The following is a 230,069-nucleotide window of genomic DNA, read 5'->3' as shown; positions in this document are numbered from 1 at the left end:
GCGCATTCTTCACCATTGGGGTGTTGGTGAAGACTTCCTGGTTTTCGGCGGCCGGCAGCGCGCACGAGGCCTGGGGCTTGGGCGGGCCCGGCTTAACCTCGACCAGGCACATGCGGCAATTGCCGGCGATCGACAGGCGCTCGTGATAGCAGAAGCGCGGGATTTCCTTGCCGGCAAGCTCGCACGCCTGCAGCACGGTGGCGCCCTGCGGCACCTCGATCTCGATTCCGTCGACTTTGAGCTTTGGCATGCGTTTCGTACTTGCTAGCTGCGCCGGCCGGCCGAAGGGCCGTCGACAATGGCGTGATAAAGGGGTTCGGCGATCATCAGGCGGAGCTGATCGCGCTTCATGCTGATCGGCTTGCCTGTCACGACGCAACCGCCGAGCACCGGCTTGATCGCATCGAGCGCGCGGCGTTCGGCATCGCTGCCGGCCGCCGACTGAACGAGATCGGTCGAGGCTTCCGGCGCCGCGTTGACCACGCAGGTGCCGAATTCCTGCATGCCGAGCGCGACCGCGTCATAACCATTGCCCGGCGACCGTCCCGCAATAGAACCGAGATACCATGTCTTCACTTCGCCCGGACGCAGCGCCCGGCGGCCACCTTTCAGCGCCAACGACGTCGCGGCAGCCGCCATATCGGCGCGGCCGTTATAGAGACCCTGCGTCCCGTTGCTGAGTGAAAGACCGAACGAGTCGCCGCTGCACGAGCTGTAGACCGAAGCAAGCCGCTTCGCCGCACGCTGCTCGTCGGAAGAGCCGGGCAAGCTGCCGAGCAGCTGGCGCACCTGATCGGGCGCTTCCGCCATCACGCATTCGGCCGTGGCGCGGAATTCGCGCGGATCGGCCTTGCGCTCCCCGGCGGCGGCGCCCGCCGCTGCCAATGGCAGTGCGGCGATAGCGGCAGCAATGACCATTATTCTCATTCCGCCTTCCCCCCGATAGACGACAACGACATGGGATAGCCGCGCAGCATCCCGCTTCCCACGAGCTCAATCGTGCCCATGGCGCTAGCTCCTCACCGCGGCGCCGGGCCGCGTCGCGATATGGTAGCTGGTCAGCGCCAGGATTGCGCGGAGCCCGGCGGCGCTTGGACGCGCGCTATGCACCGCCGCGACACAGGTACTCGCATCGGGCGTGATGGCGCGCAAGGCGCGCGGCTCTTCGGCACTGTCCGGCACGGACTTCAGCCAGGCGACCACTTTCCCGGGCGACCTGTGGATGATGCACGCGCCAAGACGTTGAGTCGCATCCGTGGACGCCAGTTCCCGGTCCATGGAACCTCGCGCCAGTTCACGCTCCAGCGAACCGCGCGACAGATGGGACGCCAGGAAATATTCCGCGATCCCGCCGCCCAGCTGGACCGGATTATAAACGACATGCCCCTGCGGCATGCAGCTGTCTGACGGCTGCACCAGCGTCGCCAGGGCCATACGATAGGTCTCGGTGCCAAAATCCAGATCGATGACCCGCCGTGCGGCCGGGGAACTGCGATCCGCCACGCAAAAACCGATCACGCGAACGGCCGAATACGCCAGTCTCGGCGCCGGCTGGGACTGGGCGAGAAGCGGCTGCCAGGCGATCGTCATCGCGAGACAGGCCGTCACGTGCGCGATCGACAGCAGCTTCATTCCGCCGCTTCCATCATCGGGGCGAGATCGCCGCCGCGTTCCTTGATGCGGCGCTCCAGCTCGGGCCGGAAATGCTTGATCAGACCCTGGATCGGCCAGGCCGCCGCGTCGCCGAGCGCACAGATAGTGTGGCCTTCGATCTGCTTGGTGACCTGCTGCAGCGTATCGATCTCGCTGATATCGGCATCGCCGGTGCGCAGCCGCTCCATCACGCGCCACATCCAGCCGGTGCCCTCGCGGCATGGCGTGCACTGGCCGCAGCTCTCATGCTTGTAGAAATAGGAGATGCGGCTGATCGCGCGGACGATATCGGTCGACTTGTCCATGACGATGATCGCCGCGGTGCCAAGGCCCGAGCCGAGCGCCTTCAGCCCGTCGAAATCCATCGGGCAGTCCATGATCTGCGCCGCCGGGACCAACGGCACCGAGGAGCCGCCGGGGATGACCGCGAGCAGATTGTCCCACCCGCCGCGAATGCCGCCGCAATGTTCCTCGATCAGCTGGCGGAAAGGAATGCTCATCGCTTCCTCGACCACGCAGGGCTTGTTCACATGGCCCGAGATCTGGAACAGCTTGGTGCCGCGGTTGTTCTCCGCGCCGATGCCGGCGAACCATTCGGCACCGCGCCGCAGGATCGTCGGGACGACCGCGATCGATTCGACATTGTTGACCGTGGTCGGGCAGCCATAGAGGCCCGCACCCGCCGGGAACGGCGGCTTGAGGCGCGGCTGGCCCTTCTTGCCCTCGAGGCTCTCGAGCATCGCGGTCTCTTCGCCGCAGATATAGGCGCCCGCACCGCGATGGACGAACACGTCGAAATCATAACCCGACCCCGAGGCGTTCTTGCCGATCAGGCCCTTGTCATAGGCTTCGGCGACCGCGGCGAAGAGCACCTCCGCCTCGCGGATATATTCGCCGCGGATATAGATGTACGCGGCGCGGGCGCGCATCGCGAAGCCGGCGATCAGCGCGCCTTCGATCAGCTTGTGCGGATCGTGGCGCATGATCTCGCGGTCCTTGCAGGAACCGGGCTCGGATTCGTCGGCATTGATGACGAGGAAGTTCGGCCGCTCGGGCTTGGGCTCCTTCGGCATGAACGACCATTTGGTGCCGGTCGGGAAACCCGCGCCGCCACGGCCGCGCAGGCCCGATGCCTTGACCGCGTCGATCAGGGCATCCTGCCCGCGCGCCATCAGGCCCTTGGTGTCATCCCAATCGCCACGCTTGAGCGCGCCTTCGAGATTCCACGGCTGGAACCCGTAGACGTTGGTGAAGATACGGTCCTTGTCGGCGAGCATCTAGCGGCCCTTCCCCGTCGCGCTCTGCACCGCGAAGTAAATGACGAGGCCGATGCCGATCAGGATCAGCAGGCCGAGCAGCTTGAAGGTCACCTTCAGCACGAAACCGAGCACGACCAGGCCGCCGATGATCGCGAGGATCGCGACGATGGGATTCGTACCCTTCATGCCCATTCCCCCCGGTAATCGTGATTCTGGTCGACCATTTCCTTGAGGCTGGTCGGGCCGCCCGCCGGGCAGCTGTCGCGGCGCCCGGTCTGCGAGCCCGGCGTGGGCGTCCTGCCCTCGGCCAGCGCATCGAGGATCGCGGTCGTGCGATCGTAATCCAGGTCTTCGTAATTGTCGTCGTTGATCTGCACCATCGGCGCATTGGCGCAGGCGCCGAGGCACTCGACCTCGGTCAAGGTGAACAGGCCGTCGGGCGTGGTCGCGCCCTTGACCAGGCCACGATTCTTGCAGGCGGCGAGCACATCGTCCGATCCGCCGAGCATGCACGGCGTCGTGCCGCAGACCTGGACGTGATAGCGGCCGACCGGCGCCATGTTGAACATGGTGTAGAAGGTCGCGACCTCATAGACGCGCATGTAGGGCACGCCGATCTCGCGGGCGACATATTCGATCACCGGGACCGGCAGCCAGCCCTGGGTATGCGTCTCCGCGCCGACCTGGCGCTGGGCGAGATCGAGCAAGGGCAGCGACGCGGATTGCTCGCGCCCCTTGGGATAGCGGCCGAGAATCTCGGTCGCCTTCTTGCGGTTCTCTGCCGTCCAGATGAACGAACCCCAGCGTGCGCGAGTCTCGGCTTCGTCGGGGATTTTGGGTGCTTCAGCCATGCTAGCCCTTGGCGTCCGGATTGAAGATGGCGGGGACGCTCGCGCGAGTGGTCACGACGCTGCGGATCTTGCCGCCGCTGAACTTCACGAACGAGATGTAGTAGAGCTGCCCCTTATAGATCCACTCGAGGCGTACGTCCGAACCACCTTCGTAAAACGGGGTGTTGGCGACACAATGCTCACCAAAGGTGAAGCCGTCGAAAGGCACCGCGTCACGACAGTTTTCGGTCATTGGGCCTTCGCACCATGTACCGGTCGCGTCAGCGGCCAGATAGGGTCGGTATGAGCCTTTTTTACCGAGTTCGTAAGCGTGAAGCAGCCCGGTGACGATGGCCAACATCGGTTGTGGGACCGGCGCAGCATTAGGCGGGGACGGTTTAAGTCCGAAACCCGGCTGCCCCTTGGCCGTCACGAGAGGGCCAAGCACGAGCTGGTCAAGCGGGCCGCCTTGCATGACGGTATCTTTTTTTGTCAGATCTTGAGCTTGCGCGATGCCGCAACCTGCCATCAGCGCCACGGCCAAGAGAAAAGCGAACCTCACCGGTCGCACTCCCCGAACACGATATCCATCGCGCCGAGAATGGCGGTGGTGTCGGCGAGCATGTGGCCCCTGGCCATGAAGTCCATCGCCTGGAGATGCGAGAAGGCGGTCGGGCGGATCTTGCAGCGATACGGCTTGTTGCTGCCGTCGGCGACGAGATAGACGCCGAACTCGCCCTTCGGGCTCTCGGTCGCGACGTACACGTCGCCCGCCGGCACGTGGAAGCCCTCGGTATAGAGCTTGAAGTGGTGGATCAGCGCTTCCATCGAGCGCTTCATCTCGGCGCGCTTGGGCGGCACGACCTTGCGGTCGAGGCTGGCGATCGGCCCTTCCGGCATCTCGTTCAGGCACTGCTTCATGATCCGCACTGACTGGCGGACCTCCTCCACGCGCACCATGAAGCGGTCGTAGCAATCGCCGCGGGTGCCGACCGGCACGTCGAAATCCATCTTCGCGTACACGTCATAGGGCTGCGACTTGCGCAGATCCCACGGAATGCCCGAGCCGCGGATCATCGGGCCGGAGAAACCCCATTTGATCGCATCGTCGCGGCTCACCGTCGCGATGTCGACGTTGCGCTGCTTGAAGATGCGGTTGTCGGCGACAAGGCTGATCGCATCCTCGAACAGGCGCGGCAGGCGGCCGTCGAGCCAGTCGGCAATGTCGGTCAGCAGCTTGAGCGGCGTATCCTGGTGTACCCCGCCCGGCCGGAAATAGGCCGAATGCATGCGGGCGCCGGAGACGCGCTCGAAGAAGTTGAGGCAATCCTCGCGGATCTCGAACAGCCACAGGTTCGGCGTCATCGCGCCGACGTCCATGACATGGCTGCCGAGGTTGAGCATGTGGTTCGAGATGCGCGTCAGCTCGGCGAAGAACACGCGGAGATATTGCGCGCGGATCGGCACTTCGAGATCGAGCAGTTTCTCGATCGCGAGCACGAAGCTGTGCTCCATGCACAAGGGCGAGCAGTAATCGAGCCGGTCGAAATAGGGCAGAGCCTGGATATAGGTCTTGTGCTCGATCAGCTTTTCGGTGCCGCGGTGAAGCAGGCCGACATGCGGATCGACGCGCTCGACGATCTCGCCGTCGAGCTCCATCACCAGGCGCAGCACGCCGTGCGCGGCCGGATGCTGCGGGCCGAAATTGATCGTGTAGTTCTGGATCGCGATATCGCCGACTTCGGGGTCGGCGGCGTCGGTCCTGCCCTCGATCGCTTCGAGATGATCAGCCATGACGCGCCTCCAAATCGACACGCTGCGCCCCGGCGGAGGCCGGGGTCCAGTTGGGAAGGTTGAGGTAATGAAGCGCAGGACCAGCCAAAGGGAGTCCCCCAACTGGGCCCCGGCCTTCGCCGGGGAGCAGGAATAGCGCGATCATCACGACGCCTTCGGCTTGCGCGGCGCGCGCGGCTTCTTCACCACATCCGGATCGGCGGGCTTGGGTTCCGCGTCGGGCGAGGCCTTGCCGGCACCGGTCTGCGCCGTGCTCTCGGTGACCTTCGGCGTCGCCGGCGGCGCAGCGGCGGCGGTCTTGGCCGCATCCGCCTTCTGGATCTCGTCGGCCTTGAGCGGCGTCGGCGCGCCCTTGGCTTCGGGCAGCTTCGCCTTCTCGTCGCCGGGCAGGATATATTCGGCGCCTTCCCACGGGCTCATGAAATCAAAGCTGCGGAAATCCTGGGCGAGCTGGACGGGCTCATAGACCACCCGCTTCGCTTCCTCGGAATAGCGCAGCTCGACATAGCCGGTCAGCGGGAAATCCTTGCGCTGCGGATGGCCGCGGAAACCGTAATCGGTCAGGATGCGGCGCAGATCGGCATTGCCCGAGAAGAGCACGCCGTACATGTCGTACACTTCACGCTCGAGCCAGCCGGCGACCGGCCAGATGCCCGTAACCGACGGCACCGGCTTTTCCTCGTCGGTCTGCACATGCACGCGAATGCGGTGGTTGCGGGTCAGCGAGAGCAGGCAATAGACCACTTCGAACCGGTCGGGCCGCTCCGGATAGTCGACGCCGGCGATTTCCATCAGCTGCTGATATTCGAGGCCGGGCGTGTCGCGCAGCGCGATCATCGTCTCGACCAGCGTCTCGCGGTCGACCGTCAGCGCGACTTCGCCCACCGCATCGAGCGACGACACCAGATTCGCGCCGATCAGCTCGCCCGCGCGATCGATCACCCCGTCATTGGCCGTGTAGGCCGGCGCCGGCGCCCTCACCGTTCGATCGTTCCGATGCGGCGGATCTTCCGCTGCAGCTGCATGATGCCGTACAGCAGCGCTTCCGCGGTCGGCGGGCAGCCCGGGACGTAGATATCGACCGGCACGATCCGGTCGCAGCCGCGCACGACGCTGTAGCTATAATGATAATAGCCGCCGCCATTGGCGCAGGAGCCCATCGAGATGACGTATTTCGGCTCGGACATCTGGTCGTAGACGCGGCGCAGCGCCGGGGCCATCTTGTTGCAGAGCGTGCCGGCGACGATCATCACGTCCGACTGGCGCGGAGACGCGCGCGGCGCGGCGCCGAAACGCTCCAGATCGTAGCGCGGCATGTTCACATGGATCATCTCGACCGCGCAGCAGGCGAGGCCGAAGGTCATCCACCACAAGGAGCCGGTACGAGCCCAGTGGAACAGATCCTCGGTCGAGGTAACGAGGAAACCCTTGTCGGTCAGCTCGCCGTTCAGATCGTTGAAGAACGTCTGGTCGGGCGGGATGATCGCGCCACCGGAGGCGGCTGGTGTGAGTTCTACTCCCACTCGAGCGCTCCCTTCTTCCATGCATAGACGAGGCCGAGCGCGAGTTCGGCAATGAAGCCCATCATCGCGAACCATGCCGTCCAGCCCAGCGAGAAGACGCTGACCGCCCAGGGATAGAGAAACGCGGCTTCGAGATCGAAGATGATGAACAGGATGGCGACGAGATAGAAACGCACGTCGAACTGGCTGCGCGAATCCTCGAAGGCGGGGAAGCCGCATTCATATTCGGTCAGCTTTTCAGGCGTCGGCTTGTGCGCGCCGGTGAAGCGCGCGGCGATGATCGGCAGGAACACGAACGCGCTGGACAGCACGATCGCGACGCCAAGGAACAGCAGGATCGGCAGATATTGCGACAGGTCGACCAATGGGCTTCTCGCAGGTGCGAATGATTGGCGCGGCTTTAGGACGATGACCCCTATTGGGCAAGGCCGCGAGGAGTGAGAATCACTCGCAAAAACCAAGCCTTCCGTTCCTCCCCGAGCTTGCTCGGGGAGGGGGACCACGAAGTGGTGGAGGGGCTTGGAGCGCGGGACAGATGTTCCGCGCTTCAAGCCCCTCCACCACCCGCTGAAGAAGCGGGCGGTCCCCCTCCCCGTTCCGGGGAGGAATGATTAGCGCAAAGCGTTCGCCAGCAGCTTGTGCAGCTTGGATTGCAGCGCGTCGTTCGCGGCCAGGAATTCGCCGCGTTCCATCATCCGGTCGCCGCCGCGGAAATCGGTGACGAAGCCGCCCGCCTCGCGCACCAGCAGGATGCCGGCGGCGACGTCCCAGGGCTTCAGGCCCGATTCCCAGAACCCGTCGAAACGGCCCGCCGCGACCCAGGCGAGATCGAGCGCGGCCGCGCCGATCCGGCGGATGCCCGCCACTTCCGGCGCGATCGCCCCGAAGATGCGGCTCCACTGGGCGAAATCGCCATGGCCGAGGAACGGAATGCCGGTCGCGATCAGCGCGTCGGGCAGGTCGCGGCGCGCCGACACGCGCAGCCGCTGTTCCTGCATCCAGGCGCCCCGGCCCTTTTCGGCCCAGAAGCTGTCGTCCGTGATCGGGTTGTAGATCAGGCCGGTGGTGATCTCGCGCTTGCCGTTGGCCAGCGGTTCCTCGACCGCGATCGAGATCGCGAAATGGGGAATGCCGTGGAGGAAGTTGGTGGTGCCGTCGATCGGGTCGACGATCCAGCGCGGCTTGTTGGGGTCGCCGGCGATTTCGCCGCGCTCCTCCATCAGGAACCCCCAGTCGGGGCGCGCCTTGGACAGTTCCTCGAAGATCGTCTGCTCGGCGCGCTGATCCGCCATGGTGACGAAGTCGGCCGGGCCCTTGCGGCTTACCTGCAGGTGCTGGACCTCGTTGAAGTCCCGACGAATTCGCGGCGCGGCCTTGCGCGCGGCGCGATCCATGACGGTGATGAGGCCTGAATGGGATACCAATGCAATTCTCCTCCCCTCCCGCTTGCGGGAGGAGTGTACGTTCGTCGCTGGGTCCGAAATGCCTCCCAGGCATTTCTCGATCATGCCGGGGGCATGATCGACCCAGCGGCGAACGTACACTGGGGGAGGGCCTGTCAACAATCGGTGGAGGACATGAGGCCCTGGACAGGCCCTCCCCTAGCCCCTCCCGCCAGCGGGAGGGGAACTTTAGTCCGCGCGCCTTACATAGGTCTGCTCGTAGACATCGACCACGATCCGCGTGCCGGCGCCGATATGCGGCGGCACCATCACGCGCACGCCGTTCTCGAGGATGGCGGGCTTGTAGCTGGAAGACGCGGTCTGGCCCTTCACCACAGCATCGGCCTCGACGATCAGCGCCTCGATCGTGTCGGGGAGCTGCACCGAGATCGGGCGCTCCTCCCAGAGCTCCATCACCACGTCCATGCCATCCTGCAGGAACGCGGCGGCGTCGCCGAGCAGGTCGGCGGGCAGCGTGATCTGCTCGTAATTGATCTTGTCCATGAAGGTCAGCTGGTCGCCCTCGCGAAACAGGAACTGGAAATCGGTGGTTTCCAGCCGGACCTTCTCGAGCGATTCGGCCGAACGGAAGCGGACATTGTTCTTCCGCCCATCGATCAGGTTCTTCATCTCGACCTGCATATAGGCACCGCCCTTACCCGGCTGGGTGTGTTGGATTTTCACCGCGCGCCAGATGCCGCCTTCATATTCGAGGATGTTGCCGGGACGAATCTCGACCGCGTTGATCTTCATGGGGATGCCTGTGATGGAAAGAGCGAAGGCGGGGCCTTTAACGGGATGACGGCTTTCCGGCAAGGTACGGGTAGGGATTGATGTCCTGCGCCTGATACCAATGCTGCTCCGGCGTCGCGCGGCTGAGCCCGAAGTGCAGGTGATAATTGCCCGCCCCGGCATTACCCGTATCACCGACATAGCCCAGCGGATCGCCTGTCTTTACGACCTGCCCCTCATGGATTCCCGGCGCGTAGCCGGAGAGATGGGCGTAATAATAGACCCACAGCCGGTCGGGCGAGCGAACATAGAGGGTCGTCCCGCCCGCCACGCTCTGGAACAGCTTCTCGATCGTGCCCGGCGCGGCCGCGGTCACCAGCGTGCCGCCGGGCGCCATGATGTCGGTGCCGTGATGCTGGCGGGTGCCGCCGTCGCGCGGATCCTCCCAGCTGTCGGCGATCGTGCTTCGCGCCACGCCCGCGACGGGAATGGCGAGCGGTCCTCCCAGGTCGGCCAGGGCCACCGCCGGTGCCGTTGCGGGCGTGCTCGCCGCATTTGCCACCGTGGTTGCCACCGCGACCTTGGGCTGCGTTTTCGCATCGGGCAGGGCCTGACCGAACAGCACGAGGGCGACAAAGATGCCGGCGATCCCGCCTATCACCGTCAACAGGCCGCAACCGAGCTTTTTCATCGCCTCACTCCTGGAAGATCGCCGGCGTGCCGGGCTTCACCATCAACGATAGCCGCGCCGCGTCCCAGTTGCTGAGGCGGATGCAGCCATGGCTTTCGGCGCGGCCGACCGTGCTCGGTTCGGGAGTGCCGTGGATACCGTAATGCGGCTTGGACAGATCGAGCCAGATCACGCCGACCGGCCCGTTGGGCCCCGGCGGCAATCTGGCGGCCTTCGCGCTGTCCTTCGCATCCCAGAACAGGTCCGGATTATAATGGAATGGCGGGTTATAGGACGCGCCCTGGATCTTCCAGGTGCCGATCGGCAGCGGATCGTGCGTGCTGCCCATCGTCGCCTGGAACTGGGCGACGAGCTTGCCGTCCTTGTCCAGCACGCGCAGCACCTCGTCCGACTTGTCGACCACCACTTTCGCGCCCTCGGGCTGGCTCGCCGACACGTTAAGGTCGTTGAGCGTCTTGCGCCAGTCGGCCGGCAGTTTCGCATCATAGGCGCGCGACAGCGGCAGCGCATTGGGGAAGGTCATCATCGATCCCGGTGCGAGCCGGGTCTGCGGGTCGTTGAGCGCGATCAGCACCTCGGGCGTGGTATGGAACATCTCCGCCAGCTTCTCGATCGGCGCGCGATAGCCGAGCGTCGGGAGCTTCGCCTGTTCCTGCGGATCCTTGGGCAGCGGATTGGTATAGGGACCGGCCAGCGTCTCCGGCGTCAGCGCCAGGGTTCGCGTCGGCCGCCAGGCGCGATAGGGATGAAGCGCCCACAGCGTCGCCTTGTCCATATCCCCGGTGATCTCGAGGCCCCGGCTTTCCTGAAACCCCTTCAGCGCGGCGGTAAGCGACTTGCCCGGCTTGCCATCGAGCATGCCGGGCGAAAATCCGAGATGATCGAGAATCACTTGAACATGCAGAATCGACCGGTCGATCGCTTGCACTTCCTTAAGCTTTGTTCCCTGCGCGGAGACACTAACGGGACAAAAAGAGACAAAAGCGAGACAAGCCGCGCCAATCGTTATTTTTCTCATCATTTCAGGTCCCTACATTGCCACTCATGCAATCAACGATGGACAGCCGGCTTGTTTCCGGCCCGGAACGAGCTGACGGCCCAAACCTTTCGCGACGCGCGCTGCTTGGCGGCGCGATGGCTGCCGGCGCCGCGCTCGCTTTTCCTCTGCCCGCCATGGCGACCGGCGCGGAATTGCGGCTGGCGATCCGCAACGTGCACACCAATGAAAGTGTCGATGCCGTCTTCGCGCGGGGCGGAAGCTTCGTGGCGGACGGGCTCGCCGAACTGAACCACGGCCTGCGCGACTGGCGAACCGGGCAGGTCCACCCGATGGACCCCAGGCTGCTCGCGCTGCTCGTCCAGCTTCGCGAGAAGCTCGACGTGGGCGGCAGCCGCAAGATCGACCTGATCTCCGGCTATCGCTCACCCCAGACCAACGCGTCGCTGCGCGCCCGGGGCGGCGAGCATACCGGCGTCGCCAGCCAGAGCCAGCACATGCTGGGCAAGGCCACCGACATCATGATTCCGGGCGTCTCGCTCGATCGCCTTCGTGGCGCGGCGCTCGCGCTGGGCGGCGGCGGCGTCGGCTATTATCCGCGCGACGGTTTCGTCCATGTCGATACCGGCCCCGTGCGCCGCTGGTAACGACCGACGGGCGGGGGCAACCCGCTTTATAGCCAACCCCGTCAACGAGATGCGGCCGCCGCGCAGGTCGTGATATCATGCACGGCCCAAGGCAGGCCAAGCCACTCACCTGCTTGCTGGACAGACCGCGACAGCTCAGCCACACTCCCTGCCCGTGCGCAGGATTTTTGCCGACGCTGAAAGCGTCCTTGGCTCCCCCGTCCGGAATCTCCTGTCGATCCTGGCTTTTGTCGCCATGGTCGTGGTGGTCGCTACCTGTGCCTATATGGCCGCGGGCTGGAGCTTCAGCGACGCCTCCTACATGGTGGTGCTGACCGTCTACACAGTCGGCTATGGCGAGATCCGGCCGATCGACACGCCCTATCTCCACGCTGTCACCATGGCCACGATGGTGCTCGGCTGCACCGGCATGATCCTGCTGACAAGCGCCCTGGTCCAGATCTTTACCGTCCTTCAACTCAGGCAGTTTTTTGGAGCGAACCGCATGCAGAGCCGCGTCGACAAGCTGTCGGGCCATGTCGTGATCTGTGGCTTCGGCCGGATCGGGGTGATGCTCGCCCGCGACCTCGCGGCGGCGGGCATGCCGCTCGTCGTGATCGAACGGGGCGCGGCCAGGCTCGCCGAGGCGGAGGCTGCGGGTTATCTCTGCCTGGCAGGCGACGCGACGGACGAGGAGACGTTGCATGCCGCCGGGATCGAGCGCGCCAAGGTGCTCGCGACGGTGCTGCCCGACGATGCCGCGAACGTCTTCATCACGCTGAGCGCGCGCAATTTAAACGCGGGCCTGGAGATCATCGCGCGCGGCGAAGCGCCGACGACGGAGCGCAAGCTGCGCCGCGCGGGCGCCGATCACGTCGTGCTGCCGACCCATATCGGCGCCGAGCGGATTGCGCGAATGATCCTGTATCCGGCCAGCGGCGCTTTTGCGTCCGACGAAGAACTGGCCCGGGCGAAGCACGACCTCGGTGAGCTCGGAGTCGATCTCGAACTGGTCATCACGCAGGATGGCGCCGCGATGACCAACCTCACGGTCGGCGAAGCGGAACGCCGGGGCAGCGGCGCCTTTTTCATCGTCCGGATTCGGCGCGGGGAATCCAGCATCGCACGCCCGCCGAGCGACGAGATCATCCGGGCGGGCGACGAAGTGCTGGTGCTGGTTCGGGATGCGGGTGCGGCGGCGCGCAAGATGTTCAATACGAAGGTGGAAATCCGCGCCGGGCGGAACATCTTCTGAAACCGGCGCGCCCGCTCAGCCGAGCACTGCCGCAAACGACTTGATCGCCGCCGCTTCGTCCCCGCCCCACACCGCGTTCGACACGGCGAGGAAATCGGCGCCCGCGGCGACCAGCGCCGGAGCGTTGGCCGGCGTGATGCCGCCGATCGCGACACAGGGGATTTCGAACACCGTGGTCCACCAGCTCAGGATCGAGGGATCCGGGTGATGGCTCACCTCCTTGGTGGTGGTCGGATAAAAGGCACCGAACGCGACATAGTCGGCCCCCGCCTCGCCGGCCTCCATCGCGAGATGGCGGCTATCGTGGCAGGTGACGCCGATCTGCGCCGCCGGGCCTAGCACCGAGCGCGCCTCGCGCGGATCGCCATCGCCCTGGCCGAGATGCACGCCGTCAGCGCCGAGCCGCTTAGCCAGCGAGATGCTGTCGTTGACGATGAAGGCGACGTCGCGCTCGGCGCAGAGTGCGCGGAGCGGCTCGCCCAGCCGCGTCGCTTCGTGCTGATCGACATCCTTCACGCGAAACTGGAACGCCGCGACCGGTCCAGCATCGAGCGCCCGGGCCAGCCGGTCGGGAAACGTGCCGCCGACATCGAGCGGCGACACGAGATAGAGCTGGCAGGGCGGCCGGCGGATGTCGCGCGTGAACTTGGCGGCGAAATCGGGATCGAGCGGGCCGAGGGGATCTTCTTCAGTCATTCGGGGGCGCCTAGCACGGCTAGCAGGAACCCGTCCCATTTCTTCGCGCCGACCGTCTGGACTGCCGTCGCGCTGAGCCGCGGTTCTGCGGCAACTGCCTCGAACAGCGCGCGTGTGCCCTGGATGCGGTCATCGTCACTGTTCGCGTCGAGCACCCCGCCCTCCCGCACGACATTGTCGACGATGATCGTGGTGCCCGGCCGCCCCAGCGCGATCGCCGCGCGCAGATAGGCAACGTTGCTCGGCTTGTCCGCGTCGATGAAGATGAAGTCGAACGGCCCTTCGCCCGCCGCGATCATCGCCTCGAGCGTCCCGACCGCCGGACCGGTGCGCACATCGACCCTGTCGGCGAAACCGGCCGCCGTGATGTTGGCGCGCGCGACATCGGCATGGTGCGGTTCGAGTTCGAGCGTCACCAGCGCGCCGTCCTCGGGCAGTGCCCGCGCCAGCCAGATCGTCGAATAGCCGCCGAGCGTACCGACTTCCAGGATGCGCCGGGCGCCGGCCATGCGCGCGAGCAGGTGGAGCATCTTGCCCTGCGCCGCGGATACATCGATCGGCGGCAATCCGCCTGCCTCGTTCGCCGCCAGCGCGGCGTCTAGCACCGGATCGGCACCGAGCAGATGGCCGACGATATAGTCGTCGACCGCGGTCCAGGCGGCGTCGCTCATGTTGTCACCACGCCGCTGATCGGGCGGGTCTGGGCCACGGTGTCGAAACCCGCGATCAGCGGTCGGCCGACGGCGATCGCCGCGCGCACCGCCGGGAGCGACAGCGACGCTTGGTGCGCCGCCTTGCTCTCCCAGATCTCGGTGACCCAGAGCGCGTCGGCGTCGGCCACATCTTCGGCCACGACATAGGCCAGGCAGCCCGGCATCGCCTCAGACCCGCCGGCGAGCGCGGCAGCCAGCGCGGCGCGCTGGCCGGGCTTGGCGGTGATCTTGCCGATCATGCCGTAGCGCTCATTCTCCGCCGCGATGGCGGATGCCGGCCAGCCGATCATGGCGATGGCAACGGCACCGCCGATGACCTCGCGACGACCGATGGCCGGCATGTCGCTCACTCCTCGTTCTTGTAGATGCGCACCAGCTTGTCGAGCATCGCCAGCGCTTCGTCGCGCGGCCGCTGGAAGGTGTTGCGGCCGATGATCGAGCCGTTGCCGCCGCCGTCGCGAATGTCGCGCGCGTCCTGATAGACCGCATCGGCGCCCTTGGCCGCGCCGCCCGAGAACACCACGATGCGGCGGCCGGCAAAGCTCGACTGCACGACGTGGCGGACGCGGTCCGACTGCTTCGACCAGTCGGTGCCCTCGTACATCGGCTTGGCTTCCTTCTGCTCGATATGGTCGCTGGGCAGCTTCACCTTGATGATGTGCGCGCCAAGCAGCGCCGCCATGTGCGCGGCATAAGCACCGACATCGAGCGCGAGCTCGCCCGACTTGGGCAGCGCACCGCCGCGCGGATAGGACCAGATGACGGTGGCGATGCCGACCGACTTGGCCTCGGCCGACAGCTCGCGGATCTGGCCGATCATCTCGAACAAATCGTCCGAGCCGGGATAGATGGTGAAGCCGATCGCCGAGCAGCCGAGCCGCACGGCGTCCTCGACACTGGCGGTGACCGCCTGGTTCGCGCCCTGCGCCCAGCTGTTCGAGCTGTTGACCTTCAGGATGGTCGGGATCTGGCCGGCAAAGGTCTCGGCGCCCGCTTCGATCATGCCGAGCGGCGCTGCATAGGCCGAGAGCCCCGCATCGATCGCGATCTGGTAATGGTAATGGGGATCATAAGCGGCGGGGTTGACCGCGAAGCTGCGCGCCGGGCCATGCTCGAAGCCCTGGTCGACCGGCAGGATGATCAGCTTGCCGGTACCGCCGAGCTTGCCCTGCATCAGGATGCGGGCGAGGTTCGCCTTCACGCCGGCGTTTTCGGACTCGTATTTGTCGAGAATGGCCTTCACGGTCGGCGTCATCGTGATCCCCTTTGCTGCTGCAGATGTTGCCCGGCTGTTAGCTCGCGATTGCGCCAGGGGCAACGGGGATGCTGCAATGCGGCACGGCGTCTCGACCGCGCACGGGAGATGCCGCCCATATTGACGCAGCCCCAGCCCTGCATCAGGTTCGCGACAAAGGGGAAAATATCATGGGGGTGTCTTTCTCGCAGGGGTTGAAGCTGGTCGGCCTGGGCCTGGCCGCTCTCCTGCTGACTGCGGCCAAAGCGCCCAAGGTCGGCGATGTCGCGCCCAATTTCGAACTGACCATGATCGACGGATCGAAGGTGACGCTCGACCAGCTTCGCGGCCAGGTGGTGGTGCTCAATTTCTGGGCGACCTGGTGCGTGCCGTGCCGGGAAGAACTGCCGCTGCTGGATAGATATTATGAGGTCCAGCAGAAGGCGGGACTGAGGGTCTTCACGATCGCGACCGAGGATTCGGTGCCGCTATACCAGTTGAAGAAACTCTTCGCGGTAATGCACATCCCCTCGGCGAGGAGGATCAAGGGCGGCTACCCCATCCTGACCGGAGTACCGACCAACTATATCATCGATCGATCGGGCCATATCCGGTACGCCAGGGCCGGGGCGTTCGATCTCGACGCGCTGAACGAGACGATCGTGCCGCTGCTCGAGGAACAAGTGCCGGCGACGGCCGCGAACTGAGCGCATGACAATCGACCCGCCGGACGAAAGACGGATCGGCCGAGGACGGGATCGTCGATGCAAGCGAGTTCGCCAGCTACGGACCGATCCTCGGTTGTGCCGCGATCGCAGCCTTGTTGGCGGCGTAGCTGACGATCGTCGCCCTGCACGCTCTCGGCGCGCCGGATTGGGCGGATTACCTCGTCGGGCTGGCCTATGCCACCCTGCCCTATGCCGCCTTCACGCGGTGGGTCTGGCATAGCAAAGCCGTTCGGCTTGCCAACGGCAAGATCGTCACGGGCAGGGAAGCGCGCCGATTGGCGCTGATGATCTGGGCGCTTACCGCGGCGCTCATCGCGATTCGCCTGGTGGTGGTGCTGAACGGCTGAGCGGCCCCTTCGACTCGGTCTACTCGCCGACGCGTTCCATCGTCACATGATTGTCGCGCACGGGGTTCAGGATGCTCCGGGCGGGGGAATCGCATGGAGACTCCGACATGACCGATGCACCGACGGACAATGACATCGACAACGACACGATCGAAATCGACGAGTCGGACTGGCTCATCGCTTCGAACAAGGTCGAAGGCACCGCCGTCTATAATGAAGACGGCGACAAGCTCGGTACGATCCACAACTTCATGGTCGACAAGCAGTCGGGCCAGGTCGAATATGCCGTGCTCAGCTTCGGCGGCCTGTTCGGGCTGGGCGCCGACTATTACCCGCTCCCCTGGGAAGCGCTGACCTACGACACCGATCAGGGCGGCTATATCGTCGATATCGACAAGGAAATGCTTGAAAAGGCGCCGCGCTACGGTGCCGATGAAGAGCCGACCTTCGACCGCGCCTATGGCGAGCAGGTCTATGGCTATTACGGCCTTACCTACCCCTGACCCTCAGCGCATGGCCCACCCGGCGGGGCAGTTCGAGCTTCGGAGCGCCGCCGCCGGGTGCGCCCTCCAATTCCGGGGCGCTCCACTGGCCATGAAGCCCATCATGACGATCGACTTCGAGGCCTCATGCCTGCCCCGGCACGGCCGGTCATTCCCGATCGAGGTCGGTATTGCGGATTCGCGGGGAATTGCGCGCTCCTGGCTTATCCGTCCGCACGCTTCCTGGTCGGGCTGGACATGGACCGCCGAGGCACAGGCATTGCACGGCCTAACCCTCGATCACCTTGTCTCGCACGGCAAGCCCGCCGATCACGTCATGGCCGAGCTGATCAGCGTCACCCGCGACTATCGCATCGTGGCGGACAGCAAGCTCGACAGCGCCTGGCTGGAGACGCTCGCCCATGCTGCAATGCAGCCGGTGCCATGGCCGATCGACCATGTGGCGACCCTGTTCGACGAGCTCGATATAACCTCGGATGACATCCGTTCGGCTCTCGCCATGATGGACCGAGTGTCGCGCCGGCGGCACCGTGCCGGCGACGATGCCGCATGGCTGGCGGGCCTGATCCGCCACCTGCAGGAAACCGCCACGCGACGCCTTGAAGCGGAAAACCGGCCGATCTTCAGCTGGAACAGCGTGCCCGTCGCCGTGCCGGCGAGCGGATGAGCGCGCGGGTGACCGCATGACGGCGCGAGGAATGTACGCCGCGTATCAGGCCAAGTTGTCGGAGCGATGCCAACGATAAAGAGAGGATTTCGCGTGAACGGAAAACTGGTCGCCGCGGTCGCGGCATGTGCAATGGTGAGCGCCTGTAGCGGACAGGACGCGTCACAGAACAACAGCGCGGCGCAGGCCAAGGCAAGCCTATCGGGCGCCGGCGCGACCTTCCCCGCGCCGCTCTACGCCAAATGGGCGGAAGGCTATCGCACCGAGGCCGATGTCGCGGTCAACTATCAGCCGACAGGCTCGGGCGACGGCATCAAGCAGATCGAAGCGGGCAAGGTCGATTTCGGCGCGTCGGACCGGCCGCTGCAACCGGAAGAGCTGGACAAGAACGGCCTGTATCAATTTCCGACCGTCATCGGCGGCGTGGTGCCGGTGGTCAATCTGCCGGGGATCCAGCCGGGCCAGGTCAAGCTCACCGGCGCGCTGCTCGGCGACATCTATCTCGGCAAGGTGGAGAAGTGGAACGCGCCCGAGATCAGCGCGCTCAACCCCGGCCTGACCTTGCCCAATCTGCGGATCACCCCGGTACACCGCTCGGACGCGTCCGGGACCAGCTTCCTGTTAACCTCCTATCTGGCGATGAAGAATCCGGCCTGGAGCGCCAAGGTGGGGGCAAGCGACTCGGTCACCTGGCCGGCCGGCATCAGCGGTCAGGGCAATGAGGGGGTCGCGTCGTCGGTGCAGGTCGCCCCCGGGTCGATCGGCTATGTCGAATATGCCTTTGCCAAACAGACCAAGGCGACCCACGTCCTGCTGCAGAACAGCGCCGGGGCCTATCCCCAGCCGTCCTCCAGGTCGTTCGCGGCCGCCGCGCTGGGCGCCGACTGGGCGCACGCGCCGGGCAATTACCTGCTGTTGCTCGACCAGGCGGGCGCGCCGAGCTGGCCGATCACCGGGGCGACCTTCATCCTCCTGCCCAAGACCAGGGCGGACGCCGGCAAGCGAGCGGCGGTGCTCCAGTTCTTCGACTGGGCCTATCGCAACGGCGACGCGGCCGCCGGGCGCCTGGACTATGTGCCACTGCCCGCGTCCATCAAGGAACGGATGCGTCAGCAATGGGCATCGACCATCACCACGAACGGCAAACCGGTTTATACTGCCGCGCCCTGACCGCGCCGTGCTAGGGGCTGGCGCGACCGTCAACCTCATGCACGGAGCCACTGCGATGGACGCGTCCCCTGCCGACCCGACGGACTATGACGCCCTTCTCCGGGCGAATGCAGCGCGCGTGTTCAGCGAACCGGACGCCGCCGCGCGGCTGCGGGCGATCGCCGAGCTCTGGACCGATGATCCGATTCTTCACGAAAAGGAGGCGACCATTGCCGGTGCGGAGGCGATCTCCGCCAGCATCGGCGCGCTGCTCGCGCGCTTGCCGCCTGATACCCTATTCGTCCCGGTTGCCCCGGCGGCGGGCCATCACGGCATCGGAAAACTGCTTTGGCGGGCCGAAACCGGCGGCGTTCCCGGCCCTGTGACCGGCACCGACATTGCCGTGATCAGGGACGGGAGGATCGCAACACTCTATGTTTTCGTGGACGCGCCTGCCTGAGCCGGTTCGCCCTACGGTCTCGAGCTCTACGCCGTCAACGCGGCGACCCCGGGCAGTTCCTTGCCTTCCATCCATTCGAGGAAGGCGCCGCCCGCGGTCGAGACGAAGGTGAAGTCATCGCCTGCCCCCGCTTGGTTGAGCGCGGCCACGGTGTCGCCGCCGCCCGCGACCGAGACGAGCGAACCATCGCGGGTCAGCGCGGCTGCCGTACGGGCGAGCGCGACAGTCGCCGTGTCGAACGGCGGCGTCTCGAACGCGCCGAGCGGACCGTTCCAGACCAGGGTACGGCAGTTCTTGAGCACGTCCGCCAGCGCCTCGACCGCGGCGGGACCGACATCGAGGATCATCTCGTCGGCCGCGACCTCGTGCACGTTGATGGTGCGGATTGGCGGGTTGGCGCGGAATTCCTTCGCCACCACCACGTCGTACGGCAGGTGGATGGTGCAGTTGGCGCGCTCCGCCGCCTCGAAAATCTCCTCCGCGGTGCCGGTCAGGTCATGCTCGCACAGCGACTTGCCGACATCGACGCCGCGCGCGGCGAGGAAGGTGTTAGCCATGCCGCCGCCGATGATCAGGTGATCCACCTTGGCGACGAGATGCTTGAGCACGTCGAGCTTGGTCGACACCTTGGCGCCGCCGACCACCGCCGCGACGGGATGCTCGGGATTGCCGAGCGCCTTGTCGAGCGCGGTCAGCTCCGCTTCCATCGCGCGTCCGGCAAAGGCGGGAAGGAGATGCGCGAGGCCTTCGGTCGACGCGTGCGCGCGATGCGCAGCCGAGAAGGCATCGTTGACATAGAAATCGCCGAGTTTCGCCATCTCGGCGGCCAGCGCGGGATCGTTCTTTTCCTCGCCCGCATGGAAGCGGGTATTCTCCAGCACGGCGATGTCGCCGTCCTTCAGCGTCGCGATCGCCTCGGCGGCGCCCTCGCCCACGCAATCCTCGATGAAGCGCACCGGGCGGCCGAGCACCTGGCTGTACGGCTTGGTTACCAGCGCGAGCGACATCTCCGGATCGCGCGTCCCCTTGGGGCGGCCGTAATGCGCCAGGATCAGCACGATCGCGCCGCGATCCGCGAGTTCGGTCACGGTCGGCAGGGTCGCACGGAAACGCGTGTCGTCGGTGACCGCGCCATCGGCCATGGGCACGTTCAGATCCTCGCGGACCAGCACGCGCTTGCCGGAAACGTCGCCCATATCGTCGAGCGTCTTGAAGGAATTGGTCACGAGTCTTTCGTCCTCTTTCTCAACCGTTCGTGCTGAGTAGGGACTGAGCTTGTCGAAGGCCCGTATCGAAGCACCTGTCCTTCGATACGCCATTTCGACAAGCTCAATGGCTACTCAGGACGAACGGGGATTGGTGGGTCTTCAACCCTGATAACATCACCGATGCGGATTTCTCCGCCACGAATGACTCGCGCCAGTGCGCCGCCACGCCAGTCGGGCGTCAGTGCCGCCTTGAGACCGGGTTCGATCTGCTCCATGCGGCTGCAGGGATCGCATTCGATCGTGATCTCCAGCGCGACCTCGTCGCCGATCCGCAGCAGGGCGCCGGCCCGTTGCGGCAGGTCGAGCCCGTCGACCAGCAGGTTGGCGCGCCGCGCCGACCAGTGATGATCGACCCCCAAATCGGCCATCGCCGCCTCCCAGTCGATCCGCTCGATCAGCGAGACCTGCCGCCTCGCCCTGGCGCCGGGCTTCACCGCGCCGCGGAAATCGCCGGCCAGCCCCGCCTCGACCGTTACGCGGACCGACTCGAGCAGCTCGATCGGTCCGCGCGGGCGGCCGTGACGGGCGATGCCGGCAAGCACGCCCATTGCCTTAGAGGAAGGCGCCCATTGCGCCGGCGGTGTCGACCATGCGGTTCGAGAAGCCCCATTCATTGTCGTACCAGCTGACCACGCGGACGAGCTTGCCGTCGAGCACCGCGGTCTCGAGGCTGTCAATCGTGGAACTCGCCGAGGTGTGCATCAGGTCGATCGAGACCAGCGGCTCGTCGGTGTAATCGAGGATGCCGACCAGCGGGCCGCTTTCCGATGCCGCCTTGAGGATCGCGTTGACCTCTTCCTTGGTCGTGTCGCGCTTCGGGGTGAAGGTCAGGTCGACCAGCGAGACGTCCGGCACCGGCACGCGGATCGCCGAGCCGTCGAGCTTGCCCTTCAGCTCGGGCAGGACCTCGCCGACCGCGCGGGCGGCGCCGGTGGTCGTCGGGATCATCGACATGGCCGCGGCACGGGCGCGGCGCAGATCGGGGTGGATCTGGTCGAGGATCTTCTGGTCGTTGGTATAGGCATGGATCGTCGTCATCAGGCCGCGCTCGATGCCGATCGCATCGTTCAGCACCTTGGCGACCGGCGCCAGGCAGTTGGTGGTGCACGACGCGTTGGACACGATGTTGTGGCCGGCCTCGAGCTTGTCGTTGTTGACGCCGAACACCACGGTCAGGTCGACGCCCTTGGCCGGGGCCGAGATCAGCACCTTCTTGGCGCCTGCGTCGATATGCTTCTGCGCGCTTTCGCGATCGGTGAAGAAGCCGGTGCATTCGAGCACGATGTCGATGCCGAGTTCGGCGTGCGGCAGCTTGGCGGGGTCGCGCTCGGCGGTGACGCGGATGCGCTTGCCATCGACGACCAGGTCATTGCCCTCGGCCGAGACCTTGCCCGAATATTTGCCATGGACCGAATCGCGCGAGAACAGCCAGGCATTCGACTTGGCATCGGCAAGGTCGTTGATCGCGACGAGCTCAAGTCCGGTATCGCCCCGCTCCAGTACCGCGCGTGCAACCAGCCGACCGATCCGCCCGAAACCATTGATCGCAACCTTCACCGTCATCGCAATTCCCTCCATCGCGTGAAACCGGGCGCGGCGCGGACTTGCGCAAAAGGGCGACCGGCGAGTCTGATAAGCCGGGCGGTCTTTGCGGTGGGCGGACCCGCCCGTCAACCGTGCCGAGGCCTTTGCGGGGCAAATCGATCTTGCCCGCCCGAAAAGCCGTGCTATCCGGGAGCGATGGCAGACGAGACGCCTCCGCCCGCGCTCGACCGGATCGATCGCGCGATTGCGAGAATCGAAGCAGCAGTCGCTGAGAGGGACCGTGTGGCCGAGGCAGCGGTGCGCCGCCATGCGGTCCTGCGAGCCCGGATCGAGCAGGCGGTGTCGACGCTCGACGACGTCATCGCCCGCGGCGAGGCGGGCGGAACCGGCTGATGGCGGACGTCACCCTCACCATCGGCGATCGCCGCCATACCGTCGCGTGCCGAGACGGCGAGGAGCCGCAGCTCCGCCGGCTCGGGGAATTGCTCGACAGGCATTGGGCGACCGCCTCTCGCGCCTCGGGCGGACTCAATGGCGAGCGGACCATGTTGTTCGTCGCGCTGATGCTGGCGGACGAACTGGACGAGACGCGTCGCCGCCCGCCCGAAGGTGCCGGAGCGGTGCTGCTCGACCAGGTTGCCGAGCGGCTGGAAAAGCTGGCGGCTACCCTTGAGAAATCGCCCGTAAAAGCCTAGATGAGGGGTGGCGGGCACTGCCCGGTACGAGCCTTACCGATTATCCCTGAGGCGATTATTCTTCCTAGGGGGTTGTCCCTGCGCTGGCCCTGGCCTGTCGTACACGATCCCCACCTGATGCTAACGGCGTCAGAGGATATTCAGGCAAACGGCCATGGCGGTCCCGCCACCGCTATTTCGGCGATGCGTCGGTCATCTACCCTTCTGCTCCCCGGCGAAGGCCGGGGCCCAGTTGGGGGACATTTGCGGGTGAATGCAACGCTTCATCACGGGGGCCTTCCCAACTGGGCCCCGGCCTTCGCCGGGGAACAAGCTAGATGAACCCCGAAAAATCCGCCCTCCGCGCCCGCATCCGCGCCGAGCGCGACCGGTTCTTCGCCGGCGGCCCGCCCGCGATTACCCCTTCGCCCCAATTCCTCGCCCGGCTCGAGCACGGCCTGACCGTCGCCTCCTATGTGCCGGTGGGCAGCGAGATCGACCCTTCGCTGCTTGCCCGCGCCGCGGTGGAGCGGGGCTGCGCGATCGTGCTGCCGCATGTCACCGTCCGCTCGGCGCCGATGCGCTTCCTCGCCTGGGACAGCGAAGCCGCGCTGATCCAAGGCCCGTTTGGCCTGTCGCAACCGCATCACGAGGCCGCGGCGATGGCGCCCGACATCATCCTGACCCCGCTGCTCGCGTTCGATTCGGCGCTGAACCGACTCGGCCAGGGCGCCGGCTATTATGATCGCGCCTTTGTGCAATTCCCCGACGCGTGGCGCGTCGGGCTTGCCTGGTCGGTGCAACAGGTCGAGAGCCTGCCGCACGACCCGTGGGACGTGCCGCTCCACGCCATCATCACCGAACGAGACTGGATCACTGCGAAATGACCCCTTCCTGGCGCAAACCCGTCGGCATGCTCGCGATCCTCGGCATGATCCTGGTCTGGGTGGTTCTGGTGGCGAGCCTGTCCGGCACGGTCGGCCAATGGCACGTGCTGCTCCAGCTCGCCTTCTATCTGGTGACCGGCATCGTCTGGCTGTGGATATTGCCGATGCGCCGCATGCTGCTGTGGATGGAAACCGGACGCTGGCGGTGAAATCTGCGCCTTCCCTCCCGAAATCAGGGAGGGTGGCGCGAGTGACGGGGCTCGAACCCGCGACCTCCGGCGTGACAGGCCGGCGCTCTAACCAACTGAGCTACACCCGCTTGGAAAGCGTGAGGCGGCGCAACTAGGCGAGGTGCCGGAGCCTGTCAACGCCTCGTTTTCATGCCCGCTCAACTATTCCCGGCAACCGTGCCCGTCGGCAGGTCCGGCCGCTCGCGCAACGGCCGGAACGCGAAATACAGGCCTGCCGCGATGATCGGCAGGGTGAGCGTCTGGCCCATCGTCAGCCCCCACCAGAGATGCTCCAGGCCCTTGTCGGGCTGCCTGACCATCTCGAGCAGGAATCGCGCGGCGCCGTAGATCAGCAGGCCCGTGCCAAGCAGCCGGCCCGGCCGGTTGCGGGCATTGGTGAACCAGAACAGCCAGAACAGCACGATCCCCATCACCAGCCCCTCCAGGCCTGCCTCATAGAGCTGGCTGGGATGCCGGGGCAGATCGTCGCCCGCACCGGGGAACACCATGCCCCAGGGAAGAGTCGTCGGCCGCCCCCAGAGCTCGCCGTTGACGAAGTTGGCGAGCCGCACCAGCACCAGGCCGAACGGCGTGGCGCAGGCGACATAATCGCTGACCCGGACCATGTTCAGCCCCTGCTTCCAGGTGAAGAGGCCGAGCGCGACGAGCACGCCGATCAGGCCGCCATGGAAGGACATGCCCCCTTCCCACAGCTTCAGCACCTGAAGCGGATCGCCCCATATCTCGGGCTTGTAGAACAAGGTGTAGCCGAGCCTTCCGCCGGCGATCACCCCGATCATCAGGTAGAAAGCGAGATCGTCGACATGCTCCCGGGTCATCGGCGCGCCGGGCTGCGCGACCAGCCTGCGCAGATACCACCAGCCCAGCACGAACATCGCGAGGTAGCTCAGGGCGTACCAGCGGATGTCGAGCGGGCCGAGATGGAAGGCGACCGGCGAAAGGCCGAGATCCTGCCACCGCCAGGGGGCATGCGCGTCGTTCATCATGTCCCCCATCCCGGCCCGGTATCAGTCGTCTCGGTATCAGTCGGCATCGTCCCGCGCGGCCCGCCGCTCGCGACGCTGCTGAGTCAGCGTGCCATGCTCGAACAGGAAGCCGGCGATGTCGGGCTTGCCCGCGGCGCCGATCACCGTCTGGATGATGATCAGCAACGGAACCGCGAGCAGCGCGCCGGGCGTGCCCCAGACCCATCCCCAGAAGCTCAGCGAGATCAGGATCATGATCGGGTTGATCGTCAGCCGGTGGCCGACGATGAACGGCGTGATCGCATTCGCCTCGAGCAGATGCGCGCCGATCATGATCGCGGCCGGCAGCAGCGCGACCCATACGTCGGGGAAGGTCATCAGCCCGCCCAGCGCGAGCAGCATCGCCGCGACGATCGGCCCGAAATAGGGAATATAGTTGAGCAGCGCGACGATGCCGCCCCACATCAGCGGATAGGGCATGCCCATCAGCCACAGCGCAAAGGCGATGACCAGGCCGAGCGACAGGTTGATGATCGTGATCGTGCCGAGATAGGCCGAGGTGTCGTCGACCACGTCCTGAATGACGCGCGCCGTCGCCATGGCGCCGCCGAAACTCGACCGGCTGGTGATCGTCCGCCGCCGCAGCCGCGTCCAGCCCGAGAGGAAGAAATAGACGACGAGGATGCCGAAAAAGACCTGCACGATCGCCGTCGGCGCCGAGGTGGCGGCAAGCTCCAGGATCGAGCTGGGCGGCGCGACGGCCGCGGTCTGCGGCGCATTTACCGGCCCGGGCGCCGCGAGATGACGCACGGTGCGGTTCACATATTTTTCGAGGCTCGAATAAAGATCGAGCACCGGCGCGATGTTCATCTGGATCCGGTCGATCCGGTCGGGCAGCTTGCGGAAGAACTCGGTCGCCGGGACGATGATCGCCGCCAGCGCGATATTTGCGGCGACGAGGAACAGCAGCACGCAGGTGAGCGAGGCAAGCGCCGAGGGCACGCGGTGCCGTTCGAGCCATTCGAGCACCGGCACCAGCGCGATGGCGATGACCAGGGCAGCCGTGGTCGGCAGGAAGAATTCGGCGCCCGCCTTCAAGGCGAACGGCGTGCCGAGCGCGAGGCCGAGACCGGCGATCAGGGTCAGCGCGGCTAGCAGCCTGTCGCGGCGTTGCCCAACACGCGCTTCGTCGCCCCCTTCATCGCCGTCGAACGGCAAACCGAAGGCGCCCTCGCCGGAGGCCTGTCCTGCGCCTTGCCCGGTACCGTCCGCCACTTGCACGCCCCTTCACGTTACACCCGCGGGAGCAGCGTAGCCGCATTCCCCTCGCCTGTAATCCCCGCTAGCTTGCCGTCATGTCAGACCTGATCCTTGTCATCGACGAAGGCACCACCTCGACGCGGGCGATGCTGTTCGCTCCCGACGGCAAATGCCTTGGCAGCGAAGCCGCCGAACTGGTGCAACATTATCCGGAAAGCGGGCGCGTCGAGCATGATGCCGCCGAAATATGGGAAAAGACGCTCGCCGTCTGCCGCACCGTGATCGAGCGCGGCGGCGGTGCCGAACGAATCGCGGCGATCGGCATCACCAACCAGCGTGAGACGGTGGTGTTCTGGGACCGTGAGACCGGCGAACCGCTGGCGCCCGCGATCGTCTGGCAGGACCGGCGCACCGCCGCGATCTGCCGCGACCTGCGTGAGGCGGGGAACGAGCCGGTAGTGCAGGCCAAGACCGGGCTGCTGCTCGATCCCTATTTCTCCGGCTCGAAGATCGGCTGGGCAATGGCCAACTGGCCGCAGCTCAGGGAGGCCGGCAGCCGGCTTGCCGTGGGCACGATCGAGAGCTGGCTGATCTGGAAACTGACCGGCGGGCAGCACATCACTGACGCGACCAACGCCAGCCGCACCGCATTGATGGCCATCGGCAGCGGCCAGTGGGACGACGGGCTGATCGACCTGTTCGGCGCGCCGCGCGCCGCCCTGCCGGAGATCGTCGATTGCGCCGGGCAGTTCGGCGAGACGACCCTGTTCGGCGCGGCGATCCCGATCTGCGGCATCGCCGGCGACCAGCAGGCCGCGACGATCGGCCAGTCCTGCCTGAAGCCGGGCGAGACCAAGGCGACCTTCGGCACCGGCGCCTTCGTGCTGACTCAGGCGGGGCCGATCCCGCCGACCTCGCGCAACCGCCTGCTCTCGACGATCGTATGGCAGCTGGGCGGCCGGCGCGCTTATGCGCTGGAGGGATCGGTGTTCGTCGCGGGCAGCCTGATCAAATGGCTGCGCGATACGCTCAACCTGATCGGCAATGCGGCCGAGACGGAGAAGCTGGCGCGCAGCGTCGACTCGAGCGGTGGCGTCTATTTCGTGCCGGCCTTGTCCGGGCTCGGCGCGCCATGGTGGGAGCCCGATGCGCGCGGGACGATCTCCGGCCTCAGCTTTTCCAGCGAGCGGGCGCATATCGTGCGCGCGGCGCTCGAATCCATGGCGCATCAGGCGAACGACCTGAAGACGGCGTTCGCCGCCGACGGTGTCGATTGGCAATGCCTGCGCATCGACGGCGGCATGGTCGCCAATAACTGGATGGCGCAGGACCTGGCCGACATGCTCGGCGTCAGCGTCGAGCGGCCGAAATTCGCCGAGACGACCGCGCTTGGTGCCGCGATGCTGGCCGGCGTCGGCTGCGGGCTGTTCCGGGATCTCGAAGAGGCCAGCGTGATGCGCGGCGCGGTCGAGATGTTCGAGCCGGCCTTGCCGGACGCGGTGCGCGACGCCCGGCTGACAGGGTGGAAGAACGCAGTCGACGGCGTGGTGCGAGCGGCGCGGGAGACGGTAACGAAAGGGGCGTGATGAGCAGCGAGCAGCAACATATCGATCTTCTCACCATCATCGGGCTGGGCATGCTGCTGATGCCGTCGCTCACCATGTGGCATGAGATTGGCGGGCATGCTGCCTTTTGCGCGGCACAGGGCGGCCATGTGGCGACGATCGGTGCCTTTTATGTGGACTGCGCCGGACTGACCGGTGCCCCGAGGCTGCTGGTCGCCTGTGCAGGCGTGCTCGTCGATACGATCCTGGCCTGTATCGCTTATGCCCTGTGGAAGAGAGCGAGGGGCGATCGTACGCGCCTGATCCTGTGGCTGATCTGGGTTACCAAGGGATTCGTGGCAGCGGGCTATTTCTGCTTCTCGGGCGCAAGCGGGGTCGGCGATCTCGGCCCGACAGCCGATGGCGGGCTTGGCGCGTTGGCGATGCCCTGGCTGTGGCGCGCGGGCGAGCTCGCATTCGGGATCGCGGCCTATGTCCTGCTCGTACGGGCAGCGATCCGCACCCTCACCGGGATGCTCGGGGATTCGCAGGCGACCGCTGCCCCGCGCAGGGTCATCGCGCACGGCTATTACGCCACGATCGGGGTTGCCGCCGTGCTTGTCGGGCTGCTCAATCCGGTCGGCATTTTCATCACGATCATGTCGGCCGCGGCATCGTCCTTCGGCGGCAATGCCGGCATGATCTCGGTCGGCTACGCCGCGCCCCATGGAACGACGGTGCGGCCTTTCACCGTGGCGCGCAACTGGCCGATCATCATGGGCGGCGCCGTCCTGCTTGCGGGATTCGCGCTGATCCTCGGGCCGTCGCTTCGCTTTCCGGGATGAGCGTTTTCGGCGCCCCACCTTAACGGGGAAAGCACGGCTCGATCCAACATTGCTCGAGCCGACGATCGTCGCCGGGATCAGGGTACAACGCCTGACCGGTTGGAACAAAGCGGTACGTAGCGTCATTGCGGGCGAGCGATGCCAACGAAAGGAGATGGGGATGCGTGGATCGACGATCGGCTTGGTGGCCATGAGCGGCGCGCTCATACTTGGCGCCTGTTCCCCAGAGCCCCGCGATCCGCGCGGTGTCCGCCATGACGAGGTGCTGCTCCAGGTCACCGCCAGCGGCCAGGCCGAGACGGCGCCGAACGAGGCGCGCTTCTCCGCCGGCGTCTCGTCGATCGGCGCGACCGCCGATGCGGCGACCACCGCCAACAACAATATCATGAACAAGGTCGTGTCCGCGCTGGAGGGTTTCGGCGTCGCCAAGGCGGACATCCAGACGCAGCGCCTGACCGTCTCGCGAATCGAGTGGGGCGCGAACAAGAACAAGTTCGAGGCGAGCAACGTCGTGGCGGTGCGTATGCGGGCAGTGGACAAGGCGGGCGCGGCGATCTCGGCGGTGACTCAGGCGGGCGCGAACGTGCTGTCGGGTCCCGACCTGCGCGTCGCCGATCCGGAAGCCGCGAGCCGATCGGCCTATGCCAATGCTTACAAGGCCGCACGGGCACGGGCAGATACCTACGCCCAGGCCGCCAATCTCAAGGTCGCGCGAATCCTCACCATCCGCGACGGCGGCGCGTCGGCCGTACCGATGGGCTATGAATCAATGGCGATGATGGACCGGGTCGCGCCACAGGCCGTCGCGGCGCCGCCCGTCATGGCGGGCACCAATACCAGCCAGGTAAGCGTCAGCGTCGATTTCGCGCTCGCGCCGAAATAGCGGCGGCTCGATTCAACATCCTGGCGGTCGCGATATCGGGGCGTCGGGCAGCGCGCTGTTTCGAGCGCTGCCCTGCTCTTTCTCACGTTGAAAATCGTTGCAGATCACCGCTCTCTCGCGCGCGATAACAGCGGAAAAATGCGCTGTTATCGCATTGTTTTCCGCTGTTATGGCGCAACAGGGAAAACGAGTATCAAACCGCTGAATTCACACGCTGATTTTCGCCTGAAAATCCAACATAACAGCGGAAGAAAAAATTTGAGCGCCAAGGTCGCATGCGACCAGGTAGAATCGTCACCCCGGACTTGTTCCGGGATCCACTGTCCCGCAAACCAGGGCGCCGATGACTGTGCGGCGCAGTGTATCCCGGAACAAGTCCGGCATGACGGTTAAACCCGATCGTCGAAAATTGGCGCCGGCTATTTCGCCGGCTTGACGAACTTCAGCGTCATGCGGTCGCTCTCCCCGATCGCGGCATATTTCTCGCGGTCCTTGTCGCCCAGGCGATAGCTTGGCGGCAGAGTCCAGACGCCTTCGGCCCAGTCGTGGGTGTCCCTGGGGTTCGCATTGACCTCGCTCGATCCGGCGAACTGGAAGCCGGCGGCTTCGGCCAGCGCGCGAACGGTGGAGACCTTGATATAGCCGCTGGTCTTCTCCCGCGCGCTGTCGGCGTCTTCCGGCAGGCGGTGATCCTCGATGCCGAGCACGCCGCCCGGCTTGAGCATCGCATAGATCTCCTGGAAGGCGGCGGCGCTATAGTCCGTCTTGTCGGGGCGCAGATACCCCATCCGCCAGTTATGCACGTTGCGGAAGGTCAGCACCTTGTCGGCCGTGCCGGGCGCGACGCTCGTGCCGCCGAGCGCGCTCGGGAAATTGGCGCGGGCGACCTTGCCATAGGTCGCGGCATCCTTGTCGAGCTTGGCGTTGATGCCTTCCGAGGGGCGCCCCGGCGGCGATACCACGGTCAGCTTGCCGCCAGCGGAAAGATAGGGCGCCAGGATCTCGGTGTACCAGCCGCCGCCGGGCCAGATCTCGACCACGGAATCGGTCGGCTTCACGCCGAAAAAGGCAAGCGTCTCGGCCGGATGGCGGTGCGCGTCGCGCGCGACATTGGCGGGCGAGCGGGCCGCGCCGGCCACGGCGGCGGTCAGCGCCGGCTCCGACTGGAGCAGCGGCATCGAGACGGCGGCACCCGTCAGCGACAGGCAGGCGAGCGAAAGGGCGATGAACGGCAAACGCATGATGACTCTCCCTAAGCGAGATCATGGTCTCGCGACTGACATCTGGCGTGTCGGCGGGGAGCATAGCGTGCCGCCCGAGCATGGGGCAAATGTTAGAGCATTGCTGGATTGTTACGCCCGCCCTTTTCATCGTCCGGTTGAAACGCGGCGAGCGAGATGCTTGAAGCCGGCCAACCCGCCCGAGGAATTGCGCCGTGACGATCGACTATGCCTCCCGCCGCGGGGAAATCTGGACCTGGTACTGGCGCGCGTGGCGGCAGCGGCTGTGGAAATCGCACCTGCGGATATTTCTGATTGTCGCGGTGCTGGCCGATTTGATCCTGTTCGGCACCGCGTCGCCTCATCTGGCCGTTCCGATGGCGATCGGCGCGATCCCGGTCGTCCTGCTGATCCTCTACCCGCAATTGCGCTTCAAGCCGCAGCGCCGCACCGTCACCATCGGCACGTCCGGCATCACGACGGTGGTCGGGCGACAGAGCGGCAAAATCTCGTGGAAGAATATCCGGTCCGTCACCGAGGAGCGGGGCTATGTCGTCGTCCAGGGCAGCAGCGGGAACGCCTTCATCATCCCGCCCCGCGCCTTCGAAACGCCGGAGGGGCGAGCGCGGTTTGTGGAGGCGATCCGCGAGCGGATGACGACGGCGGGGTAGGCACAGTCCTCCCTCTCTCTCCCGTTCGCCCTGAGCTTGTCGAAGGGCTGTTCTTTCTTCGTCGCACAAGAAGAGCAGGGCTTCGACAAGCTCAGCCCGAACGGGGTTAGGTCTCCGATCTAGGTGACAGGATGGCTATCCCGCCTCTAGGCCGCCTGCCCCACCCGGTCCTCGAACAGTATTTTCAAATCCTTCTTCAGGATCTTGCCGTTCGCATTGCGCGGCAGCGTTTCGTGGACGAAGCGGATCGCCACCGGGGTCTTGAAGATCGCCAGCCGCTCGCGGACCCAGGCCTGCAGTTCGGCCTCGCTCGCTTCCATGCCCGGCGCGAGATGCACCACTGCCGCCGGCTCCTCGCCCAGCGTCCGATGCGGGATGCCGATCAGCGCGCAATCGGTGACGGCGGGATGCGCGTAGAGGACGTTCTCGACCTCCGACGAATAGATGTTCTCGCCGCCGCGGATGATCATGTCCTTGGCGCGGTCGACGATATAGACAAAGCCTTCCTCGTCGACGCGCGCGAGGTCGCCGGTGCGCACCCATCCGTCGATGAAGGTAGCCGCGGTCGCCTCGGGCTTGTTCCAATATCCCTTCACGATCATCGGTCCGCGCGCCCAGAGCTCGCCGACCTCGCCCACGGGCAGTTCGTTGACGCCCTCCTCGTCCATGATCCTCAGGTCGGCGACGGGCACGGGCGGGCCCGCGCTGGTCGGGCGGTTGAGATAATCCTCGCTCGAATGGCCGGTGACGGTCGCCATCGTCTCGGTCATGCCCCAGCCATTGCCGGGGAGTGCGCCGAACTCGGTGTGGATGCGCTTGACCAGCTCGGGCGCGGACGGCGCACCACCATAGGCGATCGCCTCCAGCGAGGAGAGGTCGTATTTGCTGCGGTCGGGATGTTCCAGGATCTGCCAGGCGATGGTCGGCACGCCACCGGTGATGTTGACCTTCTCGCGCTCGATGATCTCCATCGCGCGGACCGTGTCCCATTTGCGCATGAAGATGAGCGAGCTCCCCGCCGCGATGCATCCCATCATGCCCGCGCTGCAGGCCGTGACATGGAAGAGCGGGATGACGGTGAGCGTCACCCGCGGCGTCGGCGCCGGGATTTCCTCGCCGCGGCGGAGCAGCGAGCGCGCGGCGTTATAGCCACTCGACATGATGTTGGTGGTCATGTTGCGGTGCGTACCGAGCGCGCCCTTGGGATGGCCGGTGGTGCCGCTGGTGTAGAAGATCGTCGCCTCGTCGTCGGGCGCGATCTCCACCGTCGGCAGCGCCGCGTCCGGCAACATGGCATAGTCGCCCGGCATACCGATCAGGTCCTCGAGTCGGGCCGCGCGATCGTCGAGCGGAGTCGAGGCGCGCGAGACGATCATTCGCTCGAGCGCCGGCAACGCGGCGCCATGCGCCTTGACGCGCTGGTAGCGCTCGTCGTCGACGAACAGCAGCCGCGCGCCCGAATCGTCGATGCCATATTCCAGTTCGCCGGCCGTCCACCACGCATTGAGCGGCACGACGATCGCGCCGATGCTGACCACGGCGAAGAAGATCACCGGCCATTCGGGCAGATTGCGCATCGCCAGCGCGACCCGGTCGCCCTTGCCGATGCCCATGTCCCGCAGCTTGTTCGCCAGGGCCGCCACCGCACGGAAGTTCGCGTCATAGGTGACGCGCTCCTCCTCATAGATGGTGAAGACCCGATCGCCATGCGCGCGCGACGCCTGGGCCAGCCAGGCGAGCGAGGGCGGCGCGTGCTTCCAGGTGCGCGTCGGCACGCCGTGGATCGTCACCGTCTCCATCTCGAACCGCCCGCCCGGCCCGGTCAGCGCGGCCTCCACCTCGGGCAGGGTCATTTTCGGCCAGGCCGGATCGAGCGCGATGAGCGGTTCGGTATCCAAGACGCATTCTCTCCATGTGAGCAGAGCCGTCTGCGGGCTCAACTTGAATGTCGGGTTTGGCTTATCCGCCATTTTTTCCAAGGTTAGTGTTGATTCACGCGCCGCTCAAGGCAATAGGAAAGTTGATGTTTCGAATGAGGGGTATGGGCAACACATGAAGATCGCCAAGCCCGAGTCGCAGGGTTTCGATGCGTCTCGGCTCGCCCGGATCGATGCTTTCCTGCAGGAACGCTATGTCGATTCCGGCAAGCTTCCCAATGCCCAGCTGCTCGTCGGCCGTAACGGCGAGATCGTGCATTTCGCCCATCTCGGGGCCGCGCGCGAAGGCGGCGAGGTGATCGACGAATCGTCGCTGTTCCGCATCGCCTCAATGACCAAGCCGGTCACCTCGATCGCCTTCATGATGCTGGTCGAGGAGGGCAAGGTCGCGGTGGACACGCCGGTCCATCACGTCCTCCCCGAGTTCAAGAACCTCGGCGTCTATAATGGCGGCGGTGCCGGCGTACCGTTCCAGACCAAGGCGACCGCCGAGCCGATGCGCATGGTCGATCTGCTGCGCCATACCTCGGGCCTGACCTACAGCTTCCAGAATCGGTCGAACGTCGATGCCGCCTACCGCGAAGGCAAGATCGAGAACTGGCACGGCAATCTCGATCTCGACCAGTTCGTCGCCGCGCTCGGGCAGATCCCGCTCGAATTCTCGCCGGGCGAGGCATGGAATTATTCGGTGTCGACCGATGTGCTCGGCGCGGTCGTCCAGCGCGTCTCGGGTATGCCGCTCGCCGAGTTCTTCCGGACCCGCATCTTCGCCCCGCTGAAGATGGACGATACCTTCTTCGAGGTGCCGGCGGACAAGATCGACCGGCTTACCGATTGCTACACCTTCGTGCCCGGCAAGGGACGCGTGATGTACGACCGCGGCGCCGAGAGCGCGTGGAGTCGCCCGCCCAGGCTCGTCTCGGGCGGCGGCGGGCTGGTGTCGACCTCGCTCGACTATCATCGTTTCTGCCGCATGTGCCTGAACGGCGGCGAGCTGGACGGCGCGCGGATCGTCGGGCGCAAGACGCTCGACCTGATGACGCGGAATCACCTGCCCGGCGGATCCGACCTGTCGCGCATGTCGAGATCGCTGTTCAGCGAGGCGGCCAATGCCGGCACCGGCTTCGGGCTGGGCTTCGCGGTCAATATCGACGTCGCCCGATCGATGATCCCCGGTTCGGCCGGCGAATATTATTGGGGCGGGATGTTCTCGACCGCCTTCTTCATCGACCCGGTCGAGCGGCTGACCATGGTGTTCATGACTCAGATGAGCCCGTCCAATGTCTATCCCATTCGCCGCGAGCTGAAGACGCTGATCTATTCGGCGCTGACCTGATCCCCCGCCGTCCCGCGGGACGGTGATACGATATCCAAGATTGCAGGAGACACCCATGACTTCCCCGATCCGTACCGAACGCCATGACGATGTGCTGGTCATCATTTCGGACAATCCGCCGGTGAACGCGCTCGGCGCGGCGGTCCGCCAGGGGCTCGAGGCCGGCGTCAAGGAAGGCCTGGCCGATGCCAGCATCAAGGCGATGGTGATCCGCTGCGACGGCCGGACCTTCTTTGCCGGTGCCGACATCACCGAATTCGGCAAGCCGATGCAGGAGCCGGGCCTGCCGACTTTGGTCGACATGATCGAAGCATCCGACAAGCCAGTGGTCGCGGCGATTCACGGCACCGCGCTCGGCGGCGGCTGCGAGGTGACCCTGGCGTGCCATTACCGCATCGCCGTGCCCTCGGCGAAGATCGGCACGCCCGAGGTGAAGCTCGGCCTGCTGCCGGGTGCCGGCGGCACGCAGCGTATCCCGCGCATCGCCGGGGTGCCGCTGGCGCTGGAGATGACCGCCAAGGGCGATCCGATCTCGGCCAAGCGGGCGCTCGACGCCGGGTTGATCGACAAGCTGGCCGGCGAGGACAGCCTCGAGGCCGACGCGATCGCCTTTGCGCGCGAGGTCGCCGATACGACTCCCCTGCCCCGCGCCAGCCAGAAGACGGCCAAGGCCGATCCGGACGCCGTCGCTGCGTTCAAGAAGGAGAATGCCAAGCGCTTCCGCGGCTTCGACGCGCCGGCCGCGAACATCGCCTGTGTCGAAAAGGCGTCGGACGGGTCGAGCTATGAAGAGGGCGTCGCCTTTGAGCGCCAGGAATTCATGAAGCTGATCATGGGCGTCCAGTCCGCCGCGCAGCGCCACATCTTCTTCGCCGAGCGCCAGGCGGCCAAGATCGACGGCGTGCCCGCCGACATCGCGCTCCGACCGATCAAGCGCGTCGGCGTGATCGGCGCCGGCACCATGGGTGGCGGCATCTCGATGAACTTCCTCTCGGCCGGCATTCCGGTGACGATCGTCGAGATGGCGCAGGAAGCGCTCGACCGCGGCACCGGCACGATCCGCAAGAATTACGAAGCGAGCGCCGCCAAGGGCCGGATGAAGCCGGAACAGGTCGAGGCGGCGATGGGCGCACTCAACCCGACGCTCGATTTCGGCGCGCTCGGCGAGTGCGACCTGATCATCGAAGCCGTTTACGAGAATATGGACGTGAAGAAGGAGATTTTCGGCCGGCTCGACACCATCGCCAAGCCGGGCGCGATCCTCGCCTCCAACACCTCCTACCTCAACATCGACGAGATCGCCGCGAGCACGTCACGGCCCGAGGACGTGCTGGGCATGCATTTCTTCTCGCCCGCGAACGTGATGAAGCTGCTCGAAGTGGTGCGTGGCGCGAAGACCGCGCCGGACGTGCTGGCGACCGTGATGGCGCTGGCCAAGACGATCAAGAAAGTCTCGGTCGTCGCGGGCGTCTGCTACGGCTTTATCGGCAACCGCATGCTGATGCCCCGCCAGGTCGAGGCCAACAAGCTGCTGATGGAGGGCGCGACGCCCGAGCAGATCGACCGCGTCCATGTCGCATTCGGCATGCCGATGGGGCCGTTCCAGATGAGCGACCTCGCCGGCGTCGATATCGGCTGGCACCGCGATCCGACCCGGATCGAGAATATCCGCGACGCGCTCGCCGCTGAGGGCCGCTGGGGCCAGAAGACCGGCAAAGGATTCTATGATTATGACGAGAAGCGGAACCCGACGCCATCGCCCCGGGTCGCCGAGATCATCGAGGATTTCCGCTCCAAATCGAACCTCGCCAAGCGCGAGATCAGCGACGAGGAGATCATCGAGAAGACGCTCTACACCATGGTCAACGAAGGCGCGCTAATCCTCGAAGAGAAGATGGCGCAGCGTGCGTCCGACATCGATGTGGTGTGGATCTATGGCTATGGCTGGCCGGTCTATCGCGGCGGCCCGATGTTCTGGGCCGATACCGAGGGCCTGAAGAAGATCGTCGCCGGGCTGGAGAAGCACGGTTTCGCGGTTGCGCCGCTGCTCAGGGAAAAAGCCGAGAGCGGCGGGCGGTTCAACTGAAGCGCGCCACGGGAGAGAGACGATGAGCGATACCGACCTGGAGAGCTTCCGCGCCGAGACGCGCGCCTGGCTGGAAGAGAATTGCCCGCCCGAGATGCGTGAACCCATGCGCTCCGAGAAGGACGCCGTGTGGGGCGGGCGCGACCAGAGCATGCTGACCCCGGCGCAAAAGGCCTGGATGGACCGGATGGGCGCGCGCGGCTGGACCGTGCCCGACTGGCCCAAGGCCTATGGCGGCGGCGGGCTGAGCGCGGCGGAGAGCAAGATCCTGCGTGAGGAGATGGGGCGGATCCGGGCGCGCAATCCGCTCAACAGCTTCGGCATCTCGATGCTTGGCCCGGCGCTGCTGAAATACGGCACCGAGGAACAGAAGCTCGATTACCTGCCCAAGATCGCACGCGGCGAAATCCGCTGGTGCCAGGGCTATTCGGAACCCAATGCCGGCTCCGACCTGGCGGCGCTCGCCACCTCCGCGGAAGACAAGGGCGACCATTATCTCGTCAACGGCCAGAAGGTGTGGACCTCTTACGCCGACAAGGCCGACTGGATCTTCTGCCTCGTCCGCACCGACAAGACGACCAAGCAGGGCGGCATCAGCTTCGTGCTATTCGACATGGCGAGCGAAGGCGTGTCCACCAAACCGATCCTTCTGATCTCCGGCTATTCGCCCTTTTGCGAGACCTTTTTCGACAATGTGAAGGTGCCCAAGGCGCAGCGCGTGCATGACGAGAACAAGGGCTGGGACGTCGCCAAATATCTGCTTGGGCATGAGCGCGAGATGATCTCGGGCATGGGGCTCGGCTCGGTCGGCGGCAATCCGCTGATCGACGGCGCGATCGCGACGGTCGGGCTCGATCATGACGGGCGGCTCGCCGATCCGCTGCTGCGGGCGAGCATCGCGCTCTTCGAGGTGCGGTCCAAGGCATTCGGCAGCATGTCCGAGCGCTTCATCGACGAGCTGAAGGCAGGGCGAGCGCATCCGGCACAGCCGAGCATGATGAAATATTACGGCACCGAGCTGAACAAGAGCCGGCACGAACTGATGATGGCGGCGGGCGGATCGGACGCGCTCGAATGGGAGAGCGAGCGATCGTCGGGCGGCGCGGGTGCGCGGGCATGGCTGCGGACCAAGGCGAATTCGATCGAGGGCGGCACCAGCGAGGTGCAGCTCAACATTATCGCCAAGCGGATCCTGGATTTGCCGAGCAGCTGACAAAGAGCCCTCTCCCCTCTGGGGAGAGGGTTGGGAGAGGGGCAGTCCAGACATTTCACCAATCGGGCCGGACGCGAGAGACTGCCCCTCTCCCCGGCCCTCTCCCCAGAGGGGAGAGGGAGTTTTGAATGCCTCTCTATCTCAACGACGAACAGACGATGCTCCGGGACACCACCCGCGATTTCGTGGCGGAGCATGCCCCGGTCTCGCATATGCGCAAGCTGCGCGACGACAAGAACACGGCGGGCTTCTCGCGCGACTTGTGGAAGAGCTTTGCCGAGATGGGCTTCACCGGCATCCTGATCGGCGAGGATGATGGCGGGCTCGGGCTCGGCCATGTCGATGCCGGGATCGTGCTGGAGGAGATCGGCCGCAACCTCTCCCCCTCCCCGTTCCTCTCCACCGCCATTGCGGCAGTCGAGGCGTTGAAGGGCAGCGCGCAAGCGGGGCGCTGGTTTCCCGGCATCCTCGCCGGCGAGACCGTCGCCGCGCTGGCGATCGACGAAAGCGCCAAGCATCGCGACAGCGTCGCGCTGAAGGCGGAGCGGTCGGGCAATGGCTTCCGGCTGTCGGGCAAAAAACAGTTCGTCACGCACGGCCATATCGCCGATCTGATCATCGTCGCCGCGCGCACGGCCGGTTCGGCGGACGATGCGAACGGCATCACCCTGTTCGCGGTCGAGAAGGGCGCGGCGGGGCTGACCGCCGAAGCGGAGCGGCTGGCCGACTCCAGCATCGCCGCGCGACTCGAATTCGACGGCGTCGAGCTGACCGCCGACGCCGTGATCGGCGAGGTCGATGCCGGTCGCGATCCGCTCGCGCGGCTGCTCGCGGCGGGGCGTACCGGCGCCTCGGCCGAGTTGCTCGGCGTCGGCGGCGGGGCGATGGACATGACCGTCTCCTATCTCAAGGAGCGCAAGCAGTTCGGCGTGACCATCGGCAGCTTCCAGGCGCTGCAGCACCGGGCGGCGCATCTCTACTCGGAGATGGAGGTGGCCCGCGCCGCCGTGCTCAAGGCGCAGCAGCTGCTCGACGCCGGCGACGAAAAGGCGGATGCAGCGGTGTCAGTCGCAAAGGCGATGACCGCCCTTGCCACCACCCTCAGCGTGCAGGAAGGCGTGCAGATGCATGGAGGCATCGGCATGACCGACGAATATGACATCGGCTTCTACATGAAGCGTGCCCGCGTGCTCGCCGAGATGTTCGGCGATGCAAACTTCCACGCCGACAAGCTCGCGCGCGCGGCGGGCTATTGACGCTTTCCGTTCGTGCTGAGCTTGTCGAAGCACTGTTCTTTCTTTCGCCCGGGAAAAGGGCAGCCCTTCGACAAGCTCAGGGCGAACGGTTTAGGTGAGACCCATGGACCTCAACACCCCGCCCGACATGCCGCCCGACGCCCTCGCGCAAGGCCTGGTAGACCTGCTCGAAATCGAGGAGATCGATACCGATCTCTATCGTGGCAAGCGCCAGCCGGGCGGCGTGGGGCGCGTGTTCGGCGGGCAGGTGATCGCGCAGGCGCTGCAGGCGGCGCAGCGATCGACTGATGCGCCCAAGATGGCGCACTCGCTGCACGCCTATTTCATGCGGCCGGGAAATGAGGATTTCCCGATCATCTTCCGTGTGGTGCGCGATTTCGAAGGGCGCAGCTTCGCGACGCGGCGCGTGATCGCGATGCAGCAGGGCCAGCCGATCCTCAACATGGCGGCAAGCTTTCAGGTGCCGGAGGAAGGGCTGCACCATCAGGACCAGATGCCCGACGTGCCCGGGCCCGACGAGCTGAAATCGGATGTCGAGCTCCGCCGCGACATGATCGACGAGATTCCGGAGAAGTTCCGGCGCCACATGCTGCGGTCGCGGCCGATCGAAATCCGGCCGGTGCATCCGCGCAGCTGGTTCAAGCCGGTCAAGCAGGAGCCGAAACAGGATAGCTGGTTCCGGCTGGTCGCGCCGATCGGCGACGATGCGGCGATGCACCGCGCGATCCTCGCCTATGCATCGGACATGTCGCTGCTCGGCACGTCGATGCTGGCGCACGGGATCAACTGGATGACGCACAATGTGCAGACCGCCAGCCTCGACCATGCGCTGTGGCTGCATGAGGAATTCCGCGCCGACGACTGGCTGCTCTATTCCTGCGACAGCCCCTGGGCCGGCCATGCCCGCGGCTTCAACCGCGGCCGCATCTACAGCCGCGACGGGCGGCTGGTGGCGAGCGTGGCGCAGGAAGGGCTGATGCGGCTGCGCGAATAGCCCCCTGTTCGGTGGCTCAGTTCAGGCCACCCTCGATCAGCGAGAAACCCGGCGGAAGCCGGCGGCGACCGCTGACCGCTTCCTGTTCCTCGGCCAGCCGCGCGGCGATCCGCGCCCCATGTTCGGTGAGGAAAGGCATTTCGTGAAAGACGAGCACGCCGACCTGCCAGTTGCCGACCTCGATCAGGCCGCGCTGCTCGAGGCTCCGCTCGGCCTGCGCGTCCACACCGAAGGACCAGCCGCCATGCAGCGCGCGCAACGCATCCCTTTCCGGGGCACTGAGCGGGCCGTGATCGGGATCATTGGCGTGCACTGTCATCATGGCTGGCAAATCTCTTCACTTGGCGATGAACGGGACATGAAACCGGGTGGCGCAAACTGTCGGCACGCCCCACCGCAACCGTACCGGCTGTGGGATTCGCCCACTAAACACCAGTCGCGGAGTCGATATTAGGGCATCTACCAATGGAGACGCTTGGTGGTTCCCGACATCAGGCCAAGAAATATGCGGGCCGCGAATCAGTACCAACCACCGCCTCTATACATTTTTTGCTGCACTGCGCAAAGATGGCCGGTTTCAACGCGACGGCACCAACGCTGCGAATGAGGCTAGACTGCGGTCTTGCCATATTCCTGGCGAATCACCGGGTGGCTGGACGAGAGTCCCCCATCGACCGCCAGTGCCTGACCGTTGACATAGCTGGCATCGTCCGAGGCGAGAAAGGCGGCGACCCTGGCCAGTTCCTCGGGCTGGGCGCCGCGGCGCAGCGGGTTGAGGCGGCCGACCCGGTCCATCTTCCCGGCCTCGCGCGCATAATCGAAGGTGGGCTTGGTCATGCCGGTCTCGGTCAGGCCGGGGCAGATCGCGTTGACCCGCACGTTCGATCCCGAAAGCTGCTGGGCGGAAACCATCGCCAGGTTGATCACGCCTGCCTTGGACGCCGAATAGGCCGGGCTGCCGGCGCCCGAGCGAATGCCGGCGACGCTCGCGGTCAGCACGATCGCCCCGCCGCCGCGCTCGGCGATCTTCGGCGCGGCGTGCTTGATCGCCAGATAGGGCCCGATCAGGTTGACGCGCAGCACCTCGGTGATCAGCGCGACATCCGTGTCGAAGATATTGGCCATGCCGCCCGAAATGCCGGCATTGGCGAACATCACGTCGAGCCCGTCATAATATTCGCAGGCGACCGCGACGGCACGGATCACGTCTTCCTCATTGCCCGCATCGATCCGGATGGCGTGGCCGGTACCGCCGGCCTTGTCGATCATGTCGGCGGTCTCGTCGACCGCGTCCGTGATATCGGCGGCGAGCACTCGCCCGCCTTCGCTGGCGAAAAGCAGCGCCGCAGCGCGCCCGATGCCCGAGCCGGCGCCGGTGACGATGATCGATTTGCCGGTGAACCTTGCCATGTCTCTTCCTCCGTCATGCCGAACTTGTCGCGGCATCCGCCGGGCGGCTGGCCCGGCCTTTGATATTCAACCCTGGGGCCGCCCGCACTGAACTCACAAAACCTCGCTCTTCCCCGGCGAAGGCCGGGGCCCAGTTGGGGGACGATGCTGACTGATGCCGCGCTTCGTTACATCAACCTTCCCACCTGGGCCCCGGCCTTCGCCGGGGAAGCAGAACCTTACACGGCATCAACCCGACCAGGCCCGGGGCGACGCTAGATCGTCACGCCGCCATCGATCACGATCGTCTGACCGGTCATGAACGCGCTCGCAGTCGAGGCGAGGAACACCACGCCGCCGGCAATCTCCTCGGGATTGCCGATGCGGCGCAGCGGTGTCGTCGCATTGCGTCGCTCGGCCAGCTTCTCGTCCTCCCACAGCGCGCGGGCGAAATCGGTCTTGATCAGCCCCGGGGCGATGCAGTTCACGCGCACATTGTCCGGCCCATATTCGACCGCGAGGTTGCGGGCGAGCTGCATGTCGGCCGCCTTGGAGATGCAATAGGCGCCGATCACCGGCGATCCGCGCAAGCCGCCGATCGAGGAAATGATGATGATCGAGCCCGACCGTCGCGCGCGCATCTCCGGCGCGACCATCGAGATCAGCCAGTGGTTGGACACGATATTATTGTCGAGGATCTTGCGGAACTGGTCGTCCGCGATGCCTTCCTGCGGACCGTAATAGGGGTTGGACGCGGCGTTGCAGACCAGCACGTCGATCTGGCCGAAGGCAGCGCGTGTTTCGTCGACCAGGTTCTGCAGCCCGGCCTTGTCCGAGATGTTCGCCGCCACCGCGATCGCGGTGCCCTCGCCGTACCGCGCGTTGATCTCGGCGGCGACCTCGTCACAGGCATCCTGCTTGCGGCTGGAGATGACGATCTTCGCGCCATGCTCGGCCAGCTCGACCGCGCTGGCCTTGCCGATGCCCTTGGACGAGCCGGTGATGATGGCGACCTTTCCGGTCAGATCGAACTGGCTCATTGACATCCTCACATCCGTTCGCCCTGAGCTTGTCGAAGGGCTGTTCTTTCTTTCCCTGCGCCGCAAGAAGTACAGTGCTTCGACAAGCTCAGCACGAACAGGTTTGCGCGTCCTATTGGTCAGGCCCCCGCCTTCTGGGCAAACCCCCAGGCCGCGGCCGCCAGTCCCGGCACACGCTCGGCGGTCTTTGCCGCCTGGGCGCTCGAGGCAGTGCCGTCGACGATGCGTTTCTTGATGCCTTGGACAATCCCGGTCAGGCGGAACAGATTATACGCGAAATACCAGTCGAGCTGGGGCACGCCGTCGCGCTTCGTCGCGGTGCAATAGCGCGCGACCATGTCCTCGATCGTCGGGATGCCCGTCTCCGGCCCGGCCAGCCCCATCACGCCCGAGCGGCCTTCGGGCTGCGTGACCCAGTTCATCAGGAAATAGGAAAAGTCGGCGAGCGGGTCGCCCAGGGTCGACAATTCCCAGTCGAGCACCGCGATCACCCGCGCCTCGCCCCCCGCGAAGATCATGTTGTCGATGCGATAGTCGCCATGCACGATCGAGGTGCGCGTCTGCTCCGGCAAGGTGCGCGGCAGCCAGTCGATCAGCGCCTCGACCTCGGGCATATGCTCGGTCTCGGACGCACGATATTGCTTGGTCCAGCGCGCGACCTGGCGTTCGAAATAATTGCCGGGCTTGCCATATTCGCCGAGGCCGGCCGCGACATAATCGGTGTTGTGGAGCGCGGCGAGCGTATCGACCATCGCGTTGTAGATGTCGCGCCGTCCCTCGGGCGCCATGCCGGGCAGCGAGCCGTCCCACAGGTTACGGCCTTCGACCAGCTCCATGATGTAGAACATCGAGCCGATCACCTCGGGATCGTCACACAGGCCGAAGGGCGCCGGCACCGGGAAGCCGGTCGGGTGCAGTCCGGCGATCAGCCGATATTCCCGGTCGACCGCGTGCGCCGAGGGCAGCAGCTTGCCGAAAGGCTGGCGGCGCAGGACATAGCTCCTGCCCGGCGTGTCGACGCGGTAGGTCGGGTTGGACTGGCCGCCCTTGAACTTCGACAACGTCACCGGGCCGACAAAGCCCGGCGTATGTTCGGCCATCCAGCGCTCGACCGCACGCGGATCGATCATATCATCTGCCGGCACCGGGATCGTGCCGACCATGGTGACGTCGGCGTTCTGGGAAGCGTTCTGAGGGGCCTCGACCATCAGCTGAACTCGATCACCGAGCGCACCGTGTCGCCGGTGCGCAGATTGGCGAAGGCGTGGTTGATGTCCTCTAGCCTGATCCGCTCGGCGACCATGGTGTCGAGATCGAGCTTGCCGTCGAGATAGAGCTGGACGAGCCGCGGCATGTCGATCGGGAAGCGAGTCGAGCCGAGCAGCGAGCCCTGGAGCTTCTTGCCGGTGAGGAAGGTCGGGCCGGCGATGCTGACATTGTTGCCAGGCGCGATCATGCCGAGGATCGTCGCCGTGCCGCCGCGGCGCAGGATCGTCCAGGCGAGCTCCGCGGTGTTGGAGCGCCCGACTGCCTCGATCGCATAATGCACGCCGCCGCCGGTCATGCCGATCACCTTCTTGGCGAGATCGGGGTCCATCGCGTCGAGCGCGTGAGTCGCGCCCAGCTTCTCGGCAAGGGCGCGCTTGTCCGGCACCGGATCGATCGCGATGATCTGGCCGGCGCCGGCGATCTTCGCCGCATTGACCGCGGCGAGGCCGATGCCGCCACAGCCGATCACCGCTACCGTCTCGCCGGGGCGAAGCCGGCTGTCGTTGAAGATCGATCCCGCCCCGGTGATCACCGCGCAGCCGAGCAGCGCCGCACGATCGAGCGGCATGTCCTTCGAGATCGCGACGCACGCATTTTCGTGCACCAGCATCATCTCGGCAAAGGCGGAGAGATTGAGGAACGGCGCGAGCGGGGTGCCGTCCTTCAGGCTGAGGCGCGGCGGCGCATCCTTGGCGCGGCGCGTCGAGGGATCGACGCACAAGGACGGGCGGCCGGTGACGCACATCTCGCAGCTGCCGCAGAACACGGTGAAGAAGGTGATGACATGATCGCCGACCTTCAGATGCGCGACGTCGCTGCCGACCGCCTCGATGATGCCGGCCGCCTCATGCCCCGGCACGGTCGGCACGGGATGCGGAAAGGCGCCGTCGACGAAATGCAGGTCCGACCGGCAGACACCGACCGCCACCGTGCGGATCAGCACTTCGCGCGGGCCCGGATTGGAGACCGAGATATCCTCGATCTGCAGCTCGGTCTTCGGCTCGAAAAGGACGGCAGCTTTCATTCTCTTCCTTCGTTGCCCCGGCGCAGGCCGGGGCCGCTATGTGCTTCGGGCGAGCTTCGTAAGGAAGCGGCCCCGGCCTCCGCCGGGGCGACGCCTAGCGCGAAACGCCGAGTTCGCCGCTCGACGGCCGGTCCGCCTTGAACTCGGCATATTTCCCGAACTCGTTGCGCGCGATGGCGCGGTTGTGCACTTCGTCCGGCCCGTCGGCGAAGCGCAGGGTGCGCATCGCGGCCCAGGCATGGGCGAGCTCGAAATCCTGGCTGACGCCGCCGCCGCCATGCGCCTGGATCGCATCGTCGAGGATCTGCAGCGCCATGGTGGGCGCCGCGACCTTGATCATCGCGATCTCGAGCTGGGCGGACTTGTTGCCCGCCTTGTCCATCATATCGGCTGCCTTGAGGCACAGCAGGCGCGTCATCTCGATATCGATGCGCGCCTTGGCGATGCGCTGCTCCCAGATCGAATGGTCGGCGATGCGCTTGCCGAAGGCGACGCGGCTGAGCAGGCGCTTGGCCATCGCCTCGATCGCGACCTCGGCGACGCCGATCGTGCGCATGCAATGATGGATGCGGCCCGGCCCGAGACGGCCCTGCGCGATCTCGAATCCACGGCCTTCGCCGAGCAGCAGATTATCCACCGGAACCCGCACATCCCTGAGCTCGACTTCGCCATGCCCATGTGGTGCGTGATCATACCCGTAAACCGAAAGCATGCGCTTGATCGTCACGCCGGGTGCGTCGAGCGGGACCAGGACCTGGCTCTGCTGGCTGTGGCGCGAGCTCTCCGGGTTGGTCTTGCCCATGACGATCGCGACCTTGCAGCGCGGATCGCCCACGCCCGAGGACCACCATTTCGTGCCGTTGATCACATAGTCGTCGCCATCGCGGACCATCGAGGTCTGGATGTTGGTCGCATCGGACGAGGCGACCGCCGGCTCGGTCATCAGGAAGGCGGAACGAATCTCGCCGTTCATCAAGGGCCTGAGCCACCGCTCCTTCTGTTCGCGCGTGCCGTAGCGATGGAACACTTCCATATTGCCGGTGTCGGGCGCGGAGCAGTTGAAGCATTCCGACGCCCAGCCGACCTTGCCCATCTCCTCGGCGCAGAGCGCATATTCGAGGTTGGTGAGCTGCGTGCCCTCGAATGCGAAACTGTCGTCGACATGGCTCTGGCCGGAATGCGGCGGCATGAAGAAATTCCACAGGCCGGCCTCGCGCGCCTTGACCTTCATCTCCTCGATGACGGGAATGACCTTCCAACGCTCGCCCTCCTGCTCCTGCCGGTGATACTCATCCTGCCGGGGCCGGATATTCTGGTCGATGAAGGTCTTTACGCGGTCCCGAAAATAGGTCTCGCGCTCGCTCAGCGTGAAATCCATGGTGCATCCTCCATCGCTCTTTCCATGGCCGTTAGACCGTACCGCGTTTTCGGTAAAGCGCCTTTGCGGCCGAAATCGCAGTCGAACCGGCCCGCAGAAAAAACACTGTCTCTTCGAAAAGAAGATGTTACAGTTTCACTCATGCAGGCTGCCGAAGACGTCCAGGGGGAGGAGGAGGCAGGCACGAAGCGGTTCCGCGCCAAGCGGGATGCGATTCTCGCCGCCGCCGCCGAAGCGATCAACGAACAGAGCGCGAAGGGCATGACCTTCGCCGACGTGGCGCGGCGCGTGGGGCTCAACACCACCAGCGTCACTTATTATTTCAAGCGCAAGGAAGATCTCGCCGCTGCCTGTTTCGAGCATACGCTCGACCGGCTTCAGGCGATGCTCGACGAATCGCAGCAAAAGCCGACGCCGCAGGCGCGAGTCGCGCATTACCTGGCGCTCAACATGGAGCGCTTCGCCAGGATCGAGCGCGGCGAGGAGCAGGCCTTTGCCGTGCTCTCCGATCTGCGCGCGATGGAGGAGCCGGTGCGCGGCCGCCTGCTGGCGGGCTGGCAGCGGGTGTTCCGCACGACTCGCAGCCTGTGGGGGCCTGCCGCCAACCGCGCCGAGACAGACCTGCACGGCGCGCGCGCGCATGTCCTGCTGGAGAACACCTTCTGGCTGCCGCTCTGGCTCGTCCGGTACGAGCTCGACCAGTTCGGCCGGATCGAGGAACGGCTGATGGATGTGTTCGAGCACGGCATCGCGGGCCCGAACCAGAATTGGGCGCCCGCGCTGATCAACCTCGAGCATGAAGAACCCGAGCCGGGGCGCGAGGCCTTCCTGCTCGCGGCGACCCGGCTGATCAACGAGCTCGGCTATCGCGGCGCCTCGGTGCAGAAGATCGCATCCGAGCTGAACGTGACCAAGGGCAGCTTCTACCATCATCTCGATGCCAAGGATGACCTGGTCATCGCCTGTTACAAGCGCAGCTTCGACACGATCGCCGATGCCCAGCAGCTCGCCGACGAGCGCGGCGGGAGCCATTGGCAGCGGTTGACGGGCACGATCGCGACCCTGCTCGACGTGCAATTCTCCGAGCGCGGGCCGCTCCTGCGCACCACGGCATTGTCGGGCCTGCCGCGCACCGTGCGACGCGCGATGGTCGAGCGCTCCAACCGGATCGCGCGGCGCTATGCCGGCACGATGATGGACGGCATCGCGGAAGGATCGATTCGCCCGGTCGATGCGCTGGTCGCGTCGCAGGCGCTGATGGCGCTGCAGAATGCGGCCTTCGACATGCGTAAATGGGCAAGCACCATGCCGCGCGAGAGGGCCGTCGCCTTCTACGCCTCGACCCTGGCCTTCGGGCTGTTCGACGATCGCGTGCTCGATTTGTGACATCCTCTACCCGTTCGTGCTGAGTAGGGACTGAGCGAAGTCGAAGGCCCGTATCGAAGCAGGGTTGGAGCGGGGTAACGCTTGTCCTTCGATACGCCGCTTCGACAGGCTCAGCGGCTACTCAGGACGAACGGGAGTGGTTGCAAACCCATTTCCCTGCTGGCAGCGGGGCCGCAAGGAGACATTACATGGCCGGCATGGGCGCATTCGACTGGGCGGACCCTTTTTTCCTCGACGATCAGCTCGAAGATGACGAGCGGATGATCCGCGATTCGGCGCGGGCTTATGCCCAGGACAAGCTCGCCCCGCGCATCATCGACGCCTTTGCCAACGAGACCACCGACGAATCGATCTTCCGCGAGATGGGCGAGCTCGGTCTGCTCGGGCCGACCGTGCCGGAGGAATATGGCGGCGTCGGTGCATCCTATGTGGCGTACGGCCTGGTCGCGCGCGAAGTGGAGCGAGTCGATTCGGGCTACCGGTCGATGATGAGCGTCCAGTCGAGCCTCGTGATGTATCCGATCTACGCGTACGGATCCGAGGAGCAGAAGCGCAAGTACCTGCCCAAACTGGCGAGCGGCGAATGGATCGGCTGTTTCGGCCTGACCGAGCCCGATGCCGGCTCCGACCCCGGGGGCATGAAAACGCGAGCGGTGAAGACCGCCCACGGCTATCGGATCTCGGGCTCCAAGACCTGGATCTCCAACGCGCCGATCGCCGACGTCTTCATCATCTGGGCCAAGTCCGACGAGCATGGCGGCGGCATTCGCGGCTTCGTGCTGGAAAAGGGCATGAAGGGCCTCAGCACGCCGAAGATCGAGGGCAAGCTGAGCTTGCGCGCCTCGATCACCGGCATGGTGATGATGGACGATGTCGAGGTCGGCGAGGAGGCGCTGCTGCCCGACGTGCAGGGCCTGAAGGGGCCGTTCGGCTGCCTCAACCGCGCGCGCTACGGGATCAGCTGGGGATCGATGGGTGCCGCCGAGTTCTGCTTCCATGCGGCGCGGCAATATGGGCTCGACCGGGCCCAGTTCGGCAAGCCGCTCGCGGCGAACCAACTCTACCAGAAGAAGCTGGCCGACATGGAGACCGAGATCGCGCTGGGGCTGCAGGCCAGCCTTCGGGTCGGGCGGCTGATCGACGCCGGCCGGTTCGCGCCCGAGATGATCTCGATCGTGAAGCGCAATAATGTCGGCAAGGCACTCGATATCGCGCGGGCGAGCCGCGACATGCATGGCGGCAACGGCATCTCGGGCGAATATCAGGTCATGCGCCATCTGATGAACCTGGAGACGGTCAACACCTATGAGGGCGCGCATGACGTCCATGCGCTGATCCTCGGCCGCGCGATCACGGGGATCGCGGCGTTTTGAGGGGCGTCCTCCTTTGTGCTCCCGCGAAGGCGGGAGCCCAGGGTGGGCTCCCGCCTTCGCGGGAGCACAAGGAGTGAACACCCCTCCCCTCACAGGCCTCAAGGTCATCGAACTCGCCCGCATCCTCGCCGGCCCTTGGGCGGGGCAAACCCTGGCCGATCTCGGCGCCGAGGTGATCAAGGTCGAAAGCCCCGAGGGCGACGATACCCGCACCTGGGGACCGCCCTTTATCGACAACCCCGACGGCAGCCGCGACGCCGGCTATTTCCATGCGACCAATCGCGGCAAGAAATCGGTCGTCCTCGATTTCCGCACGGCGGAAGGCCAGGCCGAGGTGCGGCGCATGGTCGCCGATGCCGATGTGCTGATCGAGAATTTCAAGGTCGGCGGACTCGCCAAATACGGCCTCGATTATGCGAGCCTCAGCGCGATCAACCCGCGGCTGGTCTATTGCTCGATCACCGGCTTCGGCCAGGACGGGCCCTATGCGAGCCGTGCGGGCTACGACTTCATCATCCAGGGCATGAGCGGCATCATGGACCTGACCGGCGAACCGGACGGCGCGCCGCAAAAGGTCGGGGTGGCGTTCGCCGACATCATGACCGGGCTCTATTCGGTGATCGCGATTCAGGCCGCGCTCGCCCAGCGCGAAAAGACCGGGCGCGGGCAGCAGATCGACATGGCGCTGTTCGACACCATGGTCGGCGTGCTCGCCAACCAGGCGATGAACTATTTCGTCAGCGGCGTGACGCCGCCGCGGCTCGGCAATGCGCATCTCAACGTCTCGCCCTATGCGGTTTTCCCGACCAGCGACGGATGGTTCATCCTCGCGGTGGGCAATGACGGACAGTTCGTCCGCTTCTGCGACGCGCTCGGGCTGGATGCGCTCCGGGCCGATCCGCGCTTCGCGACCAATGCCGGGCGGCTCGAATGTCGCGAGCCGCTGTTCGCGGCGATCCGGGAGGCGACGTCGCGGCACGAACGCAACGCCTTGCTGGCGACGCTCGAAGCCGTGGGGGTGCCCGCGGGCCCGATCAACTCGGTGGCCCAGGCCTTTGCCGATCCGCAGATCGTCCATCGCGGCATGGCGCTGACGCTCGACCGGGACGGCATGGCCATCCCGGGGCTGCGCACGCCGATCCGCTTTTCGGATGCATCGCTCGCGCTCGAGCGCGCCGCGCCGATGCTGGGACAGGACGACCCCTTATGAGCGGACCTCTGGCTGGCTTGCGCATCCTCGAAATGGCGGGGATTGGCCCCGGCCCGTTCTGCGCGATGATGCTCGCCGATCACGGTGCCGAAGTGATCCGGATCGAGCGGCCGGGCGACGGCGGTGGTTTCTCGGTGGCGGCGAAGGATCCGTTGCTGCGCTCCCGCCGCGTGATTCAACTCGACATGAAGAAGCCCGAGGCGGTGCTTGCCGTACGGCGGCTTGCACAGGGCTGTGACGGCCTGATCGAGGGCTTCCGGCCCGGCGTGATGGAGCGGCTGGGTCTTGGCCCCGAGGTACTGCTCGCCGACAATCCGGGGCTCGTCTATGGCCGTATGACCGGATGGGGGCAGACCGGGCCGATGGCGGCCGATGTCGGGCATGACATCAATTACATCGCGATCTCGGGCGCGCTCCATGCCTTTGGCGAGGTGGGCGGCAAGCCGGTCGCGCCGATCAACCTGGTCGGCGACTTTGGCGGCGGCGGCATGATGCTCGCCTTCGGCATGCTTGCCGCGATCCTGCAGGCGCAGGCGACCGGGCGCGGCCAGGTGGTCGATTGCGCGATGACCGACGGCTCCGCGCTGCTGATGAGCATGATGTGGGGGTTCCGCGCCATGGGCCGCTGGGGCGACGCGCGCGGCACCAACCTGCTCGATGGCGGCGCGCATTTCTACGACAGCTATGAGACCGCTGACGGCAAATGGGTGGCGATCGGGGCGATCGAGCCGCAATTCTACAAGGCCTTGCGCGCGGTGATGAGCCTCGACGGCGCGGAATGGGACGCGCAGTTCGCGCCCGCCATGTGGCCGACGCTGACGGCCGACCTGGCGCGACGGTTCCGGGAACGGTCGCAGGCCGAGTGGGTCGAGGCCTTTGCCGGGCACGAGGCATGTTTCGCGCCGGTGCTCGGCTTCGACGACGCGGCGGCGCACCCGCATAATCGCGCGCGGGGCACTTTCGTGGAAGCCGGCGGCGTGCTCCAGCCGGCCCCTGCCCCACGCTATTCAGTCAGCGACACCGTGCCCCCGGTGATGGCCGGTCCGGCCGAGTCCGACACGATACTGGCCGACTACGGCTTTTCCGAAGATGAGATCGCCGCGCTGCACGAGGCGGGGGCAATGGGCGCCGCATAGATTGCCATGGCGCATTGTATCATGCGCGAAACGATCCCCCCTGACTTCACGGATCTCGATGAGAGCAAACTTCATCAAACTATTGATATTCAATATAATATTCTGAAATTATGATCGACAGATATGGGACATGCTGGTGTCCCATATCTTCCCGAGGATCGATCCCGGCGGACCGAAAGATTTGCCTGTCTCGCGCCGTCATGCGATATGGGTTGCAAAGAAGAACCCATAGGAGAAAGCGCCATGGCCACCGCCGTCCTTCGCAATTCGCAGATGAGCGAAGCCGAATGGGAGGCGCGCCAGCAGCTCGCCGCCTGCTACCGCGTGTTCGCGATGCTCGGCTGGTCCGAGATGATCTACAACCACATCACCTTGAAGATCCCGGGCGAGGAAGGCGCGTTCCTGATCAACCCGTTCGGGCTGCATTTCAGCGAGGTCACGGCCTCGACCCTGGTCAAGATCGACATCGACGGCAACAAGCTCGACGACAATCCCTATCCGGTGAACCGGGCGGGCTTCGTCCAGCACGCGCTGTTCCACCGGCACCTGCCCGACGCGGATTGCATCATGCACACCCACACCACCGCGGGCATGGCGGTCAGCTCGGTCGAAGGCGGGCTGCGCGCGACGAACTTCTACGCATGCAACTTCATCGGCCAGATCGCCTATCATGACTTCGAGGGCGTGACGGTGCGCGACGAGGAGGGCGAGCGGCTGCTCGAGCATCTCGGCGACAAGCGCGTGATGCTGCTGAAGAACCACGGCATCCTGGTGATGGGCCGGACCCTGCCCGAGGCCTTTATCAAGCACTGGTCGCTGCAGCGCGCCTGCGAGATCCAGGTCGCGACCGCCGGCATGGGCACGCCGATCGAAGTGCCGCCCGAAGTGGTCGCGGTGCACCAGCGCGACCTGCACCAGGTCTCGATCCCCGGCGGGCCGGGCAAGGCCGATTTCGAGGCAATGGTGCGCCTGGTCGACAAGATCGACACGAGCTGGCGGAACTGATCCTTCTATTCCTCCCCCGGGAACCGGGGGAGGGGGACCGCCCGCTTCTTCAGCGGGCGGTAGAGGGGCTTGGAGCGCGGCGACGTGGCCTCGCTCCAAGCCCCTCCACCACTTCGTGGTCCCCCTCCCCGTTCCGGGGAGGAACTCTAGCCGAACCTGTAGCCCGACACCGCCCAGCCGAGCACATGATCGGCATAGTCGCGCACCGCAGGCCCGTCACCGCCCGCGCCGAGCGCGACCATCAGCGGCAGCAGATGCTCCGCCTCGGGATGCGCGAACCGCGCATGAGGCAGCTCCTCCCAGCGCGCCACACGATCCGCACGTGCCGCAGGATCAGGATCGGTCACGGCCGCCGTCAGCGCGGCGTCCCATTCGTCCGCTACCGGCGTGACCTGCGCGCCACGGGCGCGCAGGTTGTGGAAGCTCATGCCCGACCCGACGATCAGCACGCCTTCGTCGCGCAGCGGGGCCAGGGCACGGCCGATGGCGATATGCGCTGCGGGATCGAGATCCTTGCGCAGCGACAGCTGGACCAGCGGGATATCCGCGCCGGGCACCGCGACCATCATCGGGATGAACACGCCGTGGTCCCAGCCCCGCGCCTTCTCCTCGCGCACCGGGAAGCCGGCATGTTCGAGCAGCGCCTCGGCTCGGCGCGCGACATCGGGCGCGCCTGGCGCATCCCAGTGCAGATGGTAGGTGTGTTCGGGAAAGCCGTAATAATCGTACAGCAACGGCTGGCCATTGCCGGCATGGACAGTCACCTCCTGCTCCTCCCAATGACCGGAGACCATCAGGATCGCTTTGGGCCGCTCGGGCAGTGACGCGATCAGGCCGGCGAGATACGCCTGCATTGGCCGCCACATCGGATCGGGCGGGCCGCCGGCCGGATCCATGAAGAAGCAGGGGCCGCCGCCATGCGGCACGAAGAGTGTGGGAAGTGTCATGCACGGGATATCGGCCCTGCCCTGTCCCATCGCAATCGCGCGCCCGGAAACACGCCGTTTCCCAATACCGGCCTTTGCCCTAAGCTGCTGGCATGACCCGCTTCACCGTCAACAACCAGCCCGTCGAATATAAAATGGATCCGAAGACGCCCCTGCTCTGGGCGCTGCGCGACGCCTCCAACCTGACGGGCACCAAATATGGCTGCGGCAATGGCGAATGCGGCGCCTGCACGGTCGATATCGACGGTGAGGCGGTGCGATCCTGCCAGGCGACGATCGGCGCGATCGAGGGCAGCTTCGTCACCACCATCGAAGGCCTGTCACGCGAACGCACCCATCCCGTGCAGCTCGCCTGGATCGCCGGGAATGTGCCGCAATGCGGTTTCTGCATTCCCGGCATGGTCATGGCCGCCGCGGTGCTGATCAAGAAGAACAGGAATCCGTCCGAGGAGGATATCAAAAGCGCGATCACCAATCTGTGCCGGTGCGGCGTCTATCCGCGCGTCGTCGAGGCCGTGATGCGCGCCGCGCGCATCCAGCGCGGCGACGAAACGATCGATGCCGGCGCCTCGCCCGGCATCGACCCCGCGAGCGCGGCAAGGCTCGTCCCGGCGCTGACGCCGGGCGGACGAGAGCAGCGCTGAATCCTTTCGCAATGCTGTCGCCGCAATTCAGAAACGGCTCATCGCCAATAGTGCAAAAGCGATGCATCGTTCGGGCCAATCATGCGCCCGCGTACCGGAAGGACTAAGATGCGTACTTCTTTTATCATCGCGCTTCTGGCGGCGACGGCGGCCATCGTGCCGGCGACCGCCTATGCGCGCGACGCGGACCGTCAGGATCGCGGTGGGGACCGCGGCGCCGAGCAGCGCCAGGCGCGCCCGGATTTCCAGCGCCCGCAGCAACAGCCACAACAACAGCCTGCGCCGCAGCAGCCCCGCGCCGAGCGCCCCGCCAATAATGGCGGCGGCTGGGGCGGCGACCGGGGCCGTGGCAATTGGCAGGGCCGCGCGCCGCAGCAGCAGGGTCAGGCGCAACCGCAACCGCAACGCCCGCAGTTCAACCCGCAGGCGGCCCCCGGCAACCCCACCGGCCGTCCGGATTTCCGTGGCGGCAACCGCGTCGACTGGCGGAACGGCGGGGCGGCCGTCCAGCCCCAGCAGCCGCAACAGCCCCAGGCCAATGGCGGCCGCCCCGGTGGCCGTGGCGACTGGCAGCAGGGCCAGGGCAATGGCAATCGCGACTGGCGCAACAATGGCGGCCGCGGCGACGGCAATGTGCGTGGCAATGACGGGCGCGGCAACGATGGTCGCAATGACGGCAACTGGCGCGGTAACAACGGTCGCGGCAATGATGGCAACTGGCGTGGCAATAACGGCCGGGGCGGTGGCTGGAACGGCAATGACGGTCGCAACTGGAATCGCGGCTGGCGCAGCGACAATCGCTACAACTGGCAGTCGCGCCGCAATCAATACCGTAACAACTACCATCTGCCGCGCTATTACGCGCCCTATGGCTGGGATTATGGCTATCGCCGCTTCAGCATCGGCCTGACGCTGAACTCAATCCTGTTCGAGCAGAATTACTGGATCGACGATCCGGAATATTACGGCCTGCCGCCGGCCTATGGCCCGTATCGCTGGGTGCGCTATTACAACGACGCGCTGCTGGTCGATGTCTATAGCGGCCAGGTGGTCGACACGGTCTACGACATCTTCTGGTAAGAGGATGCGGTGAAGCGAGGGGTCCGGCGGCATGGTCGCCGGACCCCTTGTTTTTGAGCTCTTGTTTTTTGGGGGCGTAGCGGCAGATTGCGGCGCGATGTCCCTGTTCTCGAAAAAACCCCTTGTCCCGAAAAAACCGGGCGGCCCGTCCCCGATCCGCAAGCTCGCGGGCGAAACCGTCTCGCAACGGCTGGAGGCGAATCCGGCGGTGAAGCGCGCCAGGATCGACAAGGCCCAGGTCTATTACCATCTCGATTTCCTGAACCCGGCACAGTGCACCGCGCTGATGCGGCTGATCGACTCGAACCGCCGGCCCTCCACCCTGCTCTCCGAATCCGGCGACACGACCTTCCGCACCAGCGAGAGTTGCGACATGAATCGCTGGTCGCCGGAGGTTCAGCCGATCGACGAATCGATCGCCAACCTGCTCGGCCTTCCCCCCGTGAATGGCGAGACGATGCAGGGGCAGCGCTACGCGCCCGGTCAGCAATTCCGCGCCCATCACGATTTCTTCCATGAAGGCCAGCATTATTGGGAGGCGATGAAGGCAAGCGGCGGCCAGCGCACCTGGACGGCGATGATCTATCTCAACAATGTCGAGGAGGGCGGCGCGACCTGGTTTCCCCAGGCCGGTATCCGCGTCGCACCGAAGCGCGGATTGCTGCTCGCTTGGAATAACATGAATCAAGACGGCAGCCCGAACGAATTCACCTTGCATGAAGGCATGCCAGTGGTGAAGGGCACGAAATACATCGTCACCAAATGGTTCCGCGAGGGAGCCTGGCTGAAGCAGTAAGGCGGCGCGAGCCGAATGTCGTCGAGCCGATCATGGGTACAATCCTGCTTACGACCGTCGGGACGCTCGGCGACCTTCATCCTTTCCTGGCGATCGGCCTTGCGCTCAAACGGCGCGGACATCATCCCATCCTGGCAGTGCCGGAGGATCATGTCGCCAAGACGCAAGCCGCTGGACTGGACGCGGTCGCCGTGCTGCCGAGCTTTGACGCGATCCGCGAACGCATGGGCCTGGGCGAGGACGATGCGGTCAAGCGCGTCATGGCCGACCAGACCTATCTGCTCGAGCAGGTGCTGCTGCCCTGGCTCGAATTGAGCACCGCCGCGCTCGATGAAATAGTTGGTGGCGCCGACATACTCGTCGGATCGCTGTTCGTGTTCGGCGCGCCGATCATCGCCGAGAAACGCCGCGTGCCACTCGTCTCGGTGATCCTTCAGCCGATGGCCATCCTTTCGGTCCACACGCCGCCGAAAACCTCGGATTTCTGGATGCTGATCCAGCGGCCGGGCAGCCCGATCGGGGTCAGGTGGAATCGGCTTGCCTATGGCGTCATCCGCAAGGTCATGCGGCTACGCTATGGCCGGCGGGTCGACGAGGTCCGGGCGCATCATGGCCTGAGCCCGGCCTGTGACCCGTCGATGTTCGACATCAGTCGCGAAACCGCGCTGACCCTGTGCTGCTACTCGCCTATCTTCGGCCCACCCCAGAAGGACGCGCCAGCCAATACCGATATCGTCGGCTTCCCGGTCTATGACAGCCAGGGCGGCGAGACCGAGGCGCCCGATCCGGAGCTCGAGGCCTTTCTGGCCGACGGCCCGCCACCCCTGGTGTTCACGCTCGGCTCGTTTGCGGTCTATGCACCCGGCGATTTCTACGAGGAGGCCGCCGCCACGGCCAGGCTGCTCGGCGCCCGCGCGGTGCTGCTGACGGGCGAGAAAACCAAATTGAAGTCGGAGGGCAACATCCTGGTGCGCGCCTATGCGCCGCATTCCACGCTGTTCCCCAGGGCCGCAGTGATCATCCACCATGGCGGCATCGGCACGACGGGCCAGGCATTGCGCGCGGGCAAGCCGCAACTGGTCGTGCCGCATATGGGCGATCAGGCCGACAATGCGCATCGCATCCGCAAGATGGGTATCGGCCAGGTCCTCAAGGCGCGGCGCTTCAACGCACGCCGGGCGGCCGTAATGATCTCCTCCCTGCTCGACCGGCCGGCCTATCGCGCCGAGGCGGAACGCGTGGGCGCACTGATCAGTCCCGAAAACGGTGCCGAGGCAGCGGCGATTGCGATCGAGCGGCTGCTACCTTCCTGAGGCCCCTCATCGTTCGCCCCCTGTTCCAGCCATGGCAAAATGTGCGAGAGCAAGCCGGTGAACACCGTACTCAACATCTCGCATTCGATCCTTGGCCAACCCTGGCGCTGGCGCGCGCTGGAAACCGACACGCGCGATCCGGGCTTTTCGCCCGACGATCTGGTGACTCAGCTGCTGCTGTCGCGCGGATGCCCCCGCGAGGCGCTGGACGCGCACAAGGCGCCGAGCATCCGCGGCTTCATGCCGGACCCTTCCATCTTCCGCGACATGGACCGTGCGGCCGAGCGACTCGCCGATGCGATCCAGGCCGGCGAGAAAGTGGCGATCTTCGGCGACTATGACGTGGACGGCGCGACCTCCGCCGCGCTCATGATCCTGTTGCTGCGCGATCTTGGGCTGGAGGCGCGGGCCTATATCCCCGACCGGCTGATGGAGGGGTACGGCCCCTCGGGCGAAGCGCTCGTCCGGCTGAAGGAGGAAGGCGCGAGCCTGATCGTCACGGTCGATTGCGGCGCCCAGGCATTCGAGGCGCTGGAGATGGCGCGCGTGGCGGGCGTGGACGTGATCGTGGTGGATCACCATAAATGCGCGGCCGCCTTGCCTTATGCGCATGCGCTGGTGAATCCCAACCGGCTCGACGAGGCCGAGGGCACCGCGTTCGGCCATCTCGCCGCGGTCGGTGTTGCCTTTCTGCTCGGCGCGGCGCTGGTCCGGCTGCTCAGGACGCGCGGCTTTTTCGAGGGCCGCACCGAGCCGCGCCTGCTCGACCTGCTCGATATCGTGGCGCTCGGCACCGTGGCCGATGTCGCGTCGCTCAAGGGGCTCAACCGCGCCTTTGTCAGCCAGGGGCTGAAGGTGATGGCGCAGCGGCGCAATATCGGCCTGAACGCGCTGATCTCCGCCTCACGGCTGACGCGCGCGCCGACCGCGACCGATCTCGGCTTTGCGCTGGGGCCGCGGATCAATGCGGGTGGGCGGGTCGGCAAATCCGATCTCGGCGTGCGCCTGCTCACCACGCGCGATCCGGCCGAGGCCGCCGGCATCGCCGCCGAGCTCGATCGCCTCAACGAGGAACGGCGCGCGATCGAGACGATCGTGCAGGATGCCGCCGAGGGTCTTGCCAGCGCCAAGGGCAATCGCGCGGTAATGGTCGTGGCCGGGCGCGGCTGGCACCCCGGTGTGATCGGCATCGTCGCCGGACGGCTGAAGGAAAAATTCGGGCGGCCCTCGCTGGTGATCGCGCTCGACGAACAGGGCATCGGCAAGGGATCGGGCCGGTCGATTCCGGGCGTCGATCTCGGCGCGGCGGTGCTGGCCGCCAAGGACAGCGGCCTGCTCGTCGCGGGCGGCGGGCATGCGATGGCGGCGGGCCTCACGATCGCCGAGGACCAACTGGAGGCATTTGCCGATTTCCTCGAGGAAAGGCTCGACGCGGCCGTCACGCGGTCAATCGGCGATCGCGCGCTGCTGCTGGACGCGTTGCTGACCGCGGGCGGCGTCACCCCTGCGCTGGTACAGGCGATGGATGCCGGCGGGCCGTACGGCATGGGTTGGCCTCAGCCGCGCGTGGTTGCGGGGCCAGTGCGCATCGTGAAGGCGGATATCGTCGGCAATGGCCATGTCCGCGCGATCGTCAGCGGCGATGACGGACGGGTGTTGAAGACGGTCGCGTTCCGTCAGGCCGAGACGGCGCTGGGCGCGGCCTTGCTCGGCGCCCCGCCGCATCGCCGGCTATGGCTCGCCGGGCGGGCGCGAATCGACGACTGGGGGGCCAAGCCTGCCGCCGAGTTGCACCTCGACGATGCGGCATGGGCTGACTGAGGAGGAGACGGCGATGTTCAGTCACATCACTTTCGGCACCGATGATATCGAGCGCGCGCGCCGCTTCTACGAGCCAGTGATGGCCACGCTGGGCGTCAAACAGCCGTTTGAACTGCCGGGTACGCTCGTGTTCGGCGAACTGGCGGGTCTCAAGCTGTTCATCGTCAGCCCGTTCGATGGCGGTGATGCTCATCCCGGCAATGGACCGCACGCGGCCTTTCTCGCGCCTGATCGCGCCGCGGTCGATGCCTTCCATGCGGCGGCACTATCCCATGGCGGCACCGATGAAGGCAGCCCTGGCCTGAGGCCGCATTATCACGCCCATTATTACGGCGCCTATGTCCGCGATCCGGACGGAAACAAGCTCCAGGCGGTCTGCCATCGTCGTCAAGATGACGCAGTGGGTTGACCAGCCCGCCGCATTTGCCTAACCGGCACGCCCACGCTCGGTAACGAGTATGGCCCCTTCGTCTAGCGGTCTAGGACGCGGCCCTTTCACGGCTGAAACACGGGTTCGATTCCCGTAGGGGTCACCAACAAGCCCTCCCAGAGGGTGCCAGAAGATGCCATAAATGGCTGTTTTCTGCGGATTTTCTGTGGTATAAGCATCCCGCTCGGATCGGCCGGATACCACCAGATACCAGCATTTTGATGGTATGTTCGATGGTAGCTCGCCGATTCTTGATCGGGAGATACCATCATGGCCCTCACCGCCCTCGCGATCAAAAGCGCCAAGAGTCGCACCAAGCCCTACAAGCTCGCCGATAGCGACGGGCTCTACCTGCTGGTCACACCCTCTGGTGGCCGCTGCTGGCGGATGAACTATCGTCATCTCGGCAAGCAGAAGACGCTGGCGTTCGGCACCTGGCCCGACACCAGCCTCGCCGATGCCCGCGAGCGCCGCGACGTGGCGCGCAAGGTGCTGGCGCGGGGCGACGATCCGGCCGAGCAGATCAAGCTGGAGCGCATCGCGGCGACCGTGGCGGCGTCTAACAGCTTCAAGGCTGTCGCCGATGAATGGCTGACCAAGGCTGAGAAGGAAGGCCGTTCGGCCGTCACCATGAAGAAGCTGCGGTGGCTGCTGGACTTCATCAACGAGTCGATCGGCAAGCGCCCCATCGCCACGATCTCCGCGCAGGAGCTGCTGATCATGCTGCGCAAGATGGAGAGCAAGGGAAAGTACGAGACGGCCAAGCGGCTCCGCAGCACATGCAGCCAGGTGTTCCGCTACGCCATCGCCACGGCCCGCGCCGAGCGCGACGTTGCCGTCGACCTGCGCGGCGCGCTCATTGCGCCTAGGCCCGTCCACCGTGCCGCAATCACCAGTCCCGAGGAAACAGGTGGCCTGCTTCGCGCCATCGAGGCATTCGAAGGGCATCCCAACACCAAGGCGGCGCTGCAGCTCTTGCCGCATGTGTTCGTGCGGCCCGGCGAACTGCGTCATGCCGAATGGAGCGACTTCGATTTCGACAAGGCGCTATGGACGATCCCGCCGCACAAGACCAAGATGCGGCGGGCGCATACCATCCCCCTCTCTCGCCAAGCACTCGCCATCCTAGAAACCATCGAGCACGACGCGGAGTATAGTCGCTTCCTGTTCCCCTCCCTGCGCTCGGTCGATCGGCCGATGTCGGAGAACACGATCAACGCGGCGCTGCGCCGCATGGGCTTCGCTCAGGACGAGATGACCGGCCACGGCTTCCGGGCAATGGCGGCGACACTCTTGAACGAGATGGGTCTATGGCATCCCGACGCGATCGAGCGCCAACTCGCCCACTGCGACAACAACGCCGTCCGTCGAGCCTACGCGCGCGGCGAGTATTGGGATGAGCGCGTCAGGATGATGCAGCACTGGTCCAACCATCTCGATTTCCTCCGCGATGGCGCGAAGGTGCTCAAGGGCAAGTTTGGAAAGCCGAAGGCAGTTGTAGTCGACGGGTCTAGGTCTTGAACTGGGCCGCTTAAGGACTGATCGGTTTCAATGGTTTAGCGGATAAGTGCCGCCATAGCCGCCAGCCATCTTTAGCGCGATCCATTTTGTCGCGCGCATAGCTAGACAGACGGGTGGGCGACGGACACTGTCCTGTAGATGTGCGCCAATTCGCTATCGTACTGCCACAGCCAAGCGTCGTCGCTGGACGATAAATCGAGTTCGTAGATTTTTGTTGGATGCGGGCTCCCGTCTTCCGAGAATTTGACCGACAGATGCTCGCAATGATCCTTCACGAATCTGAACCCGATTTTGGCACAGGTTTTCTGTGCTGGCGAGGAGCTGATGTTGGCGAAAATCCTCCTGACAAAGATTCCGTTGCGGCCGAGGCCGAGCAGAAACGCGACGAAGCTCCGGAGCATGACCATGTTTGCACCGCGATATTCGGGGAGGATGAAGAGATCGACAAAATAGAGTTGGTAGATCCCCGGCGTGTCGATTTCCTCGGTGTCGAGGACCGATATCGACTTGTTGATATTCTGCCCATCGATGCCGGCTGAATAGAGGTTGGTGGTAACCGGCAGCACCATCCAATAGCCGCAAATCCGTCTCCCATCGAGCAGGAGGAAAAGGCAGTACGGGAATTCCCGCATCAGCGCTTCCCATTTGTCGCTATTGCCCATGTCGTTGCCTGGGAGCGTGGCGGGCATCGGTACAAGCGCCTCGAACACCTTCTCGATCCCCTCGATCACCTCGTCGGCGCTGAAGCCAGAGCGCAGCAGGGCAGCGAAACTGGCGACTCGAACCCCGTGAGGGCTGGGTTCGAAGTCGTCGCTCGCAGACCAAATTGCCTCGCCGTCCTGCTTAGCAATTCGGCCGCCGGATCGATTTGGTGGCGCTGGCGGCATCGACTGGCGGCGGCGTGACCGGAACGCCTCCAGTTGTCGCTCCCCTTCGTCGGCCAGCCATAGTCTGTTGCTCTCTGCGATAGTCCAGCTTTCGTCGAAATGCTCGTCCTGCCCGCATTTGTCGGGCACCTTGTCGCTCTTCAGCGCCTTGATGACGTGTCCCAGCACCGTTTGAGGATGTCGCTGATGGGCCTTTGACGTGCGCTGATCCCAGCTGAGCCAGTCGGGATATTCGAGCACGCCGATATCTCCCCGACCAACCCCCATCGCGTCCGCGAAGATTTCGCGACGGTCCGGCAACGCTGCTCGCGATCCAGCGCTGAGCCTTGGCTTGTCGGGAACCCACTTGTAAAAGGCGTCCTGGAAATGGTGCCAATGTTCTAGCCAGTCGTGGCTCAACCCCCACGCGCCGTCCGAGTTTGACATCTGCGCCTCCGGTGGATCGTTCGGAACGATGTTAGGAGGCTTGCGCCACATCCTAACGTTCATCCGAACTCTGAATTTCCGTCCTTTTTTGTTCGGCTGCGTCCTGCGGCATCTCCCGACTGCCGGCGATCGGCGCCGGTGAATTGGTAGAGGAACTTTAACATGAGCAACAGTCGTACGACTTACCATCACAGCGGTGGCAAGTGCACCAAGCAAACCAGTCATGGCGATGGCTGCAGCGAGCGGTCGGTCATGGATATCAGGACCGGCCGCGTCGAGAGCTATCACAAACATCGCTCAACTGGCCACCGCAACTGGTAACCGCACCTTCGTGTCCCGGCCGATCGGTCGGGACACACCCTTTCTCATGGGCTAAGCCGCAAACTGCGTGACGGCACAGTTTTTCACCCAACTCCGGTCTTCGTCACCTACATTAATAGATGGCAGCTTCGGGATGAGCTCAGGCTTGCTCGAACGGCTGAGATTGAGGCGCTCAGCTGCCCTTCCGCCGTCAACCCAATTTGCGTTCAATCGCGTCCAATCGCCTGGAGATTTCGTCCTCGGGTTCTTCGTACCACTGATAGAACTGTTCGGCGTCACCAAATTTCCCGCCTTGCCTATTCAACACTGGTTCGGCGGCAGCGATGAGGAGGGCTTCGAGGTGATTGAGCACAGCAGAAACGGCTGGCGGCGATGGTTCGGTCTCAACGATCTCTTTTTTCCCGGCGCGCCCCTTGACCGGGTCCACTCCAAACCACGAAAATTTGCTCCACCGCTCACCCAGCGCATCAAAGCGATGCTGGTGTAATCGCTGGTATAGACGCTGGTTGCCGTATCCCGCCTGCCCCACGTAAAGCATTTTGAAATTGTCATCGTAAAGAGCGTAGACACCGCGCTGCTCGCGGAAGTCGACCTCTCCTTCTTTTAAAGTTCGGAAACCCGAAAGCGTGCCTGAGCGCCCCTTGCCCGGCTTTCCCCATTTCACCCTACCAACCTGCCAGAACAGGCCATAATTGTGGAATAGCATTCAGCCCCCGACTATGCCTCCTTTGAGCCGATGGCTGCTTCTAGGATCTGAACACTTTGTCGGCAACGACTGAAATTGGGGCGCAAAGCTGTCCAACGCGGAGCCGGACAGGCACGTCGAACGATTTATCCCAACACAAACCGAGCTCGCTCCCGCCGCAGCATCTCGTAAGGCGTCACGCATGGGATGCCGAGCCCAATACATGCGTTAGGAATTTTGATCTTCCGCACCGACTCCGAAGGCACCTCGTGCGTTACCACAATGCAATTGGCCGCCTTGGCATGTGCGACTAGCCAGTAGTCCGCCACCTGGAGGAAAGTCGCGATCGCCGCGGCCTCATAATTCTGACCGGTAGCCCAGGTCGAAACCTCGCCGAGTGCGGGCAATACGCGATCGTCCGGCGGAAGAAAGAAAGTCCGGCCACGGGCTGCGGCCCAATCGGAAAGTTCATCACCGCCACCGGCCAGTTCGTCGCTCACCTTCTCGATGCTGCCCACCTGCTCGGCCGCGTTTTGATCGATCAACCATTGCCAAAAGGCCGGGCAGAAATCGAAGCCGTAGTGGAGATTCTTTGCCTGAATGAAGATGTTGGCGTCGAGCAGGTAGCGCATCAGGCGAGCACCCCGACTTCCTGCCCGATATGATTGAAGGTCTCTGTCTTGGCGACACCGAGCATCCGAAAGGCGTCGCGGTAAAGAGTCTGGCCTTCCAACGTGCTTTCAACCAAGGCGCGCGCGAACCGCCGACTAACTCTTGCCAGCGTCGTACGATAAAAATCGCCGCCCCCGCCCCCTTGCTCTGCCAAGGCCCGCAAACGCGCGCGTTCGGCAGCCCAAGCGGCATCGAACCGCGCCTGCGTCAGCCAGCCGGCGTCAAACAGGCGGCGCAGGATGACTAAGCTGCTGACTTTGTAGCGCCGGGTAAGTCTTGCCACCGCGTCGTCGAGCGGCTCGTTCAGCCTGAGATCATTCCGCAGGGCGACGAGCGGGACGAGCAATTCCGCCGCCACCGCATTGCACCACACCTCTTCTCGACGATGGCCCTGCGCCGGCCCCGCGCTGGCATTGGAAACAGCCGTTGCACCGAGCCATAGATGGGCAAGCTCATGAGCCAAAGTGAACATCTGCGCCGATTTGCTGTCGGCACCATTGATAAACACGAGCGGAGCGTGCGGATCAGCCAGCGCGAAGCCGCGGAACTCTTCGGGATCGAGCTTTCGGTTATTGTTGCTGAGCACCACACCGCTGACCATCACCAAGATGCCGAGAGTGTCGGCCCCGGCGATGAACAACCTCAGCGCTTCTTCCCATGTGCGACACGCTACCCGCGCAGCGAGATCGAACCCCAAAGCTTCGGACATTGCGGCTGCGACTGCGACAGGGGAATCGCCGAGCCGCGCACTTCCGACTTGCTCGACCGCGGGCAATCGAACTGCGCGAGCATAGTCCTTGAACCAGCCCTGCCGCTCCTGGCAGGCGTACAACATATCGAGCAGATTGGGGCTTGGTCGGGCAACGCCACGCCCGTCCATCGTTCTAAAATCGGGGATCGGCAGTTGCTCTACCGGAGGGGCGGGCAGGAACAGATACCCGATCGGCACGTGGACAGCCGTTGCATAGGCCTGCAACTGCTTCAGGGTCGGGGATGCCTCCCCTGCCTCCCAAAGAGCGAGCTTCGGGAAGCGGTGCTCAAGATCTGCCGGCTCCTTGCCCGCGCGCTCGCGCGCCCAAGTCAAAAGCCCTGGCTGGATGACGGCCCTTGTCATCCCCTGTCCTTCCACTCCGTAAGCCTGTTCATCGATTGTCTTTTTGACGATGGGGCGAGCCATCGCAAGCGCGTCTATTCAAACCAGAGACAAGCGCAGTAGATGTGCCCGCGTGAATGGCTACTTCCAGGATCGTGTTCCCAATGCAGCGCCGACCGGAATGAGGGCGCGAAGCCGCCTTCGCTCGGCCGACGTCTTGGCCGCGCTCTCGCCCCGGGAGAGCGCGGTAGCAGACATCATTCTGCGCAATCACCTCGATAGGCCATCGGATCGGCGATCCAGCGGTTGATGGCGGACTCGTGCCAGCCAGCGCCGTGAATGCTGATCTTGACCCGTTGGGGAAAGGTGCCCTCACCCATCTTTCGATAGAGGGTCGTGCGGGAAAGCCCGGTACGAGCGAGGACGGTCTTGAGACGAATAATCCTTTCGGTGTTGGACATGGGCTATACTTCCATACTCGGGTTTAGCGAAGCTCCCCGGGACAGGATCGATAGCGTTGGGACGAAGTGCAAGAGTGCCAAAAACGGTGCCGGTGTGCTGTGGCGGACTCTGGCGTCCCGTGGCGGCCCCTGTCGTCCGAGGGCGGTGAAAAGAAATTTTCCCATGTCGTCCCGGTACGAGTAAATCGACCGTGCCAGGACGGATTTTGGCGCTATCCACACCGCCCCCGGATGCCGACTCGCGAGCGGCACCGCCGCAAGGCGAGTCAGCCCTTTGGCGGCTCAGGATTTTCCCGGCGCTGCAACTCGTTTTCGACCGCTTCGCGAATGAACAGCGCAACCCGCCGATTGCCCACCAGCGCTGCGATTCGGCTGATCGTCTCAGCCGATAGCCTGACCGTCGTCGGCTTCATTCCAAGCGGTGGGCGTCCCATCGCCTCTTGGCTATCGGCCATGTCTGCGAACTCCAAGCCAAACAGGTTGACGCAACCGTTTATTTGAATATACGACATCGTTTATTCGATAAACGGTGGCGTATATTGCTGCAAGGGCATCAAGCAAACCGGCCTGCGGCGATTCCGGCATCGCGAATCGCGCGGGAGCTACGGGATCGTGCCGCATCCGCTCCGTCGCATCCGCTTCATCCGCCCAGGATGCGGAACGGAAGGTGTATATGGTTGGCCCCACATCACGCCGCGCGCTGCTTGGCGCATTGACGAGCGTCCCGGTTGCCGCGCTTGCCGCCCCGGCTGCATCGCCCCGGGCCGAGGCCTTGGCGAAGCTTCACGACCAGTATGCCAATCAACCGCCGGCCCTTGCTCGCACCAAGGCGGGGCGGAACCTCAGCCGCTTCCGCTACCATAACGCCGAGAGCTTCTTTCTCGGCATAGAGAAAGGGATTGTGCGGCGTCCGACCGACAGGCTCTATCAGATCGGAATTGTGCTACAGCTTGGGCTGAGTTCACATCTGCTCGATGTGGGATTCGCCGACCCGTGGTGCGCCCGTCATATCGGCCTGAACGTCGCCAGATCGCTCGCCCACGCCAATGCGACGGGTCTCGGCTTCAACACAACCGACATAGAACTGCTTGCAGCGATCCTCTCGCCGTACAGCAAGTGGCGCAATGCGAGTTCGCGCGATGTAGCCCCGGACTTTCCGTTCTCTGCCCAGGAACTCCAAATGCTGACCCGCGCGCTGCTCGACCGCGTGCATCAGTTGACCGGTCATCCGCGCCCACGTGGCTGGCAGCATCGCTTGCCGTGATGAAGGAGCGCGCCATGGCTGCCTACGAAGCGACCGTGAACCCCACCGCCGCCCGTGAGGTGATGGCGACGGCAGAGGAACTGGCACGGATGGAAGCAGCCCTGCTGACGCTGCCGCGTCTCACCCGCGAAGTGTTTCTGGCCCACCGGATCGACGATCTTAGCTATGCCGAAATCGCCGAGATCACCGGCCTCAGCGTGCGACAGGTCGAACACAGAATGGCCGATGCCCTCTACGGCCTGCACTCTGCGCTGCAGGGCCGACCGTTACGCCGCAGATGGTGGTGGGGCTGGCGGTGACGGTAAGACAGCCATAGCGCCGCTTTTCGCTTGTGCTTCGGCTTCGAACGCGCACCTGCCGCGTCGCGCCCACAGGGCAAGCGCATGATCGCGTTCTTCGCCTTGCAGCTTGCCCGCGGTCGACAGGAACGCGCCATAGAGCGTGGCGCGATCATCGCCGGTTAGTTCGACCAACCCTGCCTTCACGACCAGGCCGCCCAGCTCGATCAGATGCCGCGTGCGTTCCCGGCGCTTGACGCCCCATTCGCGCATGTCGGTTCGTGCCTTCCTGGCTTCAAGCCGATGCGCCGCCGCCCTCGCGCTCCGCTCCGCCTTCCGGCTCCGCGCGAGGGCGGCGGCGAGGCTGGCGCGTGACGCGAAAGAAGGCGGCACCCGCCTTGCGCCAGCCCTCCTTTGTCGCGGCGTCCTTTGCATCCACTGCACCGAGCAGCGCACCGGCAAGCAGGTCAGCGTCGAGCGTGTCGGCCCCGGTCGCTGCCACCAGCTCGCCAAGCTGGCGCACGCGGCGCTCCTTGAGTTGTTTCGCCTTGTCGGCGAGCACTTTCAGTTCTGAATCGAAGTCCCGCGGCTTACGCATCACAGTCTCTATTTTGCTGGCGATGCGAGCATGATAATAGAATTCTGGGAACGATGCTGTAGAGTCGCCGGGACGGTCTGGAGCTACCCGATCCCTCACAGGAATTTTTCGTGTGAGGGCGCGCTTATACGTCGTGCCGACGTCGCTTGTAGATTGTAAGTGGATTGCCGCTATGGCGATCTACCACTTCTCGGCCAAGATCATCACCCGCGCTAACGGATCGTCGACACTCGCGTCAGCCGCCTATCGCTCGGCGTCGCGGCTCTATGACGAGCGGCTCGATCGCCATCACGACTTCTCGAACAAGGCCGGAGTCGTGCACTCTGAGGTCATGCTGCCGGACGGCGCGCCAGAGCATCTCGCTGATCGCGAGAAGCTTTGGAATGCGGTCGAAGCGGCCGAGTTGCGCAAGGACGCGCAACTCTCGCGCGAAGTGGAGTTCGCCATCCCGCGCGAGCTGGACCGAGCCGAGGGCATCCGGCTGGCGTGCGACTTCGTCGAACGGGAGTTCGTCGCGCGCGGGATGATTGCCGACCTAAACGTGCACTGGGACGTGGGCGCCGATGGCAAACCCAAGCCGCACGCGCATGTCATGCTCACCCTGCGGGATGTCGACGAGAACGGCTTCGGCAAGAAGAACCGCGCCTGGAACCGCACCGACCTGCTGGAGAAATGGCGCGAGCGCTGGGCCGAGCATGCCAACCAGCGGCTCGCCGAGCTCGATGTCGATGCACGCATCGATCATCGCAGCCTCGAAGCGCAGGGCATCGATCTTGAGCCCCAGCACAAGATCGGGCCGGCTGCGTCGCGCATGGCGTCGAAGGGGCTCGAACTCGAACGCGTCGATGAGCATCGCGAGATCGCGCGTTCGAACGGTGCGAAGATCATCGCGCAGCCGCGCATCGCGCTCGATGCGATTACCCACAACCAGGCGACGTTCACGACACGGGTCCTCGCCATGTTCGCGCACCGTCATAGCGAGGGGAAGGACCAGTTCGACCGCGTGATGGCGGCGGTGCGCGGCTCGCCGGAACTGGTCGCGCTCGGCAAGGATGGGCGCGGCCAGGATCGCTTCACCAGCCGGGAAATGGTCGAGACCGAGAAGAGGCTCGAGCGAGCCACTGTCCGGCTTGAGGCGGGGCGGCGACACGGCATGGACGAGCAGCATCGTAAGCTCGCACTGGTGCGAGCGGAAATGCGCGGACTGGTGCTGTCGAGTGAGCAGCGCAGCGCCTTCGACCATGTCACCAAAGGCCAGGGGTTTGGAATGGTCATTGGCTATGCCGGCACCGGGAAGTCGGCGATGCTCGGCGTTGCGCGCGAGGCTTGGGAGAGTGCAGGCTATTCGGTGCGTGGTGTGGCGCTGTCCGGCATTGCCGCCGAGAATCTGGAGAGCGGCTCGGGCATCGCTTCGCGAACGATCGCCAGCATGGAGCATCAATGGGCGGGGGGGCGCGAGCTGCTGACCAACCGCGATGTGCTGGTGATCGACGAAGCCGGCATGATCGGTACGCGCCAGATGGAGCGCGTGCTTACCGAAGCCGAGAAGCGCGGCGCCAAGGTCGTGCTGGTCGGCGACCCCGAGCAGTTGCAGGCGATCGAGGCCGGCGCTGCGTTCCGGGCAACTGCCGAGCGGCATGGGAGCATCGAGATCACCGAGATCCGTCGGCAGCGGGAGGATTGGCAGTGCGACGCCACCCGCTACCTCGCGACAGAGCGAACTGCGGAAGCGATCGGCGCATATGCTCGGCACGACCGCATCCATGTTGCCGAGACGCGTGACGGAGCACGCGCAGAGTTGATCGATCGCTGGGATCGGGATCGTTTAGAGGCGCCGGGCGCCTCGCGTATCATCCTCACCCACACCAATGATGAGGTACGTGCGCTGAATACCGCCGCACGCGACCGGCTGCGCGCGGTGGGTGCGCTAGGCGAGGACGTGACGATCACTACCGAGCGCGGGCAACGGGATTTCGCGCCCGGAGACCGGGTGATGTTCCTGCGCAATGAGCGCAGTCTGGGCGTCAAGAACGGTACGGTTGGACAGGTGCAGGCGGTGACCCAGGCACGCATGGCGGTGCTGCTCGACGACGGGCGCTCAATCGCGTTCGATGTGAAGGACTATGCGAACGTTGATCACGGGTACGCCGCCACGGTGCACAAGGCGCAAGGTGTGACAGTCGATCGCGTCCACGTGCTGGCAACGCCAGGGCTCGATCGTCATGCCGCTTACGTAGCGTTGTCACGCCACCGCGACAGCGTCGACCTCCACTACGGCCGCGACGATTTTTCCGACGGACATGCGTTGACCCGGACACTCTCGCGCGAGCGGGGCAAGGACATGGCCTCTGACCATCTGGCCACCGAGCCGGCGCAGGAGCGGCCGGTACCGCGCGACCGGTTCGCGGGGTTGAAGCTGCGCGTGACATCCGATGCTCCGGAGTTGAGCCCATTCGAGCGGGCGGTGGTGCGCGTTGCACGCTCGGTCGCCGACATCGTGCGCGTGCGGACGGAAGGATATGCGGAGCTTCCGCATCAGCGTGCCGCCCTCGACAAGGCGGTCGCTGAAATGGAGGCGCTGCGCCCAGGTGTTAAGCGCGACCTTCAGAATGTATTCAACGCCGATCGCACGACGATCGACGAGGCTGCGAGCGGGCGACCACAACGGACGATCCGGGCCATGATGCTGGAGACCGAGATGCGGGCCGATCCAGCTAGGCGCGCCGACCAGTTCGTTGCGCGCTGGAGCAAGCTGCAGAAGCAGTCTGAGCGCGCCTATGCGGTGGGCGACATAGCGGGCCGCAAAACCATCCAAAGCGAGATGGCGGGAATGGCGAAGAGCCTCGAACGAGACCCGCAGATGGAATCTATCCTTGCAGGCCGCAAGGCGCAGCTCGGGATCACGATTAACACCGGTCGCCGGCTCGGCGCCGAGTTGGCGTTCAATCAAGGAATCGACTTCGGGCGAGGACGTGGGCTTGGGCGCTAAAGTGGGTCGGCTTTGGCCCCATAATCGGTCATTCGCGATGAATATCAGAAGGCCCGAGGCCGGGCGTTCGGCGACTTGGCGCAAGTGTGATCTCAAACGACCGACTGCTAGATGCGGCCAGCACATACTCGTACTGAGGACTGCGCAAAGGTCAGCGCTTGCTCCAGGGAATGCCGACCCGTGAAGATCAGGCTATAGACTATGCCTCGCGCTTCGATGTGGACTAGCGAAACGCTCGGGTATTTCGCGAGGAGTAGCGATCGTACGCGGTAATTTCCCGCATGGGTAAATCGACTTGACGCCGAAAGACCTCATCATGAAGAAATTGAAGTTCCGGCTCAACGCGCATCCTCTCCAGATCAATCCACCACGATCGGGGTCCGAAGTCTGGCGCAGCGTTCCAGCGGTATCCACGTTGCCGCAGAATTTCGCGCGCGTCGTAAGGCGCCTCTACCGCGAAGATCCGCCAACACGCTTTTCGCGCCGCGGTCAAAACCGTTTCGAGAACGCGGCGTCCCGAACGCGGGAGGATCTGAGCTAGAAGCGCTATCCCGGCTTCGCAATCATCCGAAGCGCGGTGGGCGTCGAAAAACAGGCCAAATGACGCCAGCAATTCGCCGAGCCGACGGCCTTCGAACCCTTCGCTTCGCCAATCGACATCCGACATCGTGCAAGCCCAGGGTTTGTTGACAAAGGCGGGAGAGATACGCTCGGCGATGGGCCGGTCGAAGGCGGCGTTGTGTGCAACGACAATCGCGGCGCTCTCGACGAAGCGCGCGATCGCGACTGGATCAATCCTATGCCCTGCGACCATGGCGTTGGTGATCCCAGTGATCCTGGTAACCTCGTCGGATATCGGGGACGACGGCTCTTGGAATTGATGAAACAAGGGGTGGACGGCGACGATAGCTCCATCAAGACGATATTCGAACGGCACGATCGCCAGCTCGATGGCTTCGCAGGTCAGGGGATCGAGACCGGTGCTCTCAATATCAAGGAACATGCCGAGCCGCGTTGAGCTGCCATCGCGCTCGGCGAGGCACGCGGCGAGGTCCAGCCGGCGCAGCACGCGGTAGCGACCCGACGCTTCGAGTTCGCACGCCGCCGCCTCCAGCCGGTCATCCAAGGTGCTGTCCCCGCGCCCACAAGGCACAACCTACCCCTAGAATTTCGACGTGTTGCAATTGCGCGGCACGTCGAGCACGTTCTCGTCGGCTTCCCACGGATGCTTGTCCCCCAACTCGACGACGATTTCCCGCCAACTGTCGTCGACGTACAGCCAATCAGTCAGGGCCGGAAGGACCACCGGCGGCGAGTAGTGCCACCGCTTGTTCCTGAACGCGGCGGCGCGGCGGCGTAGCCACTCAGGATCGTCGGCGAAGCAAACCAGCATATCCAGCGCCGCCACCGTTTTTTGCAGGATTTCGGCGCGCGCCTGTTCGACCAGCGGATCGGGGTCTGGCATGGCGCGTTCGTGGCGCCAACTCGGCTCGGGCGCGTCGAGAACCTCCTGAACGGCGGTAGCGGCCTCGATAAATGTTTTTTGCGCCCCGCCGACGAACCGTTTGCGCGGCACGCGCTCACGCGTCCCACGAGCGTCGGGCGACGTATCGGCCTCGGTCGCGAAAATCAGTGGAAGGTGCGCAACGAGCTGGAGCGATCGCCCCTGATAGTGCGGACGCGGCTTGAGATCGGTGGTCCGGATCGGGTCGATGTCCGCGATCACCATGGCCGCCTCCTTCGTTCCGAGCGCATCGCTATGCTTGCTGTTCAGCTGGAAAATCCCCGGCGCCAACGACCCGTAAGGCGTCGCAGTCTCCGTCCCGGACTTCCAGCCGTCGAGCCCAATAAACGCGCTGCCGCCGACGCTACCCGTCGGCTCCACGGCATTGCAGAACGCTGTCACAAGCCCGGCGGCCAGATATTGGTTCTGTCCAAATATATGATAGTCGGCCGACCGCGACGTCATGGCCGGCAGAATGATCAAAGTCCGCTGCATGGCTTTGCCGCGTGCGAGTTCCGGCGGCTCGTCGATACTGCGGTAGGACGTCCAGCGGGCGAACACGTGCATGTCGTCGTTGAGCGATTCGATGGCGCCCGAGGTCGGCCACGGGATCGCGTAGCGAGAGGCGAGGCTTCTGTTTTCCTCGAGAATGCCGATGTAGTTAGAACTGCTGGCGTGGAGGAACATCTCCGAGCAGACGAGCTCCACGGTGTAGGTTCCGAGCCGGAAGGGATCCGTCTGATGCGTCAGCAGAGGCTGCCACAACTCGTTCGCTGAAGGCCTGATCAACTCGCCCGCTGCAGGCGACGGATAGCGCTTGCGCCGAACCGCGCACTGGATTTGCGCTTTATCTTCTGAAGCCAAGGCATCGATGCAGGTCAGCAAGGCTGAATGCATCTCCCACTCGATTGTACCGGGCGCCCCAGGAGCGAAGGGCTGAAAGAACGGTGAGGGTCCAGTTGATGGGATAGCCGTCGAAATCGACGCGCCATCAGGAACGCGGAAGGTGCCGCACCAGACGGTAAGCGATATGTTCATCGCAGCAAGTTGGCGCGTCAGCCAGTTCACGGTCTCGGGGCGCATGCTGTATTCCGGTAGCACGAGGCCATCTACCTCGAAGCGTGCACAGGCGCGGAGCACTTCGCGCAGGATGGAGCGCCGGCGGCCTTCGGCGATAGATTGGAAAATGCCGCCGGCGTTTACTGTCGTCGCATCGACGCTCTTCCCTCCCAGATCGCGCAAACCTTCGTGCTTGCCGCCGCCCGTACCAGGCGCGTAATAGGTGTCGGCAACATCCCACTGCACGATCGCTATCCGCTGCAGGCCATGGCCGCGCTTAGCCCTCTTGCGCCATAGGCCATCCTGCCATTGAATGATCCGCGCCATCGCGTTAGCGGGCGACAGTGCGGCGGAGAGTCTCTTGCCGTCTTGCGACGGCGATGCGTGGTGCGCCTCAATCACAGACTGCGCGGGCCCGGATTCGGTTCCGATTAATCTGTCATCATCGTGATCGCCAGGACCGCCGACCGTCACATTGGTCTGCGCGCCTTGTGCATTTTCGTTGCTCGGCGCGGAAGGCGTCGATTGATTCACGCCAACCGCCCCGCTTGCGACCGGACCGCCACTCGCGCGCGGCTCGCCGCCGGCCGTCGGTTGCGGCGAGTCGCTAAACGCGACATCGGCGAGGCTTTGCGACACGAGATGGAGCCCAACGACCCGATCGGCGTTCCACGCGACGGAGTAGTGGTAATGAATGCGGCCGTCCTGCTCGTCGCACTCGGTCGACAGCCGGCGCTCGCCCGCGACGTAGGCGACATCGATCTGCCACTCGGACATGCGATGAGAGCTGCCATCCCCGAGGCGGAGCACCGGCCTTCCGTCGACGACCTCGCCGGTCCGCGGATTGACGGTCGAGTGCAGCATGTCGATGCGGATCGCCGCGGCCGTGGACAGATCGGCTAAATGATCTGCAAGGCCCTCGGGAACGGCGGCGCGAAGTGGCGCGAAGGCGTTCCACGGCCAATCTCCGTCATCTGCGGTGTCGGGCGCGGCGGCCGCCACGAATGGTAGCAAGGCGGAAATCGCTTTCGCCGCCAATTCGAGCCCGCCGGGCGTCATGCGCCACAAGGCTGGCCGCTCTTCCTCAGAGCCGGCGTTGGCCGGAGGGGTCACCTGCAACAGGATCGAGACGAGGACAAGCCAGCCGGCCGGCGTGATCGCATCGCGCGCGGCGGCAGCCGCGGTACGGCGCCCGGCGATGATTTGTCCGAAGACCCGCAACACGCGTCGCACCTGGACTTCGGGATCGCCATCGATGGCGCTCTCGGTATCGTCAATCAGGGCGGTCTCACCGCCCAGGTGCGGCATGACGAAGGACAGGTCGATCGGGATGTCTTGCAAGCGTTCGAGACTACCTGCCGGCAAGACGGCCGCCATTTCGAAGGCCAACGCGCGCAGCTCGGCCATGGTCCCGAGCAGAGCGAGCCCGAGGGCAAGCGATTTCAGCGAAACAGCGACCGTCTCGTCAAGGTCTTCCACCCGTGCCTCGACACGGTGCGCTGCGGCAAACCAAGCTGCGGCACTCCGCCGCTGACCGGACGCAGGCGCATGCCCGTCAGGCCATAATCGGCCAGCCGCCGGAAGGGCCCGGCTTACGCGCCGCGCAGCGCGTGCCGCGATCGCCGCCGGCCGGCCGCTGTAGTTAGCATCGCCTGGCGTGCCGAGCCGTTCGCTCATAAACACGCCTTCCGCCGTAGCCGCGACGAGATAAGTCGCCTGCCTCTCGGGGAGCTCGGTCGTCCCGAAGGCGTTGAGCAATCGTAGCGCGCGGGCGATGCGAGTGGGAATGGACCCGTACTCGGATCGCAAACCGGCACCCCAGCGATCGGCGCCGGACAGTCTCGGCAGCACGCGCGCCAGGATCGCGTCGCGGCGATGGCCATCGCGATCAAGCTTGGTATCGCCGTGGCCTTCCAATCCCGCGATATCCTCGGCGGGGCCTTCAGGGCGGCGGCACAGGTCACGGACCGCCCAGCCGTACCGCCAGTGGTCTGCGTCGAGAAGATGAACCGGCCGCGCCTCCAGCGAATTGCCATTGCGCACGAAAGCGTGACCATCAACCGCTTTGCGCGGCGCGGTCCAGCAGACGAGGGTCGCACTGTGAATGTCGGGCGCTCCCCTCGCATCTACAGGGGCGAAGAAGGAGAAGACAGTGGGAACGGGTATCTGTTCGGTCGCGGCGACTAGCAGATCGCGATAGGACCCATATCCTCCTTCGTACAGCGCGGCTATATCGCGGGCGTCCCAATGCAATTCGAGATCAAAGAGCGGCCTGATACCGGCGGCTAGATCGGCTTTCCACAGATAAAGGAAATCGGGCGCGCTGGAGGTCTCCTGGCGCCAGGAAGCTCCGACCGGACGCGGCGCATCGCTGCGCGGGGCGGCAAAGAGCAGATGGCCGGCCTCGCACCAAAGCAAGACACCCGAAGCTTCGAGACCCGGCGGTGATGGTAGCGCCTTGGCGTGGCTCTGGTCCGCGATCATCCGTATCAGCCGAGGCCGAGACTGCGCCATAGCCGCGAAATGCCGGTGGCCTACATTGACGAGCGTCGCCGCGGCGTCGACTTCCACCGGATCGATCTCGGCTGCATCCGGCGCGCCGGGCGTCCAAATTTTCAGGATTTGCTCGACCACCTGCCCGATCCGCGTCGACTGCGGTTCGGCGGGCGGAGCCGGCGACAGATCAGAACCATCGCGGCCGAGCCGTTGCAGTTTGACCAGTGCCGTCTCAAGTCGGCGAAAGGCGCTGCGCGTCTGTTGTTCGGAAGGAACGGTGAGTCCGGGAAGGCCTGGATCGAGGTCGCCATCGTGGCGGTAGAGCGAGAGGCGCAGGCCCTCGGGCAATAAGTTAGTGCCTTCGACGGGCGAGAGATAGGACCTCAGCGCCGCGAACGGATGGTCGTCGAGGGCAAGTTTCGCGTCTTCGAGCACGGAGAGGGCCAGACAGGCGATGATGGCGACCTGGCAGCGGATATCGTGGCGCACCAGAAACGACTGCGCGCCCGCGCCGAGGAAGGTGTTGGCCAAGGGCGTGAAGAGGTCGGCGAGCACCGCTCTTGCCAAACTCACCCGCCGACTCGCCCAGCAGTCGCGCGCATCTTCCTCCAGCGCCTCGGGTATGTGGGCGCGCAGCGCGCGTTCGATCGCTTCGAGCGCCGCGAGCGCGATATCGAACGGAGCGTCGACCGTCCGCGCGCCGACGTCCACGCGAAGCGCTTCGGTCCGAAACGAGCGAGCCATCTCGGCAGCGCCCAAGTTCGCTTGTCCCGCCGCGATCAGCCACAGACGCCGGTAGGCGTTCGCGCGGTCGCCAAACCGCACTTCGGCAGCGCGAAACGCACGTTCCAGTCGCTCGTAGATGCGTTCTGGACGCCTCAGGTCGTCGAGCTCGGGGTCAAACAGGAGACCCAACGCGGTACGGCGATCGATGTCTCCGGCGTCGGCCAGCGGATCCATCGAATCGGTGACGGGCATGTCGGCCAAGGGCCCCGAGAAGCCGAACCCCATGCGGCTGTCAGTCAGCCATTCGCGCGCCTCATCGCGGGTCATCAGCGGCGGCGTGGGGTTCTTGCGGTTGAGCGACAGTCCGCGCAGCTGAAGGTGGGTCTCGATCTTCCGTCGAAGGAGTCCGGCGATGTCGGCGTTCGGGCATATGATGATGATGTCGTCGACGTAGCGGGCGTAGGCCGCGCTGCATCCGCTTCGGCGCCGTTCACCCCGCGCGTCGTCGCGGTCCGTGGCCGCGTCGTTGGCGCTACGTCCACCAAGCTCCCAGGTGTTCTCGGCGTCACTGTCTTCGTAAGCGGCGTCGATGCGCTGGACCTCGGCCCGCATCATGTCGTCGAGGTCGAACAGCGATATATTGGCGAGGTAGGCCGACAGGTCGGGGCCTTGCGGCAGCCCAGTAAGGCGAGCGGCGGCGCCTGTCTCGGGATCGGCATGCTCGCTGTGGAAGGCGTGGCGAAGCAGGAAGTCGGTGAACACATTGGCGCGGGTTGTCGCATCGGCGCCGGTTTCGGGCAGCAGCAGCGGCGCGAAACCAAGCGGTCCGCGGTCGGCCTCGGCAAACTGGCCGAGTGCGCGCTCTAGCGGCCCCTGCAGCGCGTCGCCGATTACATCGCGTCGGACAAATTCGTAGAAGCCCGTGATATCGAGCCGGAGGATCTGCAGGTCCTCGTGCCGATAGCGGCGAATCTTGCTGTCGAGATGGTCGATAAAAGCGCGCCAGCACTCGAAATACGGGCGAAAGATACCTTCGCGCACCGGCGGGGCTTCGCCGTTCACGATCCCCATATCGACCTGGTAGGCGAAGCTCAGCGCCTCGTTCTCGCCTTCGGCGCCCGTCCGGTAGATTCCCTTACCGCCCGTCCGCCGATCGAAGCGAACGGCAGGGATACGGTCGGAGAATCCCGGCGCGCCAGGACGGTCGCGCAGCAGCTCGATCAGCGCGTACTGCTGGAGGAGCGCGTCGGCCGCTACCGGCCCTGCCTTGAGGCGATTGCGCCCACCGCCCTTGGGTAGATGGCGGGCGAGGAGTGGGGCCATCGGGCCGTCGCCTATTTGCAGCCGCTCGCGGTGGACATGGAACAGCGGCGTCGCGGCGACCGCCAGCCGCTCCCAGGCCTCGTCATCGAGCGGATATTCGCGGCGCTGGGTAGAGGAGCGGCCGACGGTCAAGGCGGTGATCAGGTCCGCCCGCGGATCTCCCGCGGGCCCGCGCGTGTCGACCCGGATCGGCGCGGCGGCCGCCGCGACGTCACCATAGCTGCGGATTGCCGCGGCAAAGCCGGCGAGTTTTTCAGCGACAGCAAGGGGCGCCAAGGCCCTGTCCCAGTTCAAATCGGGGAGGCTGTGGCCAATGCGACGCGCGCTGCTCGCCAGTTGCACGGGGGACAGCGCGCCAAGATCGATAGGAAGTTCGCTCAGGCCGGTTCGCACCCCGAGCATGAATTCGAGTGCCCCATAAGCGCTCTGATCGAGTAAGGCGACGGCATCTGCGCGCGCCAGTCCGCGCAAATAGGTGTCGGGATCCGCCTTGTCCGCTTGCGCCGATGGTACGACGACCTCAATCCCGAACGCTGCGCCGCCGCCAAGCATGCGAAGTAGCGAGAGGATGACATCATAGGCGCCGTCGCGCCCCGCAGTGTCTGGATCCAGAAACAGGCGGAAATTAAGAGGCCGATCGGCTTGAGCGGCGATGTCGGCGAGATGTGCGAGCGCCGCGACTTGGCCGGGCGCCGCACGCGATCCGAGCAAGGCGACTGTCTCGAAGCCGAGCGATTCCAGGCGCAACTGATCAAAAATGCCTTCGACGACATAAACTTGGGCGGCGGTACCGCGCAGCTCGCGTCGACTGAGCATGGCTTCCACGCGATCGGCGCCATAAAGCGTGTCGCGGCGGGGGAAGTCGAACGAATAGAGATAGCGCGGATCCTCATTGCCGAGGGCGCGCGCGGCAAACCCGGCGGGTGCGCCGCCGCCGCTCCCGAGCGGAAAAACGATCCGCTTGCCCGAGTAGAAGCCCCGCAGCCAATTTCGCGCTTCTCCCTCCGGGAGCGCCGCGGCTTCGGGACGCAGAATGCCGGCACCGCACAAGGCTTCTTCCAGAACACGATCACCTGACGCCTCGCGACGCAGGGCGGTGAGATCATAGACTCCAGCGCCGACCTTGCGGAGCATGTCGGGCGCAAACCCACGGCGCTCGGCAATGCGCGCGAGCTCGTCCTCGTCGGATCCGCTGCGCACCCGCTCGGCAAATTGCTTGGCACCGCTCCGCCGATCGACAACGGGCCTCCGGGCGCCTTCGGCAAATGAAACGCCTGCGTAAGGCGCCAACCATTTGACCGAATCCCAGAAGTCGAGGCCGTTCCGGCGCTGCACGAGCGAGAGCACATCACCGTGTGCGCCACAGACGAAGCAGTAAAAGTTATCCCGTTCTTGCGCCCGTTGATAAAGATTTAGCGAGGGATTTCGGTCGTTATGAAATGGGCATAGCGCCTTGCGAGGTCGGGACTCTTTTCGATCCACTTGGAGCCCGAGCGCTTTCGCGACGGCGACAATGTCGCTTCGCTGAATTATTTCCCTAATGTCGGCATTCTGCCTCGGTTTCAATGCCAATAGCCCCTCCCCTTGGCCGAAATATCCGTACTCTCGTATTGCGCGACCCTCCTAATTGCTAGCGGTTGCGGCGAGAGCCATCGCGGAGAAGGCGATTGGGCGGGGGCCGTAGCGTATAGTGACGCAGCGCCACCTTGAGGCGTCCAAACATGATTTCCATAAGGCTGCGGCGCCGATGGAGGTGCTTGCGCGAGCGGCGCGCACGCGTCGACCCGACCTTTCGAGGTGCTTCCTGAACGCAAGCACTTGCCATTGGATAGAAGCACATGAACGTTCGTCCGCTTTCAAGGAGCTCACCTGCGCCCGCGACGACCGCAATGTCGGCGGCCTCGACTGAGGGCTCAGTGAGTTCGAAACGACCGGTGCAGCGTAAGCTGACGCTCTCAGCACCGCACGGGAACGATGTGAATTTGTCGTAAGGCGCTGCGCCAATCCGACTATAAGCTACGGCACCTTTCGTCCGTCAGTCGTCTGCAAGCTGCGATTCTGCTTCCGGCCCGAGTCTAGCCGATGGTCAATATACCACACTTCGTGCCCCTCCGCTTACTTATCAGCGGCGGCAGGTGCTCATCCTATTTGATCGCACATGGTCCGCAAAATTAATGGTATATGTGATGGCATCAGCCTCACTACTATGTTCATTATATAGCGATATCAGCGACTTACTTGAGGTTTACCGCTTCCGTAGGGGTCACCATCGTCAGGCGGGAAATGGCGCATTGGCGCCGGTCCGGGCGAGGCAGCAAGGTCCGCGTCCACATTTCGTCCCACAATTTACGGGCTTTGATGAGATGCGTTGGCATATCTTGCCAATCGCAATTACCGGCGGTCACGTCATCGAAATCGGCCACATCCAGCTTGAACGAGGACACATCGCAGCAGGCCTATATCCAGGGCATCTCGACCCGCGCGGTCGATGATCTCGCGAAGGCAAATGGTGATGTCGGGATCTCCGAGAGCCAGGTAGCCGGCTCTGCGAGGCGATCGGCGTTGATCGTCACTTTGCCGCAACGCACAAAAGATATAATGGATACATATGGAGCGATTTGTGTGGATGAGTTTGGTACCGAAACGAGAGTGCGTGAAGCCCACCGAAAAAGGCACGGAGTTTCTCCGCCATTTGGCGTGGTCGAGAAGCGCGAACCGCCATCCGTCGTTTCGGATATTCCGCGACATTGCGGACAGACCGGGAAGCGCGGGAGACTCGTAAATTTCTCGCGAATAGGTTTGCTTACGCATTACGACCATGAGCTAACATTCTGAATTTCTCGTCAGAAACTTGAACCCGGCAAAGATTAACCGCAAAATATGCTAAAAAGATTCTTTTCTCCCAGTACTTCTGTCACGCCAAGGCTGGCTCCTCGAACGCCGCCAGGCGAACGCTTGTATGCAATTGGAGATATCCACGGGCGAGCTGATTTGCTCGACCTACTACTGGACTTGATCGACACTGACGATAGGAACCGCGGGCCGGCACGGACGAGGCTGATCTTCTTGGGTGATTTAATCGACCGAGGCCCGGATTCGGCGGACGTCGTCCAGCGTCTCCTTTTGCTCGCGAAGACCAATACAGAGGCACGGTTCCTGCTGGGCAACCATGAGGAGGTGTTTCTATCTGCGGTCGCCGGCAACCTTGGAGCGGTCAAGTTCTTGCACCGGATAGGTGGAGACACGACGATTACCAGCTATGGTATGAAGGAAGCCGACTATCTCAACGCCAATTTTGATGATCTCATGGAATTTCTGCAGCGTGCGGTCCCTCCATCGCACGTCGCGTTCCTCAGCAGTTTCGAAGATCAGATCAATATCGGCGACTATTCGTTCGTGCACGCAGGGGTCCGTCCAGGCGTCGCCCTTTCGGATCAAAAACCCGAAGACCTCCGCTGGATCCGCGGGGAATTCCTCGGAGCCGGCGAACCATTCGAGAAGATGATCGTGCATGGCCACACGATCAGTCCGGATGTAGACGAGCGTTCAAATCGTATCGGACTTGATACCGGGGCCTATCTGACGGGCCGCCTGACAGCGATGGGCTTCGAAGGTACCGAGCGATGGGTGCTTCAGACTAACCCCGCAGAACCGAAACCAGCCTGAGATCGGACTCTCAACGCCGCATGGTCCCGCGAAGGCGGTGCAATGAATGACGTTCAGCCTATGGCTGACGCGCGCCCGCTTGCGCGGCTCTACTTCGCCGGACTGGCGCCGAAGCCGCCTGGCGAGCGCTCTTACGCGTTCCTTCCTCCGCCGCATCGCCCGACGGATTGTCGCGGTCGTCCGCGCACCGGTATATATAGCTTGGAACTCTGGCTCGTCCCGAAGCGCGTGCAGCAGGTTGAATACCCGACGTCTGGGATTTTATGAGCGCGAACTATTCCACCTGAATGCCGTTGCCCCAGAACAGCACGATGTCTAATGGAAGCGGGTCAAGCATCGCTAGAGGGTAAAGGCCCACAAAACGTTGCCGCTGACCTATGCATCATATTGGGCAGGGTAAGACATGGCCGAATTGCCCTTTTCTGTTATAATCCCTGCACATAACGAGGAAGCTGTGATCCGCCGCTGCCTCGAGGCCATATTAGGCGACGCACCTCCCGATGCACTTCCGGAGATAATCGTGGCGGCCAATGGTTGCAGCGACCGGACAGTCGAGATCGCGCGTGAAGTTGCGCCTCACGCTACTGTGCTCGACCTTCCCAAAGGCTCCAAACCGCTTGCCCTCAATGAAGGCAACGCGCTTGCGACCGTGTTTCCGCGGTTTTTCGTGGATGCGGATGTGATGGTTAGCTACGCGACGCTCGCCGCCACGGCAGCGCTGCTCCGCTCGGGCGAAGCGCTCGCCGCCGCTCCAGCGATCCGGGTGGATACCAGTGCCTCGGGCAAAGCGGTACGTGCTTATTTCCGTGTTTGGCAAAGCCAGCCATATATTCGGGATAACATGATCGGATCCGGGATCTTCGGATTGTCCGAGGCGGGGATGGCACGCGTTGGGCGCTTCCCTAACATCATCGCTGATGATGGCTATGTCCGGACCCGCTTCCGATCGGAGGAGCGGCGCAGCGTCGCCGTCGATGCGAACGGGAAGCCCGCCAGCTTCACCGTCTTTCCACCGCGAGATGCTGGCTCTTTAATTCGCATAGAGAGCCGCCGTCGCGCGGGCGACCGACAGCTCCGCGAAGGCTTCCCGGCGTCGGTGCCACAGGCTGGGACGGGCAGCGGATCGCTCACACGGGCTTACCGGGCCGGTATCTCGCCAATCGATATCGGCACTTACCTGTCAATAAAGACGCTGGGACGCTGCCTCGCGCTTTGGAATCGCCTGCGCGGTCACGCCAATGTGTGGCACCGCGATACCAGTTCACGATAGGAATTCTGGATGAGCGTCGTGAAGATTCGCTGCGCCACCATTTAACGCCCGACGCGACGGATATCTGGTCCATTTCGCCACTCGACGCGACGATTCCATGCTTCCCGCCATTGCGCGGAACTTTCGGCGTGACGCTTATTTACCCTCGCCGACAAGCTGTAGAGTCTGGCGCGCCACCATGCCCAGAGGAGTACCAGCGCACGTCCATAAGCGCGCCAGCCGGGCTTGAAATGCCGATTTATCAACCCAACCCGGCATCCAAGTTTGTAGATGATCTTCTGCGCCGCATCCCGTGTGCTACGCCCCCCGTAGTGAATGATGGTCGCCTCTGGCGTCATTCGCGGGCGAGCGCCAACCGAGCGGGCCCGGGCACACAGATCAGCTTCCTCGCCATACATGAAGAACGCCGGATCGAAGCCGCCAAGCTCGTTCCAGAATGCCTTTTCGATCAGGAAGAACGAACCCTGGACGACATCGACTTCGCGCTCGCTATCTCGCCGCCAGCCGCCATAGCCTTCGGGATTGAAGAGGCGGCTCGAACGAAAGAGAGTGGTCAACCCACTCGTCATGCAGAACATACTCCAGGGCGTGATCTTGCCCCACACCGAGCCAGGATTGAGGCTGCCATCGGCAAACACCGTCCGGCCACCCCATATGCGCGCGCCGGGCACACGCTCGGCAAAGGCCACCAGCTTGTCGATCGCGCCATCGAGCACGACAGTATCGGTGTTGAGCAGCAACAGATAGCGTCCCAGCGCCCGCGCGGCCGAGATATTCGTAGCGAACGCAAAGCCATGGTTCTCCCGTTCCGCCATCAGCACGATATCGGGAAATTCTGCGGCGATCGCCTCCGCTGATTCGTCCTGCGAACCGTTGTCGACAACGATAACTTCGAACCGCGCCTCCTTCGTCTCGGCATAGATCGAGCGGATGCACTCAAGCGTCATCTCCCTCGTGTTCCAGTTGACGAGCAGGACCGATACCAGGGGTATCTCCATCGCTGCATTTGGCTCTGCGGCGGTCGATAGACTCGGCGAGTTCCCGCGATTGAGCATTGGCATTCTCCGGCTCGGGCGCCGCTCAACGCGCGTTGATGGGATCGCCACCCAAAGCCTCTAACGTGGCGTGATCTCTTCTCGCAAGTGCGAGATGCGCTTACGGACACCCCAAGAGGTGCCCAATGGCGCATCGTCCGCCATTTTCTCGATCGCGGTCAGTGCATCCTGCGGAGCGTAACCCGCCTCTCGCATCCAGCCGAGTGCAAGATCGTCGACCCGTCGCTCGACGTCACGACCCGCTCGCTCGCTTCGCCGTCGTAGCACGATATGTCCAAGTTCATGCCCAAGGACGAAGGCCAGTTCACCATCCTTAGGCAGGAGCGCGATCGTCGCTTCGGACAGCTGTATCCAGCTCCCGCGCGATCGCGCGGAGACCTTATTGCTTCGTGTCAAGTCGAGCCACACGTCACAGCCGGGGTCTAGCGACAATGCGATTGACCGTATCTCCCCATTCCGTTCCACCTGCAAAGCCAGGTGCCCATCGCGGCCTTGCTCGGCAATCATCTTAATCGTCATTTCAACAGCAGCGAGGCCGCCATCAGTTGCTGGGTGCGGGGCGGGCAACGCGCCAATCAAGCGGATCGCGTCTTCTCGAGCGAGTCCCGCGTCGGCGGCGGGCGACGAATCGGCTACGGCAAGGATACGCGGAAACGGGACGCCATCAGAGAACCCGACCAACGGACGATCGCGGGGCGCGTACATACCGGGATGATCGAGCACAAGCCCAGCGATCGATTCGCCAGGACATTGATTCACCGCCGTCCGTGACAAGCGGTACAGCACGGAGACCATACGCTTGTACGCAGTTACGCGTTGCTCAAAATCTCCACCGGACGGGCGCAGCACCGCAGGCGCCTGTGCCGAGCCAACAAATATGAGCAAAAAAAATGGGGCCAGGAAACGCATTTCCCAGCCCACATTACACTTCGAAAATAGGTGCCAGCCGCTTAGCGATTGCTACGCGAATCATCGACGGCAACGATAATCACCCCGCCAATCACGACGAAGCCAAGGATGAAGAAAATCGGCGCAACGCCGAAAAAGCTGTCGCCCTTGCCCGTTTCGACGCTTTCAACAACCGACGGTCCGGAATAGGGTGCAGGCGCCGCGAGGGCTGCGACCGGCGACCCCACGAGAGCCACACCAGCAATCGTCGCAACCAACTTCTGAATGGTTTTCATAGTGGGTCTCCGTTAATTCCTACGTGAGGAGATACCTTCGAATCGCCAGCAAAGCAAGTCACTTCTTTCGCAGGTGCGGCATAAACGCCCAGCCCAGTATGATCGGGAGCACTTTGGGGCTTCGGATAAGGTACCGTCTCCATAGTCGCCGCGGCTCACTCACCAGCCGATGAAGCCATTCGAGCCCCATGCGCCGCATCACGAGCGGCGCACGTTGCTTGCGCTCTACTAGGAACTCGACGGCTGCGCCGATACACAGCGCAGTGCCGCTGATGCTGCCATCGAGCTTTGCGCGATAGGCCACCACTTCCTGTTGAGGCGAACCACAACATAACAAATGATAGCTCGCCGCATTCGATCGCATAAAATCGACCGCCGCCGCCATTGCCGCGGGATTTTCAATCATCCCCATGGGAGGAAAGTGCGTGGTAATCCGCGTGTCCGGCAGGATTCGCCGCAACCGCTCAGCGAGCTCAGCGTCGCCGCCCACCAGATTGATCGTCTCACCCGGCAAGATCATACCTGGGATGAGCCTCAGCACCAGATCGCTCCCGGTGATTGTGCTGAACTGGATGCCAAAAGGTTGCGCCAGCAACCGCAGGACCTGGCTGTCGCAAAAGCACAGATCTGCAGCCTCATAGGCTATTTTGACTTCCGGATCCTTGCTCTCGTGCAAGCGGACGATGTGGTCGACATTCGGCGTGACGACATAGCGAAACGCCCCATTTGAAGGCCGCACCTGAATCGCCGCCAATGCTTCGTCGAAGCTGAGACTATCGAAACGGATTCCAAGGAACTCGATGACTTCCATCAAACCAGCCGTACGGAGAGCATAGACTCGGGCATTCAATGAAGCGGCGTCAAGCCGACCTTGCTCACTGTTTCGCTGCCAGATGGTACCCATAATGCGAGCGCCTGGATAGGACAGTTCGTGTCGAGTGCGATCACGGCGCCGCTCGCGAAGGAAGTAGTGCCACTACCGCAGGATGTTTGCAGCCGCACGCGCGCGTCGGCAGCAGCGATGGCGAGACGATATTGCCCTGCCGGGAAGGCTGTCGTCAACTTCGCCACGATCGCCCCGGCGGCGCCCTCGATGTCGTACCGCAGCGCACCATTGCCAAACGTCACCCGCCCGGCGAGTTCGTCCGGAACAGACCAGGAGTAAGGCATTGCCTCTGGCGCATCGCTCCCCGGCCAGCTCAGGGGGTCCGCGCCGCTCCGCGTGCTCCAGATGCGCCACCCATCGACCTTGTGGCCTGTAACGCCGAAGGAAAGGCGCTGCACCAATGGAATGAGCACGGAGTCTGGCAGAGGCGTACCGCGGCGCCGCATATCTGCGAGCAGCAGCCTGATCGATTCGACTTGACCGGGGGAAGGATCGATCTGCCCGAAGAAGGCACTGCGCCACGAATGTTTTCGTGCAAAGATCGCTGCAACGCTTGCACGCGCGGTGGGGTTGGCAAGCATGTCGCCCAGTATCGCGAAATAAGGTTCGGGCCCGGTTGTCTGGGCGAACAGTTCGTCGAACACCGCGACCGCGCCGGAAATGTCGCGCTGCCGCCGCAAACTGGCGACGTAAACTTCCAGCATCGGACGATCGCGTCTCGACAACGCGTGCGCGTGCATGAGCAGGGCTTCGGCGAGATCGGGCCGTGGCACCACGCGCGACGTCGCGAAGAAGGGTTCATGATGCAGCGGCGAAGAAGCGACGGCGGCGACTGAAAGCTGCACGATTTGCGGCGTCGCCGCGCCTCTCAACGCCTCCCGGCGCGCAGCCACGGCCAGTGCCTCACCACTGCCGAACGGGAGGGACCAGCCGAGTTCAGGCCGATTGCTGCGCGCCATGGCCGCGCCGGCCAGGCTCACATAGCTGACCAAGCCAAGCACCACGGGGACTCCAACCGCCATTATAAGGCGACCGACCCGCATCTCAGGCACTTTCCCCCTTATAGTCGTAATAAGACAGGTAATAATTGTAGCCATAGCCGCTCGAGCGTGCATCGAACTTGGTGATGACCGTACCGAGAATGCGGCCGCCGGTGTCGCGCAGTCGCTTGAGCGTATTCTTTCCCTGGCCACGATGGGCGCGACCGGCCTCGACCACCAGGACGATGCCCTCGACCGAGCGCGCTATCAGTGGCGTATCGGCGAGGCCCATGACAGGCGCGGTATCGAGGATGATGATGTCGAACTTTTCCGACTGCGCCTCAAGGAAGTTCTCGAAAACATCGCTCGAGAATATCTGCACCGAGTTACTGGCAACCTTGCCTGCGGTGAGGATGCTGAGCGCGGAATTCGGCACCTTCTTGATGGCCTTCTCAAGCGGCATTGCACCCGACAACACGTCGACCAACCCCTCGGCCAGGGGAAGTTGCGCAAGGCGGTGCACACCCGGCCGGCGGAGATCGCAGTCGATCAACAGCGTCTGCAGCCCCATTCTCGCATAGTCGACTGCGAGCGCGAACGCGGTTGTCGTCTTGCCTTCCGAGGGAGCACTCGACGTCACCAGGAAGCTGCGCGGTCGGCCGTGAGCTGCCGAGAAGTCAAGTGCGGCCCGGATGGAGAAATAAGCCTCCGCCATCGCCAGCTTCGGGTTCGAGACGATGTTCTCGACGGTGATTTCCCCGGAGCCCGCTACCGGCACGCTACCAAGCACTGGGAGCCTTAGCTTGTTTTCGACATCCTCCGGCGACCGCACAGTATCGTCTATGCCTTCACGCAGGAGCCCAGCGAGAATCGCCAGCGCGATGCCGATCGCCAACGCGGTCAGAATGTTGCGGAACGCGTTCGGCTTGATCGGCGCGCCCGGCACAATCGCCTCATCCACCAACGACAGGTTGTTATTGATGATTCCCGACGCCGCATTCACTTGGTTGTAGCGCTGCAACAGATCGTTCAGGGTCTGACGATTCGTCGACACATCCTGCGCAAGGAGATTGAGCTGAACGCGGCGCTGCTGTTCGCCGAGCACGTCCCCGCGCGCGGATTGGATACCGCTACTGATATTGGCTTCCTGGCGTTGCGCGGCAAGATAAGCATTCTGGAGCGACTCCCGAATGTTTGTTGCAGTTCGCATAATCGCCTGATCGATGGACGCAAGCCGTGCCTGCGCCTGCTTCACATCGGGATGATCCGGCTCATAGCGCGCGCGCAGCTGGTTGAGTTGGGACGCGACGTCAGCACGCTGCTGCTGCAGTGTCGCCACGGTCGCATTCGATACGACTTCGGGCAGTTGCAGCAGCGAACTCGCCTGGGCCTGCCGCCAGCGGCTCTCGGCCGCAATACGATCCGCCCGGACCTGGCCCAGCTGCTGATTGAGTCCAACCAGGCTGGCAGTCGTCAGAGACCGGCCCGCCGCAGATCCCTCCTCTGTACGCGATGCTGCTGCGTCGCTGGCATCGATCAGTTGTGTGTTGCGAGCATATTCAATCGACTTCTGCTCCGACTCGGACAACCGTGAGCGGGCCGCCTCGATCTGGTGCGACAGGAAGTCGCGCGCGTATTTGCTCGAGTTGAACGACGTCTCGACATTCTGTTCGATGAAAGCTTCCGCATAGGCGTTCGCAACGAGCGCTGCATAACGCGGCGAAGGGCTATTGAAATGGAGCGCAAGGATGCGCGAGCCCATGGGTAGCGTCGTCGAAACGTTCCCGGCCAGGAGTGCGACCACACGCTCATGTCGGGCGCTGCGAAGCTGGCTGGCGGGCACCTGACCCTGGAGAGGCTTGCCCTTCATCGCCACGATAAAATCATCGCTGCGATCGAGCTTCAGCTTGTCGGCGACACGCTCCGCAATCGAACGGCTGGCGATCAGGTCCTGCTGCGTCTGAAGATACCGTGTCGCATCGGCGATGCTAGTGGCGGGATTGACGTCCTGCCCCTGGACGATGTTCGTCGACTCCTGCTTGATCTGCACGGTCGACTGGGCCTGATAGATCGGCGTCATGAGCAGCGTGATGACGATACCGACAAGGACCGCCGCGACGACAATGATCGCGGCCGGCCAGCGTTGCCGCCACGCCATCGCGCGAATGTCGGCCAAGCTGATGGAAAATCCTGAACTCTCCCGAGTCTCCTCGGAGTGCGACCCCATATCCGACGGGGAGGAGATTGCGCCCGCGCCGTCACGATCGTCCGAGACAGGCAGGTAACGGTCTAAATTAGCCATTGGTTACAACAATCCTTGGCGCTCGGGGCGTCGCTCAGAGTAGCTGGGAGGGACATCAGAACTTCGTGAAAAGCCCAACCAATGGTGCGACCTGCAGGAAGCCGCGCCAGAATTCGCGTCGTCCCGATCGGCCAACGACCACATAGTCTTTGGGCTGCAACTGAATATCGGACATGCGGCCGGCGCGGATCGCTTCCAGGTCGAACACGCCGAGATATCGGCCTGTCGGCGTCGTGCGGATGACGCTGACCTCCGCAGTCCTGGCGATCGGCGTCGGGCTCTTTGCAACCGCGACAGCCGACAGCAGCGTCATGCCATTCTGATACTGGAAAACACCAGGATTGTTTACCTCGCCCTCGACGGTGAAGGTGCGCGAATTATAGGCGGTGATGTTCACCGTAACCCGCGGCGAGACGACGAAACGCGCCATGTCCCCCTGGATACGGGCGCTCAATTGCGCTGCGGTCAGCCCAGCCACGGCGGTGCTGCCCGTCAGCGGCATTTCAATGTTGCCCGAAGGATCCACAGTAACGGCGGCGAGCGACAGTTCGGGCTCGCGATAGACCTGGACCGCCAACTGATCCCCGCTCTCTATCTTCGCGTTCGTGAGATCGGCGACGAGCAATTCGGGTGCGATGGAGTCCCCCGCGGGTCGTACAATACCCTGTTGCGGGTGCGGCGAGCCGCTGCACGCGCAGAGAAGCAGGCCAAGGGATGCCCCAATCAATCTTTTCATCTGGAACCAACCTCGTTCATGGCCCGAGCAACGCGCGGGTAAGGACAGCCAACTTCGAAACCAGTTACCCACAAAGTTCACCGGTCCGCAATCTCGATACGGTCTGCGCTTGGCCCGCCAACACGCAGACCGCGGCTGCGAATAGCGTCGCCAGCGCCGTCATGCGCAAGGGATAGTCGACAACAGAATGGAGTAGCAGGAGCAGGATAACGACGCTCGCCGCCCTGGGCAGCACCGCATCGATTCCCGGCCGCCGCCACACCTGAGACATCCGCCGCGCCAGCCATACCAAAAAAACGATACCCAGCGCAGGCCCAAACAAGCCCGTTTCCAGCATTAACTCAAGCCAGTCATTATGGGCGTTATAGAGGTGCAGTGGCGCGAGCAAGCCGACCGGCTCATGCACCTGGAAGATCTGATCGAACGTGCCGATTCCACTCCCGACCGGGAAATACACCATGGCGGCGTTAAAGGCCACCGGCCAGTAGCTGAATCGATCCTCCTCCCCCGTGATCGCTCGCGAGAAGACAAGGCCAAGCGGACCTCCCATATTGGGCAGAATCGTCAGTGCGATCGTCCCCACCGCCAGGATCCCCGCAACAATCAGCAACGCACGCCTAGACACGCCGGGCAACCCGTTACCAATCACCGCAGCAGCGCCTATTGCCGGGACCAGCAATAGGCTGCCGGTACGCGATCCGGTGAGCAAGGCACCGATGGAGAATATGCCGAAGATCATAATGCAAATGATCCACCGACCGGTCGGGGCAGGCAGGCCCGCGCGCTCAGCGAAGCGATCGCCCAAGCCGTGCCGTATGATGAATGCAGCGCTGATCGGGATCGCACACGCAAACATGATCGCCTGATGGTTGCGGTTGGCGAAGAGACCCGTCGGGGTCGCCGATCTGGTTTCGTAGAGATAGAATCCCGACCCGAAAAATGCCTGCGCCAATGCCAGAAGCAGCGACAAACCCGCAAAAACGACGAATATTGCGAAGAATTGTTCGATGCTTTTATCTCTCTGGGTAGCCCGGAGAAAGGCGTAGACGCCGAGTGGCGCGAAAAGGAAGACAGCGTCAGCAATTGTCGCGTCGGGGTCGAGGCTGACAGGACGGTTCGGCAGAACACCCACCATCAACTGGTCGCCGTAGACGAACAGATCGCGCCCCGGCAATGCGGACCAGATCGACGGAGGCAGCGGCACGAGTTGGATCACGAATAGCGCGCCCACTCCCATCAGCACCCAAGAGAGCAACCGGTCTTCTGCATAGAATTGTCGCCAGTCGAGCCTGTAGAGCGCCACTCCCAAGAGCGTCAGCCCTATGCCGATGCTGATCATACGGGGTGCCACGCTCTGCTGATTCGAGCCGCCCAGGGCCAGGAGCGTGAGCAGTGAAGCGGCGACCAACCACGCGCCCCACGGAGACTCCACGCCGCGACTCCAATGGCCCTGATCATGACGAGACGCAGCTAGCATTGTGTTGATCAGCCCCTATGCCGCACTGCAATAGAAAGTCCCGCCGCTATTGGCAAGTTCTCCCGTCGGATATAGAAAATGGCCACAAATTGGGCTCGGCATGGTGGGGGCGATGTGACTGAAGGCCCCGATCCAGACCTCTCGGTGCTTGTCGTAAACTGGAATACGCGGGCGATGACGATCGATTGTCTCGAATCGCTGTACGCGCAGACCAGGGGAGTCACTTTCGAGACAATCCTGGTCGACAATGGATCGCAGGACGGATCGGCCGATGCGATCGCTGCCACATTTCCACAGGTCCGGCTGATGGCAGAGCCCATCAATCACGGCTTCGGGCACGCAAACAACCTTGCCGCCGCGAGAGCACGCGGACGCTACCTGCTGCTGCTCAACAGCGATACGGTCGTTCTCGATCAAGCGGTTGACCGGCTGATGGCTTTTGCCGCCAAACGGCCCGAAGCGCGGATCTGGGGCGGTCGGACGATCTTCGCCGACGGCAGCCTCAACATCGGCTCGGCGTGGGGCGCGTTCGGCACCTGGAGCGCCTTCTGCTTCGCAGCCGGCCTCACGCTGCTGTTCCCGCGGAGCAACCTCTTCAATCCGGAAGGGCTTGGCGGCTGGGATCGGTCCACCGAACGGGAAGTCGATATCGTTTCAGGCTGTTTCTTCCTCATCGAGCGCTCGTTCTGGGAAGAGCTCGGAGGGTTTGCGCCGGACTTCTTCATGTATGGCGAGGAAGCCGAATTATGCGGACGGGCGCGGCGGCTCGGGGCACTGCCGCGCACCACACCTACTGCCACGATCATCCACCATGGCCAGGCGAGCGCATCCAACCGTTACGATGCGCGAATGCGGATTTGCGAAGCAAAGGTCGAACTCGCGCGCCGCACCATGGGCACGATCAAGTCACGTTTCACATGCGGGTTGATGATCATCGGTGTCGGCGTGCGCGCCCTGCTCTATCGACTAGCTGCAGGCATCATAGGGCGGCTGCGTGAGCCGGCGGAGATGTGGGGTGAAGTATGGGCGCGGCGCCGGATATGGAGCGCGCCCAAGCGTCAGGCGAACAATCGCTGGTAGGCGTTTATCAGCGGTGCGATCTGCTTGTCCCAGCCAAGCTCGCTATGAACCCGATCATGGCCGAACGAGCCCATCCGCTCACATCGTTCCGGATCGTCAAGCAGGGCGACGATCCTGGTCGCGAAATCGACCGGATCATTGGGTGTAGCATAGACCGATGCCTCGCCCGCGCTGGCCCGCCCCTCACGTACTTCGAATTGCACGATAGCCTTGGAGAAAGCCATATATTCCATGATCTTGTTCATGGTCGACAGATCGTTCATGGTATTAACGCGGTCGGGATTCACGCAGATGTCGGCAGTCGAAAGCAGTTCGAACAAATCGGCATCGGGCGCGCGGCCGGTAAAGGTCACATAGTCCGCCACATCAAGCTTGACCGCGAGTTGCTTCAACTCATCGAGTGCGGGCCCACCACCGACCAGCCCGAACTGAATGTCGGCTCGTCCGAGACCGTGGACGAGGTGACGGATGCTTTCGAGCAGCAGGTCGATCCCCTCCTGCGCGCCCATCACGCCGACATAGCCGACCAGATAGCGGCGCCCGTTACGCCAGCGCGGATTGGGTGGTACCGGCTTCACCTTGGCGAGATCTGGCCCCGAGCGCACAACGAACACTTGATCCGGGTCCATTCCGCCACGTTCGATGGCGATCTGCCGATAGCTCTGATTGGTGGCGATGCTGACCCGCGCAGCGCGGAACGTCAGCTTCTCGAATAGCACCATCAACCGCCAGAAGAAGCCGCGCCGGCCGAACTTGGCTTCGTAGAGCTCCGGATTGATGTCGTGATGATCGAACAGGTAGCGCACGCCCCAGGGGCGGAACAGCAACGCGACAAGGAAGATGAGATCAGGCGGATTGCAGCCATGGATCGCATGAAACCGGTTCTTGCGGAAGATACGCCACGCAAGCCGGCTTTCCCACCACAGGGCTGCGCCATATTCGAGCAGGTAGCCGACGGCCCCATTCGCGTCGAGGGGAAGCGGGTGACGCCAAATCTCGATCCCCTCGATCATCTCGTACGCGGAATCGAAGCCCTTGCCGGTCGGGCAGATTACCGACACCTTGGCGCCAGCGGCCGCCAGCGTGCGGGCCTCGGCCCAAACACGACGATCGAATGGCACCGGCAGGTTTTCAACCACCATCAACACATGCCTGCCCGCCAGCGGCTGGGCCTTCAAGACATCGTAGGTCGCCCGCCAATGCTCGACTGATGAGGTTTCGGCTAGCTGCATTTCAGAAGGCGAGCCTTTCAACGTCCATCACTGGCGTGCCAGGGGGGAGCGAAAGATCGTCAAAGGTTGCGTTCGTGCGAATCGCCAGGTCGAATTGAGACGCCGCGGCAGTCACGCCATCAATGAGCAACCGCTCGAGCGAGGGCAGCTGAGTGAAGGCATAGCCCAGATTTTGCCCTACCAGTCGGTCCGCGGTGATAGCCGGGTCGTAGATTCTGATCTCCTTGCCGGCGGCTATCAGCGCTCGGGCGATATGGACATTAGGGCTCTCGCGCAGATCATCGGTACGCGCCTTGAACGCGAGGCCGGAAAGAAGCACCGTCCGCCCCTCGCCCAGCCGCTCCAGCACGGCAGCGGCGACGAAATCCTTATGCGTCTCGTTACTGTCCACCAGATGGTCGATAAGGGGTATGCCGGCGCCGAGGTCCTCACCAAGCGCCTTGAGCGCACGCACATCCTTGGGCAGGCATGACCCGCCGAATGCTCCGCCCGGACGGGTATAATAGGCCGACAGGTTGAGCTTGGTGTCGGACTTGAAGATCGCGTGCACTGCGGCAGGATCGATGCCTTGCCGCTTGCAGATGCGGCCGATCTCATTGGCGTAGGCGACCTTGACCGCGTGCCAGGTATTGTCGACGAACTTGGTGATCTCGGCCGTCGCCCATTCGACGTGGAAGATCGGCGCCTCGATACCGTGATGGAGCTGGTCCATCATCTCGGACGGGCTTGCATCCCGGGTTCCGATCACGATCTTGGGCGGCGCGAAATAATCCGCGATCGCACTGGATTCGCGCAAGAATTCGGGGTTGTAGACCAGTTCCACCATCGAATCGGTGGCATCGCCGAATCGCGCCTCGATCATCGGCCGAATCATGTCGGCCATGGTTCCGGGCCGCATCGTCGAGCGATAGGCAAGCGTCAGCGGTCGGGCGCGATCGGCCGGCAGCGCGCCGGCGATCGCGCGCGTGACCGACAGGATATAGCGCATGTCGTGGCGACCATCAGGACCGCTTGGAGTACCGACGCAGACGATAGCAATGTCGGCGTCGGCCAACTCGTCACCCGGTTCGGTTGCCGCCGAGAGCAGGCCGGCAGCACGGCCATCGCGAATGAGGTCGCCAAGGCCGGGCTCCTCGATCGGGCAGCGACCCGCGTTCAAGGCGTCGACCTTTTCCTGGCTGACATCGATGCCGACAACCTGGTGTCCCTGGCTCACGATGCAGCCTGCGGCCGTGCAGCCAACATAACCCAGCCCGAAGATTGCGACTTTCATCCTGCTCTGCCCCCCGGATTCCATGCCAGCCAACGAATGTTGCGCCGCACAACGACTAATGCTGATCTTTTTGCGTCGCACAAGCGTCTAATGTCGATATCCCAGTCTTTAGTTGCCGAGCGCGAAGTTCCGACCTGCGCGTGACCGCGGTACCCCGCGCTTTGCGTCGGAAACTATTGGTGGCTGATAGCCCAGACTATAGGCGCGCTGGGCGCACGCTACGCAGGTTCCCAGCAGGAGGTTGAACCATGACAGTGCCGAACCCCAGAGCGTCACGGTGAACATCATCAGCGCAAAGCCGGTTAGCGAGATGGCGATACCCCGGTAGAAACGCTGGTTGACATAAGAAACATGGACGCTCGCCTTGGCCAGCGCGGAAATCGCCATCACCGTAGCCCAGATCAACGCAACCGCCGGGACGAGGCCGAAGCGGACCGCCAGCAGCAGCCAGTGCGCGTCGATGCTGGTGGTGACCATCCAGACCGGTCGCTCATAGTCCTCGAACCCGACGCCAAACCACGGATGCTTGCGCACCGATGCTGAACCATATGTCCAGATCAGCTCCCGGAAAAAAGCGGTGGATGAATCAAACACGAGATAGCGCTGGACGAAGCCGATCGCGCCAATATTGGTCGTGAGCTGCATGACAAGCAGCCCTCCCCCAAAAACCGTGAGGGCCAGACGCCAACTCAGTTCGCGGAACCGACGCTGCACCGTGTCGAAAAACATCGCGAGATAATTGATCATGAGCGCAGCGAAGGCCGCCGAACTGACGGTGAAGATGCTGCACAGCGACGCGAAGCGTCCGCACCATGCTGGCCAGCCGCGGATGCCGGACATCCCATACAGTGCACCCATCGACGCCAGATGGACTCCGGCCAGGATTGGATGGGAAAAGGGTCCCCTGGCACGCATTAGACCCATGCGAACACCCCCACCTTCCTGGAGAGCCGTTCCCACATCGCCAGCACTGGCAAACGCAGGAAGCCTGCCAAACAACGCCTCGGCAAGCGGCTGCACGATCGGTTGGTGGGAAATCGATTCGACCATGATGGACGCTCCGACGATCGCGAGACCGGGAGAAAATACAATCAGCGCCCGGCGTATTGCCGTAAGAGATCGGAAACTGATCCGTGCAAGATAATAACCCACGGTCGCGTCGAGCGCCTGTGATCCGCCACTGATAAATCCCTTCGTTATTCCGTAGTTGGCGGCCAGCGCGACAACCATCCAGATGCCGGCAAGCACCACGAGGAAATCCGGGAGGACGAAACGAATGGCGCCTTTGAAAAGCTTGTAGAGAACCCAGGGCAGCGCGATGATGAGCGCCAGACGATCGGAATAGAATGCCAGCCCGCCAGCGAAGAACGCGACTTCGCGTGGCAGTAGCGTCGCGTAGAGCACGATCATGATCGGGATCAACGAGACCTGAACATCCGGCCTGGCCAAGGGTGTCGAGGCAACCCGCGGTGGCGCACCGGGATGGGGGACTGGGGCACCTCGCTGCATTGATTTCCGCTGCCCTTCCATGTCAGATTCCTAGCTAAGTCCTAGCTTTCCCGAATACCGTCAACCGAAAAGAGCCATAAGTTCGTTCAGGCATGTGCCCTTCCGCACTTCAACCTGGCTGGCGAACGGCGCTACGTCGGCGCAGCGACCGGCCTGCGCCGCCTGAGCCACTCACGCGTCAGGTGGTGCATGGGAATCTCGACGCTGCGCGCGACCACAATGCCGACCCCCACCACCAGCACGAGCGCGACGACAACGAAAAGATGGGCGGGCAACTGTACGGGCAATTTGGCCCATATCATGCTGAGGCCACGAATCGTGAACAGATGCGTAAGATAGATGCTGTAGGATGCGTCGCCGACCACCTCACCCCAACGAAGACGCGGGAAGTAGCACTGGCGATCTCCGATCACCGCGGCAGCCACAACTAGCGCGGCAGGAACACCAAAGAAGAAGAAGCGCCAGTCCGTTCTAACATATTCTCCGAACCACGGCACCAAATACCAGCCCAAGCCGGTCAACAGCAACCCATATACCATGAATTTAGGCCAACCATCGAGACGGCCTCTCACAAGAAGATCACCCAACAGCATGCCGAAGACGAATTCCAACAGGATTGGACTGGACCAAAATGCCAGTTGTGGCTGCTCCGAGTGGCTCAAATTCCCAAGAATCACAATCAACGCCAACACGCCGATCGTCACCCACAATCCTCGCCTGCCCCAAAACGCGAGGCCCACCGCAAATACCACATAGAACATCATCTCATAATTGAGCGTCCAGCCGGGCCCAACGATGGGAAAGAGATCACCGTCTTCATTGCGGTACGGAATATAGAATAGGGATGTCAGCAGCCGCGCCGCATCGGGCGCCGCATGGTTGAATCCCGTGCCGATTGTCGAAGCGAGCAAGGCGGCAACAAACGTCACAACCCAGTAGAGCGGCGAGATTCTCAGGAATCTCGCGACGAAGAATCGCACCCCATTCTCTACAGCAGCCGACTGCCCGGCCGTCGAGTAAACCATGATGAGCCCGCTGATGACGAAGAAGACATCGACACCGAAATGATATTTGGCGTGCGCTGGGTCGAACCCAAACATCCGCCCGCCAGGAAGATGCAGCGCCTCGGTCATGATATGACCGGACGCCACGAGTACCGCTGCGAACGCGCGCAAAAGCTGCACTGTCGGCAGCGGACTTCTCGTTTCAGTTCCCACGGTCACCCCGCGCACCAGCGAGGGAAGATACCTGCGATTCTTCGGACGGGTGACGCAGGCGTGACAAGGTGAATATCCGGTCCGGAGATGCGGTAATCTTTTTGCCCAGAGCCATGCCGGGCAACTCGGCATAGCGGAAGATCAGGCCGGAAATGATGATGGCGACTACCGCCGTCGCGACCGCCAGGACAATCATCGCGGCGATCGGCGACATGCGTGGTAGCGCGCTGGCTATCAGCACCAGTATCGGGGCATGAACCAGATATAGGCTGTAGGATCGTTCCCCAAGCCTCTGCAGCGCCATGGACCGAAGCCAGCGCGCATCGAGCGCATCGCTCGTCAGTGCACTAATGAGCAGCGCGGCGCCGCTAGCCTCGACAAATCCCACGAAATAGTCCTGATAGAAAAAGGTCGCAGGTTGGAGTTGGCCCGTCTTCAGCAGCAGGTAGAGCACCGGACCCACGGTGATGAGCAAGATGCCAGCCACCAATGCGAGTGGCGCCGCATTCGCCATCCGGCGCGACGGGAACAGCGCAAGAGTCACACCGATCGCAAAATAGACTAGATAACGCGCAGGAAGTGCCGGCTTCGGCCAATGCATGGCCACACAGGCGATAACGGCAAGGGCGATGATCATGGCCACTGCCGTTGTTCGGCCTCTGATTGCAAGCCAAGCCATCAGCGGGATTAGAAATGACCCAACGAGTTCGACGTAGATCGTCCAGAGCGGCATCAGGACGGTGTTGTCGGCGGCCGCCAAGCCAAGCAATATCTGCTTAGGAGTCGGCGGTACGATATATTTCATCATCCAGGCCGTGAAGTCAGGATCGCGCGCGATCCAGTGGCCCAGGTAGAGCGCGGGCACGCCTACGATGGTCGCCACCCATATGGCCGGATAGATTCGCGCCAGCCGACGGATGACGAAACGACCGGCGGAAATCACGCCCGTACCCAGCCTCTGCCACGAAAGAGTCAACACGTACCCGCTGAGCACGAAGAACAATATCACCGCACCATGGGCATTGAACACGGGCGCGACCGCCAGATGAAACGCGGCGGGCACCGGAAACGCCAGCGTCGCATGGTATAAGACGACAATTAGCGCCGCGATTCCACGCAGCGAGTTCAGCTCTACGACAGCCCGCCTGTCCAAAACCTGTCCCCCTAACCACCCCAAGACATACCGCCGATTCAGTCGACATTCTCCGCCGCGATCTGGCAGGTGGGCGCTGAGCAGCCAAAAACCTCTGGTTGCACTGCACAAATCGAAGCTTTCCGCCGAGGCGTCAAGCCGTTTCAGCAATGCCGACGCCGATATGGTGAAGTGCGCGATCGTTAGCGCAACATGGATGAGGACGAGCTGGGTTAGTGCCCGCGGTAGCCGGCCCTCCCAGTTACAGTCCATGACGAGGGCACGCGGTGTGTTCCGCCTGAGGTGACCGCGGCGGCGACCTGCCAACAGTCGATGCTGCACTGCGAAAGAGGCTTATCATGCGCCGCGGGCCGGTTTATAGCCGGCACGGAATCAGGGGGAATGGAATAGGTGAACGTAGCTCACATTCTGTTGACGAGGTTCAATTTGGCGACTCCGGGCCGGGAGACCGCGCACCGCCAGAGCGCAGGCTGGCTGGCTGGCCGGTTCGACCTTTTTGAGCGCTATTGCCTGCCCAGCATCGCGGCTCAGGACAGCCGCGATTTCCAGTGGCTCATCTTCTTCGACGTCCACACGCCCGACTGGGCACGAGAGCGGATCGAGGCGGGTCAGAAATCCTTCCCTTTCACGCCCGTGTTCACGGAGTTGTTCGAGGCCGAAGGTTGGGCCCGTAACGTTCGCGCGGCGATCGGCCCCGCTCAGGCCGACCGGATCGTCATCACCTCGAATCTCGACAACGACGATGGCCTCGCCAACAACTATATGCGCAGCGTGCGGGAGACGGGCGCAGCGAACTGGAATGGCAACACCTTCGCGGTCAATGTGCCCGACGGCTATGTGCTGGCCGGAAGCAATCTTTACGCTCATCGCCATCTATACAATGCCTTCACCAACCTGGTCGAGGCGGACGACGATTCGTTGGCGACGACCAAGACGATCCGGCACATGGACCTGCCTGATCGAGTCATGATCGTGCAGGCCGAGAGTGGCCCAGGCTGGCTCCAGTTGGTCCACGATGGCAACGTATCAAACAAGATCCGAGGATATCGAGTCCAGCGTCCGGAGGGAGGGCAATTCGCCGACGGCTTGCTTGCCGGGGTGGGTGACGCTTCTTCGGCGCGTCTCTTCTGGGACAATCAGGTCGAAGCCCGCATCCGAAAAGGGCGAGACGACGCGTTCAGGCTGATTCGTCGCCTTATTCCAGCCGACCGGCACGTTGGGTGACACAAAAGAGCGCGGTGTCGACGGGCACTCTTGTCTCCAGGCTGCGGCAGCGGCTTGCCGGTAGCCTTCACCTGGAGCTGTTCCTCGGCCTCGGGATGAAGGCCGCAGGGGCGGGCTCGAGTTTCGTCTTCACTTGGCTGGTCGCGCGGGGTTTCGGCGCTGACACCATCGGCCGTTTCCAGATTGCATTGCTTACGGTCACCATGACGTCGGTCTTCACGGGCCTCGCACTGGACAATATCATGCTCCGGACCGTGGCGCGCGCGCTCGGCACGAATAGACTGGCTGACGCGCTCGCTTCCTTTGTCCGCGCGCTTCTGATCACCCTTGTCACGACCGGGGGCGCGGCTCTGCTCGTCTTCGCGGGCGCACCGTATTTCTCGACAAATCTGCTCGGCAGTCCCGAGGTCGCAACCTTCCTGCGGGTGCTTGCGCCAGGCATCGTCCTCTTTGCACTGATTCGTGTAGCCGCGGCGCTTCTTCGCAGCCGCGGAAAACTCCTGTTCTCCCAGTCGTTGGACGGGGTCGGCTATACGACGGTGGCCATGTTCATCCTGGTCGTGGCCTGGGCCGTCGGCGCGGCGAAACTGCCGTTGCTGGTGCCGGTTGCGTATCTGTGCGGACTGCTGGTTGCCGCCGCGCTGGGACTTCTCGTCGCCCGCCGTGAGGTGGCACCCTGGCCGCGGGGCGGCACTCCCGACATCTCGATCCGGGCGGGGGCGATCCTGGCCTGGGTCTATCTAGCGATACAGGCTTCCGATTGGATCGGCCTGCTGGTCGTGACGCGCCATCTCGGCACGGATGGGGCCGGTGTCTATCGCGTAGCGTTCCAAGTCTGCATGCTGTTCCTGATCGTGAACACCGCTTTCACGGTGATGATGGGCCCGCATCTCGCGGCGGCGACAGGAGCGCGGGACCGGGCCGGCATTATCCGTGTCATCCGCACTGCCTCTGGGACCGGCCTGCTGATCTGCGCTCCGCTGTTCATCCTGATCCTTCTATGGGCAGAGCCGATCCTCAGCCTGTTCGGGCCGGAGTTCGTCCAGGGCGGGCGCGCACTCAGGGTGTTGGCGCTGGCGCAGTTGCTCAGTGTGGGCTTCGGCCCGGTGGGGACCGCGCTGATGATGATGCACCGCGAAAAACTGATGCTGGCAATCGAAAGTGCCGCGACGACGCTGGCCGTGGCGACGGCGCTATGGGCCGTCCCGAGATACGGAATGATCGGCGCGGCCACTGCGGCCCTGCTGGCGTCGATCGTGCGCAATGGCGGGGGCTTCGTCTCGGTTAGACTCATTCTTCGATCGATGCCCCGCTCTGCTCAATGAAAGGTCGTTATTCATCATCGGCAAAGGGCGCGATACCAGCACTGGACTTATGTCTGCGCGCAGATGCTGCAGATCCGACTTGAGCGGGTCGCCGATTTCTGGCTCGTTTCTAGCCCGATGCGATGCATCGATGGATTGACCAGCGCGAACGAGAGAACATCATGGATTTTCTGATAGTCTGGCTTCGACGGCAGCGCGCAATGGGCCGTGGCACTCGGATCATCAATGCGATGATGAACGGCCGGCAATATATGAAGGACGTGATCGACTACACGCGGCGCGGCAAAATGCGCGATGCGTTGTTACACCTGCACGCCGAGACGCCCGAGGCGCTGGTCGATTTCGCATTCAACGCCGGCGACGGTTTCTTGCGCCCGATGCAGAACACCCATGAGATCACCGAGCTGCTGCGGATGGTTCAGACTAGGAAACCCAAGCGTGTGCTGGAGATTGGCACCGCCAAGGGCGGCACCCTGTTCCTGCTCACCCGGGCGGCGGCGGACGACGCGCTGATCGTCAGCGTCGACCTGCCCTTCGGCATCAATGGCGGCGGCTATCCCGACTGGAAGGGCGAAATCTACCATAAATTCGCCAAGCCCGCCCAAACCCTCACGCTGATGCGCGCGAACTCGCACCTCGCAGGGACCAGGGACAAGGTGAAGGCAATCATCGGCGATGAAGGCTTCGACGTTATTATGATCGACGCCGATCATAGCTACGAAGGCGCCAAGGCCGATTATGATCTATATAGCCCGCTGGCGGCCGCCGGAGGGCTGGTCGTGCTACATGACGTGCTGGTCAATCGATTCGATGCCGAGATAAACGTCGCGCCACTGTGGAAAGAACTGAAGGCTAAGCATGGCACGGCCGCCAAGGAAATTGTCGATCATCCCGAACAGGGCAATTTCGGCATCGGCGTTATCGAGGCACCCTGACCTGGTCGATCGACGCGACGTGAGCGAGCGCGTTGTATTACCGGCAGGCCACATCCCCGCTCGCCGCGAACCCCTTACCTACCATTTTCAGAGTCATTGCGGGAAACGCGCCGACGGGAAGCATAATCGCCGGTGCTGTGGTACCGGTTGCGTGGTGCCGGTCCGTCCTTCGCTACCTATCCACAGGATCGCAGATGACCTTTGAAGCACCACCTTATCATTCGCACGTTCGCCGCGACGTGTTCGACCATATACCGCTCGGCGGCACCGTCCTTGATGTCGGCGGCGGCGATGGCGCGACGGCGGCCACGCTGAAGGCTGAGGGCCGGGTCGCGCGGATCGGTGTCATCGACATGGTGCCGCCTGCGAATCCGCAGGCGATGGACTTCGCCTATCAGGGCAATATCGAGGAACCCACCTTGCTCGCTAAGGTCGGCGCCGAGCAAGGTCCTTTTGACACGATCCTTTGCCTCGACATCCTCGAGCATTTCGTCGATCCGTGGGCCGTGGTGGCGCGACTGACCACTATGCTGAAGCCGGGCGGGGTGATCGTCGCGTCGATCCCCAACGTGCGTCACTACAGCGTGCTGCTGCCCCTGCTGCTGCGCGGCCGCTGGGACTATATCGATGCCGAGATACTGGACCGCACCCATTTGCGGTTCTTTGTGCGCCGGACGGCGATCGAGTTGATGACCTCAAGCGGACTGACACTCGATCGTGTAGCCACGATCCCACGCCTGCGCGCGCGCGACAAGGCCGCACGGAAACTGACACTGGGCCTGCTCGACGGCTTTATCGCCCTGCAATATGTCGTGCGGGTCCGCAGCGATGGCTGAGCGCTGGCGCTACCGCGCGGGATCCGGGATCACTCCGGCACCCTCGCGCCGCCAAAAGGCCATCCATCGTTCAGCAGCCGGTTTGGCCAGCGCCAACGAACGCTTCTCAACCAAATGCCATGACAGGATCGCGCAAAGCAGCGTCGGCGGGAACGCCAGCGCGATGTTTGTCGCCCAGCTCTGCCCCGGGACTAGATAAACCATCAGCTGCTGCAAGGGAAAGGCGTAGATATAGACCCCGTAGGAATAATCACCGAGGCGGTTGTAGCGAAGCAGTGCGCCTTTGGGCCGGTAGGCGAAGACCAGGGTCGTATAGCCGACCGCCAGAATGTAGAAAGGCGTGAACACCGGCGTAAACCAAGCAATCACGGCGACAATCCACACCGGCCCAACTAGCCGCCAGTCAAGCAAAAGCCGATCGCGCCATACATACGCAGCCATGCCGAGAACAAACGGGAGAGCAAGTCTGATAAGAGGATCGAATCTCGGCCCGAACTTCAGATCCAGCCCGGAAGACAGCGCATAAAGAGCGATAAATAACGCTACGCCGATACCGAATGCAAACTTCTTCCGTAACAATCCCATCCAACCGGTCAGAAAAACGAGGCCATAACATGCGACCTCATTAAAGAGCGTCCAAAGACTGCCATTAATCACATGTGGAACCGGATTATTCGGAAAAACCTCGGGCAGCCCGACCTGTATAAAAGCGAGGACCATATCTTTTGGCAAATAAGTCCAAGTCTCGGCTTTGGAAAAATAGGTGACGACAGGTAGCGTCGTGACAAATGGGCCAAGGACAAACACCGTCAACAACGACATCACGAATAGGCCCGGCGCCAGGCGCAGAATACGAGCAAGCAACCAATGCCACCCGCTGAGGCGTCGATCGTAGCTCCGCGCGATTAAGAAACCCGAGATTATGAAGAATATTGCGACCGCGAGCCATCCGAGCGTGTGGCCGGTCAAGGTCTGCAATGGTTCGGGCCCGGTGCCGCGCGTAATAAGGAAGCTGTGAGAGACGATAACGGAACTGGCGGCGATCACACGGATTAAATTGAGGTTGTTGTCGCGACCGCCGCACAGGTCCGCCAAGGTCAGCGATCGCCCTTCCCCATCCACGTCAGTCTGGACGCGCAACCGAACCTCCTGCAATCCCCCATACCCGGCCTAACTGGACGTAGGCGGGACGGGGGTCAAGGTACATGCTGCGGCGCACAAGCATTCTACCTACACGGCCCTTAATTACGGGCGGCGCAGTCCATCCCGGGGCATGAGTTCCGCGATTCCGTGTGCGGCATCGCCACGCGCGACCGCCAAATAGCGATTCGCTCGGGAGTCGAGGGCGAGTCATCGTATCGCAGCATGGGAGATCCACCCTGCGGTTGGAGCGCTGAACCCAATTTGCGCTTCAAACAAGCTATTTACGCGGGCCCGATGAAGCTCAGGACGCGATGCGGCGGCGCACAAACCAGTCGGTTAGAACGGCCCGCAACGGTGGCGGCGCGATTCCCCACGCCGGCACGAGCGCTGCGATCCCGGCACACAGTCCCGCGGCGATCGACCAACCCCAACCCAGCGCCGCATCCTCGCGCGCAAGCACCGCCGAAGCACCGACGAGCAGCAACAGGGTCGCGCCCAGGAAGCCCGCATGCGGGAGCTTGCGGTCGGTCAAGCGGAACATGATAGACGTATCAATCGCCACCCGCGCCAGGAAGACGAGCGCCGCACCCATCAGCCCGGCATGGGTGATCGCGAACCACAAGCTCGCAAAATAGAAGGGCAACTCGATCAAATGCGTCTTGCCGACCAGGTCGGGGCGTCCCCCGGCCTGCAGTCGCGCAAAGGGCATCTGCGCAAAGGCGTTGAGCCAGGTCGCGACGAGCAGGAAGCGACCAATCGGCGCAGATTGCGATCCGATCTCCGGGCCGAGCCACAACACCAGCGCTGGGTGCATCAGGAACAGGGCAGCCGCGACGGGGGGCGTCAGGATCGCGTAGAGCGCGCCGACCGACGCTCCAGTCAGCCGGCGCGCTTCCTCTCCGGTCGCGGCCGCAAGGCGCGGAAACAGCGCGTTCCCCAGCGCCGCGGAGATGCCACCCAGGCGATTGGCGAGATCGGACGGCACGGTATAGATCGTCACTGGCACGGCACCCATCAGCGCGCCGACGACGAAGCGGTCGGAAAGGACCAGCAACGGCCCGACTGTTCCGGTCAGCGTCACCCAGCCCCCAAAGCCGAGCAGCGGACGCAACTGCGCCCGGTCGAAAGGCTCGGCCGGCGACCCGCCAAAGGCACGCGCGGTCGCGCCCCATGCGAGCACGACCCCTACCAGCCGCGCCGCGAATGCGCCCGTGACCAGGCCCACCAGCGCGGGGCCGGCAATCCAGGCGACGAATAATGGCATCAGTTGGAACAGGGACGTGACGAGGACGACGATGCCGTTCGCCTGTGCGAAGCGCTGGCGCCCCATCAGCGCGCCGTTGAGCACGCCCGATACGACGGCGAGCGGCAGGATCGCGGCGATCGCCGGCATCGCGGCGGCGATCTCCGCGCGCAAGCCGGAATCGAGCGCAATCGCACGACCGAACACCAGATGCCCGACGAGCGCCAGGGCGAGAGCGCCTGCCAATCCAAGCACCATGCTGGCGCGGAGTGCGGTCGCAAGCGCAGTCCGCGCGGCCAGCGCTTCGCGCTCCGATGCGATCCGATGCATCACCGCGCGCGCCAGCCCCAGATCGAACAAGCCGAAATATCCGAGCAGCGTCCATACAAGCGCGAGGACGCCATATCGCGCTGGCCCGATCGCGGTCAGGTAGAGCGGCACGGTCGCTACGGCGAGCACCATCGGCACCAGAAAACCCGCAAGGTTATAGGCAGCGTGGCGACCGAGGCTCATCGCGGCCCTTTGTGCGTTATGCCAGGCATTGGCAAGGCGCGACGGCCGGGCTCTTTCACGGCCAGGTGAAAGCTGTTAACTGGCCGGCGCGGGCACTCGGGCAATCGGGCAAATGGCACTTTACACCATCATCATTCCCGCACGCAACGAAGCTGCGCTGATAGCCGGTACATTGCGATTCCTCCTTGCCGACGCGGATATCGGGGCCGGAGCGAGCGACGCGCGTATCATAGTCGTGTGCAACGGATGCACTGACACGACAGCGGATTGCGCGCGCGAAGTAAGCGGGCCGATCAAGGTGGTCGAACTCGCCACCGCAGGCAAGGTCAAGGCGATCAATTATGGACTGGAGCATGTTCAGCCCGGCCCCGTCTTTGTCATGGACGCCGACATCCATATGCGTTTGAGCGGATTCGATCGCATGGCCGAAGCCTTGATGAAAGGCGATGCGGACGCGGTATCGCCGTCGCCATATTTCCTGTGCGATGCCAGCGCGCCGGTGGTCCGGCGCTACTTCCGGGTCTACGAGCGCCACCCATATCTTACGAGAGGCGTCGGCGGATCAGGGGTCTGGGGCGTTTCGACGGAAGGTCGCGCCGCGTTGGGAACGCTGCCCGACATCATGGCTGACGACAATTACGTCCGCGCTCGTTTTCCGTCGCATCGCCAGGCGCGGATTACGCTTGGCCGCGAAATCGGCCCCCTCATCCAAGCTCCCCGTACGCGCGCCGACCTCCTGCGCTGCGAGGCCAGGTGGCGCAGCGGCGACGCGCAGCTCGCACGCCTGCGGGACGACATCGTCAACCGCAACGATGCCCTGTTTCGTCCCGGGGACCTTATGGTGGCGATGCGACGAAACTGGTCTGACCCGCTGGGTCTCCTGTCCTATTTTGGCATCAAGATTCTTGGGCGCGGCACCCGGCTCGGGAACCAGGCACGACAACGCGATCATATCTGGCACCGTGACGAGACCAGCCGCGTTGCCGTCCCGTCCGCGTCAGTCGCGACGCGCTAGGCGGAGAGAGACAATTAACGGGCTGTCGTTCATCGGATGGCTGGGGGTCGGCGTGCTGATCTTATGTGCAATCGTCGCGCTGCTACCTGTGGCATCAGGCAAGTCGGGACGTGGCTTCTGGCTGACCATCGTCGCCATTCTTGCGCTGCTCGCACTCTATCGCTTCCTGAATCTCGAGCAGGTCGTACCGAATGAGGCACGGGTCGTGGCAAGGGCGAACGACGTGTATGATGAGCGTCGGCTGCCGCAGGCACTGATGGTGTCCGCCATCCTGATTGCGGGAAGTGCTTTCGCGCTGTGGCTGGTTTGGTGGCGGGAGCGGTTGAGTCGAAAAGCCGCGCTCGGCATGACCGTCGCGCTACTGGCGCTATATGGTGTGCGCCTGCTCTCGTTGCACATGACCGACTCTATCCTTTACGCCTCGGTAGCGGGACTGCATCTTAATTGGGCAATCGAGGGACTGCTGCTTGCGGGACTTTGCGGTGCGGCGTTTTACGAAGCGAGGAAAGGCGGGCCCAAGTGAGGGAGCCAAAGATATGCTGCAGCGCACACAAATAGGCTTGACGGAATTTCCAACTCCCATCACTGGACTCGGTCGAAAAGGGGCACCCGTTTCGCAAGAGTAAAATGCGTCGCCGACATGAGCCGTTACCGTTTTCGTCGGATCGGCGGCAACGGATATCATCGACTGAGCAGGGAGCAGTGGCGGAATGAGTGACAGTGGGAAGAACCGGCGCGGCATCATTCTGGCGGGCGGCTCAGGCACGCGTCTCTATCCGTTGACCAAAGGCGTCTCGAAGCAGTTGATGCCGGTCTACGACAAGCCGATGATCTATTATCCGCTGTCGACCTTGCTTCTCTCCGGCATCCGCGACGTGCTGATCATCACGACACCGCACGATCAAGCTGCGTTCAAAGCGCTACTCGGCGACGGTACTGATCTCGGCATCGATCTTCGGTACGCGGTCCAGCCCGATCCGGGGGGGCTGGCGCAGGCCTATCACATCGGCGCCGATTTCGTCGGCGACAATCCGTCCACGCTCGTGCTGGGTGACAATATCTTCTATGGCCATGGCCTGGTGGATCTGCTGGCGCGCGCCGCGAGCCGCCCGAGCGGCGCCACCGTGTTCGGCTATTATGTCAACGATCCCAAGGCATATGGTGTCGTTTCGTTCGATGCCGACGGTCGCGCTGAGACGATCGAGGAAAAGCCGGCCGAACCGAAGTCCAATTATGCGGTAACGGGCCTCTATTTCTACGATGACAAGGCAGTGAGGCTGGCCCGTGACCTGGCCCCTTCCCCACGCGGCGAACTGGAGATCACCGATCTCAACCGACTCTATCTCGAGGCCGGGGAACTGGCGGTCGAGATTATGGGCCGCGGCTACGCCTGGCTCGATACGGGCACTCACGGATCGCTGACCGACGCAGCCCTGTATGTCCGAATTACGGAGGAGCGGCAGGGCCTGAAGATCTGCTGCCCCGAAGAGATCGCCTGGCGTAACGGCTTCATTGACGACGAACAGCTCGAGCGGATTGCAGCGCCGTTGCGCAAATCGGGTTATGGTGAATATCTCATGGGATTGCTCGCGGGCAAAGGAGCGATCGGATGAACGTCGTCGAGACCGCCATCCCGGACCTCAAGATCATCGAGCCGCGTGTGTTCGGTGACGATCGTGGCTTTTTCTTGGAAAGCTGGAATCGCAAAACGTTTGCAGAACTCGGGCTTGATCTCGACTTCGTGCAGGACAATCACAGCCGTTCGGCGGCGGGCGTGCTGCGCGGGCTTCATTTCCAGAATCCCGATCCACAGGGCAAGCTGGTACGTGTGACCGCCGGTCGCGCCTGGGACGTGGCTGTCGACCTCCGCCGCTCCTCACCCTGCTTCGGCAAATGGGTCGGCGTCGAGCTGTCGGCAGCGAACAAGCGAATGTTCTGGGTTCCCCCCGGGTTCGCGCACGGCTTCGTCGCGCTCGAGGACGGGACCGACTTCCTCTATAAATGCGTAGGCTTCTACGAACCAGCGAACGAGCATTCGCTGCTGTGGAACGATCCGGAGGTCGGCATCGAATGGCCACTCGAAGGGCTGGAGCCACAGCTGTCGGGCAAGGACAAGCTGGCCAAGCCGCTCAGCGAGATCGAGGCATTCGTATGAAGGCGCTGATCACCGGAGCCAATGGCCAGCTTGGGCGGGCGTTACAGGCGACCGCCCCCAAGGGCTGGGAGTGTGTCGCGTCGGACGTCGACACGCTCGACATCACGGACCCCGCAGCAGTGCAGGCCTGGGTGGAGACTGAGAGACCCGATTTCCTGTTCAACGCCGCCGCCTATACCGCGGTCGACAAGGCCGAGGGCGAAGAAGCGACAGCGCAGGCAGTAAATGCCGATGCGGTTGCCCTTCTGGCCGCCGCGGCGCGTGGCGCAGGCGCAAAGTTCATCCATGTCTCAACCGACTTCGTCTTTGACGGCGAATCGGCCACCGCATACGCGCCCGACGCACCGCGCAATCCGCTGTCTGCCTATGGACGAACCAAGGCGGCCGGCGAGGATGCGGCCGGACCGGACGCGCTGATCGTGCGCACCGCCTGGGTCTATGCCGCCGGCGGCGCCAATTTCGTGCGGACGATGATCCGCCTGATGAGGGAACGCGAGTCCCTCCGCGTCGTGGTCGACCAGATCGGCGCGCCGACTTGGGCCACCGGCCTCGCCAATACCCTGTGGGGCTTGGCCCTGAAGGGCGAAACCGGCTTGTTCCATCACAGCGATGCGGGCGTGGCGAGCTGGTACGATTTCGCAGTCGCGATCGGCGAGGAAGCTGCGGCGCTGGGGCTAATTGCCAAGGCCGTGCCAATCGAGCCGATCCCCTCTTCTGCCTACCCGACCCCTGCCAGGCGCCCGACCTTCTCGTTGCTCGATAGTTCGGCGACGCGCGCGGCATTGGGCGAGGCGTATGTCCATTGGCGGACTAACCTCAGAATCATGCTCAAGGAGGAAGCGGCGCTTGGCTAACCTGCTCATTACCGGCGGCGCCGGTTTCATCGGCGGCAATTTCGTCCATTATTGGCGCGAGCGCCATCCGGACGACGGGATCACAGTGCTCGACGTACTGACCTATGCCGGCAATCGGTCAACGATCGAAGACGTGCCCAATGCCGAATTGGTTGTTGGCGACATCCGTGACACGGCACTGGTCGAGAAGCTGCTCGCCGAGCACGACATCGATACGATCGTCCATTTCGCCGCCGAGAGCCATGTCGACCGCTCGATCGAGGGCCCAGACGCCTTTATCGACACCAATATTCTTGGAACGCACAGCCTGCTCAAAGCGGCACGCACCAAATGGCTTTCCGGCGGCGGAAAGCCGCACCGCTTTCACCATGTTTCGACCGACGAGGTCTATGGTTCGCTCGGGCCTAACGACCCTGCGTTCAGCGAAACGACGCCATACGCGCCCAACTCGCCCTATTCTGCGTCGAAGGCTGGATCGGACCATCTGGTACGTGCCTATCATCACACTTTCGGACTCGATGTCACGACCAGCAATTGCTCCAACAATTACGGGCCTTACCAGTATCCCGAGAAGCTGATCCCGCTGTTTCTCCTCAATGCACTCGAAGGGCGCAGCCTCCCGATTTACGGCGACGGCATGAACGTGCGCGACTGGCTGCACGTCGAAGACCATTGCCGCGGCATCGAGGCTGCCATCCTGCGCGGCGTGGCGGGTGAGACCTATAATATCGGCGGCGGGCAGGAATTGCCCAACCTCACGGTGATCGAGGAGATTTGCCGGACGGTTGATGCAGCCTTTGCGGCCGACCCCAAACTTGCCGAGCGCTTTCCCGACGCGCCGGCGGCCAGTGGTACGTCGACCGCAACCCTCAAGACCTTTGTCACTGACCGCAAGGGCCATGACCGGCGCTATGCGATCGACGAAGCCAAGGCGCGCGCCGATCTGGGGTATACGCCGAGCCGGGACTTCCCGGGCGGATTTGCCGAAACACTGGCCTGGTATCTCGCCAACGAAAGCTGGTGGCGCCCCCTGCTCAAGCGTTGATCGATACCCCGCCGGGGTAGCCGACTAGTCGGGGCCGGCGGGGCATGTTTGTGTGGGTGTCGACCGCTGTCGGGTAGCAGGCCACAAGGACGCCCCGCGCAGCGACAGGAAAGTTCGCAGGTCGATGCGTCGTCTGATTTGGCGCTCAAGATTCGGTGCCGGCCGGCGTGTCAAAACCAGCAGGCCGCAACCCGAACGGCGATTGTCGATGGTCGGTTCGCGCAATCCATGGTATCGGATTTCAGCGAATTCGCGCGTCCGGGAGAAGTGTCGTCGAAACTCGCTTGATAACAGCCTACGGGCTCATCATAGTTCTGTTCGCAGGCGCAATAATAGTAGCTCTGCTTGTTCGCCGTAATAGCTGGCCTCGGAAAAACGCCAGAAATGAGAAACGCGATCGCGCTCGCTACAGGGTGGACCCGTTGGAGTGATCACTAGGCGCTGAGTTGAGACAACGCGGCTTAAATGCCCAGGCACCGCTACTGTGAGGTAGTTGTGCAAGCGTGATCTTGCTGAACATGCCCTATCAATTTGAGACGAGCTCGTTCGGCCGCCAATCTGATCTGTCAGCGTTCTGACAGAATATCCTCCTCCACTTGCGCCCCCTGCTGCGAATTGCCGGCCACACGGTAATGCGCTCGATGACATGTTGCGCCAGCCCGTCGCGCCGGATACTTCACTCGAGCCCAATATTTTCCTCGTAGCCGACTGGAGCCATGCTGCACCTGCGAAAAAGGGTTGCGGACCGACAATCGGCTCGATAAGAAAAAAAGCGCCCCGGGGGAATCAAGATCCCTTATCAGGCACGCCTCCGCGTGGATGGGCAACCGGCCAAGCGAGACTTTCGATGGGGATACGGAACGGCCATGGACCGCGCAGACATTGTGACCCAATTGACCGAAGTGATCGAAGACGTATTTGATCTCGACGATCTGCAATATCGAGATAGCCTGAGCGCTGCCGACATCGAAGAATGGGACAGCCTCTCCAACATCCGCTTCGTCGTAGCCGCCGAGCGGAAGTTCAACGTTCGCTTCACGAACAGCGAGATAGAGGGCCTTGAGAACGTTGGCGAAATGGTCGATTTGATCGGCCGCAAGTTGGCTTGACTTTGCCCAAAAGGCGTTTGTGGCGGAGGCTTCGTTGACGGATCTTCTCAAATTACCGTGGCTACGTCACCCGCCGGCTGATTTCCGGACCAAGACCAAGGCGTTGCGTGACGCCGAGGCTGTCGATTCCACGGCTGCCAGAGTGCTGGCAAGCTATGGTCTCGACCTGTCCCAGCTTGGCCAACTAACCAAGCTGGTTACTACGCGCTATCATGATCTTGCTGCGTCGGGGATGTTTCGCGAGCTCAAGATTTGCTTGGCCTCGACACATACCATCGACCTGATCGGCGATGCGCTGCCCGCGACTGGTCTGCGCCACGGCCTACTCGTCGACGTCCACAAGATCGCTTTCGGCCAGATGGCGCAGGAATTGCTGTCCCCGCAATCGGGACTGGCGCTGGCCAAGCCGGATTTCGTGGTTCTTGCGCTCGACGCACCCAGCCTGGGGCTCGCACGCGCCCGTTTCGACGCCGACGATGCCGAGGCGGCAGTGCAATCGGCAATAGATTACGTCGGATCGCTTCGCGATGGTGCCCATGTCAACGTCGGCGCCGGCGCTATCCTGCAGACGCTGGCGCCGCCGCCGGAAACATTATTCGGCAGCTATGACGCCCAGCTGCCTGGAAGCGTTTCGCGGATGATTGCGCGTTTCAATCAGTTGCTGGTCGACAAGGTCCTGGGCGAAGGCGATCTTCTTCTCGACGCCGGCTTTATCGCGCAGACCGTCGGACTCGCGACTTGGCACGACCCGCTTCGCTGGCACGATGCAAAGATGCCGTTCGCGCTCGACGCCGTGCCGCTTTACGCTGATCATCTTTGCCGCCTGCTCGCTGCTGCGCGCGGCCTGTCCCGCAAATGTCTGGTGCTCGATCTGGACAATACATTGTGGGGTGGCGTGATTGGAGATGACGGTCTCAACGGGATCAAGCTAGGCCAGGGCTCCGCGCGTGGAGAAGCACATCTGGCCGTTCAGTCCCTGGCACTTGAGCTGCGACGGCGCGGAATCATTCTCGCGATATGCTCGAAGAACGAAGAAGCGGCTGCTCTCATCCCATTCCGCGAACATGATGAAATGCTCCTCAAGGAGGATCATATTTCGGTGTTCGTCGCGAACTGGGTCGACAAGGCGACCAACCTCAAGGAAATTGCCAAGACGCTCAACATCGGAACCGACTCATTCGTATTCCTCGACGACAATCCAGCCGAGCGCGAACGCGTTCGCCAGGAGATGCCTGAGGTAGCGGTGCCCGAAATTGGAGACGAGGCGTCAGACTATGTACGCCTCCTGTCCATGGCAGGATATTTCGAAGCGATAACGTTTGGCGACGAAGATAGAAAGCGCGCCGACATGTATCAGGCCAACGCCCAGCGCGTCTCGGCCCTGCAGAAGGTCGGTAATCTGGACGATTATCTCGAATCCCTCGAGATGGTCTGCACTATCACTCCATTTGACGGGCTGGGCAGAGGGCGCATAGCCCAGCTCATCAACAAGTCGAACCAGTTCAATCTGACGACCCGCCGTTACACCGAAGCGCAAGTGGCGGAAGTCGAAGCGGCGGCCGAGAAGTTCGCGATCCAGGTGCGGTTGGTGGACCGGTTCGGCGACAACGGCATGATCTCCGCCGTGATCTTCGATCGCGGGGACGAGGAGTGGCGGTGCGACACCTGGCTCATGAGCTGCCGGGTGCTCGGGCGGCGTGTCGAGGAAGCAGTGCTCGCGCATGTCGCCGCAGCTGCCCGCGCTGCAGGGGCAAGCAGCCTTATCGGCGAATATCTTCCGACACCCAAGAACGTGATCGTCGAAAAGCATTTCGAAAAGCTGGGATTTTCGCATTGCGCTGATCGCACGGATGGCGGCACGGTGTGGGCGCTGGATCTAGAATCCTATCGGCCGCCGGAACTGCCGATGCGAATCGAGATAGTCGACAAACAAGTGGCTAGCCAACGGCAGCAAACCGTCCCGTAGACGGCACCATAGGGGGCAAAATGACGATCGCTGCACTAGACAGGCTCGATTTGCTGGTGGCTGGCCGGCCAGCGCTCAGGCGGCTCACCGACGTGGTGTTGCGGGCATGGCCTGATCATGCCGACTACCTCGCCACCAGCTACGCGGCGCGCACCTCGGCACTCATGGACACCAGCGAGGCGATGGCTGAAGTCGTGCTACGCCTTGCTGGCGATCGCGCCGAACAGGTCGCGGTCGACTATCGATGGCTGTGCGGTCAGATTCGCGAGGAGGAAATCAACTTCGCGCGCACCGACGCTTATCGTTACTCAAGCTTTGAGCAGACCAACGCGCACGTCTATTCTGACGACGTGTTCATGGAACGGTACATGCACGGCCTGCTGTACAGCCATGTATTGTGGTATATGCATCTTTCCAGCCTGCATTTCTTCCGCGGACGCTTGGCCGCCCGGGTGTTTCCGGGTGGGCGAGTGATGGAAGTAGGGTCGGGCCATGGCCTGTTGATCTACCTCGCGCTTGTGGAACTCGGCATGGCCGAAGCTGTCGCGTGGGACATCAGCCCGATCTCGCTCGAGCAGACCCGTGCCGCCCTGTCTCTCCTGGGCGCCGCCGATCGGGCACGGTACGCGATCCAGGACATGCACAAGGTGGAACCGGGCGGCGAAACATTTGACCTGATCATCCTGAGCCATCTTCTCGAACATCTGGATGACCCGATCGACGCTTTACAAAAACTCAGGCACACCGTGGCCAAGGGCGGCCATCTGTTTGTCAATATCCCGCTGAATGCGCCGATGCCCGATCACCTCGTTCTGCTGCGCGATCCCGACGAGGCGGTAGATCTGATCACCAAGGGCGGATTCCGCGTGATCGAGATCGCCTCACATACGACCCAGGCCGCGACCCTGCCCCGCGCCTTGAAGCGGCAGATCGCGGTTACCTGTTCAATCATCGCTGAACCGGCCTGAACGCTACGCTTCCGGGGGGAAACATTAGGAAATGCTGTTCAATTCGACCCTGTATCTGTTCGCGTTTCTGCCGGCGGTACTGGTCGCCTATTACATTGTATCAGGTACTCGGCTGCAGCCACTTCGCCGGCCTCTACTGATCGTCGCAACACTGGTTTTCTATGGCCTTGGCGGATGGCGTTTCGTGCCTCTGCTGATCGGGTCGGTCGTGTTCAATTATGCCATCGCCTGGACCATAACACGGCTCGCCGCTCGGCCGGTGGCGGAAAGGCTGGTTCTCGCGATCGGAATCGCAGGGAATGTGGTGCCCCTGTTCTATTTCAAGTATTTCAACTTTATATTGACCAGCGCGAATGCTGCATTCGATGCTCATTTCATGATCGAGCGGATTATACTGCCGCTCGGCATCTCGTTCTTCACCTTTCAGCAGATTGGCTTTCTGGTCGACCTCACCCGCAAACGCATAACCCTCGGCTCGCCACTCGATTATTCGACATGGGTCCTCTTCTTCCCACAGATTCTCGCGGGTCCGATCGTACTCTACCGGGAGACCGCTCCGCAACTCGCAGCGCAACCCGAGCGCAGCCGCATCGGTGCCAATATTCTGATCGGCATTGCGATACTTTCCATCGGCCTGTTCAAGAAAACCGTCATCGCCGACACCTTCGCACTCTATGCGTCCCCAGTATATCGCAGCGCGCGCGAGGCTCACGCGATTGGCTTTTTGGACACATGGATCGGTGCTTTCGCTTACACTGGTCAGGTCTATTTCGACTTTTCCGGTTATTCGGATATGGCGATAGGCACGGCACGGATGTTCGGCATCCTGCTGCCGCTCAATTTCCACTCGCCACTGCGATCGGCAAGCATCGTCGAAATCTGGCGTCGTTGGCACATCACGCTTGGCCGATGGGTTCAGAGCTATGTGTTTCAGCCCATCTCAATGCCCCTTGCCCGTGTCGCGGCCGTTCGTGGCGCCGGCAAATACGGCATGCTGGTTGCGTCTGTACTGGTTCCAACGATGATTTCGATGCTCATCGTCGGCGTCTGGCACGGCGCGGGGTGGCCGTTCGTCGTCTTCGGCCTGATGCAGGGCCTCTACATGGTCGTGAACGAAACCTGGGCTGCCGTCCGCAAGAAATCCCGAAAGAAGCGCGGCCCGGCGCCGGGATGGCATCGCCCCCTTGCCGGTGCTGCGACGCTTGTCGCATTCGTGCTGACGCTCATCCCGTTCGGCTCCCCTGACCTGGCAAGCGCTGGAAGGATGTTCGCGGCGATGACGGGTGCATCCGGCGGCATCGTGTTGCCACCGGACTGGCCGATAGGGCTGCCGGGCGCCGTCATCGTGATGCTGATCGGCTATGCCGCCATTTATCTTGTGCCCAATACGCAACAGATCATGGGCCGCTTTGAGCCGGTTCTGGAATGGGAAAAGTGGCAGAAAATGGATGCGGGTCCATTGGCGATAACCTGGCGCATGACCGTACCATGGATGTTCGCGACCGCGTTGGTCTTCTTCCTTGGTTTCGCGCTCATAAGCCGCGGCACAACCCAGTTTATCTATTTCAACTTTTGAGGGGGCGAAGGTGAACGCGATGCCAGATCCGGTCGATGCCACCGCTCCCGCCTGGCGCTTGATCCTGATTTTCCTCCTATCGTTTTTCGGCCTGTGCGCCGCCACTCTGCTGTTGCCGCACGATCCTTACATCCGGATGCAACAGCTCGCGCCGACGATTCAGTTTCAGGCGATCTGGGGTTATGAGCGACTTGCGTTCGACAAAACCCCGATCGATGTGGCCGTTCTGGGGAATTCGCGACTCCAGGCGGCGGTCGCGGCACCACTGCTGACGCGCACGCTGTCCCAGCAGCTCGGCCGCCCCGTTCGCGTCGCCAATCTAGCCATGCCTCAAGAAGGCCGGAACGCCCAATATGTCATCGCCAAGCACCTGTTTGCGAGCCATCCCGAGGTCAAGCTCGTCATCCTGTCGGCGATCGAGCAGATGCCGCGCGAAGGCCACCCAGCCTTTCGCAATATCGCGGATTCCGTCGATGTTGTTGCCGCCCCGCTGCTGATCAATCGAGGCTATGTCGACGACCTGGCATATATTCCGTTCCGGCAGATGTCGTTGTTCGTGCAAACTCTCTTTCCCGGCGCGTTCGGCGTTCACCGCGACTTCGACAAGCCGAGCTATCGCGGGTCCGAGTATGATACGACGCAAAGCTTCGACACGCCGACTGGCAACCATGTCGACCGGGATTCCGTCATCCAAGCAGAGACACTGCGGCCCATTGCCGCCAAGCGAATCGCTGAAATCACACCCCCTATCCTGCCGCCATGGGCTGCTGACTATGAATTCGCGGTGGAACGGACCTATGTCCGGCGCATCGTTGAGCTTGCCAGGGCGAACCGCTCGGCGGTCGCGTTTCTCTATCTGCCCATCTATTCGAACGAGGGAGCGGTTCGCGATGCGGATTTTTACCGTGCCCGAGGCACGCTGATCGAAGCTCGAATGCTCGCGGCCGATCACCGAAACTATTCCGACTACGGTCACGTCAACCGCATCGGATCGGATCGCTTGACCACCTCGCTCGCCACCTACATCGCTGACCACAATCTGATTGAGCGGCGCGATGGGCAGGCTGGCGCCGTTACGGGAAATCGCTGATGTTCTCTGCCTATACTCTCCACCATGTTGGTATAATCCTGCCTTCGATCGAGGAAGCCGAAACATTCATGACCAGTATGGGCCTGGTCGAGGACTATCGGGGTTTCGTTGAGACATGGTCCTGCTGGTGCATCTTTACCAAATCGTCGAGCGGCGCGACGATCGAGCTGGTCGTCGCGGAAGCGGGTCCGCTTACTCGTTTCAACAAGGGTTTCGGCGGCGTCCATCATTTCGCTTTCGAGATCGAGGATTTCGAGGCAGTCGAACGCTGGTGTGCCGAGCGTGACCTCAAGCTGATTGAACCCAAGCCAGTCAAAGGTGCCGGAGACTTCTGGTGCAACTTCATTCACCCGATCTCGACCCGCGGGATCCAGATCGAGTTTGTGCAGCCATGGAAATAAGAGACGTTCACCCCGACGCCGGAGACATTGGCAGCATCGGCTTTCCCGCCGACTTGCGCAGCCTGACGAGCCTTCGTTATCTGGCGGCCTTCTGGGTGGTCACCTTCCATTATCACTACTTCTTTTTCGGCGCCGACGCCAAGGTTCACCCGCTGCTGTGGAACGGCTGGCTTGGTGTGGATTTCTTCTTCATATTGTCCGGCTTCGTGCTGGCACATGTCTATCTTCCCCAAATGCGCGAGGGCCGCTTTGACTATTGGCAGTTCCTGGGCCGTCGAATTGCGCGTGTTTACCCGCTTCATCTGCTAACCTTTGCCCTCATGCTCGCCTTCGCTCTCATCGCGAGGAAACAGCATTGGCACTTCAGCGTCTTTGATCCCGCAGCGATATTCGAACTACCTGTGGGCGATGTGATTCGCACGATCTTTGCCAATCTTTTGCTGACCCATTCCTGGGGGGCCACCAACGGGCTTTACTTAAACAGCCCATCCTGGTCGATTAGCGCTGAATGGTTCGCCTATCTTCTATTTCCGTTGTTCGCTGCGGCAGCGGGTTTTGGTGTGCGCCAAGCCGGCTGGCGGCTGGCGATTGCCGTTGCAATTCTGCTTTGTGTCGCGACACTGGCAGTCGCATCGCCGCATTTTCCCTACTACAAGACGACATGGAACCTGGGCATTCTGAGGATCGCACCCGAATTCTTCTTCGGAGTCGCGCTGTACGTCTTCGGCGCCCGGCACTCAGCTGGCAAACTCGGCGCCGCGATCGGCCTGATAGTATCGCTCATGGCGGCGATTGCGATATTGATGGTCGGGCTTCCGACCACGCTGGCGGTGATCGCGCTAGGCGCGGTGATTCTGTTCGCCGCTGATCTCGAACGTCACGTTTCGATAGGCGTGCTAACCCACAGCTTTCCGGTATTGCTCGGCGAGGTGAGCTACGCGGTCTATATGTTTCATTATGGCGTGGGCATCCTCATGTTCGATTTGGTGCTGCCTGCATCGCTTCGTACCCCCGCGATGGCAGCGCCGGTCATCGTTGGCGTGCTCATGCTGGTAACACTGATCTCCTATTGCTCGCATCGCTGGTTCGAGTTGCCCACGCGACGCTGGATGATCGCCAGAGTCAGTGCCATCGGGCGCGGAGGCAGGCCGCAACAGCGTGTTGCCGAGCTAGGTCGATGAGCGCAGCGCGTACCTCGCGGATGCGCAATCGATAAATTCCGGGCGCCCGCCGGGCGGCATCTTCATCGCGTTGCAGTATCGCTGACATCGGCGATTGCGACTTGCTGGACCCATGGCGTTGGGGATCGTGGGACACAGTCCACGCCGCGTTGCCGAGGTTTCGCATGCCGTTCACCTATCCACCCCGACGCTGCGGCGTCGACGGCCCGACTTGCGGCGCCGGGGGAGTTGGAGCGGGGCGACGCACGAGCACCCATATCGACTCTCGAAAATGATATGGTGTGCGAACATAATGGGTGCCCAGATACCGATAGGTCAGCGGATGCGTGTGCCGAAAGCTGCGTGCCGGATCGCCATCGAGAGCGGCATCGGCAAAGAGGACCAGCGGCGGCCGAACCTGATCGAGCCGGGCGATATCCGCGGTTTCTTCCTGCGGTTTGGCAACCCAGAGCGGATACGTGTCCTTCAGGGGAGAGGGCTTGCCGAGCAACGGATAGGCCCCAGGCAGATAGGGAAGCACAAGTACCGGTGCGTCGCCGGGTGCGAACCTGGCGTTGGCGGCAGTAACGAACCGGACCTGTTCGGCATACCATGGATTAACCCATATCGTCGCACCGCGTGCCTGGACCGGCTGACAATAGCGATTGCGAAAGCACTCCCAAGCAGGCGAACGCGATCCCAGCACGATCATCGCGCCGGCAAGCAGCGCGCCGGTGATCAGCCAGCGCAACAGTCGCGGCGTCCCTGCAATCACCAGGAGAAGACCGATGAACATCGGCATGCCGCCCCGTGCGAGGTGCGACTCGCCAGCTCGGGAAAGCGCGTAGTGCGCATACGGCAATGCGACCAGCGCGGCCGCCGCCACCGACGCCGGCAGGTCAACGCCCCTGTGTTTTCGTGACAACATCCAACAAATGGTGGTGATGGGAAAAGCGAGTAGCGCCATCTCGAATACCGAGAATATTGCACGATCTACAAGCATACGCGCGCCGAGCGGGCTACCGATCAAGGTCCAGGGCCAAACAATCGGCAGCGCCAGATTGGTTTCGCCCCGCTCAAAGAGCACGGAAATACTGGTCACGAACGGCGCAGCGAAACCCGGTACGAGGAGCATCATCAGAAGCAATGGAGCGTAGCCGATGAGGACCCCGCCCGCGATCCGCCCGAGAACCGCCGGGCGCAGCGCCAGTAGGCCGATCAGGTAAAGCCAGCCGAGCGACAAAAAGGTCGCAACCGCAGCATAGAGTCCATGGTTGCGGCCCCAGCAACCCGCAAGACCGATCGCCACGCCTACCATCCACTGCCCGCCCGGTCCCGGCGCCTTGTGGAATCGATAGACCGCGAAGAGCACAAGCAATGCGATCGCGGAGTCCGCGACGTAGTAGAGCTTGAACGGAACGATAACGATCAGGAGCCCCGCGACGGCGAGATAACAGCCCTTCTCAACGCTGCCCCAGTCAAGTTCGTCGAGGCGGTCGGCCAGGAGCCGCAGCGCAAGAAACGCCGCCGCCGCCTCCAAAGGTACGAGCGCGACCCGCATCGCCACCACGCTCTCGCCGCCACCAGCCCACATCAGCGCTGCGAGCCAGTAATAGCGGGCTGGGTCATAACTGCTGAAGTCGCGGATCGGTACGCCACCGGAAAGCACGGTGTCGGCGCCAAACCAGAGATACCCCTCGTCGTAGAGCTCAATTCCGTAGTGCAGCGTCGTCAGCCGCACGAGTGCCGCTGCGGTCATGGTAACCGCGACCAGCCACCAGTTCATACCCGAGCCGCACCCGAGCGCCGCGCGCGCCTTGGCAATCACCTCCAGGCTTCCTTTCCCGACACTTGAGAACATTCCCGCCAACGTGGCATACCAATTCAATAGACGATCAGCAGCGTCTATTCGGCGCGCATCTGCCACCTGAAATAGATCGTGACACACGGACGACCTGGTGCAAAAGCGTTAGTGTGTCAGCACGCGACAAATTTCGTCTATCGACGGTGCGCCGTGCGGCCGGTCTCATCCGAAATCGGTGTGTCTTCCCACCTATCGCCATGATGCGCAGGATTCGTTTGTGAGCGCGGCGGCGGCGCGTGCAAAAACCATCGCGGTCGTGCAATCCAACTACATCCCGTGGAAGGGCTATTTCGACCTGATCGCAGCCGTCGACGAGTTCATCCTTTACGACGACGTCCAATATACCCGGCGCGACTGGCGCAATCGCAATCGCATCAAGACACCGGCCGGGCTGCACTGGTTGACGGTCCCGGTCGCTTCCAAAGGAAATTATGACGCGTCGATTCGGGAGATACGCGTCGATGGGCTGGACTGGATCGACCGCCATTTGCGCGCATTGGACGCCAACTATGCCAGAGCGCCCCACGCCGCAGCCGTACTCGACTGGTTCGAGCCGATCCTGCGCAGCAGACACAGCCATCTGTCATCGCTCAATCGCGCGCTGATCGAACGCATCAGCACCGAACTTGGGATCAGCACCCGCATCCGGAGCTCGTCTGATTTCCAGCTTGCGGCAGGAAAGACCGAGCGGTTGCTGGACCTTTGCGTCCAGTCCGGAGCCGACCGCTATGTCAGCGGCCCGGGCGCGCGTGCCTATCTCGACGAGGCCCGCTTCGCCGAAGCTGGGATCCGCGTTGAATGGTTCGACTATGGCGGCTATGCCGAATACCCTCAGCTCTGGGGTCCGTTCGAACACGCAGTGACAATACTCGACCTCCTTTCGAACTGCGGGGCCGACGCGGCGCGCTATATGAAATGCGGCGCGCCTTGACCGAGGGCATTACGGCTGGAGCAACGTGCGTGAGCACACCGATCGCGTTGACCATCGTCGTGCCAGTCTATGGCTGTGACGACTGTCTCGCCGAATTATGCCGGCAGATCGCGGCGGCGCTGGCTGACCTGGCGGGCGAATACGAGATTCTCCTGATCGACGATCGGAGTCCCGATGGGTCCTGGGCGCAGATCGTCGCACTCCAGGCCATCTATCCCCAGCTCCGCGCATTACGATTTAGCCGCAACTTCGGTCAGCAGATCGCCATCACTGCCGGCTTGGCTGCAGCGCAGGGTGCCAGGGTCGCCGTCATGGACTGCGATTTGCAGGATCCGCCTGCGCTGCTCCCCGCGATGATGCTGCAAATGGATGTAGGCGCCGATATTGTCCAATGCAGGCGTACGCCACAGAGTCGCGCGCCCATCCGGCGAATGCTGGCGGCCGGCTATGGCCATTTTCTGGGACTGGTCACTGGCGCGCGGGTCGATCCCTCGCTGGGAAGTTTCAGTCTGCTCTCGCGCAAGGTCGTCGACGCTTATCTGCGCTTCGGCGAGCGGGAGCGGCATTATCAATTTATTCTCCACTGGCTGGGCTTCGAAACCGCCTATCTCGACTACGCGCATGCGGAGCGCCACGCGGGCCGCAGCAGCTACAAACTCCACAAGCTGATCGCGCACGCGCTCGACGGCGTGTTCTTCCAATCAACGCGGCTGCTCCACTGGATCACGGCGCTTGGCACGATGTTCGCTGCAGGCGGCTTCATCTTCGCAGGCTATATTGCCTGGCGCGCCATCTTCCGGACGGCGCTTCCCGGCTGGACGAGCCTCGCCTTCCTGATCTTGATCGGTACGGGGTTCATTCTGATGTCGCTGGGGGTGATCGGCATATATGTCGGCAAAGTGTTCGCCCAGACGAAGGGACGACCGCTCTACATCATCGACGAGGAGGTGGGACTGAAGCGATGACGGCGGCGCTCGATCAGGTCGCGAGCTATTATACTGGACGCCTTGCCGAGCATGGCGCGACCGCGCGTGGCGTTGACTGGAACGGTTCGGAAGGTCAGCAGCGACGCTTTATCGAGCTTTGCCGAGTTATCGATGCGGATGCACCGGCTTCGGTGAATGATCTGGGCTGTGGCTATGGCGCGCTTGCCGATTACCTGGCTGAGCACCACCCTCATCAAATCGACTATCGGGGCTTCGACATCGCCGACGCCATGGTAATGGCCGCTCGCGACCGGATCGGCATGATGCCGGGCGTTAGCTTCACCATCGGTGCGCAGCCAAACCACATGGCGGATTATGGTATCGCGAGCGGCATCTTCAATGTCCGTCTGGACGCATCGGAGGAAGAGTGGCGCGCCTATGTGGAGACGACGCTCGACGCGCTCGATGCCACCAGCCGGCGCGGTTTCGCGTTCAACTGCCTGACGCGTTACTCCGACGCGAATCTCATCCGACCCGACCTCTACTACGCCGACCCACTGGCGTTGTTCGATCGCTGCAAGAGGCGTTATTCACGGAACGTCGCGCTGCTGCACGATTACGGCCTGTACGAGTTCACCATCATCGTCCGGAAGCCCGCATGAGCAAGCTCGTGATCTTCGGCACTGGCCAGATCGCCGAGCTGGCACATCATTATTTCACGCACGACAGCGATCACGAGGTCACGGGCTTTACCGTAGACGGCGCGCACATGGCGGCGGACAAGTTTGCCGGGCTTCCCGTCTGTCCGTTCGAAGAAGTAACGCGCGCTTTTCCGGCGGCCGATCATCATATGTTCGTGGCGCTAAGCTACAGTCGGCTCAATGCACTGCGCGCCGAGAAAGTCGCCGCCGCGCGCGGATCCGGCTATCGTCTGGCGCGCTATATCAGTTCACGCGCCGCGGTGGCGCATCCCGACCGGATCGGCGAGCACTGCTTCATCCTTGAGGATTCGACGATCCAGCCCTTCACGACACTTGGCACCGACGTGTTCGTCTGGAGCTGGACTCACATCGGTCATCATGGCCTGATCGGTGACCATTGCTTCCTCTCGGCCTGCTGCGTCGCCGGAAACGTCGTTGTGGGCGACTATAGCTTCATCGGCGCCGGCGCGACGGTGCGCGACAATGTTGCCATCGGCGAGCGCTGCGTGATCGGTGCGGGCGCGCTGATTCTGTCGAGCTGCGAGTCCGATGGCGTTTACATGGGCCCGGCGACGGAGCGGGCACGGGTGCCGAGCTCGCGGCTGCGGGGATTGTGAGCGGATGGCGCCGCCTGGGGCAGTTGTTCACGCCGCCTGACCCGCCCTTGCACCCGGCACTGGCGTCTCACGCCTCCAATCCGCTTGCGCTACCACTCGGCCGCAATGTGGTGCGAATATTCTACAATGGCCGCGATGCCACCAACCGATCAGCGATCGGCGCGGTCGATGTGGACTTGTCGAGGCTTGAAATCGCGACCCTTCATCGTGAGCCCTTCCTGTTGCCGGGAGCACAAGGCACCTTCTGCGCCGACGGCGTCAGCATCGGCGGATGGTTCGACCAAGACGGGGGTCGCTGGCTGCTGCTCATGGGCTGGACGCTGCTTGGTGCGGGCCGGTGGCGGGGCGCGATCGGACGGATCGCCATCACTGCCGACGGACGGTTTGAGGATTCAGTGGAACAACTACTCGAAGCCGGTGTCGCGCTCGATCCGCTGAGCCTTTCATATCCATGCGCATTTCGAGATGCCGGTGGCATTTCCGTCATGCTCTACGAAAGCACGCAGCCGGGCGAACCGCGCACGCACCCCCTTCACGCCGCCACATCCAGGGACGGCACCTCATGGCAGCGCATGGGCGTGGCGCTCGGCCCCGTCACGGGGCTCACCACGGGCTATTCCCGACCGAGCGTCCTGCGCATCGGGGACCATTGGCATCTCTGGGCCAGCCGGCTGGGCGCCATGGGCGAACGGTACCACATTGCCCATGCGGCCAGCCCGGACGGCCGCACCTGGACGGCCGACAGGGATGCAGCGCTCCTTCCATCGGGCGAAGGCTGGGACTCGGCGATGGTCTGTTACCCCTCTGTATTCGAGCATGGCGGGTCACGTTACATGCTGTACAACGGCAACGATTTCGGCCGGAGCGGGTTCGGACTGGCAAGGTGGGACGGCGCGTGAGGGGGAATATCTACGATCTCGGTTACATTCTGACGGTAATAGCGTTCACATCCTACGGCCAGATCGTGCTGAAGTGGCGTGTCAGCCAATTCGGCTCGATGCCCGAAGACGTAGAGGGTAAGCTGCGTTTTGTCGTCGGCTCGCTGTTCGACCCCTTTATTGCCTCAGGGCTCGCGGCGGCCGTGATAGCCTCGCTTGCCTGGATCGCAGCGATGACACGTATGGATCTGTCCTATGCTTACCCGTTCCTTTCGATCAATTTCGTGGTCGTGATGGTTCTGAGCGCCTGGCTTCTCGATGAACCGCTCAATGGCGGACGGGTGGCCGGGGTCTGCCTGATCATGCTCGGCACGATCCTGGTCTCGCGCAGTTGAACCGGGCTCATTGATTGCCCCGCTTCGACGTTCCGCTTAGTCGCGTGCACCTGACGGGACGTGAGCGTGCTTATCTCGATCAGGCGCTGGAGGACGGACACCTTTGTGGCGACGGGCCCTTCACGGCTCGGTGCGAGCGTACCATCGAGGCGTTGACCGATTCGCCACGCGCGTTGCTGACTCATAGTTGTACCGCCGCACTGGAGATGGCGGCCCTGCTGCTCGAACTCGTACCCGGCGACGAGGTCATCATGCCCTCGTTCACCTTTCCATCTACGGCCAATGCTGTCGCACTACGCGGCGCCGTGCCAGTATTTGTCGATATTCGCGCAGACACGCTCAATCTCGATGAGCGACGGATCGAGGCGGCGATAGGCCCTCGAACACGCGCGGTTCTGCCGGTTCATTATGCTGGGGTCGCCTGCGAGATGGAAGCCATCATCGCCATTGCCCAACATCACAAGCTGATGGTGATTGAGGATGCGGCGCAGGGTGTCGGCGCGACCTGGCGGGGTAAAGCACTGGGGTCAATCGGCGATTTGGGCGCGCTCAGCTTTCATGCGACCAAAAACATCGTCTCGGGTGAAGGCGGGGCACTGCTTGTGGCCGATGACGCCATGGCTCGGGACGGCGAGATCATTCGGGAAAAGGGCACGGATCGCGCCCAATTGGTACGCGGCGAAATCGACCGCTACGAATGGCAGGGGCTCGGCTCCTCCTATCTTCCAAGCGAACTCACCGCCGCCTTTCTGCTCGCTCAGCTCGAGGCTGTCACCGAGATTACAGCGCGGCGGGTAGAAATCTGGGAAATGCTGCACGATGCCCTGGAACCGCTAGAGGCTGCCGGGCGAATACGCCGCCCTATCATACCGCCGGACTGCGGCCATAATGGCCACATCTATTATGTGTTACTGTCCGATCCTGCCGAACGCCCAGGCGTGCGGGCGTCGCTGGCGGCGGAAGGCATCCAGTTGCTCTCGCATTACGAGCCGCTTCACTTGTCCCCTGCGGGCCGTCGTTTCGGCAAGTCCGCGCATCACATGGACGTAACCGAGGCGAGCGCCAGCCGACTGCTGCGCTTACCCGTCTGGCCAGACATGACTCACAGTCACGCGGAGCGGATTACAAGGGCCTTTGCCCGGGCGATGTCAGTCTGAGCCGAGTGCTCGCCGAGAGCTTTTATATTGCCCGCCGCCCGGTCAGGTCAGGTCGGCGGTGCTTTCTTCCGAGCTGTGAGCGTGGCGATCGGAGCAAGCGAAGCAATTGCCATCAATATGCGTTGCTATGCACCAGGACCCGGAACGTCAGTGCGATAATTTTCAGGTCGCGCCAGATCGACCAGCCACCGAGATATTCCAGATCGGCGTGCAGCCGATCGGTAAGATCCGAGCGGACGTTGGTCGCGCCACGATATCCCCTAACCTGCGCCAGCCCTGTCAGGCCCGGCTTGGCGGCATGGCGGTGCCAATATCGACCGTCGATTTCCCAGAACAACTGGCCCTCGGCCCGCGACCCAAGCGCGTGCGGCCGCGGCCCGACGATACTCATGCTGCCCAGGAGCACGTTGATCAGCTGCGGCAACTCGTCGATGCTGACCATCCGGATGAAGCGGCCGACCGTCGTGATCCGGTCATCGTCGCGACGCGTGGAGGCAACACCATCGCCGTCACAAACCTCGTTGCGCATGCTACGAAACTTGAAGACGCGGATGATCCGGTTGCTTCGTCCGATACGCGACTGAATGAAGAAGACCGGTCCCGCACTCTCAATCTTTATTGCGATCGCCACGATCATGAACAGCGGCGCGAGAAAGATCAGCGCGGTGCCCGCAACTGCCAGATCGAAGAGGCGCTTTACAAGTCGGTCGAACAGCCCGAGCGGGCCCTGAGCGACGATGATCGTCGGCACGGCGCCGAAACGACCCAGCCCTCGTGGCCGCATATCGGACAGTTCGGGCACGATGATCTCGGCATGGATGTTGGCGCCCTGAAGGGCATTGGCCCAAGCGAGCCTGAGGTCCGGCGCACAGTCCAGCACGACCCTGTCGGCGCCGCGCAAGGCGGTCCCGAGCTTGTCATACATGATGGGAGAACTGCTCTCCGGATCGAAATCGGACAATTTCAGGAAACCGGAAAACTCTCCATTCAGATGGCGCGGCGCCTCCTCCGCGATCAGGACGATGGAATAGGGACTTCCGCCAAGTATCGAAAATGCGCGGCGCAGAAAGAAGGTGCGTGTCCCGGCGAGGCTGACGGCGCTGGCGACAATGCCGATCGCAAAGGCAAGGCGCGAAAGTTCCTGGCTCGATTTGAAATAGAAGGCGACGAACAGCACAGTGGCAGCCGCGAGGACCAACGCGCGTAGCGCGCGCTTTACCCCGGTCTCCGGTGTCGTGGTTATGTCTGCGGAATAGGCGCCCGCGCTGGCGGCGCTGCCGAGATAGACGATCGCTATGGTGGTTCCAATCACGCTCCATTGCGAGCCGAATGGAGGGTAGACGAGACGCGCGAACGCAAAACTCGCATAGATGCACAGCATATCGAGGAGGATCAGGAAAGCGTGGAGACGCAGCCTCACCATGCGGCGTGACTTTAGTCCCTGCGCGCCGGTGCCGGAACCGTTTTCTACCTTTGCAGGCTCCAACCGTAGACCAAGCTCAACATTCATCGCCGGCCCCCTGCCTGGCCTCGAATCAACTTTTCGAGAGCGCAGCATAAGCAGGCAATCATTACCTGTTCAAGACTCGTCCTGCAGCGCAGCATTCACTTTAACATGATATTTACGCAATCTGCCGCCAAAATTGCCGCGTGCAGGCTGGCCCCGCTCTCCCCTTTCAACGGCGGTGCAGCAAAGGGAAAATCAATCGCAGATAGGGAGCGCGACATCGGATCGGCGCCGCGGCGCTGCCTAGGCGCCCAAAATGCCCCAATTGCCTTGAGCTGATATCTCGTGTTTTATTGCGCCAAAGCGGAGGTCGATCCGTCATGATGAGAGAGAGGAGGTAACCGAGGATATTCTTCATGACGATGCTTGAACGGATTGCCCGCGGCATTCACGCCAGTCTTAGCGGCGCTGCCTCCATCGAAGCCGACGCGACATGGGATTCGATGCCGAATGGCGAACGAGAGCCTTATTATGCCGCGGCGCTCAGGATGCTGACCGTCATCCGAACACCGACGAAAGCAATGTTGCTCGAGGGCAATCGGGCCGGCGCGCCGATGGATGCCGCCAATGTCTGGGAACGCATGGCCTATATCGCACTCTATGAAGCGAGGTAGCGGCAGACATTGATCTTGCGCGTCGGCCTCAATCCTCCCGCAATGCCCGTGCCGGTCGCACGTTGAGCACCGGCAGGCTGCCGACGACCCCGATGCTCAGCGTCACCAGGACCGATGCCATGAGGGTCAGCGCGACCACGCCCCAGTCCGGCGCCCAGGGCAGGCCGAAGACCTGGACGACGACATACCACCCTGCCCCCGCCCCGATCGCCAGCGCCACGCCGGCAAGGAGCAGCCCAAGCAGGGCATATTCCATCGCCTGGACGCCCAGCACCTGAGCCCGGCTGCCGCCGAGCAGCTTGAGGATCACCGCATCCATCCGCCGGGCGCGGGCCGAGGCGGCGACCGCGCCGACCAGCACCGCCACGCCGGCGGCGACGGTGACAGCCGCCGCCGCGCGGACGGCGAAGGCGATGCGGCCGAGCAGCTCGCCGAGCTGGCCGATCACATCGCCGACGCGGATCAGCGTGACCGAGGGCAGGACCGCGCCGACCTCGCGCGCGATCTGCCCATCGCGGCCGGGCGGGGCATAGACGCTGGCGAGCAGGCTGTGCGGCGCTTCCTCGATCAGGCCGGGCGAGAAAACGATCGCGAAGTTGAGGCCGAGCCCGCTCCAGTCGATCGTGCGCAGCGCGGCGATGCGGGCCGGCACGTCGACGCCGAGCACGGCGACGGTGATCTCGTCGCCGACCTTCAGGCCGAGCGACGCGGCGGCCTTGTCCTCGATCGAGACGAGTGGCGGGCCGCGATAGTCGGCGGGCCACCATTTTCCTGCGCTGATCGTATTGCGCGCGGGCAAGGTTGCTGCCCAGGTGATGGTCCTGTCGCCGCGAAGCACCCAGGCATCCTCGGGCAGGTTCTTCATGTCGGTCACGCGCTGCCTCTTCAGCGCAACGACCGAGCCACGCAGCGATGGCGTGGCCTCGAACCGCGCGCCGGGTGCGGCACGGGTGACGGCAGTGCGGAAGCTCGCCGCATCCTCGGGCTGGAGATCGATCGCGAAGAAGCGCGGCGCCTTGGCCGGGGCGGCATTGGCCATCTCGCTCGACAGGCTGGTGTCGATCACCGCCAGCGCGACGAACAGGGAGAAGCCGAGCCCCAGCGCGACCACCAGCCGGTCGGTCTGAGCGCCAGGGCGGTGGAGATTGGCCAACGCCATGCGCAGCAGCGGCCGGCGGGGACGAGGCAGCCGGGCAATGCCGCGCCGGAGCGCCAGGCCGATCAGCCAGAGCGCGACGATGAGGACGGCGATCGCACCAACGAAGCCGAGCGCCAGGATCGGATCGGATGCCGTCAGCACCGCGAGCGCGACGAGCGCGACGAGCAGCCCGGCCATCCCCCCGATCACCCGCCAGGACGGCAGGCGACGGCGCGCGACCGCGCCGCGCAGCAATCGCGCTGCCGGGACACTCCGTGCCCGGGCCAGTGCGGGAAGCGCGAAGAGGATGCCGACGATCAGGCCCAGCGCCGCTGCGCTCAGCAAGGGCACGGGATAGAGGCCGAGGCGTGGCGGTACAGGCAATGCGTCGCCGGCAACGGCCGCGACGATCGGCGGCACGGCCGCGCCGAGGATCAAGCCGCCGCCGATGCCGGCACCCGCGACCAGGCCAAGCTGGATCAGGAACATCGAGGCGATAGTGCTGGAGCGTGCGCCGAGCACCTTGAGCGTCGCGATGATCGGGGTCTTGCCGGCGAGATAGGCGCTGACGCCGCTGCCCACCCCCACCCCGGCAATGGCGAGTGCCGCGAGGCCGACGAGCAGGAGGAACTGGCCGAGCTGGGCGATGCCGCGCCGGAGCCCCCCCGCGGCGCTGTCGGCGGTGCGTTCCGTCCAGCCCGCGCCCGGGAAGCGCGCGGTCAGGCGCTTGCCCAGCGCCTCGGCATCCACGCCCGGCGGGAGCGCCAGGCGGTAGCGGCTCTCGTACAGGCTGCCGGGTTGCACCGCATTGGTCGCGTCGAGCCCGGCCATGTCGACGATCACGCGCGGGCCGAAGCTGAAGCCGTCGCCGAGCGCGTCGGGCTCCTCGGCGATGATGCCGATCACCGCGAGGCGCGCAGTGCCGATGCGGATATGATCGCCGACCTTCAGCCCCAGTCGGTCAGCGAGCGCGGGCGCGATGGCTGCCTGACGGCCGTGCGGGCGCGACGCAAAGGCGCCGGGCGCGAGCCTGAAGCTGCCGACGAGCGGCCAGCGATCATCGACGCCCTTGAGGTCGACCAGGGTCGGCGTCGCGCCGTCCTCGGGCTGGACCATCGCGCGCATGCCGACGGTTTCCGACATGCGGCCGCGGGCGGCGAAGGCGGCGCTTTCCTCGACCGTCGCGCGGCGCTGCGAGATACGCATCTGCAGGTCGCCGCCGAGCATCGCCCTACTCTGCCCTTCGAGCGCGGAGAGGATGCTGGCCGAGAGGCTGCCGATCCCGGCGAGCGCCGCGGTGCCGAGGAACAGGCAGAGCGCGAGCAGCATCAGGCCGCGCCCGCCGCGTCTCAGGTCCCGCAGCGCCAGCCGCCAGGCGAGCCTCACGCGCGGCGCCGGTCAGCGACGATGCGGCCGTCGGCCAGCTCGATCACCCGGGCGCAGCGTGCCGCCAGCGCGGGATCATGCGTGATCACGAACAGGGTCGCGCCGGTGTCGCGGTGCCGCGCGAAGAGCAGGTCCATGATCGCGGCACCCGTCGCGGTGTCGAGATTGCCGGTCGGCTCATCGGCGAACAGCAAGGCCGGGCGAGGGGCGAGCGCGCGGGCGATGGCGACGCGCTGCTGCTCGCCGCCGGAAAGCTGGGCGGGATAATGATCGAGCCGGTGGCCCAGCCCCACGCCTTCCAGCTCGGCCGCGGCGCGCGCGAACGCATCGCGCTCGCCGGCCAGTTCGAGCGGGACGGCGACATTCTCCAGCGCGGTCATGGTCGGCAGCAGGTGAAAGGCCTGGAGCACGATGCCGATCCGGCCGCGTCGCGCGACCGCCAGCGCATCCTCGTCGAGCGTGGCGAAATCCAGCCCGGTGACGCCGACCGCGCCGCTGCTCGGCCGCTCCAGCCCGGACAGGATCGCCATCAGCGACGACTTGCCCGACCCCGACGGCCCGAGCAGCGCGACGCTGTCCCCGGTTGCGACCGACAGGTCGATCCCGTGCAGAATCTGGACCCGGGCGGGCGGTTGCCCGAGCGCGAGCGTGACCCCGGCGGCAACGATCACGTTGCTTTCGGGAGGTGTGGGGCTATCCGGGATACCGGCCGATGCGGAAGAAGATGATGATGCCACGATTCCCGGGATATGGCGTGCTTCGCCGACTTGTCCAACTCGGCCTGTTGCTGGCGCTGACCGCCGCCGCACCGGCGCCGCCCAAAAAGCTGGTCTGGGCGTTCGGCGACAGCCTGATGGCGGGCCTCGGCCTGCCGCCCGACCAGGGATATGTGCCGCAGCTGCAACGGGCGCTCCGGCAAGCCGGGGTCGATGCCGAGGTGCGCAATGGCGGGGTGTCGGGCGACACTGCCGCTCAGGGACGGGCACGGTTGTTGTGGGGCCTGCGCGGGCTCGGCCGGAAGCCCGATCTCGTGCTGCTGGAGCTTGGCGCGAACGACATGCTGCGCGGCCTGCCGACCGATCAGGTTGCAAGCAATCTCGACCGGATCCTGGCGGAGCTGAAGCGGCGGCAGATCCCGGTGCTGGTCATGGGCATGCGCGCCGCGCCCAATCTCGGCGCCGACTATCGCGGCGCGTTCGAGAGCATCTATCCGCGCCTTGCGAAGCGCCATGGCGCACCGCTCTATCCCTTTTTCCTCGAGGGCGTGGCGGGCAACCGGGCCCTGATCCAGGCCGACGGGCTGCACCCCAATGCGAAGGGCGTCGCGATCGTGGTGCGCAGGACGCTGCCGAGCATAGGATCCGCGCTACGGCGAAAGGCCCCACTTTTCCCTGTTCCGGCCCGTTAACAGGGAAAAAGCAGGGTGGAATGACCCCCTAGACTGAGACATGAAATAAGAGAGAGCTCTCTGGATGGAGGGCAAGAATGTCGAAGGACCATCGACGACGGCACGACCGGGGGTTCAAGCTGTGGGTTGTGGGTCGGATTGAGTCGGGCGAGCGGGTGTCAGCCTTGTCGCTCGAGTTGGGGATCAGGGATAATCTGCTGTACCGGTGGCGCAATGCGGTGCGGGCGGGCGGGGAGCAGGCGCTGCGCGATCCGGGTCGTCCGGGGCGCGTAGCGGATGCGATGGCTAGCCAGGCGGCGGTTGGTGAGATCCGCGATGTTGCCACAGCGCAGCGTCAGATCGAGGCCTTGCAGCGCAAGATCGGCGAGCAGCAGGTGGCGCTGGATTTTTTCAAAGGCGCCTTGCGGCGTATCGAGGCGTCACGCCAGCCGAGCGACGGTGCTGGCGAGACGACGTCTTCGCCGAGATCCAGGCGATGACGGGTTCGCAAGGCGAGGGATCGGCGCTGTCGACAGAGGCGCTGTGCCAGTTGGCCGGGGTAAGCCGGGCCAGCTATTACCGGCGCTGGCGCGACCATACCCCAAAAGTGGAAGAGACGGCGCTGCGCGATCAGGTGCAGCGGCTGTGCCTGGCGCAGCGCTTCTATGGCTATCGCCGGATCACCGCGCTGCTCAGGCGTGACGGTTGGTGCGTCAACCACAAGCGGGTGGCCCGGCTGATGCGCGAGGACAATCTGCTGTGCCTGCGGGGTCGGACGTTCCGGCCGGCGACGACGGATGCGCGGCACGGCTGGCGGGTGTGGCCCAATCTGGCGCGCGCGATGCAACCGATGGCGATCAACCAGCTATGGGTGGCGGACATCACCTATGTCCATCTGGCCGAGGCGTTCGTCTATCTGGCGGTGATCCTCGACGCGTTCAGCCGCAAGGTGGTCGGCTGGGCGATGGCGGACCATCTGCGCGCCGAGCTGGCGCTCGAGGCGCTCGCCATGGCGCTGGAGCGACGCAGGGTGACGCCGGACGGTCTGGTCCATCACTCCGACCGAGGCGTGCAATATGCTTGCGGCGCGTACATCGCCCGGCTCGAAGCCGCCGGCATCATCCCCAGCATGAGCCGCCCGGGCTGCCCTTACGACAACGCCATGGCCGAGAGCTTCATGAAGACCCTGAAGCAGGAGGAGGTCGACGGTACCGGCTATCGCGACCTCGCCGACGCACGCGAGCGGATCGGGACCTTCATCGAGCAGGTCTACAATCGCCAGCGCCTGCACTCCGCCTTGGCCTACAGGTCGCCCGACGAGTATGAGGAAACCATGCGAAGGGCTGCTGCGCAGCAGCCCTTCAAACAAGCAACCGAGCTCTCTCTAATTAACGTGTCTCACTAAAGGGGGTCACTCCAAGGGAAGGGAAAAATTTTCCCCTGTCACGTTGGATTTTGGACGCATTATTTCGCATAAATATCAAATGCTTATTGGAAGCTACCCTGTTCTGCGGAACAGGGTAGAATTTCGCCATAACAGCGTAACGCCACGCCGATAGCAGGGTGGGCAGGCGGCGTACGGGGCGCCTTTTCGGTCGGTCATGTCAAAGAGCGCGGTGGCTGCCTGTGGAACACGCGGCCGGCAGCATCATGCAGCTATTTCGACCGAGTTGAATCGATCCCAGCCTTGATAACTATTATCCATCCGCGATATAGTGTTCCTGGAGAATGCCCCATGGCCAGCAGCGTCGACCTCGGAAACCATCTCGAAAATTTCGTCGGCCAACTCGTCAAAACGGGCCGTTACAACTCGCGTAGCGAAATCCTGCGCGAAGGGGTTCGTCTCATTCACGAGCGTGAGACGCGTCTTGCCGCGCTGGACGCATCCATAACGCGTGGCATTGCCGACGCTGACGCCGGGCGAATCCAGAGCCTGGACGCTGCAGCAGCGATGCTCGACGCGAAATATGCGGCGATGCCGGAAACGCGCGAGGCGCGGTGAAGGTTGTCCTGACTGACGAAGCGCTCGGCGATCTGGAGCGGATCGGCGACTATATCGCGCAGGACAATCCGGATCGTGCCCGCAGTTTCATACGAGAGTTGCTCGACAAGGCGCGGCAACTGGGTGACCTTCCTCAAGGCTTTCCACTGGTGCCCCGTTACGCGCATCTTGGCATTCGCCGCCGCGCGCACGGCAGCTACCTGATCTTCTATCGAGCGGAGCCGGACCGCGTGACCGTCATCCATGTCCTTCATGGTGCGCGTGACTATGAGGCGCTGTTGTTCCCCGACGATTGATCGACCCGGCCACCCCTCGCTCAGCGCGTGTCGATCAGCAATATCTCCGCGAACTTGCGCGATTCGATGCGGATGGCGGTTTCGTTAGTGATCGCGGCGCCTTCGAGCGGGCCGATGGCCTGGCCGTTGACGTCCACCGTGCCGGCCAGCGCCATCACATAGGCATGGCGCGACCGGGTGAGCGCATAATCGATCGCTCCCCTGGCCGGCAGGCGGGCGCCGAACACCCGCGCATGCGATTGCAGCGGCATGGCAAGGCGATCCTGCGGAAAGCCGCTGGCGAGGAGCGCGAGGCGGCCGGTGTGGGCGCGGTTGGGGAATTTCACGATGCGCCGCTGCACACGCTCCGGCACCGTTTCCATGCGCAGCCGGATCTCGACGAATTCCGCGGGCCTGGCGCCAGGATTGCTCTGGGCATGCGTGATACCGCGTCCGGGACAGAGCAATTGCACTTCCCCCGCCAATGTCCGGTCGACGGCATCCATGTTGACGTGATGCGCGATCACGCCCTTGCGCACGATCGTCAGGATATCGACGCCGTCGATGGCGTGCGGCGGCATGTCGGCACGCGGTTCGAGGATATTGTGGTTGAGCGTGGTCAGCGCACCCCAATGGCCGCGCGCGGAATCCTGATATTGCCCGAACGAGAAATGATGCAGCGCCTCCAGCCCGGGCAGGCGGCTCCGTCCCAGCTCGTCACGCGCGCGCAACACGACCATCGCTCACACGCCCGGCGTCAGGCGATAGCCGACGCCGGGTTCAGTCAGCAGCAGCCGGGGATCGCTGGGATCCTCCTCGATCTTCTGGCGCAGCAGGCCGATATAGACGCGCAGATACTGGCTGTCGGCACCCTCCGATCCCCAGCCGGCGGCGAGCAGCCTTTTGTGAGTCACCACCTGGCCGGCGCTGAGCGCGAGCACGCGCAGAAGATCAAATTCCTTCGGAGAAAGCCTGACCACATCGCCGTCCAGCCTGACCTGGCGCGCCGCGAAATTGATTTCGAGCGGAGCGCCCGAATAGGTTTCCGGCTCGCTCTCCAGGCTCTTGCCGCGGCGGATCGCGGCGCGGATGCGCGCCATCAGCTCGCCGATCTCGAACGGCTTGTTGACGTAATCGTCCGCGCCATTGTCGAGCGCGGCGATCTTCTCCGCTTCCTGGTGCCGCGCGGAGATCACGATGATCGGCACCGCGCTGGCCGCACGAATCCGCCGGATGACTTCCTTGCCGTCCATGTCGGGCAGACCGAGATCGAGCAGGACGACGTCCGGCCGCTCGTCCAGGGCCAGGCGCGAGGCGCTGCTGCCATCGGAGGCGACGCGCACTTTATAGCCCGCGGCGCCCAAGACGGGCTGAAGCACGGCGATGAGCGACGGCTCGTCATCGACAAGCAGGATATGAGTCATGAGCGGTCGCTCCCCATGGCAAGCGGAAGGCGAATGGTGATGCAGGTGCCGCGTCCCTCGATGCCGGGAATCGTCGCGCCGATGGTGCCACCCAGCGCCTCGACGAACCCCTTGGCGATGGCGAGGCCCAGACCGCTGCCGCGCGGCGACGCCTCGCTGCGCGCGACGCGGTGGAAGCGGTCGAACACACGCTCGGCATCCTGTTCCGGGATGCCATAGCCTTCATCGGCGATGGCGATGCAGCAAATATCCTCCGCCCCGGATATGCCGATGCGGATGCGGGTGCCGTCCTCGCTATAGGTGATCGCATTGTCGAGGATGTTGATCAGGACGAGCTCGAACAGCGCGGGGTTCGCGGCGATCTGAAGCTCGGATGCCCGGTCCTCCAGGGCAATCGACCGCGCGCCGGCCCGCGACCTGACTCGCTGGATCGCCGTCGCGACCATCTCGGACACGCCGAGCACCTGGAGCGAGGCAGGCTCTCCACGCGTTTCGAGCCGGCTCATCTCAAGCAAGTTGGCGGTGTAGCGGTTGAGCCGCTCGCCTTCCTCCACGATGCCCTGCAACAGGCGAAGCGAGGTTTCCGGATCGAGCTTCTCGCCATAGGTGATCAGGCTGGAGGCCGATGCGCAGATCGCGGTCAGCGGGGTGCGGAAATCATGGCTGACCGACGCAAGCAGCGCCGTCTTCAATTCCTCGGCCCGGGCCGAGGCCTGACGCTCGGTCATCCGTTCGGACAGGGCCGCGCGCTCGAGCGCGAGCGCGACCATGTTGCCGAGCGCGTCGACGAATGCGGGTTCGATCCCGCGTGGGCGGAGCGGCTCGACGATCATCAGGATGGGGAGGCCGGTGCTGCCTTCGAGACGGCGACCGATGAGATTTCCGTCGTTGAGCGTCAGTGCCGGACCCGACAGCAAGGCCTGGGCCAGGGCCTGCCAGCGATCGTCGCGCTCCACCAGGTCGAGCGGAACCGCGGTCCGTCCCTCGGCGCGGAACAGCGAAATCCGCGCGCCGAGGATTTCATGGGCCGCCCCGTCGACGGTCGCGACCACATCCTCCGGGCGCTGGGTGGATTGAAGTTCGCGGCTCAGCTCGAGCAGACTGTTGAGCTGGAGATTGCTCGACCGCGCCGCCTCGGCATGATCCTTGAGCCGGCCGGCGAGCACGCCCGACACCAGGGCGCACAGGTTGAAGATGACCAGCGGCGCGATGTCGCTGCCCGTCGCCAGCCGGAAGGTCAGCACCGGCTCCGTCAGGTAGAAATTGTAGATCAGGAAGCCGACCAGCGCGGCGATCAGCGCAGAGGCCAGACCGCACAACGCGCCCGTGACGGTAATGCCGAGAACGAAGACCAGCGCCGCCGCCACCTCGCCATAGCGGGCTGCGGCGAAGGAACCGGTGGCGGACACGGTGACGAGCAGGAGCGTGAGCAGGAACTGACCGCTGCTCAGATGCAGCTTCACCTTGCGCATGGTGCCGAGCAGCGAGGTGGGAGATTCCGTCATCGACTAGCGTGTTTGCCCTCATCACCGGGTTTGGTCCACGGCGGCTGAGGCGGGCCTGTCGGGAGCGAATGCCCGCCCGCCGCCGTGGTGGGTGGAGCACCGCCTTTCAGGAGGAGGGTCCGTGCCGGGGGGCACGGCGGTGCTCGCCCAATCGGGATAGGCGCCGCCCGGCCGACCCGTCCATGCATAAAAAACCTATAGTAACGCCCCCTGCCCGCGCAGCCCTAGGGAGAGAGCGAACGCTGTCCCTTGGGGGGAAGAATGATGAACAAGATGGTCCTGACCGCCGCGATCGGCGCCGCGATGCTTGCCGGCTGCGCGAGCAAGAAACTGCCGGTCGACGGCAACAGCTATGCGCCGGGCGCCGGCGAGGCCTATACCGCGCCGGACAGCCTGTCCGGCCTGCAGGCCAGCCTGATTGCCGCGGCAGGGAGCGACCGGGTGCTCTTCGGCTATGATTCCTTCACGCTCGAGCCGGAGGCCCGCCAGACACTGGCGCGGCAGGCCGAATGGCTGCGGCAGCACCCGGACATCGGCTTCTCGATCGAAGGCCATTGCGACGAGCGGGGCACGCGCGACTATAATCTCGCGCTGGGCGACCGCCGCGCCCGCGCCGCCGCGGCCTTCCTGACCGCCGAAGGGATTGCGCCGACGCGAATCCGCACCATCTCCTATGGCAAGGAGCGCCCCGAGGCGCTCGGATCCGACGAGGGGTCCTATGCGGCCAATCGCCGGGCGGTATCGATCGTGATCGGGAACAATGGCAGCTGACCGAGGATGTGGCTATCGGCGCGGGACAGCGATCCTGGCCGCGACGCTTGCCTGCTGGACCGTTGCCGCCTGCGCCCAGCGATATAGCGACGATAGCTCGACCGACGAGCGTCAATATGACTGCGACGCGGGCAAATCCTTTTCCGCGGCCTTCTCCAAGGACAGGGTCCGGATCGATACCAAGGGGTATAGCTACGAGCTGGAGAAGCGCCCGTCGTCGGTGGGCGTCCGTTATGGATCCAAACGGGTCGCCTTCGCCCAGGACGAGGATCGTGCCGTGCTGATCGGCGCGGGTGACGGGCCGTACCAGGGCTGCACTGAAACCGGCTTCCGCATCAACAGGTGACGTCGCCCAGCGTCCGGCAGATGCCTTGACTCATGCATCGCCATTTAGCTATATAGCCAAATGGCGATGCAAACCGACCCCAGCCTCGACGCAGTCTTTTCCGCTCTCGGCGATCCAACCCGCCGGGCGATCCTGGCCAGGCTGAGCCTGGGCGAGGCGACCGTCTCCGAGCTCATGCGGCCCTTCTCGCTCAGCCAGCCGACCATCTCGAAGCATCTCAAGGTGCTGGAAAATGCCGGCCTGATCGAGGGTGGCCGCGATGCGCAGCGCCGGCCGCGACGGCTGCGCGCCGAGGCGATGAAGGACATGGCCGACTGGATCGAGCCGTTCCGCCGCCTGTGGGAGCGCCGCTTCGACAATCTCGACCATCACCTCGCCGCCCAGGCCGCGAAAAAGGAGGACTGACCGATGTTCACTGCCACCGACACCGATGCCGATCTCGTCAACCCGACCGGCTTCACGATCGATCGCGACACGAACACGATCCGTTTCGAGCGCGCTTTCGACGCACCCTCCATCCGCGTCTTCGACGCCTGGACTCAGCCCGAGCAGGTAGCCGGCTGGTGGGACCCGACGGGCGAGCGCCTGAGTTCCTGCGAGATCGACCTGCGCCCCGGCGGCGCCTTCCGCTTCGTCAGCCGACATCACCCCGACCGGCCCTTTTCCGGCGTGTATCGGGAGATCACGCCGCCCAATCTGATCGTGTTCGACGCCAATGGCGCGGTCGGGCGGGTGAAGCTGGTCGAGGCGTCCGGCAGGACTCGCATGACCGTCGAGATCCAGTGCCAGTCGAGCGAGCATCTCGACCACTATATGCAGATCGGCGTGCATCTCGGCACCGACCGGACGCTGGACAATCTCGTCGCCTTTGTCGCTGGGGCCTGAGGCCAGGCTCAGCCGCGCAGCATCTGCATCACATAAGCGCGGATGCGGCCGTAATTGTCGCGGAGCGGCCCGAGGATGCCGTGCCGCTCCGGCGGCAGATGCGCGAGCGGATGGCCGTTCTCACGGAAGACATAATGGTCGAACAGCGCCTTCCAGGCGCCCCGTTCGCCCTCGGGCCGTTCGGCAATGGCGATCATCGCGAGCAACAGCGTGGTATAGGGCGCATCCGGCCCGGCGCCGAACGCGTCCCACCAGTAATTGACCAGGACGTTGAACGGCGCGGTCGATTCGACCTGATGCCACCAGAGCTTGGGCAGATAGAGCGCGTCGCCGGGTTCGAGCTCGGCCACCAGGGCCCGATCGCGTACCGTTTCGAACTTCGGATAGCGCGCATCGCCAGGTGCCGCGGCAGCGGCGAGGCTGACCGGCTGGCCCGCCATGGTCCGATCGATCGGGCCGACATAGAGGCTGTCGATCAGCCTGGGATCGTACAGCGTGAAGCGCCGGCGGCCGGCGACGACGCAGGCGACATTGTCCATCGTGTCGTAATGCGCCGCGACATTGGAGGCGTGGCCAATCCAGATGCGCGGCCTGACGCCGGGTAGCACCGGGATCGGATTACGGTCGGCGAGTCCGGGAAGATAATCGTCCGTCGAGAGCGAGCCGGCATAGATGCTGTCGGCGTCGGGCCGATCGAGGCCGGCCAGGATTGCCTCGAGCGCGTCAGCGAGGCGCATCCGGCGACGCTCGAAATTGAAGCCCTGCAGGGTCTCGTCATAATAATATTTGCCGGCGATGCGCGGCGCGCCGAAAAAGGCCTCCATCTCGCGGCCCGTATCGAACGACGCGAGGTAGCGCGCGAAAGCGGCCGGCGACTCGCCCGCCGCGGCGATCGCCGGCCAGTCACGCACCAGCCCGCGCAACAGGACCGGGCGGCACGGCTCGACGACATCCCGCCGGAACGCCGCGGCATCGGTGAGCAATTCTGCCGGATATTCCGCAACGGCGGGCATGGCTGGTTCAGAACGCTCCGACCGGGGCGAGCGCGGTCAGCCGGTCGTTGCGGCGACGCGCCAGCGACGGAATCTGATTGAGCGAGCCGAGCATCAGCGACGCGGCATGGAGATAGCCGCGCCGGAACAGGTCGACCACCCGCGCATCCTCCAGATCGGCCAGCGCATCGCGATTGATGGTATAGGCGCCCGCCACGCTGCTCTTCGTGCCGTCGTCGAAGCTCACATCGATATCGATCGGTTCGACCAGCTTGAGGTCGAGCATCGTCCGGATGAACGCGCGCGTCTCGTCCAGGCCCGGGCGCAATTCGCGGAAGGTGGCGATGACGCGCTGCAGATAGGGAGTCGGCCCTCCCCCATCGTCGAACACCCGCTCGCCGCCAAAAGCGCTCACCCGGGGGCTGTCGAGATCGACCGCGAGGCCCGTCTCGGTCGCGAAAAAGGGTTCGCGCTCCAGGTTCAGCGGCCGGTAACCGTGCATGCCGCCGCCCGGCTTCAGGAACAGATTCTCCCCTTCGTCGAAACCGAGCATCGCGGCACAGAAAAAGGCGCCGGTGTCCGACTGCTTGCCGAACAGGATGGGATAATCGACCGCGAGCAAGGCGAATTCGCGCAGGATGACCTGAACGAGATGCGTGCCGTCGCCGTTGCGCGGGGAAGCGATCGTATCGATGCGCAGGTCGCGGTGGGCGACCGTGTCCAATGGCACGATATTGCTCATCAAGTCAGACGCCTTCCCATGGCCGCACCGCTCTCTGACGGTTGACCTATCCGTTGTGGAGATGGCCCGTCGCAGCCGACATGCGCCTCCCCTGCGCGATGATAGCTGGCGCCATGCGCGAAGCCAATGACGGATGATAGCGCGCACAAACAAGATCCATTCCCGATATAAATGCCCCCGTTCCCGTGCTCCAACCGATCAGCAGCCAGCCTGACAACGGCGGAAATGTGGCAAATATGGCGCTTGCCCGACAAAAATGTTCGCGCTACCACTATAGGATATAGAATATGCGAAAACGCATATAGGATATCAAAATCGGTGAGGCGCGTAACGGCGCGACCTCATCACGGAGAGGATGAATGGGGCTCCACTCATCATCGTGACGGAATGTGTCGTCGGGTCCGAAGGACCCGGCGCAGCATGGGGCGTGGTTCGCAGTGATCCGCGCCGACGAGGACGCGCCGACCGGAAAATGTGCCGGCGCCGAACCAGAAACGACGTTAGGCAGGAGAGAAGAATGACCATGAACAGGGTGGGCACGAGAACCGGCAAGGGGAGCGCGCTGCCGATACGCAGCCTTTTGCTCCTCGGCGCCTCGACAGTTACGATGATGGCGGCGCCGGCCTATGCGCAGGCAGCGGCGGAGCAGGACAGCCCTGCCGCGGGCGCGGCGGCATCGCCTGACGAGGACATCATCGTCACCGGCATTCGCGGGTCGCTCCAGCGCAACCTCGACATCAAGCGCGATGCCGTGGGCGTTCTCGATGCGATCTCGGCGGAAGACATCGGCAAGTTTCCGGATTCGAACGTCGCGGCGGCGTTGCAGCGCCTGCCGGGCGTGTCGATCCAGCGCGACGGCGCGCGCGGCGAGCCCACGGGCATCACGGTGCGCGGCTTCGGCGGCGACTTCAACGAGACGCTCTATGACGGCCGCCGCGTGCCCACGACGAATGGCGGGCGCTCGGTCGACTTCAGCACCGTCGGCGCCGATTTCGTCGGTCAGCTGAACGTGATGAAGACCCCGGACGTCTCGATCGGCGCGAGTTCGATCGGCGCGACGCTCAACATCCTGCTGCCCAAGCCGTTCGACCATCCCGGCTTCCGCCTGGCGGCCAGCGCATCGGGATCGTACCAGGAATATGCCAAGAAGGTCGTTCCGACCGGCGGGATCCTGATCAGCGACACCTTCGCCGACGACACCTTCGGCATTCTCGCCGACGTCGTCTATACCCGGCACGATACCCAGACGAACCAGGCTTATATCAACGGCTTCGGCTTCGCCTATTTCGCCCCGTGCCAGCTGGCCGGGAGCACGGCGCAAAACTGCGCGCCGACCTCCGCAACGGCGAATGCCCAGGGCGTTCCGACGCCCGCCAGCAACCTGACCAGCGTGCGCGGCGCGTTCGAACAGCAATATGGCCTGAGCCAGATCTACACCAAGGACGAGCGCATCGACGGACGCCTCGCCCTGCAATGGCAGCCGTCCGACAAGGTCCTGGTGTCGCTCGACAGCAATTTCTCACGCCAGTCGATCAACCAGGATTCGTTCGGCTTCGGCATCTGGTTCAACCAGGGCAGCCTGCGCAACGTCACGCTCGACAGCAACGGCGTGCCGACCAACTTCACCCAGGCCGGCACCCAGACCGACTTCAACGCGACCACCAATAGCGACGTCCGGCAGACCAGCCAGACTGGTCTGAACGTGAAATGGGACGTCTCCGACAACTTCAAGGTCGAAGCCGACGCCAATTATGCCAAGGGCTGGCGCAATCCGGACGGACGGGTCAACAGCCGCAACGGTGACGTCGGCTATGGCTTCGGCATCGGCCCGTCGCTCGGCATCGTCATTGCCGGCGACAGCACGAATTCGATTCCCACGCTCAACAATTACGGCGTGAACGGCGACGAAGCGCGCTGGGTCGATACCTCGGTCATCGGTTCGCATGTGACCGTGAACACGGCGAACAAGAACACCGATACCGTCAAGCAGGCCCGGCTGTCGGGCGAGTGGAAGCAGGACGATTTCTCGATCAAGTTCGGCGGGACCTATCTCGACGATCAGTTCAAGATCCAGACCAGCGACACCTTCGCCAATAATTTCTGGCAGGCCTATGCGGGCTATGGACCGCCCTCGGGTGGCACGACGGGCGTTCTGCTCCCCGCGAGCCTGTTCAAGGGTACGGTGAGCACCGCCAACTTCCTGCCGGGCTATACGGGCAATCTGCCACCGTCGCTGCTCCGGTATACCGCGGCGGACTATCAGGCCTATCTGACGAGCCTGGGCAACCCGCAGACCAAGAACATCCCGGGGTTCAACTATCTGGACGGACAGGTCGGCCCGAATTTCAAGGGCACCTTCGACGTCAAGCTCAACCCGGCCAGCGTGCAGGTCATCACGGAGAAGACCTGGGCGGCGTTCGTCCGCGCCAGCTTCGAAACCGAGATCGCCGGCATGAAGTTCAACTTCAACGCGGGTGCCCGTGAGGAAGTCACTCACATCACCTCGAGCGGCGTAGGCCAGGTGCCGCTGACGCTGACTCAGGGCATTGGCGATCCCACCCTGTTGTCGGTCGGATTCTCGCCCAGCCAGCCGGTGACGACGAAGAGCAGCTATGCCTATCTGCTGCCGAGCATCGACATGAAGCTGAACCTCACGGACAATTTCGACGTCCGGTTCGATGCCTCGCGCACGCTGACTCGCCCGAATCTCGGCTTCCTGACCCCGGTTCTCAACGTGGGCAGTGGCCAGCGTATCGGTGCCTTCACGGCCACCGGCGGCAACCCGACGCTGCGTCCGTATCTGTCGGAGAATTTCGACCTCACCGCCGAATGGTATTACCAGCGCAACTCCTATTTCGCGGTGGATCTGTTCGTGAAGAACGTCAGCAACTTCATCGTTGCCGGCGTGACTCGCCAGCCGATCAACAACGTGATCGATCCGACCACCGGGTTGCCGGCGCAATTCTCCGTCTCGGCCCGGGTCAACGGACCCGACGCGACGGTGAAGGGTGTCGAAATCGCCTGGCAGCACGTGTTCGGGGACAGCGGCTTCGGCTTCAACGCGAACGCGACCCTGGTCGATACCAACAAGCCCTATGATCCGAACGACTTCACCCAGAGCGGCTTCGCCGTCACCGGGCTGGCCAATTCGGCGAACTTCGTTGGCTTTTTCGACAAATACGGCTTCCAGGCGCGTGTCGCGGTCAACTGGCGTGACGAATATCTGCTCCAGTTCGGCCAGGCGCAGAACAATGGCAGGTTCGGCGCCGAACCGACCTTCGTGAACCAGAGCACGCAGATCGACTTCAGCACGAGCTATGAGCTGACGAAGCAGTTCACGATCTTCGCCGAAGCGCTGAACCTGACCAATGAGACCTACAGCACCCATGGCCGGTACAAGAACCAGCTGCTGACCGCGTACGGCTATGGCCGGCGTATCACGGCTGGCGTGCGCTTCCACTACTAAGAGGGTCGCATCCCCTGGGGCCGCCAACCGCCGAGGTTGGCGGCCCCCTTTTCTTTCATGCTAGGGGCGGCCCCGGCCACAGCGAAGAAAGTCGCCGACTGATATGGTTCGTCCGGTTCGCAATATCGTCATCGTCGGCGGCGGCACCGCCGGCTGGCTGACCGCGGGCGTCATCGCCGCACGCCACAAGGGCCGGATCGCGGCGGGCGACGTCAGCGTCACCCTGATCGAATCGCCCAACGTCAAGATCATCGGCGTCGGCGAAGGCACCTGGCCGACCATGCGCACCACGCTGCAGAAGATGGGCGTGTCCGAGACCGATTTCTTCCGCGAATGCGACGCCGCCTTCAAGCAGGGCGCGAAATTCGCCAAATGGACGACAGGCGCCGAGGACGACGCCTATTATCATCCGCTGATGCTGCCCCAGGGGTTCAGCGAAGTGAACCTGGTGCCGCACTGGCTGCAGGACGGCCATGGCCGGACCTTCAGCGACGCGGTCTGCCCGCAGGAAGCGATCTGCGAGGCCGGCCTCGCGCCCAAGATGATCACCACCGCCGAATATGATGCGGTCGCCAATTACGCCTATCATCTCGACGCGGGAAAATTCGCGCCGTTCCTGCAGCGGCATTGCACCAGCACCTTGGGCGTGCGGCATGTGCTGGCCGATGTGACGAACGTCAACCAGGCCGAGAATGGCGATATCCTGAGCCTCGCCACCGAACAGGCGGGGGACATTCCGGGCGACCTGTTCGTCGACTGCACCGGTTTCGCCTCGCTGCTGCTGGGCAAGACGTTGGGGGTAGCATTTCGCGACTGTTCGGACGTGCTGTTCTGCGACACCGCGATCGCGATGCAGGTGCCGTTCGACGACCCCGACGCGCCGATCGCCTCGCATACCATCTCGACCGCGCAATCGGCCGGCTGGATCTGGGACATCGGCCTGCCGACGCGGCGCGGCACCGGCCATGTCTATTCGAGCGCGCATATCGACGACGAGACCGCCGAGCGCGAGCTGCGCGCCTATATCGGTCCGGCGGCGGACGGACTGACCGCGCGGAAGATCCCGATCCGCGCCGGGCACCGCGAAACCTTCTGGAAGAATAATTGCGTCGCGGTCGGGCTGGCCGCCGGCTTCATGGAGCCGCTCGAATCCTCGGCGATCGTGCTGGTCGAGCTGTCGGCCAAGCTGATCGCGGAGCAGATGCCGGCCAATCGCGAGGTGATGGATATCGTCGCCAAGCGCTTCAACGAGACCTGCCATTATCGCTGGGGCAGGATCATCGACTTCCTGAAACTGCATTATGTGCTGACCAAGCGGCGCGACACGCCCTTCTGGATCGACAATGTCGCTCCTTCCAGCATTCCGGAGCGGTTGCAGGAACTGATGCAGCTGTGGAAATACCAGCCGCCGTGGTTCTTCGAGGAATTCGACCGGCTCGACGAGATCTTCCCGGCCGCGAGCTACCAATATGTGCTGTACGGCATGGGCTATGAGACCGAGGCCAATCCGCTGGAGACGGCGACGACCCGGCAGCGCGCGGCGCGCCTGATCGACGAGAATGCGCGGATGGCGGCGCGGATGCGCGAGCAGCTTCCCCGGAACCGCGACCTGCTGAAGAAGATCGAGCAGTTCGGGTTCCAGGCGATCTAGGCGGGATCAGTCCGCCGCAACCGGGCCCTTGGCGGGTTGCGGGCGGCGGGTGAGCCAGACCATGAAGGTCAGCGCGACGCACAGCCAGGCCGAGAGGCGGAACAGGTCGGTCGAAGCGAGCAGATAGGCCTGCCCGACCATCTGCCGCGTGATCGCGCCGGCCGCCTGGACATCGGTCAGGCCGAGACCGTGGAGCGCGTCGCGCGCTGCCTGGAAGGGCGCACCGGTGCCGACCGCTTCGGACAAATGGCTCTGGTGGAGCGCCTCGCGCCGGTCCCAGGCGGTGGTGGTGATCGAGGCGGCGAAACTGCCCGCGGTGATGCGCGCGAAGTTGGAGATGCCCGACGCCGACGGGATGCGCTCCGGCGGGATGCCGTCGAGCGAGATGGTGATCATCGCGAGGAAGAACGTGCTCATCGCCACGCCCTGGACGAGCAGGGGCAGCATGAAATCCCATTCGCTGGCGCCGGTCGTGTAGCCGGCGCGCATATAATAGGAGATGCCGAACGCCACGAAGGAGATCGAGGCGAGGATACGCGCATCGACCTTGCCCGAGGCGCGGGCGACGAAGGGCGTGAGGATCACCGCCACCAGCCCGCTGGGCGCGGCGACGAGGCCCGCCCAGGTTGCGGTATAACCGAGCTGAGTCTGCAGCCAGAGCGGCAGGATGAGCGTGTTGGCGAAGAACACCGCATAACCGAGACAGAAGGCGATCGACCCGAACAGGAAGTTGCGGTTCTTGAACAGGGTCAGGTCGACCGTCGGGTTGGCATCGGTCAGTTCCCAGATCACCCAGGCGGCGAAACCGATCACCGCGATGACCGCCATCACCACGATGCGGGTGGAGTTGAACCAATCGTCATTCTTGCCGAGATCGAGCATCATCTGCAGCGAGCCGACCCAGAGGACGAGCAGGATCAGCCCGACCTGATCGATCGGCAGTTTGCGCGTCGGGGTCTCGCGCCGGCGCAGGCTCTGCCAGCAGATAAAGGCGCAGAACAGGCCGACCGGCACGTTGATCAGGAAGATCCAGCTCCAATGATAATTGTCGGAGATATAGCCGCCCAGGATCGGCCCCATGATCGGCGCGACCAGGGTGGTGATCGACCAGATGCCGAGCGCGGTGGAGCGTTTCTGCGGCGGGAAGATTGCGATGAGCAGCGCCTGGCTGCCCGGGATCATCGGGCCCGACACCGCGCCCTGCAGGATGCGGAAGCCGATCAGCGAGGGCAGATCCCACGCGATGCCGCACAGGAAGGAGGCGAAGGTGAACAGCAGCACCGAGACGCTGAAGGTCTTCACCACGCCGAAGCGGCCCATCAGCCAGCCAGTCAACGGCACGGCTACGCCGTTCGCCACGGCGAAGGCCGTCACGATCCAGGTGGAATTGTCGCTGCTGACGCCGAGATTGCCGGCGATCGTGGGCAGGGACACATTGGCGATGGTCGAATCGAGCACCTGCATGAAGGTGCCGAGCGCCAGCGCGAACGCGGTCAAGGCTAGCGCGCCGCCCCGGAGCGGCGCCTGGGCGGCGCCGGACATCAGCGGTTCGCCGCGATGATCTGCGCGATGCGCGCCTCGACCCTGGGGTCGCCACCATCCGACGCGCCGTCATGATAGACCTGCCGCGCTGGCGCACCGACGCGCGCGCCGCTGGCGTCCGCGGTGTCGATCGTGGCGTTGACCGAGAGGCCGACGCGCAGCGGATTGCGCTGAAGCTCGCCCCGGTCGAGCGCGATGCGCACCGGCAGGCGCTGCACCACCTTGATCCAGTTGCCGCTGGCATTTTGCGGCGGAAGCAGCGCGAAGGCGCTGCCGCTGCCGGCGCCGAGGCCGATGACGCGGCCATGATAGACCGTGCCGCTGCCATACATGTCGGCGGTCACCGTCGCGGGCTGACCGATGCGGATATCCTTCAGCTGAGTCTCGCGGAAATTGGCGTCGATCCAGACGCGGTCGAGCGGGACGACCGCCATCAGCGGCGTGCCGGCCGCGACCTGCTGGCCGAGCTGGACGGTGCGCTGAGCGACGACGCCGTCGATCGGCGCGATGATGTGCATATGGCTGTGCGCGATGGCGGCGCGACGATAGGCCGCGATCGCGGCGAGCACTGCCGGATTGGTCGAGACGGTGGTGCCCTGCACGCCGGTGCGCGACTGGGCCTGCTGGCTGCGCGCGAGCGCGAGATTGGCCTGGGCGACCTTCACCGCATCGGCGGCGTGGCTGAGTTCCTCGCCCGAGACGGCGCCTTCGGCGGCCGCACCGCGACGACGCGAGAGGTCGTTCTGGGCGCGCTGAAGCTCGGCCTGGGCCTGGCCGACGGCCGCGCCGGTCTCGTTGAGCTTGGAGAAGTCGGACCGGGTGGAGCGGACCGCCCGGGCGAGTTCGGCTTCCGCAGCGGCGAGGCCGACATCCACCGTCGCCGGATCGAGATCGAGCAAAGGCTGGCCGGCGCGGACCGTCTGGGTGTTGTCGGCATGGATGGCGAGGATGGTGCCGGGGTCGCGCGCGGTGATCGAGACCACGTCGCCCGCGACATAGGCGTCATCCGTTTCCTGCTCGGGCTTGGCGAGCACGAAATGGAATACACCCCAGATGATCGCCGCGATGGCGATGACGATGGCCAGGATGGTCAGGCCACGGCGGCGTGCATTGGGGTTTCCGCGCACGAGCGGCGGCGGAGGAGCGGCGGGCTCGGGCGCGGCCGGTGCCTCGGCGGGCACTTCGATCTTTTCCATCTTGGTCATTTCGGGTCCTTCGGATCGAAGCCGCCGCCCAGCGCCATGACCAGCGCGACCCGCTGGCTGGCGGCATCGGCCGCGAAATTGGCATCGGATTGCTGCGCGTCGAGCAGCCGCACATCGTTGTCGACAAGGCCGAGACGGGATTCGAGCCCGCTCGACACGCGGATGGTGTTGAGACGTCCGGTCTCGGCGAGGCCGCGCACGACCTCCGCCTGGCGCGCGCGATCCTCGGTGAGGCTGCGGATGCGGGTGAGCGCATCGGCGGCTTCGCGGACGGCGCCGACGACCTTTTCGTTATAATCGGCGATGGCGATATCGACCCCGGCGGTCGCGCCTTCGAGGCCGGCCTTCAACCGCCCATTGTCGAAGATCGGCAGGTGGATCGCGGCGCCGCCGCCCACCGTGCCGGCATCGGCGTTGAAGAAATTGCCCACCCCGATCGCCTGCAGGCCAACCAGCGCCGACAGATTGACGTCCGGGTAGAAAGCACGACGCGCGGCCAGCCGGCCCTGCGAGGCCGCGTCGATCCGCGCCAGTGAGGCGGCGACATCGGCGCGCCGGGCGAGCAGGTCAGCAGGGATCGTCGCGGGCAGCGGCAGGGCCGCATCGAGCTGGAGCCGTGCGGGAGCGATGGTCGCGGGATAATCCACGCCGCGCCCGGCTAGGGCGGCGAGCGCATTCGCCGCGAGTTCGCGTTGCGCCGTCGCACGGACGAGCGCCTGCTGCGCCTGGGCGAGCAGGGTCTGCGCCGCCTGCGCATCGAGATCGCTTGCCAGCTTGTTGCGGATACGGACCTGCACCAGCCGGAGCGAGCCCTGGCGGGTGGCGATGGTCTGCTGCGCCAGCGCCGCGAGGCGTTCGGCGCGGGCGAGCTCGATATAGGTCTGCACGACCGACCCGGCGAGCGCGAGGCGGGCGGCGGTCGCATCGAGCATTGCCGCACGCGTCGAGGCGCGCGCGCCGGCGATCACGGCCTTTTGCCGGCCGAAAAGGTCGAGGTTCCAGTTCAACCCGGCCTGGGCCTGGCCGATGAACCGCGTGGTGCCGGCGAAAGGCGGCGGGATCTGGTAGCGGCCGCTGAGACGGGCGACCTGCGCCTGGGCGTCGAACGCCGCATTGGGGCCGTCATCGGCGCGCTGGCTGGCGAGGATCGCGCTTGCCTGGCGCACGCGTGCGAGCGCCGCATCCAGCGTGGGATTGCCCGCCTGGGCATCGGCGACCAGCCGGTCGAGCTGGGGATCCCCGAAGGAACGCCACCAGTCATCGGCGATCGCCGGGAACGCGGCGTCGGCAGCACCGGTCAGGCCAAGCGCGGAATCGGCGATCGGCGCCACTTCAGGCCGCGACGCGGGGATCGCACAGCCCGCCAGCAAGGCCGTGGTGGCAAGCGCCAGGGCGGTCAGGCGCATGATGGATCTCCGACACTGGCCTCGAGCGTCGTCCGCAGGCGCTGAAGATGGCCGATCAGCTGCGCCGCGTCCTCCGGCGACCATTCGGCGAGCCAGCCGTTCCACAGATCGACCACGCCGTGCATGCAGCGCTCGGCGACCTGCTGACCTTTCTCCGTCAGCACGAGATTGATCACGCGCCGGTCGCCTTCGTCCCGGTCTCGCGCGAGGAAGCCGCGCTCCTCGAGCGAGTCGACCAGGCGCGTCGTGGCGCCCTTGTCGTGCCCGAGATCGTGCGCGAGCGCACGACAGGTAAGGCCGCGGGCGAGCCAGATCGACACCAGCGCGGACCATTGCAGGTGGGTGATGTCCTCCGCGACGAAGATCGGCTCCAGCCCCATCTGCGCAGCCTGGAAGATGCGCTTGGTCAGATAACCGACCGAGATGTCGGGATTGAACTCATCGTGCGTGTAGATCGGCACGTCGTTGCTCCAGCAATGGTTGCTGCGGCAACTAATAAGCGCGCCACCTCACCGTTTCAAGTGAGCGGCGCGGGGAAAATTTCGAGGCATGCCTTGGTATGAGGGACGGACGGAGACGGGTGTTCGACGTGTAGAGGGAACCGCCAGGGCTTCCGGTCAGTTAAGCAGGACAGGGGCCGGGATGGCCGGGTTGTGCCTTAACCAGACGCAACCCGCCCGATAGGCGCCGCAGGGCAGGTATTTTATTCATTGCGCCGGGGGACAGGCTGTTTTGCGTTCAAGCTCAAGCTTAGTCCTGTTGGCGAGCCTGTATGCCGTTACGCAGCCTGTATCCGCACAGCGCCGCCCCGATCCGGTCGAGCAGGCGCGGAAGGACCAGCAGGATCAGGCGGCCAAGACCGACCCCGCCGCGCCCGCCAGCAGCGATCCGATCATCCCGGAGTCGCAGTTCCAGGAAGCGTTGCCGCCGATCGACGGGGCGCTGAACCAGCCGCTGGCGCCGATCGAGAGCATCGATGCGATGCCGGTCGCGCCCGCCGCCCAGACGACGACGCCGAATCCTGCCGCGCCGCAGACGGCCGCCGCGCCGGCCGCCGAGGATCCGGCGCTCACCCAGCCCCTGCCCCCGCTCGCCGGCTTCGACGTCGAGCCGCCGCCCGCGACGACGCAGACCGAGATTGCCGACACCCCGCCCGAGCTACGCTACTCCGTGAAGATCGAGGGGCTCGACGCGGTCAATCTCGAAGGCCCGTTCCGCGCGCTCTCCGCACTCGACAAGGGTGACGGCAAGGGCGCCAATGGCGCGGTGATCGCGGCGCGGGCGAAAGAGGATGAGGGGCTCGCCCAGCGCCTGCTCCGCTCCGAGGGCTATTATGACGGCGTGGCCTCCTCGCTGGTCGAGCCGGTGCAGAACCAGCCCGGGCGAGTCACCGCGACGATCAGCGCGGCACCCGGCACGCGCTACACGCTCGGCTCGATCGTCATCGAAGGTCCCGAGACGGTGCCGCCGGGCCTGATCCGTAGCGCGCTGGCGCTGCGCACCGGCGACCCGATCGTCGCGAGCGCGATCGAGGCTGCCGAGGCCGGCGTCGCGCTGAAGCTGCCGCAACAGGGTTATCCCTTCGTCAAGATCGGGCAGCGCGACATCGAACTCGACGACGCGACTCATCTCGGCGCCTATACGCTGCCGGTGGAACCGGGGCCGCGATCCTCGTTCGGTACCTATTCGACGACAGGCAAGCTCGCCTTCGACGCGAAGCATGTCGGCATCCTCGCGCGCTTCAAGCCGGGCCAGCTCTATGACGACCGGCAGGTTAACGACTTGCGCGAGGCACTGGTCGCGACCGGCCTGTTCGACAGCGTCGCGGTCGAGCCGCGCCAGACCGGCCGGACGGCGGCCGACGGCACCGAAGTGGTCGACCTGCTCGTCACCCAGAATGCCGGCAAGCCCCGCCGTCTGGCCGCGACCGCGGGTTATTCGACGGGCGAAGGCATCAGGCTCGAGGCGAGCTGGACTCACCGCAACCTGTTCCGCCCGGAAGGGTCGCTGACCTTCAGCGGTACCGCGGGGACGCAGGAACAGGGGCTCGCCGCCACGTTCCGCCGCGCCAATGCGGGGCGCCGCGACAAGACCGTATTGTTCGGCGTCACCGCCAACCGGCAGGACTTCAAGGCGTACAAGGCGCTGACGATCGGCATCAACGGCAAGATCTCGCTCGATTCCACCCCGATCTGGCAGAAGCGCTGGACCTGGGCGTACGGCTTCGAACTGCTCGGATCGCGCGAGGACACGTTCCAGCCGGCCAGCGGCACGCGCGCCTATCAGAATTACGGTATTTTCGGCCTGAACGGGCAACTCGCGTTCGACAGCACGAACAGCCTGCTCGATCCGACCAAGGGTTTCCGCGCGATGATGCGCATCAGCCCGGAGACGTCGCAGACCGAAGGCAGCAACTATCGTTACGCCCGCGCGCAGGTGGACGGCAGCACCTATTACCCGGTCTCGGACAGCCTGGTGGTGGCCGGGCGCGTGCGGGTCGCTTCGATCGCCGGCGCGCCGCGCGATGCGATCGCGCCGTCGCGGCGGCTTTATGCGGGTGGCGGCGGATCGGTGCGCGGCTTCGGCTATCAACAGCTGGGCCCGCGCGACACCAATAACGATCCGGTCGGCGGGCGCAGCCTGGTCGAGGGCGCGATCGAGGCACGGTACCGCTTCGGCGACTACGGCATCGTGCCGTTCTTCGATGTGGGCCAGGCCTATGCCTCGACTCAACCGAAGTTCAGCGACCTGCGCTATGGCGTCGGTATCGGCGCGCGTTACTACACCAATTTCGGGCCGGTACGGTTCGACGTCGCGACGCCGTTGGGCCGGCGCAAGGGCGAAGCGAAGGTCGCGATCTATATCTCGATAGGGCAGGCCTTCTGATGGCCGAAACCGAGGTCGAAACCGTGGTGCCGCGCCGCCGCTTGCCGGTCGGGCGGATCGCCAAATGGGTGGCAATCACTGTCGCGGCTCTGCTCGCGCTCGCCGTGCTGGCGGTGTTCGCGCTCAATACCGATCCGGGCCGGCGATTCCTCGCTGGCAAGCTGACCGGCTATGAGACGGCGTCCGGCATCAAGGTCGAATTCGGCCGGCTGGAGGGTTCGCTCTACGGCAAGCTGACCATCCGCGACCTGAAGATCAGCGATCCCAAGGGCGTGTTCGCCACCGCGCCGCGAGTCGATCTCGACTGGCGGCCCTTCGCCTTCATCCGCAACCATGCCGATATCCGGTCCGCCAGCGCACCGCTGATCACCCTTGCCCGCCTGCCCGAACTGAAAGTGGTGCCGAGCGACCCCAACGCCCCTACCCTGCCCGATATCGACATCGATATCGGCAGACTGAAGGTTGACCGCCTGGTGCTCGGCGCGCCCGTCACCGGCACGCGGCGCCTGATGACGCTCGATGCCGTCGCGCATATTGCCGACGGCCGCGCGCAGATCACCGGCAACGCAGCCGCGCTGGACGGCGGCGACCGGCTCGCGCTGGTGCTCGATGCCGTGCCGGACCAGGATCGGCTGATCGTCGATGCGCGGCTCGATGCGCCGGCGGGCGGAATCGTCGCGGGCATGGCGGGTCTCAAACAGCCGCTCGTCGCGCGGATCGACGGGCGGGGAAGCTGGTCGTCCTGGCAGGGCAAGGCGCGGGCGCTGCTCGGCGGCCAGCCGCTGGCCGCGCTCGATCTCACGGCACGCAACGGCACCTTCACCGCGCGCGGACCGCTTCATCCCGGGCTGATCCTGGCCGGGCCGGTCGAGCGGCTGACCGCGCCGGCACTGCTGGTCGATCTGACCACGACCCTGGCGCAGCGGCGCGCGAACACGAAGCTGTCGGTCAAGTCCGACGCGCTGGCGGTCACGGCGAACGGCATGATCGATCTGGCGCAGAGCCGCTTCGAGGGATTGCAGGTCGAGGCGAGCCTGCTCACCCCCGGATCGATCGCGCCGAACCTCAACGGGCGTGACGTGCGCGCGTCGCTGCGGCTCGACGGCGCCTTTGTCCGGCCGCTGGTCGACTACAAGATCAGCGCCGCGGCGATCGGCTTCGACAAGACCGTGGTGCAGGGCCTCTACGCCGAAGGCCGCAGCCGGGTCGATGCCGACCGCATCATCGTGCCCGTCACCGGCCGCATCGCGCGCGTCACCGGGCTGAACGCGGCGGCCGGCGGCTTGCTGACAAAGGTGACGATCAACGGCGAGTTCGCGATCTCCGGCGACACGATCCTGTCGGACAATCTGCGCATCCGTTCGCCCCAGATCGATGCCACCGCGATCGTCGTCGCCGACCTGTCGACCGGCATCTACCGCGCCGGGCTGAAAGGGCGGATCAACGATTACCGGATCGACGGCGTCGGCATCATCAACCTGACGACCGACATGAACCTGGTCACCGTCCCGTCCGGCGGCTTCGGGCTGAAGGGAAGGTTCGGCGTCACCACGGTGAAGCTCGACAATGCCGGCGTTCAGAACTTCCTGGGCGGACGCGCGGTGATCGTCGGCAATCTCAGCTTCGATCCCAAGGGCGTGTTCCGGGTCCAGAACCTACGGGTCGCGGCGCCGAGCTTCCGCCTCACCGGCGGCCAGGGCAGTTATTTGCCCGACGGCCGCATCGCCTTCACCGCGCAGGGCCATTCGACTCAATATGGCCCGCTGGCGGTCGCCATATCGGGCACCGCCGAGCGCCCGCTGATCAAGCTGCGGGCGAGCCGGCCCAATGTCGGCGTGCAGCTCAGCGATGTCGTGGCGACGATCCGCGGAACCGGGACCGGCTATGCCGTGGTCGCGACCGGCGGCTCGCCTTATGGGCCGTTCAACGCGGACGTGCTGATCCGCACCGGTGGCGGGCCGCTGACCATCGACATCCACCGCGCGCGCTTCGCCGGGGTCGGTTTCGCGGGCACCGTCCGCCAGGCGCCCGCCGGGCCGTTCATCGGGAAGCTCACCGCCAATGGGTCGGGCATCACCGGCACCGTCACTTTGTCGGCGGTCGGCAAGATCCAGCGCGCGCAGGTCTCGGCCCGGGCCAATGGCGCGCATATCCCCGGCCAGGCCAAGCTGGTGATCGAGCGTGCGATCGTCGAGGCGACGATCACCCTCTACACCAAGGCGCCGGAGATCCTCGCCGATGTCCAGCTCGCCGGCGTGCGCCAGGGCAGTTTCTTCCTCCAGGCGGCGCGCGCCAAGGTGAATTACCAGGGCGGGCGCGGCACCGCGCAGATCGTCGCCAATGGCCAGAGCGGCGCGAGCTTCCGCATCGCCGCCAACGCCCAGCTCTCGCCCGACCTGTACCGGGTCGCGGCGCAGGGCCAGGTAGGCACTGTGCCCTTCCACCTCGCCCAGCCGGCGATAATCCGGAACGAGCACGGCATCTATGTGCTCGCGCCGGTCGCGATCGTCGTGCCGCAGGGGCAGGTGCGGGTGGCCGGTCGCTATGGCAAGACGCTCGAGCTGCAATCGCGCTTCGACAATTTCGATCTCGCGATCCTCAACACCTTCGCCGCCGGCGCGGGCATCGGCGGCCGGGCGACCGGCAGCCTGGACTATGTCCAGGCCGGATCGGGCGTGCCCCGCGCCGACCTGCGCGTCGACATCCGTAGCTTCACCCGCTCCGGCGCGGCGGTCGTGTCCACCCCGGTCGACATCTCGGCGCTCGGCACGCTCCGCCCCGAAGGCGGCGCGCTCGCCGCGCTGATCAAGCGCGGCGGTGCGACGATCGGGCGGGCGCAGCTGCGGTTGCAGCCGGTCGGCGGCGGCGACTGGATGACGGCGCTGATGGATGCCCCGCTCGGCGGCGGCATCCGGTATAACGGACCGGCCGACGTGCTGTGGAGCCTGTCGGGCCTGGCGAACCAGACGCTCACCGGGCAGATCGGCATTGCCGCCGATTTCTCCGGCCGTATCTCCAGCCCGCAGCTGACCGGGCTGATCCGCGCCAATGCGCTGGCCTATGATAACGAGACCTATGGCACCCGCATCAGCGCGATCAAGCTGACCGGACGCTTCACCAACGACCGGTTCGAGATCAGCGAGTTCACCGGGCGCGCCGGCAAGGGCACCGTCTCAGCACGCGGCAGCGTCGGGTTCGGCTCGGACGCGGGCTTCCCGATCGATGTCCGGGTGACCTTGAGCAATGCGCAGCTCGCGCGCAGCGACGCGCTGGGCGCGACCGTCTCGGGCGAGATCGCGGTGACCAACAGCAAGGCGAATGGCGGCCTGATCTCCGGCACCCTGAACCTGCCCGAAGTGCGGTACGAGATCATCCGCCAGGGCGCGGCCGAAGTCGCCGAACTGCAGGGGGTGCGCCGCAAGGGCACCAGCCGCGCGCAGGCCGCGCGCGATGCGGCCAAAGCTGCGGCAGGCGTGCCCAGCCTGTTCAAGCTCGACCTGCGCATCCGTGCCGACAACCGGCTGTTCGTGACCGGCATGGGGCTGGAAAGCGAATGGAGCGCCGACCTGCGGGTGGGCGGCACCTCGGCCACGCCGGAGGTGATCGGCAATGTCGACCTGGTGCGCGGCACCTATAATTTCGCGGGCAAGCGTTTCGATCTCGACCAGGACAGCATCATCCGCTTCGAAGGCGGCCCGGTGACGAACCCGAGCTTGTCGATGCGGGCGACGGCGACTCTCTCCGGCACCGCGATCACCATCAATATCGGTGGCCGGGCGCAGAACCCGCAAATCACCTTCACTTCCTCGCCCAGCCTGCCGCAGGACGAACTGCTCTCGCGCATCCTGTTCGGCAACTCGATCACCGAGCTGTCGCCGATGCAGGCGATCCAGCTCGCCTCGGCGCTCAATTCGCTGCGCGGCTCGGGCGGCGGGCTCAATCCGCTGGGCAAGCTGCGCTCCGCCTCGGGCATCGACCGGTTGCGCGTGCTGGGCGCGGACGAGGCAACCGGGCGCGGAACGTCCGTCGCCGCGGGCAAATATATCTCCAACGATATCTATGTGGAGATCGTTACCGACACGCGCGGCTTCACCGCGACCCAGATCGAGATCGCCTTGTCCAAGGCATTGAGCATCCTGAGCCAGACCGGCGGATCGAACGGGACCGCGATCAACCTGCGCTATTCGAGGGATTATTGACGGGCGGCTTGAGGCGTAGAGCCGAAACCCATACCGTCTCCGTTCGTCCTGAGTAGCCATTGAGCTTGTCGAATGGCGTATCGAAGAACAGGCGTCATGCGCTCCAACTGTCCTGCGATACGGGTCTTCGACTTCGCTCAGCCCCTACTCAGGACGAACGGTTTGCTCCTTGCACCTATTGATCCAACTGCCTGTCAGCACTCCACCACGTTGACGGCGAGGCCGCCCAGGCTGGTTTCCTTGTATTTGGAGCGCATGTCCTCGCCGGTCTGGCGCATCGTCTCAATCGCCTGGTCGAGGCTGACGATGTGGGTGCCGTCCCCGTCGAGCGCGAGATAGGCGGCGTTGATCGCCTTGACCGCGCCCATCGCGTTGCGCTCGATGCAGGGCACCTGGACCAGCCCGCCGATCGGATCGCAGGTCAGGCCGAGATTATGTTCGATGCCGATCTCGGCGGCATTCTCGATCTGGGCGTTGGTGGCGCCGAGCACCGCCGCGAGGCCGCCGGCGGCCATCGAGCAGGCCACGCCGACCTCGCCCTGGCAACCCATCTCCGCCGCTGAGATGGAGGCGCGGGTCTTGTAGAGCATGCCGATCGCCGCCGCAGTCGACAGGAAGATGCGGATGCCCTCGCGCGTCGCGGGACCCTCGAACGTCTCGTAATAGCGGATCACCGCGGGGATGATGCCCGCGGCGCCGTTGGTCGGCGCGGTGACCACACGACCGCCGGCCGCATTCTCCTCGTTCACGGCCAGCGCCCAGAGGCTGACCCATTGGATGGTATGCGACGGGGCGCCGCGTTCCGAGCGGGAGATCAGCGCTTCGTGCAACCCCTTGGCGCGGCGGCGAACGCTCAGGCCGCCCGGCAATATGCCGTCCTTCACCATGCCGCGATCGATGCAGGCGCGCATCGCGTCAGCGACGCCGTCGAGCAGCGCGTCGGTCTCGGCCGCCGTACGCCAGGCGGTGTCGTTGCGGCGAACCAGCTCGCTGATCGAGATATGCTCGGCCTCGGCCGCCAGCAGCAGCTCGTCACCCGACGTGAAGGGGTGACGCACCGCGACATTGCCGAGCTCCGGCCGCTCCCCGCCGCGCCGGATGGTGCCGCCGCCGACCGAATAATAGCGCAGCGTCTGCGACGTTCCGTCGGGGAACCAGGCAGTCAGATCGAGAGCATTGGGATGTTCCGGCTCGAAGCGTTCGGGATGGAAATCGATCCCGCCCTTGCCGTCCAGCGCCACCGGATAGCCGCCCTCTCCGCCTCCTCGCCCGAGCGGCAGCGCATTGTCCGCGCGGAACCCGGCGACCAGCGCCGCCGCCGCTTCGGGATCGACCGTCTCCGGCTCCCAGCCGGCCAGGCCGAGCAGGACCGCGACATCGGTACCGTGGCCGATGCCGGTCAGCGCAAGCGACCCATAGAGGCTGCAGCCAACCCTGGTCGCGCGCTCCGGCAACGCCAGGATGGTCCGCGCGAAATCCGCCGCCGCGCGCATCGGCCCGACCGTGTGCGAGCTGGAAGGGCCGATGCCGATGGTGAACATCTCGGCGATGCTGATCGGGCGAAAGCGCGGGTCCGGAAAAGTCGAGGTCGCGAGAGGTGAGGTCACCGAGGCATGCTCCTGTCAGGCGCTGTGCGCGCCGTTGCATGCCCCCTCTGTCCCTTTGCCTGAGATCGCTATCCCGTCGGCGGGTGCCGTGGCACCACTCTCCAGAGTGTCTGTGTCGCGCGGTCCTTTTGCCTGAGAGTTTCCGGGGCGGTTGCTCCTTCGGCGCCGGCCAAAGCCGATCTCTCCCGTGCGACGACCGATAGGTGAGCGAGTGCCCGCGCCAAGTCAATCGCCACGCTGGTCAGGATGCCCAGGCAGCGCGGGATTCCGTGGCGGGCGCTTCCCATCCGTCGACCAGGGACTGGATGAGCGCCCGGTCGTCCGGCGTCGCCGGGTTGTAGACGATCAGGCTGAGGTCCGGCCGGCCGTCCACCGCGAAGGCGGAATATTCCAGGGCGATCAGGCCGACCTGGGGATGGCGCAGATGCTTGGTCCCGTCGCCATAGGTCCGCACTTCATTGTCGCGCCACATCGAGGCGAATTCCGGGCTCGACCGGCAGAGTTCCTCGACCAGCGGCGCGACCTCGGCATCGGCGCCCGCGCGTGCGGCGTCGATCCGGAAGGAACTCACGACGAAACGGGCGACCGATTCCCATTGCGGCTGCGCCGCGCGGACTCGATCGTCGCAGAAGATCAGGCGCAGGATATTGCGCTGGCCGGGCGGGATCGAACCATAATTGGTGAGCACGACCGCCGCGGCGCGGTTCCAGGCGACGACGTCCCAGGTCGCGGTGCGCACGATGGCGGGACTGCAGGTCAGCACGTCGAGCAGCCGCTGCAAGCGCGGCGTAATCGAATCGCTACCACGATACTGGGCCGCGGGCGGGCGACCGAGACCGAGCAGGAACAGATGCTCGCGCTCGACCTCGGTCAGGGTCAATGCCGTCGCGATGCGGTCGAGCACTTCGGCCGAAGCTTTTCCGCCGCGCCCCTGTTCGAGCCAGGTGTACCAGGTCGGGCTGATATTGGCGCGCTGCGCCACTTCCTCGCGGCGCAACCCCGCGGTCCGCCGCCGCCCGGCGAACCCGAACGAGGCGGGATCGAGCCTGGTGCGCCGGTTCCGGAGATAGGTGCCGAGCATATTGTCGTCGGACATGGCTGCCCATCCAGTTAGTAATTATAGCATGATAATGTCACTACTTTACCTGCATAATGTGGATCACGACAATAGGCGTATCGAATGGAGACAAGCAGATGCGCGTATTTGTAACAGGTGCCACAGGTTGGGTCGGGTCGGCGGTGGTCGAGGAACTGGTCAGTGCCGGCCATCAGGTGACAGGCCTGGCCCGGTCCGCGGAAAAGGCAGCCGGGCTCGCCGCGGCCGGTGCCGACATCGTGTCCGGGACACTCGACGACCTCGATATTCTGCGCGACGGCGCGGCGGCGGCGGACGGGGTGATCCACACCGCGTTCAACCATGATTTCTCGCGGTTTGCCGAGAATGCGCGGCAGGACCAGCTGGCGATCGAGACACTGGGCAGCGCGCTGATCGGGTCGGACCGGCCGCTGATCGTTACCTCGGGCTTTGCCTTGCTCGCGCCGGGCCGGGTCGCGACCGAGGCGGATCTGCCCGCATCGCACCCCTCCTACCCGCGCCGGTCCGAGGCCGCCGCGATAGCCCTGGCGGCGCGCGGGGTGCGGGCCGCCTCCATCCGGCTTGCGCCATCGGTCCACGGCGCTGGCGATCACGGCTTCATCCCGTTCCTGATCGGCCTGGCCCGCGAGAAAGGCGTGTCCGCCTATATCGGCGAGGGGTCGAACCGTTGGCCGGGGGTGTATCGGCTCGACGCCGCGCGCCTCTACCGGCTGGCGCTCGAACAGGGCGCCACCGAGGCGGCCTATCACGCGACCGGTGACGAAGGAGTCGCGTTCAGGGACATTGCCGCCGTGATCGGGCGGCGGCTCGGCGTGCCGGTCGAATCGCGTGGACCGGAGCATTTCGGCTGGTTCGCCGATTTCGCCGGAGCGGATATTCCCGCATCGAGCGCGCGCACGCGGTCGTCGCTGGGCTGGGAACCGACGGGCCCGGATCTGCTGAGCGACATCGACCAGCCCGGCTATTATGCTGCCTGATCCGGCAGCGTGAGCTTGAACGCCTGATAAGCGTCAGTGAATTCGGGGAGCGCTTCGCACCGTGCGGCGTGCTCCCCCAGGGCGACCCAGCCATCCATGACGAACTGATCGGCCAGCGCCTCGCTGACGAAGCGGTGCATCGTGCCGAGCAGGACATCGGCGTGGCTCATCGTCTCGCCGAGCAGCCATGGGTCCTTCGCCGCCGCGCGCTCGCGTTCGAGCAGGTCGAGCGTGTCGATCACCTGGGCGCGGCACCGCTCGACCCACATCTTCAGGCCGCCATCGCGAAAGGCACGTTCATAGACCAGGCTGACCGCCTTTTCCGCGACGCCGGCGGCGAAGGCGCAGGTACGGAGCATGGCACGGCGATCGTCGCCGCGGCGGGTGAGGAAGGCGCGATCGGGGCCGACCATCTCGTCGAGCGCATCGACGATCGCACTGCTGTCGGTCAGCGCGACGCCGTCGTCGTAAACAAGCGTCGGCACGCGCCGCAGCGGGTTGTAGCGCGCGATCTCCTCGACATCGCCGAACGCCGACAGCGGCGCGTGGCGATAGGGCAGATCATAGAACTTCAACGTCACCGCGACGCGGCGGACGAAGGGCGAATCATATTGTCCGATCAGCAACATGGTCCGCCCTTCCCGTCCTTTTACCAGACCTTCACGCGCGCACTGGGTTCCAGATACAGCTTCTGGCCCGGCTGCACGTCGAATGCCTTGTACCACGCATCGAGGTTGCGAATGGTCTGCGCGCGGAAGCGGCCCGGCGAATGGCCGTCGGTCGCGATCTGCTGGCGCATCGCCTGTTCACGCGTCTTCTCGCGCCAGCTCTGGGCGAAGGCGAGCATGAAGCGCTGATCGCCGGTCAGCCCGTCGATCACCGGCGCTTCCTTGCCGCCGAGCGAGGCACGGTACGCCTCGTACGCCGCGGTCAGGCCAGCAACGTCGGCGATATTCTCGCCCAGCGTCTGTTCGCCGCTGAGGTGAAGGCCGGGCAATGCTTCATAGGCGTCATATTGTTTGGCCAGCGCCGCGCTCTGCTGCTTGAAATGCGCGAAGTCGGCGGGGGTCCACCAGTTGCGCAGCTTGCCGCTCGAATCGAATTCAGCGCCGGTATTGTCGAAGCTGTGGCTGATCTCGTGGCCGATCACCGCGCCGATCGACCCGTAATTGGCCGCTGCGTCGGCCTTGGGATCGTAGAAGGGCGCTTCGAGGATCGCCGCCGGGAAGTTGAGCGCATTCTGCAACGGCAGATTAACCGCGTTGACCGTCTGCGGCGTCATCCACCATTCGCCCTTGTCCGGCGCCTTGCCGATCTTGCCGAGCTGATGCCGGTATTCCGCGAGGCGCGCACGCTGCAGATTGCCGAGCGGATCGTCCGCCTTGATGTCGAGCGACCCGTAATTGCGCCAGGTCTCGGGATAGCCGACGCCGACGCGCATCGTCTCGATCTTCTTGCGCGCTTCGGCCTTGGTCGCCGGCGCCATCCAGGTCAGATTCTCGACGCGCTTGTCGAAGGCGGCGAGGATGTTCTTCACCATGTTCTGGATGTCGGTCTTGGACGAGGCCGGGAAGAATTTCGCGACATAGATCTGGCCGACCGCGTCGCCCAGGCTGTTGTTCACGGCGGCAATCGCCCGCTTGTCGCGCGGCCGTGGCTGCTGCGTGCCGCTCAGCGTCTTGCCGTAGAAGTCGAACGAGGCATCGTCGAAGGCCTTGGGCAGCACCGGCGTGACGGTGTTGATGTGGTGGAAGGCCATCCAGTCCTGCCACGCTTCCAGCGGCTCGCTGGCCACCAGGGCGGAGAGCTTCGCGGTCGGGGCGGGATGCCAGACGATGAAGTCCTGCTGGCCCGAAAGGCCCGCCGCGCTGAAGAAAGCGTTCCAGTCCAGGCCCGGCGCCTTCTTCGCGAAGTCCGCCTGTTTCCACGGGTTGTTCGCCTTGTGGACGTCCTGGCTCTCGATATAGCCGGCATGCGCCGTGGCGATCTTGGTCTCGAGCGCCATTACACGGTCGGCGCGCGCAGCGGGATCGCTCAGGCCGGCCAGGGTGAAGACCTTGGTAACATAGGCCTTATAGGCGGTGCGGACCTGCGCCATGTCGGGCTTGGCCGAGACATAATAGTCGCGCTCGGGCAGGCCGATGCCGCCCTGAAGCAGATACGGCACGGTCTGGCCCGGATTGTCGAGCGCCTGGGTGACGAACAGGCCAAACAGATGCTCGGTCTTGAAATTGGTCGCGTTGAGCGGATCGACATCGGCGCGAAGATCGGCGCCGAGGGCCTTGGCCAGGGCGGTCTTGTCCGCAATGGCGGCGATCGCGTCCAGCTCGGGCTTGATCGGGGCGAGGCCGCGCTTCTCGATGCCGGCGGTGTCGAGATAGGCATTGTAGAAATCGGCGATCCTGCGCTGGTCGGTGCCGGCAGCGGCATTGGCCTTGGCGGCTTCCGCGATCAGCTGCGCATTGCGGCCTTCCGCGATGTTGAACACCTGCAGAAAGATGCCGGTGCTCGACCGGTCGGCCGGGATCTCGGTCTTCGCGCGCCAGCCGCCATTGGCATATTCATCGAAATCGTCGCCGGGTTTGACGGCCTTGTCGAGCCCCGCCACGTCGACGCCAATCGCGCTGCCCGCAACCGGCGTCGTTGCGCTCTGGGTGCAGGCAGTGGTGGCGAGCAGGGCAGCGAGAAAAATCGTTGAACGCTTCATGTGATAGACCTCTCCAAGGTGTATGGCGCGGGGGATACACCCGTGTTTTCGGTTACACCAGATACCAACGCCGCCCCTTCCCCGCGCCGCCCTGCACAGCTTTATGCCGCGAGCGTCGCTTCCCATTCGCGCGATCGCTGTCTAGTCAGGGGCCAAGATGAGGATAACACCATGAGCGCGCCGGCTCTCGACACCAAGCTATCGCCGGAGAGCGAGACCTTCCGCGCCAACGCAGCGCATAACCGGGCATTGGCGGATCGACTCCGTGCCGACGTCGCGCGGACGGCGCTTGGCGGGTCCGAGAAAAGTCGCGAACGGCACGCGTCGCGCGGCAAACTGCTCCCACGCGACCGCGTCGAGCGGTTGCTCGATCCGGGATCGCCCTTTCTCGAGATCGGGCAGCTCGTCGCGAACGGGCTCTATGACGACGAGGTGCCGGGTGCCGGCGTGATCGCGGGTATCGGCCGGGTCTCCGGCCGGCAGGTGATGATCCTGTGCAATGACGCCACGGTGAAGGGCGGGACCTATTATCCGCTGACGGTGAAGAAGCATCTGCGCGCGCAGGAGATCGCCGAGGCGAACCGCCTGCCCTGCATCTATCTGGTCGATTCGGGCGGCGCCAATCTGCCGCACCAGGCGGAGGTGTTCCCCGACCGCGACCATTTCGGGCGGATCTTCTTCAACCAGGCGACCATGTCGGCCAAGGGCATTCCGCAGATCGCCTGCGTAATGGGCAGCTGCACCGCGGGCGGCGCCTATGTGCCGGCGATGTCCGACGAGACGGTGATCGTGCGCAACCAGGGCACGATCTTCCTCGCCGGCCCGCCGCTGGTGAAGGCAGCGACGGGCGAAGTGATCTCGGCCGAGGAGCTGGGCGGCGCGGAGACGCATGGCCGCAAGTCGGGCGTGGTCGACCATGTCGCCGAGAATGACGAGCATGCGCTGACCATCGTGCGCGACATCGTCTCGACCCTGCCGGAGAACCAGAAACCCGACATCGCGCTGGTGGAGCCCCGGGCGCCGAAGTTCGACGCGGAGGAGCTGTACGGGATCATCCCGTCGGACGTTCGCGCGCCGTATGACGTGCACGAGGTGATCGCGCGGCTGGTCGACGCGTCCGAGTTCCACGAATTCAAGGCGCTCTATGGATCGAGCCTGGTGTGTGGCTTTGCGCATATCTGGGGCATGCCGGTCGCGATCCTCGCCAATAACGGCGTGCTCTTCTCGGAGAGCGCGGTGAAGGGGGCGCATTTCATCGAGCTGGCGTGCCAGCGGCGCATCCCGTTGCTGTTCCTGCAGAACATCTCGGGCTTCATGGTCGGCGGGCGCTATGAAGCGGAGGGCATCGCCAAGCATGGCGCGAAGCTCGTGACCGCAGTGGCGACGGCGAGCGTGCCGAAGATCACCGTGCTGATCGGCGGCAGCTTCGGCGCAGGCAATTACGGCATGTGCGGCCGGGCCTATTCGCCGCGGTTCCTGTTCAGCTGGCCCAACAGTCGGATCAGCGTGATGGGTGGGGAGCAGGCGGCCTCGGTCCTGGCGACGGTGCACCGCGATGCGGAGAGCTGGACCGAGGAAGAGGCCGAGGCGTTCAAGGCGCCGATCCGCCAGAAATACGAGGACGAGGGCAATCCCTGGCACGCGACGGCGCGGCTGTGGGACGACGGCATCATCGATCCGGCGCAGACGCGCGATGTGCTCGGGCTGGCGTTTGCGGCGACGTTGAATGCGCCCATTCCGGAAAAGGCGTCGTTCGGCGTGTTCAGGATGTAAGCGATGGAATTCGAGCTCGAGGACGGCCTGGTATTCCCAAGGCCCAATGCCGCGACGCTGGATGCGCAACTGCGTATCCTCGCACCGGACAGCAGGAACAGCTTCGCGATCCTGACCCTGTCGGATGGCGATTACATGCAGACCGCCTGCGAGGGCGATGGCTACGTCATCGAACGGCAATCGCAGGATCCGGTTCACCATTTCCGGGCGGTCAGGCCAGCGGGTGGCACGCTGTTCACGATCGACGAAGTGATCGCGGCCTTTGTCGCCTTTGCGTACGAACCGGCTCATCCGCTCTTCCTCGTCTGGGAATCGATGGACGATGAGCTCGGAATATCATCGTGACCGTCGAGACGGCGCCCTTCCATGGAGTCCTGTGAATGTCCCTGATGCTTGCGCTTCTCGCCCAGGTCACGCCGATGCAGCCGATGCCGAAGGGCACCGGCCTGCCGCCTCCCGGCACTGACGAGGGCGCGGTGATGGCGCCGATCAATGCGCTGTTCGCTGGGCTGGCCGCGCGGGACTCCGCCGCGATCCTGGCGCAGCTTCGTAGCGAGGGCGGCGCGACCGTGGCCAATGAGGCGCCCAACGGCACGCGCACCGTCCGCCATATGAGCTGGGCGGAGTTCGCCGCCGGGGTCAAACCCGGCCCGGAGAAATATGAGGAGCGCATCAGCAACCCAGCGATCGAGATCGACGGCGACATCGCGATGGTCTGGGCGCCCTATATTTTCCTGATCGACGGCAAGGCGCATCATTGCGGCGTCGACCATTTCGATCTGGTCCGCGAAGCCGGCGCCTGGAAGATCGTCAACATCACCTGGACCGCGCGCGCCACGGGTTGCGAGGGCTGATCTTGCTGAAATCCCTTCTCATCGCCAATCGCGGCGAGATCGCCTGCCGGATCATCCGCACCGCGCGGGCGATGGGCGTGCGCACCGTCGCGGTCTATTCGGATGCCGATGCCAAGGCGCTGCATGTGCGTCAGGCCGATGAGGCCGTGCATATCGGCCCCTCCCCGGCGCGCGAGAGCTATCTGGTCGGCGAGAAGATAATCGCCGCTGCGAAGCACACCGGGGCCGAGGCGATCCATCCGGGCTATGGCTTCCTGTCGGAGAATGCCGACTTCGCGCAGGCGGTGATCGATGCCGGCATTATCTGGGTCGGGCCCAAGCCCGATAGCATCCGCGCCATGGGGCTGAAGGATGCCGCCAAGGAGCGGATGATCGCGGCGGGCGTGCCCGTGACGCCGGGCTATCTCGGCGAGGACCAGTCGCCGGAGCGGCTCGCGGCGGAGGCTGCGGCGGTTGGCTATCCCGTGCTGATCAAGGCGGTTGCGGGCGGTGGCGGCAAGGGCATGCGCCGCGTCGAAGCGCCGGAGAATTTCGCCGACGCGCTGCTGTCCTGCCAGCGCGAGGCAGCATCGTCCTTCGGCAACACACAGGTGCTGATCGAGAAATACATCCTCTCGCCGCGGCACATCGAGGTGCAGGTGTTCGGCGATGCCCAAGGCAATGTCGTCCATCTGTTCGAGCGCGACTGCTCACTGCAACGCCGCCACCAGAAAGTGATCGAGGAAGCCCCTGCCCCCGGCATGGACGAGGTGACGCGCGAGGCGATCTGTGCCGCAGCGGTGAAGGCGGCCAAGGCAGTCGACTATGTCGGCGCCGGCACGATCGAGTTCATCGCCGACGCCAGTGAAGGCCTGCGCGCCGACCGCATCTGGTTCATGGAGATGAACACGCGGCTGCAGGTCGAGCATCCGGTGACCGAGGAGATCACCGGGCAGGATCTGGTCGAGTGGCAGTTGCGGGTGGCGAGCGGGGAGCCGCTGCCGAAGCGGCAGGATGAGCTGGCTATTGATGGCTGGGCGATGGAGGCGCGGCTTTATGCCGAGGATCCACGGAACGGGTTCCTGCCCTCCATCGGCGAGCTCGAATCATTCAAATTCATGACGCCGTGGGAAGACCAATGGACCACACGAAAGGACATGGGATATGATTGGGGCGACGTCGTTTCTCCTTTCTACGACCCCATGCTCGGCAAGCTGATCGAGCATCGTGAAAGCCGGGAGGAAGCGGCGCGGGAACTGGCATCCACCTGCGAAACCGCGCAGATCAGTCCGGTGCGGACTAACTTGGCCTTTGTCGCCCGTGCTCTCGATCATCCTGATTTTCTGGCCGGCAAGATCGACACCGGCTTTATCGATCGACATCTCGCGGAACTCGCGACGCCTGAACTTCCCGTCGAGACCATGGCAGCAGAAGCTGCCTATGACCTAGGTGAACTCGACACGAAAGGGCAGGATCCCTGGAACAATCTCGGCTTCAGGCTCAATGCCGAGCGCCGTGCACCCGTTCGGGTGGTGGACGAATTTGGCGTCGTTCATGAGAGCAACCTAGTCGAGCGGTTCACTTCGCAAGCCTTGTCGATCATCGGCCAGAGCCTGATGAATACCGATTATGCCGGCCCGGGTTTACATTTTGGCGGGTTCGAACGGGACGGGACCGCGGTCAGCTTTGCTGACGGCGAACATCGCAGCTTCCGCCTTTACGAACCACGCGGAACCGCCGTCGGCGCATCTTCTGACGGCACCATCCTCTCCCCCATGCCCGGCCGCATCATCGCGGTCGAAGTCGCAGCAGGCGCCACCGTCACCAAGGGCCAGAAGCTGCTCACCCTCGAAGCGATGAAGATGGAGCACAGCCTCGTTGCGCCGTTCGACGGAACGGTGGCGGAGCTTGGCGCGGAGACCGGCGGACAGGTGAGCGAGGGTGCGGTGCTCGCCCGGATCGAGCGGGCCGCATGAGCATCATCTTCCGCCCAGCGACCGCCGATGATCTGCCCGCGATCGTCGCGCTGCTCGACGATGACGAGCAGAGCAAGGGGCGCGAGGATGCGAGCCTGCCGCTCGATCCGCGCTATCTCGCCGCGTTCGAGGCGATCGTCGCCGATCCGAACCAGATGCAGGTCGTCGCCGACCTCGACGGCGCGGTGGTCGGCACGATGCAATTGAGCTTCCTGCCAGGCATCGCCTTTCGCGGCGGCTGGCGCGGGCAGATCGAGGCAGTGCGGATCGCGAGCAGCCTGCGCGGCCAGGGACTCGGCAAGCAGATGATCGAATGGGCGGTTGCGCTGTTCCGCGAGCGCGGCTGCCATATGGCGCAGCTCACCTCCATGTCGACGCGGACCGATGCGCATCGCTTTTACGAGCAAATGGGCTGGAACAAGAGCCATGCCGGGTTCAAGCTGAAGCTCTGAAAAACAAACCAGGGGATGGATATGGCCGACGGCTTCGATTTCACCGGCAAGACCGTGATGGTGTTCGGCGGGACCAGCGGGATCAACCTGGGCATTGCCAAATCCTTTGCCCGGCGCGGGGCGACGCTCGCCGTTGCCAGCCGCAGCCAGGACAAGGTCGATGCCGCGGTGGCGGCGCTGTCGGAGAACACGCCGGCGCTCGGCTATAGCCTCGACGTGCGCGACTATGATGCGGTGAAGGCGGCGATCGACGATTTCCGCGCGCAACGCGGCACGATCGACGTGCTGGTGTCGGGCGCGGCCGGCAATTTCCCCGTCGCGGCGGCGATGCTCAGTTCGAACGGGTTCAAGGCCGTTACCGAGATCGACACGCTCGGCACCTTCCATGTCATGCGCGCCGCGTACGAGCATCTGACCAAGCCCGGCGCGAGCATCATCAACATTTCGGCGCCCCAGGCGTTCATCGCCACGCCGTTCCAGGTCCATGTCTGCGCAGCCAAGGCCGGGGTCGACATGATCACCAAGACGCTGGCGATCGAATGGGGGCCGGAAGGCGTGCGGGTCAATTCGGTCTCGCCCGGGCCGATCGCCGGGACCGAAGGCATGGAGCGGCTGGCGCCGACGCCCGAGGCCAAGGCGAAGTCGGCCCGGTCGGTGCCGCTGGGGCGGATGGGCACGGTCGACGATGTCGCCGATGTCTGCCTGTTCCTCGCCTCGGACTATGCGCGCTATGTCTCGGGCGTGGTGCTGCCGGCCGATGGCGGCTGGACCGCGGGACGGACCCTGGGAGGCATGAGCTGATGGCCGGCAGATTCTATGACGAATGGCAGGTCGGCGACCGGATCAATCACGAGATTCGGCGCACCGTGACCGAGACCGACAATCTGCTGATGTCGACGCTGACCCATAATCCGCAGCCGCTGCACCTCGATGCCGAATATGCCGGCGCGACCGAGTTCGGGCGGATCGTCGTCAATGGCACCTTCACCTTCTCGCTGATGGTCGGGGTGTCGGTGGGCGACACGACGCTCGGCACGCTGGTGGCGAACCTGGGTTACGATAAGCTGGTGATGCCCAAGCCGGTGTTCATTGGCGATACGCTGCGCTGCGAGACCGAGGTGGTCGAGTTGCGCGAGAGCAAGTCGCGCGCCGATGCCGGACTGGTGACGTTCCGCCACCGCATGATCAACCAGCGCGACGAAGAGGTGTGCTCGTGTCTCAGGACCGCGCTGATGCGGAAGAAGCCGGCCTGAGATTTCCCTGTTTCTGCACCAATAACAGGGAATTAACAGGGAATTTCGTTTTTTCCGGCCGCCGACTCGACCGTTTTCACCAAATCGTCCAGCATTCACAATGTGTTGATCGAAATTCCCTGTTATGCCGGAACAGCGAATTTTGCCGAGCGGAACAGGGAAATGCGCGCCCGAAGGGCAAATCCGGTTATACAGCGACGAGAAGGAGCGAGGGTGAAGCCATACAACTCCACCCCGCACGATCATTACCCCTTTCACGCCGGATTTGAATCGATCCGCCCCGGCGCTGGAACAGCCATCGCGGCGCTGTCGTTGTGGGATAACTCCGACCTAATCCATGTTGGCCTCGCACGACCTTCGAGCGGGGATCGCCCTCCCATCTCTCTTCTGTTATCCGCCTCGCCCTTCCGGCCGTCGCGGAAAGGCAGCGCGAGCAGATGCGTCCGATCGTTGACTTTCGACGCAAATACACAGACAAATTGATACACGGGGGCGGAACAACCGGCCTGCGGAAATACGATCATCGGGAGAGGGGCCGCGTGCGCCTGCTTCCGCAAAGAATGGACGCCATCGCGAGGGGGCCTGAAGATGAAACCGTTTTACGGCGTGAGTGCCGCATTGCTGCTTTGCGCGGCGAACGCAGCCGGCGCCCAGGTGACGACGAACGCACCGCCGCCAGTTGCCGGCGCACTGCCGGTCGCGATTGAACGCATCAAGGTCCATTCAGCGGCGATCATGGGCAACCTGGAAGGCGAAACCGCCGACCGGGACGTCATCGTGGTGCTGCCGCCCAGTTACGCGAAGAACCCGCGGCGTCGCTATCCCGTGGTCTATGCCCTTCACGGCTATTCGATCGGTGCCGACCAGTGGACCAGGGAAATCCATGTTCCGCAGACGATCGAGGGCGGCTTCGCCAAGGGCGCGAAGGACATGATCCTGGTCTTTCCCGACAGCAAGACCATTCACAACGGCTCGATGTATTCCAGCTCGAGGACGACCGGCGACTTCGAGACCTTCGTGGCGCGCGATCTGGTCGCTTATGTCGATGGCCATTACCGGACGCTGGCGAAGCGGGAGAGCCGTGGGCTGGCGGGCCATTCGATGGGCGGATACGGCACCAGCCGGATCGGCATGAAGCATCCGGAGGTGTTCGGCGCGCTCTATATGATGAGCCCATGTTGCCTGTCGGCGCGCCAGGGCGGCCAGTTCAACGCGGAGGCGGCAGCGGCACTTGCGGCCGTGAAGGTGCCGGCGGATTCGGCCAAGCTGCCATTCGGGCTGAGAGCGCAGCTGGCGAGCGCCGCGGCATGGTCGCCCAACCCGAAGAACCCGCCGCTCTATCTCGACCTGCCGGTGAAGGACGGCGTGGCCCAGCCCGACGTGCTCGCGCGATGGGCGGCCAACGCACCGCTGGCCTTTGTCGACCAATATATTGGCAACCTGCGGCAATATCGCGCGATCTCGATCGATGTCGGAGACAAAGACGGGCTGAAGGTCGATGCCGAGAAGCTGCACACTGTGCTCGACAGCTATGGCATCGCCAACGGCTTCGACATCTATCCCGGCGACCACACCAACAATGTCGCAATCCGATTCCAGGATCAGGTGATCCCGTTCTTCAGCCGCAATCTCGTCTTCGAGAAGGGTCGCTGATGACGCCAACACAAAGCCAGGGGGCAATTCCTGGAGCAAAACTTAGTTAGCTGGAATCGTCTCTCCCCGTTCGCCCTGAGCTTGGAAGAGGAGAGCAGGGCTTCGACAGGCTCAGCCCGAACGGTGGGGTTTAATCCAGCTCAAGAGCGCGTTAGCGCAGCCGAACGACGACCGACCATCAGAGGGAGACTATCATGAAGCCTGGTTTCGCAGCCGCCATTTTATTGACCTTTGCGGGCTCTGCCCTGCCGGCCCATGCCCAGGATTTCGATCCGATGGCGATGGCCGACACCAATGCCGACGGCAAGGTGAGCCTGGCCGAGGCGACTGCTTTTTCGGCACAGGGGTGGACGTTCGTCGATCAATCGAACGCGGGGAAGATCAAGAAGGAGACGCTGCCGGACTTCATGCAGCCCTCCTTCGCGAGCGCGAAGGTGGACGCCGAGGGCTATGTCACCAAGGATGCGTTCCTGGCGGCTGTGCCCGATCGTTTCAAGGCGGCCGATGCGAACGCGGACGGCTCGCTCAGCGATGCCGAGCTGCGCGCTTTTCTCGGCATGCCATGATCGGCGTGACCTCCAGCGACAGGCGGCGAGCGGCCGAACCCTTTATACGGTGAAGCTCTCGCCGCAGCCGCATTCGCCCTTGGCGTTAGGGTTCTGGAACACGAAGCCGGCCGCGAAATCATCCTCGACCCAGTTCATGGTCGACCCGATCAGATAGAGGATCGAGCCGCCGTCGACGAACAGGGTGCCGCCGGGCGTGTCGATGCGCTCGTCGAACGGCTTGGCCTCGGTTACATAGTCAACCGAATAAGCGAGGCCCGAGCAGCCGCGCCTGGGCGTCGACAGCTTCACGCCGATCGCGCCTTCGGGGGCCTTGCCCATCAGCTCAGCGATCCGCGCCTCGGCGGTCGGGGTCAGGATCAGCGCCGCCGGGCGCACGCGGGCGGTGGTTGCCATCACAGCATCCCCAGTTCGAGTTTGGCGTCGTCCGACATCTTCTGCGGATCCCATGGCGGATCCCAGACGAGATTGACGTCAGCGGTACCGACGCCCGGCACCGAACCGACGCGCAGCTCGACTTCGGCGGGCATGGATTCGGCGACCGGGCAATGCGGCGTGGTGAGCGTCATCGTCACCACCGCATGGCCTTCATCCGTGACCTCGACGCCGTAGATCAGGCCGAGATCATAGATGTTCACCGGGATTTCCGGATCGTAGATTTCCTTGAGCGCGTCGACGACGGCTTCATACAGCGCGCCGCCCGGCTCGCCCGAAGGCTGAGCCTGCGGCTTCTGCGAGAGGAAACCCTCCAGATAGTCGCGCTTGCGCTCGAACGTCTCCGTCACCCCGCCATCGACGCGCGCCCTGGGCGGCGCCTCGACCGAGTCCACTTCTTCAACCACAATCTTGCGTTCTTCGTTCATCGAAGATCCCTACCCGAAAATTCTCGTTACCCGTTCGATACCGCGCACCAGAGCGTCCACATCCGCCGCGCCGTTATAGACGCCGAAGCTTGCCCGCGCCGTTGCCGGAATGCCCAGGGCCTCCATCAAGGGCTGCGCGCAATGGTGCCCCGCGCGGATCGCGACCCGTTCCTCGTCCAAGATGGTGCCGATGTCGTGCGGATGCACCCCCTCGATCGAGAAACTGACGATGCCCGCAGAATCCTCGGGGCCGTAGAGCGTCACCGAATTGATCTGCGACAGCGCCTCGCGCGTCTTCGCCACCAGCGCCGTTTCGTGTGCGTGGATCGCGGCGAGCCCGATGCGTTCGACATAGTCGATCGCCGCATGCAGGCCGAGTGCGCCGACGATATGCGGCGTGCCCGCCTCGAACCGCCCCGGCGGCGGCGCGTAGGTGGTCTTCGCGAAAGTGACGCGATCGATCATCGAGCCGCCGCCCTGCCAGGGCGGCATCGCGTCGAGCAGCTCGGGCCGCGCCCACAGCACGCCGATGCCGGTCGGACCGTAGAGCTTATGGCCGGAAAAGACGTAGAAGTCGCAGTCGAGCGCGGCGACGTCCACTGCAAGGCGCGGCACCGCCTGGCAGCCGTCGAGCAGGATTTTCGCGCCGACCGAATGGGCGATATCGGCGGCGCGCCGGGCATCGAGCACCGAGCCCAGCACGTTCGAGACATGGGCGAGCGCGACCAGCTTGTGCGCGGGCGTGATCATCGCGGCCATCGCATCGAGATCGATGCGGTGGTCGGCGGTCAGCGGGATGACGTCGATCACGGCGCCGACGCGTTCCGCCGCCATCTGCCAGGGCACGATGTTGGAATGATGCTCGAGCGTGGAGAGCAGGATGCGGTCGCCTGCCTTCAATTGCTCGCGTGCCCAGCACTCGGCCACGAGGTTGATGCCCTCGGTCGCGCCGCGCACGAAGACGATCTCGTCGGCGCTGCCGGCGCCGATGAAGCGGGCGACCTTCTTGCGCGCTGCCTCATAGGCGAGCGTCATGTCGGCCGAGCGCTGGTACACGCCGCGGTGGACCGTGGCATAGGTCTCCGCATAGCCGCGGGTGATCGCGTCGATCACCGGTTGCGGCTTCTGCGCCGTGGCCGCGGTGTCGAGATAGGCCCAGCCCGCGGGGATCGCCGGAAAATCGGCGAGCACGTCGAGGGGGCTCGTATTCCCTCTCCTATCGGGAGAGGGAGGGAGGAGCGAAGCGACGGAAGGGTGAGGGTGACTAGCCATTCCGATCGCCCTCACCCTTCCCACGCCTTCGGCGCGGGCCCCTTCCCTCTCCCGCTGGGAGAGGGAGAGAAGAATGCCGAAGATTGCTCACAGCATCCGCTCCAGCGCGGCCTGCGCCGCAGCCTCGACCGCCTCGCGCTCGCCGGCATCCGCGACGCCGTCGAACACCGATCCGATGAACGCCCGCAACAGCAATGCCTTGGCCTCGGCCGGGGCGATGCCGCGGCTGGCGAGGTAGAACAGCGCCGTCGCGTCGAGCTCGCCGACGGTCGCGCCGTGCGCGCATTTCACGTCGTCGGCGTAGATTTCCAGTTCGGGCTTGGCATTGGCGGTGGCGGTGCGGGTCAGCAGCATCGCCTTGACCGACTGGCTCGCATCCGTCTTTTGCGCATGACGCGCGACGGCGACCTTGCCGAGATAGCTGCCCGTGGCCCGCCCGCCGAGCACCGAGCGCACGACCTGGTTGCTGGTCGCGTTCGGCTCGATGTGGCGCATCGTCGTGACGATCTCGAGCGTCTGCTCGCCGCCGCCGAGGATCGCCCCGCCAAGTTCGAAATGCGCGCCGTCGTGCAGGGTCACGTCGATCGCGATGCGGCCGAGCTTGCCGCCGGTGTTGAGCACATGAAAGGTCGCGCGGGCGCCGGCGTCGAGGGTGACGGTATAGTCGCGGATCGCGACGGCATCGGTTGGAGCATCCTGCACGATGAGGCGGGTGATTTCCTCGCCGGCGGGGACGTGGATCGTCTCCGGTCCGTCAATCGGCCACATGGTGGCGACCGCGTCGAGGTCGCTATAGCGCCAGGCTTCGTCGCGGCGCGTGGGGAGGGCAAGCGCCGTCACGAGAGACACTCCCTCTTCGCGTCTTCGCGGCTTCGCGTGAACTGAAGAGGAGATTCGCGCAGAGGCGCAGAGGCGCGGAGATTGATGGAGGCGACGCGCGCATTTCCGGCTGCCTCCGCGCCTCCGCGCCTCTGCGCGAACAAGAATTCTTTTTCACGCGAAGCCGCGAAGACGCGAAGAGAAGAAGAGATGCCTGCGGCGCTCATGCGGCCAAGGCCCCATAGCCTTCGCGTTCCAGTTCCAGCGCCAGCTCCGGCCCGCCCGAACGCACGATCCGGCCATCGGCCAGGACATGCACGAAATCGGGCTGAACATAGTCGAGCAGCCGCTGGTAATGGGTGATCAGCAGCACGGCCTTGTCGGGCGCGCGCATGATGCGGTTGATGCCGTCGCCGACGACGCGGAGCGCGTCGATGTCGAGGCCGGAGTCGGTCTCGTCGAGGATCGCCAGCTTCGGGCCGATGATGCCCATCTGGACCATCTCGTTGCGCTTCTTCTCGCCGCCCGAGAAACCGACATTGACCGGGCGCTTGAGCATGTCCTGGTCCATTGACAGCAGATCGGCCTGAGCGCGGGCGAGCTTGAGGAACTCGCCGCCCGACAGCGGCGCCTCGCCGCGGCCCTTGCGCTGCGCGTTGAGCGCCTCGCGCAGGAACTGGACGTTGGACACGCCGGGGATCTCGACCGGATACTGGAAGCCGAGGAACAGGCCGGCGGCCGCACGCTCGTGCGGCGCCATTTCCAGCAGGTCCTGGCCCGCGAAGCTGACCGAGCCCGAGGTCACCTCGTAACCGGGTCGTCCGCCGAGCACATAGCCCAGCGTCGACTTGCCTGCGCCGTTCGGGCCCATGATCGCGTGGACTTCGCCCGCATTCACGCCGAGCGAGAGGCCTTTGAGGATTTCCTTGCCGTCGATCTCGGCGTGGAGGTTTTCAATTCGAAGCATGAATAATACCAAGAAACTGGATCAGGAAGGCGAGAAACCCAAGCCCCACGAAAACGGCAAAGAGAATATTGAACGCTTGTCGGATTTTGAAGAGCGCTGGGCTCCGAACACGTGACCAAGGCTCGTACGGGATAAAGAAACGCAGCGCCTTTCCACTATTCATCTCATACCGCGTGACTGCCACGGCACCGGCAGTCGCCGCACCCGAGAGCAATACAAGCGGCAGAAACCCCCATATGATGTGCATCACCCGACGCTCCCCTCAAGCGAGATCCCCAGCAGCTTCTGCGCCTCGACCGCGAATTCCATCGGCAGCTGCTGCAGCACCTCGCGCGCGAAGCCGTTGACGATCAGCGCCACCGCCGCCTCGGCATCGAGGCCGCGCTGCATCGCGTAGAACATCTGGTCTTCGCTGATCTTCGAGGTGGTCGCCTCATGCTCGATCTGGGCGGAGGGATTGCGCACCTCGATATAGGGCACGGTGTGGGCGCCGCACTGGTCGCTCAGGAGCAGGCTGTCGCACTGGGTGAAGTTGCGCACGCCCTCGGCGGTCGGGGCGACGCGGACCAGGCCGCGATAGGTGTTGTCGCTATGGCCGGCGCTGATGCCCTTCGACACGATGGTCGAGCGGCTGCCCTTGCCGAGATGGATCATCTTGGTGCCGGTATCGGCCTGCTGGCGGTTGTTGGTCACCGCGACCGAATAGAATTCGCCGACGCTGTTCTCGCCCGCGAGCACGCAGCTGGGGTATTTCCAGGTGATCGCGCTGCCGGTCTCGACTTGAGTCCAGCTGACCTTGGAATTCCGGCCCTGGCAGAGCGCGCGCTTGGTGACGAAATTATAGATGCCGCCCTTGCCCTCGGCGTCGCCGGGGTACCAGTTCTGCACCGTCGAATATTTGATCTCGGCATCGTCGAGCGCGACCAGCTCGACCACGGCGGCGTGGAGCTGGTTCTCGTCGCGCATCGGGGCAGTGCAGCCTTCGAGGTACGAGACGTACGAGCCCTTGTCGGCGACGATCAGCGTGCGTTCGAACTGGCCGGTATTTTCCGCATTGATGCGGAAATAGGTCGACAGCTCCATCGGGCAGCGTACGCCCTCCGGGATGTAGACGAAGGTGCCGTCGGAAAAGACCGCGCAGTTGAGCGCCGCGAAATAATTGTCGTGCTGCGGCACGACCTTGCCGAGCCATTTGCGGACGAGCTCGGGATATTCCTTGATCGCCTCGCTGATCGACCGGAAGATCACGCCCGCGGCTTCGAGCTCCTTGCGGAAGGTCGTGGCGACCGAGACGCTGTCGAACACCGCGTCGACCGCGACCTTGCGCGCGCCCTCGACCCCGGCGAGCATCTTCTGCTCCTCGATCGGGATACCGAGCTTTTCATAGACGCGCAGGATCTCGGGATCGACTTCGTCCAGGCTGCCGATCTTGGGCTTGGCCTTGGGCTCGGCGTAATAATAGGCGTCCTGATAGTCGATCGGGGGAATGTTGAGCTTGGCCCAGTCGGGCGGCGTCATCGTCAGCCACAGGCGATAGGCCTTCAAGCGCCAGTCGAGCATCCATTCGGGCTCGTTCTTCTTGGCCGAGATGAAGCGGACGGTGTCCTCGCTCAGGCCCTTGGGCGCGAATTCCTGTTCGATGTCCGAATGGAAACCCCATTCGTATGTCTTGTTCGCGGCGGCATGCGCCTCTGCGTTCCTGGTGGCCATTATGCCGGCACCTGCTGCGACAGGCTGGCGAGCGACACGCCCGCGAGCGCGCCCTTCACCGCTCCGTTGACGGCGTTCCAGTGCGGCTTCACCCGGCAATTCTCCTCGATGCAGCAATCATGGCTGCCATTTTCGACACAGGACGTCATCGCGATCGGCCCTTCGATCGCCTCGACGATATCGGCGAGGCTGATTGCCGCCGCCGGACGCGCGAGGCGGAAGCCGCCGCCGGTGCCGCGCGCGCTCTCGATCAGGCCGGCCGCGGACAGGCGGCTGACCAGCTTCTGCACGGTCGGCAGCGGCAGGCCGGTTTCCTCGGCGAGCAGGGTCGCGTTGAGCCGCGCCGCGCCGCCGCAATGGCGGGCCGCGGCGGACATCATCACGACCGCATAGTCTGCAAGGCTGGAAAGGCGCATCTGGTCCAATCGGATTGATTCGTTCCGATTGGGCATGTGGGGGTGTGAGGCGCTTGGGTCAACCTTGTTTTCGTTCCTCCCCATCGCATATGGGGAGGGGGACCATCCGAAGGATGGTGGAGGGGGATTGGAGCGCGGCAACGCAACCTCGCTCCAATTCCCCTCCACCATTCGCTAAAGAAGCGAATGGCCCCCCCCCAAGCGAGCTTGGGGAGGAAGTGATTACGTGTCGCTGACCAGGGGGCTTACCTGGCCGCCGAGCGCGACGCGCTGGCTGATGGTCAGTTGCGACAACAGGCTCGGTTCCGCCTTGATCTGGCGCGGGGTGTGGCCGGTGAACTGCTTCACTTCGCGGATCAGGTGCGACTGGTCGTAGAAGCCGCGAGCGATCAGGTCGTCGACCGACTGGCTTTCCGAGACCAACGCCACCGCCGCGCGGAGCGCGCGATATTTGCGGGCAAGCAGCTTTGGCGGCGCGCCGTACAGCGCCTTGCACTTGCGCTCGACCTGGCGGCGCGAAAGCTTCGTCGCGGTGACCAGATCCTCCATGTCGGGCGAGGGGCTGCCCGCCAGCCAGGTGTCGACATGGCGGACGAAGGTCGTCGCGCTGCGATCGCACCCGCGCAGCAGCTCGCGGATCAATTGTTCGCCGATCGCCACCCGGGCCGGGATATCGGGTGCCGCGCGCAAGGCATTGGCGGCGGCGCGCAGGCGCGGCGCCCCGAACAGATCGGTCGCGTCGATCACGCGGTTGAGCATGCTCGACGCGTCGTTGCCGATCAACGCGGCCCAGCCGGTCGCGGTCACGCCCATGCCGAGCACCCAGACGGGGCCGACACAGCGGACCCCCATCGCGCCGCTGGTCGGGCCGACGACATGGATCTCGGTCGCGTCCTGCTGCGTGCCGTCCGGGAAAGTGTAGTCCGAAGCGCCTGGGGACAGGCGGAAGCGGATCTGCGCATGATCCGCGCGCTCGGTGTCCTCGAACAGTGGAACATCCGCGCGGAAGTGATAGAAAAGGGTGATGTATTCGGCCAAGTCGGCAGCCGGGACCGCGTAGTCGAGCTGGATGTCCGGCAATGTACGCGCCCCTGTTTTGTACAGAAACGACATTACCCGGGTCCGACACCAATGAAAAGAGGCCCGGCCGGTAAACCGGCCGGGCCCAAGTGAAAGAGACCCCCGTTGGGAGCTCTTCGGGTCGCAAGCGCGTTAGACCAGCGTGCGGTTTGACTGTATTGGATGAAAGCGCCAATTCGGACATATTCGTCGCAGCTTCGTCGCAGCCGGTTTTTGACCCGCGGGCCCGGCGATGCCAAAGCGCCCCGATGATGTTCCCCCTGCTCCGCCCCGCCCTGTTCAGCATCGAAGCCGAGCGCGCGCACGGCCTGACGATCGCCATGCTCGAGGCATGGGCTCGGGCGGGGACGCCGCTGGCGGCCGGACCGGGCGATTCGAGCCTTCGCATCACGGTGGCCGGTCTTGATTTCGCCAACCCGATCGGCCTTGCCGCCGGCGTCGACAAGGACGGCCGGGCGATCGACGGATTTTTCGGCCTGGGGTTCGGCGCGGTGGAGATCGGCACACTGACGCCGGTACCGCAGCCGGGCAACCCGCGCCCGCGCCTGTTCCGCCTGGTCGAGGATCGGGCGGTGATCAACCGCATGGGCTTCAACAATGGCGGGCTGGAAGCAGCCCTGCCCCGCGCCGCCCGGGCCAAACGACGCGGCGTGCTCGGCATCAATGTCGGCGCGAACAAGGACGCGGCCGACCGGATCGCCGACTATCGGAACGGCGTGGAGAAAGCCGCGCAGATCGCCGATTATGTCACGATCAACATCAGTTCCCCCAATACGCCGGGCCTGCGCGAGCTGCAGCACGGCGCGGCACTGGCCGAGCTGCTCGCCGCGGCTGACGAAGCGCGGCACCTGCCAATCCAGCGGCCACCCTTGTTCCTGAAGGTCGCGCCCGACCTGGAGCCTGCCGCGATCGACGAGATCGCGCGCGCGGCGATCACGCACCATATCGACGGGCTGATCGTCAGCAACACGACCATTTCCCGTCCCGGGCTGCGATCCGCCCATGCGGCGGAGACCGGCGGCCTGTCGGGCGCGCCGCTCGCTGCGCTCGCACGGCAGCGCCTGGGCGATTTCCGCAAGGCGACCGGCGGGACGCTGCCGCTGATCTCGGTCGGCGGGATCGGCGGTGCCGAGGAGGCCTATGCCCGCATCCGCGCGGGGGCGAGCCTAGTCCAGCTCTATACCGCGCTGGTCTATGAGGGCCCCGGCCTGCCGCGCCGGATCGCGCACGGCCTGGCGGGCCTGCTGAAGCGGGATGGGCATGATCATGTCGCGGATGCCGTCGGGGCCGGTTGACGTAGCGATAGTCACCGCTACCACGGAGCCATGAAGAAGCTCCTGCTCGCGCTTGCCATCCTCGTCTATTCCCCCGTCGCCTCCGCTCAGGGCGTCGTCACCTCCGCCGATCCGCGTGCGACCGAAGCCGGGCGAGAGATTTTGCGCGAAGGCGGCAGCGCGGCCGATGCCGCGATGGCGATGATGCTGGCGCTGACCGTGGTCGAACCGCAATCGAGCGGCATCGGCGGCGGCGGTTTCCTGGTCCATCACGACGGCAAGACCGGCAAGATGGACACGATCGACGGCCGCGAAAAAGCGCCGGCCGCCGCAACGCCGCAGCGATTCCTCGGCGCGGACGGCAAGCCGATGCCGTTCGGCCAGGCGTTCCAGGGCGGCAAGTCTGTCGGCGTGCCGGGCAATATCCGGCTGGCCGCGCTGACTCACCAGAAATGGGGCAAGCTGCCATGGAAGGCGCTGTTCGCCCCCGCGATCAAGCTGGCCGAGGACGGCTATCAGGTCAGCAAGCCGCTGAACGACCGCATCGCCGGCATGGCGCGCATCTGGGACCGCTTCCCGGAAATCGCGAAGCAATACACGGTCGACGGCCAGGTGCCCGTAGTGGGCGCGACGATGAAGAACCCGGCGCTCGCCGCGATCCTGCGCAGGATCGCCGATGAAGGGCCCGAAGCGTTCTATGCCGGCGACAACGCGAAGGCGATCGTCGCCGCCGCGACCGGCACCTCCGTCAATAGCAGCGACATCACCCTTGCCGACCTGACCGCCTATCAAGCCAAGGAGCAGCCGCCCGTCTGCGGTTTCTACCGGACGTACAGGATCTGCGGCATGGGCCCGCCCTCCTCAGGCGCGGTGACGGTGCTCGAGATCCTCGGCATGCTGAAGCGTTTCGACCTGAAGAAGATGGGGCCGAACTCGCCGGTCGCCTGGCATCTGATCGGCGAGGCGATGGAACTCGCTTATGCCGACCGCGAGAAATATCTGGGCGATACCGATTTCGTGCAGGTGCCGGTGAAGGGCATGATCGATCCGGCCTATCTCGCCCGGCGATCCATGCTGATCTCCACCACCGCGACCCTGCCGGCCTATGAAGCGGGCACGCCGCCGGGCGCGCAGGCGCGGACCGCGGCGGTGCAGAACGAGATCCACGGCACCACCCATTTCATCGCGATCGACAAGGCCGGCGACATCGTCGGCATGACATCGACCGTGGAGGGGCCGTTCGGCAGCCAGCTGATGGCGAACGGCTATGTGCTCAACAACGAACTGACCGACTTTACCTTCGCGCCGGAGAAGGAAGGCGCGCCCGTCGCCAACCGGGTCGAGGGCGGCAAGCGCCCGCTGTCGTCGATGGCGCCGACCATCGTCTATGACGCCAAGGGCAAGCCGGTGTTCACCGTCGGCGCGGCCGGCGGCAAGACGATCATCATGCAGGTCGCGAAGGCGCTGATCGCCCATCTCGACTGGGGCATGAGCGCGCAGGAGTCGATCGGCCAGGGACTGATCTATTTCAGCGGCCGGACGTTGATCCTCGAAAAGGGCACGTCGCTCGAGCCGATGAAGGAGCCGCTGGAGAGACTGGGCCATCAGGTCGTGATATCCAGCCTCGGCCTCAAGGCGAATGCGGCGGAACGCACGGCCAGGGGCTGGGTCGGCGCGGCGGACCCAAGGAGTGTCGGAACAGCACTGAGCGACCTGCCCTGAAAACCTGAACGGCGCAGCCGAACACGGCGCGCCCCTCCCCGGGAGAGACAATGCGAACGCTCGAACATTTCCCCAACCTCGTCACGATGTTCTTCGCGCGGGCGCGGGAGAAGGGCGACAAGCCCTTTCTGTGGCACAAGGCCGGCAGCGCCTGGGTGCCGACCAGCTGGCGCGAGACCGCCGAAAAGGTCGCTAGCCTGGCCGCCGGGCTGAAGGCAATCGGGCTGGCCCCTGGCGACCGCGTGATGCTGGTCGCGGAGAACCGCCCGGAATGGTGCATCAGCGACCTCGCGATCATGGCCGCCGGTTGCATCACCGTCCCGACCTACACCACCAATACCGAGCGCGATCACAGCCACATCATCGAGAATTCGGGCGCCAAGGCCGTGATCGTGTCGAGCGCCAAGCTGGCCCGGACGCTGCTGCCCGCCGCGATCCGCGCGGACAATGCCAAGATCATCATCGGCATCGAGGATATCCGCATCACCCAGCCGGGTACGCTCGACGTGTATAGCTGGCCAAAGCTGATCGCCGACCACAAGACCGATCCGTCCGGTATGGTCAGCAACGCGACGCGCGAGGACACGGCGTGCATCATCTACACCAGCGGCACCGGCGGGGCGCCACGCGGCGTGATGCAGCATCACGGCGCGATCCTGCATAACGTCAATGGCTGCTGCACCGTCATCTCGGAGGATTTCGGCTGGGAGGACGAAGTGTTCCTGTCCTTCCTCCCTCTGTCCCACGCCTATGAGCATACCGGCGGGCAGCATTTTCCGATCGGGCTCGGCGCGCAGATCTATTATTCGGAGGGCCTCGACAAGCTGGCCTCCAACATCGAGGAAGTGCGCCCCACCATCATGGTCGTGGTGCCGCGGCTGTTCGAGGTGCTGCGCACCCGCATCTCCAAGGCGGTGGAGAAGCAGGGCAAATTCTCCAGCTATCTGCTCGGCAAGGCGCAGGACCTGGGCGCCAAGGAATATGAAGGGCGCATGGGGCTGCTCGACCAGCCGATGAACCTGTTCCTCAAGGCGACGCTCAAGCCGAAGATCCAGAAGCGCTTCGGCGGGCGGATCAAGGCGATGGTGTCGGGCGGCGCGCCGCTGACGCCCGAAGTCGGCATCTTCTTCCAGTCGCTCGGGCTGACCTTTCTGCAAGGCTATGGCCAGACCGAATCGGCCCCGGTCATCTCGTGCAACCGGCCTTCGGTAGGCTTGCGCATGGACACGGTCGGCCCGCCGTTGGTCAACACCGAGGTGCGCATCGCCGAGGACGGCGAGATCCTGGTGCGCGGCGAGCTGGTCATGCACGGATATTGGCGCAACGAGGCCGAGACGGCGCGCGTGCTGAAGGACGGCTGGCTCCACACCGGCGATATCGGGCTGATCGACGACAAGGGCCGGATCAAGATCACCGACCGCAAGAAGGACATCATCGTCAACGACAAGGGCGACAATGTCGCGCCGCAGAAGGTGGAGGGCATGCTGACCCTGCAGCCCGAGATCGTCCAGGCGATGATCTATGGCGATCGCAAGCCGTATATGGTCGCGGTGCTGGTCGCCGATCCGGAATGGACCCAGGAATGGTGTGCGCGGAACGGCGACAAATGCGATTTCGCGCGGCTGGCGGAGAATAGCAGCTACCGCACCGCGATCGGCGCGGCGGTCGAGCGGGTCAACAAGGACCTCTCGGTGATCGAGCGCGTCCGCCGCTTCATCCTGGCCGACCAGCATTTCACGATCGAGAACGAGCAGCTGACGCCCTCGCTGAAGATCCGGCGGCATGTGTTGAAAGAGGTGTACGGGCCGCGGCTGGACGCGCTGTACAAGGGGTAGGCATGGCCCGGGTTTGGCATGGCTGGGCCGAAGGTCGAATCAATCCTCTATTCCTTCTCCCCTCGGGAGAAGGTGGCGCGAAGCGCCGGATGAGGGTGACTTGGGCGCTACCTCTCACCCTCACCCTTCCCATCGCAAGAGCGATGGGCCCCTTCCCTCTCCCGCTGGGAGAGGGAGATAAGGGTTACTTCGCCGAAGCGACCGTCCCCGCCACTGACTTTGGCAACACCTCCAGCGTCCAGTCGGTATCGGGCCGCAGATATTTGCGCGCCGTTTCCTGCAGCTGGACCGACGTCAGGGTCGAGATGTCGCTGAGCACGCTGCGGAAGGCGGCGATGCGGCGGGGGTCGTAGGTCGCGCCTTCGAGGTTGAGCATCCAGAACTGGTTGCCGGTCGACTGGCGCTTGAGCACCTCGATCATCGGGCCGATGGTCCGCCGCAGCTCGTCGTCGCTGACGGGATTGGCGACGAGGTCGGCCGCAATCTCGCGGGAGAGCTTGAAGAACAGCGGCAGATTCGCCGGCGCGACCTGGCCGACCGCCATCACGCGGCCGCCCGAGGGCAGGCCGATCGGCCAGCTGCTCGATACGCTGGGGCTGTAGCTCGCCCCCGCTTCCGAGCGCAGCCGATCGAACAGCCGGTCGCTAAAGATCGCGGCGAGCACGTCGAGACGGCGGCTCTCGGCGACGCCCTCGATTCCGCCGCCGGTCGGCCAGGCGATCACCGCCGCGGCCTGGTTCTCCGGCCCGTCATGGGTGCGGATCACCGGGGTCTGGTTGTGCGCGGGGAAATGCACCGGCGGCACCGGCCGCGCATCGTCGACGCGGGGCTTCAGGGCGCCGATGCTCCGCGCGACCGCGTCGATCGCCTTGTCCGTGCCGATATCGCCGAACACCTGCACCTCGATCGGCCCGGTCGCGAGCAGCGGCTCCCACAGGGTGCGGAACGCCTCGGGCGTGGTGTTGCGGATCTCCTCGCGGGTCGGCGTGCCCCAGCGCGGATCGCCGCCGCGGAGCAGGCCGTCGAGATCGCGCGCGAGCACGCCGTCAGGCGAGGATTCGAGGCCGGCATAATTGGCCAGCACCGCTGTCTTGGCGCGGGCGAGCGGGCTCGGGTCCCAGGCCGGCGCGGCCAGCTTGGCGGCCATCAGCCTGAGCTGATCGGGCAGATCCCGCGGCGAGGTCATGGCACCCAGCTGGAAGGCATCGTCGTCCACGTCGAAGTCGAGCCCGATGCGGCGGCCGGCGGCCATGGCGTCGATATCGCCCTGCTTGAGCTTGCCGATGCCGCCCGCGATCAGCGCGAACTCGCCGGCCCAGGCCGGGCTTTCGCGATCGGCCGGAAGCGCGTTGAAGCCCTTGCCGAACCGCACGCGGACATAGACCCGGTCATCCTCCGACGTGGTCGAATAGACCATCAGGCGCACGCCGTTGGAGAAGGTGACCTGCTCCAGCCCGAATTCCGAAATCTTCTTGCGGCTCACCACCTTGGCCGGGGGACCAAGCTTCGGCAGCTTCGAGAAATCGACCGCTGCCTGAGTGCTGCGGATGCCGGCGACGCCCTTCACGTCAGCGCTGAGCGCTGCGGCGAGCCTGGCCGCGGCGCCCTCTTCCGGCTTCGACACGCTGACCAGCGCGCGGGTCGTGGTGCCCTGGAAGATCCGTTTCGTCGAGGCGAGGATCCGCGCGGGCGAGTACATGCCCTTGCGCCGCGCATCGAGGAACACGTTCTGGATCACCGCCGCGCTGGTGGTCGTCTCGCGGATGTCGACGGCCTGGACCATGTCGTCGGCAAGCTTGCTGCCGGCATCGGCGCGCGCGGTATCGACCATAGTCTTGTAGGCGATGCCCTGCTCGGCGAGCTCGCGGTCGATCTCGGCCTGGGACGGCGGCGAGGCCTGCGCGTCGGCGATCACCGCGCGGACATCCTTCAGCGCGGCTTCCCAATCGTCGCCCACCGGCGCGACCTGGACAAAGGTGACATTGGCCGAGCGCGCCGGATCGTCGAGCCCGACCCGGGCCGAGACATAGCTGCCCCCTGCCCTTGCCCGCGTCTCGAGCCGCCGGTTAATCACGGCCAGCGCGACCATGTCGACCAGGCGGTTCTGGTTGAAGATCACCGTATCGGCATTGAATTTCCAAGGGCGCAGCACCGCGATCATCGCCATGGTCGGCAGGCCGGGCTCGACGATCGCCTTGGTGGTCGGCTGCTTCGCATCGGGCACGCCGAAATCGGGCTCGGCCGGCGCCGGGCCAGTGCCGCGCCACGCCCCGAAATATTTGGCGACGAGGCGTTCGAAGATCGCCGGATCGAGATCGCCCGACACGACGACCACGGCGCGTTCCGGCCGGTACCAGCGATCGTGGAACGCCCTGACCGTCTCGGGGGTCGCTTCCTCGAGCGTCTTGGTGTGGCCGATCGGCGACCGGTCGGCAAAGGGCTGGCCGGCGAAGAACGCGGCGTTCATCGCATCCGACAGCCGGACCTGCGGCCCCGGCTGCTCGCGCTGCTCGGCGAGAACCGCGGGCCGCTCCGCCGCGAGGCCAGCCTGGGTGATGTTGGGCTTGCTGACCATGCCGGCGAGGATCTTCAGCGCGTCATCGAGGCTCGCCTCCGACGCGTTGGGCAGATCGAGCTTGTAGACCGTCTGGGTCGGGGTGGTCTGCGCGTTGCTGTCCGACCCGAAGGTGGCGCCGAGCCGCTGCCACACCTTCTTGGTATCGCCATCGGGCACGAACTCGGAGCCGCGGAAGGACAGATGCTCGATCAGATGAGCATAACCGAGCTCGCTGTCCTGCTCCATCAGCGAGCCGGCATCGATCCGCACCCGCACCGAGACCTGGCCCGGCGGCACGCCATTCTTGCGCACCGCGTAGCGCAAGCCGTTGGTCAGCGTGCCGAAGCGCCAGGCGGCGTCCGGCACGATGTCGCTGCCCTTGTACAGCCACGCCTCGCGGCTCGCGATGTTGCCGGAGCCGGCGACCGGTGCCGGAGCGGTCTGGCCGCTGACCGTCGGGGACAGGCCGAGCAGCAGCGAAGCGAGGAGCGACAGGCGCAGCGCGCGCGGTGTTACATACATGAAGGCGATCCTAGCGGTGTAATCCGATCGCGGCCAGCGTTGCTGACGCAAACCTGAACCTGCCGTTAAACTCCACGCCATCGCCACTATTTGGTCGAACACGGCCGATAACGATTCGGTTGCCGCATTATTGCGGGGTGTATTCGATCGCGACGCAGATGAGGCTTTTCCGGGCCGGCGCGTCGCCAGTGACGTGCGGAGGCGTGGTAGCGGATGAGAGTCGAAACCGGACCGGACGCGAATGCTTTGTGGCGCAAATCGGGCAAGACGCCCCCGCACGGCTCGCGCATCCCCGATCTCACGGTGATCTCGGGCGTGCCCAATCCCCAGCCCAGGCTGGAAGCGGAACGCGACCGGCCGCTGCTCATCAAATATGGCAAGCATCTGCGCGGGTTGTTCGACCGGCTGATTGCCTCCTCCTCGCTCGTCTCGAACGAGCCCGTGCTCGACGTGCGCGATTTCGCCTGGACGGCGCTGCTGCGCGCGCATTGGCGCGAGATCCGCGAGGAAGCGATCGCGGTCGCGCTGCAGGGCGACGCCTCGCCGAGCCTCGCGACCATCTCGCCCGATCACCGCGCGATCGCTGCGGTGAACATGTGGCGGTCCTTTTTCCTCTGGGGGTACAGCTACCCGATCGAGGACAATCTGGCACAGTGCCCGAAGACCGCGAGTATCGTCGCGCAAATCCCGCGGCTCAACAGCGCCTTCTTCTCGATCCTGGCGCCTGGCACGCATATCCCGGCGCATCGCGGCGTGACCAAAGGGCTGATCACCTGCCATCTCGGCCTGATCGTGCCGCGCGACGGCGATGTGCGGATGCGCGTGGACGACCGGGTGGTGCGCTGGGCGGAAGGCGAGACCCTGGTGTTCGACGACACCTATGACCATGAGGTGTGGAACGACACGGCCGGCACGCGCGTGGTGCTGCTGATCCAGTTCGAACGGCCGCTGCGGCGCCCGGGCAAGTGGATCGCCGACGCCTTTCTGAGCATCGTGCGCCGCTCCGCCTTCGTGCAGGAAGCGCGGGACAATATCCACAGCTGGAACGAGGCGGTGAAGCAGCTCGACGTTTGAGGAAGCGGCGACGACCGCCGCCTTTTTCCCGACCAGCCCGTCAGACGATGCGGTTTTCCCGTGCCTTTGCGCGTGCTGCACCGGGATTTTTCGAGTTTCGTTTTTTCTTCCGCTGTTATGTTGGATTTCCGCCGGACAATTTTCGTGCGGCATCAGCGGCTTGGTAGCCGTTTTCCCTGTTACGCCATAACAGCGGAAAAATGCGTCGATATCCGGCGAAACTTTCCCCTATTCGTGGCGGATCGGGGCTGACATTTCCGCTGCTCGAGTCAGCCTTGCGCGCGGTTCGGGTCTTGCGGCGGGGGGATCGTTCATGGCGCGTGCGTGACATTACCCGCCGGAAACTTGAATCGTCCTGCAGTCGGGGAAGTCAGGCCAACGGTCAAAAACTCCTGCGCAGCCGCATCATGAAGAACGGGTCGAGCACCGCCGTCCGCCGCTCGAACCCGGAGATATGCCCCGCGCTCCTCGGCCCGTCGAAGCGAATGCGGTCGCGGCTGCGCTGGCGGAAGGCGATGTTTTCGACCTGGAGGCGCAGCGAGGTGCCCGGGCGCGGCGTCCAGTCCCAATAGATCTTGGCGAGCGGATCGTTCGACGAGCTCTCGGTGCGTATCTCGTTGATGCGGTAGGAGCGTTCTTTCCAGCCGAAGAAGACATCGGCGGTGAACACCGATTTGAGCGCGGGCAGTTCCTTGATCAGCGAGACGTCGCCGCCGGTCGGGCGCTGGTTGGAGATGCGGCGCGTCGCCAGGGTCACCGGATCGGTGACGCGCGACCAGCGCAGCGCGCCGTTGAAGCGGAGTAAAAGGCCCGGCGCGCCGAGGCGGTCGAACGGGAGGGTGAGCGACGCCTTGGCTTCCTGCCTTGTACCGCTACCGATATTGCCGGGCGCGTCGAAGCGGCCGTCAATCGGGACCAGATCGATGGCATTGCTTATCGCGGCGTGGCTGGCGGTGAGAGTCAGCGCGCCTCGCGCCCAGAAATGACGCTCGATCGCGGCCTCGAACACCCAGGCCTGTTCCGGCACCAGATCCGGATTGCCGGCATTGACGGTACCGGTGTCGAGCGAGGCGGTGCTGGCATAATCCTCGAAATCGAGCTGGCTGACGGTGCGTTCGGCGCGCAGCCGCACTTCCCAGTCCTTGAACGGCGCAATCGTCGCGTTCAGCCGGGGCTTCCAGTAGCGCAGGGTGAGCGAGCTGTCGGCATCGCCCTGCTGCGCGATGGTCGAGCTTTCATAGGCAAGGTTCGCCTCGAGCGTGCCTTCCGCCCAGGCCTGCCACCGCGCCGACATCTGCGCCTGGATGCGGCGCTCCTCGACCCGGACATCGGCCGAGGGAAGGATGATCGGCACCCCGCCGCGTTCGAGCGTGTTCTCCGCATCGAGGAAATTGAACGCGCGCTCGACGCTGCCGTCCAGGGTGAGAGTTTCGGCCGGGAGCCAGGTAGCGGCGCCGCGGACGATGGATTCGCCGGCGAGCGCATCTTCGGTCGAAACCTGGATGGGCGACAGACCGGTCGAGGTCGAACTGCTCGTGTCGCGCTCCCGGCTCTCGAGCGCGAGCAGGCGCACCGTGAGCGCATTGCCGAATGTGCGTTCGTAATCGAGGCTGGCGGCGAACTCGTTGCTCTGGAAACCCGTGATGACGCGTTCGTCGAAGCGGATACCCGCCGTGTCGAAGAGCCTGGAAATGTCCCGCCGGTCCTCATGGCTGAGTTCGCCGCTGAGGCTCAGACGGAAGAAGTTCGGGCCGGTGCGATATTCCGCCGCGCCGTTGCCGGCGAGCAGCCGGCGATCCCATGCCGCCTCGAATGTGCCGAAGCTGGCCGGCGCCCCGTTCCGGTCACGGCGCATCACATGGCCGGTGCCGGACGCGCCCTGGTCCTTCTCGTCGCGGTACTGGATCGCGCCTTCGAGCGACAGGTTGCCGCGGGCGCGCGATCCCTCGATCCGGGCGACGCGCGCGGGTATGTGGTCGCCGTAGAATTTGGTCAGCAGCTCGACCGCGGCGGAGGAGGTGCCCCCTGCCCTGCGGATGACGTTCGCGACGATCGGGCGGCCCTGCATGTCGACGCCCGGCGCGCTGCCGCGGATCACCTCGATGCGCGCCACATCCTCGACCGCGATGCGGCGCAGGATATCGTCGAGCGCGAGCGACTTGGTCGACGGGCGCTGGCCGTCGATCAGGATATTGCCACTCGCGCCCGAAAGGCCGCGCTGGCCAGTGTCGCCGCGTTCATAAGTGAAGCCCGGGATGCGCAGGATCATGTCGAGCGCATTGGTCGGCTGGAACTCAGCGAAGAAGGCCGGCGGCCAGATGGTGACGCGACCGCCGTCAGTGGCCTCGGTCACCGGCGCCGCATCGTCCGGCACCGGCGCTTCCTGGGCGCGGAGCGGCGCATCGTCGAGCACGGCGAAGGACAGGCACAGACCAACGATCCAGCGACGCGACAATGCGGTTCCTCCCCCGAGCCCCGACCTTTGCGTGCACGATTTACAGACTGTATGCAAGATTGGGCGACGATCGAGCGCTCATCAGGCGAAAGGCGTCGCGCCGGCTGCCTCCTCCCCGAGTCGGGCTCGCGGCGCTCGCGCCGTCGGGAATCCGGCGACATTGCATTGCGCACCGGATGGGCGCGGCCCTTAGCGGTCCCCCTGAAACGCCTCCCCCCAATAGGAGCAGGTTTCGCCACTGCTGTCGCGGTAGATGCTCACCCTGAAAAGACCGGTGACGACCGGCGACAACCGGCCCCATATCCACAGGCTGAGATTTTCCATCGTAGCCGGCCCGAGATCGTCGATTTCGTCGAGGAACCGGTGGTCGAGCGCATCGCGCGCCTCGGCCACCATGCGCTCCAGCAGGCCGAGATCGGCCACCATGCCGGTAACCGGATCGGCCCGCCCGCGCACGGTGATTTCGGCGCGGTAGCTGTGGCCATGGATCCTGCGGCTGGAGGCGGTTTCGATCGCGCGGTCGAGCGTATGCGCAGCGTCGAAGCGAAACTGCTTGCTGAGCTCGAACATCAGCGGCTTCCGATCCTCTTGGGCGACTGGAGCGAAAGGCGCCACCAGCGGCGCACCGGCATGACGGCGTGCGCGCGCATCGCCGTCAGGCGAGGACGCGCCCGGCCCTCCCGGGGGAGAGAGCCAGGCAGCGCCAGCGATGAGATGCGATCAACCCGGCGAGCGCGTGACGCCGCGAAAGAACGCCCGCTCTTTCGACCGGAGCTCCCCAATGCTGATCGGCACGACCGGGGCCGTTTGTCCGTCCTTGGTATAGTTAGCACCGATTGCGATGCTGTTGGCCAACGGACCGCTGAATTCGGTGATAGGATCCCTTTCGGATTTCGCTGCCGTCGCGGCATTGAGGATCACCCGCGCGAGGGCGGAACGCTCTCCTTCGCCCATGCTTGCGGCAAGAACGTCAAGTCTTTCCGCGAGGGACTCGATGTCCTTGGCGGTGACGGCGTAAAGTTCTGAGTCACTATTTTGCATCGCTTGCCACCTTCATGATAAAAATGTACCAGGACCGCAATATCCGCACCTAAAAATTCTGTCCGGGCCTTCATCATGACTGAGGTATGGATGAAAAGCAAATCGTTCGATTCGACCATTCCTTGAACTGTATCGAATTTATCTCCGATCAGTCATTGACTCTTCGTTATGACTTTAAAGTGGCATTCGTCGTGATGCCATTTGCACTGTCGACTCGGCCATCACTTCAGGCCGGTCTCTTGGGAGAAATCGCCAGAATCGGCGGATTTTCAGTCGACACGCTTCACCTCAACCTTGATCTCGCGCAGATTCTCGGCGTCCCGCGCTATCATCATCTTGCTTGTACGCGTGATCCGATGGTCGGCGACTGGCTGTTCTCCCGCGATGCCTTTGGCAGCGCCGCGCCCGATCCGGCCGGCACGATGCTGGAGGATCTCGGCGCGGCTACCCAGGAGACGCTCGACCTGCTGGGGATGACAGCCGACGAGCTGCGTCATGTGCGGGACATCGTGGTGCCCGCCTATCTGGACGGCCTGATCGCGGGGACCGACTGGGCGCGCTATTCGGTCATCGCCTTCACCTCGACCTTCCAGCAGAATGTCGCTTCCTTCGCGCTGGCGCGGCGCCTCAAGACGCTGCATCCCGACATAACCCTGTTGTTCGGCGGCGCCAATTTCGATGGCCCGATGGGCCGGGCGTGGATGGAGGCGGTGCCGCAGATCGATCTGGCGCTGTGCGGCGAATCGGATCGATCCTTTCCCGTGCTGCTCGGCGCGCTGGCCAACGGCACCGATCTCTCGGCGATCCCGGGCCTGTTGTGGCGCGACGGCGACAGCATCGCGTCGGGTCCGCCCGCCGTACCGCTCGACCGCATGGACGATCTGCCGGTCCCCGAGTTCGGCGAATATTTCGACCGCGCGCTCGATCTCGGGCTGCTCACCCCGGCATCGATCCGCAGTGTCGACATGCCGTTCGAAAGCTCCCGCGGTTGCTGGTGGGGGGCAAAGGTGACGTGCCGGTTCTGCGGCCTGAACGGCAGCACCATGACCTATCGCGCCAAATCGCCCGACCGCGTGCTCGCCGAACTCGCGACGCTGGCCGGACGGCATGGCAGCCTCGCCTTCAACGCCACCGACAATATCATGAATGTCGACTATCTGCGCTCGATGATGCAGCCGCTCGCCGAAGCGTCGATGGACTACTGGCTGTTCTACGAAGTGAAGGCCGATCTGTCGCGGCAGGACATCCGGCTGCTCCACCATGCCGGGGTGCGCGCGGTGCAGCCCGGCATCGAGTCGCTCAGTTCCCATCTGCTGCACCTGATGCGCAAGGGCACCCGCGCGGTGACCAACGTCAATCTGCTGCGCTGGACCCGCCATTATGGCGTCGACACGCATTGGAACCTGCTGTTCGGCTTTCCCGGCGAAACGGAGCAGGATTATGCCGAGCAACAACAGCTGGCGAAGCGGATCGTCCACCTCTCCCCGCCGGGCGGCTTCCTGCGCATCGGGCTGGAGCGGTTCAGCCCCTATTTCGAACGCCCCGAGCTCTATCCGGTGCGCGGCGGACGCGCGGTGCCGGAGCAGGGTTATGCGCACACCTACCCTGCCACGGTCGATCTCGAGCGCGCCGCCTATCATTTTTCGGGCGAGCTGGAGGGCAGCCTGGCGGATGCCGCCTATGTTCCACTCGTGCGGTCGCTCGAGGCGTGGAATGCGCGCTGGCAGGCCGGGGAACGGCCGACGCTGACCTTCTGGTGGGCGCCGGGCATCTTGCATGTCGAGGATCGTCGCAGCGCGCTGGCGCCTGCCTCCTTCCGCTTCGACGATCCCGCCGCCGCCCTCTACGTCGCCTGCAGCGATGCCCCGGCGACGATCGCGGCCCTGGCGCGCCACTGCGGCATTTCTACCGACGCGGTGTGCGAGATCGTCGATACCTTCGTCGCCGCCGGGCTGGCGATGCGCGACGGCCAGCAAGTGCTCGCGCTGGCATTGCCCGGGAGCCCGGGGCGATGAGCGGCGGCTCAGTCGTGCTCGCTTCCGGCGGGATCGATTCATCGCTGTGCATCGCGCTCGCCGCGCGCTCGGGCGGGCCGGTCCTCGCGCTGGGGATCGATTATGGCCAGCGCAACCAGATCGAGCTCGACCGGCTGGCCGCCGTCGCCGCACGGCTGGGGGTCGAAACGCTGATCGTGAACCTCGACATGGCGGGCTGGCTGAGTGGCGGGCTGATCGGTCGCGACGCGGCGGGGCCGGATCCCGCCGCGACCAACTATGTGCCGGCGCGCAACATCATCCTGCTGTCGATCGCGGCGAGCGTCGCCGAGGCGCGCGGCGCCGACCGCATCTATCTCGGCGCGACCGCGGCGGACTGGCGCCATCCCGACTGCCGCCCGGCCTTTTTCGCGGCCTTTGCGGCCGCGCTGAAACTGGGACAGGATTCCGCGCCGGACCTGCGCACGCCGCTGGCCGGCCTGTCCAAGACGCAGGTGGTGCGCGCGGCCCTGACTTTGGGGGTGCCACTCGAGCTGACCTGGTCGTGCCATATGCCCGGCCCCGTCCCGTGCGGGATCTGCGCGCCCTGCGGCATCCGGCAGGCGACCTTTGCCGAGCTTGGGCTTCCCGCCGAATGAGCGCGCACATCCCCCTGCGCCTGCCCACTGGCGAAGAGATCGACCAGTTCGAACGGGACGGCTTCGTCGTGCTGCGCGCGGTGCTGTCGCCCGAGGCGCTGGCGCCGTTGCGCACCGTCTGCGCCAGGCTGATCCGCGGCCCCGCGGCGCTCGACATCACCGACGAGACGTTACGTGTCGGGCTTCCGCCGCCCGACGCCCTGTTCGGCGCACCCAGCTTTGCCAGCACGCTCGCCGCGCGCGGCCATTTCCGGATGCGGTTCAACACCGCGCGCGACGAACCCGCGGTGCTGGCCTTTGCGCTGGGCGGCGCGATCGGCGCGCTGGTCGCCGCGCTGATGCGGGCAACCCGCGTTCGTTTCGTCGACGACATCCTGTTCGTGAAGGAACCCGGCACCATCGAGCCGACCGAATGGCATGACGATGATCGGGGCAGCGTCGCCACGGGGCCGCAACGCTGCTCGGTGTGGATATCGCTGGCCGATGTGCCGCTCGAAGCCGGGCCGGTGCAGTATCTGCGCGGCTCGCACCGCAAGCATCGTGGCTGGCGCGACCGCGGACTCTCCGCCGACGCGCTCGCGGCGGGAGCGCCGCATGATATCCTGACCTGCCCGATCGCGTGCGGCGACATCGCGGTTCACGATCTCGACACGCTCCATGCCGCCGGCCCCAATCGCAGCGCATCGACGCGCGAGACCTGGTCGTTCCGTTACGCCGGGGAGAAGGCCCACTTTCTGCTGCGCGACACGCGGCGCGAAGCGCGCAGCTATTACGGCCTGCCCGATGGGGCGCCGCTGTCCGGCCCACGCTTCGCCATCGCCTGGCCGGTTCCGACGGAGGCACAGACATGACCGGACTCGCTCCGTTGCGCCCCGTGACGCCTGCCGAAATCCAGGCCTTCGAGCGCGACGGCTATGTCATCCTGCGCGACGTCCTGTCGCCGAACTGGCTCGCCCCGCTGGTCGGCGCGTGCGAGCGACTGCTCGCCCGGTCCGAAGCGCTCGACGTGACCGAGGAGGCCATTGCGCTGGCCGTGCCGACCACCCCCGACGAGCTGTTCGGCGCCCCGCGGTTTCAGGAGGAAATGGAGCGGCGTGGGCATTTCTACGTCTATTTCAATTCCGCCCGGCAAGATCCGACCGTTCGCGACTTCGCGGTGCGGGGCGCGGTGGGTGCGCTGGCGGCCGGACTGATGCGATCGACCACCGCGCGCTTCGTCGACGATATCCTGTTCGTGAAGGAAGCCGGCGCCCGCGAGGCGACCGAATGGCATGACGACGATGGCGGCGGCGTGATGATGGGAGACCGCAAATGCTCGCTCTGGGTGTCGCTCGGCGATGTCAGCGATGCCGGCGCGCCGCTCGAATTCATCTCCGGTTCGCACCGGTCGCATCAGGGCTGGCGGGCGCGCGGCGAGCAGGCTGGCGATATCGCGATCGCCGACGCCGCCAGCATCGTGCGCTGCCCGATCCGCTGCGGCGACGTCATCGCGCATCACCCGGCGACGATCCATGGCAGCGGGGGCAATGAAAGCGCGGTGCCGCGCCGTTCCTGGGCATTGCGTTTTGCCGGCGACGGCGTGCGTTTCAACCTGCCCGAAGTACGCGAAGATGAGCGCGGATGGTATAACCTGCAAACCGGCGACCTGCTCGACGGGCCACGCTTTCCGGTTGCGTGGCCAAGACCCTGACGCAACGCGCCACGCCCATCATCCCTGATCTGGCGGATAGATGCGGTGAAGGGATTTCGCGACGGGACGCGACGAAAATCGGCGGGCATCCACCATTCCCGTCGCGCGTTAAGCCTGGAGCAATCATCCCGGTGCCATGAAAGCCGTCCGGGACAACGAGTTGCATGTTTATGGCGTTGCGCCGGCTTGCCTTGTGTCCATCCCTGAGTCGCGCGGGCGCGCTCGCGGCGCTGGCGCTGCTGATCGGCGGGGGCGCGCCGCCCGATCGCGCGGCTCGACAAGTGGCGCTGCTCAACCGGATAAGCTGGGGCGCGTCTCCCTCTTCCATCGCGGCGCTGGACGGGCATGGCGCTTCCGCGCTGATCGACGCGCAACTGCGTATGCCGGCCAACGCCCCCCTGCCCGTCGCCGCTCAGGCGCAGATCGACGCGATGGAGATCAGCGGCACGCCGATGGCGACGCTGGTGGTGAATCTCGACGCGGAAAACCGTGCCGCGCGGGCGCTGACCGATCCGGATCAGAAAAAGGCGGCAATCGCCGCCTATAACAAACACATCCAGGGCCTGGAAACTCAGGCAGCGACCCGATCGATCCTGCGCGATCTCTATTCCCCGGCGCAGCTCCGCGAGCAGATGACGTGGTTCTGGTTCAATCAGTTCAACGTCCAGGCGGCGAAGGCCGACATCCGCGCCATGGTGGGCGATTATGAGGACCAGGCGATCCGAGTCCACGCGCTTGGCCGGTATCGCGATCTGCTGGAAGCGACGCTGCGCCATCCGGCGATGCTGCGCTATCTCGACAACAGCCAGAACAGCGCCGGCCATATCAACGAGAATTACGCGCGCGAGATCATGGAACTGCACTCGATGGGAGTGGGTTCGGGCTATACCCAGAAGGATGTGCAAGAACTGGCGCGGATCCTGACCGGCGTAGGCGTCGACCTGAAGCCCGATCCGCCCAAGCTGAAGCCGACCCTGCAGCCGCTGCTGATCCGCGAGGGGCTGTTCGAATTCAATCCGGCCCGGCACGATTTCGGCGACAAGATGTTCCTGGGCCAGAAGATCAAGGGGTCGGGGTTCGCCGAGGTGGAACAGGCGCTCGACCTGATCGCCGCCTCGCCCGCGACGGCCCGTCGCATCTCGGAGCGGCTGGCGATCTTTTTCGTCGGCGACGCCCCGCCCGCGGCGCTGGTCGACCGGATGGCCGCGACCTTCCGGCGCAGCCATGGCGATATCGCCGCGGTATTGCGTACTCTGTTCCGGTCGCGCGAATTCGACGCGTCGCTGGGCAAGGCGTTCAAGGACCCGATCCATTATGCGGTGTCGGCGGTACGCCTGGTGCATGACGACCGGGTGATCGCCAATAGCGCGCCGATCCTCGGCTGGCTCCGGCGCATGGGCGAAGGCCTGTATGCGCGCGAGACGCCGGACGGCTATCCGCTGACTTCCGCCGCCTGGATCGGGCCCGGCCAGCTCAGCGTCCGCTTCGAGATCGCCCGGCAGATCGGCGGTAGCCCTGCCGGGCTGTTCAACGCTCCCGTGGCCGGCGCGACCGATCAGCCGGCATTCCCGCGCCTCCAGAACGCGTTGCAGGTCAAGGGTCTGCACGATCGCCTGTCCGCGCCGACGCGGACCGCGCTGGATCAGGCCGCGTCGCCCAACGAGTGGAACAGCCTGTTCCTGTCATCCCCCGAATTCATGCGCCGCTGAGGCCGGAGAAATGCCATGATCGACCGCCGCACCCTGCTCAAGACCGTCGCGATCGCCACGCCGCTGGTGCTGGCCGGACGCGCCTTCGCCGCGCCGCAGGCGGCAGGCGCGCGGATGCTGGTCGTGTTCCTGCGCGGCGCCTATGACGCGGCGAACATCATCGCGCCGACCGGCAGCGATTTCTATGCGGCCGCCAGGCCGACGCTGGCGCTGAAGAAGCCCGATCCGGCCAATCCCGACGCGGCGTTGCCGCTCGACACCGACTGGAGCCTGCATCCTGCGCTGAAGGATTCGATCCTGCCGCTATGGGACAAGAAGCAGATCGCGTTCGTCCCCTTTGCCGGCACCGACGATATGAGCCGGAGCCATTTCGAGACTCAGGACACGATCGAGCTGGGCCAGCCGATCGGCGGCTCGCGCAATTATCAGTCGGGTTTCATGGCGCGCCTGGCGGACGTGATCGGCACCGATGCCGCGGCGGGCAACCGGCCGATCGCCTTTACCGACCAGATGCCGCTGATCTTTCGCGGCGGCGGCGGCTCGATTCCGAATATCGCGCTGAACGGCGTGGGCAGGCCCGGGATCGATCCGCGGCAGGCCCAGCTGATCGAGGCGATGTACAAGGGCCAGCGTCTCGGCACCAGCGATCTGGGCGGATCGGTGGCGCAGGGGTTCAGGGTGCGCGACACCGTATACAAGTCGATCGCCCAGGAGATGATGGCGGCCAATCGCGGCGCGGTGAGCCCCAAGGGCTTCGAGCTTTCGGCGCGCCGGATCGGACGACTGATGCGCGACCAGTTCAACCTTGCCTTTGTCGATGTCGGCGGGTGGGACACCCATGTGAACCAGGGTGCCGCGCAGGGTTACCTCGCGGCGCGGATCGGCGAGCTGGGGCGCGGCCTGGCCGGATTCGCCGACGAGATCGGGCCGGAGGCGTGGTCGAGCACGATCGTGCTGGTCGTCTCCGAATTCGGCCGCACCTTCCGCGAAAACGGCGACAGGGGCACCGATCATGGCCATGGCAGCGTCTATTGGGTGATGGGCGGCGGGGTGGCCGGCGGGCGGATCGTCGGCCCGCAGGTGAAAATCGCGCCGGAGACGCTCAACCAGGGCCGGGACCTCCCCGTGCTGACCGATTATCGCGCGCTGACCGGCGGATTGCTGGCGCGGCACTACGGGCTGGATGCCGCGCGGCTGCAGACGATCTTCCCGGACACTGCGCCAGTGGATCTGCGGATCGTATGATCGCCCCATCCCGGATGGATCGGGGATGATTGCGAGAACAAGGGTTTCCATATCGATCCTTGATCCCGCGGCGCTGTCGGCCCACATGCGACCCATGCTGATCGAGACCGAGACCACGCCGAACCCGGCGACCATCAAGTTCCTCCCCGGCCGCACGGTCATGGAGGCGGGTACCCGCGACTTCGCGACACCGGAGGAAGCCGAGGCCTCGCCGCTGGCCAACGCGCTGTTCGGGCTGGGCGACGTGACCGGCGTGTTCTTCGGGCGCGATTTCATCTCGGTTACTGCGGCGCCCGGCGTGGAGTGGGAAGGGCTGAAGCCGGACGTCCTCGGCCTGCTGCTCGATCATTTTAGCGCGAACATGCCGCTGTTCCGCCCCGGCAATGCCGGCGAGATCGCGGTTCCCGCCGCGGACGAGATGTTCGCCGAGGATCCGGAAGACGCGGACATCGTCATTCAGATCAAGGACCTGATCGAAACGCGCATCCGCCCGGCGGTGGCGAATGATGGCGGGGACATCGTCTATCGCGGCTTCGACAAGGGCAAGGTCTATCTGCAAATGCAGGGCGCCTGTTCAGGCTGCCCCTCGTCGAGCGCGACCCTGAAGAACGGGATCGAGCAGCTGCTCAAATATTACGTTCCCGAGGTCACCGAAGTCCGGGCGATCTGATCGCCTTTTCTTTTCGAGGAATTCTGCATGAGCGAGAAGCTGTCCGACGCGGCGCTCGACACGATCTTTCGTGCCGCGCGTACCTATAACGGCTATACCGACGAGCCAGTCGGCGAAGCCGAGCTGCGGGCGATCTGGGACCTGATGAAATGGGGCCCGACCTCGGCCAATCAGCTGCCCGCGCGGCTCGTGTGGTGCGTGAGCGACGAGGCCAAGGCGAAGCTCGCCGCCTGCGCCAGCGCGCAGAACGCCCCGAAGATCCTCGCCGCGCCGGTGACGGTGATCCTGGGCATGGATACCAATTTCCACGAGAATCTGCCCGAGCTGTTCCCGCACAACCAGACCGCGAAGAGCTGGTTCGACGGCAATAGCGAGCTGCGCGAGGTCTCGGCGCTGCGCAACTCGACCTTGCAGGGTGCCTATTTCATCATCGCGGCCCGCGCGCTGGGGCTCGATACCGGGCCGATGTCGGGCTTCGACAATGGCAAGGTTGATGCGGCGTTCTTCGCCGACACACCGGCGGTGCGGTCCAACTTCATCTCGACCTTGGGGCATGGCGACCCCGCAACGATCTTCGATCGGCTGCCGCGGCCCGAGTTCGAGCGGTTCAACATCATTGCCTGAGACGAGCCGGATCCTCGTCATCGAAACGGCCACCGCCGCCTGCTCGGTCGCTTTGATCGAAGGTGGGATCGAGGGGGGCGTGGTGATCGACGCGCGACATGAAGTGGTCGGGCGCGGCCATGCCGAGCGGCTGGTGCCGATGATCGCCGAACTGCCCGGCGGCGGCCGGGCCCCGCGTATCCTGGTCGATTGCGGCCCGGGCAGTTTCACCGGCGTGCGCGTCGGCATCGCCGCGGCGCGCGGGCTGGCGCTGGGCTGGGGCGCCGAAGCGTTCGGCTATTCCTCGCTGCCGCTGGTCGCCGCGGCCGGTTTCGCGCAGAATCCGGGCTGGTCGAGCCTTGCCGTCGTGCTGGAAGGCGGGCATGGCGAGGTCTTCATGCAGGCTTTCGATGTCCAGCTCGCTCCCCTATCCGCGCTCGCCTCGCTCAAGCCGGAGGTGGCGCTCGTGGCGCTCGGCGAGCGACCGGCGATCGGCAATGGGGTACGTTTCCTCAAGACCCTGGACGACCGCCTGCCGTTGACCGAGGCACTGCCGCGCGCCGCCGATGCGGTGCTGCTGCCGGCGCCCCTTGCCACCCTGCCGCCCCGCCCGATCTACGGCCGGGCGCCTGACGCGAAGCCGCTCGCGCCGGCGCCATGAGCACGACCCTGAACATGATCGAATTGCGTTCCGGCAGCGTCGCCGATCTCACCCCGGTCGATCAGATCATGCAGGACGCGTTCGATCCGCGGTTTGGGGAGGCATGGACCCGCAACCAGTGCCTCGGCATCCTCGCCATGCCGGGCGTGTGGCTGACCATCGCGGCGGTCGATGGCACGCCGGCCGGCTTCGCCCTGTCGCGGATCGTCGCCGACGAGGCCGAATTGCTGCTGCTCGCGACCGCTCCGGCGATGCGACGCCGCGGCGTGGCCGCCGCTTTACTGCGTTCCGTCATTGCCGATGCCATAGGTTCCGGCGCCGTTACTCTCCATCTGGAAGTCCGTGAGGGCAATGACGCGATCAAGCTGTATCGCGGTACAGGTTTCGTTAAGGTTGGCGAGCGCCGTAACTATTATCGGGGTACCTCGGGTCAGGCATTTCACGCCTATACCTATCGTCGCAACCTTCCCTGAAAACGGTTCAATTCGCAATTGTTACTTGCACGTGGCGATCCAAAGTAGGATAGCGCGCGCCACGGTTGCGAATTCAATGCAAGCGAATAATGGGTCGAAAGGAATATAATGGATACGCAGAGCGAACTGCAGGAAACCTTGATAACGCTGACCGCGGATATTGTCGCAGCACATGTCAGCAACAATAGCGTGGCCGTTTCGGACCTGCCGGTGCTGATCGCCAACGTACATGGTGCGCTCGCAGGCCTTGGCGGCGCTGCGCCGGTGCCGGAAGTGAAGCAGGAACCTGCGGTTTCGGTGCGTTCCTCGATCAAGCCGGACTTTATCGTCTGCCTTGAGGACGGCAAGAAACTCAAGATGTTGAAGCGCCACCTGATGACGCATTATCAGATGACGCCCGAACAGTACCGCGCCAAGTGGAACCTGCCGGCCGACTATCCGATGGTCGCCCCCAACTATGCCGAACAGCGCCGCACCCTGGCGAAGAAGATCGGCCTGGGCACGAAGCGCCGCAAGACGACGCGCTGACCGGCCATCAGCTTCAGGAGTCCCCCGACCCTTCCCCCCGACGGGAAGGGGGGCTTCGGCTTATTGCGAGTCGGTCGCCCTTTATCAATAAGCCCAAAGAGACTACATGCGGGCCATGGCACGCAAGATAGATCTCGAAGCCCTGTGCAATGAAAAGGGCCTGCGGATTACCGACCAGCGCCGCGTCATCGCGCGGGTATTGTCCGAAGCCGAGGACCATCCCGATGTCGAAAAGGTCTATGCCCGCGCATCGGCGATCGACCCCGGCATCTCGATCGCGACCGTCTACCGCACGGTGCGCCTGTTCGAGGAAGCCGGCATCCTCGACCGTCATGATTTCGGCGATGGCCGTTCGCGCTACGAGCCTGCCCCTGAATCGCATCACGATCACCTGATCGACGTCGAGACCGGCAAGGTGATCGAGTTCGTCGATCCCGAGCTTGAGCAGCTGCAAAAGGCGATCGCCGAACGACTGGGGTTCCGCCTCGTCGACCATCGCATGGAACTGTACGGCGTCGCTCTCGACCGCAAGTCCTGATCCTTGTCCAGCGCCGACCTGAGGCGTGCCGAGGCAGCGGCAGGCAGACCCACCCCGATCGACGCGCTGGGCTGGACCCGGATCGCCCTGCGCGCCGCGGGGCTGATCCTCGGGCTGCTGGTCACCGTGCCGCTCCATTATCTGTGGCGCCTGCTCCGCATCGGATCGCCCTGGCCGCGGATCTTCCTCGCTTGGGCCGGCCGCATCTCCGGGGCGCGGGTCGAGCGGGTCGGCGTGCCGCTCAAGCGCGACGTCTTCTATATCTCCAACCATCTGAGCTGGATCGATATCCTGGCGATCGCCGGGCAGAGCGGCACTGCCTTCGTCGCCAAGGAAGAGATCCGCGAGGCACCGGTGGTGGGCTGGCTCTCGACGCTCAACCGCACCGTCTATGTGAAGCGCGAAAACCGCATGGGCGTGGCCGAGCAGATCAACCAGCTGCGCGATGCGCTGTCCGACAACTGGTCGGTCACGGTGTTTCCGGAAGGGACGACGACCGACGGCAAGTCGCTGCTGCCGTTCAAGACGCCGATGCTGCGGGTGCTCGAACCGCCGCCGCCGGGCGTGCTCGTCCAGCCGGTATTGCTCGATTACGGCGCGGTGGGCGAGGAAGTCGGGTGGATCGGCCTCGAGGCCGGTATCGACAATGCCAAGCGCCTGTTGTCCAGGCGGGGCTCCTTCCGGATGAAGGTGCATTTCCTGGAGCCGTTCCATCCACGCGACTTTCCCGGGCGCAAGGCGATCGCGGCGGAGAGCCGACGGCGGATCGAGGAAGCGCTGATGGCGTCGCTGGGCCATCCGCTTCGGCCGTTCGCTTACGCGGTCGACGCGGTACGCTACGAAGCGCCGGAGCAGTCGATCCCAGTGCAGGGATCCTAGGGTTCGATCATGAGCGAGCGGATCCTGTGCCTCGGACGACCGCCGGAGCCGGCGCTGGTGAACAGCTTGGAACCGTTGATCCGGGCCGTTGTCCGGAGGCTCGACTATGATGAGGATTGTGAAGCCTTGATCGCCGAAATCAATGCTCTGTCCGGTCAGGCCTATGACAGCGGCATCTTCTTCGAACTCTATAGCTGGATCAGCGAGCAGGAATTTGCCGAAGCCGCGGCAAAGGGCCCACCGCCCCTGCTCCTCGACCTCAGCAAAGCGGAACTGGTGGCAGTCGTCGAGGCGATCGGCCGGGGAGAAGAGCCGAATGCCGCATTCTTCAGTGCCCTGCTCGACCGAAATTTCCCCGACACCTGGAGCAGCGACCTCTTATTCTATCCGCACCGCAAAATGACCGACGTCGAGATTGTCGACGAACTCATCTTGCGGAATGCCCTTTTCGCGGCCGGCGGGAAGGAGGCGGTGGACGATCGCCGGCTGGCCTTGGCGCGGGAGGTCATGGCGAACCCCGAAGCACCGACATGGGCGCAGCAAGGCGCGCGCGCCGTTCTGGACGAGTGCGGCCACAAACAAGGACAATAGAGGGATTTGCGGCACCGCCTGCCTCGGCCTATAGGCGCCGCATCATGAAACCCTCCCCCAAGACCTTCCACGTCAAGTCGTTCGGCTGCCAGATGAACATGTATGACGGCGACCGGATGAGCGAACTCATGGCCGCCGACGGGATGACCGCGACCGACGATGCCAATGCCGCCGACCTGATCGTGCTCAATACCTGCCATATCCGGGAAAGGGCGACCGAGAAGGTCTATTCCGACATCGGCCGCCTGCGGAAGCACGGCCGGACGCCGATGATCGCCGTCGCGGGCTGCGTCGCGCAGGCCGAAGGCGCGGAGATCGTGCGCCGGGCGAAGGTGGACGTGGTGGTCGGCCCGCAGGCCTATCACAACCTGCCCGAACTGGTGGCGAAGGCCGCGCGGGGCGAAGCCGCGCTCGACACCGACATGCCGGTCGAGACCAAGTTCGGCCATTTGCCCGCCCGCCGCCGCGTGCCGCCATCGGCGTTCCTGACGGTGCAGGAAGGGTGCGACAAATTCTGCACCTATTGCGTGGTGCCCTATACCCGCGGCGCGGAGGTAAGCCGGCCCTGGGCCGCGATCGTCGACGAGGCGAAGGCGCTGGTCGATGCCGGCGCGCGCGAGATCACGCTGCTGGGGCAGAATGTGAATGCATGGGAAGGCGAGGACGCGGCCGGCCGCACCGGCGGGCTGGACGCGCTGGCGCGCGAACTCGACCGGATCGAGGGGCTGGCGCGCATCCGCTACACCACCAGCCATCCCAACGACATGACTCAGGGCCTGATCGACGCGCACCGCGACGTGGCGAAGCTGATGCCGTTCCTGCATCTGCCGGTGCAGGCGGGCAGCGACCGCATCCTCAAGGCAATGAACCGCAGCCACAGCCGCGATTCCTATCTGCGCATTCTCGACCGCGTCCGCGCGGCGCGGCCTGACATCGCGCTGTCGGGCGACTTCATCGTCGGTTTCCCGGGGGAGACCGAGGCCGATTTCGCGGAGACACTGAGCCTGGTCGACGCCGTCGGCTATGCCCAGGCGTTCAGCTTCAAATACAGCCCCCGCCCCGGCACGCCCGCAGCCGACATGGGCGAGCAGATTCCGGCCGAGGTGATGGACGAACGGCTGCAGCGGCTGCAGGCAGCGATCAACCGCGACCAGGAGGCGTTTAACAAGGCGACCGTCGGCCGGACCTGCGAGATATTGCTGGAACGCAAGGGCAAGCTGCCGGGCCAGCTGATCGGCAAGAGCCCGTGGCTGCAATCGGTGCACCTCGTGTCTGGTGGGGCGATCGGGGATATGGTCGAGGTGGAGATCGAGGCGGCTTGGCCGAATTCGGTGTCGGGTGTCGAGCGGGTGCAGGTCGAGGCATGACTTACTCCCTCCCTACAAGGGAGGGCTGGGGTGGGTCAGCGGCGAGCGGGGCTCGATGCCCCGATCGTCGCTTCTGTCGGAACGTTCGGAGAGCTCGCTGCGCTCGCCACCCACCCCCGGCCCCTCCCCTGCAGGGAGGGGAGAGCTTCGTTGCCGAAAGATCGGCAGTGTTGCCCGTTTTCCTCTGTGCACCGCGCGTGCGCTCTGCCAAACTCGCGGGCGGATGCAGCTGACTCGCCCCTCCCCCGGAACACCGCACCGCGCGGTCCGTTCGGGTGAGTCGCCTCCTTTCCTCCCGCCTGAAGGAACCGCATGAGCCGCAAGCCTGTCCAAGCCCAGTCCGGTGATCGCAGCCGTGCCGAGATCGTGTTCGACAAGCCCCAACTCATGCCGCAGCTGTTTGGGGAGTTCGACAAGAACCTGTTGCAGCTGGAGAGCCGGCTTGGCGTGTACATCACGGCAAGGGGCAATCGCGTCGGCCTGGAAGGCACAGCAGAGTCGGTCGCGGAGGCGCGGGATGTGTTGCAAGGCTTGTACAATCGCATCGTGCGCGGCGAACGAGTCGATCAGGGTCTGGTCGAGGCAGTGATCACCATGTCCGCCGAGCCGACGCTCGAAGGCATCGTCCGCGCCGATGTCGGCGGGCCCCAGATCATGATCCGCACGCGCAAGAAGACGATCGTGCCGCGGACCATCGCACAGGCGCATTACATGCGCGAACTGCTCAACAACGACATCATCTTCGCGCTCGGGCCAGCGGGCACCGGCAAGACCTATATCGCGGTGGCGCAGGCCGTCGCGCAGCTGATCACCGGCAGCGTGCAGCGGCTGATCCTGTCGCGGCCGGCGGTGGAGGCGGGCGAGAAGCTCGGCTTCCTGCCGGGCGACATGAAGGAGAAGGTCGATCCCTATCTCCGCCCCTTGTACGACGCGCTGAACGATTGCCTGCCGGCGGAACAGGTCGAGCGGCGCATCCTGTCGGGCGAGATCGAGATCGCGCCGATCGCCTTCATGCGCGGGCGGACGCTGGCCGATGCCTTCATCATCCTGGATGAAGCGCAGAACACCACGCCGGCGCAGATGAAGATGTTCCTGACCCGCTTCGGCGAGAACAGCCGCATGGTGGTGTGCGGCGATCCCAAGCAGACCGATTTGCCCGGCGGCATGGCGGCGTCGGGGCTGAACGACGCGGTCGGTCGGCTGGAGGGAGTCGAGGGACTGTCGATCTGCCGGTTCGGGTCGGGCGACGTGGTACGGCATCCGATCGTCGGGCGGATCGTCGAGGCATATGAGGGTGTGGATGCATAACAAGCTTGCTTTATCCCGACGTGTGCTGACCGCAAATACGGCGCAGGTGCGGAAGCTTGAATCGCTGAGGGCGACCCAGCAGCATCTTGGGAATACCAGCAAAGGCTGGATGATCGACGACGCTGAAGTGATTGCCCTCGCTGCGGAACTCGCCACTAGGCTCGACACCTCCAAAAGGGCCGTCATCAAGTTGGCGCTATTATCATCTGAAGGTCGGGATACGTGACCGAGATGTTCATCTCCTCCCTCCCGTTCGCCCTGAGCTTGTCGAAGGGCTGCTCTTTCTTCGGCGCAAAGGGGAGAACAGTGCTTCGACAAGCTCAGCACGAACGGGGAATATGGCCCTGTGCTTGAAACAGCCATCTCCATCGAATCGCCCTGGCCGGAGGCCACCGACTGGCAAGCGCTTGCCCTGCGCGCCGCGTCCGCGGCGATGGAGCGGACCGAGCATGGCGAGATGCTGACCGCGCCGGCGCTGGTCGAGATCTCGGTGCGGCTTACCACCGATGAGGAAGTACAGACGCTCAACGCGCAGTACCGGCAGAAGGACAAGCCGACCAATGTGCTGAGCTTTCCGATGGTGCAGGCCGATCTGCTTGAGACGATCGACCAGAATTCGGACGATGGCGAAGTGCTGCTCGGCGATATCGTGCTGGCGTACGGCGTGTGCGCGAGCGAGGCGGCCGAGAAGAATATCCCGATCGAGGATCATGCGACTCATTTGATCGTGCATGGCACACTGCATTTACTCGGCTATGATCATATGGAAGATCATGAGGCCGAGGCGATGGAGCGGATCGAGACCGAAGCGCTCGCTTCTCTCGGGCTCGAAGACCCCTATCTGATACGCGAGGACTGACACACTAATATGCCCGAAGGCGACAGTAGCAGCGGCACCGGACGAGACGCGGACGGCGCCGGAACCCAGGAAGGCAGCATATGGCGCTCCTTCCGCTCCTTCATCTTTGGCGGTCCGGGGGATGATTCGCTCCGCGCGCAGCTCGAAGAAGCGATCGACGCGCATGAGGACGAGCCCGGACCCGACGCGGCCGGCGACCTGTCCCCGCTCGAGCGCCAGATGGTGCGCAACCTGCTGCATTTCGGCGAGCGCGACGCAGGCGATGTCGGCGTGCCGCGCGCGGACATCGTCGCGGTGGAGGAGAAGACCAGCTTCGACGCCCTGATCAAGCTGTTCGCGGAGGCGGGGCACAGCCGGTTGCCGGTGTACCGCGAGAAGCTCGATACGATCATCGGCATGATTCATCTGAAGGACGTGTTCAACATCCTGGCGACCGGCGCCGAGCACCCGGCGACCCTGGAGGGGCTGATCCGCGAGCCGCTGTACGTGCCGATGTCGCGCGGGGCGCTCGATCTGCTGGCCGATATGCGGCAGAAGCGGGTGCATCTCGCCATCGTGCTCGACGAATATTTCGGGACCGAGGGGCTCGTCACGATCGAGGACCTGATCGAGGAGATCACCGGCGACATTGAGGACGAGCATGACGACGCGCCCGAGGCGCTGCTGATCCCACTCGATGGCGGCGCGTGGGAAGCCGATGCGCGCGCCGAGCTGGAGGATGTCGCGGAGACGATCGGCACCGAGCTGGAGGTAGACGGCGACATCGACACGATCGGCGGGCTCGCCGCGGTGCTGGCCGGGCATGTGCCCCAGGCGGGCGAATGCATCCAGCATGACAGCGGCTGGACGATCGAAGTGATCGAGGCCGAGCCGACCCGGGTGGAACGGGTGCGGCTGCACCCGCCCAAGGCGCGGCCGGAGGGCGACGAGGGCTGAACGACGGGCGGTTGCGCTCTGCCTTGCGCCTCCCCCACCCCCGTTCGCCCTGAGCCTGTCGAAGGGCTGTTCTTTCTTCCGCCGAAGGGAAGAACAGTGCTTCGACAAGCTCAGCACGAACGGAGAGGAGTGTTTCCAGCAAGCCAGGTTTTCCTCTACGAACGCCCCGCCTGCCCCAACAAGGACCCCCGCATGTCGCCCCAAGACCTTGCCGCTTACGCCACGCGCGTGCTCGACGATGCGACGATCCCGCAGCTGCCAAAGCACTATCGCGGCAAGGTGCGCGACAATTACGATCTGGCGGACGGGCGCCGGGTGATCGTCGCGAGCGACCGGCTTAGCGCGTTCGACCGGATCCTCTGCGCGGTGCCGTTCAAGGGGCAGATCCTGACTCAAACGGCGCGCTTCTGGTTCGAGCAGACCGCCGATATCTGCGCCAACCATGTGCTCGGCTATCCCGACCCCAATGTGTTGCTGTGCCGCCGGCTCGACATCCTGCCGGTGGAGATCGTGGTGCGCGGCTATCTCGCGGGGACGACGGGCACCTCGATCCTGACGCTGTACAGGTCGGGCCAGCGCAGCATGTACGGCATGACCCTGCCCGACGGGATGCGCGACAATCAGGCCCTGCCCGAGCCTGTCATCACCCCGACCAGCAAGGAATTCGACGGCGGGCATGACGCGCCGCTGACCCCGGCCGAGATTCTCGAACACAAGCTGCTCACCCCCGCGCAATGGGAGGAGATCAGCGCCACCGCGCTTGCCTTGTTCGCACGCGGCCAGACGATGGCGGCCGAGCGCGGGCTGATCCTGGCCGACACCAAATACGAGTTCGGCGTCGACCCCGACGGCAAGATCATCCTGGCGGACGAGATCCACACGCCAGACAGCAGCCGCTACTGGAAGCAGGCAAGCTATGCGGAGCGGTTCGCGGCCGGAGAGCGGCCGGAGAGCTTCGACAAGGACTTCATCCGCGCCTGGGTGGCGGCGCGGTGCGACCCCTATGTCGACCCGATCCCGGCGATTCCGCAGGAGCTCGTGCTGGGCACCTCGGCGATCTATGCCGAGGCGTTCGAGACGATCACGGGCGAGGCGTTCGAGCCCGATCTTACGGGGGCGACGGTGCTGGAGCGGATTACCGGGCGGCTGGCACCGTTGTTCGAGGAGTAACCGGGTCGGGGCAACGTGCCCGGTCAAGGCATCGGTCTAGTTATACTGCACGGTAACGGTCACGCTGCCACTATAACTTTCCGCCGGCGTGGCGGCGGACAGGTTGAAGCTGCCGCCGACCTGGAGCGGCAAGGTGGCGGCCGCGCCGAGCGCGCCGCTGAGCACCTGCGCGCCGCTCACGGTCGGATTGGTGGTCACGGTAATGCTGCCGGTCGCTCCGGTCATGGTAAAACTCGGCACCGATACCGAGACGCTCTGCCCGCCTTCCCCACTGATGATGAAGGCCCCCGCGGCGGATGCAGACGAGCCGAGCGCCTTCACGCCGATGCCCGATACGGTGACCGCGCCGGTGGCCGGGGCGAGGCTGACGGTCCCGGCCCCGCTCGAAGGCTTGCTGATCCGCCCAAAGGCCAGGTTCTGCGACGCCGTGATGGCCAGCGCGCGGAATATGCGCGCCTGGACCAAGCCCGCCAAAACGCTTGCCTGACCAGCGCCATTCGTGCGCGAGACGGTCACGACGAAGGCGGCCGTGGCCAGCCCCGTCGCGGCGGCTGTGTCGTTCCCCTGAACCGGTAGATCGAAACCGACCCAGAATGTCCTGGTCTCACCGCGGCCAAGCGGATCGATGGTGAAGGAAATCGAACTGCCGCTCCCGGGTGGCGTGACGATCACGGCGGTTGCGCCCGATGTCGACACCGTGAAATTCTGCAGCGCCGCCGCGCGACCCGTAGGGGCACTCGTCGTCGTGATCGTCACCAGCACGTCATTGTCGTCGCACTTCTTCGAATTGTTGCATTCGACGGTGACGAGCGACCGAACCGCCGCGGTCGAGAGCCTGGTCCCGGCGCCGGAGATCCGCGAGACCGTGCCGCTCGCCGGATCGGTCCGCAGGAGGGTCTGACCGCCGGCGGCCGCTGCGACGTTACCGAAATCAGCCGTCGATATCGAGGCAACGGTGACCTTCTGCGCGCTGGCCGGGTCGGCGCAGGCAATGGCGGCATACAGCGCGACAATGGCCCAGAAGAGGAGACGGATCATCGTTGCGCACTCCGGTTGAAGAGGATTTCGCCCTCGGCGACGAGGGTTCGTCCATCGGTGCCGACCATGACCTTGACCGGCGCTGCGAGGCTCATTGCGAGGCGCTCGGCCTGATCCGGATCCAGCTCGATCCGGTAGGTGCCGGGCTTCACCGCATCGAACACCGCCGAGCCGTCGAATTCCGTGACGCCCGATATGGCCGCCCCCGAGACGGGGACCAGACGGATACGCACCGCGGAAAGACCGGTCATGCTGCGGTCCTTCTGTCGAAAACCGAGGCGGACGACGAGTTCGGAGCTGGGCACCATCGGGTAGAGGATCCGGGCGACATCCCCGGCCCTCGGGGTAAAGGCGATGCCCTGCGGCGGCGAGCTGACGAACACCGTGTCGGCACCGGACGTGTCGGCGCGCAGCATGGCGCCGGCCCCGTCGCCCAACCCCGTCACGAAGGCGCGGCCATGGGCGTCGGTCGTTACCGGGCGGCCCGCGCCCTGCAGCACGACGCCGGCGACGGGCGCCTCGCCCGGATCCGGGAGGCCGTTGGCGTTGGCGTCGACAAAGGCGACCAGCGCCGCGCTGCCGCCATTGGCTGGACCGGGCGCCGTCGCGCGATAGTGCCGGCCGAACGGATCATAGACCAGGCCGAAATTGAGCTGCAACGCAACCCGCCAGCGCCGTTGGCCGGTCGCGTAATCCGCCCCAAGGGTCGCGTCCGCGAAAGGCAAATGCGCCGAGAGCCCAGCCTGCAGCGTCGTGCCGCCGCCCCGCCCGAAGACCCGCGTCGCACCCCAACGCAAACTATACCGATCATCGATGGCCCGGTCGGCGGTCAACCCCAGGTCGCGCAGCGTGAGGCTTGGCCTGATCTCGTAGTCGGCGCTGGCGCGCAATTGCCATCGGTAGTTGACGAAACGCGAGGCGGCGACGGTTCCGCTGAACTGGTCCGCCTTGAAACCCGGGCCCGTGCGGCGTGTGTAATCATTGGCCACCGCTACCAGCGTATTGGCGACGCTCAGGGTCGTGCGGCCCCGCGCGGAAAAACTGGTACCGCCGTCCGCGAACCGGGCATGGTCGAACCGGCCCGAAAAGGGCAGCCGAGCGCCGCCCGGCAAAGGCAGGGAGACATCGAAAACCAGCTCGCTGTAGCGCCGGAGCGGCCGGGACACGTCCCAGATGGCATTGGCCTCGTCTGCGAAGACCCCGGAATATTCGACGTGCCGGGCGACGAGGTTGAGACCTCCGACACGCCCGGCGGCAGCCAGCGACGCGGCGACGCCCCCTGCGATGTCCTTCGCCGCATCGGCCTGCACCGACATGCCGAGGAGCGACGTCCGGACACCTCCGGCGACCACGTCGTGCCGGCGGCCGGACATATCCGTATAACGCGACAGGCCGGCGCTGAGCGTCAATCCCGCGGTAAGGCCATGAGCGAGGCTGAGCACCGCGCGCATTGAACCACGGTCGCGCTCGCCAGGCAGGACATCGTCGCTCGACAGCGGAAGGACCGGCCGGTCCTGGACGACGATGCCGGCGTCGATCACGGTTTGTCCCGCAGCGAGCTGACCGCCCCCGACATTGATCACACGGGTCTGTTCGGCGCGCTCCCCCCGGGGGCCATAAAGCACGATGCGGATGATGTTGCGGCCGCGCACCAGCGGCACATCCGTGAAATCGTAACGACCCTGAGTCTTCACGCCCTGCTCGCCATTGCGCAGCACGTCATTGACATAGAGCTCCACATCATAGCCGATCGGCAATTCGCCGCGCAGGTCGATACGCTGGAAGACGCTGGTATCCCCGATCCGCGCGGTGGACAGCGTGATGCCAGCGCCGCCGGTGCTGCGCGGACCGAGCGCCTGCGCGGGCGTGTAGACATCGCCGGCGGCGACGAAGCTCGCGTGCAGCGGGCCGAGGAGATCGCCGTCGATCGATCGCCGCTCGGCCCGCAGGCGCGCCGTCGAGAGATGTCCTAGATCGTCGGTCGCGACATAGCCGGTGACACTGGCGCGCGCCATGTCGAGCGCGATCCTTCCTTCCAGCCGCGTAATCGGCCGCGCGCGACCGCTATCGTTGCCCAGTTCCAGCCCGATATCGAAGGCGGGGCGACCGAGCCAGCGATAGGGCGTGGCGACGCGCAGCACCTGATCGGCCGGATCGGGCGGGCCGGAAAGGCCGGCCATGCGCTGCGCCCGTTCGCGCCGGGACTGGAACGGCAGCTTTTCAGTGGCAGTCAGGACCAGCACCAGATCCTCCGGCGACGAGATTATGGTAATGGGAAGCAGCCGCTGAACCAGCGACGCTCTGAGGTAGATGTCGGTACCCGTTACCTTGACGTCCGCCGGGCCGATGGCGATGACGCCGCCGCCGAGCCGGGCCGTCCCCGCCGACAGGTCGATCGTGAGCGCGCGCTGGCTTTCGCCCAGCCGCCCGGTCACGAGCCCGGTGTCCGGATGTACCTCAAGCGGAAGATCGAGCAGACGGGACAGCTCGCCAAATGGAATCAACGGGTCCGCAGGATCGCCATAGGCAGTCAGCGCATCCGTCAGAGTTGCATGGTCGATCTGCACAGCAAAGAGCAGCAACTGATCGGACAGGACCGACGCGTTTACGAGTTGCGCGGGCGCAACCCAGCCGTCTCCTGACGGGCCGGGCGCGGCCACCAGGAGGGCAAATGCCACAGGCTCGACCAACATTTCAGGGTACGGTGAACGTCCTTCTGGCAAGCTCGCCAGGCTTGCCGTCCGCGGTGAAATAGCTGACCGTCACCGCCTCGCCCTTGCGCAAGGCACGCGACAGGGGGATTCGGGCCAGGCGTTCGTCGACCTCCGGATAAACGCCGAGACCACGGACGAGGCCGACGACCTCCCCGGTCCCGCCCGTTCCGGCCCGCACTTCGAGATCGCCATAGAGCGACGTCGTTCCCTGGCGCATGACCGGTATTTCCAGCACTGGCTTGTCGCCTTCCGGCCTCGCCGCAATGGCGCCCAAGGTCGCGGTCGCATTGGCCGCTCCCGTTCGCACGATAAGCGGGATCGACACGCCGAAGATCGACTGGACCCTCAACACCAGCTCGCCCCTCGTTGTCGCCGCGACCTGTTCAGCGGTGAGGCCGGAATCGGGCGTGGGCAGCGTGGCGACGGTGAGGTGGGTGCGATATTCCACGACGTCAGTCGATTCCGGCAGGCTGGCGCGGATTCGGATCACCCTGCCCTGGCCGGGCGGCAAGGTCAGGCGGCTAGGAACCGCCAGCAGCAGGAGCTTGGCCGAGCGCACCGACGCAGCGGCGGCGACCGCGGCCGGGCCCTTCTCGGCCGCGCGCGCCACCGGCAGAATCTCGCCGGACGGCAGCATCACATTGTCGATCAGCGCGACATCGACCGTCACGGCGGCATTGCCCTGGTTGAAGACATAGACCGTGTCGCTGCGCTTGGTGCGATCGAAGATGATTCGGCGCGGCGTGAGATTGATGTTCGCGACACCGGTCTCCGCCCCGCCCGCAACGGGCGGCGGTGGCGCCGCGGTCGTTTGCGACGCATTCTGGGCGGCAGCGCCGGCGCACAGGACGCACAGGGCGAAAGCGGTGGTGGCAGCGACCGCGGCGCGCGCAAGGGCGGGAGGGCCCTGCGTCGTATGGACTTCATGAACCTCGATCATCGCGCGAGTGCCTATCTGCTAGCGGTCAGTTGAATTGGGCAAGGACCAGGAAATTGTCCGGGCCGCCGCCATCCCGTAGTGGCGTGAGGCCGACCTTGGCGTCGGGGTTCGCCACGATGGCGCGCGCAACACCGGACGCGACATCCATCCTGTAATAAGCGGTGGACAGCACCACGACCTCGTTGGGAAGACGGCTCCCGGAGCCAGAGCGTTCGGGCAGAAGCAGCGACACGGAATCGCCGGTACGCCCCGACAGGAACACGGTGGAGAGGATATCGGTCAACAGGTCATACGCGATCCCGGCACCGACGGCTTCACTTATCTCCACCGCGCCACCTGCCGCGGCACGCTGACCTTGCGCGACGACCGGTGACGGCGGTGACACCGCAAGGACCGCCCCCACGACAATGGCCCAGTGACGCATTGCCCGGCGGCGGTCCTTGCCCATGTCCATCGTTCCCTACAATCCGCTAGCGGATCACTGATAGGCAACCGTCACGTCGAAGGTGCCGCTATAGGCACCGGTCACCTGCGTCGAGGGCAGTGCGAAATTGCCGCCGACATAGAGAGTCTGGGTGCCAGCCGCGCCGAGCGCGTTGCTGAGCGTCGTCGTGGCGCCCAGATCCGGCGCGAGCGTGATGGTGATCTTCTTGGTGGCATCCGTGCTGAGCGCCAGGTCGAAGCTGGTCGGCACGCTGACGGTAGCGACCTGGCCGCCTTCGCCATCGATGGTGAATTTGGCACGCGTCGTGGTGATGCCGCTCAGGGCGATCGCACCCGAGCCGGCGGTCACAGCGTCCGCCGTGTTGGCGATGGCGACGGTGCCGCTCCCGGTGCTCGGCTTGACGATACGGCCGAAGGAGAGGTCGACATTCTTGGTCAGGGTGAGCGGCTGCACGATAGTCGTGCTTCCCGTCGCCGTGGCTGTCGCGGAAGACTGGGCAAATGCCGCCGAGGAGCCCGCAGCAAGGCCGATGGTGATGAACGCACCGGCTAAAATCTTCTTCATGACTCAAATCCCCACTAAGTACCGCCCCAACAAATGGGCGCGGTTTCCCGAAAAGGCTGTGCCTTTATTCAATTGATCGCAAATATCCTGGCCACATTCATGGTCTACGGCCAGACAAGATCCGAAGCGGGATCTTGAGTTGTATTTTTAAATTACAACCACAGTGAATATTTCTAAAACCGCAAATGCACTTAGTCAAGTGGCAGTACTTGTGCCAAAACAGCGCGGTATTTTCAACTTAACCCTTTGACAAGACAGGGATAAAAGGTCCGATACGGCCCAAAATGCCGTCCTCGCGCTCCATGCAGGCAAGAAAAAAATCGCGTAAAAAAGGTCGGAAAACCGATGCAACGCCGTTCCGAGAGCCGGCGCCCCGTCCGGGAATTCGACCTCCCAGCGATTCGACCTCACGCTAGTCTAGCTGCGGGTGCCGCGTTCCTCGCACCGCGAGCGCGCATCGTCGCCGGCAGGCACGCGCCTGTGTTGACGCAATGACCGTTCCGCTCAGAAATTCCAAAAAACCTGGAGTCTCGTCACATCTCTTCCACATAGCGCGGCTAGCTGCGGGGCCGCTTCGACCAATACCGCCGCGCCGGCGGGATCAGATAAAGGAAAACACGCGTGACGATCGACCGCAGGGCTTTTCTCCTCGGTGCCTCCGGAGCCGCCATCGCCACCAGCGAGCCGGCACAGGGGTTGCGCCGACTGGGCGGGCACGGCTCGATCGCGGATATCGAGCATGTCGTGATCCTGATGCAGGAGAACCGATCGTTCGATCATTATTTCGGCACGTTGCGCGGCGTGCGCGGCTTTGGCGATCCGCGCCCGGTAACGCTGCCGGGTGGTAAGCCGGTCTGGGCGCAACGCCGCGCGGATCGTGACGGGGGACAGATCGCCTGGCCGTTCCGGCTCGACTACGACAGCAGCAACGCGCGGTGCTTCACCGGCCTCGACCATAGCTGGAAGGACAGCCAGGCGCGCTGGCGCAACTGGGACGTGTGGGCGGACCAGAAAGGGCCGCTCACCATGGCGCATCTGACCCGCGCCGACATTCCCTATTATTACGCGCTGGCCGACCAGTTCACCATTTGCGACAGCTATCACTGCTCGCTGCAGGGGCCGACCGGTCCCAACCGCCTCTATCATTTTTCCGGCACGAACGGCCTCAGCGTCGGGCAGGAAGGGGTTTATTGCGTCACCAATGGCGGCACCGACGGCAACCCCGGCGCGGACATGACGAAGGACGACGCGACCGAGGGGCTGCCCTGGCGCACTTACGCAGGGCGGCTGGAGGAAGCCGGCGTCTCGTGGCGCGTCTATCAGGAGCTGGCCAATTATTCGGACAATCCGCTCGGCTATTTCAAGGAGTTCCGGAAGCTCGATCCGGCATCGTCGCGCTACCGGCGCGGGCGGGCCTATGTCGACTGGATCGGCGGCGCGGCACCCGCCGACCCGGAAAAGACGCAGGCACGGCATCTGATCGCTGCCTTCGCCGCGGACGTCGCCGCCGATCGCCTGCCCTCGGTTTCCTGGATCGTGCCGATGATGCAGATGAGCGAGCATCCCGATGCGCCGGTACCCTTCGGCGAAGTGCTGATCGGCAACCTCGTCGCGGCGCTCGCGGCGAACCCGACAGTCTGGGCGAAGACCGCCTTCATCCTGAACTATGACGAGAATGACGGGTTTTTCGATCATGTGCCAGCGCCCATGCCGGCGATAGAGCCGAGCTATGGCGCGAGCAATGTCGATGTGCGCAGCGAGACCTATCAGGGCGAGCCGGTCGGGCTCGGCCCGCGCGTGCCGATGCTGGTGATCTCGCCCTGGACGCGCGGCGGCTGGGTGAACTCGCAGCTTTTCGACCATACCTCCGTGCTGCGCTTCCTGGAAAAGTGCTTCGGCGTGGCCGAACCCAATATCTCGCCCTGGCGTCGCGCGGTGTGCGGCGATCTGACCTCGATCTTCGACTTCGATGTGTCGCGCGAAGCGCGTCTCGACACGGGCTGGGCGGCGGCGTTGCCCTCGGTCGCAGGCTATATCGCCGAAACCGAGCGGCTGTGCGCCGGCGCCCCTGCACCGGCGATCGCCAAGGGCAACGGCGTACCGGCGCAGGAGCCCGGAACACGCCGGGCCCGGCCGCTGCCGTACCGCTTCGCCGTCGAACCCAGTTGGTCCGACGCCGGCCTGACCTTGCGCTTCGAGAATCGGGGGTCGGTCGGGATTGTGTTCGGGGTGCAGGACGAAACCCTGTTTTCCGGCTGGCGCTATTTCACCGTCGCCGCGACCTCGCAGCTCGAGGAAGCCTGGCCGCTCCGCCGGGACCGGCCGCATGCGATCGTCGTGCGCGGGCCCGACGGTTTCCACCGCGAGTTCCGAGGCCATGGGAACGCGCCGCGGGTCGAGGCGGCAATCGCCTGGCGTGAGGATGGGACAGGCGGCACGCTGCGCCTCGCCAATCGCGGCGATGACGCGGTCGCCATGACGCTGCACTGCGCCCATCGCGGCACCAGCGAGCAGGTCGCGGTGCCCGCGGGCGCGAAAGCGCAACGGCCAGTCACGCTCGCCGACCATCGCTGGTACGATCTGATGCTGACCGCGGAGAATGGGGTACGCCTGCGCCTGGCGGGGCATGTCGAGACCGGCGCGCCCGGTGTCAGCGAACCCGCTTTGGCCTTCCCACACCCGGCCTGAGCCGTCCTCCGCTACTGTCATCATCATGTTGCCAAGCCTGCCTAGGGCTCCGCTCGATGAGGGCGGACGAGATGGAATCGGGCGAAGACGCGGCGGCGGACGTCAAGATACTGGACCCGCGCTTCCTGTCGCTTGCAGCGATGGAGTTCTGGGAGCGATTCGCCATGTACGGCGTAAAGTCGCTGCTCGTGCTGATCCTGGTCGACCGGGTGCTGGTGGGCGACCTGTCGCGCGTGATCGGGGCGTCGGCCGTTCGCGCGGCGAGCACCGCGCTGTTCGGCCCGGTCTCCAGCATCGCCCTCGCCTCCCAGCTCTATGGCTATGCCAATGCGCTGATCTATCTTTCGATCCCGTTCGGCGGGCTGGTGGGCGACCTGATCGGCAGCCGGCGAATGATGGTGGTGACCGGTGGGGTCGGCATGCTGCTCGGCCTGATGATGATGCTGAGCGAACACAGCTTCCTGATCGGCCTGATCCCCTTCGCGATCGGCACCGGGTTGCTGAAGGGTAATTTGTCGGCACAGGTCGGCTTGCTGTTCCGCGACGAAGCGCAGCGGCGGCGCGGCTATGCCGTCTATCTCGGCTTCCTGAATGCAGGGGTGATCTGCGGCCCGCTGGCCTGCGGCGCCGTGGCGGTGGTGGCGGGGCCGGTCAACGCGATCGGCGCGGCCATCGCCGCGGTCGTCCTGGGACTGGTCTTCTATCTGCGCATCGGCGGCGAACCGGAGCGCGCGGCGACGGTGGCCGTGCCGGCCGGCGCGCCGCGCGCGCCGCTCGCCACGACCGCGCTGCTGATCGTCACGCTGGCCGCGATCTATCTGTGCTTCGCGGCCTATGAACAGCTCGGCAACATCTTCCTGCTATGGGCGCGCACCCAGGTCGACCTGCGGGTGGCCGAGTGGACGATGCCGGTCGCCTGGTTCCTGTCGCTCGACGGCGTCTTCACGCTGGCGCTGATCGCCGGATCGCAGCTGGCGATCCGCGCGCTCGAGCGGCGCGGCATCGCGATCGGTCCGGTGGTGCAGGTCCTGCTGGGCGGATTATGCTGCGCGGCGGGATATCTGCTTCTCGCGGTCGGCAGCGCGAGCAGTGGCGGGGCGCCGCTGTCGCTGCCATGGGCGCTTTGCTATCTCCTGCTGATCGACAGCGCGATCGTGCTGATCTGGCCCTCCGGCCTGAGCCTGATCGCCGGCGTCGCGCCGCGCCGGCTGGTCGGATTCTGGATGGGCCTATTCTACCTGCACGGCTTCTTCGCGCATTTATGGGTCGGCTTCAGCGGCGTCTATTACGAGCGCATGGCGCCACCGTCCTTCTGGCTGCTCCAGGCGGCGGTGGCGGGTTCGGGCGCGCTGCTGATGCTGCTGGTCGGGATACCGCTGATGCGCGCCGTCAAGGAGCGTCAGGCGACAACGACCTCGGCGTGAGCGAACGCCCGGGCATAGTCGTCTTCGAGCGGCCGGTCGGTGACGAGAATATCGACCTCGCCGAGCGCCGCCGTCTGGATCAGCGCATAGCGGCCGAATTTGGATGAATCGGCGCCGAGCAATACCTGCTTCGACGTGGCATAGGCGATCCGGCTCATCTCCGCCTCGCCGGGATGGAAATCCATCAACCCGCGCTCGATGCTGATCCCGCCGACCGACAGGATCGCAAGGTGCGGGGTGAAACCGCGGACAAAGTCCTGCGCGTGATGGTCCGAGAAGGCGCGATAATCATAGTCCATCTGCCCGCCAGCGAGGAACAGGCGGTTGTTGTTGATGCCGCCGAGATCGTTCGCCACGCGCAGCGAATTGGTGATGACGGTCAGCGCCCGCCGGTCGACCAGCTGCCGCGCGATGAAGCAACTCGTCGTGCCGGAGTCGATGAACAGGATCGCGCCGTCCAGGACGAACTCGGCGGCCGCGCGGGCAATGCGCAGCTTGGCGTCCGAATTCTCCTCCATCCGCTGATGTAGCGGCCCCTCATGGACCGGCGCCGTCATGCGCGCGCCGCCATGTTCGCGGATGATGACCCCATGATCCTCGAGCGCGCGAAGTTCGCGGCGGATCGTCTCGTCCGACACGGCGAGATCCGCCGCGAGTGCCGTCACCGACAATGTCCGTCCGCTTCGCAGCCGCGACATGATTTCGCGCTGGCGTTGTGATCGTTTCTCTATCGCCCCCTCCATCGTGCTTGTTCCCGCTAGCCCGCTGTTCCGGCCGACCATGCTTGGTGTCCGGGTTTTTGCAAGCGGGATGCCCGGGGCCGGCCGCGCGGGCCGGCCCCGGGGATATGGCCTCAGAAGCCGAAGCGGGCCGTCAGCCGCACCGAGCGCGGCGTCTGATAATTGACCGGCGCTCGATAGTCGGGGTTAGCCGATCCGTCGCCCAGTTCGCCGAAATTGTTATACGACGTCACCGCATGGCTGTTGAACAGGTTGAACACGTCGAGACGCACCGACGCGTCGACCCCATAGGGCAATGGCAGATGGACGACCGCGCTGACATCGAATTGAGTCAGCCAGTCGCCGGTGAACGCCGTGCCGCGCGGAATGAGCTTGCCCTGACAATAATAGGCATAGCCGTGATAGGTGTTCGCATAGGCATCGACATTGACCGGCACCGCGCCGATGCAGCTGTAATGCACGGGTGACTGGAGAACGGCGTTGGCGCCCAGATCCAGCATGTCGAGCAGACGGTAGCTGCCATAGGCCTTGAAGGTGTGGCGGCGATCGTTCGGCAGATAGCCATAAGCGCCGTTGACGAAGCCCGGCGAGTCGAAGTCGGCGGTGCGGTTGATCGCCAGCTGGCCATTCTCCGATCGCACGCCGCCCTCGTAATTCCCCTTGTCGAAGGCGAGCGTGTAGGAGCCGGCCAGGCTCCATTTCTTGTCGAAGCTGCGGTCGAAGGTCAGCGTCAGCGCGTTGTAATTGCGGCTCGGCTTGGGATAGCCCAGGTCGGCCGCCTTCAGCGTCACCGTCGGCGTCGAGCCGTCGGGCAGCTTGTTGATTTGCACCGTCACGTCGCGCCCGGGATTGGCGATGACGAACTGGCTGCCGCCCGGATAGGCCGACTGGCACGCAGCGGCGGTAAAGCCCTTGCCGACGCAATAGGCGCGTGCGCCGGCGTCGATCGAGATGTCCTCGATCACGTCCTTCAACTCGCGGTGCGTGAAATAGGCACCGATCCGCACATGATCGCCGAACTGATGCTCGGCACCCAGGATGAACTCGTTGCTCGACTGCGGCTTGATGTTGGTGGCGATGGCGCCGGCCGGGTTGAACGCCGAACCATCGGCCGAAACTTCGCAGTTCCGCACCCCGGTATCGGGGCAGGCGGTCGTGTTGACGACTGACAGGATCGGGGCGCCCTCGGCCGGGATGCTGCCCGCGCCGCTGACGCCGTTGAAGCGGTTATAGCGGGTGTAGGTGACCAGGCTGCCGGCGACGTTCAGGTTGATGTCGCCTGCCATCGGCAGATAATATTGCGAATAGGAGCCGAAGATCTTTGTGCGCCCGTCGCCCAGCGGATCGAACGAAGCGCCGACGCGCGGCGCCCATTGGTTGCCCGATTCGAAGAAGGACTTGCCGTTGACGCCCTGATTGCTGAAGCGGTCGTTGCGCAGGCCAAGATCGAGGCGCAGGCGATTGTCGAGCAGCGACCATTGGTCCTGCAGATAATAGGCCTCGTTGCGGACATGCGCGATGCCGTTCTGGGCATAGACGCGCGTCGTATAATATTCCGTGCCGACCGGCAGGCCGATGCGCGCGGCGGAATCGGCGGTGACGGCGAAGATCTTGAACGCGCCGGCGCCGATCGTCTGGAAGGTCTGCGCCTGAGTGTCCTTCTCATGGTCGTAGCCGATGCGGACATGGTGCGACCCGAACAGATGGAATTGCAGGTCGGCGTCCACACGGTAGAATTCGCGCTGGTCATCGGTGCTGCTGAAGGCGTCGGTCACCTTGTTGAGGCCGATCTGGATGCCAGCCGGGTCCTTCCGGTAATCGACGACCTGCGGATTGACGGTGTCGAGCGGAAGATTGCCCGAGCGCAGCTTGTTGACGCCGTACGCGCCCGACAGCGTCAGCCACGGCGTGAAGGTGCCGGTGTAGCGGCCGACATAATTGATGCCGCCCGCCCGGGCATTGGTACCGCCCGTCTTGTTGCCGAGCGTGTGGTTGGTCCGGTCCCAATTGTAGCTGCGGTTATGCGTATCGTTGGTCGTGTCGAAATAGGTGAACTCGAAATGATGGTCACCCGTGATATAGCCGTCGATCTTGCCGCCCCAGAAGGGGCTCGTATTCGTCACGCCGGTTGCGTTGTTCTGATTGGCCTGCGGCGTCATCGAGCGGATGTCGCGCATATTGTAGAGACCATAGACGAACAGGTGATCCTTGATGATCGGGCCGCTGGCCTGAAGGATCAGTTCCTTGCGGCTGGCGGTGGCGTGGCGATAGTCGATGGTGCGGGTCGACGGCGCATTGCCGCGCAGGTCATCCGGTTCCCAGATGCCGGTCACGCTCGCATGATATTCGTTCGAGCCCGACTTGGTGGTCGCGACGACATAGCCGCCGGTCGCGCGGCCGAATTCCGCCGGGGCGCCGCCGGTCTTGACCTCGACCGTCTGGTAGAAGTCGAACGGCACTTCGGTCGGCTGGCCGCCCGAGACGAAGTCGGTGACGTTCAGGCCGTTGATGTAGAAGGCGTTCTCGGTGAATGCAGCGCCGGCAATCGAGACCTGGTTGGCAAAGCCGCCGTTCGAGGGCGACGAACCCTGCACGGTGCCCGGCGTCAGCAGCATCACGTCGCGCAGCGAACGCCCGATCGGCACGCGCTGCGTGAGGGACGCAAGGTTGATCGTGCTCCCGACGGTGGTGTCCTGGAAATCCGCGACGCGCTGGCGCGCACCCGTCACGACGATGTCGCCATTTTGCGACTCCGGGACCAGGCGGTAGCTGTTGGCCCCGCCGGTCTCCCGCGTCAGCGGCACGCTGGACTCGCTATAAGCCGTGAAGCCGTCCGCCGTGATGGTGACATCGTAATTGCCGGGCGAGAGCTGCGGGATGGTATAGGCGCCAGCGCCATCGGTCGTCGCCGTGCGGCTGACGCCCTTGTCCGAGGAGGTGATCTTCACCTGCGCATCGGCGATCGGCGCGCCGTCCATCGAGGTTACCCGGCCCGAGGCGGAAATGTTGGTGTAATCCTGAGCGCCGGCAGGCGCCGCCGCCATGACGACGACCGCGGTCGAACCGAGCATCAGCAACGCGCGCAGAGCTGCGCGCGACGAAAGTCGCGTGAAGCGGAACATCGAATTTCCCCTTTTGGTGATTAAAGCCGGAAACGCGGTGAAACCGCGTCACGGAGGGTCCGTTATGCGGAGGCTGTGGATTTTTTGTGACAATACGACAGAAAATGCACAAAAACTGTGGGCGGCAACCATAGCAGGAGGACGCGACACGCCGGCTACGTCAGGCGCGCCCTTCCACCCCCCGCCCCTTCTTTCGTCTCTGATCGATTTCCCCGTTCGCACTAACCGAGTTAAGTCGTTTCCGCCCGCACGGTGCCGAGTCTAGGTTCCGTGAAGAAGGTTCAACCACGAGAGGATACCGACATGGACGCGAAGACGAGCGGCGACCCGCTGGGCTGCCCGATGAAAGAGCCTGCCGCGCTGCGATCCCTTCTCGGGCGGACCAACCGCGACTGGTGGCCGAACCAGCTGTCGCTGGACATCCTCCAGCAAAACGGCCTGTCGGGCGATCCGATGGGCGACGATTTCGATTATGCCGCCGAGTTCAAGACGCTCGACCTCGCGGCGGTGAAGCGCGACCTGACCGCGCTGATGACAGACAGCCAGCCCTGGTGGCCGGCCGATTACGGGCATTACGGCCCGTTCTTCATCCGCATGGCCTGGCACAGCGCCGGCACCTATCGCAGCGGCGACGGGCGCGGCGGTGCCTCTTCCGGGTCGCAGCGCTTCGCGCCGCTCAACAGCTGGCCGGATAATGGCAATCTCGACAAGGCACGCCGGCTGCTCTGGCCGGTGAAGCAGAAATATGGCCGCAAGCTGAGCTGGGCCGATCTGATGATCCTGGCCGGCAATGTCGCGATCGAGTCGATGGGCGGACCTGTTTTTGGCTTCGGCGGCGGCCGTGCCGATGTGTTCGAGCCCGAAAAGGACATTTACTGGGGCACCGAGGAGCAATGGGTCGGCCATGCCGACAACCAGACGCGCATTCAGCCCGAGCGTGAGATGGTGCTGGAAAGCCCGCTCGCCGCGATCCAGATGGGCCTGATCTACGTCAATCCCGAAGGGCCAGGCGGTAATCCTGACCCGATTCAGTCGGCGCGCGACATCCGCGAGACGTTCGCCCGGATGGGCATGAACGACGAGGAGACCGCGGCGCTGGTCGCGGGCGGCCATACCTTCGGCAAGGCGCATGGTGCGGGCGACGCCTCGCTGGTCGGTGCGGAGCCGGAAGGCGCCGATATCGCGCAGCAGGGGCTTGGCTGGCAGAGCGGGCATGAGTCGGGCGTGGGCGACCACACCATCACCAGCGGCATCGAAGGCGCGTGGACGCCGACGCCGATCACCTGGGACATGAGCTTTTTCCACATGCTGTTCGACTACGAGTACGAACTGGTGCGCAGCCCGGCGGGGGCCAAGCAATGGCAGCCGATCAACCAGGCACCCGAGGACCTCGCGCCCGGTGCGCACAGCCCCGAACGGCGCCTGCCGACGATGATGACTACCGCCGACATCGCGATGAAGGCGGACCCGACGTACCGCGCGATCAACGAGCGGTTCCGGGACAATCCCGACCAGTTCGCCGATGCCTTTGCCCGCGCCTGGTTCAAGCTGTGCCACCGCGACATGGGGCCGAAGGTGCGGTATCTCGGGCCCGACGTGCCGGCCGAGGACCTGATCTGGCAGGATCCGATCCCCAAGGCGGACTATACGCCGATCGATAGCGGCGATGTGGCGGCGCTGAAGCAGAAGATCCTGGCATCTGGGCTGAGCGTGGCCGAGCTGGTGCGGACGGCCTGGGCATCGGCCGCGACCTATCGCGGTTCGGACCATCGCGGCGGCGCCAATGGCGCGCGCATCCGCCTGGCGCCCCAGAAGGACTGGGAGGTCAACGAGCCGGCGAAGCTGGCCAGGGTGCTGGAGGTCTATGAGGGCATCAAGCGCGACTTCGACGGTGCCGGGGCGGGCAAGAAGGTCAGCATCGCCGACCTGATCGTGCTGGGTGGCTCTGCCGCGGTCGAGAAGGCAGCGAAGGATGCCGGGCAGGACGTGACCGTGCCCTTCTCGCCGGGCCGCACGGACGCGACCGCCGAGCAGACCGAAATCGGCAATATCGACGTGCTCGAGCCCAAGGCGGACGGATTCCGCAACTATCTCTCGGTGCGGTTCAGCGTGCCGACCGAGGAGTTGCTGATCGACCGGGCGCAGTTGCTGGGGCTGAGCACGCCCGAAATGACGGTGCTGGTGGGCGGCCTGCGCGTGCTGGGCGCCAATCATGGCGGCTCGGCGCACGGCGTGCTGACCGACCGGCCGGGGCAGCTGACCAACGACTTCTTCGTCAATCTGCTCGACATGGGCACGGCGTGGAAGGAAATCGACGAAGCCGGTGACGAGGAGTTTGCGGGGACCAACCGCAACACGAACGAGCAACGATGGACCGCGACGCGGACTGACCTGGTGTTCGGATCGAACTCACAACTTCGGGCGGTGTCCGAGGTCTATGCTTCGAACGATGCGGGGGGGAAGTTCGTGAAGGACTTCGTTGCCGCCTGGACCAAAGTGATGGACGCGGACCGATACGATCTGCGGGTGTGACCCCTTCTTTTAGCTTAAGCGCTCATGGCCGCCGGCGACTCCCCTCGCCGGCGGCCTTTTTATTTGGTTCGTGCGGAGGCGCGGAGGGGGTGCGCTCACGAACTGGCGAGATTCCCCTTCCCCGTTCGTTTCGAGCGAAGTCGAGAAACAGGCCAAACAGCGCACGGGTCGGTTTCTCGACTTCGCTCGAAACGAACGGGAGAGGGTGTGACCGGGCGAGGTTTAACCCGTGATGCGCACCGCAACCGCTTCCGCCACCTTGATGCCGTCGACCGCGGCGGAGAGGATGCCGCCGGCATAACCCGCGCCTTCGCCGGCGGGGAACAGGCCGTTGGTGTTGAGGCTCTGGAAATCGGCACCGCGGGTGATGCGGATGGGGGAGGAGGTGCGGGTCTCGACGCCGGTCATCAGCGCGTCGGGGTGGTCGTAGCCGGGGACCAGACGGCCGAAGGCGACCAGTGCCTCACACATCGCCGTCACGGCGAAATCGGGCAGGCATTCGGCCAGGTCGGTCGGGGTGACGCCAGGAAGATAGGAAGGCGCGACGGTGCCGAGCTTGCTCGACGGGCGGCCGGCGAGGAAATCGCCCAGCGTCTGGGCGGGCGCCTTGTAGGTCGAGCCGCCGGCGATATAGGCGCGCGATTCCCAGTGGCGCTGCAACGCGATGCCGGCGAGCGGGTGGCCAGGATAGTCGCGCGCGGGGTCGATGCCGACGACCAGGCCCGAATTCGCGTTGCGCTCGTTGCGGGAATATTGGCTCATGCCATTGGTGGCGACGCGGCCTTCCTCCGAGGTGGCGGCGACCACCGTCCCGCCGGGGCACATGCAGAAGCTGTAGACGGTGCGGCCGTTCCTGCAGTGATGCGACAGGCTGTAATCCGCCGCGCCGAGGATCGGGTGGCCGGCCGAGGGGCCGAAGCGGGCATCGTCGATCCAGCTTTGCGGATGTTCGATGCGCACGCCGATCGAGAAGGGCTTGGCCTCGACGAACACCCCTTCGTCATGGAGCATGTGGAACGTGTCGCGCGCGCTATGTCCGATCGCGAGCACGACCTGATCCGCCTCGAGATAGTCGCCGGTGTGGAGGTGAAGACCCGTCACGCGGCGGGTGCCGTCCGGGGCAGTCGCGATATCGATCCGGTCGACGCGGTTCTCGAAGCGATATTCGCCACCCAGGCCCTCGATCGTCTCGCGCAGGCTCTGGACCATCGCGACCAGGCGGAAAGTGCCGATATGCGGGTGCGCCTCGGTCAGGATCTCGGCGGGCGCGCCGGCCTTGACGAATTCGATCAGCACCTTGCGGTCGAGATGGCGCGGGTCCTTGATGCGGCTGTAGAGCTTGCCGTCGGAGAAGGTGCCGGCGCCGCCTTCGCCGAACTGGACGTTGGATTCGGGGTTGAGCTCGCTCTTGCGCCACAGGCCCCAGGTGTCCTTGGTACGCTGCTTCACCTCCTTGCCGCGATCGAGGATGATCGGGCGAAAGCCCATCTGGGCGAGGATCAGCCCGGCGAACAGGCCGCACGGGCCAGTGCCGATGACGACGGGGCGCTTGCCGCTCCAGCCGGAAGGGGCCTTTACCGGGAAGCGATAGCTGGTGTCGGGGGTGCGCTGGACATGGCGGTCCCTTTTGAAGCGCGCGAGGACGGGCGCCTCGTCGCGCAGGGTGACGTCGACGGAATAGACGAGCTGGATGTCCATCTTGTCGCGAGCGTCATGGGCGCGGCGAGCGATGGTGAAGCGGACCAGGTCGCGCGGCGTGATGCGCAGGCGATTGCGGATCGCGGCGGCCAGGGCCTCTTCCGCATGGTTGAGCGGCAGTTTCAGTTCAGTGATGCGGAGCATGAGTGCGCCATAACGGGGGATGCGGGGTTCGGCCAATCCTCTCGCGGCTGCTCCGTCCTCCCCGCCTTCGCCGGCGAAGGTGAAATGGGGAAGGCACGGAACAACGTCGAAAGGGCGGCGTAGAGCGCGCGTCCCCCTTCCTTTCCCCCTGTCGCTGGCGTAACCTTATCTCATGCGCAAACATATCCTGATCATCACCGGAATCCTCATCGTCGCGGCGATCGCCTTCTGGTTCTGGCTGCGCCAGCCCGATGTGGCGCGCCTCCCGGTCGACGCCGTCACCGGCGCCAGGCCCGAGATCACGCCGCCGCGGATCCAGAGCTTCCCGACGATCGGGGTGGCGGACGCGGTAGGCTGGCCGAAGGGGGTGACGCCGGTGCCCGCCGCCGGGCTGGCGGTGACGGCGTTCGCAGGCGGGCTCGATCATCCGCGCTGGCTCTATCGCCTGCCCAATGGCGATGTGCTGGTGGCGGAGAGCAACTCGCCGCCGCGCGAGGGCGGCGGCATCACCGGCGCGGTGATGGGCTATCTGATGGGCCGGGCGGGCGCGGGCGTGCCGTCCCCCAACAAGATCGTCCTGCTGCGCGACACCGATGGCGACGGCGTGGCAGAAAGCCGCACGACCTTCCTGTCCGGGCTCAACTCGCCCTTCGGCATGGCCCTGATGGGGGGCTGGCTCTACATCGGCAACACCGACGCGCTGGTCCGCGTGCCGTACAAGGACGGCGAGACGAAGATCGACGCAAAGCCCGAAACGGTGATCAAGCTCAACCCGGGCGGCAATCACTGGGCGCGCAACGTCATCGCCGATCCGGATGGCAAGACGCTGTACGTGACGGTCGGATCGTCGAGCAACATCGCCGAGAACGGGCTGGAGGCGGAGAAATTCCGCGCCAACATCCTGCAGGTCTATCCCGAGGCGAAGACCTTCCGGGTCTATGCGGCGGGGCTGCGCAACCCCAATGGGCTGGCGTTCGAGCCGAAATCGGGCGGGCTGTGGGTGACGGTCAACGAACGCGACATGCTCGGCTCCGACCTGGCGCCGGATTATATGAGCGCGGTGGAACTGGGCGATAATTTCGGCTGGCCCTGGTATTATTGGGGCGGCTATCCCGACACGCGCGTGGAGCCGGCCAATCCGCAGCTCCAGCAATATTCGAAGCGGCCCGATTATGCGCTGGGGCCGCACACCGCCTCGCTCGGCATCAGCTTTGCCGGCGACGCGAAGCTCGGCGACCGATTCGCCAACGGCGCCTTTGTCGGCCAGCACGGATCGTGGAACCGGGAGCCGATGTCGGGCTACAAGGTCATCTATGTGCCGTTCGGCGACACTGGCTTTCCGCTGAAGGGCGCGAAGCCGGTCGATGTGCTGACCGGATTCCTCGACAAGGACGGCAAAGCGCAGGGGCGTCCGGTCGGCGTGATCACCGATCGGACGGGCGCGCTGCTGGTGGCGGACGATGTCGGCAATGTGATCTGGCGGGTAGCGGCCAAATAGGGCGCGGCAAGGATATCGGGCTGGGATATCGGGCTGCGGCCGGCTCCCCCCGAAGCCGCCGCAGCCCGTGTCGCGCGTATGCTGCTTTCGCCGCGCGCGCGCTCCTCCC

Annotated in this window: 209 protein-coding genes, 2 tRNA genes, 1 other RNA gene and 2 riboswitches (1 of these 214 running past the window's edge); of the genes, 116 read left to right on the top strand and 96 right to left on the bottom strand. The window is 64.7% G+C overall.

Going from position 1 to position 230,069, the window contains the following annotated elements:
* From nuoG to ACZ1I5_RS04555, 15 genes are all read right to left on the bottom strand, one after another.
* Positions 1-250 carry the 5' portion of an NADH-quinone oxidoreductase subunit NuoG gene (nuoG, locus tag ACZ1I5_RS04625; RefSeq protein WP_465172564.1) on the bottom strand. It extends 1,751 nt beyond the left edge of the window, so the window shows 250 of its 2,001 coding nt (coding positions 1-250); its start codon is at positions 248-250; the stop codon falls past the left edge of the window.
* A 14-nt stretch (positions 251-264) separates the two neighbouring features.
* Positions 265-927 (bottom strand): hypothetical protein, encoded by a 663-nt coding sequence (locus tag ACZ1I5_RS04620; RefSeq protein WP_465172563.1) that lies wholly within the window; start codon positions 925-927, stop codon positions 265-267.
* Positions 928-1,011: 84 nt separating this feature from the next.
* Entirely contained in the window at positions 1,012-1,632 is a 621-nt protein-coding gene (locus ACZ1I5_RS04615) for a hypothetical protein (protein WP_465172562.1), read from the bottom strand.
* A complete protein-coding gene (gene nuoF, locus ACZ1I5_RS04610; protein WP_465172561.1) occupies positions 1,629-2,930 on the bottom strand; it encodes an NADH-quinone oxidoreductase subunit NuoF in 1,302 nt (433 codons plus the stop codon). The genes ACZ1I5_RS04615 and nuoF overlap by 4 nt, the downstream gene beginning before the upstream one ends.
* Positions 2,931-3,098 carry a hypothetical protein gene (locus ACZ1I5_RS04605; protein WP_465172560.1) on the bottom strand — a complete coding sequence of 56 codons (168 nt, stop codon included), beginning with the start codon at positions 3,096-3,098 and terminating at the stop codon, positions 2,931-2,933. It abuts the gene before it with no gap.
* Positions 3,095-3,763 (bottom strand): complex I 24 kDa subunit family protein, encoded by a 669-nt coding sequence (locus ACZ1I5_RS04600; RefSeq protein ID WP_465172559.1) that lies wholly within the window; start codon positions 3,761-3,763, stop codon positions 3,095-3,097. The genes ACZ1I5_RS04605 and ACZ1I5_RS04600 overlap by 4 nt, the downstream gene beginning before the upstream one ends.
* Position 3,764: 1 nt before the next feature.
* Positions 3,765-4,304, bottom strand: coding sequence for a hypothetical protein (locus ACZ1I5_RS04595; protein ID WP_465172558.1), 540 nt, complete (start codon positions 4,302-4,304; stop codon positions 3,765-3,767).
* Positions 4,301-5,536, bottom strand: a complete 1,236-nt coding sequence (locus ACZ1I5_RS04590; protein WP_465172557.1) for an NADH-quinone oxidoreductase subunit D — start codon at positions 5,534-5,536, stop codon at positions 4,301-4,303. The genes ACZ1I5_RS04595 and ACZ1I5_RS04590 overlap by 4 nt, the downstream gene beginning before the upstream one ends.
* Positions 5,537-5,680: 144 nt before the next feature.
* Positions 5,681-6,517 (bottom strand): NADH-quinone oxidoreductase subunit C, encoded by an 837-nt coding sequence (locus tag ACZ1I5_RS04585; RefSeq protein WP_465172556.1) that lies wholly within the window; start codon positions 6,515-6,517, stop codon positions 5,681-5,683.
* On the bottom strand, positions 6,514-7,059 hold the full coding sequence (locus ACZ1I5_RS04580) for a NuoB/complex I 20 kDa subunit family protein (protein ID WP_372852514.1): 546 nt from the start codon (positions 7,057-7,059) through the stop codon (positions 6,514-6,516). The genes ACZ1I5_RS04585 and ACZ1I5_RS04580 overlap by 4 nt, the downstream gene beginning before the upstream one ends.
* Positions 7,050-7,424, bottom strand: coding sequence for an NADH-quinone oxidoreductase subunit A (gene ndhC, locus ACZ1I5_RS04575; RefSeq protein ID WP_272625746.1), 375 nt, complete (start codon positions 7,422-7,424; stop codon positions 7,050-7,052). The genes ACZ1I5_RS04580 and ndhC overlap by 10 nt, the downstream gene beginning before the upstream one ends.
* Before the next feature lie 246 nt (positions 7,425-7,670).
* The gene (locus ACZ1I5_RS04570; protein ID WP_465172555.1) at positions 7,671-8,483 is read right to left on the bottom strand and encodes an inositol monophosphatase family protein; all 813 of its coding nucleotides are present in this window, start codon (positions 8,481-8,483) and stop codon (positions 7,671-7,673) included.
* Between the two features lie 207 nt (positions 8,484-8,690).
* Entirely contained in the window at positions 8,691-9,254 is a 564-nt protein-coding gene (gene efp, locus ACZ1I5_RS04565) for an elongation factor P (RefSeq protein WP_332716856.1), read from the bottom strand.
* Positions 9,255-9,291: 37 nt separating this feature from the next.
* Positions 9,292-9,924, bottom strand: a complete 633-nt coding sequence (locus ACZ1I5_RS04560) for a M23 family metallopeptidase (RefSeq protein ID WP_465172554.1) — start codon at positions 9,922-9,924, stop codon at positions 9,292-9,294.
* Positions 9,925-9,928: 4 nt separating this feature from the next.
* A complete protein-coding gene (locus tag ACZ1I5_RS04555) occupies positions 9,929-10,942 on the bottom strand; it encodes a L,D-transpeptidase family protein (RefSeq protein WP_465173891.1) in 1,014 nt (337 codons plus the stop codon).
* A 38-nt stretch (positions 10,943-10,980) separates the two neighbouring features.
* Here ACZ1I5_RS04555 and ACZ1I5_RS04550 point away from each other — a divergent pair, with 38 nt between their 5' ends.
* Together ACZ1I5_RS04550 and ACZ1I5_RS04545 are read left to right on the top strand one after the other, a co-directional pair.
* Positions 10,981-11,568 carry a peptidoglycan L,D-endopeptidase MepK gene (locus ACZ1I5_RS04550; RefSeq protein WP_465172553.1) on the top strand — a complete coding sequence of 196 codons (588 nt, stop codon included), beginning with the start codon at positions 10,981-10,983 and terminating at the stop codon, positions 11,566-11,568.
* Between the two features lie 235 nt (positions 11,569-11,803).
* Positions 11,804-12,802 (top strand): potassium channel family protein, encoded by a 999-nt coding sequence (locus tag ACZ1I5_RS04545; protein WP_465172552.1) that lies wholly within the window; start codon positions 11,804-11,806, stop codon positions 12,800-12,802.
* 15 nt (positions 12,803-12,817) lie between these two features.
* Here ACZ1I5_RS04545 and thiE read toward each other — a convergent pair whose 3' ends face one another.
* From thiE to ACZ1I5_RS04525, 4 genes are read right to left on the bottom strand one after another with little or no spacing between them, the layout of a single operon-like run.
* On the bottom strand, positions 12,818-13,498 hold the full coding sequence (gene thiE / locus ACZ1I5_RS04540) for a thiamine phosphate synthase (RefSeq protein WP_465172551.1): 681 nt from the start codon (positions 13,496-13,498) through the stop codon (positions 12,818-12,820).
* Positions 13,495-14,169 carry an O-methyltransferase gene (locus ACZ1I5_RS04535; RefSeq protein WP_465172550.1) on the bottom strand — a complete coding sequence of 225 codons (675 nt, stop codon included), beginning with the start codon at positions 14,167-14,169 and terminating at the stop codon, positions 13,495-13,497. The genes thiE and ACZ1I5_RS04535 overlap by 4 nt, the downstream gene beginning before the upstream one ends.
* The gene (locus ACZ1I5_RS04530; RefSeq protein ID WP_465172549.1) at positions 14,166-14,552 is read right to left on the bottom strand and encodes a putative quinol monooxygenase; all 387 of its coding nucleotides are present in this window, start codon (positions 14,550-14,552) and stop codon (positions 14,166-14,168) included. The genes ACZ1I5_RS04535 and ACZ1I5_RS04530 overlap by 4 nt, the downstream gene beginning before the upstream one ends.
* A gap of 5 nt (positions 14,553-14,557) precedes the next feature.
* A complete protein-coding gene (locus ACZ1I5_RS04525) occupies positions 14,558-15,466 on the bottom strand; it encodes a class I fructose-bisphosphate aldolase (RefSeq protein WP_465172548.1) in 909 nt (302 codons plus the stop codon).
* Between the two features lie 170 nt (positions 15,467-15,636).
* Between ACZ1I5_RS04525 and ACZ1I5_RS04520 the strand changes: the two genes are divergently transcribed.
* The 5 genes from ACZ1I5_RS04520 (at position 15,637) to ACZ1I5_RS04500 (ending at position 19,299) form a co-directional block, all read left to right on the top strand.
* Entirely contained in the window at positions 15,637-16,152 is a 516-nt protein-coding gene (locus tag ACZ1I5_RS04520) for a TlpA family protein disulfide reductase (protein ID WP_465172547.1), read from the top strand.
* A 475-nt stretch (positions 16,153-16,627) separates the two neighbouring features.
* Entirely contained in the window at positions 16,628-17,023 is a 396-nt protein-coding gene (locus ACZ1I5_RS04515; protein WP_465172546.1) for a PRC-barrel domain-containing protein, read from the top strand.
* Between the two features lie 103 nt (positions 17,024-17,126).
* Positions 17,127-17,690 carry a hypothetical protein gene (locus tag ACZ1I5_RS04510; RefSeq protein ID WP_465172545.1) on the top strand — a complete coding sequence of 188 codons (564 nt, stop codon included), beginning with the start codon at positions 17,127-17,129 and terminating at the stop codon, positions 17,688-17,690.
* A gap of 93 nt (positions 17,691-17,783) precedes the next feature.
* Positions 17,784-18,860: a phosphate ABC transporter substrate-binding protein PstS gene (gene pstS, locus ACZ1I5_RS04505; protein WP_465172544.1), complete on the top strand. Its 1,077-nt coding sequence runs from the start codon at positions 17,784-17,786 to the stop codon at positions 18,858-18,860.
* 118 nt (positions 18,861-18,978) lie between these two features.
* Positions 18,979-19,299, top strand: coding sequence for a nuclear transport factor 2 family protein (locus tag ACZ1I5_RS04500; protein ID WP_465172543.1), 321 nt, complete (start codon positions 18,979-18,981; stop codon positions 19,297-19,299).
* 26 nt (positions 19,300-19,325) lie between these two features.
* On the opposite strand, the gene ACZ1I5_RS04495 is transcribed toward ACZ1I5_RS04500, so the two are convergent.
* From ACZ1I5_RS04495 to gap, 3 genes are all read right to left on the bottom strand, one after another.
* Complete coding sequence (locus tag ACZ1I5_RS04495) at positions 19,326-20,495, bottom strand: phosphoglycerate kinase (protein ID WP_465173890.1); 1,170 nt, start codon at positions 20,493-20,495, stop codon at positions 19,326-19,328.
* A 140-nt stretch (positions 20,496-20,635) separates the two neighbouring features.
* A complete protein-coding gene (locus tag ACZ1I5_RS04490) occupies positions 20,636-21,115 on the bottom strand; it encodes an MOSC domain-containing protein (RefSeq protein WP_465172542.1) in 480 nt (159 codons plus the stop codon).
* Between the two features lie 4 nt (positions 21,116-21,119).
* Positions 21,120-22,130: a type I glyceraldehyde-3-phosphate dehydrogenase gene (gene gap / locus ACZ1I5_RS04485; protein ID WP_465172541.1), complete on the bottom strand. Its 1,011-nt coding sequence runs from the start codon at positions 22,128-22,130 to the stop codon at positions 21,120-21,122.
* A 177-nt stretch (positions 22,131-22,307) separates the two neighbouring features.
* Between gap and ACZ1I5_RS04480 the strand changes: the two genes are divergently transcribed.
* The 5 genes from ACZ1I5_RS04480 to ACZ1I5_RS04460 all read left to right on the top strand — a co-directional run bounded on the left by ACZ1I5_RS04480 (position 22,308) and on the right by ACZ1I5_RS04460 (position 23,882).
* Positions 22,308-22,505, top strand: a complete 198-nt coding sequence (locus ACZ1I5_RS04480; RefSeq protein ID WP_465172540.1) for a hypothetical protein — start codon at positions 22,308-22,310, stop codon at positions 22,503-22,505.
* On the top strand, positions 22,505-22,807 hold the full coding sequence (locus tag ACZ1I5_RS04475) for a cell division protein ZapA (protein WP_465172539.1): 303 nt from the start codon (positions 22,505-22,507) through the stop codon (positions 22,805-22,807). The genes ACZ1I5_RS04480 and ACZ1I5_RS04475 overlap by 1 nt, the downstream gene beginning before the upstream one ends.
* Positions 22,808-22,818: 11 nt before the next feature.
* A non-coding RNA gene (gene ssrS / locus ACZ1I5_RS04470) (6S RNA) lies at positions 22,819-22,975 on the top strand.
* Positions 22,976-23,124: 149 nt separating this feature from the next.
* Positions 23,125-23,673 carry a 5-formyltetrahydrofolate cyclo-ligase gene (locus tag ACZ1I5_RS04465; protein WP_465172538.1) on the top strand — a complete coding sequence of 183 codons (549 nt, stop codon included), beginning with the start codon at positions 23,125-23,127 and terminating at the stop codon, positions 23,671-23,673.
* Entirely contained in the window at positions 23,670-23,882 is a 213-nt protein-coding gene (locus tag ACZ1I5_RS04460; RefSeq protein WP_465172537.1) for a DUF2842 domain-containing protein, read from the top strand. The genes ACZ1I5_RS04465 and ACZ1I5_RS04460 overlap by 4 nt, the downstream gene beginning before the upstream one ends.
* A gap of 33 nt (positions 23,883-23,915) precedes the next feature.
* Here ACZ1I5_RS04460 and ACZ1I5_RS04455 read toward each other — a convergent pair.
* The 3 genes from ACZ1I5_RS04455 to ACZ1I5_RS04445 all read right to left on the bottom strand — a co-directional run bounded on the left by ACZ1I5_RS04455 (position 23,916) and on the right by ACZ1I5_RS04445 (position 26,107).
* A tRNA-Asp gene (locus tag ACZ1I5_RS04455) sits at positions 23,916-23,992 on the bottom strand.
* A 69-nt stretch (positions 23,993-24,061) separates the two neighbouring features.
* A complete protein-coding gene (lgt, locus tag ACZ1I5_RS04450) occupies positions 24,062-24,910 on the bottom strand; it encodes a prolipoprotein diacylglyceryl transferase (RefSeq protein WP_465172536.1) in 849 nt (282 codons plus the stop codon).
* A gap of 36 nt (positions 24,911-24,946) precedes the next feature.
* On the bottom strand, positions 24,947-26,107 hold the full coding sequence (locus ACZ1I5_RS04445) for an AI-2E family transporter (protein WP_465173889.1): 1,161 nt from the start codon (positions 26,105-26,107) through the stop codon (positions 24,947-24,949).
* 137 nt (positions 26,108-26,244) lie between these two features.
* Between ACZ1I5_RS04445 and glpK the strand changes: the two genes are divergently transcribed.
* The 3 genes from glpK to ACZ1I5_RS04430 all read left to right on the top strand — a co-directional run bounded on the left by glpK (position 26,245) and on the right by ACZ1I5_RS04430 (position 29,421).
* Entirely contained in the window at positions 26,245-27,735 is a 1,491-nt protein-coding gene (gene glpK, locus ACZ1I5_RS04440; RefSeq protein WP_465172535.1) for a glycerol kinase GlpK, read from the top strand.
* Complete coding sequence (locus ACZ1I5_RS04435) at positions 27,735-28,538, top strand: hypothetical protein (RefSeq protein WP_465172534.1); 804 nt, start codon at positions 27,735-27,737, stop codon at positions 28,536-28,538. The genes glpK and ACZ1I5_RS04435 overlap by 1 nt, the downstream gene beginning before the upstream one ends.
* A 160-nt stretch (positions 28,539-28,698) precedes the next feature.
* Positions 28,699-29,421 carry an SIMPL domain-containing protein gene (locus ACZ1I5_RS04430; RefSeq protein WP_465172533.1) on the top strand — a complete coding sequence of 241 codons (723 nt, stop codon included), beginning with the start codon at positions 28,699-28,701 and terminating at the stop codon, positions 29,419-29,421.
* Positions 29,422-29,840: 419 nt separating this feature from the next.
* Here the strand turns inward: ACZ1I5_RS04430 and ACZ1I5_RS04425 are convergent, their stop codons facing one another.
* Positions 29,841-30,662, bottom strand: a complete 822-nt coding sequence (locus tag ACZ1I5_RS04425) for a class I SAM-dependent methyltransferase (protein ID WP_465172532.1) — start codon at positions 30,660-30,662, stop codon at positions 29,841-29,843.
* A 194-nt stretch (positions 30,663-30,856) separates the two neighbouring features.
* Here ACZ1I5_RS04425 and ACZ1I5_RS04420 point away from each other — a divergent pair, with 194 nt between their 5' ends.
* Positions 30,857-31,312 carry a YcxB family protein gene (locus tag ACZ1I5_RS04420; RefSeq protein ID WP_465172531.1) on the top strand — a complete coding sequence of 152 codons (456 nt, stop codon included), beginning with the start codon at positions 30,857-30,859 and terminating at the stop codon, positions 31,310-31,312.
* Positions 31,313-31,458: 146 nt separating this feature from the next.
* Here ACZ1I5_RS04420 and ACZ1I5_RS04415 read toward each other — a convergent pair whose 3' ends face one another.
* Positions 31,459-33,165, bottom strand: coding sequence for a class I adenylate-forming enzyme family protein (locus tag ACZ1I5_RS04415; protein ID WP_465173888.1), 1,707 nt, complete (start codon positions 33,163-33,165; stop codon positions 31,459-31,461).
* A 199-nt stretch (positions 33,166-33,364) separates the two neighbouring features.
* On the opposite strand from ACZ1I5_RS04415, the gene ACZ1I5_RS04410 reads away from it, so the two are divergent.
* From ACZ1I5_RS04410 to ACZ1I5_RS04390, 5 genes are all read left to right on the top strand, one after another.
* Positions 33,365-34,585 (top strand): serine hydrolase domain-containing protein, encoded by a 1,221-nt coding sequence (locus ACZ1I5_RS04410; RefSeq protein ID WP_465172530.1) that lies wholly within the window; start codon positions 33,365-33,367, stop codon positions 34,583-34,585.
* 55 nt (positions 34,586-34,640) lie between these two features.
* The gene (locus tag ACZ1I5_RS04405; RefSeq protein WP_465172529.1) at positions 34,641-36,671 is read left to right on the top strand and encodes a 3-hydroxyacyl-CoA dehydrogenase NAD-binding domain-containing protein; all 2,031 of its coding nucleotides are present in this window, start codon (positions 34,641-34,643) and stop codon (positions 36,669-36,671) included.
* 22 nt (positions 36,672-36,693) lie between these two features.
* Positions 36,694-37,884 carry an acyl-CoA dehydrogenase family protein gene (locus ACZ1I5_RS04400; RefSeq protein WP_465172528.1) on the top strand — a complete coding sequence of 397 codons (1,191 nt, stop codon included), beginning with the start codon at positions 36,694-36,696 and terminating at the stop codon, positions 37,882-37,884.
* Positions 37,885-38,012: 128 nt separating this feature from the next.
* On the top strand, positions 38,013-39,140 hold the full coding sequence (locus tag ACZ1I5_RS04395; RefSeq protein ID WP_465172527.1) for an acyl-CoA dehydrogenase family protein: 1,128 nt from the start codon (positions 38,013-38,015) through the stop codon (positions 39,138-39,140).
* A gap of 103 nt (positions 39,141-39,243) precedes the next feature.
* On the top strand, positions 39,244-40,134 hold the full coding sequence (locus ACZ1I5_RS04390) for an acyl-CoA thioesterase (protein WP_465172526.1): 891 nt from the start codon (positions 39,244-39,246) through the stop codon (positions 40,132-40,134).
* A gap of 16 nt (positions 40,135-40,150) precedes the next feature.
* Here ACZ1I5_RS04390 and ACZ1I5_RS04385 read toward each other — a convergent pair whose 3' ends face one another.
* The 6 genes from ACZ1I5_RS04385 to ACZ1I5_RS04360 all read right to left on the bottom strand — a co-directional run bounded on the left by ACZ1I5_RS04385 (position 40,151) and on the right by ACZ1I5_RS04360 (position 46,234).
* A complete protein-coding gene (locus tag ACZ1I5_RS04385; protein ID WP_465172525.1) occupies positions 40,151-40,456 on the bottom strand; it encodes a hypothetical protein in 306 nt (101 codons plus the stop codon).
* A gap of 287 nt (positions 40,457-40,743) precedes the next feature.
* The gene (locus tag ACZ1I5_RS04380; protein WP_465172524.1) at positions 40,744-41,544 is read right to left on the bottom strand and encodes an SDR family NAD(P)-dependent oxidoreductase; all 801 of its coding nucleotides are present in this window, start codon (positions 41,542-41,544) and stop codon (positions 40,744-40,746) included.
* A 254-nt stretch (positions 41,545-41,798) separates the two neighbouring features.
* A complete protein-coding gene (locus ACZ1I5_RS04375) occupies positions 41,799-42,563 on the bottom strand; it encodes an SDR family NAD(P)-dependent oxidoreductase (protein ID WP_465172523.1) in 765 nt (254 codons plus the stop codon).
* 119 nt (positions 42,564-42,682) lie between these two features.
* Positions 42,683-43,771, bottom strand: coding sequence for a phosphotransferase family protein (locus ACZ1I5_RS04370; protein WP_465172522.1), 1,089 nt, complete (start codon positions 43,769-43,771; stop codon positions 42,683-42,685).
* Positions 43,771-44,856, bottom strand: coding sequence for a Zn-dependent alcohol dehydrogenase (locus tag ACZ1I5_RS04365; RefSeq protein WP_465172521.1), 1,086 nt, complete (start codon positions 44,854-44,856; stop codon positions 43,771-43,773). The genes ACZ1I5_RS04370 and ACZ1I5_RS04365 overlap by 1 nt, the downstream gene beginning before the upstream one ends.
* 94 nt (positions 44,857-44,950) lie before the next feature.
* Positions 44,951-46,234, bottom strand: a complete 1,284-nt coding sequence (locus tag ACZ1I5_RS04360; RefSeq protein WP_465172520.1) for an acyl-CoA dehydrogenase family protein — start codon at positions 46,232-46,234, stop codon at positions 44,951-44,953.
* A 141-nt stretch (positions 46,235-46,375) separates the two neighbouring features.
* Here ACZ1I5_RS04360 and ACZ1I5_RS04355 point away from each other — a divergent pair, with 141 nt between their 5' ends.
* From ACZ1I5_RS04355 to ACZ1I5_RS04335, 5 genes are all read left to right on the top strand, one after another.
* The gene (locus ACZ1I5_RS04355) at positions 46,376-47,620 is read left to right on the top strand and encodes a TetR/AcrR family transcriptional regulator (RefSeq protein ID WP_465172519.1); all 1,245 of its coding nucleotides are present in this window, start codon (positions 46,376-46,378) and stop codon (positions 47,618-47,620) included.
* Positions 47,621-47,808: 188 nt separating this feature from the next.
* The gene (locus ACZ1I5_RS04350) at positions 47,809-48,993 is read left to right on the top strand and encodes an acyl-CoA dehydrogenase (RefSeq protein ID WP_465172518.1); all 1,185 of its coding nucleotides are present in this window, start codon (positions 47,809-47,811) and stop codon (positions 48,991-48,993) included.
* Between the two features lie 73 nt (positions 48,994-49,066).
* Positions 49,067-50,203, top strand: coding sequence for a CaiB/BaiF CoA transferase family protein (locus ACZ1I5_RS04345; protein WP_465172517.1), 1,137 nt, complete (start codon positions 49,067-49,069; stop codon positions 50,201-50,203).
* Positions 50,200-51,339, top strand: coding sequence for a CaiB/BaiF CoA transferase family protein (locus ACZ1I5_RS04340; protein ID WP_465172516.1), 1,140 nt, complete (start codon positions 50,200-50,202; stop codon positions 51,337-51,339). Before ACZ1I5_RS04345 ends, ACZ1I5_RS04340 begins: the two co-directional genes overlap by 4 nt.
* A gap of 243 nt (positions 51,340-51,582) precedes the next feature.
* Positions 51,583-52,344: a class II aldolase/adducin family protein gene (locus ACZ1I5_RS04335; protein WP_465172515.1), complete on the top strand. Its 762-nt coding sequence runs from the start codon at positions 51,583-51,585 to the stop codon at positions 52,342-52,344.
* A 146-nt stretch (positions 52,345-52,490) separates the two neighbouring features.
* Here the strand turns inward: ACZ1I5_RS04335 and ACZ1I5_RS04330 are convergent, their stop codons facing one another.
* Positions 52,491-53,291: a DODA-type extradiol aromatic ring-opening family dioxygenase gene (locus ACZ1I5_RS04330; RefSeq protein ID WP_465172514.1), complete on the bottom strand. Its 801-nt coding sequence runs from the start codon at positions 53,289-53,291 to the stop codon at positions 52,491-52,493.
* A 92-nt stretch (positions 53,292-53,383) separates the two neighbouring features.
* Between ACZ1I5_RS04330 and ACZ1I5_RS04325 the strand changes: the two genes are divergently transcribed.
* The 8 genes from ACZ1I5_RS04325 to ACZ1I5_RS04290 all read left to right on the top strand — a co-directional run bounded on the left by ACZ1I5_RS04325 (position 53,384) and on the right by ACZ1I5_RS04290 (position 60,896).
* On the top strand, positions 53,384-53,935 hold the full coding sequence (locus tag ACZ1I5_RS04325) for a (2Fe-2S)-binding protein (protein WP_465172513.1): 552 nt from the start codon (positions 53,384-53,386) through the stop codon (positions 53,933-53,935).
* 108 nt (positions 53,936-54,043) lie between these two features.
* Positions 54,044-55,015 carry an RcnB family protein gene (locus ACZ1I5_RS04320; protein WP_465172512.1) on the top strand — a complete coding sequence of 324 codons (972 nt, stop codon included), beginning with the start codon at positions 54,044-54,046 and terminating at the stop codon, positions 55,013-55,015.
* 97 nt (positions 55,016-55,112) lie between these two features.
* Positions 55,113-55,811, top strand: a complete 699-nt coding sequence (locus ACZ1I5_RS04315; RefSeq protein ID WP_465172511.1) for a prolyl hydroxylase family protein — start codon at positions 55,113-55,115, stop codon at positions 55,809-55,811.
* 32 nt (positions 55,812-55,843) lie between these two features.
* The gene (locus tag ACZ1I5_RS04310; protein WP_465172510.1) at positions 55,844-57,124 is read left to right on the top strand and encodes a glycosyltransferase; all 1,281 of its coding nucleotides are present in this window, start codon (positions 55,844-55,846) and stop codon (positions 57,122-57,124) included.
* Between the two features lie 57 nt (positions 57,125-57,181).
* Positions 57,182-58,945, top strand: a complete 1,764-nt coding sequence (recJ, locus tag ACZ1I5_RS04305) for a single-stranded-DNA-specific exonuclease RecJ (protein WP_465172509.1) — start codon at positions 57,182-57,184, stop codon at positions 58,943-58,945.
* A gap of 13 nt (positions 58,946-58,958) precedes the next feature.
* Positions 58,959-59,354: a VOC family protein gene (locus ACZ1I5_RS04300; protein WP_465172508.1), complete on the top strand. Its 396-nt coding sequence runs from the start codon at positions 58,959-58,961 to the stop codon at positions 59,352-59,354.
* Positions 59,355-59,405: 51 nt separating this feature from the next.
* Positions 59,406-59,481: transfer RNA gene (locus ACZ1I5_RS04295), tRNA-Glu, on the top strand.
* 164 nt (positions 59,482-59,645) lie between these two features.
* The gene (locus ACZ1I5_RS04290; protein WP_465172507.1) at positions 59,646-60,896 is read left to right on the top strand and encodes a tyrosine-type recombinase/integrase; all 1,251 of its coding nucleotides are present in this window, start codon (positions 59,646-59,648) and stop codon (positions 60,894-60,896) included.
* A gap of 101 nt (positions 60,897-60,997) precedes the next feature.
* Here the strand turns inward: ACZ1I5_RS04290 and ACZ1I5_RS04285 are convergent, their stop codons facing one another.
* The 6 genes from ACZ1I5_RS04285 to ACZ1I5_RS04260 form a co-directional block, all read right to left on the bottom strand.
* Positions 60,998-62,209: a hypothetical protein gene (locus tag ACZ1I5_RS04285; protein ID WP_465172506.1), complete on the bottom strand. Its 1,212-nt coding sequence runs from the start codon at positions 62,207-62,209 to the stop codon at positions 60,998-61,000.
* A gap of 511 nt (positions 62,210-62,720) precedes the next feature.
* Complete coding sequence (locus tag ACZ1I5_RS04280; RefSeq protein ID WP_465172505.1) at positions 62,721-63,236, bottom strand: GIY-YIG nuclease family protein; 516 nt, start codon at positions 63,234-63,236, stop codon at positions 62,721-62,723.
* A 125-nt stretch (positions 63,237-63,361) separates the two neighbouring features.
* Positions 63,362-63,847, bottom strand: coding sequence for a DUF4411 family protein (locus ACZ1I5_RS04275; RefSeq protein ID WP_465172504.1), 486 nt, complete (start codon positions 63,845-63,847; stop codon positions 63,362-63,364).
* On the bottom strand, positions 63,847-65,064 hold the full coding sequence (locus ACZ1I5_RS04270) for an ImmA/IrrE family metallo-endopeptidase (protein WP_465172503.1): 1,218 nt from the start codon (positions 65,062-65,064) through the stop codon (positions 63,847-63,849). Before ACZ1I5_RS04270 ends, ACZ1I5_RS04275 begins: the two co-directional genes overlap by 1 nt.
* Before the next feature lie 173 nt (positions 65,065-65,237).
* Entirely contained in the window at positions 65,238-65,441 is a 204-nt protein-coding gene (locus tag ACZ1I5_RS04265) for a helix-turn-helix transcriptional regulator (protein ID WP_465172502.1), read from the bottom strand.
* Between the two features lie 266 nt (positions 65,442-65,707).
* Positions 65,708-65,953, bottom strand: coding sequence for a hypothetical protein (locus ACZ1I5_RS04260; protein ID WP_343517817.1), 246 nt, complete (start codon positions 65,951-65,953; stop codon positions 65,708-65,710).
* A gap of 161 nt (positions 65,954-66,114) precedes the next feature.
* Between ACZ1I5_RS04260 and ACZ1I5_RS04255 the strand changes: the two genes are divergently transcribed.
* Both ACZ1I5_RS04255 and ACZ1I5_RS04250 read left to right on the top strand, forming a co-directional pair.
* The gene (locus ACZ1I5_RS04255) at positions 66,115-66,705 is read left to right on the top strand and encodes a hypothetical protein (protein WP_465172501.1); all 591 of its coding nucleotides are present in this window, start codon (positions 66,115-66,117) and stop codon (positions 66,703-66,705) included.
* A gap of 14 nt (positions 66,706-66,719) precedes the next feature.
* Entirely contained in the window at positions 66,720-67,004 is a 285-nt protein-coding gene (locus tag ACZ1I5_RS04250) for an RNA polymerase sigma factor (protein WP_465172500.1), read from the top strand.
* On the opposite strand, the gene ACZ1I5_RS04245 is transcribed toward ACZ1I5_RS04250, so the two are convergent.
* Entirely contained in the window at positions 66,972-67,256 is a 285-nt protein-coding gene (locus ACZ1I5_RS04245; RefSeq protein ID WP_465172499.1) for a conjugal transfer protein TraD, read from the bottom strand. The two genes, ACZ1I5_RS04250 and ACZ1I5_RS04245, sit on opposite strands and share 33 nt — an antisense overlap.
* Positions 67,257-67,278: 22 nt before the next feature.
* On the bottom strand, positions 67,279-67,581 hold the full coding sequence (locus ACZ1I5_RS04240) for a conjugal transfer protein TraD (RefSeq protein ID WP_465172498.1): 303 nt from the start codon (positions 67,579-67,581) through the stop codon (positions 67,279-67,281).
* A gap of 172 nt (positions 67,582-67,753) precedes the next feature.
* Here ACZ1I5_RS04240 and traA point away from each other — a divergent pair, with 172 nt between their 5' ends.
* Positions 67,754-70,570 carry a Ti-type conjugative transfer relaxase TraA gene (gene traA, locus ACZ1I5_RS04235; RefSeq protein ID WP_465172497.1) on the top strand — a complete coding sequence of 939 codons (2,817 nt, stop codon included), beginning with the start codon at positions 67,754-67,756 and terminating at the stop codon, positions 70,568-70,570.
* A gap of 223 nt (positions 70,571-70,793) precedes the next feature.
* Here traA and ACZ1I5_RS04230 read toward each other — a convergent pair whose 3' ends face one another.
* Together ACZ1I5_RS04230 and ACZ1I5_RS04225 are read right to left on the bottom strand one after the other, a co-directional pair.
* A complete protein-coding gene (locus ACZ1I5_RS04230; protein WP_465172496.1) occupies positions 70,794-71,696 on the bottom strand; it encodes a 3'-5' exonuclease in 903 nt (300 codons plus the stop codon).
* A 36-nt stretch (positions 71,697-71,732) separates the two neighbouring features.
* Positions 71,733-79,250 carry a CHC2 zinc finger domain-containing protein gene (locus tag ACZ1I5_RS04225; protein ID WP_465172495.1) on the bottom strand — a complete coding sequence of 2,506 codons (7,518 nt, stop codon included), beginning with the start codon at positions 79,248-79,250 and terminating at the stop codon, positions 71,733-71,735.
* A gap of 1,308 nt (positions 79,251-80,558) precedes the next feature.
* Between ACZ1I5_RS04225 and ACZ1I5_RS04220 the strand changes: the two genes are divergently transcribed.
* Together ACZ1I5_RS04220 and ACZ1I5_RS04215 are read left to right on the top strand one after the other, a co-directional pair.
* On the top strand, positions 80,559-81,344 hold the full coding sequence (locus tag ACZ1I5_RS04220; protein WP_465172494.1) for a metallophosphoesterase: 786 nt from the start codon (positions 80,559-80,561) through the stop codon (positions 81,342-81,344).
* A 403-nt stretch (positions 81,345-81,747) separates the two neighbouring features.
* Positions 81,748-82,614: a glycosyltransferase gene (locus ACZ1I5_RS04215; protein WP_465172493.1), complete on the top strand. Its 867-nt coding sequence runs from the start codon at positions 81,748-81,750 to the stop codon at positions 82,612-82,614.
* 41 nt (positions 82,615-82,655) lie between these two features.
* Here the strand turns inward: ACZ1I5_RS04215 and ACZ1I5_RS04210 are convergent, their stop codons facing one another.
* The 8 genes from ACZ1I5_RS04210 to ACZ1I5_RS04175 all read right to left on the bottom strand — a co-directional run bounded on the left by ACZ1I5_RS04210 (position 82,656) and on the right by ACZ1I5_RS04175 (position 91,096).
* Positions 82,656-83,669, bottom strand: coding sequence for a glycosyltransferase family 2 protein (locus ACZ1I5_RS04210; RefSeq protein ID WP_465172492.1), 1,014 nt, complete (start codon positions 83,667-83,669; stop codon positions 82,656-82,658).
* A gap of 60 nt (positions 83,670-83,729) precedes the next feature.
* Positions 83,730-84,578, bottom strand: coding sequence for a M48 family metalloprotease (locus tag ACZ1I5_RS04205; protein ID WP_465172491.1), 849 nt, complete (start codon positions 84,576-84,578; stop codon positions 83,730-83,732).
* Positions 84,579-84,619: 41 nt separating this feature from the next.
* Entirely contained in the window at positions 84,620-84,853 is a 234-nt protein-coding gene (locus ACZ1I5_RS04200) for a hypothetical protein (RefSeq protein ID WP_465172490.1), read from the bottom strand.
* Between the two features lie 58 nt (positions 84,854-84,911).
* The gene (locus ACZ1I5_RS04195; RefSeq protein ID WP_465172489.1) at positions 84,912-85,664 is read right to left on the bottom strand and encodes a WecB/TagA/CpsF family glycosyltransferase; all 753 of its coding nucleotides are present in this window, start codon (positions 85,662-85,664) and stop codon (positions 84,912-84,914) included.
* A 35-nt stretch (positions 85,665-85,699) separates the two neighbouring features.
* On the bottom strand, positions 85,700-86,743 hold the full coding sequence (locus ACZ1I5_RS04190; protein WP_465172488.1) for a hypothetical protein: 1,044 nt from the start codon (positions 86,741-86,743) through the stop codon (positions 85,700-85,702).
* A 40-nt stretch (positions 86,744-86,783) separates the two neighbouring features.
* Positions 86,784-88,895: a GumC family protein gene (locus tag ACZ1I5_RS04185; protein ID WP_465172487.1), complete on the bottom strand. Its 2,112-nt coding sequence runs from the start codon at positions 88,893-88,895 to the stop codon at positions 86,784-86,786.
* Positions 88,896-89,076: 181 nt separating this feature from the next.
* Entirely contained in the window at positions 89,077-89,757 is a 681-nt protein-coding gene (locus ACZ1I5_RS04180) for a polysaccharide biosynthesis/export family protein (protein WP_465172486.1), read from the bottom strand.
* 64 nt (positions 89,758-89,821) lie between these two features.
* The gene (locus ACZ1I5_RS04175) at positions 89,822-91,096 is read right to left on the bottom strand and encodes an O-antigen ligase family protein (RefSeq protein WP_465172485.1); all 1,275 of its coding nucleotides are present in this window, start codon (positions 91,094-91,096) and stop codon (positions 89,822-89,824) included.
* Between the two features lie 252 nt (positions 91,097-91,348).
* On the opposite strand from ACZ1I5_RS04175, the gene ACZ1I5_RS04170 reads away from it, so the two are divergent.
* Entirely contained in the window at positions 91,349-92,314 is a 966-nt protein-coding gene (locus tag ACZ1I5_RS04170; protein WP_465172484.1) for a glycosyltransferase family 2 protein, read from the top strand.
* On the opposite strand, the gene ACZ1I5_RS04165 is transcribed toward ACZ1I5_RS04170, so the two are convergent.
* From ACZ1I5_RS04165 to ACZ1I5_RS04145, 5 genes are all read right to left on the bottom strand, one after another.
* Positions 92,293-93,546, bottom strand: a complete 1,254-nt coding sequence (locus tag ACZ1I5_RS04165) for a glycosyltransferase family 4 protein (protein WP_465172483.1) — start codon at positions 93,544-93,546, stop codon at positions 92,293-92,295. The genes ACZ1I5_RS04170 and ACZ1I5_RS04165 overlap by 22 nt on opposite strands.
* Position 93,547: 1 nt before the next feature.
* Positions 93,548-94,843 (bottom strand): nucleotide sugar dehydrogenase, encoded by a 1,296-nt coding sequence (locus ACZ1I5_RS04160; protein WP_465173887.1) that lies wholly within the window; start codon positions 94,841-94,843, stop codon positions 93,548-93,550.
* An 84-nt stretch (positions 94,844-94,927) separates the two neighbouring features.
* Positions 94,928-96,229, bottom strand: coding sequence for a hypothetical protein (locus ACZ1I5_RS04155; RefSeq protein ID WP_465172482.1), 1,302 nt, complete (start codon positions 96,227-96,229; stop codon positions 94,928-94,930).
* A 230-nt stretch (positions 96,230-96,459) separates the two neighbouring features.
* Positions 96,460-97,512 (bottom strand): acyltransferase family protein, encoded by a 1,053-nt coding sequence (locus tag ACZ1I5_RS04150; RefSeq protein WP_465172481.1) that lies wholly within the window; start codon positions 97,510-97,512, stop codon positions 96,460-96,462.
* Between the two features lie 22 nt (positions 97,513-97,534).
* The gene (locus ACZ1I5_RS04145) at positions 97,535-98,848 is read right to left on the bottom strand and encodes an acyltransferase family protein (protein WP_465172480.1); all 1,314 of its coding nucleotides are present in this window, start codon (positions 98,846-98,848) and stop codon (positions 97,535-97,537) included.
* A 240-nt stretch (positions 98,849-99,088) separates the two neighbouring features.
* Between ACZ1I5_RS04145 and ACZ1I5_RS04140 the strand changes: the two genes are divergently transcribed.
* The 4 genes from ACZ1I5_RS04140 (at position 99,089) to ACZ1I5_RS04125 (ending at position 103,018) form a co-directional block, all read left to right on the top strand.
* The gene (locus tag ACZ1I5_RS04140; RefSeq protein WP_465172479.1) at positions 99,089-99,922 is read left to right on the top strand and encodes a glycosyltransferase; all 834 of its coding nucleotides are present in this window, start codon (positions 99,089-99,091) and stop codon (positions 99,920-99,922) included.
* Between the two features lie 14 nt (positions 99,923-99,936).
* Positions 99,937-101,247: a lipopolysaccharide biosynthesis protein gene (locus ACZ1I5_RS04135; protein WP_465172478.1), complete on the top strand. Its 1,311-nt coding sequence runs from the start codon at positions 99,937-99,939 to the stop codon at positions 101,245-101,247.
* Positions 101,248-101,369: 122 nt separating this feature from the next.
* Complete coding sequence (locus tag ACZ1I5_RS04130; RefSeq protein ID WP_465172477.1) at positions 101,370-102,182, top strand: O-methyltransferase; 813 nt, start codon at positions 101,370-101,372, stop codon at positions 102,180-102,182.
* 194 nt (positions 102,183-102,376) lie between these two features.
* Positions 102,377-103,018 (top strand): class I SAM-dependent methyltransferase, encoded by a 642-nt coding sequence (locus tag ACZ1I5_RS04125; RefSeq protein WP_465172476.1) that lies wholly within the window; start codon positions 102,377-102,379, stop codon positions 103,016-103,018.
* A 9-nt stretch (positions 103,019-103,027) separates the two neighbouring features.
* Here ACZ1I5_RS04125 and ACZ1I5_RS04120 read toward each other — a convergent pair whose 3' ends face one another.
* Both ACZ1I5_RS04120 and ACZ1I5_RS04115 read right to left on the bottom strand, forming a co-directional pair.
* Complete coding sequence (locus ACZ1I5_RS04120) at positions 103,028-104,158, bottom strand: acyltransferase family protein (protein WP_465172475.1); 1,131 nt, start codon at positions 104,156-104,158, stop codon at positions 103,028-103,030.
* Positions 104,159-104,462: 304 nt separating this feature from the next.
* A complete protein-coding gene (locus ACZ1I5_RS04115; protein ID WP_465172474.1) occupies positions 104,463-105,917 on the bottom strand; it encodes an oligosaccharide flippase family protein in 1,455 nt (484 codons plus the stop codon).
* Positions 105,918-106,029: 112 nt separating this feature from the next.
* Here ACZ1I5_RS04115 and ACZ1I5_RS04110 point away from each other — a divergent pair, with 112 nt between their 5' ends.
* From ACZ1I5_RS04110 to ACZ1I5_RS04050, 13 genes are all read left to right on the top strand, one after another.
* Positions 106,030-106,932, top strand: a complete 903-nt coding sequence (locus tag ACZ1I5_RS04110; protein ID WP_465172473.1) for a glycosyltransferase family 2 protein — start codon at positions 106,030-106,032, stop codon at positions 106,930-106,932.
* Positions 106,933-106,984: 52 nt separating this feature from the next.
* Positions 106,985-107,455 (top strand): hypothetical protein, encoded by a 471-nt coding sequence (locus ACZ1I5_RS04105; RefSeq protein ID WP_465172472.1) that lies wholly within the window; start codon positions 106,985-106,987, stop codon positions 107,453-107,455.
* A 187-nt stretch (positions 107,456-107,642) separates the two neighbouring features.
* Positions 107,643-108,545, top strand: a complete 903-nt coding sequence (gene rfbA / locus ACZ1I5_RS04100) for a glucose-1-phosphate thymidylyltransferase RfbA (protein WP_465172471.1) — start codon at positions 107,643-107,645, stop codon at positions 108,543-108,545.
* Complete coding sequence (rfbC, locus tag ACZ1I5_RS04095; protein ID WP_465172470.1) at positions 108,542-109,087, top strand: dTDP-4-dehydrorhamnose 3,5-epimerase; 546 nt, start codon at positions 108,542-108,544, stop codon at positions 109,085-109,087. The genes rfbA and rfbC overlap by 4 nt, the downstream gene beginning before the upstream one ends.
* The gene (gene rfbD, locus ACZ1I5_RS04090) at positions 109,084-109,941 is read left to right on the top strand and encodes a dTDP-4-dehydrorhamnose reductase (protein ID WP_465172469.1); all 858 of its coding nucleotides are present in this window, start codon (positions 109,084-109,086) and stop codon (positions 109,939-109,941) included. Before rfbC ends, rfbD begins: the two co-directional genes overlap by 4 nt.
* The gene (gene rfbB, locus ACZ1I5_RS04085) at positions 109,934-110,986 is read left to right on the top strand and encodes a dTDP-glucose 4,6-dehydratase (protein WP_465172468.1); all 1,053 of its coding nucleotides are present in this window, start codon (positions 109,934-109,936) and stop codon (positions 110,984-110,986) included. Before rfbD ends, rfbB begins: the two co-directional genes overlap by 8 nt.
* An 866-nt stretch (positions 110,987-111,852) precedes the next feature.
* Positions 111,853-112,095, top strand: coding sequence for an acyl carrier protein (locus ACZ1I5_RS04080; RefSeq protein ID WP_465172467.1), 243 nt, complete (start codon positions 111,853-111,855; stop codon positions 112,093-112,095).
* Positions 112,096-112,129: 34 nt separating this feature from the next.
* A complete protein-coding gene (locus tag ACZ1I5_RS04075; RefSeq protein ID WP_465172466.1) occupies positions 112,130-114,061 on the top strand; it encodes an HAD-IIIC family phosphatase in 1,932 nt (643 codons plus the stop codon).
* A 20-nt stretch (positions 114,062-114,081) separates the two neighbouring features.
* Positions 114,082-115,029 carry a class I SAM-dependent methyltransferase gene (locus ACZ1I5_RS04070; RefSeq protein ID WP_465172465.1) on the top strand — a complete coding sequence of 316 codons (948 nt, stop codon included), beginning with the start codon at positions 114,082-114,084 and terminating at the stop codon, positions 115,027-115,029.
* Between the two features lie 31 nt (positions 115,030-115,060).
* Positions 115,061-116,605 (top strand): MBOAT family O-acyltransferase, encoded by a 1,545-nt coding sequence (locus ACZ1I5_RS04065; RefSeq protein WP_465172464.1) that lies wholly within the window; start codon positions 115,061-115,063, stop codon positions 116,603-116,605.
* A 19-nt stretch (positions 116,606-116,624) separates the two neighbouring features.
* Positions 116,625-117,695 carry a hypothetical protein gene (locus tag ACZ1I5_RS04060; protein WP_465172463.1) on the top strand — a complete coding sequence of 357 codons (1,071 nt, stop codon included), beginning with the start codon at positions 116,625-116,627 and terminating at the stop codon, positions 117,693-117,695.
* Positions 117,695-118,096, top strand: a complete 402-nt coding sequence (locus ACZ1I5_RS04055) for a VOC family protein (protein ID WP_465172462.1) — start codon at positions 117,695-117,697, stop codon at positions 118,094-118,096. Before ACZ1I5_RS04060 ends, ACZ1I5_RS04055 begins: the two co-directional genes overlap by 1 nt.
* Complete coding sequence (locus tag ACZ1I5_RS04050; RefSeq protein ID WP_465172461.1) at positions 118,030-119,277, top strand: acyltransferase family protein; 1,248 nt, start codon at positions 118,030-118,032, stop codon at positions 119,275-119,277. The genes ACZ1I5_RS04055 and ACZ1I5_RS04050 overlap by 67 nt, the downstream gene beginning before the upstream one ends.
* Before the next feature lie 175 nt (positions 119,278-119,452).
* On the opposite strand, the gene ACZ1I5_RS04045 is transcribed toward ACZ1I5_RS04050, so the two are convergent.
* The gene (locus ACZ1I5_RS04045; RefSeq protein ID WP_465172460.1) at positions 119,453-121,084 is read right to left on the bottom strand and encodes a hypothetical protein; all 1,632 of its coding nucleotides are present in this window, start codon (positions 121,082-121,084) and stop codon (positions 119,453-119,455) included.
* Positions 121,085-121,337: 253 nt separating this feature from the next.
* On the opposite strand from ACZ1I5_RS04045, the gene ACZ1I5_RS04040 reads away from it, so the two are divergent.
* Genes ACZ1I5_RS04040 through rffA form a run of 7 tightly spaced genes read left to right on the top strand, consistent with a single transcriptional unit; the run spans position 121,338 to position 126,725 of the window.
* The gene (locus tag ACZ1I5_RS04040; protein ID WP_465172459.1) at positions 121,338-122,051 is read left to right on the top strand and encodes a WbqC family protein; all 714 of its coding nucleotides are present in this window, start codon (positions 121,338-121,340) and stop codon (positions 122,049-122,051) included.
* A 29-nt stretch (positions 122,052-122,080) separates the two neighbouring features.
* Complete coding sequence (locus tag ACZ1I5_RS04035) at positions 122,081-123,016, top strand: glycosyltransferase family 2 protein (RefSeq protein ID WP_465172458.1); 936 nt, start codon at positions 122,081-122,083, stop codon at positions 123,014-123,016.
* Entirely contained in the window at positions 123,013-123,639 is a 627-nt protein-coding gene (locus ACZ1I5_RS04030) for a class I SAM-dependent methyltransferase (protein WP_465172457.1), read from the top strand. The genes ACZ1I5_RS04035 and ACZ1I5_RS04030 overlap by 4 nt, the downstream gene beginning before the upstream one ends.
* A complete protein-coding gene (locus tag ACZ1I5_RS04025) occupies positions 123,636-124,295 on the top strand; it encodes an acetyltransferase (protein ID WP_465172456.1) in 660 nt (219 codons plus the stop codon). The genes ACZ1I5_RS04030 and ACZ1I5_RS04025 overlap by 4 nt, the downstream gene beginning before the upstream one ends.
* A gap of 47 nt (positions 124,296-124,342) precedes the next feature.
* Entirely contained in the window at positions 124,343-125,194 is an 852-nt protein-coding gene (locus ACZ1I5_RS04020; protein WP_465172455.1) for a hypothetical protein, read from the top strand.
* Positions 125,191-125,568 (top strand): EamA family transporter, encoded by a 378-nt coding sequence (locus tag ACZ1I5_RS04015; RefSeq protein ID WP_465172454.1) that lies wholly within the window; start codon positions 125,191-125,193, stop codon positions 125,566-125,568. Before ACZ1I5_RS04020 ends, ACZ1I5_RS04015 begins: the two co-directional genes overlap by 4 nt.
* Positions 125,569-125,582: 14 nt before the next feature.
* Positions 125,583-126,725 (top strand): dTDP-4-amino-4,6-dideoxygalactose transaminase, encoded by a 1,143-nt coding sequence (rffA, locus tag ACZ1I5_RS04010; protein ID WP_465172453.1) that lies wholly within the window; start codon positions 125,583-125,585, stop codon positions 126,723-126,725.
* A 112-nt stretch (positions 126,726-126,837) separates the two neighbouring features.
* Here rffA and ACZ1I5_RS04005 read toward each other — a convergent pair whose 3' ends face one another.
* Complete coding sequence (locus tag ACZ1I5_RS04005) at positions 126,838-128,235, bottom strand: sugar transferase (protein WP_465172452.1); 1,398 nt, start codon at positions 128,233-128,235, stop codon at positions 126,838-126,840.
* Positions 128,236-128,588: 353 nt separating this feature from the next.
* On the opposite strand from ACZ1I5_RS04005, the gene ACZ1I5_RS04000 reads away from it, so the two are divergent.
* The gene (locus ACZ1I5_RS04000) at positions 128,589-128,846 is read left to right on the top strand and encodes a hypothetical protein (protein ID WP_465172451.1); all 258 of its coding nucleotides are present in this window, start codon (positions 128,589-128,591) and stop codon (positions 128,844-128,846) included.
* 28 nt (positions 128,847-128,874) lie between these two features.
* On the opposite strand, the gene ACZ1I5_RS03995 is transcribed toward ACZ1I5_RS04000, so the two are convergent.
* A complete protein-coding gene (locus ACZ1I5_RS03995; protein ID WP_465172450.1) occupies positions 128,875-131,370 on the bottom strand; it encodes an ABC transporter permease in 2,496 nt (831 codons plus the stop codon).
* On the bottom strand, positions 131,367-132,041 hold the full coding sequence (locus ACZ1I5_RS03990; protein WP_465172449.1) for an ABC transporter ATP-binding protein: 675 nt from the start codon (positions 132,039-132,041) through the stop codon (positions 131,367-131,369). Before ACZ1I5_RS03990 ends, ACZ1I5_RS03995 begins: the two co-directional genes overlap by 4 nt.
* Positions 132,042-132,100: 59 nt before the next feature.
* On the opposite strand from ACZ1I5_RS03990, the gene ACZ1I5_RS03985 reads away from it, so the two are divergent.
* The 5 genes from ACZ1I5_RS03985 (at position 132,101) to ACZ1I5_RS03965 (ending at position 135,055) form a co-directional block, all read left to right on the top strand.
* The gene (locus ACZ1I5_RS03985) at positions 132,101-132,778 is read left to right on the top strand and encodes an arylesterase (protein WP_465173886.1); all 678 of its coding nucleotides are present in this window, start codon (positions 132,101-132,103) and stop codon (positions 132,776-132,778) included.
* Positions 132,779-132,855: 77 nt separating this feature from the next.
* The gene (locus ACZ1I5_RS03980; protein ID WP_465172448.1) at positions 132,856-133,257 is read left to right on the top strand and encodes a transposase; all 402 of its coding nucleotides are present in this window, start codon (positions 132,856-132,858) and stop codon (positions 133,255-133,257) included.
* Complete coding sequence (locus ACZ1I5_RS03975) at positions 133,254-134,162, top strand: IS3 family transposase (RefSeq protein WP_465172447.1); 909 nt, start codon at positions 133,254-133,256, stop codon at positions 134,160-134,162. Before ACZ1I5_RS03980 ends, ACZ1I5_RS03975 begins: the two co-directional genes overlap by 4 nt.
* Positions 134,163-134,492: 330 nt before the next feature.
* Positions 134,493-134,759: a type II toxin-antitoxin system ParD family antitoxin gene (locus ACZ1I5_RS03970; RefSeq protein WP_465172446.1), complete on the top strand. Its 267-nt coding sequence runs from the start codon at positions 134,493-134,495 to the stop codon at positions 134,757-134,759.
* Positions 134,756-135,055, top strand: a complete 300-nt coding sequence (locus ACZ1I5_RS03965; protein ID WP_465172445.1) for a type II toxin-antitoxin system RelE/ParE family toxin — start codon at positions 134,756-134,758, stop codon at positions 135,053-135,055. Before ACZ1I5_RS03970 ends, ACZ1I5_RS03965 begins: the two co-directional genes overlap by 4 nt.
* Positions 135,056-135,075: 20 nt before the next feature.
* Here the strand turns inward: ACZ1I5_RS03965 and ACZ1I5_RS03960 are convergent, their stop codons facing one another.
* From ACZ1I5_RS03960 to ACZ1I5_RS03950, 3 genes are read right to left on the bottom strand one after another with little or no spacing between them, the layout of a single operon-like run.
* The gene (locus ACZ1I5_RS03960; RefSeq protein WP_465172444.1) at positions 135,076-135,774 is read right to left on the bottom strand and encodes a pirin family protein; all 699 of its coding nucleotides are present in this window, start codon (positions 135,772-135,774) and stop codon (positions 135,076-135,078) included.
* Between the two features lie 3 nt (positions 135,775-135,777).
* Entirely contained in the window at positions 135,778-136,458 is a 681-nt protein-coding gene (locus tag ACZ1I5_RS03955; RefSeq protein ID WP_465172443.1) for a response regulator transcription factor, read from the bottom strand.
* Positions 136,455-137,963, bottom strand: a complete 1,509-nt coding sequence (locus ACZ1I5_RS03950; RefSeq protein ID WP_465172442.1) for a sensor histidine kinase — start codon at positions 137,961-137,963, stop codon at positions 136,455-136,457. The genes ACZ1I5_RS03955 and ACZ1I5_RS03950 overlap by 4 nt, the downstream gene beginning before the upstream one ends.
* A 264-nt stretch (positions 137,964-138,227) precedes the next feature.
* Here ACZ1I5_RS03950 and pal point away from each other — a divergent pair, with 264 nt between their 5' ends.
* The 4 genes from pal to ACZ1I5_RS03930 all read left to right on the top strand — a co-directional run bounded on the left by pal (position 138,228) and on the right by ACZ1I5_RS03930 (position 139,965).
* Positions 138,228-138,734 (top strand): peptidoglycan-associated lipoprotein Pal, encoded by a 507-nt coding sequence (gene pal, locus ACZ1I5_RS03945; RefSeq protein WP_465172441.1) that lies wholly within the window; start codon positions 138,228-138,230, stop codon positions 138,732-138,734.
* Positions 138,724-139,080: a hypothetical protein gene (locus tag ACZ1I5_RS03940; protein WP_465172440.1), complete on the top strand. Its 357-nt coding sequence runs from the start codon at positions 138,724-138,726 to the stop codon at positions 139,078-139,080. The genes pal and ACZ1I5_RS03940 overlap by 11 nt, the downstream gene beginning before the upstream one ends.
* A gap of 66 nt (positions 139,081-139,146) precedes the next feature.
* Positions 139,147-139,485: an ArsR/SmtB family transcription factor gene (locus tag ACZ1I5_RS03935; protein ID WP_465172439.1), complete on the top strand. Its 339-nt coding sequence runs from the start codon at positions 139,147-139,149 to the stop codon at positions 139,483-139,485.
* 3 nt (positions 139,486-139,488) lie between these two features.
* Positions 139,489-139,965, top strand: coding sequence for an SRPBCC domain-containing protein (locus ACZ1I5_RS03930; RefSeq protein ID WP_465172438.1), 477 nt, complete (start codon positions 139,489-139,491; stop codon positions 139,963-139,965).
* An 8-nt stretch (positions 139,966-139,973) separates the two neighbouring features.
* On the opposite strand, the gene ACZ1I5_RS03925 is transcribed toward ACZ1I5_RS03930, so the two are convergent.
* Complete coding sequence (locus ACZ1I5_RS03925) at positions 139,974-140,978, bottom strand: cupin-like domain-containing protein (RefSeq protein WP_465172437.1); 1,005 nt, start codon at positions 140,976-140,978, stop codon at positions 139,974-139,976.
* Between the two features lie 7 nt (positions 140,979-140,985).
* Positions 140,986-141,681 carry a SapC family protein gene (locus tag ACZ1I5_RS03920; RefSeq protein ID WP_465172436.1) on the bottom strand — a complete coding sequence of 232 codons (696 nt, stop codon included), beginning with the start codon at positions 141,679-141,681 and terminating at the stop codon, positions 140,986-140,988.
* Positions 141,682-142,216: 535 nt separating this feature from the next.
* Between ACZ1I5_RS03920 and ACZ1I5_RS03915 the strand changes: the two genes are divergently transcribed.
* Both ACZ1I5_RS03915 and ACZ1I5_RS03910 read left to right on the top strand, forming a co-directional pair.
* Positions 142,217-145,165 (top strand): TonB-dependent receptor, encoded by a 2,949-nt coding sequence (locus tag ACZ1I5_RS03915; RefSeq protein WP_465172435.1) that lies wholly within the window; start codon positions 142,217-142,219, stop codon positions 145,163-145,165.
* Between the two features lie 103 nt (positions 145,166-145,268).
* Positions 145,269-146,816 carry a tryptophan halogenase family protein gene (locus ACZ1I5_RS03910; RefSeq protein ID WP_465172434.1) on the top strand — a complete coding sequence of 516 codons (1,548 nt, stop codon included), beginning with the start codon at positions 145,269-145,271 and terminating at the stop codon, positions 146,814-146,816.
* A gap of 6 nt (positions 146,817-146,822) precedes the next feature.
* Here ACZ1I5_RS03910 and ACZ1I5_RS03905 read toward each other — a convergent pair whose 3' ends face one another.
* From ACZ1I5_RS03905 to ACZ1I5_RS03890, 4 genes are read right to left on the bottom strand one after another with little or no spacing between them, the layout of a single operon-like run.
* A complete protein-coding gene (locus ACZ1I5_RS03905; protein WP_465172433.1) occupies positions 146,823-148,358 on the bottom strand; it encodes a DHA2 family efflux MFS transporter permease subunit in 1,536 nt (511 codons plus the stop codon).
* A complete protein-coding gene (locus ACZ1I5_RS03900) occupies positions 148,358-149,563 on the bottom strand; it encodes an EmrA/EmrK family multidrug efflux transporter periplasmic adaptor subunit (protein ID WP_465172432.1) in 1,206 nt (401 codons plus the stop codon). The genes ACZ1I5_RS03905 and ACZ1I5_RS03900 overlap by 1 nt, the downstream gene beginning before the upstream one ends.
* Positions 149,560-150,969, bottom strand: a complete 1,410-nt coding sequence (locus ACZ1I5_RS03895; RefSeq protein ID WP_465172431.1) for an efflux transporter outer membrane subunit — start codon at positions 150,967-150,969, stop codon at positions 149,560-149,562. The genes ACZ1I5_RS03900 and ACZ1I5_RS03895 overlap by 4 nt, the downstream gene beginning before the upstream one ends.
* Complete coding sequence (locus ACZ1I5_RS03890; RefSeq protein WP_465172430.1) at positions 150,960-151,430, bottom strand: MarR family winged helix-turn-helix transcriptional regulator; 471 nt, start codon at positions 151,428-151,430, stop codon at positions 150,960-150,962. The genes ACZ1I5_RS03895 and ACZ1I5_RS03890 overlap by 10 nt, the downstream gene beginning before the upstream one ends.
* A 298-nt stretch (positions 151,431-151,728) precedes the next feature.
* Between ACZ1I5_RS03890 and ACZ1I5_RS03885 the strand changes: the two genes are divergently transcribed.
* Together ACZ1I5_RS03885 and ACZ1I5_RS03880 are read left to right on the top strand one after the other, a co-directional pair.
* Positions 151,729-153,855 carry an autotransporter assembly complex protein TamA gene (locus tag ACZ1I5_RS03885; protein WP_465172429.1) on the top strand — a complete coding sequence of 709 codons (2,127 nt, stop codon included), beginning with the start codon at positions 151,729-151,731 and terminating at the stop codon, positions 153,853-153,855.
* Complete coding sequence (locus ACZ1I5_RS03880; RefSeq protein ID WP_465172428.1) at positions 153,855-158,054, top strand: translocation/assembly module TamB domain-containing protein; 4,200 nt, start codon at positions 153,855-153,857, stop codon at positions 158,052-158,054. Before ACZ1I5_RS03885 ends, ACZ1I5_RS03880 begins: the two co-directional genes overlap by 1 nt.
* 194 nt (positions 158,055-158,248) lie before the next feature.
* Here ACZ1I5_RS03880 and ACZ1I5_RS03875 read toward each other — a convergent pair whose 3' ends face one another.
* Both ACZ1I5_RS03875 and ACZ1I5_RS03870 read right to left on the bottom strand, forming a co-directional pair.
* Positions 158,249-159,661 carry an L-serine ammonia-lyase gene (locus ACZ1I5_RS03875; RefSeq protein ID WP_465172427.1) on the bottom strand — a complete coding sequence of 471 codons (1,413 nt, stop codon included), beginning with the start codon at positions 159,659-159,661 and terminating at the stop codon, positions 158,249-158,251.
* Between the two features lie 43 nt (positions 159,662-159,704).
* Positions 159,705-159,770, bottom strand: a riboswitch (glycine riboswitch).
* A gap of 1 nt (position 159,771) precedes the next feature.
* A riboswitch (glycine riboswitch) is annotated at positions 159,772-159,859 on the bottom strand.
* A 43-nt stretch (positions 159,860-159,902) separates the two neighbouring features.
* Complete coding sequence (locus tag ACZ1I5_RS03870; protein ID WP_465172426.1) at positions 159,903-160,757, bottom strand: helix-turn-helix transcriptional regulator; 855 nt, start codon at positions 160,755-160,757, stop codon at positions 159,903-159,905.
* Between the two features lie 98 nt (positions 160,758-160,855).
* On the opposite strand from ACZ1I5_RS03870, the gene ACZ1I5_RS03865 reads away from it, so the two are divergent.
* Entirely contained in the window at positions 160,856-161,734 is an 879-nt protein-coding gene (locus ACZ1I5_RS03865; RefSeq protein WP_465172425.1) for an SDR family oxidoreductase, read from the top strand.
* Here ACZ1I5_RS03865 and ACZ1I5_RS03860 read toward each other — a convergent pair.
* Together ACZ1I5_RS03860 and ACZ1I5_RS03855 are read right to left on the bottom strand one after the other, a co-directional pair.
* Entirely contained in the window at positions 161,722-162,363 is a 642-nt protein-coding gene (locus ACZ1I5_RS03860; protein WP_465172424.1) for a glutathione S-transferase family protein, read from the bottom strand. The two genes, ACZ1I5_RS03865 and ACZ1I5_RS03860, sit on opposite strands and share 13 nt — an antisense overlap.
* Before the next feature lie 20 nt (positions 162,364-162,383).
* Positions 162,384-164,441 carry a M13 family metallopeptidase gene (locus ACZ1I5_RS03855; RefSeq protein ID WP_465172423.1) on the bottom strand — a complete coding sequence of 686 codons (2,058 nt, stop codon included), beginning with the start codon at positions 164,439-164,441 and terminating at the stop codon, positions 162,384-162,386.
* Between the two features lie 171 nt (positions 164,442-164,612).
* Between ACZ1I5_RS03855 and ACZ1I5_RS03850 the strand changes: the two genes are divergently transcribed.
* The 9 genes from ACZ1I5_RS03850 to ACZ1I5_RS03810 all read left to right on the top strand — a co-directional run bounded on the left by ACZ1I5_RS03850 (position 164,613) and on the right by ACZ1I5_RS03810 (position 172,947).
* Positions 164,613-166,214, top strand: a complete 1,602-nt coding sequence (locus tag ACZ1I5_RS03850; RefSeq protein WP_465172422.1) for a carboxyl transferase domain-containing protein — start codon at positions 164,613-164,615, stop codon at positions 166,212-166,214.
* Positions 166,215-166,217: 3 nt separating this feature from the next.
* Positions 166,218-166,559, top strand: a complete 342-nt coding sequence (locus tag ACZ1I5_RS03845) for a hypothetical protein (protein WP_465172421.1) — start codon at positions 166,218-166,220, stop codon at positions 166,557-166,559.
* A 35-nt stretch (positions 166,560-166,594) separates the two neighbouring features.
* Positions 166,595-167,068 carry a nuclear transport factor 2 family protein gene (locus ACZ1I5_RS03840; protein WP_465172420.1) on the top strand — a complete coding sequence of 158 codons (474 nt, stop codon included), beginning with the start codon at positions 166,595-166,597 and terminating at the stop codon, positions 167,066-167,068.
* A gap of 2 nt (positions 167,069-167,070) precedes the next feature.
* A complete protein-coding gene (locus ACZ1I5_RS03835; RefSeq protein WP_465172419.1) occupies positions 167,071-169,023 on the top strand; it encodes an acetyl/propionyl/methylcrotonyl-CoA carboxylase subunit alpha in 1,953 nt (650 codons plus the stop codon).
* On the top strand, positions 169,020-169,475 hold the full coding sequence (locus ACZ1I5_RS03830) for an N-acetyltransferase family protein (RefSeq protein WP_465172418.1): 456 nt from the start codon (positions 169,020-169,022) through the stop codon (positions 169,473-169,475). The genes ACZ1I5_RS03835 and ACZ1I5_RS03830 overlap by 4 nt, the downstream gene beginning before the upstream one ends.
* 21 nt (positions 169,476-169,496) lie before the next feature.
* Entirely contained in the window at positions 169,497-170,276 is a 780-nt protein-coding gene (locus ACZ1I5_RS03825; RefSeq protein ID WP_465172417.1) for an SDR family oxidoreductase, read from the top strand.
* On the top strand, positions 170,276-170,728 hold the full coding sequence (locus tag ACZ1I5_RS03820) for a MaoC family dehydratase (RefSeq protein ID WP_465172416.1): 453 nt from the start codon (positions 170,276-170,278) through the stop codon (positions 170,726-170,728). Before ACZ1I5_RS03825 ends, ACZ1I5_RS03820 begins: the two co-directional genes overlap by 1 nt.
* 588 nt (positions 170,729-171,316) lie before the next feature.
* Positions 171,317-172,381, top strand: a complete 1,065-nt coding sequence (locus tag ACZ1I5_RS03815; RefSeq protein ID WP_465172415.1) for an alpha/beta hydrolase — start codon at positions 171,317-171,319, stop codon at positions 172,379-172,381.
* A 194-nt stretch (positions 172,382-172,575) separates the two neighbouring features.
* A complete protein-coding gene (locus ACZ1I5_RS03810; RefSeq protein WP_465172414.1) occupies positions 172,576-172,947 on the top strand; it encodes a hypothetical protein in 372 nt (123 codons plus the stop codon).
* 42 nt (positions 172,948-172,989) lie between these two features.
* Here the strand turns inward: ACZ1I5_RS03810 and ACZ1I5_RS03805 are convergent, their stop codons facing one another.
* From ACZ1I5_RS03805 to ACZ1I5_RS03770, 8 genes are all read right to left on the bottom strand, one after another.
* Positions 172,990-173,343: a HesB/IscA family protein gene (locus ACZ1I5_RS03805; protein ID WP_465172413.1), complete on the bottom strand. Its 354-nt coding sequence runs from the start codon at positions 173,341-173,343 to the stop codon at positions 172,990-172,992.
* Positions 173,343-173,810: an SUF system Fe-S cluster assembly protein gene (locus ACZ1I5_RS03800; RefSeq protein ID WP_465172412.1), complete on the bottom strand. Its 468-nt coding sequence runs from the start codon at positions 173,808-173,810 to the stop codon at positions 173,343-173,345. Before ACZ1I5_RS03800 ends, ACZ1I5_RS03805 begins: the two co-directional genes overlap by 1 nt.
* A 9-nt stretch (positions 173,811-173,819) precedes the next feature.
* Complete coding sequence (locus tag ACZ1I5_RS03795; protein ID WP_465172411.1) at positions 173,820-175,001, bottom strand: aminotransferase class V-fold PLP-dependent enzyme; 1,182 nt, start codon at positions 174,999-175,001, stop codon at positions 173,820-173,822.
* Between the two features lie 168 nt (positions 175,002-175,169).
* Positions 175,170-175,922 carry a SufD family Fe-S cluster assembly protein gene (locus ACZ1I5_RS03790; RefSeq protein ID WP_465172410.1) on the bottom strand — a complete coding sequence of 251 codons (753 nt, stop codon included), beginning with the start codon at positions 175,920-175,922 and terminating at the stop codon, positions 175,170-175,172.
* Positions 175,923-176,124: 202 nt separating this feature from the next.
* A complete protein-coding gene (gene sufC, locus ACZ1I5_RS03785; RefSeq protein ID WP_465172409.1) occupies positions 176,125-176,868 on the bottom strand; it encodes a Fe-S cluster assembly ATPase SufC in 744 nt (247 codons plus the stop codon).
* A 246-nt stretch (positions 176,869-177,114) separates the two neighbouring features.
* The gene (gene sufB, locus ACZ1I5_RS03780; protein ID WP_465172408.1) at positions 177,115-178,578 is read right to left on the bottom strand and encodes a Fe-S cluster assembly protein SufB; all 1,464 of its coding nucleotides are present in this window, start codon (positions 178,576-178,578) and stop codon (positions 177,115-177,117) included.
* Positions 178,578-178,994: an SUF system Fe-S cluster assembly regulator gene (locus ACZ1I5_RS03775; protein ID WP_465172407.1), complete on the bottom strand. Its 417-nt coding sequence runs from the start codon at positions 178,992-178,994 to the stop codon at positions 178,578-178,580. Before ACZ1I5_RS03775 ends, sufB begins: the two co-directional genes overlap by 1 nt.
* Positions 178,995-179,216: 222 nt before the next feature.
* Positions 179,217-180,107: a helix-turn-helix domain-containing protein gene (locus ACZ1I5_RS03770; RefSeq protein WP_465172406.1), complete on the bottom strand. Its 891-nt coding sequence runs from the start codon at positions 180,105-180,107 to the stop codon at positions 179,217-179,219.
* A 215-nt stretch (positions 180,108-180,322) separates the two neighbouring features.
* Here ACZ1I5_RS03770 and ACZ1I5_RS03765 point away from each other — a divergent pair, with 215 nt between their 5' ends.
* Genes ACZ1I5_RS03765 through ACZ1I5_RS03755 form a run of 3 tightly spaced genes read left to right on the top strand, consistent with a single transcriptional unit; the run spans position 180,323 to position 184,905 of the window.
* On the top strand, positions 180,323-181,369 hold the full coding sequence (locus ACZ1I5_RS03765) for a quinone-dependent dihydroorotate dehydrogenase (RefSeq protein WP_465172405.1): 1,047 nt from the start codon (positions 180,323-180,325) through the stop codon (positions 181,367-181,369).
* Positions 181,370-181,399: 30 nt separating this feature from the next.
* Positions 181,400-183,070 (top strand): gamma-glutamyltransferase, encoded by a 1,671-nt coding sequence (gene ggt, locus ACZ1I5_RS03760; RefSeq protein WP_465172404.1) that lies wholly within the window; start codon positions 181,400-181,402, stop codon positions 183,068-183,070.
* Between the two features lie 50 nt (positions 183,071-183,120).
* Positions 183,121-184,905 carry an AMP-dependent synthetase/ligase gene (locus ACZ1I5_RS03755; protein WP_465172403.1) on the top strand — a complete coding sequence of 595 codons (1,785 nt, stop codon included), beginning with the start codon at positions 183,121-183,123 and terminating at the stop codon, positions 184,903-184,905.
* 184 nt (positions 184,906-185,089) lie between these two features.
* Here ACZ1I5_RS03755 and ACZ1I5_RS03750 read toward each other — a convergent pair whose 3' ends face one another.
* Positions 185,090-187,984: a M16 family metallopeptidase gene (locus ACZ1I5_RS03750; RefSeq protein WP_465172402.1), complete on the bottom strand. Its 2,895-nt coding sequence runs from the start codon at positions 187,982-187,984 to the stop codon at positions 185,090-185,092.
* A gap of 213 nt (positions 187,985-188,197) precedes the next feature.
* On the opposite strand from ACZ1I5_RS03750, the gene ACZ1I5_RS03745 reads away from it, so the two are divergent.
* Complete coding sequence (locus ACZ1I5_RS03745; protein ID WP_465172401.1) at positions 188,198-189,058, top strand: aspartyl/asparaginyl beta-hydroxylase domain-containing protein; 861 nt, start codon at positions 188,198-188,200, stop codon at positions 189,056-189,058.
* A 382-nt stretch (positions 189,059-189,440) separates the two neighbouring features.
* Here the strand turns inward: ACZ1I5_RS03745 and ACZ1I5_RS03740 are convergent, their stop codons facing one another.
* From ACZ1I5_RS03740 to ACZ1I5_RS03730, 3 genes are all read right to left on the bottom strand, one after another.
* Complete coding sequence (locus tag ACZ1I5_RS03740) at positions 189,441-191,513, bottom strand: TonB-dependent receptor plug domain-containing protein (RefSeq protein WP_465172400.1); 2,073 nt, start codon at positions 191,511-191,513, stop codon at positions 189,441-189,443.
* A 189-nt stretch (positions 191,514-191,702) separates the two neighbouring features.
* The gene (locus ACZ1I5_RS03735) at positions 191,703-192,083 is read right to left on the bottom strand and encodes a 6-carboxytetrahydropterin synthase (RefSeq protein ID WP_465172399.1); all 381 of its coding nucleotides are present in this window, start codon (positions 192,081-192,083) and stop codon (positions 191,703-191,705) included.
* A 150-nt stretch (positions 192,084-192,233) separates the two neighbouring features.
* Entirely contained in the window at positions 192,234-192,554 is a 321-nt protein-coding gene (locus ACZ1I5_RS03730; protein WP_465172398.1) for a hypothetical protein, read from the bottom strand.
* A gap of 86 nt (positions 192,555-192,640) precedes the next feature.
* Here ACZ1I5_RS03730 and ACZ1I5_RS03725 point away from each other — a divergent pair, with 86 nt between their 5' ends.
* The 20 genes from ACZ1I5_RS03725 to ACZ1I5_RS03630 all read left to right on the top strand — a co-directional run bounded on the left by ACZ1I5_RS03725 (position 192,641) and on the right by ACZ1I5_RS03630 (position 210,413).
* The gene (locus tag ACZ1I5_RS03725; protein ID WP_465172397.1) at positions 192,641-194,569 is read left to right on the top strand and encodes a RiPP maturation radical SAM C-methyltransferase; all 1,929 of its coding nucleotides are present in this window, start codon (positions 192,641-192,643) and stop codon (positions 194,567-194,569) included.
* Entirely contained in the window at positions 194,566-195,186 is a 621-nt protein-coding gene (locus ACZ1I5_RS03720; protein WP_465172396.1) for a 7-cyano-7-deazaguanine synthase, read from the top strand. The genes ACZ1I5_RS03725 and ACZ1I5_RS03720 overlap by 4 nt, the downstream gene beginning before the upstream one ends.
* Positions 195,183-196,037, top strand: a complete 855-nt coding sequence (locus ACZ1I5_RS03715; RefSeq protein ID WP_465172395.1) for a phytanoyl-CoA dioxygenase family protein — start codon at positions 195,183-195,185, stop codon at positions 196,035-196,037. Before ACZ1I5_RS03720 ends, ACZ1I5_RS03715 begins: the two co-directional genes overlap by 4 nt.
* Positions 196,034-196,876, top strand: coding sequence for a phytanoyl-CoA dioxygenase family protein (locus ACZ1I5_RS03710; protein WP_465172394.1), 843 nt, complete (start codon positions 196,034-196,036; stop codon positions 196,874-196,876). Before ACZ1I5_RS03715 ends, ACZ1I5_RS03710 begins: the two co-directional genes overlap by 4 nt.
* Positions 196,877-197,046: 170 nt before the next feature.
* Positions 197,047-198,585 carry a DUF1800 domain-containing protein gene (locus ACZ1I5_RS03705; protein WP_465172393.1) on the top strand — a complete coding sequence of 513 codons (1,539 nt, stop codon included), beginning with the start codon at positions 197,047-197,049 and terminating at the stop codon, positions 198,583-198,585.
* A gap of 15 nt (positions 198,586-198,600) precedes the next feature.
* Complete coding sequence (locus ACZ1I5_RS03700) at positions 198,601-199,830, top strand: DUF1501 domain-containing protein (protein ID WP_465172392.1); 1,230 nt, start codon at positions 198,601-198,603, stop codon at positions 199,828-199,830.
* 94 nt (positions 199,831-199,924) lie between these two features.
* A complete protein-coding gene (locus ACZ1I5_RS03695) occupies positions 199,925-200,500 on the top strand; it encodes a NifU family protein (RefSeq protein WP_465173885.1) in 576 nt (191 codons plus the stop codon).
* Positions 200,501-200,527: 27 nt separating this feature from the next.
* On the top strand, positions 200,528-201,124 hold the full coding sequence (locus ACZ1I5_RS03690) for a malonic semialdehyde reductase (RefSeq protein ID WP_465172391.1): 597 nt from the start codon (positions 200,528-200,530) through the stop codon (positions 201,122-201,124).
* Positions 201,117-201,764 (top strand): tRNA (adenosine(37)-N6)-threonylcarbamoyltransferase complex dimerization subunit type 1 TsaB, encoded by a 648-nt coding sequence (tsaB, locus tag ACZ1I5_RS03685; RefSeq protein ID WP_465172390.1) that lies wholly within the window; start codon positions 201,117-201,119, stop codon positions 201,762-201,764. The genes ACZ1I5_RS03690 and tsaB overlap by 8 nt, the downstream gene beginning before the upstream one ends.
* A complete protein-coding gene (locus tag ACZ1I5_RS03680; protein ID WP_465172389.1) occupies positions 201,761-202,237 on the top strand; it encodes a GNAT family N-acetyltransferase in 477 nt (158 codons plus the stop codon). Before tsaB ends, ACZ1I5_RS03680 begins: the two co-directional genes overlap by 4 nt.
* 108 nt (positions 202,238-202,345) lie before the next feature.
* Positions 202,346-202,765 (top strand): Ros/MucR family transcriptional regulator, encoded by a 420-nt coding sequence (locus ACZ1I5_RS03675; RefSeq protein ID WP_465172388.1) that lies wholly within the window; start codon positions 202,346-202,348, stop codon positions 202,763-202,765.
* 115 nt (positions 202,766-202,880) lie between these two features.
* A complete protein-coding gene (locus ACZ1I5_RS03670; RefSeq protein ID WP_372853105.1) occupies positions 202,881-203,303 on the top strand; it encodes a Fur family transcriptional regulator in 423 nt (140 codons plus the stop codon).
* Positions 203,304-203,306: 3 nt separating this feature from the next.
* On the top strand, positions 203,307-204,182 hold the full coding sequence (locus tag ACZ1I5_RS03665) for a lysophospholipid acyltransferase family protein (protein WP_465172387.1): 876 nt from the start codon (positions 203,307-203,309) through the stop codon (positions 204,180-204,182).
* A 9-nt stretch (positions 204,183-204,191) separates the two neighbouring features.
* On the top strand, positions 204,192-204,773 hold the full coding sequence (locus tag ACZ1I5_RS03660) for a hypothetical protein (protein WP_465172386.1): 582 nt from the start codon (positions 204,192-204,194) through the stop codon (positions 204,771-204,773).
* Positions 204,774-204,817: 44 nt separating this feature from the next.
* A complete protein-coding gene (gene miaB / locus ACZ1I5_RS03655) occupies positions 204,818-206,140 on the top strand; it encodes a tRNA (N6-isopentenyl adenosine(37)-C2)-methylthiotransferase MiaB (protein ID WP_465172385.1) in 1,323 nt (440 codons plus the stop codon).
* A 312-nt stretch (positions 206,141-206,452) separates the two neighbouring features.
* A complete protein-coding gene (locus ACZ1I5_RS03650) occupies positions 206,453-207,448 on the top strand; it encodes a PhoH family protein (protein WP_465172384.1) in 996 nt (331 codons plus the stop codon).
* The gene (locus tag ACZ1I5_RS03645) at positions 207,441-207,674 is read left to right on the top strand and encodes a hypothetical protein (protein WP_465172383.1); all 234 of its coding nucleotides are present in this window, start codon (positions 207,441-207,443) and stop codon (positions 207,672-207,674) included. The genes ACZ1I5_RS03650 and ACZ1I5_RS03645 overlap by 8 nt, the downstream gene beginning before the upstream one ends.
* Before the next feature lie 120 nt (positions 207,675-207,794).
* Positions 207,795-208,307, top strand: coding sequence for an rRNA maturation RNase YbeY (ybeY, locus tag ACZ1I5_RS03640; protein WP_465172382.1), 513 nt, complete (start codon positions 207,795-207,797; stop codon positions 208,305-208,307).
* Between the two features lie 9 nt (positions 208,308-208,316).
* Positions 208,317-209,243 carry a hemolysin family protein gene (locus ACZ1I5_RS03635; protein WP_465172381.1) on the top strand — a complete coding sequence of 309 codons (927 nt, stop codon included), beginning with the start codon at positions 208,317-208,319 and terminating at the stop codon, positions 209,241-209,243.
* A 192-nt stretch (positions 209,244-209,435) separates the two neighbouring features.
* On the top strand, positions 209,436-210,413 hold the full coding sequence (locus tag ACZ1I5_RS03630; protein ID WP_465172380.1) for a phosphoribosylaminoimidazolesuccinocarboxamide synthase: 978 nt from the start codon (positions 209,436-209,438) through the stop codon (positions 210,411-210,413).
* A 36-nt stretch (positions 210,414-210,449) separates the two neighbouring features.
* On the opposite strand, the gene ACZ1I5_RS03625 is transcribed toward ACZ1I5_RS03630, so the two are convergent.
* The 5 genes from ACZ1I5_RS03625 to ACZ1I5_RS03605 are packed head-to-tail and all read right to left on the bottom strand — an operon-like array spanning position 210,450 to position 216,114.
* Complete coding sequence (locus ACZ1I5_RS03625) at positions 210,450-211,451, bottom strand: DUF4402 domain-containing protein (RefSeq protein WP_465172379.1); 1,002 nt, start codon at positions 211,449-211,451, stop codon at positions 210,450-210,452.
* Positions 211,448-214,129: a hypothetical protein gene (locus tag ACZ1I5_RS03620; protein WP_465172378.1), complete on the bottom strand. Its 2,682-nt coding sequence runs from the start codon at positions 214,127-214,129 to the stop codon at positions 211,448-211,450. The genes ACZ1I5_RS03625 and ACZ1I5_RS03620 overlap by 4 nt, the downstream gene beginning before the upstream one ends.
* A gap of 16 nt (positions 214,130-214,145) precedes the next feature.
* Positions 214,146-215,105, bottom strand: coding sequence for a hypothetical protein (locus ACZ1I5_RS03615; RefSeq protein ID WP_465172377.1), 960 nt, complete (start codon positions 215,103-215,105; stop codon positions 214,146-214,148).
* A 25-nt stretch (positions 215,106-215,130) separates the two neighbouring features.
* The gene (locus ACZ1I5_RS03610; protein WP_465172376.1) at positions 215,131-215,553 is read right to left on the bottom strand and encodes a hypothetical protein; all 423 of its coding nucleotides are present in this window, start codon (positions 215,551-215,553) and stop codon (positions 215,131-215,133) included.
* 30 nt (positions 215,554-215,583) lie between these two features.
* Positions 215,584-216,114, bottom strand: coding sequence for a DUF4402 domain-containing protein (locus ACZ1I5_RS03605; RefSeq protein WP_465172375.1), 531 nt, complete (start codon positions 216,112-216,114; stop codon positions 215,584-215,586).
* A 621-nt stretch (positions 216,115-216,735) separates the two neighbouring features.
* Here ACZ1I5_RS03605 and ACZ1I5_RS03600 point away from each other — a divergent pair.
* Entirely contained in the window at positions 216,736-218,802 is a 2,067-nt protein-coding gene (locus tag ACZ1I5_RS03600) for a phosphocholine-specific phospholipase C (RefSeq protein WP_465172374.1), read from the top strand.
* Between the two features lie 56 nt (positions 218,803-218,858).
* Positions 218,859-220,226 carry an MFS transporter gene (locus ACZ1I5_RS03595; RefSeq protein WP_465172373.1) on the top strand — a complete coding sequence of 456 codons (1,368 nt, stop codon included), beginning with the start codon at positions 218,859-218,861 and terminating at the stop codon, positions 220,224-220,226.
* Here the strand turns inward: ACZ1I5_RS03595 and ACZ1I5_RS03590 are convergent.
* Positions 220,202-220,969: a DeoR/GlpR family DNA-binding transcription regulator gene (locus ACZ1I5_RS03590; RefSeq protein ID WP_465172372.1), complete on the bottom strand. Its 768-nt coding sequence runs from the start codon at positions 220,967-220,969 to the stop codon at positions 220,202-220,204. The two genes, ACZ1I5_RS03595 and ACZ1I5_RS03590, sit on opposite strands and share 25 nt — an antisense overlap.
* Positions 220,970-221,079: 110 nt before the next feature.
* Positions 221,080-224,088, bottom strand: a complete 3,009-nt coding sequence (locus ACZ1I5_RS03585) for a TonB-dependent receptor (RefSeq protein WP_465172371.1) — start codon at positions 224,086-224,088, stop codon at positions 221,080-221,082.
* A 303-nt stretch (positions 224,089-224,391) separates the two neighbouring features.
* Here ACZ1I5_RS03585 and katG point away from each other — a divergent pair, with 303 nt between their 5' ends.
* Complete coding sequence (gene katG / locus ACZ1I5_RS03580; protein WP_465172370.1) at positions 224,392-226,620, top strand: catalase/peroxidase HPI; 2,229 nt, start codon at positions 224,392-224,394, stop codon at positions 226,618-226,620.
* Positions 226,621-226,842: 222 nt separating this feature from the next.
* Here katG and ACZ1I5_RS03575 read toward each other — a convergent pair whose 3' ends face one another.
* Positions 226,843-228,462, bottom strand: a complete 1,620-nt coding sequence (locus tag ACZ1I5_RS03575; RefSeq protein WP_465172369.1) for an NAD(P)/FAD-dependent oxidoreductase — start codon at positions 228,460-228,462, stop codon at positions 226,843-226,845.
* Between the two features lie 172 nt (positions 228,463-228,634).
* Here ACZ1I5_RS03575 and ACZ1I5_RS03570 point away from each other — a divergent pair, with 172 nt between their 5' ends.
* Positions 228,635-229,960 carry a PQQ-dependent sugar dehydrogenase gene (locus ACZ1I5_RS03570; RefSeq protein WP_465172368.1) on the top strand — a complete coding sequence of 442 codons (1,326 nt, stop codon included), beginning with the start codon at positions 228,635-228,637 and terminating at the stop codon, positions 229,958-229,960.
* Positions 229,961-230,069: the final 109 nt, after the last annotated feature.

The sequence above is a fragment of the Sphingomonas sp. BL-S-30 genome (assembly GCF_055521475.1).
This window is presented reverse-complemented; position numbering and strand designations above follow the sequence as displayed.

Coding starts and splice junctions, on each gene's coding strand:
- ACZ1I5_RS03925 (WP_465172437.1), bottom strand. CDS start 140,978: ATGCCCGCCGTTGCGGAATATCCGGCAGAATTGCTCACCGATGCCGCG.
- ACZ1I5_RS04275 (WP_465172504.1), bottom strand. CDS start 63,847: ATGCGCTACCTGCTCGACGCCAACATCTTCATTCAGGCAAAGAATCTC.
- ACZ1I5_RS04400 (WP_465172528.1), top strand. CDS start 36,694: ATGAGCGATACCGACCTGGAGAGCTTCCGCGCCGAGACGCGCGCCTGG.
- ACZ1I5_RS03630 (WP_465172380.1), top strand. CDS start 209,436: ATGTCGCCCCAAGACCTTGCCGCTTACGCCACGCGCGTGCTCGACGAT.
- ACZ1I5_RS03855 (WP_465172423.1), bottom strand. CDS start 164,441: ATGAAGCGTTCAACGATTTTTCTCGCTGCCCTGCTCGCCACCACTGCC.
- ACZ1I5_RS04410 (WP_465172530.1), top strand. CDS start 33,365: ATGAAGATCGCCAAGCCCGAGTCGCAGGGTTTCGATGCGTCTCGGCTC.
- ACZ1I5_RS04390 (WP_465172526.1), top strand. CDS start 39,244: ATGGACCTCAACACCCCGCCCGACATGCCGCCCGACGCCCTCGCGCAA.
- ACZ1I5_RS04125 (WP_465172476.1), top strand. CDS start 102,377: ATGACCTTTGAAGCACCACCTTATCATTCGCACGTTCGCCGCGACGTG.
- rfbA (WP_465172471.1), top strand. CDS start 107,643: ATGAGTGACAGTGGGAAGAACCGGCGCGGCATCATTCTGGCGGGCGGC.
- ACZ1I5_RS03845 (WP_465172421.1), top strand. CDS start 166,218: ATGGAATTCGAGCTCGAGGACGGCCTGGTATTCCCAAGGCCCAATGCC.
- ACZ1I5_RS04490 (WP_465172542.1), bottom strand. CDS start 21,115: ATGGGCGTGCTTGCCGGCATCGCCCGTCACGGCCGCCCGCGCGGACCG.
- ACZ1I5_RS04300 (WP_465172508.1), top strand. CDS start 58,959: ATGTTCAGTCACATCACTTTCGGCACCGATGATATCGAGCGCGCGCGC.
- ACZ1I5_RS03880 (WP_465172428.1), top strand. CDS start 153,855: ATGGCCGAAACCGAGGTCGAAACCGTGGTGCCGCGCCGCCGCTTGCCG.
- ACZ1I5_RS03645 (WP_465172383.1), top strand. CDS start 207,441: ATGCATAACAAGCTTGCTTTATCCCGACGTGTGCTGACCGCAAATACG.
- ACZ1I5_RS03725 (WP_465172397.1), top strand. CDS start 192,641: ATGGATGAAAAGCAAATCGTTCGATTCGACCATTCCTTGAACTGTATC.
- ACZ1I5_RS04555 (WP_465173891.1), bottom strand. CDS start 10,942: ATGAGAAAAATAACGATTGGCGCGGCTTGTCTCGCTTTTGTCTCTTTT.
- ACZ1I5_RS03635 (WP_465172381.1), top strand. CDS start 208,317: ATGCCCGAAGGCGACAGTAGCAGCGGCACCGGACGAGACGCGGACGGC.
- ACZ1I5_RS03850 (WP_465172422.1), top strand. CDS start 164,613: ATGAGCGCGCCGGCTCTCGACACCAAGCTATCGCCGGAGAGCGAGACC.
- gap (WP_465172541.1), bottom strand. CDS start 22,130: ATGACGGTGAAGGTTGCGATCAATGGTTTCGGGCGGATCGGTCGGCTG.
- ACZ1I5_RS04605 (WP_465172560.1), bottom strand. CDS start 3,098: ATGAAGGGTACGAATCCCATCGTCGCGATCCTCGCGATCATCGGCGGC.
- ACZ1I5_RS03930 (WP_465172438.1), top strand. CDS start 139,489: ATGTTCACTGCCACCGACACCGATGCCGATCTCGTCAACCCGACCGGC.
- ACZ1I5_RS04025 (WP_465172456.1), top strand. CDS start 123,636: ATGAGCAAGCTCGTGATCTTCGGCACTGGCCAGATCGCCGAGCTGGCA.
- ACZ1I5_RS03710 (WP_465172394.1), top strand. CDS start 196,034: ATGACCGGACTCGCTCCGTTGCGCCCCGTGACGCCTGCCGAAATCCAG.
- ACZ1I5_RS04060 (WP_465172463.1), top strand. CDS start 116,625: ATGCCAGATCCGGTCGATGCCACCGCTCCCGCCTGGCGCTTGATCCTG.
- ACZ1I5_RS03970 (WP_465172446.1), top strand. CDS start 134,493: ATGGCCAGCAGCGTCGACCTCGGAAACCATCTCGAAAATTTCGTCGGC.
- ACZ1I5_RS04525 (WP_465172548.1), bottom strand. CDS start 15,466: ATGACGCCGACCGTGAAGGCCATTCTCGACAAATACGAGTCCGAAAAC.
- ACZ1I5_RS04365 (WP_465172521.1), bottom strand. CDS start 44,856: ATGAAAGCTGCCGTCCTTTTCGAGCCGAAGACCGAGCTGCAGATCGAG.
- ACZ1I5_RS03695 (WP_465173885.1), top strand. CDS start 199,925: ATGCTGATCGAGACCGAGACCACGCCGAACCCGGCGACCATCAAGTTC.
- sufB (WP_465172408.1), bottom strand. CDS start 178,578: ATGGCCACCAGGAACGCAGAGGCGCATGCCGCCGCGAACAAGACATAC.
- ACZ1I5_RS04550 (WP_465172553.1), top strand. CDS start 10,981: ATGGACAGCCGGCTTGTTTCCGGCCCGGAACGAGCTGACGGCCCAAAC.
- ACZ1I5_RS04005 (WP_465172452.1), bottom strand. CDS start 128,235: ATGAATGTTGAGCTTGGTCTACGGTTGGAGCCTGCAAAGGTAGAAAAC.
- ACZ1I5_RS04195 (WP_465172489.1), bottom strand. CDS start 85,664: ATGGAAGTCATCGAGTTCCTTGGAATCCGTTTCGATAGTCTCAGCTTC.
- ACZ1I5_RS04110 (WP_465172473.1), top strand. CDS start 106,030: ATGGCACTTTACACCATCATCATTCCCGCACGCAACGAAGCTGCGCTG.
- pal (WP_465172441.1), top strand. CDS start 138,228: ATGAACAAGATGGTCCTGACCGCCGCGATCGGCGCCGCGATGCTTGCC.
- ACZ1I5_RS03915 (WP_465172435.1), top strand. CDS start 142,217: ATGACCATGAACAGGGTGGGCACGAGAACCGGCAAGGGGAGCGCGCTG.
- ACZ1I5_RS03775 (WP_465172407.1), bottom strand. CDS start 178,994: ATGCGCCTTTCCAGCCTTGCAGACTATGCGGTCGTGATGATGTCCGCC.
- ACZ1I5_RS03715 (WP_465172395.1), top strand. CDS start 195,183: ATGAGCGCGCACATCCCCCTGCGCCTGCCCACTGGCGAAGAGATCGAC.
- ACZ1I5_RS04320 (WP_465172512.1), top strand. CDS start 54,044: ATGCGTACTTCTTTTATCATCGCGCTTCTGGCGGCGACGGCGGCCATC.
- ACZ1I5_RS04325 (WP_465172513.1), top strand. CDS start 53,384: ATGACCCGCTTCACCGTCAACAACCAGCCCGTCGAATATAAAATGGAT.
- ACZ1I5_RS03910 (WP_465172434.1), top strand. CDS start 145,269: ATGGTTCGTCCGGTTCGCAATATCGTCATCGTCGGCGGCGGCACCGCC.
- ACZ1I5_RS04615 (WP_465172562.1), bottom strand. CDS start 1,632: ATGAAGCTGCTGTCGATCGCGCACGTGACGGCCTGTCTCGCGATGACG.
- ACZ1I5_RS04515 (WP_465172546.1), top strand. CDS start 16,628: ATGACCGATGCACCGACGGACAATGACATCGACAACGACACGATCGAA.
- ACZ1I5_RS04435 (WP_465172534.1), top strand. CDS start 27,735: ATGAGCAGCGAGCAGCAACATATCGATCTTCTCACCATCATCGGGCTG.
- ACZ1I5_RS04370 (WP_465172522.1), bottom strand. CDS start 43,771: ATGGTCGAGGCCCCTCAGAACGCTTCCCAGAACGCCGACGTCACCATG.
- ACZ1I5_RS03650 (WP_465172384.1), top strand. CDS start 206,453: ATGAGCCGCAAGCCTGTCCAAGCCCAGTCCGGTGATCGCAGCCGTGCC.
- ACZ1I5_RS03690 (WP_465172391.1), top strand. CDS start 200,528: ATGAGCGAGAAGCTGTCCGACGCGGCGCTCGACACGATCTTTCGTGCC.
- ACZ1I5_RS03705 (WP_465172393.1), top strand. CDS start 197,047: ATGGCGTTGCGCCGGCTTGCCTTGTGTCCATCCCTGAGTCGCGCGGGC.
- ACZ1I5_RS04330 (WP_465172514.1), bottom strand. CDS start 53,291: ATGACACTTCCCACACTCTTCGTGCCGCATGGCGGCGGCCCCTGCTTC.
- ACZ1I5_RS03570 (WP_465172368.1), top strand. CDS start 228,635: ATGCGCAAACATATCCTGATCATCACCGGAATCCTCATCGTCGCGGCG.
- katG (WP_465172370.1), top strand. CDS start 224,392: ATGGACGCGAAGACGAGCGGCGACCCGCTGGGCTGCCCGATGAAAGAG.
- glpK (WP_465172535.1), top strand. CDS start 26,245: ATGTCAGACCTGATCCTTGTCATCGACGAAGGCACCACCTCGACGCGG.
- ACZ1I5_RS04460 (WP_465172537.1), top strand. CDS start 23,670: ATGACCCCTTCCTGGCGCAAACCCGTCGGCATGCTCGCGATCCTCGGC.
- ACZ1I5_RS03955 (WP_465172443.1), bottom strand. CDS start 136,458: ATGACTCATATCCTGCTTGTCGATGACGAGCCGTCGCTCATCGCCGTG.
- ACZ1I5_RS04055 (WP_465172462.1), top strand. CDS start 117,695: ATGTTCTCTGCCTATACTCTCCACCATGTTGGTATAATCCTGCCTTCG.
- ACZ1I5_RS04065 (WP_465172464.1), top strand. CDS start 115,061: ATGCTGTTCAATTCGACCCTGTATCTGTTCGCGTTTCTGCCGGCGGTA.
- ACZ1I5_RS04520 (WP_465172547.1), top strand. CDS start 15,637: ATGGGGGTGTCTTTCTCGCAGGGGTTGAAGCTGGTCGGCCTGGGCCTG.
- ACZ1I5_RS03985 (WP_465173886.1), top strand. CDS start 132,101: ATGCCACGATTCCCGGGATATGGCGTGCTTCGCCGACTTGTCCAACTC.
- ACZ1I5_RS04430 (WP_465172533.1), top strand. CDS start 28,699: ATGCGTGGATCGACGATCGGCTTGGTGGCCATGAGCGGCGCGCTCATA.
- ACZ1I5_RS03610 (WP_465172376.1), bottom strand. CDS start 215,553: ATGGGCAAGGACCGCCGCCGGGCAATGCGTCACTGGGCCATTGTCGTG.
- ACZ1I5_RS03625 (WP_465172379.1), bottom strand. CDS start 211,451: ATGATCCGTCTCCTCTTCTGGGCCATTGTCGCGCTGTATGCCGCCATT.
- ACZ1I5_RS03905 (WP_465172433.1), bottom strand. CDS start 148,358: ATGTCCGGCGCCGCCCAGGCGCCGCTCCGGGGCGGCGCGCTAGCCTTG.
- ACZ1I5_RS03670 (WP_372853105.1), top strand. CDS start 202,881: ATGGCACGCAAGATAGATCTCGAAGCCCTGTGCAATGAAAAGGGCCTG.
- ACZ1I5_RS03720 (WP_465172396.1), top strand. CDS start 194,566: ATGAGCGGCGGCTCAGTCGTGCTCGCTTCCGGCGGGATCGATTCATCG.
- ACZ1I5_RS04380 (WP_465172524.1), bottom strand. CDS start 41,544: ATGGCAAGGTTCACCGGCAAATCGATCATCGTCACCGGCGCCGGCTCG.
- ACZ1I5_RS03800 (WP_465172412.1), bottom strand. CDS start 173,810: ATGAACGAAGAACGCAAGATTGTGGTTGAAGAAGTGGACTCGGTCGAG.
- ACZ1I5_RS03730 (WP_465172398.1), bottom strand. CDS start 192,554: ATGCAAAATAGTGACTCAGAACTTTACGCCGTCACCGCCAAGGACATC.
- miaB (WP_465172385.1), top strand. CDS start 204,818: ATGAAACCCTCCCCCAAGACCTTCCACGTCAAGTCGTTCGGCTGCCAG.
- sufC (WP_465172409.1), bottom strand. CDS start 176,868: ATGCTTCGAATTGAAAACCTCCACGCCGAGATCGACGGCAAGGAAATC.
- ACZ1I5_RS04255 (WP_465172501.1), top strand. CDS start 66,115: ATGGTTGGCCCCACATCACGCCGCGCGCTGCTTGGCGCATTGACGAGC.
- ACZ1I5_RS04130 (WP_465172477.1), top strand. CDS start 101,370: ATGCATCGATGGATTGACCAGCGCGAACGAGAGAACATCATGGATTTT.
- ACZ1I5_RS04385 (WP_465172525.1), bottom strand. CDS start 40,456: ATGATGACAGTGCACGCCAATGATCCCGATCACGGCCCGCTCAGTGCC.
- rfbD (WP_465172469.1), top strand. CDS start 109,084: ATGAAGGCGCTGATCACCGGAGCCAATGGCCAGCTTGGGCGGGCGTTA.
- ACZ1I5_RS03805 (WP_465172413.1), bottom strand. CDS start 173,343: ATGGCAACCACCGCCCGCGTGCGCCCGGCGGCGCTGATCCTGACCCCG.
- ACZ1I5_RS03895 (WP_465172431.1), bottom strand. CDS start 150,969: ATGCGCCTGACCGCCCTGGCGCTTGCCACCACGGCCTTGCTGGCGGGC.
- ACZ1I5_RS04620 (WP_465172563.1), bottom strand. CDS start 927: ATGAGAATAATGGTCATTGCTGCCGCTATCGCCGCACTGCCATTGGCA.
- ACZ1I5_RS04340 (WP_465172516.1), top strand. CDS start 50,200: ATGAGCGGACCTCTGGCTGGCTTGCGCATCCTCGAAATGGCGGGGATT.
- ACZ1I5_RS04160 (WP_465173887.1), bottom strand. CDS start 94,843: ATGGAATCCGGGGGGCAGAGCAGGATGAAAGTCGCAATCTTCGGGCTG.
- ACZ1I5_RS04080 (WP_465172467.1), top strand. CDS start 111,853: ATGGACCGCGCAGACATTGTGACCCAATTGACCGAAGTGATCGAAGAC.
- efp (WP_332716856.1), bottom strand. CDS start 9,254: ATGAAGATCAACGCGGTCGAGATTCGTCCCGGCAACATCCTCGAATAT.
- ACZ1I5_RS03605 (WP_465172375.1), bottom strand. CDS start 216,114: ATGAAGAAGATTTTAGCCGGTGCGTTCATCACCATCGGCCTTGCTGCG.
- ACZ1I5_RS04245 (WP_465172499.1), bottom strand. CDS start 67,256: ATGCGCGAATGGGGCGTCAAGCGCCGGGAACGCACGCGGCATCTGATC.
- ACZ1I5_RS03820 (WP_465172416.1), top strand. CDS start 170,276: ATGGCCGGCAGATTCTATGACGAATGGCAGGTCGGCGACCGGATCAAT.
- ACZ1I5_RS04265 (WP_465172502.1), bottom strand. CDS start 65,441: ATGTCCAACACCGAAAGGATTATTCGTCTCAAGACCGTCCTCGCTCGT.
- ACZ1I5_RS04290 (WP_465172507.1), top strand. CDS start 59,646: ATGGCCCTCACCGCCCTCGCGATCAAAAGCGCCAAGAGTCGCACCAAG.
- ACZ1I5_RS03975 (WP_465172447.1), top strand. CDS start 133,254: ATGACGGGTTCGCAAGGCGAGGGATCGGCGCTGTCGACAGAGGCGCTG.
- ACZ1I5_RS03825 (WP_465172417.1), top strand. CDS start 169,497: ATGGCCGACGGCTTCGATTTCACCGGCAAGACCGTGATGGTGTTCGGC.
- ACZ1I5_RS04355 (WP_465172519.1), top strand. CDS start 46,376: ATGCAGGCTGCCGAAGACGTCCAGGGGGAGGAGGAGGCAGGCACGAAG.
- ACZ1I5_RS03590 (WP_465172372.1), bottom strand. CDS start 220,969: ATGGAGGGGGCGATAGAGAAACGATCACAACGCCAGCGCGAAATCATG.
- ACZ1I5_RS04260 (WP_343517817.1), bottom strand. CDS start 65,953: ATGTCGTATATTCAAATAAACGGTTGCGTCAACCTGTTTGGCTTGGAG.
- ACZ1I5_RS04155 (WP_465172482.1), bottom strand. CDS start 96,229: ATGATCGTGCTCTACGCGACGCTACTGCCACGCGAAGTCGCGTTCTTC.
- ACZ1I5_RS04215 (WP_465172493.1), top strand. CDS start 81,748: ATGGCCGAATTGCCCTTTTCTGTTATAATCCCTGCACATAACGAGGAA.
- ACZ1I5_RS03595 (WP_465172373.1), top strand. CDS start 218,859: ATGAGGGCGGACGAGATGGAATCGGGCGAAGACGCGGCGGCGGACGTC.
- ACZ1I5_RS04285 (WP_465172506.1), bottom strand. CDS start 62,209: ATGTCAAACTCGGACGGCGCGTGGGGGTTGAGCCACGACTGGCTAGAA.
- ggt (WP_465172404.1), top strand. CDS start 181,400: ATGAAGAAGCTCCTGCTCGCGCTTGCCATCCTCGTCTATTCCCCCGTC.
- ACZ1I5_RS03980 (WP_465172448.1), top strand. CDS start 132,856: ATGTCGAAGGACCATCGACGACGGCACGACCGGGGGTTCAAGCTGTGG.
- ACZ1I5_RS04510 (WP_465172545.1), top strand. CDS start 17,127: ATGACGATCGACTTCGAGGCCTCATGCCTGCCCCGGCACGGCCGGTCA.
- ACZ1I5_RS03960 (WP_465172444.1), bottom strand. CDS start 135,774: ATGGTCGTGTTGCGCGCGCGTGACGAGCTGGGACGGAGCCGCCTGCCC.
- ACZ1I5_RS04250 (WP_465172500.1), top strand. CDS start 66,720: ATGGCTGCCTACGAAGCGACCGTGAACCCCACCGCCGCCCGTGAGGTG.
- ACZ1I5_RS04240 (WP_465172498.1), bottom strand. CDS start 67,581: ATGCGTAAGCCGCGGGACTTCGATTCAGAACTGAAAGTGCTCGCCGAC.
- ACZ1I5_RS04280 (WP_465172505.1), bottom strand. CDS start 63,236: ATGCTATTCCACAATTATGGCCTGTTCTGGCAGGTTGGTAGGGTGAAA.
- ACZ1I5_RS03830 (WP_465172418.1), top strand. CDS start 169,020: ATGAGCATCATCTTCCGCCCAGCGACCGCCGATGATCTGCCCGCGATC.
- rfbC (WP_465172470.1), top strand. CDS start 108,542: ATGAACGTCGTCGAGACCGCCATCCCGGACCTCAAGATCATCGAGCCG.
- ACZ1I5_RS04590 (WP_465172557.1), bottom strand. CDS start 5,536: ATGGCTGATCATCTCGAAGCGATCGAGGGCAGGACCGACGCCGCCGAC.
- ACZ1I5_RS03750 (WP_465172402.1), bottom strand. CDS start 187,984: ATGTATGTAACACCGCGCGCGCTGCGCCTGTCGCTCCTCGCTTCGCTG.
- ACZ1I5_RS04465 (WP_465172538.1), top strand. CDS start 23,125: ATGAACCCCGAAAAATCCGCCCTCCGCGCCCGCATCCGCGCCGAGCGC.
- ACZ1I5_RS04535 (WP_465172550.1), bottom strand. CDS start 14,169: ATGAGCGACGCCGCCTGGACCGCGGTCGACGACTATATCGTCGGCCAT.
- ACZ1I5_RS04310 (WP_465172510.1), top strand. CDS start 55,844: ATGGGTACAATCCTGCTTACGACCGTCGGGACGCTCGGCGACCTTCAT.
- ACZ1I5_RS04530 (WP_465172549.1), bottom strand. CDS start 14,552: ATGCCGGCCATCGGTCGTCGCGAGGTCATCGGCGGTGCCGTTGCCATC.
- ACZ1I5_RS04030 (WP_465172457.1), top strand. CDS start 123,013: ATGACGGCGGCGCTCGATCAGGTCGCGAGCTATTATACTGGACGCCTT.
- ACZ1I5_RS03765 (WP_465172405.1), top strand. CDS start 180,323: ATGATGTTCCCCCTGCTCCGCCCCGCCCTGTTCAGCATCGAAGCCGAG.
- ACZ1I5_RS03575 (WP_465172369.1), bottom strand. CDS start 228,462: ATGCTCCGCATCACTGAACTGAAACTGCCGCTCAACCATGCGGAAGAG.
- ACZ1I5_RS04200 (WP_465172490.1), bottom strand. CDS start 84,853: ATGAAAACCATTCAGAAGTTGGTTGCGACGATTGCTGGTGTGGCTCTC.
- lgt (WP_465172536.1), bottom strand. CDS start 24,910: ATGATGAACGACGCGCATGCCCCCTGGCGGTGGCAGGATCTCGGCCTT.
- ACZ1I5_RS04495 (WP_465173890.1), bottom strand. CDS start 20,495: ATGGGCGACGTTTCCGGCAAGCGCGTGCTGGTCCGCGAGGATCTGAAC.
- ACZ1I5_RS04180 (WP_465172486.1), bottom strand. CDS start 89,757: ATGAAAAGATTGATTGGGGCATCCCTTGGCCTGCTTCTCTGCGCGTGC.
- ACZ1I5_RS03660 (WP_465172386.1), top strand. CDS start 204,192: ATGAGCGAGCGGATCCTGTGCCTCGGACGACCGCCGGAGCCGGCGCTG.
- ACZ1I5_RS04415 (WP_465173888.1), bottom strand. CDS start 33,165: ATGACCCTGCCCGAGGTGGAGGCCGCGCTGACCGGGCCGGGCGGGCGG.
- ACZ1I5_RS04545 (WP_465172552.1), top strand. CDS start 11,804: ATGGTCGTGGTGGTCGCTACCTGTGCCTATATGGCCGCGGGCTGGAGC.
- ACZ1I5_RS04475 (WP_465172539.1), top strand. CDS start 22,505: ATGGCGGACGTCACCCTCACCATCGGCGATCGCCGCCATACCGTCGCG.
- ACZ1I5_RS03840 (WP_465172420.1), top strand. CDS start 166,595: ATGTCCCTGATGCTTGCGCTTCTCGCCCAGGTCACGCCGATGCAGCCG.
- ACZ1I5_RS03585 (WP_465172371.1), bottom strand. CDS start 224,088: ATGTTCCGCTTCACGCGACTTTCGTCGCGCGCAGCTCTGCGCGCGTTG.
- ACZ1I5_RS03860 (WP_465172424.1), bottom strand. CDS start 162,363: ATGTTGCTGATCGGACAATATGATTCGCCCTTCGTCCGCCGCGTCGCG.
- ACZ1I5_RS03865 (WP_465172425.1), top strand. CDS start 160,856: ATGCGCGTATTTGTAACAGGTGCCACAGGTTGGGTCGGGTCGGCGGTG.
- ACZ1I5_RS03940 (WP_465172440.1), top strand. CDS start 138,724: ATGGCAGCTGACCGAGGATGTGGCTATCGGCGCGGGACAGCGATCCTG.
- ACZ1I5_RS04270 (WP_465172503.1), bottom strand. CDS start 65,064: ATGGCTCGCCCCATCGTCAAAAAGACAATCGATGAACAGGCTTACGGA.
- ACZ1I5_RS04600 (WP_465172559.1), bottom strand. CDS start 3,763: ATGGCTGAAGCACCCAAAATCCCCGACGAAGCCGAGACTCGCGCACGC.
- ACZ1I5_RS03900 (WP_465172432.1), bottom strand. CDS start 149,563: ATGACCAAGATGGAAAAGATCGAAGTGCCCGCCGAGGCACCGGCCGCG.
- ACZ1I5_RS04000 (WP_465172451.1), top strand. CDS start 128,589: ATGACGATGCTTGAACGGATTGCCCGCGGCATTCACGCCAGTCTTAGC.
- ACZ1I5_RS03935 (WP_465172439.1), top strand. CDS start 139,147: ATGCAAACCGACCCCAGCCTCGACGCAGTCTTTTCCGCTCTCGGCGAT.
- ACZ1I5_RS04175 (WP_465172485.1), bottom strand. CDS start 91,096: ATGATCAGCATCGGCATAGGGCTGACGCTCTTGGGAGTGGCGCTCTAC.
- ACZ1I5_RS04425 (WP_465172532.1), bottom strand. CDS start 30,662: ATGCGTTTGCCGTTCATCGCCCTTTCGCTCGCCTGCCTGTCGCTGACG.
- ACZ1I5_RS04315 (WP_465172511.1), top strand. CDS start 55,113: ATGTCCCTGTTCTCGAAAAAACCCCTTGTCCCGAAAAAACCGGGCGGC.
- ACZ1I5_RS04480 (WP_465172540.1), top strand. CDS start 22,308: ATGGCAGACGAGACGCCTCCGCCCGCGCTCGACCGGATCGATCGCGCG.
- ACZ1I5_RS04165 (WP_465172483.1), bottom strand. CDS start 93,546: ATGCAGCTAGCCGAAACCTCATCAGTCGAGCATTGGCGGGCGACCTAC.
- ACZ1I5_RS04395 (WP_465172527.1), top strand. CDS start 38,013: ATGCCTCTCTATCTCAACGACGAACAGACGATGCTCCGGGACACCACC.
- ACZ1I5_RS04070 (WP_465172465.1), top strand. CDS start 114,082: ATGACGATCGCTGCACTAGACAGGCTCGATTTGCTGGTGGCTGGCCGG.
- ACZ1I5_RS03615 (WP_465172377.1), bottom strand. CDS start 215,105: ATGATCGAGGTTCATGAAGTCCATACGACGCAGGGCCCTCCCGCCCTT.
- traA (WP_465172497.1), top strand. CDS start 67,754: ATGGCGATCTACCACTTCTCGGCCAAGATCATCACCCGCGCTAACGGA.
- ACZ1I5_RS03810 (WP_465172414.1), top strand. CDS start 172,576: ATGAAGCCTGGTTTCGCAGCCGCCATTTTATTGACCTTTGCGGGCTCT.
- ACZ1I5_RS04375 (WP_465172523.1), bottom strand. CDS start 42,563: ATGAGCCAGTTCGATCTGACCGGAAAGGTCGCCATCATCACCGGCTCG.
- ACZ1I5_RS04350 (WP_465172518.1), top strand. CDS start 47,809: ATGGCCGGCATGGGCGCATTCGACTGGGCGGACCCTTTTTTCCTCGAC.
- ACZ1I5_RS03755 (WP_465172403.1), top strand. CDS start 183,121: ATGCGAACGCTCGAACATTTCCCCAACCTCGTCACGATGTTCTTCGCG.
- ACZ1I5_RS04205 (WP_465172491.1), bottom strand. CDS start 84,578: ATGCGTTTCCTGGCCCCATTTTTTTTGCTCATATTTGTTGGCTCGGCA.
- ACZ1I5_RS03745 (WP_465172401.1), top strand. CDS start 188,198: ATGAGAGTCGAAACCGGACCGGACGCGAATGCTTTGTGGCGCAAATCG.
- ACZ1I5_RS03815 (WP_465172415.1), top strand. CDS start 171,317: ATGAAACCGTTTTACGGCGTGAGTGCCGCATTGCTGCTTTGCGCGGCG.
- ACZ1I5_RS04360 (WP_465172520.1), bottom strand. CDS start 46,234: ATGGATTTCACGCTGAGCGAGCGCGAGACCTATTTTCGGGACCGCGTA.
- ACZ1I5_RS04405 (WP_465172529.1), top strand. CDS start 34,641: ATGACTTCCCCGATCCGTACCGAACGCCATGACGATGTGCTGGTCATC.
- ACZ1I5_RS04115 (WP_465172474.1), bottom strand. CDS start 105,917: ATGAGCCTCGGTCGCCACGCTGCCTATAACCTTGCGGGTTTTCTGGTG.
- ACZ1I5_RS04335 (WP_465172515.1), top strand. CDS start 51,583: ATGGCCACCGCCGTCCTTCGCAATTCGCAGATGAGCGAAGCCGAATGG.
- thiE (WP_465172551.1), bottom strand. CDS start 13,498: ATGACTGAAGAAGATCCCCTCGGCCCGCTCGATCCCGATTTCGCCGCC.
- ACZ1I5_RS03770 (WP_465172406.1), bottom strand. CDS start 180,107: ATGTCGTTTCTGTACAAAACAGGGGCGCGTACATTGCCGGACATCCAG.
- nuoF (WP_465172561.1), bottom strand. CDS start 2,930: ATGCTCGCCGACAAGGACCGTATCTTCACCAACGTCTACGGGTTCCAG.
- ACZ1I5_RS03675 (WP_465172388.1), top strand. CDS start 202,346: ATGGATACGCAGAGCGAACTGCAGGAAACCTTGATAACGCTGACCGCG.
- ACZ1I5_RS03680 (WP_465172389.1), top strand. CDS start 201,761: ATGAGCACGACCCTGAACATGATCGAATTGCGTTCCGGCAGCGTCGCC.
- ACZ1I5_RS04560 (WP_465172554.1), bottom strand. CDS start 9,924: ATGAAAAAGCTCGGTTGCGGCCTGTTGACGGTGATAGGCGGGATCGCC.
- ACZ1I5_RS04220 (WP_465172494.1), top strand. CDS start 80,559: ATGCTAAAAAGATTCTTTTCTCCCAGTACTTCTGTCACGCCAAGGCTG.
- ACZ1I5_RS03950 (WP_465172442.1), bottom strand. CDS start 137,963: ATGACGGAATCTCCCACCTCGCTGCTCGGCACCATGCGCAAGGTGAAG.
- ACZ1I5_RS03735 (WP_465172399.1), bottom strand. CDS start 192,083: ATGTTCGAGCTCAGCAAGCAGTTTCGCTTCGACGCTGCGCATACGCTC.
- ACZ1I5_RS04210 (WP_465172492.1), bottom strand. CDS start 83,669: ATGCTCAATCGCGGGAACTCGCCGAGTCTATCGACCGCCGCAGAGCCA.
- ACZ1I5_RS03870 (WP_465172426.1), bottom strand. CDS start 160,757: ATGTCCGACGACAATATGCTCGGCACCTATCTCCGGAACCGGCGCACC.
- ACZ1I5_RS03700 (WP_465172392.1), top strand. CDS start 198,601: ATGATCGACCGCCGCACCCTGCTCAAGACCGTCGCGATCGCCACGCCG.